Source organism: Shewanella rhizosphaerae (genome assembly GCF_019457655.1).
Classification (GTDB): domain Bacteria; phylum Pseudomonadota; class Gammaproteobacteria; order Enterobacterales; family Shewanellaceae; genus Shewanella; species Shewanella loihica.
On record NZ_CP080420.1, the window covers coordinates 113,410 to 344,095 of the forward strand.

Consider the following 230,686-nt stretch of genomic DNA (forward strand, 5'->3'; position numbering starts at 1 on the left):
CACGCCGACGGCCGTGATGAACATGGGCGCCCTGGTGTCACGCACGGGTCCATCGCCGCAGGCCTTCATGGTGGTGCCTATCGTTGGTGCCTTCTTCATCGACATAGTCAATGCCATCATATTGCAGGGCTATCTCAGTTTCATCGGCTAGCGCCAGTATCTGAGCATCAAGCATTAAAAAAGCACCCTAGGGTGCTTTTTTGTTATTGGTTTTGCGCCTGTGGACGATCCCGGCGGTAGAGATCCCAGTGCTCGATCCGCTCTCCACTTGGCAGGGTGCAGATGCCGCTGTCGAGGTCGAGCGCGCCGCCTAGAGAATCACAATAGACGGCCGATGGGTTGGCCATAGACAGTGGTTTGGACTCTGCGGCGTCTTGTTCTTTGTTTACCTGCGTCTGACAAGCCGCTAAGCCAAGGATGAAAAGCAGCGCCGCTATGGTGTGGGATATCTTCATGTCATTTTCCTATTCTCTGATTAGCGATTAACCCCTTATAACGTCGGCGCGTCGAAAAAGGGTTAAGCGCGAAGATCAATGTAGGGCCGGAATGAAGTAGAGGCTGTTGGCGTAGACCTTCTGCGAGCCGAGCCAGATATTGCGAAACAAGAGGTTATCGGCCAAGGCGACCAGAGCACCCTTGCCGTGGCGCTCCACGATAATTGCAGGGGTCTGACTCAGGCTGCGCTGATATTCCTCAGCCAGGAAACCATCCAGCAGGGGCTCGTCGGCATAGCTGGCGGCCGTGATGAAGGGGGCCTGGCTCTTACTCAGACCAAACACCTTGTTCTTCAGTACGGGCAGGCGATTAGTGCCCAGGCCGAAGGTGATCGGGTGGCTGGTGTCGAGATCCAGCGCCAATACGGCGCCGCCGATCGCCTGGCGGGCATCCAGCTTAGCCTTATCGCCAAAAGCGAGACCATCGGTGGCAAACAGCTGGCTGAAGTAGCGTTTCTCTCTGATGTCGCTCTTGAGCAGGTTGCCCTTGGAGAGCCACTGCAGCGCGCCCTTTTGCGCGACGATCACCCCGCCTTCTATGGCGAACTGCCCAAGCTTGCGGGCATACTTCTCATCCAGATTGGCATAGCTTCCATCCATCAAAAACAGATGGGTGTAAGCTGCCAGTTCTATACTCGGCAGGCGGCTGACATCGACCTGGGTCAGGGGCGCGCCGATAAGATTGTCCATGAAATACCATAGTTCACCCACCTCGGCCGATGAGGTGCCATAGCCGGTGACTACCAGCGCCTTGATGGGGGCGATGTCATGAAAATCCGGGCTGCCAAGATCTATGCCTGAGCTGGCGAGTCCACTATCGACTCCCTGTAGCTGCACCCGATACTGCTCGGCGAGCGAAGTAAGCCTGTCGATCAGTTCCCTCGGCGTCATGGCGGCCTGGGCCACCGGGATCTGCAGGGTGCCGGCCTCCATGCTTAGGGGCTGGCCATCGACATTAAGGCTGAAGGGCTTGGCGGCAAATTTGACCCTAATGCCCTCGCTAAGTAGGGTCTGCAACATGGGCGCGGCGTTTTGCTGTCGCCAATCGATCAACACCGCGACGTTATTGCTGCCGAGCATGCCGGGCGTGCTGGCTTGTGGCTCGGTGAGCAGGTCGTCGACATTCAGGTTAACGTTACGGGCCATCTGCAGGTTATAGGAGAAGGCGAGGTTCCAGCTGGAGACATCGTAGAAGGTGGCGTCTTCAAATTCGGTGCGCAGATCGAACATGGCCAGCAGCAGTGTCTTCTGCGGCTGATTGATGGGGACAAACAGGCTGTCGTCCTGACTGTATTGGTGTCTGCCCTGTTGCATCTTGTCCTTGAGATAGAAAAAGGCTATTCCATGTCGGCTCAGTAGATCTGCGAGATCATCGCGTCTGCCTGGATCCCCTGGTGCGCCAAGCAGGAAGCCGGCTTCGCGGCCCGAAGGTGGATGTTTGTCCTTGCGCTGATAGAAGCGGCTCTGATACTGCTTCAGCTCATCTGCCAGTGCCAGGGCGCCCTTGAGGCTGGAGAAGGAGGTGGCGATCTGGTTGTCTATGGCCTGACTAAAACGCAGCAGGCCATTTTCTGAATCCTGCTGCTGGCCGCGTACGCTGGCCTGTTCAAACAGTATGCCCACGGCGCCGTTGATATCTGGGTAGGTCGAGCCCTTGCCATAGTAGAAGTCGTCAAACATCTGCTTGGTGAAGTAGCGCTGCTTGCTCTCATCCAGCGCCTTGGCGTGGAAGCTGGCGAGCTTTGAGGTTATCGCCTGATTCTCTTTGGGGGTCAGCGGATGGGTGCGTGTCGGCACGCCCGGCTGGAAGAAGAAGGTCTGGTTATGGCCCATCTCGTGGAAGTCGCCCAGGTAGTGCGGCTGCCACTTGTGGAACAGGGCGATGCGCCCTTGAGACTCGGGATGGCGCAGGAACAGCCAATCGCGATTCAGGTCGGCAAAATAGTGGTTACGCCTGCCGGCCGGCCAGTTTTGTCGGTGCTCGTTGTGATTCTCATCGCTCACCTTCACCTTGCCTGTGTAGTTGTTGGTCCAGGTGGAGAAGCGATCCAGGCCGTCCGGGTTTTGCGATGGGGTGATCAACACCACGGCCTTGTCCAGCAGCTCCTGCACCCAGGGCTCCTGGCTCTGGCTGAGGCGATAGCTGACCTCTAGCGCCGCATGGGCGCCGCTGGCCTCGTCGCCATGAATCGAATAGGCCAGCCAGATGATCAGCGGCCCGTCGGGCGCCTTACCCGCTTTCACTTGCTGACGTCCCTGGACTATCTCTGCCATCCTGGCCTGATTGGCGGCTGAGGTGATCACCGCCGTAAGCTGCTGTCTGGCCTCGTGGCTCTGTCCCGTCGATTCCAGGCTGACTCTGGGGCTGTTTTGGGCCAACTGCTTGAGGTAGTAGTTGATCTGGTCGTGGCGCAGATGCCACTGGCCGAGGGGATAACCGAGAAACTCGCTGGGCGACGCTAGGCTGCTGGTACTCTGGGTAGTGGACGCGACTGAGATCACGCTTTGGGCATTTGTCGCAAAGCTTACGAGCAAGGGGACGATAGAAAGCAGCAAAAGGCAGAGTCGCAGCATGGTAATGCTCTTTATTATTGTATATAAAGGCTAAATTAACAGTTAGGCCAATGAGTTTCCAGCTTCCGACCTGACTTTAGACCATACTGCCAAGGCAAAAATCTCGCGACTATTAGACAAAGGGGCTACAAAGCTGATGATAGTCGGAGTATTATAGGCTTAATTCTTACTAAATCACTCGGGTTTATCCTGACGGAGCATGTCTTAATGATCACCATTTCCGATGCAGCTCAGGCGCATTTTGTTAAGCTACTCGCTGACCAGCCTGAAGGAACTCATATTCGCGTTTTTGTTATCAGCCCTGGTACCCCTTCGGCTGAGTGTGGCGTGTCTTACTGTCCGCCGGATGCCGTAGAGGCAGACGACATCGAACTCGAATTTAATGGTTTTCATGCCATGGTGGATGAGAAGAGTGCTCCTTTCCTCGAAGAGGCTTCTATTGATTTCGTCACTGACCAGCTTGGCTCACAACTGACCCTGAAGGCGCCCAACGCCAAGATGCGTAAGGTCGATGCCGACGCGCCACTGAAAGAGCGTATCGAATATGTGATCCAGTCTGAGATAAACCCGCAGCTGGCTAGCCACGGCGGTAACATCATGCTGGTGGATATCGACGAAGCCGGTATCGCTATCCTGCAATTCGGTGGTGGCTGTAACGGTTGTTCTATGGTTGACGTTACCCTGAAAGATGGTATCGAGAAGCAGCTACTGGATATGTTCCCTGGCGAGCTCACCGGGGTGCGCGATGTCACCGAACATCAACACGGTGAGCATTCTTACCAATAATCTTGATGATTAGATACAGCGGGATGACTTAGGTCATCCCGTTTTCGTTAGGGTCTTACTCAATCGATAGCGGTAATCCAGTGCCAGGCTGAGGCTGCGAGTTAGCATAAACAGACTCATGGCGGCCCACAGGGCATGATTGCCATAACCCTGCAACAGTAGCCAGGCGGGGAAGAAGACCCCGAAGGTGGCGAGTATCATGGTGTTGCGCATCGCCTTGCCTTGGGCGGCGCCGATATAGACGCCATCGAACAGGTAGGAGCCGAAGGCGAGTAGCGGCAGGGCGACGACCCAGCCCAAGTAGGCCTGAGCCTCCTGACGCACCTCAGAGATGTTGGTCAGTAGCTTGATGACCTGCTCGCCCCACAGGGCAAAAAACAGGGTAAACAGCAGGGCGAAGATGGCCGACCAGAGCCCGGCAAGGGTGACGCTCTGGGTCATGCGCTCATGGCTCTTTTCGCCCACAGCCCGGCCCACCTCGGCCTCACCATAATAGGCGATGCCATCCAGGGCGTAGGAGATGAGCAGCAGTAGGTTGAGCAGCACGGCGTTGGCGGCCACAGTATTGTCGCCCAGGTTCGCTCCCTGAAAGGTCATGAAGGCGAAGGCGAGTTGCAGGCAGAGGCTACGGATAAAGATATCCAGATTGAGGCGCACCAGGCGCTGGTAGCTATTGAGCGACAGGCTGTGGAGTAGGGGCAGGAACTCGAAACCTCCTTGTCGCTTGATGGTGCGAACCACCATGCTGGCGGCCACGGCAAAGCCTGTCATGTCGGCCAGTACAGAGGCCAAAGCGGCCCCTTCGACGCCCCAGTCAAGTCCGATTACGAACAGCAGATCCAATAGTATGTTAGTGAGGTTGGCGGCGATGAGCTGCCACATGGCGGCCTTAGGCTGCTGGCGCCCCAGCAGCCAACCCAGTAGGGCCAGGTTGATCAAGGCAAAGGGGGTCGACCAGATGCGGATGTTAAAATAGGCCTGGCTGTAATACTGGACCTGCTCACTGGCGTCGGAGAGCGCCATCGCCGCGGAGATTATGGGTTGCTGCAGGAGTAGCACCAGAAGGGAAAGCAGCAGCGCCAGGCTGGCCGACTGCATCAATAAACGGTACTGGGTGTGAAGCTCCTTGGCGCCGAAGGCCTGTGCCACCAGACCCGTGGTCGACATGCGCAGGAAGCCCAGAATCCATAAAATCAGGGTGATCACCGTTGACCCGACGGCGACTCCCCCTAAATAATAGGCGTTACTCAGATGTCCCACGACGGCAGTATCGACCAGCCCCAGTAGGGGAACCGTAATGTTAGACAGGATCATAGGCACGGCTAGCGCGAACAACTGGCTGTTTTTCTGTTTATTTAACAATAAGTTTAGTGGCGACATAGACTCTCAGAGGTTACTCAATATGTTTAGATGCGTGATTGCAGCGCTATTGGCCTGTCTCAGTTATTCGGCTCATGCTGTGGTGATTCTACAATATCATCATGTATCCGAGGATACCCCTAAGGTGACCAGTGTGACACCTGCTCAGTTCAGAGAGCAGATGAGCTACCTGAGGGAGAATGGCTTCAAGGTCAAGCCCTTGGGCCAAGTGGTCGAGGCGATAAAGCAAGGACGAGAGCTGGCGGACAAGACGGTGGCCATCACCTTCGACGATGGCTATCAGAACATTGCCGATACCGCTCATCCTATCTTGAAGGAGTTCGGCTATCCCTACACCATCTTTATCTCCATCGACCCCATAGAACGCAAGCATAAGAATGTGATGAGCTGGGCGACCCTGAAACGCCTGAGCGATGAGGGTGTAACGCTAGCCAACCACAGCTGGGGCCATGAGCATCTTATTCGCCGTCTACACGGTGAGGATGAACAGACCTGGCTGAGTCGGATTGAAGAGAATCTACTTGCGACCGAGGCCGAGATAGAGGCAAAAACCGGCCAGAGTGTGAAGATGTTAGCCTATCCCTATGGCGAATATAACACGGCCGTAGAGACGCTGGTGCAGAAGCTGGGCTTCGTGGGCTTCGGCCAGCAGTCTGGCGCCGCCGGCGGTTACTCTTCGCTTACCGCCTTGCCGCGCTTCCCTGTGGCGGGGGCCTATGCGGATCTCACCTCGCTCAAGGCCAAGCTCTACAGCCTGAATATGCCCGTGCTGGCGCTCACCCCGCGCAATACCCAGCTGCCCCAAGGGCAGTGGCGGCCCGAGATGCAGGTGACCTTAGATATGACAGATATCATCGCCAGCCAAGTGATGTGCTTCGTCCAGGGGCAAGGCGCCATGAAGCCGAGCTGGGAGAGTGAAGATACCTTCAGTATACAGGCGGTGACAGACCTGCCGCCGGGGCGTTCGCGCTATAACTGCACAGCCCCAAGCAAGGCGAGCGGACGCTATTATTGGTTCTCCCAGGCCTGGGTGCGGCCAAAAAACGACGGCACCTGGGTGAAGGAGTAGCCCAGGTAGATGAGTCGACCTAGGTTATTGACTAGAGTCGCTAAATGAGTCGCAAGCCCTAGGAGATCTCCGCCGTCTTGTTGGTATTGAGTAGCTGCATCAGCCGGGCGGGGATCTTATCCAGATGCAGTATCTCCCTGTGGGCATTGAGCTCGGCGGCCGCCCCCGGCATGCCCCACACCACTGAGCTGGCCTCATCCTGTATTATGGTGTGACTGCCGGCAGCCTTGAGGCGTTCCAGCCCCAGGGCTCCATCTTTTCCCATTCCTGTCAGCAGTATGCCTATGGTGTTGGCCCCAAAGCAGTCGGCGATACTGTTGAATAGCACATCCACCGCAGGTTTATGACGATTGACAGGATCTGAGTCCAGTAGCTTGGTATAGAGCCTGGCGCCGTGTTTCTCCACCGTGAGATGAGCATCCCCAGGGGCCAGATAGGCGGTGCCTGATGCTATGAGCTCGCCGCCCTTGGCCTCGATCACCTTCATCGCCGAATGGCTGTCCAATCGCTTGGCGAAGGAGAGGCTAAAGGCGGCAGGAATATGTTGGGTGATCACTATGGGCGGCGTATTTGCCGGCAGCGGGGTGATCACCCTCTGGATCGCCTCGGTCCCACCGGTCGAGGCACCGATGGCGATCAACTTGTCTCCGGTAAGGGAAAACTTATTGTTGGAAGCGACCTGAACAACCGGTCGGGTGAGCGGCTTAACATGACTGACGGCGGCGGTGCGCACCTTGTCGATCAGCTCATCGGTATAATCAAGCAATGTATTGGTGAGATCCGATTTGGGCTTAGAGATGAAATCCACCGCTCCTAGGGCCAATGCCTCCAGTGTGATCTCGGCGCCCTTGTGGGTCAGAGTCGAGACCATGACGACCGGCATGGGTCTGAGCTTCATCAGGTTGCGCAGGAAGGCGATGCCGTCCATCTTGGGCATCTCGATATCCAGCGTCAGTACATCTGGGTTGAACTGCTTGATTAGGCTTCTGGCCTCATAGGGATCTTCGGCGGTGGCGACCACCTTGATATCCGGTGCCTGCGATAGCATATGGGTAAGCAGCTGCCTGACCAGAGGTGAGTCATCTATGATCAATACTTTTATCATATGGCGCCATCCTTTTGCGTCATCTGGCTCATGCGCCGACACCGAGTCGTTGCCGCACAAGGGCGGCGTGTTGAGGTTGATAGATGGTTTGGCCGATCAATTTGAAATCGCTCGAGATATTATGCAACGTTTCCGAATGACCGATAAACAGGTGGCCATCGTCGGCGAGTAGTCGTCGAAACTGGCGGATGATCTTCACCTTGGTCTGGGCATCGAAGTAGATGAGCACGTTGCGACAGAAGATGAGATCGAAGGGGCCATGCATGGGCCATTCGCCTAGTAGATTGAGTTGCTTGAAGTGGATCAGCCGCTTGAGCGAGTCGCACAGCATGGCCTCGCCGGGATGGGGCCCGGGTTCCACATATTGGTTCAGCAGCGCCTTGGGCAGGTTGGCCATCGCCTCCTGGCTGTAGATACCGGCCCTGGCCTTATCCAGCACGTTAGTGTCGAGATCCGTGGCGAGGATCTTGAGATCCCAGCTGGCGGGCGGAAAGTGTTTAGCCAGGGTCATGGCGATGCTGTAGGCCTCTTCTCCGGTGGAGCAGGCCGACGACCAGACGCGCAGGCGACGGTTGCGTCTCTGTTGCCACTGAGGCACCAGGTGCCGCTCCAGGTAGTCGAAGTGGTGGGCCTCGCGAAAGAAGGAGGTGAGGTTAGTGGTCAGGGCGTTGATGAAGTTGATCAACTCGCCGCCGTCGTCCTCTAGTCTCTGGCAATACTGATGGAAGTTGTTCAACTTGAGTGCACGCAGGCGTCTGCTGAGGCGCGAGTAGACCATGTGCTGCTTCCTGTCTGGCAACACTATGCCCGACTCGCGATAGGCAAGCTGTCGAATAAATTCGAAGTCTTGCTGCGCCATCGGAAATTCCTTTTCATTGCTCTGTTCCAATTGCATCCCCTAGCCTAAAATCGGCTGCTGGCTATCGAATCGACTCTATGGGGCGCCTTCCTCTGGCGCCCACAGTTCCTAAAACTCGTTCCACTCCTCGTTGCTGATATTCAGGGGGCCATGGCTATCGCCGGCCACCAGGGAGAGCGGTGCCGAGGTCATGCCCGAATGCACCGGCGTCTGGGACTGGAAGAAGCCGAGCTGCGCCTTCATGTTGCGCGCCTGTTCGGCCATGGCATCGCCAGCGGCCGATACCTGTTCGACCAGGGCGGCATTTTGCTGGGTCATCTCATCCATCTGAGAGATCGCCTTGTTAACCTCCTGAATGCCTGCCGACTGCTGATCCGAGGCGATACTGATCTGGCTGATCATGTCGGCGACCTTAGTCACCGCCTGTACTATGTCTTCCAGCGTCTCACCGGACTGGTTCACCAGCTGGGTACCGTCGGTCACCTTGGTCACGCTGTCACGGATCAGCTCCTTGATCTCCTTGGCGGCGCCGGCGCTGCGCTGTGCCAGGTTACGCACCTCGCCGGCCACCACGGCAAAGCCGCGTCCCTGCTCGCCCGCTCTGGCGGCCTCGACGGCGGCATTGAGGGCCAGCAGATTGGTCTGGAAGGCGATCTCATCGATCACCCCTATGATGTCGGCGATCCGCTTGCTCGATTCGTTGATCGCCTCCATGGCAGTCACGGCCTGCTCCACCACCTTGCCGCCGTGGGCGGCCTTAGTGTTAGCCTCCTGGGCCAGCTGATTGGCGACAGTGGCGTTTTGAGCGCTCTGGGTAACGGTAGCCGTCATCTCTTCCATGCTGGAGGCTGTCTCTTCGAGGGAGGCGGCCTGCTCTTCGGTGCGCTGACTCAGGTCGGCGTTGCCCTGGGCGATCTCTTCGGCGCCAGAGGTCACTGTATTGGCCGACTGGTTGATGCCGTCGAGGACCTCGGTCAGCTTGGCGGCTGTTGCATTGGCATCTGCCTGTAGCTTGCCGAACTGGCCTTGATACTCGCCCTGGATCTGACGATTGAGATCCCCCTTGGCCAGGCCGTCGAACATGTTCACTACATCGCCTATCACCTGATCGGCGATGCCGACCAGACGGTTGAGGCCGTTGGAGAGATTGAGGAAGAAGCCCTCTTTATCCTGGGTGCCGACCCTCAGGGAGAGGTCCCCCTTGCTGGCGGCGCCTATGATGGAATCTATCTCATGTTCTATCGCCACCTCGGCGGTTCTGTCGGCCCACTCCACAACCGTGCCTATGCTTTCACCGTTAGGATCGCGGATAGGGTTGGCGACTACCTGGAAGGTGCGTCCGCCAACCTTGAGCTGGCTGGTGTAGGTGGTGGTCAGCGTCTTGAGCAGGTTGCGCTGATGGCTGGGATTCTTGTGGAAGTTGTCTATGTTGACGCCCATGAGGTTGCTGGCGTCGAAGTTAGGCAGATCCTTGGCAATATCATTCTGCGCCTGCTTGAACATCTGGCTGACGGCCTTGTTCATGTAGATGATGTTCAGATCGGCGTCGGCCACCATGGTATTGGAGGAGACATTGTCCAGCGCCTGCTTGATGCGCGCATTCTCGGCGGCCAGTTGACGCTCCTTCGCCTCCTTGGCTAGCTTCTCGGTCACATCCTGCCACTCGACCACTGTCCCCGTGCGCACGCCATTCTCAAATACCGGGGTGGCGATCAGGGTGAAGTCCAGCCCCGCGACCTGGATGCTGGTGTCGTAGCTGCCGGTGAGCCTGTCGAGCATCTTACGTTGATGGGCCGGGTTCTGGTGGAAGAGATCGATATTGCTGCCGAGCAGGCTATCGGTATTGAATTTGGTCAGCGTCTGTTGCAGCGTCTGCTCATTGTCCTTAAGCATCTGGGTGACAGAGTCGTTGAGGTAGATGATGTTGTAGTCGGCATCCGCCACCATGACGTTGGCGCGGCAGACATCCAGCGCCTGCTTGATGCGGCTGTTCTCCTGGGCCAGCTTGTTCTCTGCATCGGCCTTGGCCAGGGCCTCGGTCTTATCCTGCCATTCGACCACAGTCGCGATGCGTTGATGTTCGTCGTCAAACACGGGAGAGGCGATCAAGGAAAAGATGCGACTACCCACCTTAATCTGCGCCGAGTGAGGGCGCTGCAGCTTAGCGATGATGTTTTGTTGATGGCTGGGTTGCTGGTGGAAGGTATCCATGTTGGTGCCGATAAGCGTGTCGACACTGAAGCTGGCTATCGCCTGCTGTATGTCGGACTCGGCCTTTTCCAGGGTCTGGCGCAGCGATTGGTTGAGGAAGTTAATATTGCCTTGGGGGTCGGCCAGCATCACGTTGGCCTGGCAGATCTCCAGTGCCCTGAGCTGTGCCTGATTGCCCTGGTTGGCATGCCATTGCTGGGTCAGGCTCTGGCTGATCTCAGGCCAATGGGGATAGTCGAAGGCGGAAAAGCTCGGCGGATTCTTGCCTTCGACTGCCTGGCGGATCTCCTCGAAGGCTTGCCGCAGACTGTGTTGCATCTGCCCCTGTTGTTGAATACCCAGGGCGATGACGGCGATGGCAACCACCTGAGCTATGCCGACCCAGAGCGAGGGCTGCTGGGTAAAGGCCAATAGGGCTGCGACGCCAGCGATTAGCAGTCCAATGATCGGCAGATTGTTTGCGTTGCCAGTCTTGCTGTTCATTGCATCCATTCTCTGTTCCTCTCTTGCCGGGTTAGGCGCTGACAGCCTGTGTTGAAGCAGCGTCGATATTATTGATGATGTTTGACAGTTGGGCGGCCTCGGGCAGCACCTCACTGCTAAGTAGGGTGTCTATGTCCAGCAGGATCACCATCTTATCTGCCAGATTGGCGAGTCCCTTGATGAAGGTGAGATCTGTCTCTTCGCCGAAGTCGGGGGCGTCGCGCAGATCCCTGTGGTGGACACTGAAGACATCAGAAACGGCATCGACCACTATGCCGATCACCTTGTGTTCGTCGCCGACACAGACCTTGATGACGATCACCACGGTCGTGGGGCCATAGTCCAGGCTGGCGATACCGAATCGTTGCCGTAGATCTATGATGGGGACTATGGTGCCGCGCAGGTTGATGACCCCTTTGACATGGCTGGGGGAGTTGGGAATGACTGTCGTGGGTTCCCAACCGCGGATCTCCTGCACCGAGAGTATGTCGACGCCATACTCCTCATCGGCCATGATGAAAGTAAGATACTGGTCGCTGGCATCGTCTTTGGCGGTGAGTGTGATGCCTGCTTCATCTGCCTGTGTCATGGATGAATCTCCCTTCTCATTTGGTTTCCTAGGCGGCGTGCTCTTGGGTGCTGTTAATGCCCGCGAGGCTGACTAATCCGGCAATGTCTATGATCAAGGCAACGGTACCGTCGCCGAGTATGGTGGCGCCCGAGATACCGGCCACCTTGCTGTAGTTGTCTTCCAGACTCTTGATCACCACCTGCTGCTGGGATAGCAGCTCGTCGACCAGGAGTCCTACCTTATCGTTGTTGGCATCGACCACCATCACCAGGCCATCTTTAATCTGTTTGGCATCTGCTTCGTGATGGAAGGCCTCATAGACCTTGAGCACTGGCAGGTATTCATCCCGCAGACGGATCACCTCATGTTCTTCACTCAGGCGATTGATATGGGCGGCGGGCACCTCGAGCGATTCGTGAATCGCCACCAGGGGCACCACATAGGTGTGCGTGCCGATGCGTACCAACTGACCATCGAGAATCGCCAGGGTGAGCGGCAGGCGTATGGTAAAGCGACTGCCCTTGTCCTGGGTGGATTTCAGTTCTATGGTGCCGTTGAGTTCGTGAATGTTCCTCAACACCACATCCATGCCGACGCCGCGGCCGGAGAGGTCTGAGACGGTTTCTGCGGTAGAGAAGCCGGGTTTGAAGATCAGTTGGTGAATGGCTTCTTCACTCAGCTCCTCGTCGCTGCCGACCAGTCCCTTGGCGCGTGCCTTATCGAGTATCTTCTGGGTGTTGAGTCCGGCGCCGTCATCGATGATCTCTATGATGATGTTACCGCCCTGATGGAAGGCATTGAGGGTGAGGGTGCCGGTTTCGGGTTTGCCCTTCTGACGGCGCACCTCTGGGGTCTCCAGGCCATGGTCGAGGGAGTTTCGCACCAGGTGCACCATAGGATCGACTATCTTCTCCATCACAGTCTTATCCAGCTCGGTATCCTCCCCCTTGAGGACCAGTTCAACCTGTTTGCCCAGTTGCTGGCCTATGTCCCTTACCAGGCGGGGGAAGCGGTTGAAGGCGAAGCTGATGGGTAGCATGCGGATCTGCATGACACTCTCCTGCAGATCCCGGGTGTGGCTGGCCAGCTGCTCCAGCCCCTGCTTCATGGTGATGAAGGACTCGGGTGTCATCTCTTCCTGCTGACCGATCTGCCCCAGCATGGCCTGGGTGATCACCAGCTCGCCCACCATGTTGATCAGCAGATCTATCTTCTCTATGCTGACGCGGATGGAGCCGGCGTCCTGGGTCTTGCTGCTGACCACGCTGGGTCTGGCCTGGCTCGCGGGCTTTTCGGATTGGACGCTAGACGGGGTCGTTGCTTGAGCATTGGCTTGAGCATTGGCCTGGGTACTGGCCTGAATATCGCTTTCTGCCGTCGCCTCTACCTCTTTCTCAGTCGTTATCTCACTAGCCTCACTGGTCTTGGACTGAGCCTGATAGTCAATGTCGCACTCATCCTCGACCCATTCGAAGGCTTCCTTCAGGCGTGAAAGGGGTTGGTCTGTGGTGAGGGTGAGCGACCAGGCGAGGTAGCAGGCCTCGGGGTCATACTGAGTGAAGTCGGGGATCTCCTGCGGCAGCAGCTCGACACTGAGTTCGCCACACTGACCCAGCTCGTTGAACATCAGCAGAGGATCGTTACCGTACCTGAGGATGTCCGTCCCCGCCTTGAAGCTGATCCGCCAGGTCGTCTGTTCTGGCGTCTCGGGTTCGCGCGAAGCCGCATCTTCTTGTGACTCGCCCTGGGATAGCTCGGCGGCAAACTTCTGCTTCAGATCGCTGAGCATGGGATCGTCGAAGGTTTGCTGATGCATCACGGCGTCGAGCATGTTGCGTAGCAGGTCGACCGACAGCAAGAGTATGTCCTGATGATGGCTGGTCATCTCGCGGCGGCCGTCGCGGATCTCATCCAGCAGCGTCTCTAGCAGGTGGGTGTAGTTGGCGACTTGGTTAAAACCAAAGGTGCCGCTACCCCCCTTGATGGAGTGGGCGGCGCGAAAGATGGTGTTGATCGCCTCGGGATCCGGCGCGGCGATATCTAGCTTCAGCAGCTCGGACTCCATGCTTTCCAAGCCCTCTAGGCTTTCTTCAAAGAAGACTTGGCTGAATTGACTCAGATCGATTTCCATATCCCACCATCCAGACTCAGATTAACGTAACACCTTGTTGACCGTGGCAAGCAGCTGGTCGGGGTTAAAGGGTTTGACTATCCAGCCGGTGGCACCGGCCGAGCGTCCCTCCTGCTTCTTGTCGCTGCCCGATTCTGTGGTCAGCATCAGCAGAGGGGTGAACTTATAGTTGGGCAGGCTGCGTAGATTACGGATGAGCGTAATGCCGTCCATCACTGGCATGTTGACGTCTGAGATCACTAGGTCATAGTCTTGGCTCTTCGCCTGGGTCAAGGCTTCGTCACCGTTGCAGGCTTCGGTCACGTCGAATCCCGCCGTCTTGAGGGTAAAGCCCACCATCTGACGCATGGAGGCTGAATCATCCACTGCGAGTATCTTCTTCATTCCTGAATTCTCTCCTGAGCAAGCGCAAAGATCTGTGTCGCGTCGAGCCCCAACTCGGCCAGGGTATGTCCGACCTCCTCCGCGGGCGGTGTCCATTCGATGGCATGGTGGTGCGTCTGGCAATAGTGATGCAAAAAGTAGAGCAGCTGCGCACCTGAGGTATCGACCCGGGTCAACTGGCTGGCGTCGACGCACAAGGTGTCGGACGCTGTGAGTTGTTCGGCAATATCGTGGTGGACCTGCTGGATGTTACGAATCGTCAGCTCGGACGCTAAGCGAATCGGACTCTGGGTCATCGGGGGGCTCCTCTACAATCCCTGTCAATAAGACTCCACTAGGATCAAAAGATAGACGGTAAATAAGAGGCTTGCCTGAAAAATAACAGTTTTTTAACTAAATGGGCTCCCAAGAGGGGAACCCATTAGCGGTGATGAGAGCAATTTTGACGAGTGATTCTGGCTATTCACCATAGTGAGTCGCCAGGGCGATCACATCATGAATGAGGTTCTTGTTGCGGATCTGCGGCAGCTGTCGTGGATCCAGGTTGGTGGGTTTAACCGTGGCTACCCGGGTGCCGTCGGGAGAGATGAGCACCATGGAGGCGCTATGATCCACCTGATAGTTTTCGCCTTCGCCCACCATGGTATAGACGAAGCCCAGCTCCCGGGTCAGCGGCAGTAACTGGCTGTGGGGCGCCGTGACCGCAACGAAGTTGGGATTGAAGAAGTTGATGTAATCCTTGAGCTTTGCCTGGGTATCCCGCGCAGGATCGACCGACAAAAACACCACCTGCAGATCCACCACGCCTTCCAGTTGTTGATAGGCCGCCGCCAGCTTGCCCAGAGTGGTGGGGCAGACGTCCGGGCAGGAGGTGTAGCCGACGAAGAACAGGCTCCACTTGTCTTTTAGCCGGGCGTTGGTGAAGGCCTCGCCGTTCTGATCTGTCAGCTCGAAGGGGGATAGCGGTCGCTGCTGGGGATAACGATAGCTGGTGAGCAGCTCGGGCGGCGTGGCTTGGCCCGTGAAGTTAACCGCCGCGAGCGCCCCCAGGCCGCTGAAGATGAGTAAGGTTAGGACTATCCATAGCGGTTTCATCGCGTTAGCTCCAGAGATAGTGGTCTACTAGGAGCAGTAAGAAGAGCAGCATCAGATGGTAGATGGAGAAGCGAAACACCTGCATCGCCAGGCCCGGCTTGTCTCGATACTTGAGCTGCCACGCCTTATAGATGAAGCCGCAACTCAGCAGGGTCGACCCCACCAGATAGACGGGGCCGCACATGCCGACCAGCACAGGGTAGAGGCAGGCCAGCGCCAGTAACACCGTATAGAGCATGATGCAGGTCTTAGTAAACTCGACGCCGTGGGTGACCGGCAACATGGGTACATCGACCTTGGCATATTCGGCGCGCCTGTGGATCGCCAGCGCCCAGAAGTGGGGCGGGGTCCAGGCGAAGATGATGATCACCAGCAGCAAGGCATGGCCGTGAAACTCGCCGGTGACCGCCGTCCAACCTAGTAGGGGGGGCATGGCGCCGGCCAGACCGCCTACGACGATATTCTGCGGCGTCGCGCGCTTGAGATAGGCGGTATAGATCACCGCATAGCCGATAAGACTGGCGAAGGTGAGCCAGGCGGTGAGCGGATTGACGGCCCAGTAGAGCAGCGCAAAGCCGAGAATCGCCATGGCGGTGGCAAAGGTCAGCGCCTTGGTGATGGAGACCCGGCCTTTGGGGAGCGGACGGTTATAGGTGCGGGCCATCAGGCCGTCGATGCGGCGATCGATCAGATGGTTATAGGCCGCAGCGGCCCCCGCCATCATGCCTATGCCCACTAGGCCGGCGATCAGTGGCTGAACCGGTACCGCGCCTGGCACCGCCAGACACATGCCGACCAATACGGTCAGCAGCATCAGGGCAACTACCCTAGGCTTGGTCATTTCGAGGTAGGCGCGCCAAGGGAGCGGGGTGGCGACAGGCTTAGTGATTGTCATAGGTTTGGCCATGGCGATGCCTCCTTATGCCTTACGCCACAGGGCGTAGTTGATGAAGACCAAGGTGAGTAACAGGAGTGCGGCGCCCGCGTTATGGGAGACGGCGATCCCCAGGGGAAGATGCAGCACCACGTTGCTGATTCCCAGGGCTATCTGCAGGCACAATAACCCCAGGAGTACCCAGGCACTGCGTCTCAGCAGCTGAGAGTGTGAAAATTTAATCATGCGATACACCAGCCAGAGTAGGGCGGTCGCCGTGATGATGGCGCCGAACCTGTGAGCCACATGAATTGTCATGCGGGAGGAGTAATCCAGTATGCCAAACTCGTAGCTACCTTCCGTCTTATGCAGGGGATAGAAGGCATGCAGGGGGTCTAGGTTGCTTACCCAGTCTCCTTCGCAGATGGGCAGTGTGGTGCAGGCCAACGCCGCATAGTTAGAGGAGGTCCAGCCGCCCAGAATGATCTGCAGCACGAGTAGGCTCAGGCAGAAGAGGGCGTAGGGTGCTAGTTTACGTAGCCTTGGCTCGCCGCCGGGCAAGCGTAGCGGCTTGGTCCTGAGGTAGAGGAGCCACAATAAGGAGATCAGGGTAAAGCCGCCGATCAGGTGGGACATCACCACCACGGGCATGAGTTTCATGGTGACGGTCCACATCCCCAGCGCCGCCTGGAACAGGATTAGCAGGGCGATAAAGCTCGGTAGCTTCTTGGGAGCATCGGGCCGCCTGAAGCTGATAAAGAGGATGAAGGCGACCAGCAGGCCCAGGGTGCCGGCAATGTATCTGTGGATCATCTCCAGCCAGGCCTTCTCGGGTTCTACCGTATGTTCGGGAAAGCTGTCCTGTGCCTTGGCCAGCTCATGGCTCTGGGTGGGCACCTTGATCATGCCATAGCAGCCGGGCCAGTCGGGGCAGCCAAGGCCGGCGTCCGACAGCCGGGTGTAGGCGCCCATAAGTATCACGCACAGGGTAAAGACCAGGGTGAGTTTGAGTAGGGAAGTCATCTGCATTAGCCGACCCTCGACAGTTTAAGCATCTTTCTTAAGTCGGCGATCATCGCCTTGCCCAGCATCAGCTGGGCCTGCTCATCTTCGACCTGGGCATAGCGCATCACCAGGGAGCCCAGGGGATCCACTATGATGATCTCTTCCCGAGTCAGCATCTGGCTGAGCGCCTCCGTAGCCTGGGCTGTGGTGAAGCTGAACTCGCTCTCCTGCAGCGCCGCAAGATCGCTGTCTGCCTGTAGCAGTATGATGGGATTGACCCTGTGTTGGTCCCGTCCCAGAGCGATCTGGCTCTGATGCAGTATATAGAGTCGGTTCATGCAGGCCTGAGCACATTGGCTCGGCAACAGGTAGATCATCTGCCAGTGCTTGGGCATGGGGTTGGCCATCGCCAGGCGGGCGTAGTTGGTATCGGGCGGCAAGAGTTCGCCCTTGTTGGTGACACCACCATTGTAGAGATTCAGACTCAGCACCAGCTTTGCCACCGCAACGGGTAAGACAAATACCAGTAGCAAGATCAGTAGGGGTTTTGCGCCTCGGCTCTTTGGGGATCTCATCTTAATCCTCTGTTGATTATTTTATGGGTTAGCGCGTGCCAGACACCGAAAAATATCAACTCCCCGAGACGGCTAGGAAGTGACCATTTACCTGGGTGAGCGCCCCGTTAATTTGGGGTGCCTATTGTTTAACCTACAGGGTCAGCTGGTTTTGCGCAACAAGTTACGGCACTCATTTGTTTTTACTGGATTCTTTATTTTTCCTCTTAAATATCAGAAGGTAAGTCATAAGCATCAGGAAGACGGTCGCCATGGAAAACCACTGTAGGGCATAGCCCTGATGCTTCTGGGCACTCATGGGGATCGGCTGCCAGGGATGGGGTAGCGCGCTGCCCGGAATCGCCTCGGGTTGAAGAATGGCGGGGGCGAGCGGCAGCCCAAGTGTTTGCGATAACTCCGGCAGGTTAAGGTTCTGGATCCGCATGGGGGAGCCCGTCTCGGCCAGCAGATGCTGACTCAGAGGGTTGCTGGCTCGCTGATAGACGCGGCCGCTCAGTGCCACCTCTCGGCTTAGTTTGGTTAGTTGGGGCAGTTTCTGTCTGTCCAGGCCGCTGTCGATAAAGCCGAGCTCGACCATCAGCAAGGGGATGTCGGCTTTGACCTCAGCTTCGACCTCGGCCTCGACACGCATCACCTGGTAGGCAAGATAACCGACGCGGCCTTCATACACCTGGTTGTCCAGCAATATGATGGGGGCGTCAACAGGTGTCGCCTTGACCTCCAGACGATAGCCGGTGAGGGGCCCGCGCTCGGCTAAGACGAGCAGACCCTGATAATCCAGTGGCGCGGCGGCCTGCTTGAGAGTGAGCGCCTGTTGCAGCGCCTGCTTCTCGGCGGCCCTGTCTAACTGCCACAGTCCCAGCTTGACCAGAATGGTGAATACCAGCAAAGTAACTAAAACGAGAAAAATCGTGCCACCGCGAATCGTGGGAGCCTTCATGAGCGAAATACTGCTATTTAAGATCGTCTTAGTACTGCTATTGGTCTTCATTATCTTTAATCTTGGCCGGGCCTTATTTGTCTTGGTGAAGGGAGAGGGCAAGGCGCCCATGAGTCAGTATCTGGGGCGGCGTGTGCTCTTCTCTGTGCTGGTGGTGCTCCTGCTATTGATTGCCCTGGGACTGGGGATTATCACCCCCAACCCCAGACCCTATTAGTCTCTCGATTCGTCGCTAAAGCACATAGACGAACACGAACAGGCAGAGCCAGACCACATCCACGAAGTGCCAATACCAACTGCCTGCCTGGAAGGCGAAATGCTTGTCCGGCGTGAAATGTCCCCTCAGTACCCGCAAGAAGAGGACGAACAGAAAGATGGTCCCTAATGTCACGTGCATGCCGTGAAATCCGGTGAGCAGAAAGAAGGTGTTGCCATAGACACCGGAAGAGAGGGTCAGCCCCATCTCCTGGTAGGCGTGGGCATACTCTTTCGCCTGCAAGAAGAGGAATGCCAGACCTAAGAGTATGGTGATGCCTAACCAGAGGGTGAGCGCGGTGCGTTTGCTCTTCTCCAGGCTCACATGGGCGAAATGCAGGGTGACCGACGAGGTTAGCAGTATGATGGTGTTGTAAAGGGGCAGACCCGTCCAGCCCATGGCCTCCGTCTTGGTGCCATCGGGTGTGGTGACCAGGGGCCAGACCGCCTGGAAGTTAGGCCAAAGTACCTCGTGGGTCATGGCATTGTTCGAGGCACCGCCGAGCCAGGGCACGGCTATGGTACGGGCGTAGAGCAAGGCGCCGAAGAAGGCGGCGAAGAACATCACCTCGGAGAAGATAAACCAGCTCATTCCCTGGCGGAAGGAGCGATCCATCTGCTTAGAGTAGAGGCCAGACATGGACTCGCCGATCACTGTCCTGAACCAGCCGAAGACCATATAGAGGATAACGGCGATTCCCGCCGTAAGGATATAACCGCCGCTGGTCTGCTCCGTCTGTAACTGCTGTACATAACTGCCGGCGCCATAGGCGATGAGGAAGAGGCCGAAGGCACCTATGATGGGCCAGGCACTCTGGGCGGGGACATAGTAGTGTTCATGTTTGCTTGTCATTTCGCAGCTCCTTGCTCAACATCATCTACGTACCCCTTGTCGGTGATGTTGTATAGCGTATAAGAGAGAGTCAGTGTCGAGATCTGCTCGGGCAGCTCGGTATCGACATAGAAGATCAAAGGTAATTGCGCATCGGCATTGGCATCGAGCTTCTGCTGGTTAAAGCAGAAGCACTCTGTCTTGTGGAAATAGGCCGCGCCCTGTCCCGGAGAGACAGAGGGAATAGCCTGCCCGACAATCTGCTGCGCCGAGAGGTTTTTGGCGTGAAACTGAGTACGAATCACCTCACCCGGATGCACCTGAATGCGTTTCATCTCAGGGGCGAAGACCCAGGGCATATCTTTCTGAGTCTGTGCCATAAATTCGACCGTTACCGTGCGGCTGGTGTCTATGGTCACCGCCTTATATTCGGCAGCAGTCGATTGCGTCTTACCATTGATGCCTAATTTTTCACATAGCACATCGTATAGAGGCACCAAGGCGAATCCGAAGCCGAACATGCCCACGCAACCTAACAGCAGCAGGCCGATCAGCTTACGGTTGGAGTACGCCTTAGCGTCCGTCATGCTATTTCACCTCGGGTGGTGTCGAGAATGAGTGGTAGGGCGCCGGACTCGGCAATGTCCACTCCAGTCCCTCGGCACCATCCCATGGCTTGCTGGGCGCCGGCTCGCCGCCGCGGATGCACTTGATCACCACCACCAGGAAGATCAGTTGCGACAGGCCGAAGGCGAAGCCGCCGATAGAGACTATCTGGTTAACGTCGGCAAACTGAATCGAGTAGTCCGGAATGCGTCGCGGCATGCCCGCCAGTCCCAGGAAGTGCATGGGGAAGAAGAGCACGTTCACCGAGATCACCGAGCACCAGAAATGCAGCTTGCCGAGTTTCTCGCTGTACATATGCCCGGTCCACTTAGGCAGCCAATAGTAGGCCGCCGCCATGATGGAGAAGATAGCGCCCGAGACCAGCACATAGTGGAAGTGAGCCACGACGAAGTAGGTGTCGTGATACTGGAAATCCACAGGCGTGATGGCCAGCATCAGCCCAGAGAAGCCGCCTATGGTGAAGAGTATGATAAAGGCGAGTGCAAACAGCATGGGCGTCTCGAAGGTGAGCGAGCCGCGCCAGAGGGTGGCCACCCAGTTAAATACCTTCACTCCGGTCGGCACGGCGATCAACATGGTGCAATACATGAAGAAGAGCTCGGCGAACACAGGCATACCTGTGGTAAACATGTGGTGCGCCCAGACCAGGAAGGAGAGGATCGCGATACTGGCGGTGGCATACACCATGGAGGAGTAGCCGAACAGCTTCTTGCGGCTGAAGGCCGGTACTATGGCGGAGATGATGCCGAAGGACGGCAAGATCATGATATAGACCTCGGGATGGCCGAAGAACCAGAAGATATGCTGGAACATTACTGGGTCACCACCACCGGCGGCGTCGAAGAAGCTGGTGCCGAAGAACTTGTCGGTCAGTACCATGGTCACTGTACCGGCGAGTACCGGCATCACGGCGATCAACAGGAAGGCGGTGATCAGCCAGGTCCAGACGAACAGTGGCAGCTTCATCCAGCTCATGCCCGGAGCGCGCATGTTGACTATGGTCACGATCACGTTGATGGCGCCCATGATGGAGCTGATACCCATGATGTGCACCGAGAAGACAAACAGCGCCGTGCTATCCGGGCTATAGGCCGTCGACAGCGGGGCGTAGAAGGTCCAACCAAAGTTAGGCCCGCCACCCTCCATAAACAGCGAGCTGAGCAGGATCGCAAAGGCGAAGGGCAAGATCCAGAAGCTCCAGTTGTTCATCCGCGGTAGGGCCATGTCTGGCGCGCCTATCATCATAGGGATCAGCCAGTTGGCCAGGCCGGTAAAGGCCGGCATCACGGCGCCAAACACCATGATGAGGCCGTGAACCGTGGTCATCTGATTGAAGAAGTTGGGCTCCACCAGTTGCAGACCCGGCTGGAACAGCTCGGCGCGGATCACCATGGCCATGGCGCCGCCGGTCAAGAACATGATGAAACTGAACCAGAGATACAGGGTGCCAATATCTTTATGGTTGGTGGTAAACAGCCAACGTTTTATACCCGTCGGGTGCTCCTCATGGTGGGTCGAATGTTCGCCAATATGAGTGGCATCCATATCTGCTTCACGCGTTATTGCATTCATAATGCCTCCCTATTGACCCTGTTGATTGACGTCTGTTGCCTGAACCATGTCGCCTGTGTTGTTACCCCAGGCGTTACGCTCATAGGTGATCACCGAGGCGAGCTCCTGTGGCGTTAACTGGTTGGCGAAGGCCTGCATGGCGGTGCCAGGCTTACCGTGAAGCACTATGTTCAGATGATTTTCAACTGGCCCAGTGGCGATGGCACTGCCTTTGAGAGCCGGGAAGGCGCCGGGTAATCCCATGCCTGTGGCCTGATGACAGGCGGCGCAGTGACCGAGATATACCTGTTCACCCTTGGCCATCAGCTCATCCATGGTCAGATCGTCTAACACAGGTGCTTGAGATTCCTCGGCGGCGGAGCTTGCTGCTGCACTCGATTCGGCTGCCGGGGTAGGCATAGCTTGAACCGCTTCGGCAGCTGCATCTGCTCCTGTATCAGCCCCGCTCGATGCGCCTGCGTTTGCCTGATTGACATCGGCTGCCTGAACCGTATCGCCCGTGTCGTTACCCCAGGCATTACGTTCGAAGGTGACCACGGCGGCTATTTCTGTGGCGGTCAGTTGCTGGGCGAAGGCCTGCATCGCTGTGCCTGAGCGGCCATGTAGCACCACATCTAGGTGATCGGCGACAGGGCCCTTGATGATTGGGCTGCCTATGAGTGACGGGAATACACCAGGTAAACCGGCACCATTTGGCTGGTGGCAGGCTGCGCAGCGGGCCATATAGACCTGTTCGCCCTGGGTCATCAGCTCTTCTTTCGTCAGGGTTTTTGACAGTGCGGCCTGGGCCTCGGCGGCGGCCGCGCTGGCCTGTGCCTCCTGCTCGACAATCCAGTTGTCGAAATCGGCCTCGGAAAGTACCTGTACTACGATCGGCATGAAGCCGTGATCCTTGCCGCAAAGCTCGGCGCACTGGCCACGGTAGATGCCTGGCTTGTCGATGCGGGTCCAGGCCTCGTTGATAAAGCCCGGGTTAGCATCTTTCTTTACCGCGAAGGCCGGCACCCACCAGGAGTGGATCACATCTTCCGAGGTCATCAGGAAGCGGATTTTACGATTTACCGGCAATACCAGTGGCTTGTCGACCTCCAACAGGTAGTGTTCGCCTTTGGTCTCCTTGCCCTCTATCTGTTCTCTGGGAGTCGCCAGCAGGCTGTAGTAGCTGATGTCTTGATCAAAATAGCTGTAGTGCCATTTCCATTGGGAGCCAGTGATCTTGATGGTGAGATCGGCATTGCTGGGATCTTCCATGGCGATGAGGGTCTTGGTGGCCGGGATTGCCATGAGGATCAAGATGACAAAGGGAACGAGCGTCCAGGCGATCTCTACCTTAGTGCTCTCATGAAAGTTTGCCGCGACGGCACCCTTAGAGCGCCTATGGTTGATGATGGCGTAGATCATCACCCCAAAGACGACTAGGCCTATGGCACAACAGATATAGAGAATCGTCATATGAAGGCTAAACACCTTATTGCTGATCTCTGTGACCCCTGATGTCATGTTCAGGGGCATATCTGCTGCGAGTATGGTGGGCGTAAATAGCAACGCCAGCAAACAACACAACACTTGCTTCACTAGACTTCTCCTCTGTCAATTGCGAAGGCAACTACAAAGAAGAGCCACACAGTATGTCTCGGCTCTATGCAAACTCTTCAGTTCCCAAAAAAGCAACGATGACTTCAAAGTGCGTCGGTGGTGAATCTCTTGTTCTGCTGGTGGTGACCACGCTTGCACTTACGGCTGAATATATCAGACCAATTTCAGCTTCCGTGGGCGAGGTATTACAGGTTCATTTTCGCCGCTCAAGCCGACAACCAAATTGTGCGATATAACAAATAATCGTTGATATCTCTTACTAACTTAATGGCTGTTTAAATATTGATCAAGATCACTTTTATTTTATTTTGCTAAACAAAACAGACACAAAAACGCCCCTTGCGGGGCGTCTGTATGGAAAGGTAGGGCGCGGAATATCAGTGTAGCGAACTGAACAGACTCAAGGTCTGGCCGCTGAGATCCTCTTGGGGAAAAGGGTTGGCAGGTAAGTGACCGTTCGCATCTTCGATCACCACTCCCAGGGCGCGGGTATTCTTGGCAACTATCTGTAGGCGACGACTGTCACGGGCATCCAGGGTTTGTGCCCAGCAGATCACCGCACTGGATGTACCACTTGTGAGGGCTTTTTCCATCGCCCACAGGGTTTCGACCTCATCCTTGGTGTGTACCAAGAGGATGCGATCCATACGCACACCGCCATCGGCCAGCATCTGTTTGTAGCCTATGTTAGGTGGGCTGATCAACACCACCCATTGTCCCTGCTGACTGAGTCTGGCTAGCTCCGGGGTGAGGGCCTGCAGCTCCTGCTTGCCCAGGGTCGAACTTGCCGTGGTAGAGATAGTGTTGCCATCGCTGCGCTTTAGTGAGCTGTCGAGATCGACCCACAGCCCTGGATGGCGTGGCGCCATGCCCATTAGGTTGTTCATTGCCAGTCTCCATTTCGAATAACGCCGACGGCCAGGCCTTCGATGCTCAGGCTCTGGGTGGTAAGGTCCACCACGATAGGGGAATACTCTTCATTCTCGGCATGCAGATAGACGGTGCTGCCACGCTTCTCGAAGCGTTTTACCGTTACATCATCTTCCACGCGGGCCACGACTATCTGGCCGTTTCTTGCCTGTTCGACCTTATGTACCGCCAGCAGATCGCCCTCGAGAATACCTATATCTTTCATACTGTCACCTCTGACTCGTAGCAAGAAGTCGGCGCTGGGGCGGAACATGCTAGGGTCAACCTGATAGTGTTGTTCCACATGCTCCTGGGCCAGGATGGGCTCACCGGCGGCTACCTGACCTATGAGGGGCAGGCCGAGATCTTCTGGCTCTTCTTCCTGGGTCAGCTTGATGCCACGCGAGGTGCCGGGCATGATTTCGATGCAGCCTTTCTTGGCCAGGGCCTTGAGGTGTTCCTCGGCGGCATTGGCGCTCTTAAAGCCTAGTCGACGCGCAATCTCGGCACGGGTAGGCGGCATGCCCGTGTCGGCAATATTGCGTTTTATCAGATCTAAAATCTCGGCTTGTCTCGGGGTTAAGGGTCTCATGATTAATCCTGTCTTTCCATACAGTACCTGTCAGTATATACAGTATTTTATACAGTGCAAGTATTAACCAGATTTTCTCCCAATCCCATCAAGCGATTAGCGCCTAAAGTGTGATTTATTAGCCAAGTTGCGCCTGTTCAAGGGAGAGCAGCAGATGATGGTAATCGTCGATGGCCGGGAAGTCGGTAAACTGCTTGTGAGGCTTCTGGCTGTCGGGATTCTTGATCCCCAGCTGGTAGCCGACGCCAGCCTTCTTGGCTGCCTGTAGTATGGGCTCGCTGTCGTCGATAAACAGGCAGCGGCTGGGATCCAAGGAATACTGATTAAACAGGTGACGCCAAAATTGCGGGTGTTCCTTGGGATAGCCGGTGGCGTGACTCGAGAGCATCTCATCGAGCCCGTTAGCCAGATCTGTATGCTCGAGTTTCAGCGCCAGGCTGTGGGGATGGGCGTTGGTGACCAAGATGCGCCGCTTGCTGTGTCTGGCCAGAGCGGTGAGAAAGGGCATGCTGTCCTGACGCAGCTGGATCCTGTCCACCAAAGTGTGGTGCAAAGCCAGGATGTCTAAACCCAGCTCCTGTTGCCAATATTCCAGGCAATACCACTCCAGGGTGCCGAACACCTTGGCGTAGGCATCCTCCACCAGTTGTTGGGCGTCGGCCTTAGGGATCTGCCTTTGTTCACACAAGGCCTGAGGCACCAGGCTAAGCCAGAAATGGTTGTCGAAATGCAGATCCAACAGGGTGCCGTCCATATCCAGTAGCACGGTATCTATCTTATTCCAGGGAAACATAAAGCGAGTAAAAAAATTCCTTGGTTTGAGTTGTGGATTAGGCCCATCATAGTAAGATTGAGTGGTTAAGCAAACGCCATTTTTATCAGGAAGATTCATGCCGGACAAAAAGCCGCAGATCCTACATGCCGAAGTTGTTGCCCAGAGCCGTCTGTTTCAGATAGAGCAGGTGCATTTAAAATTTTCGAACCAGGTTGAGCGCCAGTATGAGCGCATGAAGGGCAACGCCCGTGGCGCCGTGATGGTGGTGCCTGTGCATGGCGAGGAGCTATTGCTGGGACGCGAATATGCGGCGGGCACCCACAGCTATGAGCTGGGTTTCCCCAAGGGCCTGGTGGATCCCGGTGAGACCCATGCCGAGGCGGCCAACCGTGAGCTGCAGGAAGAGATAGGTTTTGGTGCGCGTAAGTTGACCCATCTGATGGAGTTGAGCCTGGCCCCCGGCTACTTTGCCAGCAAGATGCAGATCTTCGTCGCCGAAGATCTGTATGAGAGTCGATTGCAGGGTGACGAGCCCGAACCTATAGAGGTGGTGCGCTGGCCATTGAGCCAGTGGTCTGAGCTGTTATTAGAAGATGATTTTTCCGAATCTCGAAGCGTTAGCGCCTTGTTTTTGGCACAGAAACATCTAAAACTAAAGTAGTTAATCCGAATTATCATATTAGGCATTGCCAGATGTAGGCTGTTGGAGTTGTGATGAAGCCAGAAGAGTATGTTGAGCAGGCGATTTCGATTGCCATCGAGGCGGGTGAGGCCATCAAAGGGATCTACCTCGAGGGCAGTTTTGACAAAGAGGTGAAATCCGACAATACCCCGGTAACCTCTGCCGATATCGCGGCCCATGAGATCATCTCTTCTCAGCTAAGCAGCCTTACCCCTGAGATCCCTGTCCTCTCAGAAGAAGCGGCCGATATTCCTTTCTCCGAGCGCGCCGATTGGCAGCGTTACTGGTTGGTAGATCCTCTCGATGGCACGGGTGAGTTTATCGCCGGTAGCGGCGACTTCTCGGTGATCATCGCCCTGGTCGAGCACAATCGTCCCATCATGGGAATCGTCTATGTGCCCATGACGGGTGTGGTCTACTATGCCGTGGCAGGCCTGGGTGCCTACAAGCGTAGCAGCAAGGGCGAGGTGCGTATCGCCAGCAAGCAGCTGACCAAAGACGATGAGCCCTGCCTGCGTCTGGCGGTGAGCCGCCGTCAGGATCCTCAATCTGTGTTGAAGCTCTTCAATCATCCTAAGCATTGTGAACTCGTGGTGCTTGGCGGTGCGGCGCTAAAGAGCTGCCTGGTGGCAGAGGGCCGCGCCGACTGCTATGTGCGCATCGGCCCAACCGGCGAGTGGGACACAGGTGCGGCGCAGATCATCATCGAAGAGGCCGGCGGCCAGGTAATGGATCTCGAGCTGCAGCCGCTGAGCTACAACGAGCGTGAATCACTGGAGAACCCCAACTTCATCGTCGTGGGCTCGACTCACCTGCCATGGGATGAGCTGTTAACCGGTGAATAATCCTAATCTTATCAGTGTCGAGGCGGCTTGTAAGACTCAGCTGCCGGCGATCTATCGTCTCGAGCAGGGGCTCTTTGGCGACCATGCCTACCCGGATTTTTTCTTTCGTCAGAGCTTCGATTGCTGGCCGAGCGGGCTGCTTGTCGCCTGCGATAACGCTGAACGCCTGCTCGGTTACATCTTGCTGGCTAGGAGTGAACAGGCCGACTGCGCCTGGATCCTCTCTGTGGCCGTCGACGATGCCGCTCAGGGTCGGGGTATAGGCAGGCGCCTGATCACCGAGTCTCTGAGTGCGCTGCCAGGTAACGTGACCCAGGTAAAACTCACGGTAGCGCCGGATAACCCCGCCAGACACCTCTATGCCAAGCTGGGCTTTGTCGACCAGGGGCTGGAAGCCGATTATTTCGGCCCGGGCGAAGACAGGATCCTCATGATACTCCAGCGATAAAATCCTAATTTTCATCTACCCGGTGAAAAATAATCTTATTGTGAACATTGTTTTTTATTTTGCTTGCTGGTAACTTGTGCACAAATTGACAGCGCGATGGAGCCGAGATGGCAAGACGCAAAGAACATACTCATGATGAGATCCGGGCGATGGCGACCACTGCGGTGCTGCGCCACCTGGAGGTCGAGCCGCTCGATAGCCTGAGCCTGCGCAAGGTCGCGGCGGCCATAGGTTATGTGCCCAGCACCCTGGTGAATCTCTTCGGCAGCTATCAGGGCTTGCTGCTGGCGGTTGCAGAGCAGACCCTGGACGAGCTGTATCGGCACCTGGCTGCTAAAGCCCAAATATCTCAAGCAAATGCCTCTCAAGCACCTGCCGCTCAAAGCCAAGCGTCTGAGTCGAGTCAGCTTGAGGCGATGGCCGCGGCCTATCAGCAATTTGCCTTCGCGCAGCCAAGGGCGTTTCAGCTGATCTTCGAGCTTAAGGCGACGGAGGAGCAGGGGCTGAGCGATCACCATGCCCAGCTAATCGCGCAGCTGTTCGGCCTGATTGAGTCTTGCTTGGCGCGTCTGCTGCCCGAGCTTTCTGCCGAGCAACTATTACTGGCGAGCCGCGCCCTGTGGGGCGGCGTCCATGGTTTGGTGAGTCTGGCGCTGGACGACAAGCTCTTTGCCCCAGGGATCGGTATTGAGCAGGCCATTAGTCATCATCTAGCGGTACAACTTAAAGGATTGGGTTATCACAAGGAGGCGTTATGTTGTTAACCAAGCGGTTTTTCCCCTATTTTGCGACCCAGTGTCTGGGCGCGCTCAACGATAATATCTACAAGAATGTGCTGCTGCTGATGGTGACCTACAGCCAGATAGAGAGCCTGCCCATCAGCGTCAACCTGTTTGTTAACCTCGCCGCAGGCGTGTTTATCCTGCCTTTCTTCCTGTTTTCAGCCCACGCTGGTGTGGTGGCAGATAATATGGATAAAGCCAAATTGATCAGACGCTTAAAGCAGCTTGAGTTGGTGATCATGTCCTGCGCCGCCATGGCGATCTTGACCCAGAGTTACATGATGATGTTGCTGCTGCTCTTCTTAACCGGTAGCCAGTCGGCCTATTTTGGGCCGGTCAAATACTCGCTGTTGCCTCAGGCTTTGGCGGAAGATGAGCTGGTGACGGGCAATGCCTGGGTGGAGATGGGCACCTTCTTGTCGATCTTGATAGGCACACTCAGTGCCGGGCTTCTGGTGGCCAGCGACAAGGGCATTATAGCTACCGCGGCGACCGTGTTTGTGCTGGCCGTTGCGGGCTATCTGGCCAGCCGCGCGATCCCTGCCATGCCGCCACAGGGAAATGTTACTAAGATACGTTTCGCGCCTCTGTCTGGCACCTGGCGCAGCATCGCCAAGGTGAGGAAGACGCCGAGTATCTGGATGGCCATCTTAGCGATCAGCTGGTTCTGGTTCCTCGGGGCGACCTATCTGACCCAGTTCCCCAACTTTGCCAAGCTGCATTTGCACGCCGATGCCACCGTGGTCTCACTCTTGTTGGCGCTCTTCTCTATCGGGATTGCGGCAGGCTCCTTCCTGTGTGAGCGCTTCTCCTTCGGCCATGTGGAGCTGGGGCTGCTGCCCTTCGGCGTGGCTGGGCTAACTCTGTTTGGTGTGGATCTGTTGTGGTCGCTACCCGAGTTGCCCGCCCAGGCTGAGACCATCTATAGCTTTAGCAGCTTTATCGCCGAGTCACAGCACTATCGGGTGATGTTTGCCCTGTTTATGGTGGGGGTGAGCGGTGGCCTGTTTATCGTGCCCCTGTACGCCTTTATTCAGTCGCGCGCCGACAGGGGCGAGTGTGCTCAGGCGATTGCCGCGAACAATATCATGAATGCCCTGTTCATGGTGGTCTCGGCGGTCATGTCTATCTTGCTGCTAGAGGTGTTTGGCTGGCAGATCACAGAGCTCTTCCTATTGCTGGCGCTGCTCAATGCCGTCGTCGCCCTCTATGTCTATAGTCAGGTGCCCGAGTTTACCCAGAGATTTGTCAGTTACCTGCTGAGCCATATCCTGTATCGCGTTACGGTGATCGGCCGAGACAAGCTGCCTAGCGAAGGTGCCGGCATCATAGTGTGCAACCATGTGAGCTATGTGGATGCCTTGATCATCATGGGCGCCTCGACCCGTCCGATCCGTTTCGTGATGGATAAATCTATCAGCGAGATGCCGCTGCTCAAGTATCTGTTTCGCCATGCGGGGGTGATCCCCATATGTTCACCGCGTCAGAGTGAGGCGACCTATAACCAGGCGTTCGAGTCTATCCATCAGGCGCTGGCCGATGGCGAGCTGGTGTGTATCTTCCCCGAGGGGCGTCTGACGCCTAACGGTGAGCTGGGCGAGTTCCGTCCCGGTATCGACAAGATCCTCACTCGCGACCCCGTGCCTGTTATCCCTATGGCCCTCAACGGCCTCTGGGGTTCCTATTTCAGCCACAAGGATGGCCATGCCCTGAGTACCAGGCCAAAGCGCTTCTGGTCTAAGATCTCGGTTGATCTGGATGATGTGGTGTCGGGCACAGAGGCTAACCGCCATCTGCTGCGAGAGCGGGTCGCGGCCATGTTGCCCGCATCCTAGTAGGTTGCTGCTTGAGATTAAATAGTGAAAAGCCAGGCTGATGCCTGGCTTTTGTCTGCTAGCGAGTGGCGTATTCATCCAGCCATTGGTGCATAGCCTGATGGTCGCCCTGGAAGATCACCCTGTCGGCCTTCTTGCCAATCTGATACTGATACATGGGGTCGTAATACTTGCTCAGCAGCAGGGCGATCCATTCGAGGTGCGCCTGGGTATCGCCGCGTTGCATCTGTACGGCTAACGCGTCTGTGATCATCTGCTGCAGCTCATCGTGCTGCTTGCTACCCAGGCGTTTCTTAATGCCACTGATGCTGTTGGCCAGGTACTCGGCAAATGCCTCAAAGCCTGCTTCCTCGCCCAAGCGCTCGATATAGCCTTGATGCATCTTATGGACATATTCGTCCAGCAGACGTGTCAGCCTTGCCTCCAGTGGTTCCTCCAGGATGACCACGCTGGCGGCTTGCATTCCCATGTAGAAGGCCTTGGGCAGCGCCGAGCGTCCGATAAGGTAGCTCTCATCTTCTAACAGCAGGATTCTTGCCGCGCTCTGTTGGTGTCTGAGCAGGGCGACGCCCAGACTGTTTTCGAAGTTGATTTGTGTCGGCTGGCCCTCGTGATAGCGGCCGAAGCTGGATCCCCTGTGATGGGCCAGCCCTTCGAGGTCCACTGCCTCCTGGCGCTGCAGCAGAAAGTCTGTCTTACCACTGCCTGTGATGCCGCTGAGGATCAGCATAGGTTTCGCCTCTGGCGCCCTGTCTATGGTGTCGATAAGGTACTGGCGCATCGCCTTGTAGCCGCCCTGAATATAGGGGACGTCTCTGCCAGCCTCGGCCAGCCATTGCTGGGTCAGTTGAGAGCGCAGGCCGCCGCGAAAGCAATAGAGGTAGGCGCCTGGATGGGCGTCGAGATAGGCAAGCCAGGCGTCGACGCGCTGCTGTTTGACCTCGCCGCAAACCAGGGAGTGGCCCAGGGCGATGGCGGCATCCTGGCCATGTTCCTTATAGCAGGTGCCCACTTGTTGTCGCTCTTCGTCGCGCATCAGGGGATGGTTGCTGCTGGCGGGAAAGGCGCCCTTGGTGAACTCTATCGGCGCGCGCACATCCATGATGGGATGGCCGCTGGCCAGGATACGGCCATATTCGCTTGCCGGAATGACGTTAGCCAATTGATGATTACCCATTAGATCAGCTCTACCAGTGGCTGCGACTCGGTTTGCGGCGCCAAGTGGCCGATGCATTGGGTCGGCAGTCCCTCTTTTTCCAGCAGAGCCAGTAGCTCGGCCTCATGGCTGTTAGATACGGCGATCAGCAAACCGCCGCTGGTTTGTGGGTCGCACAGCAGGGCTTTCTGCTCGTCGTTCACCTCTGGCAGGTGTTCGCCGTAGCTGTCGTAGTTTCTATGGGTGCCGCCGGGGATACAACCGAGCCTGAGGTAATCCATCGCCTTTGGCAGCATGGGCAGAGCCGCCAGGTCTATCTTGGCCGCCAGCGTGGCGCCCTGGCACATCTCGATCAGGTGGCCGGCCAGGCCAAAGCCGGTGACATCCGTCATGGCGGTAACCCCGGAGATCTTGGCGATGGTGGCGCCAATCTTGTTGAGCTGGCACATGGCACGCGGCGCGATGTCGATATCCTCGTCTGCCAGCTTCTTCTGTTTCTGCGCCGTGGTCAGAATGCCGATACCGAGGGGCTTGGTTAGGAACAGCCTGTCGCCCGCCTTGGCGGTATCGTTCTGCTTAAGCTCGTTTAACGGGATCTGTCCGGTCACGGCGAGGCCGAAGATAGGCTCGGGCGCATCAATACTGTGGCCGCCTGCCAACATGATGCCGGCATCCTTACAGGCCTGGCGTCCGCCATCGACCACCTGTTGGGCAATTTCCGCTGGCAAGACATTGACTGGCCAGCCCAAAATAGCGATGGCCATCATAGGCGTGCCGCCCATGGCGTAGATATCGCTGATGGCATTGGTGGCGGCAATACGCCCGAAGGTAAAGGGGTCATCCACGATCGGCATGAAGAAGTCTGTGGTGCTGATGATGCCTGTCTCATCGTTGAGTCGGTAAACGGCGGCATCGTCGCGGGTCTGATTGCCTACCAGGATGTTGGGGTCGTCAAAGCTGGGTAGCTGAGAGGCGAGTATGGTGCCCAGTACCTTAGGTGAAATCTTGCAACCACAGCCAGCGCCATGGCTGTATTCGGTGAGTTTAATCTTTTCTGCTGACATAACCGCAAACTATCTCTGGATGAAGTGGAGAGCCGCTCATGATAGACCCATAGGTGCGCCACTTCAATCGCCTAACTTAGATATGAAGGGCGGGAGGCCGCTATCATTCCTGATTATGTTAGGGTGTAAAAAAGCCACCCCAGGGGTGGCTCTTTCGAGATAGGACTAGGCAAAGCCTGTGGTGAGGGACTTCCACTGCTTCTGGCGTGCCAGCAATTCCTGCTTCAGGTGCTCTACCTGCTGCATCAGCTGATGTGTGGTCAGCTGTTTGCGCTTGGCTTCCAGCAGCTCCTTATGGGCCTGATAGTAATCGGCAATATGGGTCTTGAGCAGCTCATATTCCGCATGGATCTTCTCGAGGATCTCTTCGTGGTTGGCCAGCTGTGTGACCTTATGCTGCGCCTTCTTCAGTTGCATCTGCAACTTGGCACTCTCGATTCGCTCCTGTGGCGTGACCCTGAGGTTGTTGGCCAGCCCGGTCCAGGCCATAGCGTTGATCAGCCATTTGGTAGGATCATAGTGCCACCAGAGGATGCCGTTGCGATAGTCGTTCTCGAAGATGTGGTGAAAGTTATGATAGCCCTCGCCATAGGTAAACAGTGCCAGCACGCCGTTGTCACGCGCCGTGTTTTTGTCTGTGTAGGGCTGGTTGCCCCAGATGTGGGCCAGCGAGTTGATGAAGAAGGTGCAGTGGTGTACGACCACCAGACGTAGCAGACCCGCCATTAGCAACATGGCCCAGACATCGCCATTGAGCCAGCCTAGTAGCGCCGGCAGGCCTATGTTCATGATGATGAGAAGCGGCAGATAATATTTGTGCTGCCACATCACAATTTTCTCATTCTGCAGATCACGGACGTTCTTATAATCGTGATAACGCTGCGCCTGATACTCCCTTAGCATCCAGCCGATATGGCTGTACCAGAAACCCATGTTAGCCGAATAGGGGTCTTTGTCGTTGTCATCCACATGCTTGTGATGGATACGATGATCCGACGACCAATGCAGGGCGCTGTTCTGTAGGGCCAGGGCGCCGCCCAAGGCAAACAGAAAACGTACCGACCAGTGTGCCTTGTAGGTGCGATGTGACCAGAGCCTATGGTATCCGGCGGTTATCGACAGACCACTGGCGAAGGCGAGGCCGACAAAGGCAACCCATTCTGCCATGCCATAGCCATAGGTGATGCCATACCAAGGCACCAGAATGACAGCACCTAAGAAGGTGATGGCAAAGAGTAAAATGTTGGTCCAGATGAGGGGAGGCTTTTTCATTATAATGTCCAGGTTCTCTTCGCTGAGCGTACAGCTGTAAGCTAATTCTACTGACTTAATGGAGCAGGTCAAGGCGGGCTGCGTTTTTGCCTCAAAGAAGGTATGATTGCCAGATTGAGTTTTATCTAGTGGATTCATCATGATGGGTATCAGAGCACAGCAAAAAGAAAAAACGCGTCGCGCCTTGGTCGATGCGGCATTTAATCAATTAAGTGCCGAACGCAGTTTTTCTAGCCTGAGTCTGCGGGAAGTGGCTCGCGAGGCCAACATAGCGCCAACCTCCTTCTATCGTCACTTTAAGGATATGAACGAGCTGGGGCTCACCATGGTGGATGAAGGCGGCCTGACCCTGAGACAGATGATGCGCAAGGGACGTCAACGCGCCGAGGCCGGCGGCAGCGTGATTCGCATCTCAGTCGATACCTTTATGGAAGTCTTGGAGTCTAACCCCAACGTCTTTCGCATCTTGCTGCATGAGCGCTCGGGCACCTCGGCGCCGTTTCGTGCGGCGGTGGCGAGAGAGATAGAACACTTCATCTCTGAGTTAGCGCACTATACCGAGGCGACCACCAAGCGCACCCCCGAACTGGCCAGGGCTCAGGCGGAGGCCCTAGTGACTTTAGTCTTCAATGCTGGCGCTGCGGCGCTGGATATGAAAAGAGTCGATCGCAAGATATTGGCGGATCGCCTGGTGATCCAGCTGCGCATGGTGGCTAAGGGCGCCGAGTCCCTGCAGCAGAAGATGGAACACCGCTAGCCGGTAATAAATCGGACAAGCGAGCAACAAAAAAAGGGCCATCGGGCCCTTTTTTACTGTTTGACTTATAGCTAGCCGATTAACGACGTTCCAGCAGGACGCCAGATTCCATATGATCTGTATAGGGGAACTGGTCGAAGAGCGCGAAGCGGGTGATCTTATGGGTCTTGCCCAACACCTTGAGGTTGTCCAGCAGGGTATTGGGATTACAAGAGATATAGAGGATACGCTCGTAGCCCTGCACCATAGATAGGGTGTTGTCATCTAAGCCTGCTCTTGGCGGGTCGACGAAGATGGTGTTGCAGTCATAGCTGTCCAGATCCACCCCTTCTAAGCGTCTGAAGCTGCGTTTCTTGGCCAGGGCATCGGTAAAGTCTTCCGCCGACATACGGATGATCTGCAGATTATCTATCTGGTTGGCCTCTATGTTGTACTGGGCCGAGTCCACAGATGGCTTGGCCAGTTCGGTAGCGAGCACGCGGTTGAAGTTCTGTGCCAGGGCGATAGAGAAATTACCGTTGCCGCAGTAGAGCTCCAACAGATCGCCACTACTATCACGGGTGATGTCGATGGCCCACTCGAGCATCTTGATCGCTACCTCGCCGTTTGGCTGGGTAAAGCTGTTTTCGACCTGCTTATAGGTAAGCTGCTTGCCGTTGACGGGGAGGGATTCGATAACGAAGTCGCGATCCATCACCAGCTTCTGCTTACGAGCGCGGCCTATGATGTCCACCTTAAATTTGCTCGACAGTGCCTGTTTCAGCGCCTGAGCTTCCTCTTGCCACTGGGCATCGAGCTGCTTGTGGTACAGGAGTGACACTAAGATCTCTCCGCTGAGGGTAGAGAGAAAATCCACCTGGAACAGCTTGTGTCTCAGGACCGGGTTGGGACGCAGCGCCGCCATCAGCTCAGGCATCATGTCGTTGATCAACTGGCTCGCCGGTAAGAACTGCTCGCAGCGTATCTTCTGGTTCTGCGCCTTATCGAACATGTAATAGTAGAGATCCTCACCCTCATGCCAGACGCGGAACTCGGCGCGCATGCGGTAGTGGGCTTTCTGTGAGGCAAACACTTCCAGTTCGGGTGTCTCGAAGTCGGCAAATAGCTGGGCTAGTTTCTGACGCTTCACATCGAGTTGTGCGTCATATTGCTGGGGATCCATTGCGTCTACATTCATTTCTTAACACCGTTACTGTCTCTGGGGGCGCAAATAGTATACTACTTGTCGTTGATGTCTAGGGGTTGGCTAACATTGTAGCGGACTTTCCCAGCGGATTAAGCCGCCATAAAAGCCAATTGTAAGGCCTATGGCTTTAGCTTTTATCGCGAATGTGAAAAAATCGCCCCTTTAGTGTGTCTGCGTTTCTATGATGGGAGAGCTAATTTGTCAGCAAATATACTCGTGTTCGATTCTGGGGTAGGCGGCCTGTCGATATTGGCGGCGGTGCGAGAGCTGCTTCCCAGTGCGAACTACTGTTATCTGTTTGACAATGCTAGGCTACCCTATGGCGAACTTGACGAGCAGGAGCTGATCCAAGGTTGCGTGAGCTTAATTAGTCAGGCGGTTATTCAGTGCCAGGCAGATATCGTGGTCGTGGCCTGTAACAGTGCCAGCACACTTATATTGCCAGCGTTAAGAGCCTGCCTGAAGGTGCCTGTGGTCGGCGTTGTTCCGGCCATTAAGCCCGCGGCGGTGTTATCAAAGAAGAAACACCTTGGGCTATTGGCAACGCCCGGTACTGTCAATCGCCAATACACCCAAGATCTTATCGATCAGTTTGCCAGCGATTGTCGCGTGGACAGATTTGGCTCCTCCGAGCTGGTCTATCTGGCCGAGGATAAGATGGCGCAGCGGCCTGTGGATAGCGAGGCTCTCCATCGTATCCTTGCACCAATCAAAGCATCCGGGTTAGACACCCTGATCCTCGGCTGTACTCACTTTCCGATTCTAAGAGAGGAGCTGCAAAGCTACTTGGGTGAGGGCGTGCATCTATTAGATTCATCCAATGCGATTGCGGCCAGGGTGGTGAGCCTGCTCGAGCCGAGCATGAGTGGAAAGATAGGTAAGAGTCAGGCGCTCTATACGACAGATAGTATTTCCGAGGGATTAAGGAAGACCTTAGCTGCCTGGGGATTCAGATCGGCTACCGCCTTTCGCGATAGCCTGATGCCGACAGGCAGCTAGGTTATGACGCTGCTAAATATAAGCTGACTTTCTAATATCAATTAATATCAAATAAGCCGGGTTAAACTTAGCTGGCCTGTGCTGCTTCGTTTTTCTCTGCATCTTGCGATTTAGCTTCACGAACCTTGAGGGTGCGTTCCTGGAACTCGAATTCGTTTAGCTTGGTCATCGCCTTCTTGGCGCCCGCCTCTGACATCTCGATAAAGCCGAAACCCTTACGACGTCCTGTCTTGCGATCGCGAACCAATCTGACCGAGCTAACAGGACCATACTTGCCAAATAACTCTTTCACTTCACCTTCATGCACACGGTAAGGCAGGTTGCCTACATAGAGTGTCATTGTGGGTCCTGTGTAAGTGTCGCCTCCGGTAGCGTTAGCGTTAGCGGGAGAGGGTTGAAGTGTAAAAATAACACTCGCAATAATAGCACCAGTAAAAAATGCGACCGCTGAATAAAGCTCTGGTGTGAACTGAGATATGGCCAATGCGCCCAGGATGGCGACAATCAAAACAATAAGAAATGGCTTTTGCATATAATAGGTTCTCTGAGGAATTGATAATTAACTGTTAACAGCTCGTATATGGTAATGAATTATTAGCAATTACACTAGCATATTGATGAAAAAACGAACTTTAGCAGCCTTTGATATTGCGAGATCTCGATCCATTCTGTGTGATTTCCCCTCATTTTGTTTCTTAATTCAACGAAGCGATTAAAAGATCGACTTGCGATCGCCGATCCTTGAAAAAGCCCTTGCGCCCAAATCAGAACTGCCTATAATGCGCATCCACTGACACGGCAAAGCAGACAACGCAGCGTCGAAACACTTGGTAGCTAAGGCGATAAGGTGGTCAGTCACTGAAAAGTGAAGCCTCAAAAAGTTTGCAAAAACTGCTTGACGCGAACAAGGGATTGCGTAGAATACGCAGCCCTAGCCACTCGGGAATCGCCGGGATGCGCTAACGCTCTTTAACAATTTATCAAGTAATCTGTGTGGACACTCACAGGTATTGAGTTAATCGAAAACGATTTAAATCTCAATGCAATTTCTCATTAGAGATAATGAGTGTTCATAGCAATATGTACAAACATGTAGATGATTCTTCCGAGTCATTTATATGAATCAGAATTCATTGAGTCGCTTCCTTTTGAATAAAGAGTGGAGCAAAAAAACTTTTAATTGAAGAGTTTGATCATGGCTCAGATTGAACGCTGGCGGCAGGCCTAACACATGCAAGTCGAGCGGTAACATTTCAAAAGCTTGCTTTTGAAGATGACGAGCGGCGGACGGGTGAGTAATGCCTAGGGAACTGCCCAGTCGAGGGGGATAACAGTTGGAAACGACTGCTAATACCGCATACGCCCTACGGGGGAAAAGAGGGGATCTTCGGACCTTCTGCGATTGGATGTACCTAGGTGGGATTAGCTAGTAGGTGAGGTAATGGCTCACCTAGGCGACGATCCCTAGCTGTTCTGAGAGGATGATCAGCCACACTGGGACTGAGACACGGCCCAGACTCCTACGGGAGGCAGCAGTGGGGAATATTGCACAATGGGCGCAAGCCTGATGCAGCCATGCCGCGTGTGTGAAGAAGGCCTTCGGGTTGTAAAGCACTTTCAGCGAGGAGGAAAGGTTAACGGTTAATACCCGTTAGCTGTGACGTTACTCGCAGAAGAAGCACCGGCTAACTTCGTGCCAGCAGCCGCGGTAATACGAGGGGTGCAAGCGTTAATCGGAATTACTGGGCGTAAAGCGTACGCAGGCGGTTGATTAAGCGAGATGTGAAAGCCCCGGGCTTAACCTGGGAACTGCATTTCGAACTGGTCAACTAGAGTCTTGTAGAGGGGGGTAGAATTTCAGGTGTAGCGGTGAAATGCGTAGAGATCTGAAGGAATACCGGTGGCGAAGGCGGCCCCCTGGACAAAGACTGACGCTCAGGTACGAAAGCGTGGGGAGCAAACAGGATTAGATACCCTGGTAGTCCACGCCGTAAACGATGTCTACTCGGAATTTGGTGTCTTGAACACTGGGTTCTCAAGCTAACGCATTAAGTAGACCGCCTGGGGAGTACGGCCGCAAGGTTAAAACTCAAATGAATTGACGGGGGCCCGCACAAGCGGTGGAGCATGTGGTTTAATTCGATGCAACGCGAAGAACCTTACCTACTCTTGACATCCAGAGAACTTTTCAGAGATGAATTGGTGCCTTCGGGAACTCTGAGACAGGTGCTGCATGGCTGTCGTCAGCTCGTGTTGTGAAATGTTGGGTTAAGTCCCGCAACGAGCGCAACCCTTATCCTTACTTGCCAGCGGGTAATGCCGGGAACTTTAGGGAGACTGCCGGTGATAAACCGGAGGAAGGTGGGGACGACGTCAAGTCATCATGGCCCTTACGAGTAGGGCTACACACGTGCTACAATGGTCGGTACAGAGGGTTGCGAAGCCGCGAGGTGGAGCTAATCTCACAAAGCCGGTCGTAGTCCGGATTGGAGTCTGCAACTCGACTCCATGAAGTCGGAATCGCTAGTAATCGTGGATCAGAATGCCACGGTGAATACGTTCCCGGGCCTTGTACACACCGCCCGTCACACCATGGGAGTGGGCTGCACCAGAAGTAGATAGCTTAACCTTCGGGAGGGCGTTTACCACGGTGTGGTTCATGACTGGGGTGAAGTCGTAACAAGGTAGCCCTAGGGGAACCTGGGGCTGGATCACCTCCTTACCTATACGATTGACTGATATTTGTTGAGTGTTCACACAGATTACTTGATAGAAGATAGAGAATGACGTTGGGTCTGTAGCTCAGCTGGTTAGAGCGCACCCCTGATAAGGGTGAGGTCGGTGGTTCAAGTCCACTCTGACCCACCAATCTTTTCAACTGGAAAGATTCGGTAAACGTATTATTCTCGCTGCATGTAATGGGGCTATAGCTCAGCTGGGAGAGCGCCTGCCTTGCACGCAGGAGGTCTGCGGTTCGATCCCGCATAGCTCCACCATTTGCTCTTAAAGAGAGCATGCAGTTATGGTTAGAGATGCCAAAGATAAATGCAGAATTTATCTTTGGCTTTTTTAAGCCCGCTCTTTAAAAATTTGGAAAGCTGATAGTAATAACCGAAAGGTTATTGCGAAAAATAATTGAGTTCTCAAAACACACTTTAATCAAGTGACTTGAGTATTCTTTTGGCGAAAGTAGAAACCGTTAGTTGCGATGCAGCTCAGATGAAACTCATTTGGGTTGTATGGTTAAGTGACTAAGCGTATACGGTGGATGCCTTGGCAGTCAGAGGCGATGAAGGACGTAGTAACTTGCGAAAAGCGTTGGCGAGCTAGTAACAAGCATTTGAGCTAACGATGTCCGAATGGGGAAACCCGGCACCATAAGGTGTCATCACTAAGTGAATACATAGCTTAGTGAGGCGAACGAGGGGAACTGAAACATCTAAGTACCCTTAGGAAAAGAAATCAACCGAGATTCCCCTAGTAGCGGCGAGCGAACGGGGATTAGCCCTTAAGCCTAGAGGGTGTTAGTGGAATGTGTTGGAAAGCACAGCGATACAGGGTGATAGCCCCGTACATGAAAACTAACTTTAGGTGAAAACGAGTAGGACGGGACACGTGATATCTTGTTCGAATATGGGGGGACCATCCTCCAAGGCTAAATACTCCTGACTGACCGATAGTGAACCAGTACCGTGAGGGAAAGGCGAAAAGAACCCCTGTGAGGGGAGTGAAATAGAACCTGAAACCGTATACGTACAAGCAGTGGGAGCGGTTCTTGAGACCGTGACTGCGTACCTTTTGTATAATGGGTCAGCGACTTACATTTTGTAGCGAGGTTAAGCGAATAGCGGAGCCGTAGGGAAACCGAGTGTTAACTGCGCGTTTAGTTGCAAGGTGTAGACCCGAAACCCGGTGATCTAGCCATGGGCAGGTTGAAGGTTGAGTAACATCAACTGGAGGACCGAACACACGTATGTTGAAAAATGCGGTGATGACTTGTGGCTGGGGGTGAAAGGCCAATCAAACCGGGAGATATCTGGTTCTCCTCGAAAGCTATTTAGGTAGCGCCTCGAGCGAATACCATTGGGGGTAGAGCACTGTTAAGGCTAGGGGGTCATCCCGACTTACCAACCCTTTGCAAACTCCGAATACCAATGAGTACTACTCGGGAGACACACGGCGGGTGCTAACGTCCGTCGTGAAAAGGGAAACAACCCAGACCATCAGCTAAGGTCCCAAAGTTATTGCTAAGTGGGAAACGATGTGGGAAGGCTTAGACAGCTAGGATGTTGGCTTAGAAGCAGCCATCATTTAAAGAAAGCGTAATAGCTCACTAGTCGAGTCGGCCTGCGCGGAAGATATAACGGGGCTAAGCAATACACCGAAGCTATGGGTACTAGCGCTTGCGCTGGTGCGGTAGAGGAGCGTTCTGTAAGCCGTTGAAGGTGAAGGGGTAACCCACGCTGGAGGTATCAGAAGTGCGAATGCTGACATGAGTAACGATAAAGGGGGTGAAAAACCTCCTCGCCGAAAGACCAAGGGTTCCTGTCCAACGTTAATCGGGGCAGGGTGAGTCGACCCCTAAGGCGAGGCCGAAAGGCGTAGTCGATGGGAAACGGGTTAATATTCCCGTACTTCTGCTAACTGCGATGGAGAGACGGAGAAGGCTAGGCTAGCGCGGCGTTGGTTGTCCGCGTTTAAGGCTGTAGGTAGGGTACTTAGGCAAATCCGGGTACCTAATACTGAGAGTTGATGACGAGTCACTACGGTGATGAAGTAGTTGATGCCATGCTTCCAGGAAAATCTTCTAAGCTTCAGGTTAGTAGGAATCGTACCCCAAACCGACACAGGTGGTCGGGTAGAGAATACCAAGGCGCTTGAGAGAACTCGGCTGAAGGAACTAGGCAAAATGGTACCGTAACTTCGGGAGAAGGTACGCTCCTGTTGGTGATGAGACTTGCTCTCTAAGCTGACGGGAGTCGCAGATACCAGGTGGCTGCAACTGTTTATCAAAAACACAGCACTGTGCAAAATCGCAAGATGACGTATACGGTGTGACGCCTGCCCGGTGCCGGAAGGTTAATTGATTGGGTTATCTTCGGAGAAGCTCATGATCGAAGCCCCGGTAAACGGCGGCCGTAACTATAACGGTCCTAAGGTAGCGAAATTCCTTGTCGGGTAAGTTCCGACCTGCACGAATGGCGTAATGATGGCCACGCTGTCTCCAGCCGAGACTCAGTGAAGTTGAAATTGCGGTGAAGATGCCGTATACCCGCGGCTAGACGGAAAGACCCCGTGAACCTTTACTATAGCTTGGCACTGAACATTGACCCTACATGTGTAGGATAGGTGGGAGACTTTGAAGCGGGAACGCCAGTTCTCGTGGAGTCATCCTTGAAATACCACCCTTGTAGTGTTGATGTTCTAACTCTGGCCCCTGAATCGGGGTTGAGGACAGTGCCTGGTGGGTAGTTTGACTGGGGCGGTCTCCTCCCAAAGAGTAACGGAGGAGCACGAAGGTTGGCTAAGTACGGTCGGACATCGTACGGTTAGTGCAATGGCATAAGCCAGCTTAACTGCGAGACATACACGTCGAGCAGGTGCGAAAGCAGGTCATAGTGATCCGGTGGTTCTGAATGGAAGGGCCATCGCTCAACGGATAAAAGGTACTCCGGGGATAACAGGCTGATACCGCCCAAGAGTTCATATCGACGGCGGTGTTTGGCACCTCGATGTCGGCTCATCACATCCTGGGGCTGAAGTCGGTCCCAAGGGTATGGCTGTTCGCCATTTAAAGTGGTACGCGAGCTGGGTTCAGAACGTCGTGAGACAGTTCGGTCCCTATCTGCCGTGGGCGTTGGATGATTGAAGGGAGCTGCTCCTAGTACGAGAGGACCGGAGTGGACGAACCGCTGGTGTTCGGGTTGTCATGCCAATGGCATTGCCCGGTAGCTACGTTCGGAATCGATAACCGCTGAAAGCATCTAAGCGGGAAGCGAGCCCTAAGATGAGTCATCCCTAGACCTTTAAGGTCTCTAAAGAGCCGTCCGAGACTAGGACGTTGATAGGCAGGGTGTGTAAGCGTTGTGAGGCGTTGAGCTAACCTGTACTAATGACTCGTGAGGCTTAACCATACAACCCAAAAGGGTTTTTACTGCAAAGTAAGTAATGGTTTTACGTAATCAAAAGAATACAAAGTACTTGATTGAAGTGCGAACTCAAATTGACTCTTAGATAAGAGTACAGCTTTCCGAATTTCCAAATTTGTCTGGAAACCATAGCATTGTGGTCCCACCTGATCCCATCCCGAACTCAGAAGTGAAACGCAATCGCGCCGATGGTAGTGTGGGGTCTCCCCATGTGAGAGTAGGTCATTTCCAGGCGCCTAATTTAGTGAAGAAGCCACCTGAATAAGGTGGCTTTTTTGCGTTTGGGGTTTATGAAATTATCGGCGTACACTCTCGAAACCACCTTAATTAAAGTCAGGTGGCTTATTCACTTATGTAGGCATAAATGCCTACTCCCGATGTCGCCCCACCGCTGAGCGGGGTCTCCGGCTACGAAGCATAGCTTCTCCGCGTTCAGGTGAGGCTAAATACTGCGTATTTAAAGAGTCTCACTTTCACCCCCATGTGTTCGCTGCGCGAACCGAGTAGGTCATTTTCTGCTGCTACCGTTCTTTTGCTTTTGACAAAGTAACAGGAATGTTTATTCCCTGTGTTCAGTTCTAATCGGATGTCTTACGCCCCCATGTGAGATTGAACATCTATCAACGAGAGCAAACGAAAAAATGGTTTTAGCTGCGCGATACTCTTCGCAGCTCTGTTAGAACTGTATGGGTATCCTTTTTACAGGGGTCGATTGCCGAACGGTACGGTCCTTCCTATTTTCAGTGTCCATTCATAAGTGAATCATGAGCTCCATCAAGATTAATCTTTGTTGGGATTTAGGTTGCCGGGGTTAGATACGTTACAATGGCTTTTTTGGCTGACAGACATAAATCACGCTTCCTCTATGGACTCCAAGAACACTCACTCTTTAACGCAATTTAATACCCTGGGCCTTAAGGCTGACTGCTTTCGATTGGTTAGGGCAAGGCAGGAGGCTGAGCTTATTGCCGTCTGTTTGCAGGCCTTTAAGCAGCAAGAGCCGCTATTGCTGATAGGTGGCGGTAGTAATATTGTGCTCACCGAAACTTTTCAGGGGACGGCCGTATTAGTGGAGACCAAGGGCATAGAGGTGAGTCAGGATGAGAAGTACTATTACCTCAGTGTCCAGGCCGGTGAGGTGTGGCATGATCTCATCAAGTTCTGTCTCGATAATGAGACGCCAGGACTTGAGAACCTCGCGTTGATTCCGGGTTCTGTCGGCGCCGCGCCCATTCAGAATATAGGTGCCTATGGCGCAGAGCTGGCACAGTTTTGTGACTGGGTCGAATATCTCGACCTCGCTAGCGGTGAGATAAAGCGGCTGAATGGTAGCGATTGCGAGTTTGCCTACCGAGAGTCCATTTTCAAGAATGCCCTAAAACATAGCGCCGTGATCTTGCGGGTGGGCTTTGTGCTACCCAAGGCGTGGCAACCCAATCTGAGCTATGGCCCATTGCAGGCATTGAGCGAACGTACCCAAGGGGTGACGCCAAGAGAGGTGTTCGACTGCATCTGCGAGACACGCATGGCCAAACTGCCCGATCCTGCCGTATTGGGTAATGTCGGCAGTTTCTTTAAAAACCCTGTGGTGAGCCAGCAAACATTCGACGCACTTAAACAGCAATATGCCGACATAGTCGGCTATGCGCTCGCGGATTCACAGGTCAAGTTGGCGGCTGGTTGGTTGATCGACAAGGCAGGGCTCAAGGGGCAGTCTGTCGGCAATGCATCGGTTCATCTTAAACAGGCCTTAGTCATTGTTAACAGAGGGGGCTGTAGGGGGCAGGATGTATGTGACTTGGCGAAGTTGGTGATAGATAGGATATTCGAACAATTTGGCGTAAGGTTAGAGGTCGAACCTAGGATCATAGGCGCAACCGGACAGAAGGAATTAGCAGATGCATGATCAGTGGGCCCGTCGCCGGGATATTATTCGTTTGTTGAGTCAGGGCCAGTTTGTGTCTGGCGAGGCGCTGGCCAGTGAGCTCGGCATCTCTCGGGCGGCAGTCAGCAAGCAGGTAGCCAACTTAGAAGAGTTTGGTGTCGACATCTATAGCGTTAAAGGCAAGGGCTATAAGTTAGCCACACCTATCTCGCTTATCGATGAGGCTAAGCTTAAGGCCGCTATCAAGAATCGCTGCTTCTATTTTAATGAGATCAACAGCACCAATGGTTTCCTACTCGAGCATGTGAAGGATCTCAGCAGTGGCGATATCTGTGTGGCCGAGTATCAGTCTGCCGGGCGTGGACGCCGCGGGCGTCAATGGGTATCTCCCTATGGATGCCACCTCTATACCTCCTTCTATTGGCAGTTCTCCCAGGGGATGGCTCAGGCGATGGGACTGAGCCTGGTGGTAGGCTGCTCTTTGGTAACAGTGCTGCGTTCACTGGGAGTCGATGGCATAGGGGTTAAGTGGCCGAACGACATCTACCTCAACCATAAGAAGCTTGCGGGGATACTGATCGAGATGAGTGGCCAGGCAGACAGTGTTTGTGACCTGGTGATAGGTATAGGCATCAACCTCTCTATGTCGCCGGCGCAGGCGGATAAGATAGATCAGCCCTGGAGCGATCTGTCAGAGTTGGCGCAGTTGCCGGACAAAACGGAGCTGATGATAGCGCTGCAGCAGCAGTTGGTGACAGATCTGGAGCTGTTTCAGCGTCAAGGTCTGAAGGCATTCCAGTCAAGATGGCGCGAGGCCGATCTGTTCGACGGTGAGCCGATCAAGCTGTTGATGGGCGAGAATAGCGTCGAGGGGATCTGCTGCGGTATCGACGAGCAGGGGGCAATATTGCTTAAGACGGAGGAGGGCACTAAGGCCTTCGTCGGCGGTGAGATCTCCATGCGTCCTGCATAACAAAACGGCCATCTTTTGATGGCCGTTTATCTATCTATCTATCTATCTATCTATCTATCTATCTATCTATCTATCTATCTATCTATCTATCTATCTATCTATCTATCTATCTATCTATCTATCTATAGGTGCTTGGCTATCTACTTTAAACCTATTTACGCATCAGCACCTGGTGCATCATATGATCTGTGCCCTTGCGCAGGATAAGATGCGCCCTGTCCCGGGTAGGCAGAATATTCAGATTCAGGTTAGGGCCGTTGATGCTGTCCCAGATGTTGGCGGCTATCTTGGTGGCCTCATCGTCAGTCAGTTCTGAATAGTGATGGAAGTATGAGTTAGGGTCGCTAAAGGCGCCGGTGCGGAATTTGAGGAAGCGGGAAATATACCACTCCTTGAGCAGCGGCTCTTCGGCATCCACATAGATAGAGAAGTCGACAAAGTCGGAGACGAAGGGCTGCTGTATGGCCACATGGGTATCTTGGCCCGTCTGCAGTACGTTGAGCCCTTCGATGATCAGGATATCAGGCTGTTCTATGGCCTGCTGGGTATCGGCCACTCGGTCGTAACTGATATGAGAATAGATAGGGGCATGTACCAGACTCTCACCTGCCTTGATCTTGGAGATGAACTCGACCAGCAGCTTCATATCATAGCTTTCTGGAAATCCCTTACGCTGTAGCAGTCCGCGGCGTTTGAGTTCGGACAGGGGATAGAGGAAGCCATCTGTGGTGACCAGATCCACCTTGGGATGCTCGGGCCACTGACGCAACAGCGCCTGAAGGATACGTGCCGTAGTACTCTTGCCCACCGCGACACTGCCGGCGATGCTGATAATATAGGGGCGCTTAGGCGGCACACGACCGAGGAATTGATTCAGTACCAGTCCTCTCTGCTGCTTGGCGCCGACGATCAGGTTCAGCAAGCGGCTTAGGGGCAGATAGATGTCGGTGACTTCATCGAGGGAGATAGATTCGTTGATACCGCGCAGATCGTCGAGATCGGACTCGCTGAGTGTCAGAGGCACTGATTTTCGCAGCTCGGCCCACTGCTGGCGGGCAAATGCGAGATAGAGTGCATTGTGAATTTGGTTGTTGGCGCGCATGAATGAAATCTCCCCTTAGGCAAGGCACAGTACACCATAGACCTCGGTGGAACAACATCAAAAACACGATTCCATAATGGCTTATTAACCTGTCGGAGCTTAGTGGGTAAATAGTGCACTTTCTGAGGCTTGCGTGGCGGAAAAAACGACGTTTAGGCGATTTTTTTGCAGATTTTTAAAATTAGGTATTGCACTTGTGCTCACGATTACCTAATATCCGCTACCGAAATGACACGCCGGCATAGCTCAGTTGGTAGAGCAACTGACTTGTAATCAGTAGGTCCCGAGTTCGACTCTTGGTGCCGGCACCATTTCTCTGGAGGGGTTCCCGAGTGGCCAAAGGGATCAGACTGTAAATCTGACGGCTCAGCCTTCGAAGGTTCGAATCCTTCTCCCTCCACCATTTTTCTAGGTAGTTAGGTAACCTTAGTTAGGTTGCGCGGATGTCGTATAATGGTATTACTCCAGCCTTCCAAGCTGATAACGCGGGTTCGATTCCCGCCATCCGCTCCAATTTTCGCTGATTGTGCCCGTATCTATGAGCCAGCCCAACAGGGTCCCGTTCACGATAAACTGCCTTCAGCCTTCCCAACTAAGCTTCCGTAATTATCTTAATTAAATCGATTCGATGACATAATAGGCATCGGATTTTTTGTTGTATGTAGATTTCATCACCAAGTATCTCTTAATTGGGGCAATACCATGGCTAAAGAAAAATTTGAACGTAGCAAACCTCACGTAAACGTGGGCACCATCGGTCACGTTGACCATGGTAAAACAACTCTTACAGCTGCTATCTCTCACGTACTGACTAAGACGTACGGTGGTGAAGCTAAAGATTTCGCACAGATCGATAACGCTCCAGAAGAGCGTGAGCGCGGTATTACCATCAATACCTCTCACATCGAGTACGACACTCCAACTCGTCACTACGCACACGTAGACTGCCCAGGCCACGCTGACTATGTTAAAAACATGATCACTGGTGCTGCACAGATGGACGGCGCTATCCTAGTAGTAGCTTCTACTGACGGTCCAATGCCACAGACTCGTGAGCACATCCTGCTTTCTCGTCAGGTAGGTGTACCTTTCATCATCGTATTCATGAACAAGTGTGACATGGTTGACGATGAAGAGCTGCTAGAACTAGTTGAGATGGAAGTTCGTGAACTGCTATCTGAATACGACTTCCCAGGTGATGACCTACCAGTTATCCAAGGTTCAGCTCTGAAAGCCCTAGAAGGCGAGCCAGAGTGGGAAGCTAAGATCCTAGAACTAGCTGAAGCACTAGACTCTTACATTCCAGAGCCAGAGCGTGCTATCGACGGTGCATTCATTCTGCCAATCGAAGACGTATTCTCAATCTCAGGCCGTGGTACTGTAGTAACTGGTCGTGTTGAGCGCGGTATCGTTAAAGTTGGTGACGAAGTAGAAATCGTAGGTATCAAAGAAACTACTAAGACTACTTGTACTGGTGTTGAAATGTTCCGTAAGCTGCTTGACGAAGGTCGTGCAGGTGAGAACTGTGGTGTACTACTACGTGGTACTAAGCGTGATGAAGTTGAGCGTGGTCAAGTACTGGCTCAGCCTGGTTCAATCACTCCACACACTCAGTTCGAATCAGAAGTATACGTACTGTCAAAAGAAGAAGGTGGTCGTCACACTCCATTCTTCAAGGGCTACCGTCCACAGTTCTACTTCCGTACAACTGACGTAACCGGTACTATCGAGCTGCCAGAAGGCGTTGAAATGGTAATGCCTGGTGACAACATCAAGATGGTTGTTACTCTGATCTGCCCAATCGCGATGGACGAAGGTCTACGTTTCGCTATCCGTGAAGGTGGCCGTACAGTTGGTGCTGGTGTTGTAGCTAAGATCATCGCTTAATAGCATTTGATTTTACAAACACACTGAAAAAGGCAGCTTAGGCTGCCTTTTTTGTTTTAGAACTCCCAGATATTGTGCTTATCCTTGTGCGGCTTAGCCTTGCTTACTGCGCGGAATAAGAATACAATCTATGGCCGATTTTTGACCCTCTGGGCTTACTGCTTGCTCTGGGAGTAAGTTCGGAGAATGTTAGTGGTATGGACTGGGCAATCTCAGCACTTGCGAGTTTTTTATGCCCGGCCAGACTTAAGCTCAGGTCGTAGTGAGTAACGGAATTAACCGATGACAACAAATACTGAAAACCAGGGAAGCTCTCTGGATATCGTTAAATGGGGCATAGTAGTCGTACTGCTAGCGGCCGCCATTATTGCTAATCAGATGTATAGCGAAGCTAGTGTATTAGTTCGTGCTATCGGTGTCGTAGTGGCATTTGCTATAGCAGGTTTTATCGCGCTTCAAACCGAGAAGGGTAAACAAGCGCTGACTTTCGCTCGCGAGTCTCACATTGAAGTGCGTAAAGTGGTATGGCCGACGCGTCAAGAAGCCCTAAACACGACATTTATCGTACTACTGGCAACAGGTGTACTGGCATTGGTTCTGTGGGGAATGGATGCGGTACTGCTGAGAATTGTTAATTTTATTACGGGCGTATAGGCATTTCATATGACTGAAGCTAAAAAAAGATGGTATGTGGTTCAGGCCTTTTCGGGTTATGAAGGTCGTGTATGCAAATCATTGCTTGAACACATCAAAATGCACGGCATGGAGCATTACTTCGGCGAGGTACTAGTACCTACAGAGGAAGTGGTTGAGATGCGTGCAGGCCAGCGTCGTAAGAGCGAGCGTAAGTTCTTCCCTGGCTATGTGTTGGTACAGATGGAAATGAACGATGAAAGCTGGCACTTGGTGAAGAGCATCCCTCGTGTGATGGGCTTTATCGGTGGTACCTCTGATCGTCCAGCGCCTATCTCTGATCGCGAAGCTGAAGCGATTCTGCAGCGTCTACAAGAGACGACAGAGTCTCCGACTCACCGCGTGATGTTCGAGCCTGGTGAAGTGGTTCGCGTAACCGACGGTCCTTTTGCCGACTTTAACGGTACCGTTGAAGAGGTCGACTACGAGAAGAACCGCGTTAAGGTGTCTGTAATGATCTTCGGTCGTTCAACACCGGTAGAGCTAGATTTCAGCCAGATCGAAAAAAGCTGATTAAATAAAGCACAAAACGTATTGGAAATGGGTGCGGATTTTTGTATAATCCGCACCCATTATTTTCGGGGAGCTAATCGGCATGTCGCCGCTAGCGTTTGTACCCAAACTTGAGGAAAATGTCTCATGGCAAAGAAAGTTGATGGTTACATCAAACTACAAGTAGCAGCCGGTGCTGCAAACCCGTCGCCACCAGTTGGTCCTGCATTGGGTCAAAAAGGTGTCAACATCATGGAATTCTGTAAAGCATTCAACGCTCGTACTGAAAAGTTCGAGAAAGGTATGCCAATTCCTGTTGTGATCACTGTTTACACTGATCGCTCTTTCACTTTTGAAACTAAGACGCCACCTGCTTCATTCCTGCTGCTTAAAGCTGCTGGTCTTAAGTCTGGTTCAGGCCGTCCTAACACTGAAAAAGTGGGAACTATCAAGCGTAGCGCTGTCCAGGAAATCGCTGAGACTAAAGCCGCTGATATGACTGGTGCTGACATTGAAGCGATGACTCGCTCAATCGAAGGTACTGCGCGTTCAATGGGTTTGGTAGTAGAGGATTAATATCATGGCAAAGCTAACTAAACGCGCGCGTTTGATCCGCGAGAAAGTAGAAGCGACTAAGAGCTACGACATCAACGAAGCTGTTGCACTACTGAAAGAACTAGCTACTGCTAAGTTCGTTGAAAGTGTTGACGTTGCGGTTAACCTAGGTGTTGACCCACGTAAATCAGACCAAAACGTTCGTGGCGCGACTGTTCTGCCACACGGTACTGGTCGTGAAGTACGTGTTGCTGTGTTTACTCAAGGTGCTAACGCTGACGCCGCTAAAGAAGCCGGTGCTGAGCTAGTTGGTATGGACGAGCTTGCTGCACAAGTTAAAGCTGGTGAAATGAACTTCGACGTAGTTATCGCATCTCCAGATGCAATGCGCGTTGTTGGTCAGTTAGGTCAAATCCTGGGCCCACGTGGTCTGATGCCTAACCCTAAGACTGGCACTGTAACGCCAAACGTTGCTGAAGCTGTTAAGAACGCTAAAGCTGGTCAGGTTCGTTACCGCAACGACAAGAACGGTATCATCCACACTACCATCGGTAAAGTGGACTTCGAACCAGTTCAATTGAAAGAAAACCTAGACGCTCTGCTAGGCGCGCTTATCAAAGCTAAGCCAGCTGCAGCGAAAGGCGTTTTCGTTAAGAAAGTAAGCATCTCTACCACTATGGGTGCAGGTGTTGCGGTTGATCAGAGCACTCTGAACCCAACTTCTTAATTTCTTAGCTTGTTTTACAAGGTGCGGGGATTAGTCTATAATGCGCGCACCTTGTGGGTTGAGGACCATTTTCATTCGTGTAAATGGTTCACGTCCAAGACCGTAGGTGTTAACGAATAAACGTTAGCTTAATTCCCTACGTAGACGGTGTCGGACCCCAGATAGATTTATTCTGCCTGGATATTCGCGCCGTAAGTAACTGAGTATTTAATACTTAGTATGGTAATTGCTAGGGATATCCCTAGATTGAATCCAGGAGTAAAGCCAATGGCATTAAGACTCGAAGACAAAAAAGCGATTGTTGCTGAAGTCAACGAAGCTGCCAAAGGTGCTTTATCTGCAGTTGTTGCCGATTCTCGCGGTGTGACTGTAGGTGATATGACCGGTCTTCGCAAAACCGCTCGTGAATCTGGTGTTTACATTAAAGTTGTACGTAACACACTAGTTAAGCGCGCTGTTGAAGGTACTGATTTCGAGTGCCTAAGCGAAACATTTACTGGTCCTACTTTGATTGCATTCTCTAACGAGCACCCAGGTGCCGCTGCGCGTCTTCTTAAAGATTTCGCGAAAGCTCAAGGGAACTTTGAAATCAAAGCAGCAGCCTTTGAAGGGGAATTAATCCCTGCAAGCGACATTGATCGTTTAGCAAAACTACCAACATACGAAGAAGCACTAGCACAGTTCATGATGACTATGAAAGAAGCATCTGCTGGCAAGTTCGTTCGTACATTGGCCGCTCTACGCGATCAGAAAGAAGCTGCTTAATTTTACAAGCCGCTTAAATAAATTGAATTCAGTACAATTAGGAATTTTTTGTTATGTCTATCACTAAAGACCAAATCTTAGAAGCCCTTGCAGCTATGTCTGTAATGGAAGTTGTTGAACTAATCGAAGCAATGGAAGAGAAGTTCGGCGTTTCTGCCGCTGCTGCTGTTGTTTCTGGTGGTGCTGATGCAGGCGCTGCTGCTGAAGAGAAGACAGAGTTTGACGTAGTTATGACTTCTCACGGCGACAACAAAGTTGCAGTAATTAAAGCTCTTCGTGGCGCTACAGGTCTAGGCCTGAAAGAAGCCAAGGGTATGGCTGAATCAGCTCCAGTAGCTGTTAAAGAAGGCATCTCTAAAGAAGAAGCTGAAGCACTGAAGAAAGAGCTTGAAGAAGCTGGTGCTCAAGTAGAGATCAAGTAAGTTATACTCTAACTTACAACCTCCCGAGTGATCGGGCGGAGGCTGGCGGTTTTTTAACCGTCGGCCTTTTTTGCGCTGTAAGCGTAGGCGATTTTTTATTCACCGTTTGTCGCCAGATTTCGCAGTCCCTAGCAGAGATTATTGGTTAGGTTCTTGCTTTCAACGGTGATGGGCAAACGTGCTGTTGCAACCCAGCGTTGTTTCAGTCTTGGTCACATCTCGCAATCAGAGGAAACCCATGGTTTACTCCTATTCTGAAAAGAAGCGTATTCGCAAAGACTTTGGTAAGCGTCCACAAGTGTTGGATATCCCTTACCTTCTGTCAATCCAGTTGGACTCGTTTAAGAAGTTCACCGATCAAGATCCTACAGGTGAGCGTGGTTTAGAAGCCGCTTTCCGTAGCGTTTTTCCCATCAAGAGCTTTTCTGGTAATTCAGAGCTGCAATATGTCAGCTATAAGCTAGGTGAGCCAGTTTTTGATGTGAAAGAGTGTCAAATTCGCGGTGTTACATACTCTGCTCCACTACGCGTTAAACTGCGTATGGTGCTGTATGATCGTGAAGCTGCGCCTGGCACAGTTAAAGACATTAAAGAACAAGAAGTCTACATGGGGGATATCCCTCTGATGACTGAAAACGGTACCTTTGTTATCAATGGTACTGAGCGTGTTATCGTTTCTCAGCTGCACCGTTCTCCTGGTGTATTCTTCGATCACGACCGTGGTAAGACCCACTCTTCAGGTAAGGTGCTTTATAACGCACGTATTATTCCTTACCGTGGCTCATGGTTGGACTTCGAGTTCGATCCTAAAGATGCACTGTTTGTACGTATCGACCGTCGTCGTAAGCTTGCGGCGTCTATCATACTGCGTGCACTTGACTACTCTACTCAAGATATTCTCGATCTGTTCTTCGAACGTGTTCAGTACAAGATCAAGAAAGATAGCCTAGTCATGACACTGGTTGCCGATCGCCTGCGTGGTGAGACAGCCAGCTACGACATCAAAGATGCTGAAGGTAACATCATAGTTGAGAAGGGCCGTCGTATTACTGCGCGCCACATTCGTCAACTTGAAAAGACTAACACCACAGAGCTTGAAGTACCTGTTGAGTACATCTCAGGCAAGATCGCTGCACAAGACTACATCGACCCAGATACGGGCGAAGTACTGGTTTCTGCTAACGCCGAAATCAGCCTGGAAGATCTTGCTAAGCTGTCTATGGCCGGCATCAAAGATATCGACACCCTATACGTCAACGAGCTTGACCACGGTGCCTATATCTCCGACACCCTACGTATCGATTCAACTACTAACCGCCTAGAGGCGCTGGTTGAGATCTATCGTATGATGCGTCCTGGCGAGCCGCCAACCAAGGATGCTGCCGAAGCGCTATTCCAAAACCTCTTCTTCAGTGAAGAGCGTTACGACCTGTCTAAAGTGGGTCGTATGAAGTTCAACCGTCGTCTCGGTATCGATGACGATGAAGGTACAGGTATCCTGACCAAAGAAGATATCGTTGCAGTAATGCAGAAGATCATCGAAATCCGTAACGGTAACGATGAAGTCGACGATATCGACCACCTGGGTAACCGTCGTATCCGTAGTGTTGGTGAAATGGCTGAGAACCAGTTCCGTGTTGGTCTCGTTCGTGTAGAACGTGCCGTACGTGAGCGTCTGTCTCTTGGCGATCTTAACGAGCTGATGCCACAAGATCTGATCAACGCTAAGCCGATTTCTGCGGCAGTGAAAGAGTTCTTCGGTTCTTCTCAGCTGTCTCAGTTCATGGACCAGAACAACCCGCTGTCAGAAGTGACACACAAGCGTCGTATCTCTGCGCTTGGCCCAGGCGGTCTGACCCGTGAGCGTGCAGGTTTCGAGGTTCGAGACGTTCACCCAACTCACTATGGTCGTCTATGTCCAATTGAGACCCCTGAAGGTCCCAACATCGGTCTGATCAACTCGTTGGCAAGCTTCGCGCGCACCAACTCTTACGGTTTCCTCGAAACACCATACCGCAAAGTGGTTGATGGTGTGATCACAGATCAGGTGGATTACCTGTCTGCTATCGAAGAAGGTCGTTACGTGATCGCACAGGCTAACATCGAAGTCGATGCCGATGGCCGTATGGTTGAAGAGCAGATCGCTTGTCGTCATAAGGGTGAATCTACCTTTATGCGTGCAGCAGACGTTCAGTATATGGACGTATCACCACAGCAGATCATCTCTGTGGCAGCCTCTCTGATTCCGTTCCTAGAACACGATGACGCGAACCGTGCATTGATGGGTGCGAACATGCAACGTCAGGCAGTACCAACACTTAGAGCTGACAAGCCGCTAGTAGGTACTGGTATTGAGCGTACATTGGCCGTTGACTCAGGCGTAGTTGTTGCCGCTAAGCGTGGTGGTTACGTTGACTATGTCGATGCGAGCCGCATCGTGGTTAAGGTTAACGAAGACGAGCTGACTCCTGGTGAAGCCGGTATCGACATCTACAACCTGACCAAGTACACACGTTCTAACCAGAACACCTGTATCAACCAGCGTCCATGTTGTAGCGTTGGCGAGCCAGTGGTTCGTGGTGACGTATTGGCAGATGGTCCATCTACCGACCTGGGTGATCTTGCGCTTGGTCAGAACATGCGTATCGCATTCATGCCTTGGAACGGTTACAACTTCGAGGATTCGATCTTAATCTCTGAGCGCGTTGCGCAAGAGGATCGTTTCACCACTATCCACATTCAAGAGCTTTCTTGTATCGCTCGTGATACTAAGCTGGGTAGCGAAGAGATCACCGCCGATATTCCAAACGTAGGTGAGTCTGCGCTGTCTAAGCTGGATGAATCAGGTATCGTTTATATCGGTGCAGAAGTGAAGGGTGGCGACATCCTGGTTGGTAAGGTTACGCCTAAGGGCGAGACTCAACTGACCCCTGAAGAGAAGCTGCTACGCGCTATCTTCGGTGAGAAGGCTTCTGACGTTAAAGACAGCTCACTGCGTGTCCCTAACTCTGTTAAGGGTACCATCATCGACGTTCAGGTATTTACCCGTGACGGCGTTGAGAAAGACAAGCGTGCTGTAGAAATCGAAGAGATGCACATCGCTCAGGCTAAGAAAGACCTGACCGAAGAGTTCAAGATCCTTGAAGAAGGTGTCTTCGGCCGTGCGCGTAACCTTCTCATTGGAGCAGGTTTTGCCGAAGCCGAGCTTGATGCTCTGCCACGTCCTCAACTACTGGTACAAACCATTGAAGACGAAACTAAGCAGACTGAACTCGAGCAACTTGCCGAGCAGCATGAAGAGCTGAAAGCCGATTTCGATAAGAAATTTGAAATCAAACGCCGCAAGATCACCCAAGGTGATGACTTGGCACCTGGCGTACTGAAGATCGTTAAGGTTTACCTGGCGGTTAAACGTACTATCCAGCCTGGTGACAAGATGGCGGGTCGTCACGGTAACAAGGGTGTGATCTCTAAGATCAACCCAATCGAAGATATGCCGTACGACGAAAACGGTAACCCAGTGGACATCGTATTGAACCCACTAGGTGTACCATCACGTATGAACATAGGTCAGGTTCTCGAAGTGCACTTAGGTGCCGCGGCCAAGGGCATTGGTGATCGCATCACCGCTATGCTCGAAGAGCAGCGTGAACTTGCAGAGCTTCGTGGCTACATCAAGAAAGTGTACGAACTGGGTGAAGACGTGCAGCAGCAGGTCGACATCGACTCGTTCACCGATGAAGAAGTTCTACGTCTTGCTAAGAACCTCAAAGGCGGTATTCCGACTGCGACTCCAGCATTCGACGGCGCGAAAGAGAAAGAGATTAAGGACATGCTTGAACTAGCAGGTCTGCCAACCTCTGGACAGCTGAAGTTGTTTGATGGTCGTACCGGTAACGAGTTTGAACGTCCGGTAACCGTAGGTTACATGTACATGCTTAAACTTAACCACTTGGTTGACGATAAGATGCACGCGCGTTCAACAGGTTCTTACAGTCTTGTTACTCAGCAGCCTCTGGGCGGTAAAGCTCAGTTTGGTGGTCAGCGTTTCGGTGAGATGGAAGTATGGGCACTTGAAGCATACGGTGCCGCTTACACGCTACAAGAAATGCTTACTGTTAAGTCTGATGACGTTAACGGTCGTACTCAGATGTATAAGAACATCGTCGACGGTAACCATCAGATGCAACCAGGTATGCCTGAGTCCTTCAACGTATTGCTGAAGGAGATCCGTTCGCTCGGTATTAATATCGAGTTGGATCAAGAGTAAGACTTGGCCATCGCCGAAGTTTGGCAATAAACGGTGCTCTGCGAGAGCAGGGCACCTGGTTTAACTCCTTCAGGAGAGAAACGTGAAAGACTTATTAAAGTTTCTGAAACAGCAAAGCAAGACTGAAGAATTTGAAGGCATCAAGATCGGCCTAGCGTCGCCTGATCTGATCCGCTCTTGGTCATTTGGTGAAGTTAAGAAGCCAGAAACCATCAACTACCGTACTTTCAAGCCTGAGCGTGAAGGTTTGTTCTGTGCGCGTATTTTTGGTCCAGTTAAAGACTACGAGTGTTTATGCGGTAAGTATAAGCGTCTTAAGCACCGTGGTGTGATTTGTGAGAAGTGTGGCGTAGAAGTTACCCAGACTAAAGTACGTCGTGAGCGTATGGGTCACATCGATCTAGCCAGCCCAGTAGCGCACATTTGGTTCTTGAAGTCTCTGCCGTCTCGTATCGGTTTGATGCTGGATATGACTCTGCGTGATATCGAACGTGTGCTTTACTTCGAATCTTTCGTAGTGATCGAGCCTGGCATGACCAGCCTCGAGCGCGGTCAGATGCTGACCGAGGAAAACTACCTCGACGCACTCGAAGAGTACGGTGATGAGTTTGAAGCCAAGATGGGTGCCGAGGCAGTACTTGAGCTGCTGCGTGCTATCGATCTTGAGAAAGAGATTGAAGAGATGCGCGAAGAGCTGCCATCTATCAACTCTGAGACTCGTCGTAAGAAGATCACTAAGCGTCTGAAGCTGATTGAGGCCTTCTACCAGTCTGGCAACAAGCCAGAGTGGATGATCCTCAAGGTGCTACCGGTTCTGCCACCTGATCTGCGTCCATTGGTTCCACTGGATGGCGGTCGTTTCGCGACTTCAGATCTGAACGATCTGTATCGCCGCGTGATCAACCGTAACAACCGTCTGAAGCGTCTGTTAGACCTAGCTGCACCGGACATCATCGTACGCAACGAAAAGCGTATGCTGCAAGAGTCTGTTGATGCGCTACTGGATAACGGTCGTCGCGGTCGTGCGATCACGGGTTCTAACAAGCGTCCTCTGAAATCTTTGGCCGACATGATCAAGGGTAAGCAGGGTCGTTTCCGTCAGAACCTACTGGGTAAGCGTGTTGACTACTCAGGCCGTTCGGTAATTACCGTAGGTCCTACTCTGCGTCTGCATCAGTGTGGTCTGCCTAAGAAGATGGCACTTGAGCTGTTCAAGCCATTCATCTACGGCAAGCTGGAAGGTCGTGGCCTGGCTACTACCATCAAAGCTGCTAAGAAGATGGTTGAGCGCGAAGTACCAGAGGTTTGGGACGTACTCGATGACGTGATCCGTGAGCATCCTGTAATGCTTAACCGTGCACCAACACTTCACCGTCTTGGTATCCAGGCGTTTGAGCCGGTACTGATTGAAGGTAAGGCGATCCAACTGCACCCATTGGTGTGTGCGGCATACAACGCTGACTTCGACGGTGACCAGATGGCGGTTCACGTGCCACTGACGCTAGAAGCTCAGTTGGAAGCACGTTCACTCATGATGTCTACCAACAACATCCTGTCACCTGCGAACGGTGAGCCGGTGATCACACCGTCACAGGACGTTGTATTGGGTCTGTACTACACCAGCCGTGAGCGTATCAACGGCCGCGGTGAAGGCATGGCATTCGAATCTGTTGCCGAAGTAGAAAAGGCATACCGTACTGGCGTTGCCGAGCTGCATGCTCGCGTTAAGGTACGTATTACCGAGACTACTATCGCTGAAGACGGCGAGCGCACCGAGTCACGTCGTATCGTAGATACTACTGTGGGTCGTGCCCTGTTGTCTCAGGTTCTGCCAAAAGGCCTTTCTTATGATCTGGTTAACCAGAACATGGGTAAGAAGCAGATCTCTAAGCTATTGAACACCTGTTACCGTCAGCTAGGTCTGAAAGATACCGTTATCTTTGCTGACCAACTGATGTATACCGGTTTCCATTTCGCGACCGTTTCTGGTGCGTCTGTGGGTATCAACGACATGGTGATTCCAGATGAGAAATACTCTCTGGTAGCCGATGCCGAAGCCGAAGTACTTGAGATTCAAGAGCAGTTCCAGTCGGGTCTTGTTACCGCCGGTGAGCGTTACAACAAGGTTATCGATATCTGGGCAAGTGCGAACGAAAAAGTTTCTAAGGCGATGATGGATAACCTGTCTACCGAGACAGTGATTAACCGTGATGGCGAAGAAGAAACCCAAGCTTCGTTCAACAGCATCTACATGATGGCCGACTCGGGCGCTCGTGGTAGTGCTGCACAGATTCGTCAGCTAGCGGGTATGCGTGGTCTGATGGCGAAGCCAGATGGCTCGATCATCGAAACCCCAATTACAGCGAACTTCCGTGAAGGTCTAAACGTACTACAGTACTTTATCTCTACTCACGGTGCGCGTAAGGGTCTAGCGGATACCGCACTTAAGACAGCGAACTCGGGTTACTTGACTCGTCGTCTGGTTGACGTTGCACAAGACTTAGTGGTTATCGAAGACGATTGTGGTACACACGAAGGTCTGACAATGAAGCCGCTGATCGAAGGTGGTGATGTTGTTGAGCCGCTACGTGAGCGTGTACTGGGTCGTGTGGTAGCTGAAGATGTTTACTACCCAGGTACCGAAGATGTACTTGCGCCGCGTAACACCCTGCTTGATGAAGCATGGTGTGACAAGCTCGAAGAACACTCTATCGACGAAGTTAAGGTTCGTTCTGTAATTAGCTGTGACACAGACTTTGGTGTGTGTGCGGCGTGTTACGGCCGTGACCTTGCACGTGGTCACCTGATTAACCAAGGTGAAGCCATTGGTGTGGTAGCTGCTCAGTCAATCGGTGAGCCAGGTACACAGCTGACGATGCGTACCTTCCACATCGGTGGTGCGGCATCGAGAGCGTCTGCAGAAAACAACGTACAGGTGAAGAACGCCGGTACCGTTAAGCTGCACAACGCCAAGCATGTTACCAACAGTGACGGTAAGCTGGTTATCGTATCGCGTTCATCTGAAATCGCGATTATCGATGAGCTGGGTCGTGAGAAAGAGCGTTACAAGGTGCCTTACGGTACTGTCCTAGAGAAGCTGGAAGACGCAACGGTTAATGCCGGTGAAGTCATCGCTAACTGGGATCCGCACACTCACCCAATCGTTTCTGAGGTAGCGGGTAGCATCAAGTTCGTTGACATGATCGAAGGTGTCACCATGACACGTCAGACCGACGAGCTAACGGGTCTATCTTCTATCGTGGTTATGGATGTGGGTCAACGTCCTACTGCGGGTAAAGAGATGCGTCCGGCGATTCGTCTGGTTGGTGCCGATGGCAATGACCTGATGATCCCTGGTACTGAAGTACCAGCGCAATACTTCTTGCCTGGTAAGGCGATCGTTAACCAAGACGATAACGCACAAATCGCCGTGGGTGACGCGCTTGCACGTATTCCGCAGGAATCGTCTAAGACTCGCGATATTACCGGTGGTCTGCCACGCGTTGCTGACTTGTTCGAAGCGCGTAAGCCGAAAGAGCCTGCCATCTTGGCTGAGTACTCAGGTACTATTTCGTTCGGTAAAGAGACCAAAGGTAAGCGTCGTCTGGTAATCACACCTGCCGATGGTGGTAAGCCATACGAGGAGATGATTCCTAAGTGGCGTAACCTGAACGTGTTCGAAGGTGAGAAGGTTGAGCGCGGCGAAGTTATCGCCGACGGTCCAGAAGCTGCACACGACATCCTGCGTCTGCGTGGTATTCACAAGGTGGCTAACTACATCGTTAACGAAGTGCAAGACGTTTACCGTCTGCAAGGCGTGAAGATTAACGATAAGCACATCGAAGTGATCATCCGTCAGATGCTGCGTAAGTGTGAGATCACCGAAGCCGGTGACAGTGAGTTCCTACCGGGCGAACAGGTTGAAGTGTCTCGCGTCAAGATCGCTAACCGCGAACTTGAAGCGCAAGGCAAAGAGCCTGCTAAGTTCGAGCGTGAACTACTGGGTATCACCAAGGCCTCGTTGGCGACCGAGTCATTTATCTCGGCGGCATCGTTCCAGGAAACCACACGCGTATTGACCGAAGCTGCCGTAGGCGGTAAGAGCGATAAGCTTCGTGGCCTGAAAGAGAACGTGATCGTGGGTCGTCTGATCCCGGCCGGTACAGGTTATGCGTACCACACCAGCCGTAACCAGGCTGCACAGAATGGCCCGGCAGAAGAAGTGCCGGCAATCAGTGCCAGTGAAGCAGAGCAAAACCTTGCCGATCTATTGAACCTGGCGGGCAGCCCTGAATAATCAGTGCTAGTTGGTAAATAGATTGTAAAAAAGGCACCTCGGGTGCCTTTTTTTTACTTAAATTGGGTAAAAAGTTGGCTATTTCTTGACAGCGACCCCTTACCTTTCTAAAATTTCGCGTCCCACACCTGTGGGATATAGATTTTTCACACCTTACTGTTGAGTTTAATCAACTGATTCGGAGCTATACATGGCAACTGTAAACCAGTTGGTACGTAAGCCTCGCTCGCCAAAAGTCATCAAGACTAACGTGCCTGCGTTGAATGCGTGTCCACAAAAGCGTGGTGTTTGTACTCGCGTGTACACAACCACACCTAAAAAACCTAACTCTGCACTACGTAAAGTAGCTCGTGTGCGTCTAACTAACGGTTTCGAAGTTACTTCGTACATCGGCGGTGAAGGCCACAACCTGCAGGAACACAGCGTGATTCTAATCCGTGGTGGTCGTGTTAAAGACTTACCAGGTGTTCGTTATCACACTGTTCGTGGCGCATTAGACTGTGCTGGTGTTAGTGAGCGTCGTCAAGGACGTTCTAAGTACGGAGCTAAGCGTCCTAAGTCTTAACGTTTTCCGTTAAGTAAGGCCAAGCTAGAGATAAATGTGATTCCAGTTTTGGGGTCCCTGAAGCATACGGAGAAATTGTTATGCCAAGACGTCGCGTTGTAGGACAACGTAAAATCCTACCAGATCCAAAATTTAATAGTGAGTTGCTGGCTAAGTTCATCAACGTCATTATGCAGGACGGCAAAAAGTCGACTGCTGAAAAAATCATTTACAAGGCACTAGACGTTGTCGCTGAGAAAAAAGGCGAAGAGCACCTAGTGATCCTTGAAGCAGCCCTGGATAACGTACGCCCAACTGTCGAGGTTAAGTCTCGTCGTGTTGGTGGTTCTACTTACCAGGTACCATGTGAAGTTCGTCCAGTGCGTCGTAACGCACTAGCGATGCGCTGGTTAGTTGAAGCTGCACGTAAGCGTGGTGAAAAATCTATGGCTCTACGTCTAGCAGGTGAAATGCTAGATGCTGCCGAAAACAAAGGCACTGCTGTTAAGAAGCGCGAAGACGTGCATCGTATGGCAGAAGCAAACAAAGCGTTTGCTCATTACCGCTGGTAATCTTTTGGTGCAGGCGATTGCCTGCACCATGTTTTACATCACTAAGGTGCCTACCTTAGTAAAGAGGGTTTAATCGTGGCTCGTACAACTCCAATTGAGCGCTACCGTAATATCGGTATCTGTGCTCACGTTGACGCAGGAAAAACCACAACTACAGAACGTGTTCTCTTCTATACCGGTATGTCTCACAAGATCGGTGAGGTGCATGATGGCGCAGCCACCATGGACTGGATGGAACAGGAGCAGGAGCGTGGTATTACTATCACCTCGGCGGCAACGACCACGTTCTGGCGCGGTATGGATGCTCAATTTACCGAGCATCGTATCAACATCATCGACACCCCTGGCCACGTTGACTTCACTATCGAAGTTGAGCGTTCGCTACGTGTACTCGATGGCGCAGTAGTTGTGTTCTGTGGTTCATCTGGTGTTGAACCTCAGTCCGAAACTGTATGGCGACAAGCGGACAAGTACCACGTCCCGCGCTTAGTGTTTGTCAATAAGATGGACCGCGCTGGTGCTGACTTTGAACGCGTCGTTGGACAGATACGTAACCGTCTGGGAGCGACTTGTGTACCTATTCAATTGAACATAGGTGCAGAAGAAGAGTTTAAGGGTGTCATTGACCTGATCAAGATGAAGGCCATTAACTGGAACGAATCAGATCAAGGTATGACCTTCAATTATGAAGAAATTCCCGCAGAGTTGGCCGACAAGGCCGCTGAGATGCGTGAATACCTAGTTGAGAGTGCGGCCGAAGCCTCTGAAGAGCTGATGGACAAGTACCTTGAAGAAGGTGAGCTATCGGAAGAAGAGATCAAGGCAGCATTACGTCAGCGAACTCTGGCTAACGAGATCGTACTGGCTACCTGTGGTTCTGCATTTAAGAACAAGGGTGTGCAGGCGGTACTCGATGCTGTTATCGATTATTTGCCATCGCCAGTCGAAGTACCCGCCATTAAGGGTATTGACGAAAACGAGAATGAAGTCGAACGTCCAGCGGACGACAACGCGCCATTCTCTGCGTTAGCATTTAAGATCGCGACAGACCCATTCGTAGGAACACTGACCTTTGTGCGTGTTTATTCAGGCGTATTGGAAGCAGGTTCTGGCGTATATAACTCGGTCAAACAAAAGCGTGAGCGTATTGGTCGTATGGTGCAGATGCATGCAAACGACCGTAAAGAGATCAAAGAAGTCCGTGCTGGAGACATCGCGGCGGCTATTGGTCTGAAGGATGTTACCACTGGTGACACCCTATGCGATGCTGACCATAAAGTTATTCTCGAACGTATGGAGTTCCCTGAGCCCGTAATCACGATTGCCGTGGAGCCTAGATCTCAAGCCGACCAAGATAAGATGGGTATAGCGCTGCAGAAACTTGCTGCAGAAGATCCCTCTTTCCGCGTTGAGACCAACGAAGAATCGGGTCAAACCCTGATCTCTGGTATGGGCGAGTTGCACTTAGACATCATCGTCGACCGTATGCGTCGCGAATTCAGTGTCGAATGTAACGTAGGTAAGCCACAAGTAGCGTATCGTGAGACTATTCGCTCGAGTGTAGAAGTCGAAGGCAAGTTCGTTCGTCAATCTGGTGGCCGAGGTCAATTTGGTCACGTTTGGTTGAAGCTTGAACCTCAAGAAGAAGGTTTCGGCTATGAATTTGTCAACGAGATTGTTGGTGGTGTTGTTCCAAGAGAATACATCCCTGCAGTAGATAAAGGTATCCAGGAACAGATGAAGAATGGCGTACTCGCCGGTTTCCCTGTTCTGGACGTCAAAGTAACGCTGTTCGACGGCTCATACCATGATGTCGACTCGAATGAGATGGCGTTTAAAGTGGCCGCCTCCATGGGCTTCAAGAAGGGGGCTCTCGAAGCAGACCCTGTGTTACTCGAACCTTGTATGAAGGTTGAAGTAACCACTCCTGAAGATTACATGGGGGATGTAGTAGGCGACTTAAACCGACGTCGCGGCATGATCGAAGGTATGGACGACGGCATTGGCGGCGTCAAAATCGTTCGAGCTGTAGTACCTCTATCTGAAATGTTTGGTTACGCGACAGACTTGCGTAGCGCTACCCAAGGACGTGCCTCATACTCTATGGAGTTCCTGAAGTACTCGGATGCGCCGCAGAATGTTGCAAAATCAGTTATAGAAGCGCGCGGATAACCGCAAACTAGTCTATAACTCATAATTGAATGCTATTACTCAGCAAGGCTGAGTATTTCTGAAAAGAAAGGAATATATCGTGGCTAAAGAAAAATTTGAACGTAGTAAACCCCATGTTAACGTTGGTACCATCGGTCACGTTGACCATGGTAAAACAACTCTAACTGCTGCTATCTCTCACGTACTGACTAAGACGTACGGTGGTGAAGCTAAAGATTTCGCACAGATCGATAACGCTCCAGAAGAGCGTGAGCGCGGTATTACCATCAATACCTCTCACATCGAGTACGACACTCCAACTCGTCACTACGCACACGTAGACTGCCCAGGCCACGCTGACTATGTTAAAAACATGATCACTGGTGCTGCACAGATGGACGGCGCGATCCTAGTAGTAGCTTCTACTGATGGTCCAATGCCACAGACTCGTGAGCACATCCTGCTTTCTCGTCAGGTAGGTGTACCTTTCATCATCGTATTCATGAACAAGTGTGACATGGTTGACGATGAAGAGCTGCTAGAACTAGTAGAGATGGAAGTTCGTGAACTACTATCTGAATACGACTTCCCAGGTGACGACCTACCAGTTATCCAAGGTTCAGCTCTGAAAGCCCTAGAAGGCGAGCCAGAGTGGGAAGCTAAGATCCTAGAACTAGCTGAAGCACTAGACTCTTACATTCCAGAGCCAGAGCGTGCTATCGACGGTGCATTCATTCTGCCAATCGAAGACGTATTCTCAATCTCAGGCCGTGGTACTGTTGTAACTGGTCGTGTTGAGCGCGGTATCGTTAAAGTTGGTGACGAAGTAGAAATCGTAGGTATCAAAGAAACTACTAAGACTACTTGTACTGGTGTTGAAATGTTCCGTAAGCTGCTTGACGAAGGTCGTGCAGGTGAGAACTGTGGTGTACTACTACGTGGTACTAAGCGTGATGAAGTTGAGCGTGGTCAAGTACTGGCTCAGCCTGGTTCAATCACTCCACACACTCAGTTCGAATCAGAAGTATACGTACTGTCAAAAGAAGAAGGTGGTCGTCACACTCCATTCTTCAAGGGCTACCGTCCACAGTTCTACTTCCGTACAACTGACGTAACCGGTACTATCGAACTGCCAGAAGGCGTTGAAATGGTAATGCCTGGTGACAACATCAAGATGGTTGTTACCCTGATCTGCCCAATCGCGATGGACGAAGGTCTACGTTTCGCTATCCGTGAAGGTGGCCGTACAGTTGGTGCTGGTGTTGTAGCTAAGATCATCGCTTAATAGCATTTGATTTTACAAACACATTGAAAAAGGCAGCTTAGGCTGCCTTTTTTATTGCCGGCGATTTGTTGGCAGAGGGGGGCTAGCTTTTCTGATCTGGATAAGTATAATACTCGCCACTTTGAGAGTTAACGCATAACTGCTGTTAATTCGTTCAACGGGCTTGATCTTAAACTTTAGATCAGTATAATAGCCCCTCGCCTTAACCATTAGGCGAAGTTTGTCGGTTCTCGAAACCGACGTAAAATAATACAGCGACTCCGATTTGGAGTCGAACGGTTAAATCATCTCGCTCTGCTTTTCCGGTAAGGAAGAAGCTAGAGGGTGATTTTTTATGTGTCCATTTTAGGAGCTCTGGTCAATGCAGAACCAAAGAATCCGTATCCGCCTCAAAGGATTTGATCATCGTCTGATCGATCAATCTACCGCGGAAATCGTTGAAACTGCTAAGCGCACAGGCGCCCAGGTACGTGGTCCAATCCCACTACCAACGCGTAAAGAGCGTTATACCGTTTTGATCTCTCCACACGTTAATAAAGATGCGCGTGATCAGTACGAACTTCGTACTCATAAGCGTCTTGTTGACATCGTAGAGCCGACTGAAAAGACTGTAGATGCACTTATGCGTCTAGATCTGGCGGCAGGTGTTGACGTTCAAATTAGCTTAGGTTAATTGAGATCCTTAGAAGAGGTTTGAGAGATGGCTATCGGTCTTATCGGTCGTAAAGTAGGTATGACTCGCATCTTCACTGAAGATGGTGCGTCAATACCTGTAACAGTAATTGAAATTGCAGCTAACCGCGTTGCTCAAGTGAAAACTTTAGAAACTGACGGTTACCGTGCACTTCAAATTACTACTGGTACCAAAAAAGCTAATCGCATCACTAAACCAGAAGCAGGTCACTTTGCTAAGGCTGGCGTTGAAGCTGGTCGTGGTTTGTGGGAAATGCGTCTGGCTGACGGTGAAGGCGAAGGCATCGAAGTAGGTGCTGAGCTTAATGTTGATATCTTCGCTGACGTAGCGAAAGTTGATGTTACTGGTCAATCAAAGGGTAAAGGTTTCCAAGGCGGTATCAAGCGTTGGAACTTCCGTACTCAAGATGCAACACACGGTAACTCATTGGCACATAGAGCTAACGGTTCTATCGGTCAAAACCAAACACCTGGTCGCGTTTTCAAAGGTAAGAAAATGTCTGGCCACATGGGTGCAGAGCGTGTTACTACCCAGAATCTAGACGTTGTACGTGTAGACGCTGAGCGTAACCTGCTATTGGTTAAGGGTGCAGTTCCAGGCGCTACTAATGGCGACCTGATCATCAAGCCTGCCGTTAAAGCTTAGGTCTGAGGAGATAGTAATGGAATTGGTATTGAAAGACGCACAGAGTGCTCTTGAAGTTTCCGAAACTACCTTCGGCCGTGACTTTAATGAAGCACTGGTTCATCAGGTAGTTGTAGCATATGCTGCAAACGCGCGTCAGGGTACTCGTGCTCAAAAGACTCGCGCAGAAGTAACTGGCTCTGGCAAAAAGCCATGGCGCCAAAAAGGTACTGGCCGTGCTCGTGCTGGTACTGTTAAAGGCCCAATCTGGCGTGGCGGTGGCGTTTCATTCGCTGCTAAAACCCAAGATCACAGCCAAAAAGTAAACAAGAAGATGTACCGCGGAGCGCTTAAGAGCATTCTGTCTGAATTAGTACGTCAAGATCGTCTTGTTGTTGTTGAGTCATTCGGTGTTGAAGCTCCTAAGACTAAAGAGTTGAAGGCTAAGCTGAAAGACATGAAGCTGGAAGACGTATTAATTGTTACTCCAGAGATTGACGAGAACTTGTTCTTAGCTGCACGCAACCTGTACAAAGTTGACGTTCGCGACGTTGCTGGTATCGATCCAGTAAGCCTAATCGCGTTCGAAAAAGTACTGGTTACTGCCGATGCTGTTAAGCAAATCGAGGAGATGCTGGGATGATAAGCGAAGAACGTTTGCTAAAAGTTATTCTAGCGCCACACATCTCTGAAAAGAGTACTGTTTGCGCTGAAAATAACAACACGGTCGTTTTCCGTGTAGCTATCGATGCGACTAAAGCTGAAGTTAAAGCTGCAGTAGCTAAGTTGTTCGAAGTTGAAGTAGATTCAGTTCGCACTTTGGTTAACAAAGGTAAGACTAAGCGTCACGGTGCCCGTACTGGCCGTCGTAGCGATTGGAAAAAAGCCTATGTGACTTTAGCTGCTGGTGCTGACATCGATTTCGTCGGCGCTGAGTAAGCAAAGGAGAATTATCATGGCAGTTATTAAGTGTAAGCCAACCTCTGCTGGTCGTCGCCACGTTGTTAAAGTGGTGAACAGCGATCTGCATAAGGGTAAACCCTTTGCTGGCCTGTTGGCGAAAAAAGCTAAGAGCGGTGGCCGTAACAACACCGGTCGTATTACTGTTCGTCACGTAGGTGGTGGACACAAGCAGCACTACCGTATTGTTGACTTCAAGCGCAACAAAGACGGTATCCCTGCTAAAGTAGAGCGTTTGGAATATGATCCAAACCGTACCGCTAACATCGCACTTGTTTTGTATGCTGATGGTGAGCGTCGTTATATCCTTGCTGCTAAAGGCATGCAAGCTGGTGATCAAATCCAGTCTGGTATCGATGCTGAAATCAAAGCGGGTAACGCTTTGCCACTACGCAACATCCCAGTAGGTAGCGTTGTTCACGCAGTTGAAATGAAGCCTGGTAAAGGTGCTCAGATCGCTCGTTCAGCAGGTACCTACGTACAAGTTGTAGCTCGTGATGGCGCATACGCCACTCTACGTCTTCGCTCTGGCGAAATGCGTAAAGTGCCAGTAGATTGCCGCGCGACATTAGGTGAAGTTGGTAATGCCGAGCATATGCTACGCCAGTTGGGTAAAGCAGGTGCTAAGCGCTGGAGAGGCGTACGCCCAACAGTTCGTGGTGTTGCAATGAACCCAGTAGACCATCCACATGGTGGTGGTGAAGGCCGTACATCTGGTGGCCGTCACCCAGTGACTCCATGGGGTGTCCCAACTAAGGGTTATAAGACCCGTAGTAACAAACGCACCGACAAGTACATCGTACGTCGTCGTAACAAAAAGTAAGAGGATTCGCCATGCCACGTTCTCTCAAGAAAGGTCCATTCATTGACCTACACTTGCTGAAGAAGGTAGAGAAAGCGATGGAAGCGGGTGACAAGAAGCCTATCAAGACTTGGTCTCGCCGCTCAATGATCATTCCTAACATGATTGGAATGACCATCGCTGTCCATAATGGTCGTCAGCACGTACCTGTGTTCGTAACTGACGAGATGATCGGCCACAAGCTTGGTGAATTTTCACCAACTCGCACTTATCGCGGCCATGCTGCTGATAAGAAAGCGAAGAAGCGTTAATACGGGAGACTCGAGATGGAAGTTTTAGCTAAACATCGTTTTGCCCGTACGTCGCCTCAAAAGTGTCGTTTGGTTGCAGATCAAATTCGTGGACTGCCTGTTGCTAAGGCTCTTGAAATTTTGACTTTCAGCCCTAAGAAAGCAGCTGTACTTGTTAAGAAAGTACTAGACTCTGCTATCGCTAATGCTGAGCACAACGAAGGTGCTGACATTGACGAGCTGAAAGTTGGAAAAGTCTTTGTAGACGAGGGTCCAACTATGAAGCGTATCATGCCACGTGCTAAAGGCCGTGCTGATCGTATTATCAAGCGTACCAGCCACATCACTGTGGTTGTGTCAGATCGCTAGGAGTTAGCAATGGGACAGAAAGTACATCCTAATGGTATCCGTCTGGGTATCACTAAGCCTTGGATCTCGACTTGGTACGCTGATAAATCAGATTATGCCAACAATCTAAGCAGCGACTGGGAAGTGCGTAAGTTTCTAGAAAAGAAACTTAAGCAAGCCTCAGTCTCTAAGATTGTTATCGAGCGTCCAGCTAAGAGTGTTCGCGTTACCATTCACACTGCCCGTCCAGGTGTTGTGATCGGTAAGAAAGGCGAAGATGTTGAAAAGCTGCGCAACGAAGTTGCTAAGTTGACTGGTATTCCAGCTCAAATCAACATCGCTGAAATCCGTAAGCCAGAGCTAGATGCGAAGCTAGTTGCCGAAGGCATCGCTTCTCAGCTAGAGCGTCGTGTAATGTTCCGTCGTGCTATGAAGCGTGCGGTACAGAACGCTATGCGTCTAGGTGCTAAGGGTATCAAAGTTGAAGTGAGCGGCCGTTTAGGCGGTGCTGAGATTGCGCGTTCAGAGTGGTATCGTGAAGGTCGTGTGCCTCTACATACACTGCGTGCTGATATCGATTATTCTACTGCAGAAAGTCACACTCAATACGGTGTGATCGGCGTTAAAGTTTGGGTCTTCAAAGGTGAAGTTCTAGACGGCGTTGTTCCTGCGCTAGAAGAGCCGAAACAGCAGCCGAAGCGTAAGCCTCGCGGTAAATAGGAGAGCTGGCAATGCTGCAACCAAAACGAATGAAGTTTCGTAAAATGTTCAAAGGCCGTAACCGCGGTCTGGCGAACGGCACTGAAGTAAGCTTCGGTGAGTTCGGTTTGAAAGCTGTTGGACGTGGCCGTCTGACTGCTCGTCAAATCGAATCTGCGCGTCGTGCTATGACACGTCACATTAAACGTCAAGGTCAAATTTGGATCCGCGTTTTCCCTGACAAGCCAATCACCTCTAAGCCTCTTGAAGTGCGTATGGGTAAAGGTAAGGGTAACGTTGAATACTGGGTTTGCCAGATTCAACCTGGTAAGGTTCTTTATGAGATGAATGGTGTATCAGAAGAGTTGGCTCGTGAAGCTTTCACTCTTGCTGCTGCCAAGCTTCCTATTAAGACTACCTTCGTAACTAAGACGGTGATGTAATGAAAGCGAGCGAACTAACTCAGAAGAGCGTTGAAGAACTGAACGCTGAACTGCTTGGTCTGCTGCGTGAGCAGTTTAATCTGCGTATGCAACACGCCACTGGTCAGTTGACTCAGACTCACCAGCTCAAAATCGTGCGTCGTAACATTGCGCGCGTTAAGACCATTATTACTTCTAAGGCGGGTGCATAATGACTGATAAAATCCGTACTTTGCAAGGTCGTGTACTTAGCAACAAGATGGACAAGTCTATCACTGTAGCTATTGAGCGTAAGGTTAAGCATCCTCTATACGGGAAGTTTATCAAGCGTACTACTAAGATCCATGCACATGACGAAACAAATCAGTGTAATGCTGGCGATATCGTGACTATTCGCGAATGCCGTCCGCTGTCTAAGACTAAGTCTTGGACTCTGGTTGAAGTAGTAACAAAAGCCTAATTTAATTAGGTGATTAGCGAAACGGCTCCTAGATTTGGGGCCGTTTTTATTTTTAATACTATCTATTCCTATTTTGCGGTGTTATACTTGCGCGCCATTTTAGACGTTATTTGGTCTAGAATGGTTTAAAAATGCCCCAAATATGGGATTAGTGAAGTAACGATAGCGGAGCACTTAAAATGATCCAAATGCAATCGACTCTAGAAGTCGCCTGTAACAGTGGCGCTCGTAGAGTTCAGTGTATTAAGGTCTTGGGTGGCTCTCATCGTCGTTATGCCGGTATCGGCGACGTCATCAAGGTTTCTGTAAAAGAAGCAATTCCTCGCGGTAAAGCGAAGAAAGGTGACGTGTATAACGCGGTGGTAGTCCGTACTAAGAAAGGCGTACGTCGTCCAGATGGTTCTGTCATTCGCTTCGATCGCAATGCAGCGGTATTGCTAAACGCAAACCTTGCACCGATTGGTACTCGTATCTTTGGACCAGTGACGCGTGAACTGCGTACAGAACAATTTATGAAAATTGTTTCTCTGGCACCAGAAGTACTGTAAGGAGCTTCAAAATGGCAGCTAAAATCCGTCGTGAAGACGAAGTAATTGTACTAGCAGGTAAAGACAAGGGTAAACGCGGTAAGGTTTCTCGAGTTTTACCAACTGGTAAATTAATTGTAGAAGGCATCAATCTGATCAAGAAGCACCAGAAGCCTAACCCACAAATGGGTGTGACTGGTGGTATCGTTGAGAAAGAAGCGCCAATACAAGCATCAAATGTAGCGATTTTCAACTCTGCCACTGGCAAAGCTGATCGCGTTGGTTTCCGATTTGAAGACGGCAAAAAAGTCCGTTTCTTTAAGTCGAACAGTGAACTCGTTAAGTAATTGGAGTAAACGATGGCGAAACTGCATGATAAATATAAAGAGACTGTTATCGCTGAGCTTTCTAAGAAGTTCGGTTATACCAGTGTCATGCAAGTCCCTCGGATTGAGAAAATCACCCTTAACATGGGTGTTGGCGAAGCTGTAGCAGATAAGAAAGTTATGGAGCACGCGCTTCGTGACATGACTGCTATCGCTGGTCAAAAGCCAGTTGTAACTGTTGCTCGTAAATCAGTTGCTGGTTTTAAAATCCGTGATGGCTACCCGATTGGCTGCAAGGTTACCCTGCGTGGTGAACGCATGTGGGAATTCCTTGAGCGTTTAGTTGATATCGCAATCCCGCGTATCCGCGACTTCCGTGGTCTGAGCGCTAAGTCGTTCGACGGACGTGGTAACTACGCAATGGGTGTACGTGAGCAAATCATCTTCCCGGAAATCGATTACGATAAAATCGATAAGATCCGCGGTATGGATATTGTTATCACTACTACTGCGAAGAATGACGAAGAAGGCCGTGCTTTACTAGACGCCTTTAACTTCCCATTCAAGAAATAAGGGTAGCGAAATGGCAAAAAGTTCAATGAAAGCACGTGAAGCAAAACGTGCCAAGCTCGTGGCTAAGTATGCTGAAAAGCGTCTAGCTCTTAAGGCTATCATTAGCAATCCAACTACTTCTGATGAAGATCGTTGGGATGCAGTTCTTAAGCTGCAAGGTCTACCACGTGACTCAAGTGCTGCGCGTCAGCGTAATCGTTGTAGTCAAACTGGTCGCCCACATGGTTTCCTACGCAAGTTCGGCCTGAGCCGTATCAAATTGCGTGAAGCTACCATGCGTGGTGAAGTTCCTGGTCTGCGTAAGGCCAGCTGGTAATACTTGTCACGGAGTAAGCTAATATGAGCATGCAAGATCCAATTGCGGATATGTTAACTCGCATTCGTAACGGCCAAGCTGCTAACAAAGTATCAGTATCTATGCCTTCTGCTAAGCTGAAAGTTGCTATCGCACAGACGCTTAAAGAAGAAGGTTATATCACTGACTACACCGTAGCAGGCGAAGCCAAGCCGGTTTTGGAAATCACTTTGAAGTATTTCCAAGGCCAACCAGTCGTTGAGACTATCCAGCGCGTAAGTCGTCCTGGTCTTCGTATTTACAAAGGTAAAAACGATCTACCAAAGGTGATGGGCGGTCTGGGTGTCGCAATCGTGTCCACTTCTAAAGGTTTGATGACTGATCGTGCCGCCCGCCAACAAGGCATGGGTGGAGAAGTTATCTGCTACGTAGCATAAGGAGCTAGCAATGTCTCGTGTCGCAAAAGCACCAGTCGCTATCCCTGCAGGCGTAGAAGTGACTTTAAACGAACAAACTATCACCGTAAAAGGTGCTAAAGGTAGTTTGACTCGAGTAATCAACGCTGACGTTTCTGTTGTTGTTGAAAACAACGAAATCAAGTGTTCACCAGCTGAAGGCGTAACTAGCGCTGCACAAGCTGGTACAGCTCGAGCACTAATCAACAACATGGTTGTTGGTGTTAACGAAGGTTTCGAAAGAAAGCTGACTCTAGTTGGTGTTGGTTACCGTGCAAAAATTGCTGGTAACGGTATCGACCTGACTCTAGGTTTCTCACACCCTCTAGTACACCAGCTTCCTGACGGCGTAACTGCTGAGTGTCCATCACAAACTGAAATCGTACTTAAGAGTACTGATAAGCAGCTTGTTGGTCAGGTTGCAGCAGAAATTCGTGGCTACCGTCCACCAGAGCCTTACAAAGGCAAGGGTGTTCGCTATGCTGATGAACAAGTACGCCGTAAAGAGGCTAAGAAGAAGTAGGTAACGCGATATGGATAAGAAAACATCTCGCTTACGCCGCGCGACTCGCGCCCGTAAGAAGATCCAAGAGCTGGGCGTTAACCGTCTGGTTGTACATCGTACACCACGTCACACATACGCACAGGTTATTGATGCCAACGCGCAAGTTGTGGCGGCAGCTTCTACTGCTGAAAAAGCGGTATCAGAGCAGCTTAAATACACAGGTAACGTAGAAGCGGCTAAAGCAGTAGGTAAGACTATTGCTGAGCGTGCTATCGAGAAAGGCGTAACTGTAGTTGCATTCGATCGTTCCGGCTTTAAGTATCACGGACGCGTAGCTGCCCTGGCAGACGCTGCTCGTGAAGCTGGCCTACAGTTCTAAGGAATGATTAAAAATGGCTAAATTTGAAGCTCCACAAAAAGACGATCTGCAAGAGAAGTTAGTTGCAGTAAATCGTGTTTCTAAAGTAGTTAAAGGCGGACGTATCTTTAGCTTCACTGCACTGACTGTAGTGGGTGACGGTAACGGTAAAGTCGGCTATGGCTATGGTAAAGCGCGTGAAGTACCTGCTGCTATCCAGAAAGCAATGGAAAAGGCTCGCCGTAACATTGTTTCTGTTGAACTTGTAAATGGTACTTTGCACCACCCTGTTAAGGGCCGTCACACTGGTTCGCGTGTTTACATGCAACCAGCTTCTGAAGGTACTGGTATTATTGCCGGTGGTGCGATGCGTGCCGTATTGGAAGTAGCAGGCGTTCATAACGTTCTGTCAAAAGCATACGGTTCTACTAACCCGATCAACATCGTTCGCGCAACTGTAGATGCGTTGGTGCACATGAAGTCACCAGCTCAAATCGCAGCTAAGCGTGGCCTGAATGTTGATGAAATTCGAGGTTAAGCACCATGGCTACTAAAACATTAAAAGTAACTCAGACTAAGAGTTCAATTGGCCGTCTGCCTAAGCACCGCGCCACATTGACTGGTCTAGGTCTACGCCGTATTAATCACACCGTTGAGCTGGAAGATACTCCTGCTGTTCGCGGTATGATTAACAAGGTTTACTACATGGTTAAGGTGGAGGATTAATCAATGAAATTGAATACTCTATCACCTGCTGCAGGTGCAAAATCAGCAGCTAAGCGTGTAGGTCGCGGTATCGGTTCTGGCCTAGGTAAGACTGCTGGTCGCGGTCACAAAGGTCAGAAGTCACGTTCTGGTGGCGGTGTTCGCGTCGGTTTCGAAGGTGGTCAAATGCCACTTAAGATCCGTTTGCCTAAGTTTGGTTTTACTTCGCGTAAAGCGATGGTAACTGCCGAAATTCGTGTAAGCGAACTGGCTAAAGTTAACGGTGATGTTGTCGACTTGAATGCACTGAAAGATGCGAATCTTGTTACTCGCAACATACAGTTTGCTAAAGTCGTTCTTTCAGGTACCATTGAACGCCCAGTGACCGTTAAAGGTCTGAAGGTAACCAAAGGTGCACGTGCAGCGATCGAAGCTGCCGGCGGAAAGATCGAGGAATAATACGTCGATGGCAAAACCAGGACTTGATTTAAAAAGCGCGAAGGGCGGTTTATCAGAATTGAAAGCCCGCCTACTGTTCGTGATTGGTGCGATTATCGTCTTTAGAGCCGGTTCGTTCGTACCAATTCCTGGTATTGACGCAGCTGTATTAGCAGAGCTGTTTAATCAGCAGAAGGGTACCATCTTAGGCATGTTTAACATGTTCTCTGGTGGCGCCCTTGAACGTGCTTCTATCTTTGCTCTTGGTATCATGCCGTACATCTCGGCATCGATCATCATGCAGCTATTGACTGTGGTACATCCTGCACTGGCCGAACTGAAGAAGGAAGGCGAGTCAGGACGTAAGAAGATCAGTCAGTATACTCGATATGGCACACTGGTCTTGGGTACATTCCAAGCGATCGGTATCGCAACGGGTCTGCCAAACCTGGTCCCTGGTTTAGTTGTAAACCTTGGATTCGGTTTCTACTTCGTTGCAGTAGTGAGTTTGGTCACAGGAACCATGTTCCTCATGTGGCTGGGTGAACAGATCACCGAACGAGGCATAGGTAACGGTATCTCGATTCTTATTTTCGCAGGTATTGTAGCCGGTCTACCTTCTGCTATCGGCCAAACGGCCGAGCAGGCGCGTCAAGGCGACTTGAACGTACTAGTATTATTGTTGATTGCAGTGATCGTATTTGCTGTGACCTATTTTGTTGTTTTTGTTGAGCGTGGACAGCGTCGTATCGTTGTTAACTATGCTAAGCGTCAGCAGGGCCGTAAGGTGTTTGCCGCGCAGAGCACTCACTTACCGCTTAAGGTCAACATGGCAGGTGTGATTCCACCAATCTTTGCGTCAAGCATCATTTTGTTCCCAGGCACACTGGCTCAGTGGTTTGGTCAGAATGAAGGCTTGTCTTGGTTAAGTGATTTTTCACTTGCTGTATCGCCAGGTCAGCCGCTTTACTCATTGTTGTATGCAACAGCGATTATCTTCTTCTGTTTCTTCTATACTGCGTTGGTATTTAACCCACGTGAAACAGCAGACAATCTGAAGAAGAGTGGTGCGTTTATTCCCGGGATCCGTCCTGGAGAACAGACTTCGCGATATATAGATAAAGTAATGACTCGCCTAACACTGGCCGGTGCATTATATATTACCTTTATCTGTTTAATTCCGGAGTTCATGTTAATCGCGTGGAAAGTACAGTTCTATTTTGGCGGTACTTCACTACTAATTATGGTAGTCGTGATCATGGACTTCATGGCTCAGGTTCAGACCCATATGATGTCACATCAGTATGAGTCTGTGATGAAGAAAGCTAACCTAGTGAATAAAGCGAACTTAGATCGCTTTGGTCGCTAAGTAGCTTTACGGAGTGATGAAATGAAAGTTCGAGCTTCCGTGAAGAAGATCTGCCGTAACTGCAAGATCGTAAAGCGTAGCGGCGTTGTACGCGTTATCTGTGTTGAACCAAAACACAAACAGCGTCAAGGCTAAAAACTTTTTGACCAGCTCAGTTTCTGAGCTGGTCAAAATATTATTTGCAAAATCGTCATCTGTCGAGTATCCTACCGGGCTTTTCACAGATGGCCTTTAACTTATGAGGAGTGCATAGTGGCCCGTATCGCTGGCATTAACATTCCTGATCAGAAGCACACAGTCATTGCATTGACTGCTATCTACGGTATTGGACTAACTCGCGCACAACAAATCTGCGCGGCTACTTCAATTGCTGAAGATGCTAAGATCAAGGAATTGAGCGAAGCTCAAATAGACACACTACGCGAAGAAGTTGCTAAATACATTGTAGAAGGTGACTTGCGTCGTGAGATCTCTATGAACATCAAGCGTCTGATGGACCTTGGTTGTTATCGTGGTCTCCGCCACCGTCGTAGCCTGCCCCTTCGTGGGCAACGTACCAAGACCAATGCGCGTACTCGCAAAGGTCCACGTAAGCCAATTAGAAAGTAACGGGAAGGTAAACCAATATGGCTAAAGTTCCGTCACGTTCAACGCGCAAGCGCGTACGTAAACAGGTTGCTGATGGCATGGCTCATATCCATGCATCTTTCAACAACACCATTATCACCATTACAGATCGTCAAGGTAATGCACTTTCTTGGGCAACTTCTGGTGGTTCAGGTTTCCGTGGTTCACGTAAATCTACCCCGTTTGCTGCACAGGTAGCTGCTGAGCGCGCAGGTGTTGCTGCTCAGGACTACGGTGTTAAAAACCTTGAAGTTTTCGTGAAGGGTCCAGGTCCAGGACGTGAGTCAGCTATTCGAGCGCTGAACGCGGTTGGTTATAAGATAACCAACATTACCGATGTGACGCCGATCCCTCATAATGGTTGTCGTCCTCCTAAGAAACGTCGCGTGTAATCGCCCCGTTTTTAATAGGATAGTTGGAGAAAGAACATGGCAAGATACTTGGGTCCAAAGCTCAAGCTCACTCGCCGAGAAGGTACTGACCTTTTCCTGAAAAGCGGTGTGAGAGCAATTGATTCGAAGTGTAAGCTTGAAGCTGCACCTGGACAACACGGCGCTCGTAAAGCTCGTTTGTCTGAGTACGGCGTTCAGCTGCGCGAAAAACAAAAAGTTCGTCGTACTTATGGTGTGCTTGAAAAGCAATTCCGTAACTACTACAAAGACGCTGCACGTCTAAAAGGTAACACTGGTGAAAACCTGCTTACTCTTTTGGAAACTCGTTTAGATAACGTTGTTTATCGTATGGGTTTTGGTGCTACCCGTGCTGAAGCACGTCAGCTAGTTAGCCATAAGTCAATTATGGTAAACGGCCGCGTTGTTAACATTCCATCATTCAAAGTGTCTGCGAATGATGTAATTAGCGTTCGTGAGAAGTCTCAAAAGCAAGCTCGTATCAAAGCTGCTCTAGAGGTTGCTTCTCAGCGCGAAAAGCCAACATGGGTTGAAGTAGATGCCGCTAAGATGGAAGGTGCTTTCAAGCGTCTGCCTGAGCGTAGCGATTTATCTGCGGATATTAACGAACAGCTGATCGTCGAGCTTTACTCTAAGTAAAGCTAATAAACAAGAGAGGACACAATGCAGGGTTCTGTTACAGAATTTCTTAAACCGCGTCTCGTTGATATCGAGCAGGTTAACCCAACACGTGCCAAGGTTACACTGGAGCCGCTCGAGCGTGGTTTTGGTCATACTTTAGGTAACGCGTTGCGTCGTATCCTATTGTCGTCTATGCCCGGCTGCGCGGTTACCGAAGTCGAGATTGATGGTGTACTGCACGAATACAGCAGCAAGGAAGGCGTACAAGAGGATATCCTAGAGATCCTACTAAACCTTAAAGGTTTAGCAGTGGTTATCGAGGGTAAAGACGAGGCTATGCTTACTTTAAGCAAGTCAGGCGCAGGCCCTGTTACCGCAGCAGATATCACGCACGATGGTGATGTTACTATTATGAATCCTGATCATGTTATCTGTCATCTGACTGGTAACAATGACATTAGCATGCGTATCCGCGTTGAGCGTGGTCGTGGTTATGTACCAGCTTCGGCTCGTGCACAAACTGAAGACGACGATCGCCCAATTGGCCGTCTGCTAGTGGATTCATCTTTCTCACCTGTCGCGCGTATTGCTTACAATGTTGAAGCAGCACGTGTTGAACAGCGTACTGACTTAGACAAACTCGTTATCGATATGACCACTAACGGCACTATCGATCCTGAGGAAGCGATTCGTCGTTCTGCAACCATCCTGGCTGAACAGCTAGATGCGTTTGTTGAGCTTCGTGATGTCACTGAGCCAGAGCAGAAAGAAGAGAAACCAGAGTTCGACCCAATTCTGTTGCGTCCTGTCGACGATCTAGAGCTAACTGTACGTTCGGCTAACTGTTTGAAAGCCGAAGCGATTCATTACATCGGAGATCTGGTACAGCGTACTGAGGTTGAGCTACTTAAAACACCTAACTTGGGTAAGAAGTCTCTTACCGAAATTAAGGATGTGTTGGCTTCTCGCGGACTTTCATTAGGTATGCGTCTAGAAAACTGGCCTCCAGCCAGTTTAGCAGACGACCTATAAGTCCTAGTTTGTACAGATTTAGGTAATAAGGATTAGGTCATGCGCCATCGTAAGAGTGGTCGTCAACTAAACCGTAACAGCAGTCATCGTCAAGCTATGTTCCGTAACATGGCAAGCTCTTTAGTCCGTCACGAAGTGATCAAGACTACTGTAGCTAAAGCGAAAGAATTGCGTCGCGTAGTTGAACCTCTAATAACACTTGCTAAGAGTGACAGTGTTGCAAACCGTCGTTTGGCATTTGCACGTACTCGCGACGCTGAAGTCGTAGGTAAGTTATTTAATGAATTGGGTCCACGCTACCAGGAACGTCCTGGTGGATATACCCGTATCCTTAAGTGCGGTCTTCGTACTGGTGATAAGGCGCCTATGGCGTATATCGAACTAGTAGGTCGTCCAGAAGCTGCTGAAGCTGTTGAAGAAGCTGCTGAGTAACACTTAAGTTCATTGTAAAAAGCCGGGCATTGCCCGGCTTTTTTATTGCTTCAAATCTATTCTACCCAATCTGCCTTCTCGGCGATCTCCTTAGGGATCGACAGATGCCATTTGGCCACGCCAGACAGGCTGAATCGAAATGCGCCCTTGCTGTCACTAACATAGCCTAAATTGCTGGCCTGCTCGCCGGCTAACAGTCGATTAATCAATTTGGCGGCCAGTAGGCCATGTTCATAGCCGTTAAGCACATAACCGCCTGGGTTGGCATGTCTGCCAACGGTAAAGTCCCAAAAACCGAAATGGGGTACTGGGGCGTGGTCTGCCGTCCAAGCGATCATCTCACTCGGATCCATATAGTCGCCACCATCTTTGGTTAGTGTGTGGTAGAGCCCGGTAAAAACCCCCTGGTAGCCTGCCTTCTTGGCGTCTATCACTGCCTGTTGCCACTCCTTGGCCGAATTGGTCAGGGTGAAGGCTATGGTCAGCTTGCCTATCTGTATGGGCTTAAAGTCGGCGCTGATAGGGCTGAAGGCCGCGCGGGAGGTCGCGCTATTGTCAGAAAGGATCAGCAGCTTCTTGGTCTCTTTCCCTGGCAGTAGGCAGTCGACCAAGAGTAGGGAACGTTTGAACAGCGGCCGCTCGAGTATGCCGGTAAACTGCCGATAGCCCTGCAGGCCATGATCTCTGGGGTTAGTATTGAGGCCGAGAAATACAACAGGGGTCTTGGTGGTTGCGATGCGCTCGCTCAGCAGTGAGATGGCGTTGTCGTCGGCGAGTATGATGATGTCTGGCTTGTCGCGTTCAACGGCTTCCCAGGCGTCGTCAGCGCGTTTGACATAGGCATCACGGGGGACACGCTTGGAGTCGAGATAGATTTCCGTCATCTTGGTGGGCTCGCTAAGGTTTTCCAATATCGCCTGGCGATAGTCTCGTACCCAGGGGTAGCCCTCATGATAGCTGTGAATGAACATCAGCCTGGCACCCGATGCCGGAAGGCTGGCCCAGAGGAGTAGGAGGCAGACAAGTATGCGCATGGATGGATTTCCCTTAAAGCTTTCACCCCAAAGTCTTTTACATAGTTATAGTCGATCTTGCTCCTAAGTTGTGCACAGGCAATAAAAAAGGCCTCAAATGAGGCCTTTAGGTTTTTACGCTAAGAATATGCGGTCTAGTAACCGGATTTCTGTGTAGAGTCGTATTCGAGTTTCTCGTGGGTCTGGCCCATGGCCTCGGCAACTTCTGGCGGCATGTAGTTTTCGTCATGCTTGGCCAATACTTCGGTCGCTTCCAGCTTACCACCTTCGATCAGTACGCCCTGGGCGACGATACCTTGTCCCTCACGGAAGAGGTCTGGCAATAGATCATCATAGGTCACCATGACTTCGCCACCTGCGGCATCATGTACGGCAAACTCAACGTGTAGGCTCTCTGGATCGCGTACCAGTGAACCCACAGTAACCATGCCACCGACACGAATACGTTGACCGATTTCTGGCTTAACGCCTGTGTCTTTCTTACCGTGAACGATCTCTGTTGGGGTATAGAAAAGGTTCAAGTTCGAATTGAGCGCATAAAGTAGCAAGGACGCGATGGCGGCTACGCCACCAATCAGGGCGGTTGCTAAGGCGAGTCTTTTCTTACGTCTGGCGTTCACTGTTCTTTACTCCGGTTGGCTTTGAGGCGTTCTTCGCGTTGCATCTTCTTGGATATCTCGGTGAGGATCTTGCGCTTTTGGCGCAGGCTCACCACGATTAAGGTTCCTAGTGCGAAGGCGGTTATGCCGTAAGATAGCCACACATAAAAGGCGTAGCCACCCATGTTAAAAAAATCTGCTAATGAATCGAACTGCATTATTTGACTCCTTCAGCTTGCGCGAGTTCCCTGACCCAGGGACGCATACCGTTTCTGGCAAGTATTTCGGCTCTGAAACGAATAAGCGTGATAGCGCCTATCATCAGGCCGAAACCGAAGATGTTGATCAGCAGTGGATATAACATCTCAGGTGCCATAGATGACTTCTCGGTGATCTTGATGGTCGCAGGCTGGTGTAGTGAGTTCCACCACTCTACCGAGTACTTGATGATAGGAATGTTGATCACGCCCACGATGGCCAGAATACCGGCGGCGCGTGCGGCGAGTACTTTATCTTCGAAAGAGGCGTACAGAGAGATCACACCCAGGTAGAGGAATAGCAACACAAGTTCAGATGTCAGGCGAGCATCCCACACCCACCAGGTGCCCCACATAGGCTTACCCCAAGCAGCACCTGTGATGAGGGCGATAAAGGTAACGACCGCACCGATAGGCGCAATGGCCGCTGCCGCCCAGTCGGCAGACTTAATCTGCCATACCAGGCCGATAAAGGCCGAGGTCGCCATCGCCATGTAGGCCGACATCGACATAGAAGCCGCAGGTACGTGGATGAAGATGATGCGGTAACTGTCACCCTGCTGGTAATCTACCGGCGCAAACAACAGACCCCAGATAGAACCCACACCAATAAACGCGATTGCAAGCGTCGCAAACCAAGGCAATAGCCTGCCGGAAAGGTTATAGGCTTTTTGAGGGTCTGCGTAAGAATGTAGCCATTTCCACATATTAGTTAGTACTCACTCTTAATGAGGCACCAATTGCAAAAGGTGCCAATATTAACGAACCGACCAGCATAGCGCCTATGATAGCGAGATGGCCGCTGTAGGGTAGATTTAGGCCAGCGGCATCGATAGCGCTGGTTGCAAAAATTAGTACAGGTATGTAAAGCGGTAGGATCAACAGGCTCAGCAGCACGCCACCCTTACGCAGGCCGACGGTAAGCGCGACACCAATTGCACCCAACAAGCTGAGTACGGGCGTGCCCAGTGCCAGGGTCGCCATCAGTGCGCCATAGCTGTTGGCTTCGAGATGCAGCAGCACGGCCAGTAGCGGGGCAACCAATATCAGTGGTACGCCGGTCAATATCCAGTGGGCCAGCACTTTTGCCAATACCATGAGTGACAATGGCTGTGGGCTAAGCAGCATCTGCTCCAGGCTACCGTCGACGAAGTCTGCCTTAAACAGGCGTTCGAGCGACAGCATAGATGCCAGCAGGGCGGCTACCCAGATGATCCCCGGTGCTACGCGAGTCAGTACCTGCGGCTCGGGGCCAATGCCCAGTGGGAAGAGGGTGACCACCAGGATAAAAAACAGTAAGGGATTGAAGATGTCACCCTTGTGACGAATCGCTATCTTAAGATCGCGTCTAAGCAGGGTGAAAAACGCTTGGGTGAAACTGATACCTTTATTCATTCACTGCACCTTTAAATAAAGCGGTAATCGAGGCGAATCTTACGGAGAATATCGTCACCGATAATGCTCATGTCCTGGTGGGTGGTCATGATGACACAACCGCCGCTTTGAGCATGTTGTAAAAACAGGTGTTCCAATTCTTCGACGCCTTTCTTATCGATTGCAGTAAATGGTTCGTCCAGTAACCAGACCTTACAGTTGGTATGCCAGAGTCGGGCTAGGGCGGTACGACGATGTTGACCCGCCGACAGGTGGCCGGCCAAAGCCTCTTCGAAGCCAGACAGGTTTACCTTTGCGAGGATCTGGTTGGTTTCGAAATCATCATACCCGCTGATTCTTAAATTGAAGTTAAGATTCTCTTCTGCGGTTAACTCGCTTTTTACACCTGCAAGGTGGCCCAGATACAAAAGATCGTCATTGTATTCGTCGCGGCAGCGGGTAATGTCAGTACCCTTGTATTTGGCTTCGCCCGCATAGGGACGCGACAGACCGGCGAGGATCCTCAGTAGGCTGGTTTTACCCGCGCCATTAGGGCCTTCGATTTGAACGATCTCACCCGCTTGGATATCAAAGCTCAGCTCGTCGAAGAGAATTCGCTCTTCGCGGATACAAGTCAAGTTATCGGCTGATACCAGTGTTGTTGCTGTTTTTTCTTCTACCACTGAACCCTCTATCTCAAGCCTGATGTAAACATAAGCGATATTAACATAATCCCCTTGAGGGGTTTAGTCTTGCTATCTGATTAGTGTCAGCAATTTGATATGCTTCCAAAAAGTAAAACCTTTTCGTCATTGAGATTGAACTTTTTCAACAATTGCTAATGTATCAGGTAACTCGGGCACCTATAACATGTTGAACCATCAAATTCTGATATTAATCACAAAAAGGTGAGATTTGTTGAAGTTTGATGTATCCTAGGGCCGCTATAGAATAAGTCTGCCCCAGTTTAGGGTGGCATAGAGCTCTGTTAATATTTGCATTAGGAACATTGAACATGAAAAAACTGTTAGCATTGTCTGCAGTGGCTGCATTGACCTTGTCTGCAAACACTTTTGCACAAGAAGGTGAAGCTGTATATAACAAGGCATGCCATGTATGCCACAGTATGGGTGTCGCCGGTGCCCCTAAAGCTCATGATGCAGCTGCATGGGAGCCTCGTTTAGCGAAAGGCCTAGACGCACTACTAGGTAGTGTTAAGACTGGTCTGAACGCTATGCCACCAGGTGGTATGTGCACAGATTGTACCGACGAAGATTACAAGAACGCTATCGAGTTCATGTCTAAGTAATTTGACTTCGTTGAAAAAAGCCGACCTTATGGTCGGTTTTTTTATGCCTGTCGCTAAGTAGTTTTTAATAAAGAGGCTCTCGGAAGAAACTCTTGCGATCAAGTATAGGTGAGCAATAAAAAAGCCGGCTAATGCCGGCTTTTCTGTTCGATACGAAATCAGGTTTAATGAATCGGTATTATTGGACCGAGATTACTGAACCAGAGTATCAATCACTAGCTTAGCGGTTGAGCCCACATCCATGGTTTCCAGACGGCCCTGTAGATCGCCAGGCTGCGCCTTAACCGAACCATGCTTAGAGAGCACGGCGATCACTTCAACTTGTTTGGCATCGCTCAGCTTGATATCGCCGCCCATGCCAGTGCTGTCATCTAAGGTGATAGAGACAGGCAGAGATTTCGCCGATACCTTAGTTGCCGCTAGGGGGACCTTAGGGCCTTGAGTGTTGCGGGCAAAGATAAACAGCATATCGCTACCGCTGACATTCTCTGCCAGCTCAGGTGCGATAGACACATCTATGGTCACTGTCTTACCGGTAGTGGCCTTAGCCTGCTGATGAGTCGCGTCGTTAGGCATCTCGCCAGTTTCGGCTTGCATTCTCATCTTGGCGCTCTCGATGGCATTGATGATGGCGCTACGGTCCACATCGCTTCTGTCGCTATCGAGAATGATCTGCCAGGCATCGATCGCCTTCTTATATTGTGCGCTGAAGAAGGCATCCATACCGACAAGCAGCAGGGTTGAAGGATCTTCAGGATCTAATGCCAATGATTGGTCGATAATGGCCTGTACCGCAGGGGTGATTCTTTGATTGGCCTTGTAGTACATTGCTGTCGCCTTAGGACCAAGCAGCTCGGCATGGGTACCCACTAGCTCCATCGCCTTGTCGAATGCTTTTACCGCATCGTCATAACGGTTGGCGCTGATGTAGGCATGGCCAAGGCTAAACAGCAGCTGGCTGTTTTCCGGCTCGGCTTGCAGCTGTGATTCCATCATCTGAATGCGCTGGGTCATGATCTGAGCGGCATCCATTCCTGCGTGTGGATTGTCGGGAACCGCCTTGTCCAGGTTGGCATAGGCACCTAGGTTGGCATAGAAGTAGCCAGAAACACCTAATACCACCACAGACATCAGGGTTGGCCAGAGTAGGCTCTTAGGCTTGATCTGACCGACCAGAGATTCATCTTCGCCTTGCTTCATGTCCTGTAGCAGGCTGATCTCGAGTTCTTTCTTTAGCGCGTTAAACTCATCTTGATCCAGCAGCTCATCCTCAAGTTCCTTCTCTAGGGTCGCTAGGCGATTGTTAAAAAGTTCGAGGTTGGTGGCCTTACGCACACCGGCTTCTTCGGCCTGCAGCATCTTTTGCTGGCGGAAGTGTGGAAACCAAATCAGCACAAGGCTGACTAATACAAAAAGCGCAATAAAAATCCAGAGTGTGGTCATTATTTCTTTTTCACATTAGTTGCAGGAATGCGGGAATGCCGCGCGATATAGGGATCAGATTATACGGAAAGATTATTCATTGAACAGTAATATAAGGGTTTCCAGTCGTTAAATACTGATACTTTTGCACTGGTTCACAGTTCGATTCTATTTTCAAAAATTGGCTGAAACTTAAGTTTCAAACAAGGGTCAGAGCATAAAATCTGCCAGTTTATAACAATTGTAACCCTGCGTTTCTGTTCGCAAGAATGAGACAGGTCACCCAGAATTGTGCGAAAGAGGCAGACAGATACAATAGCAAATACTAAAATGACTCAAATTTTGTACCTTGAGTAGTGTGAATTGCAAACTCTGGTGAATTAGGTGAAGCTAATGCTTCAACTGGTTCTCATATAGGACTGAGGAAACCCCATGATCCCTGAATTAGGACACTTTTCGTTGATAATAGGATTGGCATTCGCCTTTCTATTGGCCAGCGTCCCCTTAATCGGTGTTGCTCGCAAAGATCAATATCTGGTGCGTTATGCCTGGCCGTTGAGTTACGGCATGTTTTTCTTTATCGCTCTCTCCGTGATCGTCCTGGGTTATAGCTTTGCCGTCGACGATTTCTCTGTAGCCTATGTTGCACACCACTCAAACTCTCAGCTGCCGATCTTCTTCAAGATCGCCGCGGTATGGGGTGGTCATGAAGGTTCATTACTCTTCTGGGTGTTTGCCCTGTCTGTCTGGACGGCATCGGTTGCCTTCTTCAGTAAGGGGTTAGAAGAGGTCTTCACCGCTCGCGTACTCGCCATTCTGGCGATGATAGTGATCGGCTTCTGTCTCTTCATGCTGCTGACTTCGAGCCCATTTGAGCGCCTGTTCCCGATTCCTATGGAGGGACGCGACCTTAACCCTATGCTGCAGGACGTGGGACTCATCTTCCACCCACCAATGCTGTACCTGGGCTATGTTGGTTTCTCGGTGAGCTTTGCCTTCGCCATCGCCGCGCTCATGGGCGGACGTCTCGATTCTGCCTGGGCACGTTGGAGCCGTCCTTGGACCCTAGCTGCGTGGATCTTCCTGACCGGCGGTATCTCGCTCGGTTCTTGGTGGGCATATTACGAGTTAGGCTGGGGCGGCTGGTGGTTCTGGGATCCGGTCGAGAACGCCTCATTCATGCCTTGGCTGATCGGTACCGCACTGCTGCACTCAGTGATCGTGACCGAGAAGCGTGCAACCTTCCGTAACTGGACGGTACTGCTTTCTATCTTCGCATTCTCTCTGAGTCTGCTTGGCACCTTCATCGTGCGTTCAGGCGTACTGACCTCGGTGCACTCATTCGCGGCGGATCCTAGCCGTGGTATGTTCATCCTCTTGCTGCTGGGTCTCGCCATCGGCGGCTCACTGACGCTGTTTGCATTCCGCGCAAGCGACATGAAGAGCCCCGCGCGTTTCGAGCTGATGTCGAAAGAAACCATGCTGCTGGTGGGTAACATCCTGCTTACCGTAGCTTGTGGTACCGTGCTGCTGGGCACACTCTACCCACTGCTGATCGATGCCCTGAACATGGGTAAGATCTCTGTAGGCCCACCATACTTCAACGCGGTATTCGTGCCGATCGCACTCGTACTGTTTGCCTTCATGGGTATTGGCCCTAGCATCCGCTGGAAGCGCGCCAAGGCCGGTGAACTCAAGGCCAAGCTAATGGTGCCCGCCATCGTCTCTGCCGTTATCGGTGTGGCGACGCCTTTCCTGGTGGACGGCAAGTTTAATGCTTGGGTGATGTTCGGTATTGGCCTGGCCGCTTGGGTAACAGTTGCTACGCTGCGCGCCGCCTACGACATCATGCAGTCTAAAGATGGTCTCAGCCTGGCGCGTATGGGGCGCAGCCAGCTGGGTATGATCATCGCTCACTTAGGTATCGCGGTTTCTGTGGTCGGCGCCACCATGGTGTCTAACTACTCGATCGAGAAGAGTGTTCGCATGGGCCCTGGTATCACCCAGGAGCTGGCGGGCTATAGCTTCCACTACATCGAGACCAAAAATGTTGTCGGTCCTAACTATACCGCCCAGCAGGGTCAGGTCGAAGTGACCAAAGACGGTGAGTTCATTACTCTGCTTAAGCCAGATCGTCGTCAGTACAACGTACGTACCATGGATATGACAGAGGCGGGCATCGATTGGGGACTGTTCCGCGATCTCTATATCACCATGGGCGATCCGATCAGCCGTACAGAGTTTGCCGTGCGTCTGAACTACAAGCCATTCGTGCGCTGGTTATGGTTCGGTAGCATCTTCATGATGGTAGGCGGTCTGTTCGCCGCGTCTGATAAGCGTTACCGCAGAGCCAAGGCGACCGAAACTGCCGGCGAAAAAGCCAAACAAGCAAAATTAGCAACCGCATAACTTGAATTGGGGCAAGTATGAAGAAAAGGCTAGTATTATTTATTCCTTTGATTCTGTTTTTGGTGATGGGAGTGTTCCTCTATAAGGGACTCTTCCTGAATCCGCAGCAGCTGGATTCTGCATTAGAAGGAAAGCCGGTGCCGGCTTTCCAACTGCAAAAGCTTGAAGATGCCAATGAGATCATTACCAATGACAGCATCAAGGGTCAGGTCTCATTGCTGAACGTGTGGGCCACCTGGTGTCCTTCATGTAAGTATGAGCATCCTTACCTGATGCGATTGGCAAGACAGAACATCTTGCCTATCTATGGCATCAACTATCGCGACGAGCGTGCTATGGCGATCCGTGAGCTGAGCCGCGAGGGCGATCCTTACACCAAGAATATCTTTGACCATGACGGACGTTTAGGTCTGGATCTTGGAGTTTACGGTGCGCCCGAGAGCTATCTGGTGGATCACAACGGTATCATCCGCTTCCGTTATGCCGGTCCTATCGATATGCGTGTCTGGAATGAGACACTCTATCCCATGATTCAAGAGTTACAGGCACAGGCTAAAGCTGAGGGAGCATCTTAATGAAGACCTTAGTCGGGTTTATCACCGCAATACTGTTATCTTTCTCGCTGGTGGGCGCCGCGATGGCGACCCCAGTGGATACCTATGAGTTTAAGTCGGTAGATAACCAGAAACGAGCCCTCGAACTGGCTCACTCGCTGCGTTGTCCTCAGTGTCAAAACCAGAACCTGATCGATTCCAATTCACCTGTGGCGCAAGATCTGCGACTCGAAGTTTATCAAATGGTCGATGCCGGTAAGGGCGACGAAGAGATTATCGAGTTCATGACTAGCCGTTACGGTGAGTTCGTCCTCTATAAGCCACGCATGGAAGCCAAGACTTACATCCTATGGCTAGGGCCAATCGTGCTATTGCTGGTGGGTTTAGTGATCGGCTTTATCTTCGTTAGACAGCAGCGTATCAGCAATGCCGTCGAACAGGAGATCAGCGCCGAGGAGCAAGCCGAGTTGGATAGACTGCTCAAGCGAGACGATAAATGAACTCAAAGTTAGTCACGGCGCTGCTGTCGGCGGCTCTCGCCTTAGGCGGATATGTCGCTAGCGTGCAAGCCTATCCCGGCATGCAGAAGAAGCAAGGCGGTGAGGTGCTGTCGAGTGTCGATCTGATCAACGTGTTGCCAAAAGCCTATCCCATAGATCCTGTGCCCTTTAAGGATGCCCAGGGGAAGGCGATTGACTTCAGTCAGTATCGCGGCCAGGTAGTGATGGTCAACATGTGGGCTACCTGGTGTCCGCCCTGCGTGCGTGAGCTGCCAGCCATAGATCGCTTCAAAGGCAAATTCGATCCTAAACAGTTTCGTGTCCTGCCGATATCGATCGATATGAATGGCAAGGAGAAGGTCGAACCCTTCCTGGCCTCTCTGGGGATGGATAAGTTCGAGACCTATTATGATCCACAGCAGCAGCTGGGTCAGGTCTTCCCCCTAGATACGATTCCGGCGACCTTTATTCTCAATCAGCAGGGCGAATTGATCGCTTTCGTCAGAACATTTGTCGACTGGGATGATGAGAAAGCGGTGAAATTGATCGAGAGCTTTATCGCGTCAGAGACTCAAAAACAGTAAAACACGGCAATTTTGGCCGTAAATCATACGAAAAAGATCGCAATTGCCTAAAAGATCGGCATGCGATCTTTTTTTTGAAAAAAGCCCTTGCGCAAAAGATTTGGCTCCCTATAATGCGCTCCCACTGACACGGCAAACGGTGCTACTTACCAAGTGAGTAGGTAACGAATGTCGAGTCAAGGCGATAAGCGGTTCGAGTTTTTAAGCCGGTAGTTACAACGCGAAAGCACAGTAATTAACCACTTAAAAATCTTTTGAAAAAAGCGCTTGACGCCGACAGGGAGAAGCGTAGAATACGCAGCCCTAGCCCGCTGAACTCCAGTATGAGGCGAACGTTCTTTAACAAGATAAAACAAGAAATCTGTGTGGACACTCACAGGTATTGAGTTAATCGAAAACGATTTAAATCTCAATGTAACGATGAGAGTCCATAGCAATATGTACAAACATATAAATGATTCTTCCGAGTCATTTATGTGAATCAGAATTCATTGAGTCGCTTCCTTTTGAATAAAGAGTGGAGCAAAAAAACTTTTAATTGAAGAGTTTGATCATGGCTCAGATTGAACGCTGGCGGCAGGCCTAACACATGCAAGTCGAGCGGTAACAGAAAGTAGCTTGCTACTTTGCTGACGAGCGGCGGACGGGTGAGTAATGCCTAGGGAACTGCCCAGTCGAGGGGGATAACAGTTGGAAACGACTGCTAATACCGCATACGCCCTACGGGGGAAAAGAGGGGATCTTCGGACCTTCTGCGATTGGATGTACCTAGGTGGGATTAGCTAGTAGGTGAGGTAATGGCTCACCTAGGCGACGATCCCTAGCTGTTCTGAGAGGATGATCAGCCACACTGGGACTGAGACACGGCCCAGACTCCTACGGGAGGCAGCAGTGGGGAATATTGCACAATGGGCGCAAGCCTGATGCAGCCATGCCGCGTGTGTGAAGAAGGCCTTCGGGTTGTAAAGCACTTTCAGCGAGGAGGAAAGGTTAACGGTTAATACCCGTTAGCTGTGACGTTACTCGCAGAAGAAGCACCGGCTAACTTCGTGCCAGCAGCCGCGGTAATACGAGGGGTGCAAGCGTTAATCGGAATTACTGGGCGTAAAGCGTACGCAGGCGGTTGATTAAGCGAGATGTGAAAGCCCCGGGCTTAACCTGGGAACTGCATTTCGAACTGGTCAACTAGAGTCTTGTAGAGGGGGGTAGAATTTCAGGTGTAGCGGTGAAATGCGTAGAGATCTGAAGGAATACCGGTGGCGAAGGCGGCCCCCTGGACAAAGACTGACGCTCAGGTACGAAAGCGTGGGGAGCAAACAGGATTAGATACCCTGGTAGTCCACGCCGTAAACGATGTCTACTCGGAATTTGGTGTCTTGAACACTGGGTTCTCAAGCTAACGCATTAAGTAGACCGCCTGGGGAGTACGGCCGCAAGGTTAAAACTCAAATGAATTGACGGGGGCCCGCACAAGCGGTGGAGCATGTGGTTTAATTCGATGCAACGCGAAGAACCTTACCTACTCTTGACATCCAGAGAACTTTTCAGAGATGAATTGGTGCCTTCGGGAACTCTGAGACAGGTGCTGCATGGCTGTCGTCAGCTCGTGTTGTGAAATGTTGGGTTAAGTCCCGCAACGAGCGCAACCCTTATCCTTACTTGCCAGCGGGTAATGCCGGGAACTTTAGGGAGACTGCCGGTGATAAACCGGAGGAAGGTGGGGACGACGTCAAGTCATCATGGCCCTTACGAGTAGGGCTACACACGTGCTACAATGGTCGGTACAGAGGGTTGCGAAGCCGCGAGGTGGAGCTAATCTCACAAAGCCGGTCGTAGTCCGGATTGGAGTCTGCAACTCGACTCCATGAAGTCGGAATCGCTAGTAATCGTGGATCAGAATGCCACGGTGAATACGTTCCCGGGCCTTGTACACACCGCCCGTCACACCATGGGAGTGGGCTGCACCAGAAGTAGATAGCTTAACCTTCGGGAGGGCGTTTACCACGGTGTGGTTCATGACTGGGGTGAAGTCGTAACAAGGTAGCCCTAGGGGAACCTGGGGCTGGATCACCTCCTTACCTATACGATTGACTGATATTTGTTGAGTGTTCACACAGATAACTTGTTCTTGTTAGAGCGAGTGGCACGTCCGAGCGGCGATGCTTGTTCTTTAAAAATTTGGAAAGCTGATAGTAATAACCGAAAGGTTATTGCGAAAAATAATTGAGTTCTCAAAACACACTTTAATCAAGTGACTTGAGTATTCTTTTGGCGAAAGTAGAAACCGTTAGTTGCGATGCAGCTCAGATGAAACTCATTTGGGTTGTATGGTTAAGTGACTAAGCGTATACGGTGGATGCCTTGGCAGTCAGAGGCGATGAAGGACGTAGTAACTTGCGAAAAGCGTTGGCGAGCTAGTAACAAGCATTTGAGCTAACGATGTCCGAATGGGGAAACCCGGCACCATAAGGTGTCATCACTAAGTGAATACATAGCTTAGTGAGGCGAACGAGGGGAACTGAAACATCTAAGTACCCTTAGGAAAAGAAATCAACCGAGATTCCCCTAGTAGCGGCGAGCGAACGGGGATTAGCCCTTAAGCCTAGAGGGTGTTAGTGGAATGTGTTGGAAAGCACAGCGATACAGGGTGATAGCCCCGTACATGAAAACTAACTTTAGGTGAAAACGAGTAGGACGGGACACGTGATATCTTGTTCGAATATGGGGGGACCATCCTCCAAGGCTAAATACTCCTGACTGACCGATAGTGAACCAGTACCGTGAGGGAAAGGCGAAAAGAACCCCTGTGAGGGGAGTGAAATAGAACCTGAAACCGTATACGTACAAGCAGTGGGAGCGGTTCTTGAGACCGTGACTGCGTACCTTTTGTATAATGGGTCAGCGACTTACATTTTGTAGCGAGGTTAAGCGAATAGCGGAGCCGTAGGGAAACCGAGTGTTAACTGCGCGTTTAGTTGCAAGGTGTAGACCCGAAACCCGGTGATCTAGCCATGGGCAGGTTGAAGGTTGAGTAACATCAACTGGAGGACCGAACACACGTATGTTGAAAAATGCGGTGATGACTTGTGGCTGGGGGTGAAAGGCCAATCAAACCGGGAGATATCTGGTTCTCCTCGAAAGCTATTTAGGTAGCGCCTCGAGCGAATACCATTGGGGGTAGAGCACTGTTAAGGCTAGGGGGTCATCCCGACTTACCAACCCTTTGCAAACTCCGAATACCAATGAGTACTACTCGGGAGACACACGGCGGGTGCTAACGTCCGTCGTGAAAAGGGAAACAACCCAGACCATCAGCTAAGGTCCCAAAGTTATTGCTAAGTGGGAAACGATGTGGGAAGGCTTAGACAGCTAGGATGTTGGCTTAGAAGCAGCCATCATTTAAAGAAAGCGTAATAGCTCACTAGTCGAGTCGGCCTGCGCGGAAGATATAACGGGGCTAAGCAATACACCGAAGCTATGGGTACTAGCGCTTGCGCTGGTGCGGTAGAGGAGCGTTCTGTAAGCCGTTGAAGGTGAAGGGGTAACCCACGCTGGAGGTATCAGAAGTGCGAATGCTGACATGAGTAACGATAAAGGGGGTGAAAAACCTCCTCGCCGAAAGACCAAGGGTTCCTGTCCAACGTTAATCGGGGCAGGGTGAGTCGACCCCTAAGGCGAGGCCGAAAGGCGTAGTCGATGGGAAACGGGTTAATATTCCCGTACTTCTGCTAACTGCGATGGAGAGACGGAGAAGGCTAGGCTAGCGCGGCGTTGGTTGTCCGCGTTTAAGGCTGTAGGTAGGGTACTTAGGCAAATCCGGGTACCTAATACTGAGAGTTGATGACGAGTCACTACGGTGATGAAGTAGTTGATGCCATGCTTCCAGGAAAATCTTCTAAGCTTCAGGTTAGTAGGAATCGTACCCCAAACCGACACAGGTGGTCGGGTAGAGAATACCAAGGCGCTTGAGAGAACTCGGCTGAAGGAACTAGGCAAAATGGTACCGTAACTTCGGGAGAAGGTACGCTCCTGTTGGTGATGAGACTTGCTCTCTAAGCTGACGGGAGTCGCAGATACCAGGTGGCTGCAACTGTTTATCAAAAACACAGCACTGTGCAAAATCGCAAGATGACGTATACGGTGTGACGCCTGCCCGGTGCCGGAAGGTTAATTGATTGGGTTATCTTCGGAGAAGCTCATGATCGAAGCCCCGGTAAACGGCGGCCGTAACTATAACGGTCCTAAGGTAGCGAAATTCCTTGTCGGGTAAGTTCCGACCTGCACGAATGGCGTAATGATGGCCACGCTGTCTCCAGCCGAGACTCAGTGAAGTTGAAATTGCGGTGAAGATGCCGTATACCCGCGGCTAGACGGAAAGACCCCGTGAACCTTTACTATAGCTTGGCACTGAACATTGACCCTACATGTGTAGGATAGGTGGGAGACTTTGAAGCGGGAACGCCAGTTCTCGTGGAGTCATCCTTGAAATACCACCCTTGTAGTGTTGATGTTCTAACTCTGGCCCCTGAATCGGGGTTGAGGACAGTGCCTGGTGGGTAGTTTGACTGGGGCGGTCTCCTCCCAAAGAGTAACGGAGGAGCACGAAGGTTGGCTAAGTACGGTCGGACATCGTACGGTTAGTGCAATGGCATAAGCCAGCTTAACTGCGAGACATACACGTCGAGCAGGTGCGAAAGCAGGTCATAGTGATCCGGTGGTTCTGAATGGAAGGGCCATCGCTCAACGGATAAAAGGTACTCCGGGGATAACAGGCTGATACCGCCCAAGAGTTCATATCGACGGCGGTGTTTGGCACCTCGATGTCGGCTCATCACATCCTGGGGCTGAAGTCGGTCCCAAGGGTATGGCTGTTCGCCATTTAAAGTGGTACGCGAGCTGGGTTCAGAACGTCGTGAGACAGTTCGGTCCCTATCTGCCGTGGGCGTTGGATGATTGAAGGGAGCTGCTCCTAGTACGAGAGGACCGGAGTGGACGAACCGCTGGTGTTCGGGTTGTCATGCCAATGGCATTGCCCGGTAGCTACGTTCGGAATCGATAACCGCTGAAAGCATCTAAGCGGGAAGCGAGCCCTAAGATGAGTCATCCCTAGACCTTTAAGGTCTCTAAAGAGCCGTCCGAGACTAGGACGTTGATAGGCAGGGTGTGTAAGCGTTGTGAGGCGTTGAGCTAACCTGTACTAATGACTCGTGAGGCTTAACCATACAACCCAAAAGGGTTTCGTACGATGGTTTTACGTAATCAAAAGAATACTAAGTACTTGATTGAAGTGCGAACTCAGATTGACTCTTAGATAAGAGTGCAGCTTTCCGAATTTCCAATTTTGTCTGGAAACCATAGCATTGTGGTCCCACCTGATCCCATCCCGAACTCAGAAGTGAAACGCAATCGCGCCGATGGTAGTGTGGGGTCTCCCCATGTGAGAGTAGGTCATTTCCAGGCGCCTAATTTAGTATCCCGCGTAAGCGTTTTACTAAAGGAGCGGTAGTTCAGTTGGTTAGAATACCGGCCTGTCACGCCGGGGGTCGCGGGTTCGAGTCCCGTCCGCTCCGCCAACATTAAGATGAAAGCCCTAGCAGCAATGCTAGGGCTTTTTTCGTTGCGTGCAAAAAGCCTGTGGTGGAGAGCAGAATTCCAGATAATCTACAGCATTCACTCCTTCCATGGAGTTTTTAGGCTCTGTCTCAATAGAAAGCGAGAGTGCGGGTTTGAATTCCGTCCTCCCCAGCTCGTTTCACTTCGCGCGCATGAGCCCATCGCTTTGCGATATGTGCCCACCAACATTAAGACGAAAGCCCTAGCAGCAATGCTAGGGCTTTTTTCGTTTCTGGCTTTTCAAAATGCTCATGCACTAAGCCATAGGAATACAGTCTCTCATCGCCTATCTGCATTTCTCGCTTGTGATGGTGGCCGAGATCGCTGGTCCACCGCTGCCATCTGCCTTTTGTGGCGTGTATAGATATTTGAGCTCGTCGAAGTTAAGGGTGATGTTCTCGGTGAGACGATCTTCGCCGCCAGAGCCGCCGGTAGACAGGCTGGAGACCCATACGTCACGTAATTCGATCACTATATACTCCAGGGGCGTTCCACCCGCCTTGCGCACCGTCAGTGTCGCTCTAGGGTATTGCATGTGGCTCATCTGGTTCATGAGAAGCTGGGGTGAGGCGCTATCCACATACTTGGTCACACTGATATCTTGAATGCAGGTGCGTCGCATATCGCTGCTTGCTCCCCAAGACCAGGCGAGTACATCGATCTCGTTGCGATGCTGTGCGTCCAGGCTCTCGCCATCGACGCCATCTATCTTGAGAAACATATCCGTAGCCGCGTTCAGCGACAAGGAGCTGAGCGCTAATAGGCCCATGGCTGCGAGTTTATACATAATCATTCTACCTATTGCCGAGTTGGGTTAATTGTTTATTGAGTCTAGTTTGCATTTAGAAATGGGTTCGTTTTTGCTTAGAACTAAAGAATCTGTAAACACCGCATAACGCTCAATAGCACGAATATCGAGCGAGCCGCCAGATTGTCTATTGCTATTCCACGCGGCCTTACCTACCTTATGGCCAAGTGAAATGGCTTAGTTTCAAGGGATGGATATGAAAATAGAAATGATCTGCACCGGTGAAGAGGTGTTATCCGGACAGATAGTCGATACCAATGCGGCTTGGGCGGCAAATGCCTTGATGGACCATGGCATAGAGATGCAGCAGCGGATCACGGTAGGCGATAGATTGGACGATCTGGTCGAGGTGTTTCGTCAGCGTAGCGAGCACGCCGATGTCATCCTGGTCAATGGCGGACTCGGACCGACCAGCGATGATATGTCTTCCGAGGCGATGGCCATTGCCAAGGGCGAGCCTCTGGTCGAGTGCACCCTGTGGCGGGAGCGTATTCAAGAGTGGTTTACCCGTAACGGTCGACACATGCCAGAGAGCAATCTCAAACAGGCGATGTTACCTGCGTCGGCCATCATGGTGGACAATCCTGTGGGCACGGCCTGCGGCTTTCGAGTAAAGCTCAATCGTGCCTGGCTCTTCTTTACTCCCGGTGTGCCTTTCGAGTTTAAGAAGATGGTGACCGAGCAGTTCATTCCTTTTGTGGAGCAGATCGCCGATAGCCATGTCGAAGTCGAGGTGCAGAAGCTGCTGACCATAGGTCAGGGGGAATCGGCACTGGCCGATAAGCTAGAGGGTATGCCTTTACCGGATGGCATGACCCTGGGCTATCGCTCCTTCATGCCCTATATCGAGATCAAGTTGTTTGCCCGAGGGGAAGCAGCCATTGGCGAATTAGACAGGGTGAAGGGCGAGGTGCTCGTTCGTCTAGGTGATGCGGTCGTCGGCCACAACGTTACCTCACTGGCACAGGTGATCCACAACGGGCTGCTGGCTTCGGGTAAGCGTTTGAGTATTGCCGAGTCCTGTACCGGCGGAATGATCGCCAACAACCTGGTGGCCTTTGCCGGCAGCTCCAATTACTTGGACCAGGGGCTGGTGACCTATAGCAACGAGTCTAAGGTGCGCGTGTTAGGGGTTAAACCTGCGACTCTGGATGACCATGGGGCGGTCTCTATCGCCACGGTTGAGGAGATGGCCAAGGGAGCAAGAAGCCTGCTGGACAGCGACTATGCGCTGGCGACTAGTGGCATTGCCGGGCCCGATGGTGGCAGCGAGGCAAAGCCGGTTGGCACTGTGGCTATCGCCTTGGCAACTCGGCAAGGTGTCTATAGCCAGGTGCTTAAGTTCCCGGCGCGTTCCCGCGAGCTGGTAAGGCAGCTGAGCACGGCTGTTGCCTTGGATATGCTAAGGCGTGAGCTGCAGGAGTCGCCCGTTCTGGTGGACTATTCCTCTTATCCGCGATTTGCAAGATAGACTATATAAGGCGCCAAGCATAATGGCGCCTTAAATAGAGTTGATTATGTGGTGAGGTTAATCTTTAAAGATAAGGTTAATCTTGCCCGGAACGACCTGGATACGATTGGTCATCTCGGCGACAAGCGCCTGATTACCCTCTTGGGTATCGAGCACATACACGGGCTGGGTCTCGAGGAAGTGGGTCATGAATCCCATGATATGAGGACTCACCTGGCCTATGGCCTGCTCGAGATCCTTTGGATCAGATCTCAGGCTGACCAGGGTAAGGTCCTTAAGATAGAGACTATGCTGGTCGGCATCATACCAAGGCTTGGCTTCGAACTCTGCCGTCATGGTGGCATTGAGCGGCATCAGCGGGTTGGCCACCTTGATCAGACTGTTAGCCGTGATCGCCATGGTGTCGGCCTTGTGGCCAAGCTTAACCTTCACATCATTGATCTTCATCTCTATGCCAAAGAAGCGATTACCCTCCTTGACCTCGAAATGCATCTCGTCGTTCAGGTAGTTGGTGAGCTGGCGCTCGCTGATGCTGTATTGACTGACACATGCAGTCAAACTCAGCATCAGCAGGCCTATTAGGGCTAAGCTTCTCATTAACCCGTGTTTCTCATGCCCGCCGCCACACCGGCGATGGTGAGCATCAATGCCAGCTCGACATTGCTTGATCCTGCCTGCTCCTTACGGGTACGCGCCAGGAGTTCGGCCTGGAGAAAGTTGAGCGGGTCGATATAGGGATTACGTAGCTCTACCGACTCACGATTCCATGGAGTATGCGACATTAGGGCGTCGGACTGGGTTAGCTCCAAGACCACCTTGATCCCTGTCGCCATACGGCTACGTAGGGCTTCGCCGAGATGATGTAGCTCTTGCGGCACCAGGCAGGTCTCATAGTACTTAGCCAGGTTAGGTTCGGCCTTGGCATAGACCATCTCGAGCATGGAGATGCGTGTCTCGAAGAAGGGCCATTGCTGTTCCATCTCCCTTAACAGGGCGAGTTCGCCACGGTCGGCAGCCTGTTGCAGCGCCTCGCCGGCGCCTAGCCAGGCGGGGAGCATCAAGCGGTTTTGCGACCAGGCGAAGATCCAGGGGATCGCACGCAGGCTCTCGATACCACCATCCACCCGACGTTTCGCGGGGCGGCTACCTAGCGGTAGCTTACCGAGCTCGACTTCAGGGGTTGCCGCGCGGAAGTAGGCGACAAAATCTGGCTCCTCACGCACTATGGCGCGATAGGCGGTGACCGAGTCACTGGCGAGTCGCTCCATCGCCTCGCGCCACTCTGGCTTAGGTTCTGGCGGCGGCAACAGGGTAGCCTCCATCACGGCCGAGGTATATAGCGCCAGGCTCTGCACCGCCAGCTTAGGCAGGCCGAACTTGAAGCGGATCATCTCGCCTTGCTCGGTCACCCTGATGCGGCCATCTACCGAGCCGGGTGGCTGCGACAGGATCGCCTTGTGAGCTGGTCCGCCGCCACGGCCTATGGTGCCGCCACGACCGTGGAACAGGGTGAGCTTGATGTCTGCCTGGTTACAGACCTTAACCAGTTTTTCCTGCGCACTGTATTGTGCCCAGGCGGCCGCCATCACGCCGGCATCTTTGGCCGAGTCTGAGTAGCCTATCATCACCTCCTGGCTGCCCTTGCAGTAGCCACGGTACCAGTCGATGGCAAACAGCGCCGAGATACAGCTGGCGGCGTTGTTGAGATCTTCTAAGGTCTCGAATAGTGGCACAACCCGCATCGGATGCTGACATCCTGCCTCTTTCAATAGCAGGAGCACAGTCAACACGTCCGACGGTTGACTGGCCATAGAGATGACATAGGAGCCCAGGGCCTTAGGCGACTGGCTGGCGATCAATCTGACCGTGCTGATTACCTCGGCAACTTCGGCACTCGGTTCCCAATTATGGGGGATCAGCGGGCGTTTACCGCTCAGTTCCCGCAGCAGGAAGGCCTGTTTCTCATGTTCGTCCCAGTGGTCGAAGTCGCCAAGGCCCAGGTAACGGGTCAGCTCGGCGATAACATCGCTATGGCGCTGGGCATCCTGGCGGATATCCAGGCGCAGCATATGGATGCCGAAGCAGGCCAGACGACGCAGCATATCCAGCAGCAGGCCGTTGGCGATCAGGCTCATACCCGATTCGGTCAGGCTGCGATAGAGCAGGGTCAATGGCTGTTTGAGGTCATCCTCGTGCCAGATAAGGCTATCGAGATCCACCTCGGGTGAATGCCCTTCGAGGCGGGCGTTTAGGTAATCTATGGTGTCGCGTAGCTTCTGCCTTAGCTCCCGCAGCACCACGCGGTAAGGTTCGTGGCTGTTGTCTGTAAGGGCCAGCAGCTCTTCGTTGGCCTCCTCCATCGACAGTTCGTTGACCAGCAAGACCACATCTTTGAGGTAGAGGCGCGCCGCCGTGTGACGGTTGCGATCCAACACTTCTTGAGTGACTTTGGCGGTGACGAAGGGGTTGCCGTCGCGATCACCTCCCATCCAGCTGGAGAAGCGAATTGGCGCTATGTCGCTGGGTAGCTGCTTGCCGGTGCGCTCTTCGACCTGTTCGTTGAGCTGGCGCAGAAAGTCGGGAATGGCTTGCCAGAGTGACGCCTCTATGGTGCTCAGTCCCCAGCGGGCTTCGTCCACCGGCGTTGGGCGCTCGTGACGTATCTCGTTGGTGTGCCAGATCTGGGCGATAAGCTGTCTGAGTCTGAGGTGATTCTGTTTCTTTTCGCGCTCGGTGAGCTGCGGGTTTTCCATGGTGGCGAGACAATCGACCACGGCGGAGTATTTCTGGATCAGGGTGCGACGCGAGATCTCTGTTGGATGGGCGGTGAGTACCAGATCGATATCCAGTGTCTGCAGGCACTCGAGCATATTATCTTGGTCGATGCGCCCATTTAGCATGCGCCCCAGGAGTTGATCCACAGGGTCGGGCACGCAGACCAGCTCGTCGCAGTTGCGGCTGATGGTATGGAACTGCTCGGCGATATTGGCCAGGTTGAGAAACTGGTTGAAGGCCTTGGCAAATGGTACCAACTCTTCGTCGGGTAAGGCGGCCAGTAGGGTAAGCATCTGTTCCCTGGCGGTATCGTTGCCTTGGCGTGAGCTCTTGGCCAGGTGTCTGATCTGTTCAATCTTATCTAAAAAGGGCTCGTCCATGTGTGTGCGAATAGTATCGCCTAATATTTGGCCTAATGTGCCCACATTGGATCGCAGCGACGCGTACATATCTGTCATAAATGCTCCATACCCACGAGTTAATCAATCACCATACCTAGGCTATCAGGTTTAGGTCAATACGGCATATCTTCATATCGTATGCTTATGTGTTCTATATCACCTTGCATGAATTTTTTATGGCGCCTTTATGCAGGCGTGGTAAATCAACTGTTTTAGCAGGTCGACGGTTTTGCTGATGTAGGCAGTGTCCAGGTACTCATCTGGTTGATGTGCCTGCTCTATGCTGCCAGGTCCCCAGACCAAGGTTTGACAGCCTAGCTGCTGAATATAGGGGGCCTCGGTGGCATAGTTGACTACCTCGGGGGCCTGATTCGATAGCTGGGCGACCAGCTGTGACCATTGGGCGTCTGCCTGTCCCGCGAAGGGCTGGGAGCCGGGATAGAGCTGGCTTATGCTGATGGCGCCAGGATAGCGGTGACTCAGTTCGGCCAGATATTGGGTCAGTAGTTGCTCCAAGACCTCTAACGGCAGGCCCGGCAGGGGGCGGATATCCAGGTGCAGATCGCAGCAGCCGCAGATGCGGTTGGCGGCGTCGCCGCCGTGAATATGGCCAAAGTTCATGGTGGGATAGGGCACGCTGAAGGCCTCTTCGCGGTAGTGCTCCGCCAGGTGTTGTTTCAGCTTGAGGAGCTGGCCGATCACCTGATGCATGATCTCTATGGCGTTGAGTCCCTTGGCCGGATCCGAAGAGTGACCGCTGCGCCCCGTGATGCGGATGCCCTGGGCCAAGTGTCCCTTATGCATGTAGACAGGCTTTAGACCAGTGGGCTCGCCTATGAGTGCATACTCTGGTGCGATCGCCTTAGATTGGGCGAAAGCCTTGGCGCCATTCATAGTGGTTTCTTCATCGGCGCTGGCGAGTATGTAGAGCGGCCGCACGAAATCTTGGGTCGGCATCTGGCGAACGGCCTCTATGACCAGGGCGAAGAAGCCCTTCATATCGCAGCTACCTAGTCCGTACCAGCGATTATCCTTCTCCGTCAGGGTAAAGGGATCCTGGCTCCAGCGTCCCTCATCGAAAGGAACGGTATCCGTATGTCCCGCCAGCAGCAGTCCACCGCGCCCCTGGCCGATCTTTGCCAGCAGGTTGTGTTTACCTCGTGTGTCGGGGACGGCCTGCATCTGGCAGTCGAAGCCCAGATCGGTGAGCCACTGGCTCAGCAGGGTCACCACGCCTTGGTTGCTCATGTCGAGTTCGGCTTCGAGGGCGCTGATGGACGGCATAGCGATCAGCTCGCGGAAGGATTGCTTGATATCGGGAAAGGTTTTCATCATTTGACTCAATTCACCAATTTTATTTAAAAATATCTATTCAATATTATTGCATAATTAGTTTGTTGTGTTAGTCTATCAAACAGCTAAAACGAGCGCCATTATTAAAGGCTTAACTTAGAGATAAAAAATGAACAATTTCTTCTTACTTTTTGCATATAAGGTTAGCTGTAATCACTTCCTGCGACGATAATCTTGTCATATTGGTATCTATACCAGGGCTTAAGCAGTGCCCCTCTCTTTTTTACCGTTAACACAATATAGAAGTCATAAAGTATGAAAAGCATAGCGATAATTGGCGCCAGTGGTTACACAGGTGCTCAGGTTACTTCACTGATCCAGGCCGATGATCAGCTTAAGATTCAAGGCCTCTATGTTTCTGAAAACAGTTTGGATAAGGGCAAAACTCTGGCTAGCCTGTATCCGGTTTACAGCCATATCGATCTTAGTCTGGCGCCACTGACCGAGCAGGCCAAGCAGACCATAGTCGATGAGGCCGATGCCGTGGTGTTGGCGACCGATCATGGTGTGAGCCTGCACCTGGCGGCTTGGTTCTATCAGGCGGGTCTGGCGGTTTTCGACCTGAGTGGCGCCTACCGTTTTGCCGATAGCGAACAGTATCCCAAATGGTACGGTTTCGAGCATATCTACCCAGAGGTGTTGGCCAAGGCTGTCTATGGTCTGGCGGAGTGGAACGCCGAGGCGATTGCCGCCAGCAAGATGATTGCCGTGCCTGGGTGTTATCCCACGGCTTCATTGACGGCCCTAAAACCCCTGAAAGATCTGATGACAGACAGCCTGCCGGTGATCAACGCCGTCAGCGGTGTGACCGGCGCCGGCAGAAAGGCGCAGCTGCACACCAGCTTCTGCGAGGTGAGCCTGACGCCCTACGGTGTCCTGGGTCATAGACATCAACCCGAGATAGCTACTGAGCTGGGGCAGCAGGTGATCTTCACTCCTCACCTGGGCAACTTTAAGCGTGGCATCCTGGCTACCATTACCGTGCAGATGAAGCCCGGGGTGAGCGAAGCCGATATTGCCAAGGCCTATGAAGTGTATGAGTCGGCACCTCTGGTGAATGTGTACCATAATCAATTTCCTAAGGTTGACGACGTGGTGCATACCCCTAACTGCCTGCTGGGATGGAAGTACGATCCCCTCAATGGCTACTTGGTGGTGGCGAGCGCTATCGACAATCTGATGAAAGGTGCGGCCAGTCAGGCGCATCAATGCATAAAGATTCATTTTAATTATTAATATTGTCACCTGTGAGAGAGAAGTAGCTATGTCGGCAAATAAGAAAACCTTAGTGCTTAAAGTGGGTGGCGCCCTAATGCAGTGTGAGATGGGGCTGGCGCGCCTGATGGCGAGTGCGGCCAACATTATCAAGTCGGGCCAATCTGTCATCTTAGTTCATGGCGGCGGTTGCCTGGTAGACGAGCAGCTCAAGGCCAATGGCATGGAGACGGTCAAGCTGGATGGTTTGCGTGTCACCCCCGAAGAGCAGGTGCCCATTGTGGTGGGTGCGCTGGCGGGGACCTCTAACAAGATCTTGCAGGCCAGTGCCATCAAGGCGGGTATCACGAGTGTGGGCATGAGCCTGTGTGATGGCGCCATAGTCAATGGCAGCATCAAAGATGAGCAGCTCGGTTTCGTGGGTGAAGTGTCGCCCAATGACCCGACTTATCTGAACTTCCTGTTGGCCCAAGGCTGGATGCCGATTGTCAGCTCGATTGCCGTAGATGATGCGGGCAATCTGCTGAACGTCAACGCCGATCAGGCGGCGACCGTGATCGCCAAGCTAGTGGAAGGCCAGTTGGTGCTGTTGTCCGACGTGAGTGGTGTGCTCGACGGTAAGGGACAGCTGATCAAGACCCTGGATAAGGCCCACGCCGATGAGCTAACCAAGTTAGGCGTTATCGAGAAGGGGATGAAGGTCAAGGTCGAGGCGGCACTAGAGGTTGCCCAGTGGATGGGACAACCGGTACAGGTCGCCTCATGGCGCGACGCCGAGCAGTTGAGCGCGCTGGAGAAGGGCGAGTCTATCGGCACACAGGTTATGCCACATTAATTAAACGGAACATGAGAAGAGTATTCATCTAGGAGTAGATATATGAATCACCTACTATCGATAAAAGAGCTTACCCAGCAGCAGCTGATCGACTTACTCGCCCTGGCGAAGACGATCAAGGCCAACCCAGAAGACTATCGCAAGGCACTCGACGGTAAGAGTGTTGTGATGTTATTCGAGAAGCCATCGCTGCGAACTCGCGTAAGCTTCGACATCGGTATCAATAAGTTAGGTGGTCATTGTCTCTACCTGGATCAGCAAAATGGTGCCCTAGGCAAGCGTGAGCCGGTATCCGACTTTGCCGCCAACATCTCTTGTTGGGCCGATGCCATAGTGGCGAGAACCTTCGCCCATTCGACCATAGAGCTGCTCGCCGAGCATGGTACTGTGCCTGTGATCAACGCGCTGTCGGACATGTATCACCCTTGTCAGGGGCTGGCGGACTTTCTGACCCTTGCGGAGCAGTTCGATGATGTCAGCAAGGTAAAGCTGGCCTATGTTGGCGATGGTAACAACGTGACCCACTCGCTCATGTATGGCGCGGCGCTGCTGGGTGCCAAGATGACGGTGATCTGCCCGCAGGGCCACTTCCCCGACGGTAAGGTGGTGCTGGAGGCACAAGCGATTGCCGAGGCCCATGGTGGCGAGTTGGTATTGAGCTCAGATGTCGAGGCGATCGCCGGCCATGATGCCATCTATACTGATACTTGGATCTCCATGGGAGACAAGGCCAGTCTAGATGAGATCAAAGCCAAATTTGCGCCTTATCATGTAGATACCGATATGATGAACAAGGCGGGAGCCAAATTCTTTATGCACTGCCTACCCGCTTACCGTGGTGTCGAGGTAGCTGCCGAGGTGGTCGATGGGGCCGGCTCACTGATCTTGCAACAGGCAGAGAACCGCATGCATGCGCAAAATGCCGTGTTAGTGACCCTACTGAGTTAACGAATCTTCCCAATGGTGATTGGGCCAACGAATTGAGTATTTAGGAAAACGAAATGTCTATCGAAAACAACAAAGCATCGGTGAAAAAAGTGGTACTGGCCTACTCGGGTGGTCTGGATACATCGGCGATCATTCCTTGGCTGAAAGAGACCTATGATAACTGTGAGATCGTTGCCTTCTGCGCCGACGTGGGTCAGGGCGAGGCCGAGCTTGAAGGGCTGCATGAGAAGGCGATCGCCTCGGGTGCGTCTGAGTGCTATATCGTGGATCTGAAAGAGGAGCTGGTGGCCGATTATATCTACCCCACCATAGCGACAGGTGCCATCTACGAAGGCACCTACCTGCTGGGCACCTCTATGGCCAGACCTATCATCGCCAAGGCTCAGGTGGAAGTGGCACGTAAAGTGGGCGCCGATGCCGTATGTCACGGTTGTACCGGCAAGGGTAACGATCAGGTGCGTTTCGAGGGCTGTTTCGCCGCCCTGGCACCGGATCTAACCGTGATCGCCCCTTGGCGTGAATGGAGTATGGTAAGCCGTGAAGATCTGCTGGACTATCTGGCAGAGCGCAACATCAAGACGACCGCCTCGGCGACTAAGATCTATAGCCGTGACGCCAACGCCTGGCACATCTCCCACGAAGGTGGCGAGCTGGAAGATCCGTGGAACGAGCCAAGCAAAGAGGTATGGACCATGACGGTTGCGCCGGAAGACGCGCCCGATGAGCCTGAGTATGTGTCGGTAGAGATGGAAGCGGGTCGTATTACTAAGGTGAATGGCCAGTCATACACGCCTTATGGTGCCCTGATGGCCCTTAATGAGATTGCCGGCGCCCATGGCGTGGGTCGTATCGATATCACCGAAAACCGTCTGGTGGGCATGAAGTCTCGTGGTTGTTACGAAACTCCTGGCGGCACGGTAATGTTTGCCGCGCTCAGAGCGATCGAAGAGCTGGTACTGGACAAGACCAGCCGTGAATGGCGTGAGCAGGTTGGTGCCAAGATGGCGCATCTGGTCTATGACGGTCGTTGGTTTACCCCACTGTGTGAATCGCTGCTGGGCGCCTCTCAGCCACTGGCGAACCTGCTGAACGGTGAAGTGGTGCTGAAGCTCTATAAAGGCCAGGCACAGGCGGTGAAGAAACGTTCTCCTAATAGCCTGTACTCCGAGGAGTTTGCTACCTTTGGTGAGGACGAAGTCTATAACCAGAAAGATGCGGAAGGCTTCATTCGTCTCTATTCATTGGCGAGCCGTATCCGGGCGCTAAACGTTAAGTAGAGTCGACTAGCTAATAAAGGAGCGGCGAACGCTCCTTTATTTTAAGAGCTGATCTACGAGCAAATTTAAGAGCAGATTTAAGAGGATAGTGAGATGGCGTTATGGGGCGGAAGATTTAGCCAAGAGAGCAGCGCACTGTTTAAACTTTTCAACGATTCCCTGCCGGTCGATTATCGGCTGGTGGAAGAAGATATTGTCGGTTCCATTGCCTGGGCCGATGCCATCACAGGTGTGGGCATTCTCAGCCAGCAAGAGTGTCAGTCCCTCAAACAGGCATTGCAGGAACTGCTGGCCGAGGTGAAGGATCAGCCAGAGACCATCCTGGCCTCGGGCGCCGAAGACATTCATAGTTTCGTCGAGCAAGCCTTGATCGCCAAGGTCGGTGACCTGGGTAAGAAGCTGCATACAGGCCGCTCGCGTAACGATCAGGTGGCGACCGATCTTAAGCTCTGGTGCAAGAAGGAGGGTCAGGCCCTGCTCGAACTGCTGGCACAGTTAAAGGCAGCCTTGCTGTCACTTGCTGAGCGTGAGCTGGACGCCGTCATGCCGGGCTACACTCACCTACAGCGGGCGCAGCCTGTGGCCTTCGGTCACTGGTGTCTGGCCTATGTGGAGATGTTTGAGCGTGATATCAGCCGTCTGCAAGACTGTCTGCAGCGCCTCGATACCTGTCCGCTGGGCACGGGTGCGCTGGCTGGTACCGCTTATCCAATGGACAGATACGCGCTGGCTAAGTCATTGGGATTCGCCTCGCCAACTCTTAATAGCCTGGATTCTGTGTCTGACAGGGATCATGTTATCGAGTTATGCTCGGACGCCGCCATCAGCATGATGCACCTGAGCCGCATGGCCGAAGATTTGATCTTCTTCAACAGCGGTGAGGCGGGCTTTATCGAACTGGACGATCAGGTTACCTCGGGTTCATCGCTGATGCCGCAGAAGAAAAACCCGGATGCGCTTGAGCTTATCCGTGGTAAGACGGGCCGTGTCTATGGCAGCCTGATGGGCATTCTGACCACGATGAAGGCTCTGCCACTGGCCTACAACAAGGATATGCAGGAAGACAAAGAGGGTCTGTTTGACGTGATGGACAGCTGGTCTATCTGTCTGGAGATGGCCGCTCTGGTGCTGTCTGGCTTAAAGGTCAACAGAGAGAATACCCTGTCGGCGGCCCAGCAGGGTTATGCCAATGCAACCGAGCTGGCGGATTATCTGGTAGCCAAAGGCATGCCGTTCAGAGAGGCGCATCATGTGGTGGGTGAGGTCGTGGTCGAGGCGATCGCCCAGAAGAAGCCTATCGAAGAGTTCGAGTTGGCTAGCCTGCAGGTGTTCGCCAGCGTCATCCAGGAAGATGTTTATCAATGTCTGACGATAGACTCATGTCTAGCTAAACGTGAGGCGCTGGGTGGTACCTCACTCAGTCAGGTGAAGGCTGCGTTGGCTGCCAAGGGCTAGTTTAGATAAATTCTGTCTAATCAATCGATCAAAAAACCTGCAGTCGCAGGTTTTTTTACATCTAAAGTTTTATTCGCACCAAAAAATTGGCGCTATGAATTCACTGCAAAATGGCGAAAGACCAGTGGAATTGACTGGGCTGGTGGCGAATGACACCAGCCCATCTGAAGGCTATTGGAACAGATCTTCTACCGAATCGTCGATAAAGATATCTTCCTGAGTCTGCGCCTCGGTGGCAAATTCCTTCGGCTCGGTACCCTGAATGAAATACTCGAACTTGGTGGTGTAGTCTGTCTTACGGCTCAACTTGCCTGTGGCCAGGTCGATACGGGCCGAGACTATCCCTTCCGGTGGCGGAGAAGGTAGCTCAGGCGTGCCTTGGAGGGCGTTTTTCATAAACTCGTTCCAGCCTGGGCCAGCGGTCTTGGCACCGGCTTCGGCACCCGAGATCTGATCTTTCGCGCCGTTGGTGTTCCAGGCGGTGCGGCCCAGTTCGATGCTGTGATCGTCGAAGCCGACCCATACGGTAGTTGCCAGCGTCGGTGTGAAGCCACTGAACCAAGTATCTTTCGATTCGTTGGTGGTACCTGTCTTACCCGCGATATCGTGGCGGTTCACCACACGGGCGGCGCGCCAGGCGGTGCCGTTCCAGCCTGTGCCCTTGCTCCAATCGCCGCCGCCCCAGATTACGCTCTTCAGGGCTTCGGTGATCAGGAAGGCCGTCTGTTTACTGATGATCTGTGGTGCGTGCCGAGCCGTGCTCGGACAGCTAGGATCTTCGGCGTTAGCCTCCTGGCTCGCGACTTCTATGCCTTCTTTCTCTTGATTTGCCACTTCGTGCTTAGGCAGTTCCTGTGCCATAGCTGCAAAAGGATCGTCCGTTGGCTGCGACTGTGGCTCGGCTAACTCAGGCGTACAGGCTAGTGTAGGGTTGGCTTCTTCTACCGTCTGCTCGTAGGCATTGTCGATATGGTCGATAAAGTAAGGCTCGACCCGGTAGCCGCCATTTGCAAATACCGAGAAGGCGGTGACCACCTGCAGCGGCGTCACCGAAGGTGAGCCCAGCGCCAGTGATTCGTTTTGCGGCAGATCGTCGCGGTCGAAACCGAACTTGACTAGGGTGTCGATAGCGCTCTCTAGTCCGGTATAGCGCATGGCGCGTACCGACATGACGTTAATAGACTGTGCCAGACCGACTCTCAGGCGTGTCGGCCCAGTATACTTGTCGGGCGAGTTCTTAGGTCGCCATGCTGTGCCCTGACGTATGTCGGCATTGTTGATCGGCGCGTTGTTGATCAGCGTAGCCAGGGTGTAGCCTTTCTCCAGCGCACCTGTATAGATGAAGGGCTTGATGTTGGAGCCCAGCTGACGCTTGGCCTGGGTGACACGGTTGTATTGGCTGGTGTGGAAGCTGTAGCCGCCCACTAGGGTCCTGATGGCGCCATCCTTAGGATCCAGCGAGACGATGGCGCTGGCCACCTCAGGAATTTGCGATAGCTGCCAGATGTTGCCGTTGTTGCGGATCCAGACCTGCTCGCCTGCCTTGAGGATCTCGCCAGCCGTCTTAGGCGCCTTGCCCTGACGCTTGTTGCTGATGAACTTGCGCGCCCACTTAAGACCTTCCCACTCCAGGGTGAGGGTTTCGCCCTTCGCATTGATGACCTTAACGCTTTGCTCGGCAACCTCGGTCACGGCTGCGGGCTCGAGCCCTTGGAAGCCTTGGGTTTGCTTCAGCTGTGTGACGATTTGGGTCTCACCTAGCTTGGCCGTGCCTTCTGCATCCCATAACACCTTAGTCGCGCCGCGATAACCGTGTCGCTCGTCATAGGCGTAGACGTTATTGCGCAGAGCCTCCTGGGCCAGCATCTGCAGGCGAGAGTCGACAGTGGTATAGACGTTGTAACCGCCGGTATAGGCTTCCTCTTCACCGAGTTTTTCGACCAGATAGTCGCGAGCCATCTCTGAGATATAAGGTGCATAGAGCTCTACCTCGGCGCCATGGTACTTGGCGGTGATAGGGGCTCTTATCGCTTCCTGATACTCGTCCTGGGTAATGTTCTCTTTCTCCAGCATACGGCTGAGTACCCAGTTGCGACGATTCATCGCGCGGGCTGGATTGCGTATAGGGTTGGCGGCAGAAGGTGCCTGTGGCAGACCGGCTATCATGGCCATCTCTGGCAGGGTAAGCTCTTCGAGTTCCTTGCCGTAGTAGACCTGGGCAGCGGCGCCGACACCGTAGGCGCGGTTACCCAGGAAAGAGCGGTTGAGATAGAGGGTTAAGATCTCTTTCTTACTCAGGGCTTGCTCAATTTTCAAGGCCAGGAAGATCTCTTTGATCTTACGAATGTAGGTTTTCTCTCTGGAGAGGAAGAAGCCGCGGGCAACCTGCTGGGTGATGGTACTCGCCCCTTGGCTCTTCTTACCTGTGGTAGCCAGAATCACTGCGGCACGTATGATGCCTATGGGGTCGATCCCCTTATGTTCGAAGAAGCGGGCGTCTTCTGTGTCGAGCACCGCATTAATTAATTGTTGCGGTACCTGCTCATATTCGACTGGAATGCGGCGTTTTTCGCCAAATTGTGAAATTAATTTGCCATCAGCGCTGTAAATTCGTAATGGAGTTTGCAATTTTACGGTTTTAAGAGTGGTAACATCGGGAAGGTCCGGCAGCACATAAAAATAGGCCGCAGCAATTGCACCTATTCCCAAAAGGGCTAGGCTAAATAGAGCGATGGTAATTCGTTTAAACCACTTCACCAGATAATTCCAATAAATTTAGCAGGCACAATAGTATATAAGGCGAGCAGCCATTGGTGAAGCAAAAATGGTTGTCAAAAAAATGGCAATTGTAAAAGTTACAAACATTTTGTACAAATATCTATAACGAGTTGATTTTGTGCTAATCTAATTCCTGAAACTATAACAAAAGTGACGATGGACTATGCTTTCAAATTTATGGAAGCGTCAGGCTCCGCAGATGGTCGGGATCGATATAGGTTCCCACGAGATAAAAGCAATACTGCTGAGTAAGACTGCTGATGGTTATAAAATTTTGAGTCACGCAGCGGTGCCCGTTAAAAAAGGCGCCGTTAATGATCATGAGATAAGAGATTCAGACGCGGTTTTGGAGTCCTTAAGATTGATCAAACGATCTTTGCCTAAGAGCGTAAAATATGCGGCGGCTGCGGTTTCGGGATCGGCTGTGATGACCAAGGTGATCTACATGGATGCTTCACTGAGTGAAGAGGAGATGGAGACCCAGATCGAGATCGAAGCCGACAACCTTATCCCCTATTCGCTCGATGAAGTCAGCATAGATTTTGAAACCCTAAGTGTTAACAGCGCCGACCCCTCCAAGGTGGATGTGCTGCTGAGCGCCTGCCGCACAGAGAATATCGATGCTAGAGTCGATAGCCTGGACGATATCAATCTCGAAGCCAAAGTGATTGATGTTGAAGGGTATGCGCTGGGACGCTCCTTCGAGTTGGTCGCCGCTCAGTTGCCCGATGGCGCCGAAGATAAGGTGGTTGCGCTGGTTGATATCGGCGCGAATATGACCACATTTGCCGTGGTGGAGAAGGGGGAAACGACCTTTATCCGCGAACAGGCCTTTGGTGGTGAGCAGTTTACCCAGTCCATCCTATCTTTCTACGGCATGTCGCACGAGCAGGCCGAGAAGGCCAAGCTCGAAGGCGATTTGCCACGTAATTATATGTTCGAGGTGCTCTCGCCCTTCCAGACGCAACTGCTACAACAGATTAAGCGCACCTTGCAGATTTACTGTACTTCGAGTGGCAAGGATAAGGTGGATCATATCGTCTTGTGTGGTGGCACCTCAAAGCTGGAAGGCATGGCTAATCTGCTCACGAATGAACTCGGCGTTCATACCATCATTGCCGACCCTTTCTTGGGTTGCTTGCATGCGGACGAGCAAGTGAAGACACAACTACAGCCCAATATTAATAAATACATGGTCGCGTGTGGATTAGCGCTGAGGAGTTACTCTCAATGGCGAACATAAACTTATTGCCCTGGCGCGAAGAAGCAAGAGAAAAACAAAAACGCGATTATCTGGGCATATTAGCTGCTGTATTTATCGGCGCGGCATTAGTCGTTTATTTAGCCTTAACGGTTCTCGATATGATGACCGAGGAGCAGAGAGGAAGAAATGCCTATCTGCAGGGTGAAATTCAGCTATTAGAAAAACAAATTGCCGAAATTAAAAAGATTCGCGAGCGTAAGAAAGATATCGAGCGTCGTACCGAGATCATATTAAACCTGCAACAGGCAAGAAACTTACCCACCCATGTATTGGATGAGTTAGTGCGTGTCGTACCGCCGGGAATATATCTTTCCAGCATCGAAAAGAAGGGCAGCTTGTTGTGGATCCAGGGGCGTAGTGAGTCTAACAACAACGTCGCCAACATGATGCGCAAGATCAAAGCCTCAATGTGGTTACACGATCCCAACATGCAGTCGATCGTCTCGCAGAATGATGAGATGCGTCAGCTACAGCGTTTCAGTTTAAGGGTCTCTATCGGTGAAGAAGATGCAGATAATGCCAAAGCGACACAAGGAGCGAGCAAATGAAACTCGATCTGAGTGAATTCAATGATATCGATTTTGAGAACATTGGCGGTTGGCCGACCCAGGTTAAGGTGGTATTCGCGTCTTTCTTGGCCATTATTATCTTCGTCGCTGGATATTTCCTGTTTGTCTCTGATGCCATCGATGTGCTTAAGCGTGAGCAAGACAAAGAGATCACCTTGCGGGATGATTTTAAAGCGAAATATCAATTAGCGGCTAATCTTAAGTTGTATCGGGAGCAACTGGCAGTCATGGAAGTTCAGTTTGCCGAGCTGCTGAAAATGTTGCCGTCGCAGAATGAGATGCCTGGCCTGCTCGACGATTTAACCTTTGTTGCTACCGATTCGGGACTGGGGATTCAGAGCCTGGAGTGGCAAGAAGAGATACAACGCGATTTCTATATCGAGTTCCCTATCAGCATGTCGGTAACGGGCAATTATCATGAGATGGGCCATCTGGTCAGTGGCGTGGCTAAACTGCCGCGTATCGTGAGCCTGCATGACTTCGTTATCAAGCGCAGTGATAGCGGTGAGCTCGCCATGGAGATCTTGGCCAAGACCTATCGTTTCAAAGAGGGAGCCCAGCTCCCGAAAGATAATGCGGCGAAGGGGGCGAAGAAATGAAGAAGCTACCTTTGCTATTCGTGGGCTTGATGCTAGCAGGTTGTATGGGGGATCGCAGCGATCTTGAGTTATTTGTGACGACCACTAAGGCTCAACATGTCGCGCGCGTGCCCCCCTTGAAGGAGCCCCCTAAGTTTGAACATTTTGCCTATCAGGCAGAGTTGATGCGCAGTCCTTTCGTACCGCCTTCGAGAGAACTCACCGAAGAGGTGGTCGATACGACCAAAGATTGTCTACAGCCCGATCTGCAACGCCGCAAGGGCCGTCTAGAAACCTATGCGCTGGACAATTTAAAGATGCGCGGTACCTTGAGCGAAGATAAGAATATTTGGGCCTTAATCGAGACTAATGATGGCAGCGTATATCGTCTAGGTGTGGGCGAATACGTAGGTTTGTATCACGGGCGAATTGCTAAAGTTACACAGCAAATGGTCGAAATAGTTGAATTAATTCCAGATGGGACAGGTTGCTGGGCTGAAAGAATGAGCAACATGGAACTGACTGGTGAATAACAAAGCGAAGGATGAGGGAATAATGGAATCTTCTGCCGCGAAAAGCGTTTTATTAAAAAAGTCGCCCCTGTTTAAAGTGGCCTTTGGCTTGGCTTTATTATTGGGTGTGGCGCCGTATTCTTCAGCTGCGAACCGTCTGATTGATGTCAAATACCACTCGATTGTCGATCATCAGTTAGAGTTACAACTGGTGTTTGAGGACGCCGTGAAGGAGCCTGAGATCAATCTCAATGCTTCACCGGCGCAGATCATCCTTGGATTCGACGATAGTTTGTCTGGGCTGGAAAAAGATGTCCTACCAATCAACAACGTCGGTGTTAAGTCCATGTCCACGCTGCAGGAAAGTGAACAGCTTAAGGTGCTGGTGGATCTGGCTAAGGTAAAGGCCTATCAAGGCAAGGTGATGGGTAACACCTATCGCCTGACCATTAACGATGAGGTTGCCAGTCGCAGTGACGTCGCCGCAAATCCTTTTGTTAACGGTATCAAAAACATCGACTTCCATCGCACCAGTGATGGTGGAGGTGAGTTGTTGGTCAAACTTAATAACTCATCGGTGGCCGCGAATGTGGAGCAGGTGGGTGCCAAGTTAGAACTTAAACTTTACAACACAGATATTGCCTCAGATCTTCTTTATGTCATGGATGTTCAAGACTTTGCGACGCCAGTAAAGAGCTTTGAGACCTTCAAGGATGAGTTGACGGCGCGCGTATTGGTGGATGTCTCGGGTCAATACGAGTACAACTACAAGCAGGAAGGCAACCTGTTCAGACTCAACGTGCGTAAGGCCGAGCGTGCTGCTGTCGTCAAGGAAGAGAAGAAGTATGAAGGCCGTTCGCTTTCTCTTAACTTCCAGAGCATCTCGGTACGTACCGTGCTCCAGATCATCGCCGATTATAACAATTTCAACCTGGTGACCAGCGATACAGTCGAAGGGGATATCACCCTGAGACTCGACGATGTGCCATGGGACCAAGCCTTAGATCTGATTCTGCAGACTAAAGGGCTGGATAAACGTATCGAAGGCAACATCTTGATGGTGGCGCCAGCCGAAGAGATTGCAATTCGCGAGAGCCAAGAGCTGAAGAACCAACAGGAAGTGAAAGAGCTTGCTCCGCTCTATTCTGAGTATCTGCAGATCAACTATGCCAAGGCGACAGATATTGCCGAGCTGCTTAAAGGCGACGATGCGTCTCTGTTGTCGGCTCGAGGCACGGTTGCCGTGGACGACAGAACCAACACTTTGTTGGTGAAGGATACCGAAGAGAGTCTGGAAAACATTCACCGCTTGGTGGAGGTGTTGGATATCCCGATTCGCCAGGTATTGATCGAATCTCGTATGGTTACCGTGAAGGACGACGTATCTGAAGATCTCGGTATCAAGTGGGGGATCACAGATCAGCAAGGCAGCAAGGGAACTTCTGGTAGTCTGGAAGGCGCAAACGATATCGCCAATGGCGTAGTGCCAGATATCGGCGACAGATTGAATGTTAACCTGCCGGCCGCGGTGGCGAACCCAACCAGCATCGCCTTCCATGTGGCTAAGTTGGCTGACGGTACCCTGTTGGATCTAGAACTGAGTGCACTGGAGCAAGAGAGCAAGGGTGAGATCATCGCTAGCCCACGTATTACGACTTCGAACCAGAAGGCGGCCTACATAGAGCAAGGTGTTGAAATCCCTTATGTTGAATCGGCTTCCAGTGGTGCGGCTACGGTACAGTTTAAGAAGGCGGTATTGTCGCTGCGCGTGACGCCACAGATCACACCTGATAATCGCGTGATCTTAGATCTTGAGATCACCCAGGATTCTCAGGGTAAGACGGTCGACACACCACTTGGTCAGGCGGTTTCTATCGATACTCAGCGTATAGGTACTCAGGTGTTAGTAGATCACGGTGAGACGATTGTGCTCGGTGGCATCTACCAGCAACAATTGATCAATCGTGTCAGTAAGGTACCTGTACTGGGGGATATTCCTTTCTTGGGTTACCTCTTTAGAAACACTACCGACAAAAATGAGCGCCAAGAGCTGTTGATCTTCGTGACACCTAAGATCATCTCCGAGCAACTCTAGTTCTAAGCACCTATCCGATAAAGCCAGCGTATGAACGCTGGCTTTTTTGTGCCTGAGTATAATTTCACAGAATTTACTCACCCTACTTGCCTTTGGGGGGAGATAGCTGAGATAATCCGTGGTCAAGTCTCATTAGAGCAAGGTAACATTTAAGGTCGGCCTGATTTTTTGGCTGGCGTAGGCAAACTTTCCATATAAGATTCAGACGTAAAGCAATGGCTGAAAAACGTAATATTTTCCTAGTAGGTCCTATGGGGGCTGGCAAAAGCACTATAGGCCGTCATCTGGCGCAGATGCTTCATTTAGAGTTCCACGATTCAGATCAAGAGATTGAAAACCGTACCGGTGCTGATATCGCGTGGGTATTTGACGTTGAGGGCGAAGAAGGTTTTCGTCGTCGCGAAACACAAGTTGTTGCCGATTTAACCGAAAAACAAGGCATTGTTTTAGCGACTGGCGGCGGCTCCATTCAGAGTAAAGATATTCGTAACAACTTGTCTGCCCGTGGCATCGTGGTCTATCTGGAAACCACTATCGATAAGCAGGTTGCGCGTACCCAGCGCGACAAGCGTCGTCCACTACTTCAGGTTGACGACCCAAGAGAAGTGTTAGAAAAGCTTGCTGAGATCCGTAATCCACTGTACGAAGAGATTGCCGATGTCATAGTCAAAACTGACGAGCAAAGCGCAAAAGTTGTTGCAAATCAAATTATTGACCAATTAGGCTTCTAAACATTAGGCGGTAGAATGGAACAGATTCAGGTTGAACTTGGCGTACGCAGTTACCCTATCTTTATTGGCCAGAATCTCCTCGAAAATAGCGAACACTTCTCAAGCTATCTTCAAGGCAAAAAAATTCTTATCGTGACTAATGACACAATAGCGCCTCTGTATCTCGCCAAGGTACAGGCGCTATTGGCTTCCTACCAATGTGCCGATCCTGTCATCCTACCCGATGGCGAACAATACAAGACACTGTCGCAGATGGATGCGATTTTTACCTCACTGCTGGCGCAGAACATGGGGCGTGATTCCGTATTGATTGCTCTGGGTGGTGGTGTTATCGGCGACATGACAGGCTTTGCCGCCGCCTGTTATCAACGCGGCGTAGATTTCATTCAGATCCCAACGACCCTGTTATCACAGGTCGATTCCTCCGTGGGGGGCAAGACCGCCGTCAACCATCCCATGGGTAAAAACATGATAGGCGCCTTCTATCAGCCTAAGATGGTGGCGATAGACACAGCATGCCTACATACCTTACCGGCCCGAGAATTTGCCGCAGGCATGGCCGAGGTGATTAAGTATGGCATCATCTGGGATGACTCATTTTTCAGTTGGTTAGAGCAGAACGTCGAGGCGCTCAAGTCGCTGGACGAGACTGCACTTACCTATGCCATCGCCAAATGCTGTCAAATCAAGGCCGACGTCGTGGCGCAAGATGAAACGGAGCAAGGCGTACGCGCACTGTTGAATCTTGGGCATACCTTTGGTCATGCCATAGAGGCCGAGATGGGCTATGGTGTCTGGCTCCATGGCGAAGCCGTGGCGGCTGGCACAGTACTTGCTGCACAAACTGCATCTAAGATGGGGCTGGTCGATGAGTCAATTGTTTGTCGAATCGAAGCGATATTCGAGGCATTTGACCTACCAACGCAGGCTCCAGAGGCGATGAACTTCGAACAGTTCATCAAGCATATGCGGCGTGACAAGAAAGTGCTGAATGGAAAACTCAGACTGGTTCTGCCAAAGGCCATAGGTCAGGCAGAGGTGTATGGCGAGGTTTCCGAGTCCCTTCTGCAAGAGGTCATTAGCCGCGCCTAGTTTGTGTGGTGATTAAGTGACGTTTCAAACAGCTATTCTCTTACCCAGTCAGGAGTCTCTGCTACATAGGCTGCAGCACGTAGTGCTCTATGGCCAGCAGTTAACTGTGTTGACGGGAGATGCCGGTGCCGGCAAGACCACACTCACCACGGCGCTGGTGGACACCTTAGATGATGTCAGCTCGGCCTTGGTGGTGTGTCCTCAGCATGTCGATAGCGCCGAGATCCGCCGTAAGATATTGGTCCAGCTGTTGACCGAACCGGTTTTCGACGACGAAGTGCCCCTGCCAGAAACCCTGCTGCGCCTCTGTGATACTTTACCCTCACACAGTCATATCGTGCTCGATGATGTCCAATACCTGCCCCTAGAGCTGTGGGCGGAATGTATCGTACTCAGTCAATTGAGCTTGGCAGGCAGAAAGCTTTCGCTGACAATGACAGCCCCGGCAGACTACTTGAATCAGATCTTGGCCCAGCTGCCCGATACCCAGCGTCCGCTTTTATTGCCCGTTGCCATTTCGCCGTTAACCATGCCGGAACGTGAGGGGCTGTATTACACCCTATTGCATCGCAGCGAGGAGACTCCTTTCACGCCGCGGGAGATAGTCAAAGATCAACTTCAGCGTCAGCAAGGAACGCCGGCCGAAGTGGTGAATCTGCTCTATCTGGCATTGCATGGCGAGTCAACCACTCCTAAAAAAAGGCCTTGGCCTGTCTATTTGGCCATTGGAGCCTGCATGGCGTTTCTGCTCGCCAGTCTCTATTGGTTTTGGACAGAAGCAGAAGATGTGGTGGCCAAACCTAAGGTGCAGACGGTCGCGGCGGTGCGGGCGGATGCCTTTAATCAAGGCTATGGGCAGATTCTGCTGAGTGGCTATTTTGATGAACGTGGGCGCTTGAGTGAGAGAGTTCAAGAGTCTGCAGATGTCAGGGTCGAAGCCGCAGAAGTAGCTAGGCAGTCAAAGACTCAGCCAGAAGATGAGCTAGAAGATGAGCTAGAAAGTGAGATAGAAAGTGAGATAGAAGGAGCGTATTCTCAAGATGAGGCGCTAGCCCATCAGGATGAGCACCAAGCCGAACAAGCGCTTTTATCACAGCAAGATACTCCAGTACAAACGCAGCAGGCGCAATGGAGTCAGGCATCAGGCGATGCCAAGGCGGTTGATAAGCAAGTGGAAACTTTTGCCGTTGAGCCAGTGAGCGAGCCGAATGAATCTCGCAATCTGGGAGCATCGACTGCGTCAATGCTACATCCGACAGGCTATACGCTGCAGCTGGCGACGGTGAAACGTCTTGAGTCCCTCGATGCCACCATTGCCAAGTTGCCCGATGCTAATCAGGTGCAGATAGCTCGCTATAAAAGCTACTGGGTGCTCCTCTATGGCCAATACACAGACAGGCAGGCGGGTAAGCAGGCAGCGCTCGATTTAGCCCAGACGGCTCTGTTACCGTCACCATGGTTGAGGGCCTGGGTAGATTTATCCGGTTATGAGCTGCAACAAGGGTCTGTGAGCCGTGAAATTCATTAATAAACAGAGTACAATCGACAACTTGTTTTCATTGTGCACTCAATCGATTTAGATGATTAAAAAACAGAGAGCCTTCTTAAAATGGGCCGGCGGAAAATTTAAACTGGTTGATGCGCTCACCCAGCACCTCCCCGAAGGCGACAGATTGGTGGAGCCCTTTGTCGGTGCAGGCTCGGTATTTCTCAATACCCAATACAAGCGCTATCTCTTGTGCGACATCAATCAGGATCTGATCAATCTCTATCAGATAGTGCAATCCACGCCGGAAAAATATATCACCGAGGCCAAGGCGATGTTTGTTGAAGCCAAGAATGATAAAGAAGCCTATTATCAGGTGCGCAGTGAATTCAATCAGACTCAAGATCCCTTCCTGCGCTCTGTCTATTTTCTCTATATGAATCGCCATGGGTTTAATGGTCTGTGTCGTTACAACTCGAAGGGCGGCTTCAATGTGCCTTTCGGGTCATACAAGAAGCCCTATTTCCCCGAAGAGGAGATCAAGGCCTTTGCCGACAAGGCGCAGGTGGCTGAGTTTAAATGCATAGGTTACGAAGAGGCCTTCGATCTGACTCAGCCAGGTGATGTGGTCTATTGCGACCCACCTTACGCACCACTGTCAACCACGGCTAGCTTTACCACCTATGTGGGCTCGGGCTTTAGCCTGGACGACCAGGCGTTGCTGGCTCGCAAGTCGCGTCATACGGCGATCGACAGAGGGATCCCTGTGCTCATCAGTAACCATGATATTCCCCTGACGCGGGAGCTGTATCATGGCGCCAGATTCGACACCATTCAGGTGCAGCGCAATATCAGCCAAAACGGCAGTAGTCGTAAGAAGGTCGATGAGCTGATGGCACTGTATGATGACAGCTACCACAGCGAAAACGATTAAGCTGAGGCTAAGGCATTAGTTAAGGCATTAGCTAAGGTTCTAGTTAAGGCGGTTAACTAGGCGGTCAATCGAGGCTAGGCCAGCACAAGTTTCACGATAAAGATGAGTGAAACGACCAGGGCGATGGCCAATAGAATCCCCATCACAATAAAGGGCACCGGCGAGCGGGACTGAAAGTCGCGAACGCGGTTTTGCTCTGTCTGCACGCCAAAGAAGGCGGCCAGGGTGCTTAGAAAGAGTTGCAGCAAGAGAGAGCCTAGAGGCGCTGTTTGCTGGTGGGGGTCACATCATCCATGGGGCTGTCTTGATGACCATGGAGCAGTTCGAGCAGATCGACAAAGTGCAATTGATTAGAGCGGCTCCGACCCGTTAACCAATTACTCCAGCTGACATTATCTGCCTGCTGGGCACAGCGGTTATTTGGATGGCTGGCGGGGAGTGAGGAGTTGTAGCTGGCGTTGCTATCGCACACGCAGGCCAGATTGGCCTCATCTTCACTGAGACTCTGAACGCCAATGGCGGTAAAGCCAACAACAGCGGCGGTGACGGTAAATACCGTTGCCGATTTCATCTTGGCTGAAGCTTTGGCCTTATCTCTCATCTCTACATCCTGTGAACATGGAAACCCCTAATCAGAGCATTATAGCAAAGGCGTTTATATTTTGAACATAATTTTTCGGTGAGGCGATTTGCCGCCAGTGAAATTTACTCAATTCTGAACCAGAACACGTTTAATCCAGTATCGCCTATAGAGGCTAGGCTTGGCTATAAGGTAGAATAGCGTAATTCTTATTCAGATTAGTGAGTTTATCATGCGTCCATTTCTAATTGCTCCCTCTATCTTATCTGCCGACTTTGCCCGTCTCGGGGAAGATGTCGAGGCCGTGCTTAAGGCCGGTGCCGATGTGGTTCACTTCGATGTAATGGATAACCATTATGTGCCTAACCTGACCATAGGCCCTATGGTGTGTAAGGCGCTGCGTGATTATGGCGTGACCGCCGATATCGACGTTCACCTCATGGTGAAGCCTGTGGATCGCATCATTCCCGATTTCGTCGATGCCGGCGCCTCTATCATCACCTTCCACCCAGAGGCCTCTGAGCATATCGATCGCACCCTGCAGCTGATCAAGGAATCTGGCTGTAAGGCTGGCCTGGTCTTCAACCCAGCGACCTCGCTGCACTATCTGGATCATGTGATGGATAAGTTGGACGTGATTCTGCTGATGTCGGTAAACCCAGGTTTCGGTGGCCAGTCCTTTATCCCGTCGACACTGGATAAGCTGCGTCAGGTGCGTGAGCGTATCGATGCCAGCGGTTTCGATATTCGCTTAGAAGTCGACGGTGGCGTTAAGGTCGACAATATCGCCGAAATCGCGGCGGCGGGTGCCGACATGTTCGTGGCCGGTTCGGCGATTTTCAATAAGCCAGACTACAAGGCGGTGATCGACGAGATGCGCAGCGAGCTGGCTAAGGTCGATGCCTGAGTATGAAAGCCCAATCAATTAAGGCGATCGCCTTCGATCTCGACGGCACGCTTATCGACAGTGTGCCGGATCTGGCCGCCGCCACCCAAGGCATGCTCGCCGAGCTGGCCTTGCCCCTATGCGACGAGGATCAGGTGCGTAGTTGGGTCGGCAATGGCGCCGCCAAGCTGGTGGAGCGCGCCTTGACCTTCGCCCGAGGTGAGGCGGCAACACAGGACGAAATCGATGCCGCAATGCCGCTATTTAGTAAGCATTACGAGGAAAACCTGCAGCAGCATAGCCGCCTCTATGATGGTGTTAAGTCTGTACTCGAGCAGCTGGTGTCGCTGGGTTACCAACTGGCGATTGTCACCAATAAGCCCTATCGCTTCACCGTGCCTCTGCTGGAGGCCTTCGGCATAGCTCATCTGTTCAATCAGGTGCTGGGTGGTGATTCGCTGGAGAAGATGAAGCCGGATCCCCTGCCGCTGACTCATCTCAAACAGGCATGGCAGCTCGAAGATGAGCAGCTTTTGATGGTGGGCGACTCCCGAAACGATATTTTAGCGGCGAAAGCGGCGGGTATTTCCTCGATCGGCTTGACCTACGGGTACAACTACGGTGAAGATATTGGGCTCAGCGGCCCGACGGCCGTTTGTAACACATTTAGCGAAGTATTGGCGCAGATAACAGACAGCCAAATAGTATTGGAGCAATAAATTTTATGACTAAACCTATTGTGCTTAGCGGTGCCCAACCGTCAGGTGAATTGACCATTGGTAACTACATGGGTGCACTACGTCAGTGGGTTGCGATGCAAGATAGTCATGATTGCCTATATTGTGTGGTCGATCTGCATGCCATTACCGTACGTCAAGATCCGCAGAAGCTGCGTGACGCCTGTTTAGATACCTTGGCCCTATACCTAGCCTGTGGTGTCGATCCTAAGAAGAGTACCGTCTTCATTCAGTCGCAGGTACCGCAGCACACTCAGCTGGGTTGGGCGCTGAACTGCTACACCCAGATGGGTGAGCTGAGCCGCATGACACAGTTTAAGGACAAGTCGCAGAAACATGCCAACAATATCAACGTTGGCCTGTTCGGCTATCCGGTATTGATGGCGGCTGATATCCTGTTGTACCAGGCAAACGAGATCCCTGTGGGTCAAGATCAGAAGCAACATCTTGAGCTCACTCGTGATATCGCGACACGTTTCAACAATGCCTATGGCGAGACCTTCACCATTCCCGAGCCTTTTATTCCTGAGCTGGGTGCCAAGGTGATGTCGCTGCAGGATCCATTGAAGAAGATGTCTAAGTCTGACGACAACCGCAACAATGTGATCGGCCTGTTGGAAGATCCTAAGGCGGTCATGAAGAAGCTGAAGAAGGCGATGACTGACAGCGACGAGCCGCCAGTAGTGCGTTTCGATGTCGAGAACAAGCCAGGCGTCTCTAACCTGCTGAGCCTGATGTCAGGCGTGACCGGTCAGAGCATTGCGAGTTTGGAAGCTGAGTTCGAAGGTAAGATGTACGGTCATCTTAAAGTGGCTGCCGGTGAAGCGGTTGTCGGCATGCTTGAGCCGCTGCAGGAGCGCTTCAAGGAGTATAGAGCCGATCAGAGCTTCCTCAATCAGGTGATGCACGAAGGTGCCGAGAAGGCTCAGGCCCGCGCCGAGGTGACCCTGAAGAAGGTCTACGAAAAGATAGGTCTACTGCTCTAATCGAGCAAATAAAACAGCCGGCATCAGCCGGCTTTTTTTATGGATAAATATTAAGGAGGACTCGCTAGTGCTGCTGCGTCAACCAGTGGACGAAGGCGGCGATGGCGGGTTCCTGCAGGCGGCGCTGCTTGCAGAGGAAGTTAAACTCGAAGCCGGTGTCTATGCCGGCAAAGGGCAGGGCCACCAGGCGCTGCTTGGCGATATCATCCAGCACCATGAAGTCTGAGGCCAAGGCCACCCCCTGACCGGCAATCGCTGCCTCGATCGCCATCAACACATGACTGAAGAGCTGTTGCTGATGCTCCTTGGGGTCTGGTAGCTGGTTATGTTGACACCATCGCTGCCAGTCCAGCCCCAGGGGGCCCTCGTCGACGGTGAGCAGCTGCTGGGTGCTGAGCCAGTCGAGATCCAGCTTGTCGCCGCTGCTGATAAGCTCCGGGCTGCAGACGGGGATCAAGCGCTCGGCGTGCAGTAGCTGTTGCCAGTAGCCCTTCTGATCTTGCTGGCCCGTGATAAACATGTCGGCGCTGCTATGGGACAACACAGGGTCTTCGGTGATCATATCCAGGCGTACCTGAATCCCGGGATGTAGGCGGCGAAAGCCGCTGAGCCTGGGGATCAGCCATTTTACCGCGAAGGAGCTGTAGACCGCCAGGCGCAGGGCCTCTGGCTTCTCGCCCAGTAACCTGAGGTTTAGCTCTCCCAACTCATTGAAGATCCTGGCCGTCTCCTGAAACAGCTGCTCGCCCTTGTCGGTTAGTCTCAGGCTACGGCCCTCGCGCCTGAACAGGGGCAGGGCGAAGTGTTCCTCCAGCAGACGAACCTGATGAGACACCGCACTCTGGGTAATGCACAGCTCCTGCGCGGCCCGGGAGAAGTGCTGCAAACGGGCGGCGGCCTCGAATACCTGCAGCGCCCTGAGTGGGGGGATCTTTCTCATCAAGTGTCTCCTATACCTGTTTCAATAGATGAATTTAATTCATATATGATAAGAAATCATCATTTTAGCTACAGTATCTTGCTCGCTATCATGCAGCCAGATGAATCTTGATAATGGAGGCTGTGATGCAGCGCAATCTGATGTTAGGTCTCGGCCTCTTGCTGCTGGGGAATGTGTTTAGCGCCCTCTATGATGTGTCGATCAAGTGGCTGCCAGCGCAGAGCGATGCCACCATGTTTCTGCTGCTGCGTCAGGTGACGGCGATCGTGATGATGTTGCCGCTCTGGTTGTATGCCGATCGGCCGAGAACTGGCTTCTTGAAGCTACACATGATTCGGGCCAATAGCGGCGCGGTCGGTGGACTCTTGCTGATCCTCGGCTTGCTCTCCTTGCCCCTGGCGACGGTCAGCTCGCTGTTCTATTCAGCGCCCTTGATGATCATCGTCATGGGCATGCTGTTCCTCAAGGAGCGACTCAGTGGTCAGCAGATCCTGGCGACTGTGCTCGGTTTCATCGGTATTCTCATCATACTCAGGCCGAGCGAGATGAACCTGGCGGCGCTGGCGGTATTGGTGTCGGCCATCGTCTTTGCGGCTAATCAGCTGATGCTGAGATGGCTGCCCAGCAGTGAGGCGGCGAGCGTCACGGTGATCTGCTACAACCTCTTGAGCCTGCCTTTAGTGATAGGATTCGCCGCCTGGCAGGGATTCGCGGGCTTTAGTTGGCCGGTATTGGGTATTGCTGTGCTGAGCAACATTTTCCTGCTCGCCTACCAGCTCTTTAGCGTGCTGGCCTATCGTAAGGCCCAGGCGGGCGAGATCGCCGTAGCCGAATACAGCGGCTTGCTGTTCTGTGTGCTGTTTGGCTGGCTCTGGTTCGACGAGTGGCTGGATCCTTTAGGCTGGCTGGGCGCCGCCCTGATCGTGTTGCCGACCATACTATTGCCTGTGCTGACGCGAAGATGGCGTAAGGTGAGGAAAGCCAGGCTCGCCTAGGCGCAGCAAGCGCCCGGCGTGCTAGCTGTTTGGCGTATCGAAGACCTTGATGACCTTGCGTACACCGGCCGTGTTACGGGCGATATCCACCGCCAGATCGGCCTGATCGCGACTCACGACACCGAGAAGGAAGACCTCGCCATTTTCGGTGATCACCTTGATGCGGGTGACATCCAGATCTTTGTCGTTGAGCATGCGTGTCTTCACCTTGGTGGTGATCCAGGTGTCGTTGCTGCGGGTGGTGAAGGAGGTCGGGTTACCTATGCGGATCTGATTGTGGATCTTGCCGCCCAGGTTAAGTTTTTGCACTGTGTTGATCGCCTTGTCACGCAGCATTGAGCTTGGCGCCTGGCCTATCATGAGCACGTTGCCGTTCATCGCCACACCAGTGATATTGGTTTGGTTCTTAATATCTTCGTGTGCCGCCAGGGCACTGGCGATCTGAAAGTCAGCGTTGGTGTCGTCCAGTTGGGTCGAGAAGCTGCGTTCATCGTTGGCCATCATGGCCCCACCCACTGCGCCGACCATAACGGCCCCGGCGCAGCCTTGTAACAGCAAGAGTACGGCTAGGATTGGGAGCAGAGCTCTCATGCCTGGTCATCCTGGGGGAAGAGGGTGCGGTCGATGTTGTCGCACAGGCAGTGGATCACTAACAGATGTACTTCTTGAATACGCGCGGTGACGTTTGAAGGTACGCGTACTTCTACGTCGTTTGTGCCCATCAGGCCGGCCATGGCGCCGCCATCCTTACCCGTGAGGGCCACGATTGTCATGTCACGGCTCAGTGCCGCCTCCATCGCCTTGATCACGTTACCCGAGTTACCACTTGTCGAGATGGCCAGCAAGATGTCGCCAGGTTGACCCAGTGCCAGGATCTGCTTAGAGAAGATCTCGTCATAGCTGTAGTCGTTACCAATCGCGGTGATGGTCGAGGTGTCGGTTGTCAGTGCGATGGCCGGTAGTGGTGGACGCTCGATCTCGTAGCGGTTTAGCAGCTCCGCAGAGAAATGCTGGGCATCGCCGGCGCTGCCACCGTTACCACAGGCTAAGATCTTGTTGCCGCCAAGCAGGCACTGCACCATCATCTCGGCCGCTTTCTCAATAGACTCAGGTAGTGCCTCAGCCGCATCGATCTTGGTCTGGATTGAGTGGGTAAAACTGTCTTTAATACGTTCTAACATGGAATTATCCTTCAAAAATAAAACTGTTTAACAAGCCTTCACTTGCATAGTGGTGGCTGAGTGGAGCACTAAAAGGCGTTGGTGATCCACTGAATGTCTTCGCCATCTATGGCCAGGAGATCGAAGCGACACTGCGCATCTATCTGATTGCGCTGCATATAATGGCTTGCCGCCCGATTAAGCCTTGCTATCTTGCCTCGGCTAACTGCCTGTATCGCACCGCCAAACTGTTTCGATTGGCGGTATTTTACCTCAATAAAAATCCATTTGTGACCTTGGCGCATTATGAGGTCAATTTCGCCAAATGGGTAGCGTACGTTTCGTTCGACCAGTTTGAGCCCCTGTTGTTCCAGATAGGCCAGCGCGCGATCTTCCGCCTGCTGACCCTTGGTGAGGTGCTCGGCACTCGTCATAGGGGTCTCAAATTGCCTCGCTGGTAACGTCCCCAGCTGAGCTGACGGTTAATCGTACCATCGGGCGACACAGAAAGCAGGCCGCTGCGACCCGAGTACTGGTAGCCGGGCAGGGCACGCATCTGTGCCAGCTTGCTCACCAGTTGCAGGGCATCAAACCCCATCACATACAGGCGCTTCTGGCTATTACCCCAAGTCGGCCAGAGACGGGCGACCTCGGCGGTTTCGGCGTTAGTCTCGATCAACCAGGGAATATCGCTGATGGTCAGGTTATTCAGCTCCTGGGCGGCGGTGCGTGATTGGCTCTCGATACGGCTGCGGCTGGTGGTGTATAGGGGCACCGGCTCGGCAAACACGCTGAAATTCACGTCGATAAAGGGTTTGAGCAGCGGCAGATCTTGGCTGCTGGCGATCATATAGATGGCGTCGATATCGCGGCGGGATCTAAAGTCGGCCTCGATCTTATTGCCCAGCAGCGCCTTGATACGGGCGATACGCTCCTTACTGTCGATCACCCCTAGAGACTTCTGCACAGTCACTTTCATCTCGTCGCCGCGCTTGTAGTAGTGGATCTCGGCCTCTTCATGGGTGAGCTCCTGCCACTTACCGTTAAAGGCCTCGGCCATGCGGCGACCCACGGCGTCGTCGCTGGCGAGCAGCAGCGGCTTCTCTATGCCGTCGTTATAGAGCTTCTGCGCGGCATCTACCGCCTCGTCGGTGGGTGAGAGGGCGAAGAAGAACTGGTCGTTCGATGGCGTGAAGCTGTCCACATGGTTGAGGAACAGCTGGGGCACCTTAGGCTGTACTTGAGCTTGAGCTTGAGCCTGTGCTTGAGCGCCAGGCTGCTGTTGACCATCGGCCTGCTGGCTGGCTTTCGCCTCCGCCTGCATCAGGCTCTCCACCTCAGACTGTAGCAGTGGGCCTATGATGAAATCGGCATCGGCGGCAATCGCCTGCTGCTGCGCAAGCTCGGCGCCTTGGGCCGTGTCGAAGAAGTTAACCGATACCGAGTCGTCCGGATTGGTCAGGTAGCTGGAGATGATCCCCTGCTTGACCGTGTCGGCGATGGCGGCTCTCGGGCCGGTGAGCGGCAGCAAGACGGCAATTCTCTTTGGCTTGTAGGGCTTGGTATTCAGCGCGCGCTCCAGATCCGTCGGCAGCTTCTTGGCGCCCGGATGGCCCGGATTATCTTGCTGCCAGTTACCCAGTTGCTGCACTAATTGCTGAGGGTCTATGGCATAATGCTTGGCGATATAGGCCAGCTGCAGCCAGCCGGCAAAGATGGGGTTGCTGCTATCCTGACTAAAGGCCAGCAGTGTCTGCTCGTGCAGGGGCTGCAATATGCCCCAGATCTCGTCGTTGACTTCACTCGCCTCGGTGCTCGGCAGATAAGTCGCCAGCAGAGTGAGTTCTTTTGCTTGCTCGATTGGCGATTTGCTCAGCTGAAACAGACGCGCCTTGAGTTGATGGTAGGAGACCATCTGCCAGTTGGCGAGTCGCCACTGGCTGGGGTAATTGAGTTGAGCTAGTGCCTGATCATAGTTGGCCGTTTGCTCCAGCACTCTGGCGCTCAGGTATCTGTGCTCGGCCAGGATCTCGGGTTTGTTGACCAGGCTAGGTTTTACGGCCGCTAGCGTCTTGCTGGCATTGCCTGTGTCGCCTTGATTGATAAAGGCATGAGCGGCGAGCAGCATCAGACGGTTCTTCTGCTCGGCATCGGTAGCCTGCTTGGCATCCGCCAGATACTCTGCAGGGCTTTGGGTGGCATTCACCAAAGAAACTTGGGTGCTGGTTTCTTTCACTGGGGTTGGCGCCGTGGCACAACCGAATAATACTGTGGCCAACACAGCGGCGGAGATTAATTTAGTTGTATTCAGTCTTTTTAACACAGGACTTCACTCTGGTAAGATGCTGGCTGTAGTTTAACCTTCTCTTACGCCTGACGAAAGTCTTGTGACAATCATTACAGAGGTAGATATGGACCTGTCGGTCGCACTTTACATAGTTCCTACTCCAATCGGTAACCTTGGAGACATCAGCAGCCGCGCCCTGGAGGTATTGAATCAGGTCTCCCTTATCGCCTGTGAGGACACCCGCCATAGCGGTAAATTGCTGAGCCATTTCGGCATAGAGACCCGCAAGACGGCGCTGCATGATCACAACGAGCGCGACCGGGCCCTGGGGATCATCCAGAAGCTGGCCAATGGTGAGTCTGTGGCGCTGATCTCCGATGCGGGAACGCCGCTGATCTCCGACCCTGGCTATCATCTGGTGTCACAGGTGCGTGAAGCCGGTTTCAAGGTGGTGCCGCTGCCGGGCCCCTGTGCGGCCATCACGGCGCTGAGCGCCTCTGGGCTGCCGTCGGATCGCTTCTCGTTCGAGGGTTTTCTGCCCGCCAAGGAGAAGGGACGTCTCGATAAGCTGACCGAACTGAAAGAAGATCCCCGTACCCTGATCTTCTACGAGTCGCCACATCGCATCGTTCACAGCCTAACCTCTATCGTGGCGGCGCTTGGGGGCGATCGTCAGGTGGTGATGGCCCGTGAAGTCACCAAGACCTTCGAGACCTTTCTCTCTGGCCCCGCCGCTGAGGTGTTGGCGACAGTGAGTGAGGATCCCAACCAGCAGAAGGGCGAAATCGTGCTCATGTGCCACGGTCATCGCACAGATGAAGATGCCAGCGTGCCCGCCCAGGCGCTGGAGACGCTAAAGCTACTGAGTCAGGAGCTGCCGCTGAAGAAGGCATCGGCGCTGGCGGCGCAGATCCATGGGCTGAAGAAGAACGCCCTCTATAAGCTAGGCCTCGAGCTGGATCTCTAGTCGAAAGGCACTACGCCAATATATGGTGGTGCGCCGCGTCGCATTAGGCTATAATCCGCGCCGAGTTGGCCAGACAGTTGCCGCGCTCAATAGAGCGGGGAGGAAAGTCCGGGCTTCATAGAGCAGGGTACCAGGTAACGCCTGGGCGGTGTGAACCGACGACAAGTGCAGCAGAGAGAAGACCGCCAATCTTCGGATTGGTAAGGGTGAAAGGGTGCGGTAAGAGCGCACCGTGCGGCTGGTAACAGTCCGTAGCAAGGTAAACTCTACCCGAAGCAAGACCAAATAGGGTTCCACTATTCTTAGGAATTAATGCGTGGCTCGCGTTGGAACCGGGTAGGTCGCTTGAGCCTGTGAGCGATTGCAGGCCTAGATGAATAACTGTCCACGACAGGACCCGGCTTATCGGCCAACTCAACACATTAGTAAGGCCCGTTTGTTTTTGACAGACGGGCCTTTTCTTTTTTACAGCCGATCTCTCGCTGCTAATATCTCGAAATCCTAGTAAGGCATGCTCTTGGGAGTAAAATCTGTTTGTGGCAAGCGGATCGGCTGCATCTGATATTTCTGGTAGATCTTATCCAGGCGACCTTCCTGTAACAGCCTGAGAAACAGGTGGTTAAACTGGCGCACCGTCTCGCTGTCGGTGAAAGCCTTGTTGAAGGCGACACAGTACAGAATTGCCCTTTCGGCGCTGAGATAATGCAGCTGGCTCAAGCCAACCTGTCCGGCGTAGAAACGGCCCACATCCTTGTTGACATAGTAGGCGTCGAACCTGCGTTTCTGCAGCATGCGAACCGGTAAGGCATCGCCCTGGGGATAGATGTCGGTGAGCAGGGGCGGCAGCGACATGCGTTTAAGTTTCTCTTGTTGGCGCATGAGCGAGGTGTAGGTGTTGGAGGGGCCATAGACGCCAATCACCTTACCCGCCAGCTGACTCAGGTCGGTGATCGGAAAGTCATTTAAGGTGTAGAAGCCGTATTCCGTCTGCACCAGCGGCAGGGAGAACCACATGGACTCGGCCCGCTCCCGGTTCCAGCCGAGAAAGATCCCCTTAGCCTCGCCGCTGGAAAACATGTGCATCGCCCTGCGATAGGGACGAATCGAGATGTCGCAACGTCCCGGCCATTGCAGGCAGACCGCCTGGGTCAGTTCCACCAATATCCCCTGGGCCCGACCTCGACTGTCCTTATAGCTAAAGGGAGCGAAGTCGTGATAGACGATATTGAGATCGCTTGCCTCGGCCCATGAGGAAAGCGGCAGCTGCAAAAGCATGATCAATAACAATATTCTGAGTTTTGGCGAGATCATGATGCGCGTTCTACCTTTATGGCCACGACACCTATCAGTTTAGTCGCTGGGCAGGGATCTGCGCTGGGGCTAAAAATGGGTCTTTACCTGGAAGCGCCATTCCCAGCTGTTCACCTCGGCGCCGCTGGTAAAGGGGAGGGTGAGATCTATGTGGGCCACGTTGCCATAGCTGGAGCGGGAGGAGTAGATGCGGGCACCTATGCCGACGCTGCCGATAGGGCCTGAGGTTTCATTGTCTTGATCCGGGCCGCCGCTGGCCTGGCCGACATCGGTAAAGACCGCCCAGCCGAGTTCGGCCAGTTGATATAGGTTGATGTTGGGATAGTTTCTAATCTCGGCGCTGAATAACCATTGATTATCGCCATGCTGGTAGTCGTTGGGGTAGCCGCGCACGCCAGTATTGTCTCCCATGGCGAAGGGTGCGTCCAAGTAGTTGTTTTGCGAGGTGCTTAGGCGCACCTTTGAGTAGGCGGTCCACTTGGGATTGATCTGGTAGAAGTACTCGGCGGTGGCGTTGACCTTAAAGTAGTCGGGCTGGCTAGTGGCGAATACCCCTTCGCCATCCATTCTGAGCAAGATCAGCTGATCGTCGCCCTTATAACCGCGGGAGGAGTACCAGTTGACATGGTAGCCCAGGGGGTTGCTGCCGGCCGTGTCCTGGGTCTCCAGGCCGAGTTTGACATAGTGTTGCCAACCCAGGTTGAAGTCTTCGTTGTAGTTGATCAGATAGACGTTGTTGAGCACCTTGTAGTCGTCTTCGATAAACTGATAGGCGACCCAGGGGTAGAGGAAGTCCCTGTCCTGGGGTAGCTCGCTGGTGGGGAACTGTGGGATATTGGCGAAGCTATGTTTGTCCTGGGTTACCCCGACTATGATGCGCGAGCGCCAGTCGTCCACCTTGTTCAGACGCCAGCCATATTGGGCGTTGGCGTACTCTACCTTATGTTCAAACTCGTTCACGTCGAAGCCGTTCTGCCTGATGGTGTCGGTGCGCAGATCATCGATAAAGTGGCCCGAATACATGTCTTTGGTATCCAGACGATAGAAGGGCTTAGTGAAGTCTAAGATGGTCGCCTGGCCGTCGCTGTTGTCGTAAAAGTTGGCGGTGAGGGTCGAGTGCTTCACCAGCCAGTCGGTGGGCACGCGAAAGGCCAGCTGATAGCCGGTGCGATCGGCGGTCGACTTATATTTCAGGCGGGTACGTACCCCTAGCCCCAGCAGGTTATCCTCTTTGATGCCGACGGAAAACTTGCTCTCGCCACCGCTGTGACCGGCGCTGAAGGTGGGCAGTAGCGACCAGTTGTCCCAGGTTTCCACCAGTATGGTCTCGCCTTCGCCAGTCTCCTCTGCACCGGCATCTGGATCGCGCTGGGCAAAGTTGATCCTGGCATCGCGAATGTAGGGCTCATAACGCAGGATGCGCTGGGCCTCGTCGAGATCTTTCTGCGACACCTTGTCCTTGTCGTTGAAGCTGAGTTTGTTGAGTATGGTCGACTCCCGCGTGTTGATATGCAGGTAGTTGGCCCAGCGATGGATAAAGAAGGCGTCGGGATCCGACTCGTCGAAGATGGCGTTGCTGACCACCACGATCTTGTTGATCGGTTTCTTCTGATTGAGCTGTGCCTCGTCGGCGGGGCTGCCGTTCGAGTTGTGCTGCTGAGTCGATGCATCTGCGTCTACCGCTTTATCTGATGCGCTTACTTGCTGTGGCTCGGCCGCGTACAGGCCGCTCGCCAATAGGCAGCCAAACAGCAGAGAGTAGCGCGCACCAGTCAGCATAGCGATCATCCTTATCTTTGCTTTTATCGTTAAGGAGAACTCAGGGGGTTATAAGTTAGACACAATTTAATAACACACCCGCAACGCTAAATAGTCAAGCGGCGAAGATAAAATAAGCTGATGATTTTACTTGCGCAAATCCTGATGCAAGCGTCTAGGCCGCATCAGGACTTGGCTGGTCAATTAGAGGGTACGACGCGGCGGTACGGCGACGTTGGCAAAGATGAGTCCGGCGATGAGCGACATGAAGATCAGGAAGATCTGCGTGCCTATATGGGACTGATTGAGCATGGTTTCGCCGAGGATCAGGGTGTTGAGGCCGATATAGGTCTTACTGCCGGGTACCAAGATCACTATCCCCTGTAGCAGGGCGATGGAGGCGGGCGACTTCATCCAGCGGGCATAGAGGTTAGAGTAGATCCCCACCGCCAGCGCGCCGAAGAAGATACCGATAGATTCCCCCAGATAGATCCCGGCCAGCATGGCGGAGAAGAAGGCGACGATACCGGCGAATATTCCCCAGGGAGAGTCTTTCAGCCTGGCCTTGAAGATGATCACCAGCGCGGCGGAGAGCAGCGGCACGGCGGACCAGATGGCCCAGCGCGGCAGAGGTTCTGGCTCGAAATAGATCGCCTCACCAAAGATAGCATTGCCTATCACCATGCCGAAAATGGCGCCGAAATAGAGCTTAAACAGCAACATGGAGGCGTCCATGATACGCGCCGTGCCCGAGATAAGATCCCGCGCCGCCAGCTCGGCCAGCCCCAGGGTGAGCGCCAGCCCGGGGATAAAGACTATGATGCCCGAGAGGATCACCACGGGGATATTGATATAAGGGTCGAAGTAGGCGATGCCACAGGCGGCTATGGCGCATAGGATGGCGGCTAAGGGCTCAAGGGTCTCGGCCATACGCTTGGAATGTTCGGCGCGGTAGACAAGGCCATAGACCATGAAGCCGAGCAGCGCCGACCAGAAGACGTCGTTCCAGCTGGTGCCCATCAACATGGCGAAGGCACCGGCAGAGGTGCCAAAGGCCAGCAGGGTTAGTAAGGGACCATAGGGATTAGGCTTGTTGGCGATCTCTTCGAGTCGCTCCAGTGCCTCGGTCAGGGTGCGCTTGCCAGACAGAACCTCTTCCACCAACTCGTCGGTACGGGCCAGGGAGCCTAGATCCAGCTCGCCAGGCTTAACGCGCGCCATATGGTTGTATTCCTGATCCGTATCGTGTTGCAACACAAAGGTCATGGAGGTTGGCGAGATCAGAAAGTAACCCTCGATACCTAAGACTTTAGAGATCGATTGCAGATGGGCCTCTAGACGGTAGGCAGGGGTACCAAACTTGTGCAGGGCTTTACCTAATTTTATGATAAATCTGCGTTTTTCAAGAAACTCTGCGTTATCCAATTGTACAGTCCATGATGGTGAAATCTGGGGGTGGTGCTCAAGCGAGCGCATCTTAACCTATCTTGTACCAAAAAGGTTAATGGCTTGGGAATTTTTTTAAATTCGGGTTAAGTTAGCCAAGGGCAGGATTTCAAGGCACTTTTCGCCGGCTTGTCCACGCTTTCAGTTAATAGGACTAAAGGCTGTTATTTGCCAGGGTTGCTGTCTGGCGTGAATTAAATTGGTGTCATTAAGGATAGAGATATGTCGGTAAGCGTTTCGGGATTTTATATTGCTCTCACGGCCATCATGGCGGTGTTTTTCACCTATCGCGTGGTGCGCCTCAGGCGCGGACTCAAGATAGGCTTGGGCTCAGGTGGCAGCGAAGAGCTACGCCTCGCCAACCGGGTACATGCCAACCTGATCGAGAACGCCCCGATGGCGCTGCTATTGTTGCTACTCGCCGAGCTTAACGGCTTGGCACCCGTCTATCTGCATGCGGCAGGTACCCTATGGCTGGTGGCGCGCATCCTACACGCCATAGGCCTGACCCAGGGGCGTGGCGGCTATCATTTCGGTCGTTTCTGGGGCGTGCTGCTCAGCTGGCTGGTGATACTGGCCCTGGCGGTGGTGAATCTGTTTTATTTCATCTTGGCATAGAAAATCGCCATTATTGCTGCTTTTTTGTTCACACTTAAGCAGGTTTCGCTGTTATACTCCGCCTCCTTTTAGTGGTCGCCGCTTGGCGACTACACTTACTCTTTGGTTTGAAAGTTAGGCAGTATCATACATGCAGGTCGAATCCACACTCTTTACCTATCCCAAGTATCTGGGCCGCAATGAAAAGCCGGCGCCCTTCTTGCCTATGTCGCGCAAGGAGATGGCCAAGCTGGGCTGGGATAGCTGTGACATCATTATCGTCACGGGTGACGCCTATGTAGATCATCCCAGCTTCGGGATGGCGGTGATCGGCCGCATGCTGGAGGCCCAGGGCTTCAGGGTCGGCATCATCTCTCAGCCAGACTGGTCGAGCAAAGAGGATTTCATGAAGTTGGGTAAGCCCAACCTCTACTTCGGTGTGACCGCGGGTAACATGGATTCGATGATCAACCGTTACACCGCCGAGCGCCGTCTGCGTCATGACGATGCCTACACGGCCGGTAACGTGGGCGGTAAGCGTCCGGATCGCGCCGTGACCGTCTATACCCAGCGCTGTAAAGAAGCCTATAAGCAGGTGCCCGTGGTGATCGGCGGTATCGAGGCCAGCCTGCGCCGCATCGCCCACTATGATTATTGGTCAGATAAGGTACGCCGCTCGGTGATCTTAGATGCCAAGGCCGATATCTTGGTTTACGGTAACGCCGAGCGCCCGCTGGTGGAGCTGTCTCATCGTCTCGCCGCCGGTGAGAGCGTCGGTGACATCCATGATGTGCGCGGCACCACAGTGATCCGTAAAGAGCCCCTGTATGGCTGGAAGGGGATGGATTCGCGTAAGCTGGATCAGCTGCACAAGATAGACCCTATTCCTAATCCTTATGGCGCCGACGACGTGGGCTGTCAGAATCTCTCCGGCCCAAGCGATACCAAGGTGTTCGATAACGACGCCCCTAAGCCAATTTCGGTGCAGCCGCCACGACCTAAGCCTTGGGAGAAGACCTATGTCTTGCTGCCAAGCTATGAGAAGGTCGCCGGCGACAAGTATCTCTATGCCCACGCCTCGCGCATTTTGCACCAGGAACAGAACCCGGGCTGTGCCCGTGCCCTGTTCCAGCCCCATGCCGAGCGTGCCATCTGGGTAAACCCACCGGCCTGGCCGCTCAATACCGACGAGATGGATGGGGTGTTCGACCTGGCCTACAAGCGTGTGCCGCATCCCGTCTATGGCAAGGAGAAGATCCCCGCCTATGACATGATCAAGACCTCGATCAACATCATGCGTGGCTGCTTCGGTGGTTGCTCCTTCTGCTCTATTACCGAGCATGAGGGCCGCATCATCCAGAGCCGCTCGCAAGATTCGATCATCAAAGAGATCAAGGACATTCAAGACAAGGTGCCAGGTTTCACCGGGGTGATCTCGGATCTCGGCGGCCCGACCGCCAACATGTATCGCCTGGGCTGTACCTCGGTGAAGGCCGAGAGTACCTGTCGTCGACTCTCCTGCGTGTTCCCCTCTATCTGCGGCCACCTGGATACCGACCATCAGGCGACAATCGATCTCTACCGCGCCGCTCGCGACGTGCCGGGCATCAAAAAGGTGCTTATCGCCTCGGGCGTGCGTTACGACCTGGCCACGGAAGACCCGCGCTACGTTAAGGAGCTGGCCAGTCACCATGTGGGCGGCTATTTGAAGATCGCCCCAGAGCATACCGAAGAAGGCCCGCTGAACAAGATGATGAAGCCGGGCATGGGCACCTATGACAAGTTCAAGGAGCTGTTCGACAAGTACTCTGCCGAGGCGGGCAAGAAGCAGTATCTGATCCCTTATTTCATCTCGGCCCACCCGGGCACCACGGATGAGGATATGGTGAATCTGGCGCTCTGGCTCAAGGGCGAGAAGTTTAAGCTGGATCAGGTGCAGAACTTCTATCCATCACCCATGGCAAATGCCACGACGATTTATCATACCGAGCTGAACTCGTTGAAAAACGTCAAGCACAGCAGTGAGACTGTTGAGGTACCTAAGGGCGGGCGTCAGCGTAAGCTGCACAAGGCGCTGCTGCGTTATCACGACCCGGCCGGTTGGCCTATGATCCGCGAAGCATTGATCAAGATGGGCAAGGAACATCTGATCGGTGGCGGGGTGAACTGTCTGGTGCCGGCGGAGACCCGCCAGGAACGTCAGGGCTATCGTGCCAAGACAGCTAACACACCTGCGGGTAAGAAGGCGGTGACCCGTTTCAGCGCTAACCAGTTCGATGAGCGTAAGGGCAATGCTCAAGGTAAGAGCAAGTCTCAGGGACAGGCGGCAGGCAAGGGCGCTTCTGGTAAGGGAAGCGCGGGCAAAGCAAGCGCTGGTAAGCCTGGCAAGCGTCCGATGAAGAACGCCTGGGGCACCACGCCTAAGCATCAACGCTAAACAACTTCTGGTCAAAACGACAAAAAAAGGGGAGTATTTAACCACTCCCCTTTTTTATTGCATGGAGCTTCTTATGAGCGACTCACATCGCGGTCAAAATGGTGATGCAGGGGTCGATGGTTACAGCGACGAGGGCTTTTGGCACAAGGTTAAGCAGTTTGCAAAGCAGGCCGGGCGCGAGGTGATCGACAATGCCTTGTGCCTCTACTATGCGGCGCAAAGGCCGGACACACCAAAGTGGGCCAAGACGGTGATCTTCGGCGCCCTGGCTTATTTCATCACGCCGCTGGACGCCATACCGGATCTCACTCCTGTGGTGGGATTCTCAGACGATCTCGGCGCCCTGGCCGCGGCGCTGGCCATGGTCAGCATGTATATCGATGACAGCGTGAAGCGTCAGGCGGCCGAGAAGCGCTCGGCTTGGTTCGACTGACGCCTCGATTTTCAGCTAGATTGACTGTTTAATTGCATTAGCCCGCCAGTCGTTCCCGAATCAGCCAGTCGTTCAGGCTGATGGCCTTGGCGCCGCCAAAGCTCAGGGAGATGAGATTCGCCGCCACTAGCTGCTGGCCGCTCAGATCCTGACTCTCCCAAGAGAGACTCGGGGCTGCAATGGCATCACTTATCACCTCACACTCGAAGCCTGCCTTGACGGCGCTGCGACACAGGGTCTGCACACAGGCCTGGGCCATGGCCCCGACGACCACTAGCTTGTCTATGCCGAGCTCAACCAGTGTCTGAGACAGAGCAGTGTCGATGAAGCTGTCCACATGATGCTTGATGATGACAGGCTCATTGCCCTTGGGCGCGACCATGTCGGCGATCTCCACACCCTGGGTGCCTGCCTGGAAGAAGCTCGCCTCGGGATCCTTGAAGATATGCTGCACATGGATCACCGGCAGTTGATTGCTGCGAAAATGATGGAGCAGCTTGGCCGCGTTGGCCGCCGCGGCCTCACAGTTATCCAGTGCGAAGCGGCCACCCTTAAAATAGTCGTTTTGCAGATCTACCAGCACCAGGGCGCTGCGCATCCGTGGCGCCAGGGGCTCGCTCAGCTGGGTCAGCACGCTAAAATCATCCTCTTCTAGATACCAGTGGCCGTCGTCGGCCAGGGTCCACAACTCCTTACTGATAAACCCGCTGGCGATGTTCATGCGCCAGTTGGCTGAGAGGATTGCCTGTTTGTCGCTGAGCACCTTGATCTCTACATTGCGATAGACCAGCTCCCCTGGATTTTGCTGGGCGAAGCCGAGCCAGAACTGGCTGATCGCCTCGATGCCATCGAAACGGCCGAAGGGAGAGACCTGCATCTGCGCCCCTGGCAGATAGCGGGCGATACAGTCGGCAAAGGCCTGACGGTTGAAATCGGCAATCCAGGCTTGGCTGGCTTGCATGACGGCTTGACGGATAGATTGACTCATGTTGGCTCCTCGTTAGCTACTCGAATTAGTCGTTGGAACTAGTTATTAGGACTAGTCGCTTGAAACTGTTGAGGCGCCAGTCTATTGTTATTTTATATTGTGATATTTAGGTCTTGGTTGATAAGAATGTTCAGAAAAAACGAACAAAAGCGGCTGGCATATCAGATGTTGGTATTCGACGAGGTGGTCAATCAGGGCTCCTTCACCGCCGCGGCCGAGGCGCTCGGTCATACCAAGTCGGCGGTGAGCCAGTATGTGAGCCAGCTGGAGCAAGATCTCGGCGTCAAGCTGCTGACCCGCAGTACCCGCCAGTTGCATCTCACCACCCAGGGGGAGGCGATGGCTCAGCGCAGCCGTCAGCTGTGGCGCCTGCTGACCGAAACCCTGGAGGTGGCCCATGACCAGCAGGCGGTGCCCGGTGGGCGCATGGCGATCACCGCGCCCCTGGCCTTCGAGGCGCCGCTGCTCACCCCCATCATTGCCGAACTCTGCCGCGAGTTTCCGCAGCTGCTGCCAGAGTTGCATTATGACGATGCCCGGCTGGATATCTTGCAGCACAACCTGGACATGGCGATCTCCGTCGGGCCACAGAAAGACAGCGGCTATCATGCGATTCCTATCGGCCGACTCGACAGCGTCCTGGTGGCCGCCCCTGGTTATATCAACCGCAGCGCCAGCATCACGGCGGAGAGTCTGCGGGGCCACAGCTTAATCGTCCTTCCCTGGCAGCGGCCTCTGGTACTGCAAGGGCAGGGTGGTTTGGTCTTCGAGGCGGCTAAGGAGATCAAGGTCAACACCTCCATCAGCGCCATCAACAGCGCTATTGCAGGTGTTGGTATTGCCCTGGTGCCCTCTATCTTTATCGAGGCTGAGCTTGCCCAGGGCAAGCTGCAGCGGGTGCTACCCGAGTACAGTGGTCCGTCGCGAGAGGTGTTTGCCATTCATGCCTACCAGCAACAGTTGCCCCTGGCGTTGCGTTTAGTAGTGGAGAGGTTGAAAGAGGCTTTCAGGCAGAAGGCCCCGGTGAGTGGTTAATGCTCGAGACTTAGTCGAGTTTGAACTGTCCCACTATCTGTTCCAGCTGCTGATTGGCGGTGGCCAGGTTAACGGTTTCGTTGCGGCTCGACTCGCCGCTGCGAGCCAGTTCGTTGGCCATGTCGCAGATGGCGCTCATGTTGCGGGTGATCTCGGCCGAGACAGAGCTTTGCTCTTCGGCGGCGGTGGCGATCTGGGTGTTCAGGTCGTTGATCTGATTAACCGAACTGCCGATGGCGTCGAGATCCGTGGCGACTCTCTCTGTGGTGCTCGCGGTTTCCAGACAAGTCTGCTTGGTGACCTCCATCGAGTGGATCGCGCTGTTAGAGGCGTCTCTGAGATTGCTTAGTGTCTCCTCAATTTCCGCCGTGCTGTCCTGGGTGCGTGCGGCAAGGGCCCGCACCTCGTCGGCCACCACAGCAAATCCTCGTCCCTGTTCGCCGGCTCGAGCGGCCTCGATGGCAGCGTTTAGGGCCAGTAGGTTGGTTTGGTCGGCGATGTCACCAATCACCTTGAGTACCTGGGTGATATTGATGGTGTCACGATCGATCTGGCCTATCTTGTCGGCGGTATGTTCCACCTCCCTAACCAGGCGGTTGACTGTCTCTGTGGCTTGAGCCACTACCTGCTTCGATGCCAGCGCCTGTTCGTTGGTGAGTTGGGTAAAGGAGGCGGTCTCGCTGCCATTTTGGGCGACGTCGTTGGCGGTGGCACTCATCTCTTCCACCGCGGCGACTATCTGCTCTGTCTCTTTGGTGTGAGCAGAGAGTATATGGCGATTGGTCTCTGTCTCCCCATTGAGTCGTTCGACACTGCCGGAGATATGGGCCGAGGCCTGTAGCACCTCGCGCATCATGGCCTGCAGGTTGGCGATAAACTGATTGATCCCCATGGAGATCTGCCCCAGATCGTCCTCGCTATGTATCTCGAGTCGTTTGGTGAGATCGCCGTTGCCCTTAGACAGTTCGGTAACCATGGCCTTGAGCGACAAGATGGGGCGATAGAGGAGGTACAGGACCCAAAGCAAGATGCTGATGGCGCACAGCAACATGACGGCGGAAGAGACGAGGGCGCTGGTAAGGGCCTGATCGACCACGGCGTAGGCGCTCGATTTATCCAGGCCGATGAAGAGGAACCACTGCTTGCCATTAACCAGGGGGATGGCTTTAGAGAAGCCCAGCTTATCGACGCCGTCGATGCGATATTCCTGCATCACCTCGTCGCTGCCGATGAGCTTCTGCTGCACCTGAGGCAGACCGAAGTCGCTGAAGCGGCTGCCACTGATCAGGGTGGGGGAGTCTGACGCCAATACCTTGCCGGTTTGATCTGTGATGAGAGCGACCGCCCCGGGATAATCGATGGCGCTGACAACATCATGAAGATAGGTGAGTTCTATGTCACCCAGGACCACGCCGTCGCCCAGGTTCTTCAGGATGGAGATCACCTTGTGGCCCGTACCGTCGTCTATGTAGATGTCGGTGACGTCCAGCTGAGTTGTGGCCTTACCCTGCTGATACCAGGGGCGGGATCTGGGATCGTACATGCCGGGGATCGCCCTGCCGTTGAGCCACTTGTCGCCGGTTTCGGTGGAGTAGGCGCTGCCGTCATCGAAGCCGAAATAGATACGGGCGACCCCGGAGAGATCTGTGGCGAGACGCGCCGTGTTGACATAGTTGTCCTGGTAACTCCCCAGACGGTAGTGCTGGGCCAGTTCATCCATGGCCTGGGCCTTGGCGCCAAACCAGGTGGCAACCTTTACCGACTCGTTACGGGTGACGCCGGTGAGTTTGTCGTTAACCCTGGCGATGGTGGCCTCTTTAATCTGGACGTAGGAGAGCCAGTTCGAGATCAACAGGCAGAGGGCGACTAAAGTGACCATGGAGGCCACGAGTGATTTCTTGAATCCCATCAATTACTAACTCCATGAGGTGTGGAATAGAAGAGGCCAGAGATGGCCTCTTCTGGAGGGAGCTTGGTCGGGTGGTTAGCCTTTCCAGTTTAAGTTGAAGTCATAGCGGAAGCCGACGGTAACGGCGCGATCGTCGTTTAGGTTGTCGTAGTTCTTATCCAGGTACTCCAGGTGTACGCGTACGTTGGCCAGCGGGTTCCATTCCAGGGTGGTGTTAAAGCCGTCATAGTCCATAGAGCTGATATCCTCGATACCGTCTTTAAACTGGAAGTAGCCCAGCTTGATCTTGTACTCATTGCTCAGTGGGTAGGCCAGGGCGGTATCTAAGGTGCTGCCGCTGCGATCGCCATGTTGCACCTGATTATCGAAGTTGTATTGCTTGTCCTGGTAGCTCGCCGCCAGGTAGAGGCCGTTATCGAAGGTATAGGCCACCACACCGCCCAGGGTCTGGTTGTCGCCGTTTACCTGGCCGTTCTCTAGGCTGTCTTGGGTAACATAACCCAGACCCAGATGCAGGGCTCCGACATCGTAACCTACACCTATGTTGACGAAATCCGCGCCTGTGTCGCCCTTATCACCGTCAAACTGGGCGCCGGCCATCCAGGTGAAGCCACCAGTGACCAGCTTGTAGGTGACGAAGTTGTCGACGAAGAAGGGACTTTCATGGTCGTAGGCATAGGGGCTGTTGCCGTGGTTGAAGATATCCACGTATTCGGCGATCAGGCTGTATTGGGCCGGACGCTGTTTACCTATGCCCACCTGGCCGTAGGGGGATGCGATGGCCACATAGGCCTGTCTCGCCTTGCCGAAGTTGCCTGAGTTGGCGATATCGACGCTCCATTCCCCTTGGGCGATGGCGCGCCAACCGTCGGCAAACTCAGTGCTGGCCTTGATGCCGACCCGAGAGAGGGCGTCTCTCACATCCCAGGTTTCATCTGTACTGTCGTCGAGGTAGCTGAGTGTCGGACGGATAGAGCCGTACAGGCTGACTTCGCTGTTCTTGAACTGTGATGGTGCGGCCTGGGTCTCTAGTTGGGCGATGCGCTGGTTGAGTGCCTCGACCTGTTCACTCAGGGGCTGCTCGGCGGCATAACCCTGAGTAGAAGCGAGTGCCATTGCGGCGGCGATCATTGAGGTGCGAAAAATAATCTTATGGTTTTTCATGGCTTTCTGCCTTCAATTGGTTTTCTTAGGCATGCGAGTCTCCCTCCTGCCATCTTGTCGATGGAGGATAGGGGCGCCGCAGGCGTTTAAAAAAAGGAAGTTAATAGGCCCATGACATCTGCCATGGGCCGGGTTTTGGTTAAACCTTGCCAGCCTTCTTCAGGTCGGCGAACCAGAGGTTGTGATGCTGTTTGGCCCAGTTTTCGTCACAGTAGCCAGAGGTCATGTTTGACATGCCGCCTTCAGACATCACGGTCGCCATGAAGATATGCACCACAGAGAAGGCGCTGATGATGACGGTTGAGGCAATATGCAATACCAGCATCAGGTTGGCCGTGTTCTTGGTGACGCCATAGGTCTCGGGGAACATCATCGCCAGGCCAGAGACCACCATGACACCGCCGAACAGGGCGAATACCCAGAACCACAGCTTCTCACCCGCGTTGGCAAAGCCCGCATCGGGATGCTGTTTCTTGCCGAAGTTGATGTAGCCGCCCAGTACGGCAAACCATTTCAAGTCATAGCTTGCGGGGAACTGCTTAGGCGCCCACATCAGGACCATAAGCACATAGCCTAGGATGAAGGGGAAGGCCATCAACTCATGTAGGCTGCTGGATAGACCCACCAGGGCTGACCAGGAACCGGCATTCATGCCAGGCTCGAAGTAGAAGCGGCCGCCGCCTAGTACTAAACCAGTAAGGATCAGCAGGATACAAGGGATGGCACCCAGCCAGTGCACGCTGACGCTAAGGCCAGACCAACGCTTGATCAGCTTACCCGAGAAGCCATGGTCCAGCTTGGATACGCCGTTCACCACCACAAATAGGATGAAGAGGGCGGTTACGCCAAACAGACTGGCAAACAGGGCGAAGGCGATGGTATCGGTTGCGCCCAGGTAGCCCAGCAGTGACTCGTCGGCCTGCTGTGGAATCGACGCCGGCATCAGCAGCTCAGGCTGAGTCGGCAGGCCACGGATCTCAGGAATATCACCAGAGATGGCGTGCTCCTGAATGGTTTGCCACTGCTGCGGCTGCAGGGTGGCTGTCTCTTCGGCCAGTGCATAACTGGATGCAAACAGACCGAGCACAATAAGGCTTAACCATCTTATTGCTTTACTCATTGAAAACTCCTTGCGACATCGCTGGTCGCGTTGGAATCTGCCTGTAGCTAGGCAGACTCGTCGATCATTCGGCGCCGTCTAGGCTGGGCGCCGCTTGAATTTGTTGATTGATAAACTGCAGTAGCTCGTGAGCCAATAGCGGCCAGAAAGGCTGTTTCGCATGTTTGGCAATGCCCTCACAGAAGGGGGTTATCCAACGCCCGAGATGGGTTTGGAGAAACTCCGCCGCGAGTTCATTGAGCGCCTCAACATGCTCGCTGTTTTCCAGCGCTTGTTGCTCGGCGGCCATGGCGTGCAGGCAATAGAGGAACTCGAGTTCGTTACCGATAAAGTCGGCCGGCTCGTTGAAGCTATCGTCGATGACCAGACCAATTTGTTGGTAGAACTCGGCCACCCTGACGGTTTCCTCGGTGAAGATCTGATGATTGCCACTGAGGTAAACCGATTCATAGGGGGCGACTAACAGCTTGTATGGCCCGATACACATGCGATTAAAATCAAACTCCAATTCGGATGCGTCGTCACTGAACTTGCGTGCCTCTATGAGTAGCGGACTGTCTGGTGATTCCTGCTCCAGATAGGCGATTAAGCCTGCGAGAACCTGAGTATCCGAGGGCGCGAACATCATAGATTTGAAGGCATGGTAAGCCATTGCCGTTGGGCCATATTCTGCTGTCATTATGCGCGTTCCTTAATGATCACTAGGTTAGGTTTGGTGATGCAATCGCCATAGCCTATGCCTTGTTTGCTTGCCGATGGACGCTTGAGCACTTCTTGCAGATTGCCGACATCCAGGCACTCTACCGGGCAGCCACTCACACACGCGGGTTTCATGCCGCGGTCCAGCAGCTCCACACACATGTTGCACTTGTCTGCCTTGCCGTCGTCCTCGCGGATGCTGACGGCCGCGTAAGGACAGGCGCTGGCACACAGGCCACAACCGGTACACTTCTCACGGTCCAGCACCACGATACCGTCATCGCGCACATGGTAGGCTTTCGCCGGGCAGACCATGAGACAAGCGGGGTTTTCGCAGTGCATGCATGAGTGGGACAACCAGACATCGATAGCGCCATCGTCACGCTTCACTTCATAGCGATCGACTTTACGGAATCTATGGTTCTCGGGCAGTTCATTGTGGATCTGGCAGGCAACGGTACAGGCACCGCAACCGACACAGTTCTCTTGTCTGAACACAAAGCCCACTTTCTTATTTAACGACATCGTTTACTCCTTAGGCTTTGGCAATCGCGACGCGAGTGGAATGATACGCAGAGCATCCACCCATATCGGTCAAGGTGTCGGTGGTGAGGTTGTTGGTACAGCTGTCTTTGCCCTGTGGGTCCATGCGACGCCAGTTATTCTTCGGCGCCATAACTGTTCCTCTGACCACCTGGGTAGAAACCTGAGCGATAAAGTGGGCCTCACCACGTTGGTTGCTGAGCCTTACCCTGTCGTTGTTCTGAATGCCCAACTCTTTGGCATCTTCGGCGTTGATCTTGGCGAAGTAGGCCGGGAAGTTACGAATGTACTTCACGTTGTAGAAAGAGCTGTTGGCACGCTGCGGAATGGCAGGAGACAGCAGACGGAACGGCAGTGTCTTCTCTTCCTTCACCATCTCATCTTCCGGCAGGCCGAAGTCGATCACTGGGTGGTAGCCGGCTTCTTTCATCATCTCCGAGTAGAATTCGATCTTGCCGCTTGGCGTCTTATATTTGCCGTCGCCGAAGTAAGGGCGTTGGTCATAGACGGTGACAAACTTGTCGCGAATGATCTGCTCATAGGTGATGTTGTTGTGTCTGAAGGCGGGTTCCTCAGTGTCGAGGAAGTCACGCAAGATCTGCTCATAGTCCACACGCATCTCAGGGAAGCGGTCTAGCCCCATGCGGGCGCCCAGCTCCTTGAAGAAGATCCAGTTGTCTTTCGACTCGCCGAGTGGCTCGATCACCTTCTCAGAGGTCTGCATGTGATAGCAGTTGTAGTCGGTACCCATGTCTGGGAACTCAAACTGGGTCGCTGCCGGTACGATAATATCGGCCAGCTCTGCGGTGTCTGTCATCAGGAAGTCGTGAACCACCAGGAAGAGGTCATCACGCATCGCGCCGCGGCGACAGGCATTCGAGTCCGGTGCAACCGAGACGAAGTTACCGTTGTAGTTGATCACCGCCTTAATCGGTTTGATCGGCTTGCCATAGGCCATTGGATTCTCTGGGTCGAGCGCCTTGGCGATCTCCGTCATGTTGACGTGGCCAACTGTGTCTGGGTTCGGGTGGATATGATCCGCACGGCCCTTGCTGTAGTTCAGGCTGTCATCGGCCTGGGTGTTGTCATAGATGAAGCCGTTACCTATCTTGCCGTACTGGCCGGCAACCGCGTGCATCATGGCGATGGCGCGAGACATACGGGCGCCGTTGTAGTTACGCTGCATACCGTAACCCAGACGCAGTACAGACAGCTCTGACTCGCCATAGACGCGGGCGAATTCGAACATCTTGGCCTTAGGCACGCCGGTGACACGCTCGATCTCTTCGTAGCTCATGGTGTTCAGGCGCTCGAGCAGCTGGTCATAGCCAAGGGTGTTGGCCTTGATGAACTCGAGATCCGCTAGGTCATGCTCTACCAGGTACTTCATGATACCTGTCGCTAGGTGGGTGTCGGTACTCGGCTTAGGCTGCAACCAGATATCGGCCTGAGAGGCGATAGGGGTGCGCACTGGGTTAACCACCAACAGCTTGGCACCTCGGTCACGGGCCTGGTTGATGAACTTGATGCCGTGCACGTTGGTGGCCGTCTCGTTTTGGCCCCAAGAGATGTAGCAGTTGGTGTAGATGTTGTCGTATGGATCCGGGCCCTGGTAGGTACCAGTTACCGACTTCAAGCCTTCATAGGCGGCGAACACACACACCTTACGGTCGAGCTTGCGGGCACCTACGGCGTTGAAGAAGCGGCTAGGTCCGCCGTATTTACCGATAACCCCTTCGTGGCCCGAGTAGCTGTAGGGCAGGATAGAGTCGGCGCCGTGATCTTTGATGATCTGCTGCAGACGGCTGGCTATTTTGTCATAGGCCTCATCCCAGGAGATGCGGCGCCATTTGCCTTCGCCCTTCTTGCCCGCGCGCTCCATCGGGTGCAGGATACGGTCGGCGGCATAGGTGTATTGCACATAGGCATGGCCCTTCACGCAGGGAGAGGTGCCCATCTTCTTCAGCTCTGAAGCACCTTCCACGTAGGTCATGCGGCCGTTTTGTACCGTGAACTTCAACAGACAGCGGTCGGCGCAGTTACGTTGGCAGGTGTGGTACTTAATTTCTCCTTGGCGTTTCAAGAGTTTGTCGGGCGCGCCGCCTTTTTCGCCGGCACTGGCTATGCCGGGCATAAGACCGGATAGCGAGCCGACGACGGAGCTGGCTCCGACACCTTGCAAGAAGGTGCGTCTGTTCATTTTCATAAGTGTTCCCCATCTTGATGCGTCTTAAGACGCTTTTTACAGACATTGCTCAAATGTTTGTGAGTCAAAGACTCGCTGCATACCTGTTTTGTTATCGTTTTTCGATTTAAAAAGATGGCAAGACCAGCTGCGAAAGGGGTATGCAAGAGTGCCTCTGGTAGCTTGTCGGTCTCACCATCAAAATCCTTGTCAGCGTTCTGCCGCCCTGCGCCAGGCGCTTTCCAGGCCGCAGATGAGCTTAGACTTCACCCAGTTGAAGGCGGCCGACTGATTGACGTTGCCATATAAGAGGTAATTGCCTATCTCGCGGTTTTCCCGGCGACGAATACGGCAACGCTTGGCCAGCTCTTCGGGCAGCTTGACCCACTGCACAGCGGGCAACATGTCGACGAACTGGCGGGTAAATTCGTTGCAAACTAAGGTTATGGCGTCAGACTCGCTCAGCAGGCGCATGGCGGTGGCCACGCTGTCGGTATAGCCGTCGACCTCCATGCACAGCTCCTCTTCGCGGCAGAGGTTTACCAGCAGTGGGCAGCTCAGGTCGTCATAGTTGTCTATCTCAAGGCAGGCATATTGGGTGATGTTGTCCAGGGTGAGTTCCTGCTTGAGGATCGGATGGCCGCTGCGCGCCAGGATGTAGAGATTGTCGGTGGCGGAAAACATCTCGGCGTTGAGGTTCTTACCGTTGAAGCCTTCATAGACCACCACGAAGTCGACATCGCCATTGGCGAGATCGCTGCTGCAGTCATGGGTCAGCACCCTGACATCAAACTTCATGTTGGGCGCCTCGGTGAGGATCTCGTTGCGGATCACCTGTTGTACTGGGTAGATGAACTCATCGTAGGCGTGAATAACATATTGGCCGCCCGATTCAGCCGGGGTAAATACCGAGTGCTGCATCTCGAGCTTTTGATAGTGGGCCACCAATTCTCTGGCCATAGGGATCAGTTGGTGGGTCTTCTCCGTCGCGACGAAACCGGAACAGCGACGAATAAAGAGTGAGTCTTTAAATATGTCTCTTAAGATCTTTAGGGTGCGGCTCACACCTGAAGGCGTAATACCCAGTTCATTGGCAGCCTGATGACTCTGCCCGTGTTCATAGACGGCGATGAACACTTTTAATTGATTGTAATTAAGTTGGTCAATCTTATTCATGGTTGTGAACTGGGTAAATATATTGAGTTATTATCATCTATATATATCTACACACGTTCAGTGTTGAAAGTCACACTTTTAATATGGCCATTATTTAAAGTTTGCATTACTTCTCATGTTTTAATATCTGCATTTTGCAAAATGCGATATTTAAAATTTGCAGGCTTTATATATCTTTCAGGCTAACTGGTACGAACGAACAACTTGTAGGCGGGCTATAGGCTAGGCCTTGCTATCTCTAGGGTGAGCCTAAGCTCCTGTTTAGGCGGGATAACTGTTCGATTTGTGAACTTTCGATTTTATTTCATCAAAATTAAATTTATTTTTAATATGAGATGTTCGTCTTTTTATCGCTTCTATTATACCCGCTATCTATAAATAATTTCATCGAATTTATATTTTTATTTGAATCGTGATCTCTATTTAGTTTTCAGTTTATAGCTTTATTGTCTGTTGCAAGTTTTATTATTGCGTGTGTATTTTAAATAATAAGAAACCTTCCAGAAGTCATGTTTTTATTTTAGAAAAACATAGTTAAGGATCTCGTTATGTTAGATCGGCGCTCGATATTAAAAATGGCGGCAGGTGGAGCTCTGCTCTCATTGGTGCCCGCCAGCACGCTACAAGCGAAAACCCTTGGAAAACGCTATGCCATGGTGTTTGACGTCAGACGTTGTACCGGCTGTCTCTCTTGTACCGTTTCATGTTCCGTTGAAAATCAAACTGATGCGGGTCGATGCCGTACCCGCGTCAATCAGGCTAGTCTAAGCTTGGGTGAGCGCATCGCCACCCTTGCGGTGCCGAACCAATGTAACCAGTGTGATAATCCTGTCTGCACTCAAGTCTGTCCTGTGGAGGCAACCTACAAGCGTAAGGAAGATGGCATAGTGGTGATCGACCACGAAGAGTGCATTCACTGCCAGCTGTGTGTCGATGCCTGTCCTTATGGCGCGCGCCGCAAAGATGAGAGCCTGGATAACCCGCCCGAGAAATGTAACTTCTGTATTCACCGCGTCACTCAGGGGCTGTTGCCTGCCTGCGTCGAGACCTGTATCGGTGGCGCCCGTACCTTTGGCGACCTCAACGATCCCGACAGCCAGGTTTCTAAGCTGGTGCGGGACAACAAGGTCTACGCCATGCTGTCCGAGGCTGGCACCTCGCCAAACATCTTCTACATTGGCTTGCCGACATCGACCGATGATCAAGCCATTTTGAATCTCAATTACCTCGATTGGCAGCGCTAGGAGTCAAAGATGGATAGACGTAAGTTTTTAACTCAAGCCGGTCTGGTATCTGCAGCGACCATCACAGGTGCCGCATGCAGTCGAGTCGATGCCGAGAGTGAGCCTAAGAAGACCCAGGACATTTCACGCTTCGGTCATCCCGTAGCGGCCGAAGGGGGCTTCGATGGCGAGGGCAAATGGCAAAAGACAGAGGGGGTGCGCACCGTCTATTCCCGCTGCTTTAGCTGTTACAACATCTGCGGCCTCAGGGTGCGAGTGGATGAGAAGACAGACAGAGTCTTGAAGGTAGGGGGCAACCCCTATTGTGAGAACAACTCTGGCTCGCCACTGCCGCTGAGCACCGAGGTGAAGCAGAGCTTTATCGCCCTGGCGGGCGAGGCGGGGCTGAAGAATCGCGCCACCACCTGTGCCAAGGGAGCAAGCTGTGTCGATTCGGTGGACGATGAGCGCCGGGTGACTCGGGTGCTGAAACGCGCGGGCAAACGCGGCGGTGGCGAGTGGGTCACCATCAGCTATGAACAGGCACTTGCCGAGATCATCGAGGGGGGCGATCTCTTCGGCGAAGGTCATGTCGATGGCCTGCGCGCCATTCGCCAGCTGGATCAAGAGGTGAAGCCGGGCCATAGCGAATTTGGCAGTAAAGCGAATCAGCTGTTTGCCACCTTCTGCGCAGAAGATTATTTGCGCGGAAGCTTCTATTCTCGCTTCATGATGCAGTCATGGGGCACGGTTAACCTGGGGACTAAACACGCCTACTGCGGCGCCGCCCAGGCAACGGGTTATAGCCTGGGGATGGCGGCCGGATTCGAAGAATGGCTCAACGATGTCGACTGGGAAAACGTCGAGTATGGCCTGTTTATGGGCACCAGCCCAGGTTCCTCGGGTGTCAGCCTGAACCGTGTTGGTCGAGGTCTTGCCAACAGTCGTGTGGACCGTGGCTTTAAATATGTGTGTGTCGATCCTCTGCTGCGTACCACGGTCGCCGCCGATACCAATGCCACCTGGCTGGCGGTCAAACCCGGTCAGGATGCGGCATTCTCCTTTGGGGTGATCCGCACCATGCTCGAGGAGCAGTGGTTTAACAAGGCGCACTTGGAAAATCCGAGCCAGAAGGCGGCTGAGGCCGCGGGTGAACTTAACTACACCAACTCAGGTCACCTGGTGGTGATGGATCCTAAGCACCCAGAGTATCGCAAGTTTGCCAAGGCGAAAGATTTTGGTCTGGGTGGCGACGAGGCGCTGATCATCAAGGTGGGCACTCAGACCTTAGCGTCGGCGGAGTCAGGCGACAAGGCCGAGCTGTTTGTCAGCAAAGGTCTCACCGACAGCCATGGTCGTAAGGTGACTCTGATGTCGTCTCTCTATCTGCTGCGGGCCGAGGCCCAGCGCACCAGCATGGAGGAGTACGCCAAGCGCAGCGGCATCGCGATCAAAGAGATGCGTCAGGTGGCGAAAGACCTGGCGCACTATGGCCGAAAGGCCTGTGTGGCAGGCAACGGCGGCACTAACTCATCTGATGGTTTCGTAATGGGCTGGATCTGGGCGACACTTAATACCCTGGCGGGTTCCCACGATGCCAAGGGCGGCGCCATCTATGGCAATGGCCCTATCGGCGGCATGGAAGGTCTGTATGATCTGGCCAACATAGAAGGTGGCGTGTCGCTGGACGGTATCGTCAACGCCTGTCGTGATGGCGCCTACGAGGCCTCGACCGAATATCGTCTCAAAGTGGATCAGGGCAAGAACCCTTATCCCGCCAGTACCCCTTGGCACGAGGTGCTGCCCGCCATGAATGCGGCCGAGCAGTGGACCAGCCATGCCAACGGAGACCCCTACAGCGCCAAGGTGTTGTTCAACTGGCGCAACAACTTCCTCTACAGCGCGGCGTCTATAAGTCAGGAGGTGGTGGCCAGCATCGCCGATCCTAAGCGCTTGCCGCTGGTGGTGGGGATCGACTGTCACATGAACGAGACCAACCGCTATGCCGACTACCTGATCCCGGACCGTTCCATGCTTGAAGAGTATGCGGCGGATCGCATGTGGGGCGCCCATAAACTGGGCGTGGTGGCGGCATCGCCTGTGGTGACTCCGAGAACCGAGAAAAATGAGGCGGGTGAGCATATCTGCATGGAGCAGTTGCTGATCGATATCGCCCTCAAACTCGACTTGCCTGGCTTCGGTAAGGGTGCCCTGGCGACCAGCGATGGCCGCAAGGTCGACCTGTTAACCTTCGAGGATTGGCACGCCAGATACCTGGCCAACGTGGCGGCGCAGTGTGAACAGCTGCCTAAGGTGACCGAGGAAGATCGTCTCTGGGCCGGGTTGGATTACGCCATGAAGCCGCTCAAGCCAAGACTTACCGCCGACGAGGCCGCCAAGGTCGAGGCCCTGCTGTCACGCGGTGGCTACTACCTGGAGGATGATCGTTATGACGGCGACTTCATCAAGGGCGCCGGGCCTAAGTGCCTGCAGATCTATCATCAGGAGGTGGCGCAGCTGCGTCATGCTTACTCGGGTGAATTCTACCCAGGTACGCCGACCCTGCAGGAGCATAAGTTCTGGAATGGTGACACCTGGGAGAGTCATTGGCCCCAGAGCGAATATCCGCTGCTGTTCTCCAGCTACAAGGCGACGGTGCGCTCTAACTATGCGGTGGCCTTCAAGCGGATCGGTGAGATCAGTCCCACCAACTTCGTCTATATGCACACAGATACCGCCAAGGCCCAGGGGCTGAAGGATGGCGACCAGGTGCGCATAGTGACCGCCAACGGCAAGCCCTGTGTCGGCACCCTGCAGACAGATGTGGGGGTCGCCAAGGGGGCTGTCTGTGTCTCCCACGGCTTTGGTCATAGCGAGGGCTTCGGCGGTGACGATCGCATCATCAACGGCGAGAAGTTAGCGGGGATCGCCAGTCGCGCCGGCGGCACGGCGGTGAACCAGATGATCCCGGCGGATCCGACCCGTAACGGCGCCGCCAGTATGCTCAACGATTACTGGACCGGAGCCAACTGTCGTCACGGCATTCCGGTGCGGGTGGAGAAAGCCTGATTCGAATCATTAACCAAGCATAGTTTTAACCATAGCTTTTCTAAACATAGTTATCCTGTAAACCTTTCCCCCGTTGCCTCGGCTTCGGGGGCTTTTTTTATTCAGCTTCAATTTATCTGTTCGTGCTAGTGTGAAGGCTCAACTTGATGGAGCATAAAAAGAAGATGACTAAATCCCTATCACTATCCTTATCACTATCCCTTAGCGCCAAATCACTTGGTGTTAGCGCCGCCCTACTGTTAGCCACGCCAGCCATGGCGACCACGACCGAGCAGAGTCAATTTTTCGATGCGATTGCCGCCCATTGCGGCCAGGCCTTCGAGGGCAAGGTGACGGCGGGCAACAGCGCCGACTCGGCTTTCTCTGGCAAGCGTCTGGTGATGCATGTGCGCGAGTGTAGCGACAGCGAGCTCAAGGTGCCGTTTCATGTGGGTGAGGATCACTCCCGCACCTGGGTTATCACCAAGACAGAGACAGGGCTGCGCCTCAAGCATGACCACAGACATCAAGATGGTAGCGAAGACAAGGTCACCATGTATGGCGGCGACACCCAAGATGGCGGCAGCGCCGAGCTGCAATCCTTCCCGGTCGATGCCTACTCTATTGACAACTTCAAACAAAATGGACTGACCCAATCGGTCACCAATGTGTGGCACATGGGGATCACAGACAGCCAGTTTATCTATCGCCTTACCCGAGAGAATCGCGACTTTAAGGTGGAGTTTGATCTGACCAAGCCGGTTGCCTTGCCGCCTACTCCATGGGGGGCATGAGTAGCCTTGGAATGAAGGCTGGGCATTTGGTTTGGTGGCTAGCCTAACGGTTATTGGGGAGATGATTTGTTGGGCGAACCTTCATAGCTATCTAACGCCTGCCCGGCGAGGGATGTGCAAGCACTCTTTTGGCTCGCTGTGAATATATCCCTATACGCTCCACGGCGGTACTGACCTACATGGATGTTGGGAATGCCAAAAAATGTATGGAACATTTTTGGCCATGCCGCCGAGGGCCAAAAGTGTGTTTACACAAGGTATCCATCGTCTCTTCGATTTAGCGGTTTTTGTTGCCGTTGCGGATTAAGTTTTACTGGTTTCGGTAGAGGGGAAGCGGTGTGCAGGTTTGTGGGTGTTGTGCTTGCAAAGGGGGGTTAGAGGAGTATGCTGGTGGGCTTTAGAATGGGGTTGGGTGGTAACCCTTATCTCTTCTTGCTAAGGATTGCGTCCCTCGTTTCGCATAAGGACATCATGAATACGCTGTTTACCTACATCAAGGCTATCCATCATCAAGCGAGTGATGTGGCCATCATAGATAAGCTCACTAAAACAAATCGTTATTGCGATGATGGTGTGCAGAGCAATGAAGAAGAGACGAGTTATCGCTTCGATAACGGCGTGGTGATCCGCCACCGGGTCGAGCGTGACAATGCCCCGAGCGAGCTGCTGTGCGAAGAGTGCTGGATAAGCTATGAAGTGATCGATAGCGCGCAGTACTCGATAACCCCCTGTCGAAAGACTTTCCACAACGCCTGTCAGGAAAGCTTCTGGTTAAAGATGCAGGCGAGCATCGCTTAATCACACTAGGCTTTAGTGTTTCCCTCTTTGAGTAAGACTCTCCCATGACGACAGAATTAACTACCGAGCGCACCCGCATCCGCCTCCTGGAAGGCCATGAAGCCCAGATGCTGCTGCGATACTATCTTGAAAACCGTGAACATCTGGCCCCCTGGGAGCCTGAACGCCGCGACGATTTCTTCACGCTTGCCCATGCCCAATCTGTCGTGGCCGAGAATACCCGTCTGTATAAGGCGGGACTCGCATTCAGATTCGCCATTCTTAACCCAGAGCAGACTGAGATCATAGGGCTGTGTAATATCACCAACCTGGTGATGGGGGTATTCAAGGCGGCAAACCTCGGCTATTCGGTCGCCGAGCGCTACCAGGGACAGGGTTACATGAGCGAGGCGCTGCGGGCGCTACTCGACTTCGTCTTCGATGAGGTGGGGCTGAACCGCGTGATGGCCAACTACATGCCTAACAATGAAAAGAGTGCCCGGCTGCTGGCCTCACTAGGCTTCGAGCGTGAAGGCTATGCCAAGTCTTATCTCAAGATTGCAGGAGAGTGGCAGGATCATGTGTTGACTGCCAAATTGAATCCTCAAAGGGATAGGGTTTAGGAGGTGGAGTCCTCCTTCGATTCTTATCTGGAGGGGCAGGTTACCCTTAACATGATGATGGTTTTTTTGGATTGTTGCTTCTGGCGGAACTGCTCTTTGATGGATTTCTGAAGGTCGAACCTTCATTGCTATCTATCGCCTACCCGGCGAGGGATGTGCAGATACGCCTGTGAGACGCCGTGAATAAGTCCCTTTAGGCTCTGCCGAAACATCCCTGTTTCGGAAGCTCACCGGCGTATCTACACTCGGTATCCAACGTCTCTTCGATTTGACGGTATTGAGTACATCTGGAGAATCAAAAGCTGGTTTGTTTCTGACCTGAAATGAATTGGTGGTTAGCCAGTAAATCGCAAACTTACTGCCCTACAATTTCTCATCTAAGTCTTGTTTGTAGCGATTCACCACAAGTAGTAGAAACTGAAGTGGCATACAGTCGTATTTAAATGATGTGACTTTTGGATGATTTTAAGTCGCAATCCGTGCGAGCTTCCCGATTGATATGAAAGCAAAGCGATCAAAATCAATCACTTACACTTTTAGTTAAGTAGGTGGCAGGTTTGGAAAACGCGCATGCGCGTTTTCCCGGGTGGTGTATTCGAAGTAAGGGTGATAACTTCTATGCAATACAATGAGTTAACTATGCGTGTTTTTACTGTTCTAATGAGATGAACGCGCATGCGCACTAATAAGCTGTTATACAACAAAGGTAAATTGTGTGCTCGTAAAATATTATGGTTTAGACTTTGATCAAGAGAGTAAAGAATGGTTACCTAGAGTTGAGTTCATCTCAAACGGTTTATTTCGTATGACTCTACCTAAGTATCTAAACGACAAGGGTAGTGAGGCAAGACTATCGCCGTATTTTAATGAGTTTTCACCTGCTGATTATGCGTGGGCACGAAAAGAGCACTCCAAAATGGAGGTGGATTTATCTTACGTACCATCGAATGAGGAACTAGAAAATTTTTTCCTTAAACCCGCAGGTGTTAGGTATGGCGAGCAGTTCCCTCATATGTTGAGACGGGAGGGCTTCCAATCTATTGAAGAGTATGACAAAGAAAATTTAATCAAAGTAGCTCAAAAACTTAACTTATTTCTAGTTGAAGCGCTCAGTTGTCAGCTTGGTGTTTTTTCTCTATCTAAATCAGCTACGAAAGAGCTTATGTGGACTCATTACGCAAGTGAGGGGAAAGGCTTAGCTGTTACCTTTGATGAACAACATTCATTTTTCGATCAACTTAAACCCAAAGATGTTACTTATACACCAGAGCAAAGAGCTTCGCTTACCTATTACAAAGGAATGATGCGAATAAATGGTGCGCCAATTGAGCATTTTCAACCGGATAGTTTCAGAAGCTCAATAGGGGTGCTGCAATCTCTTTTGAGTAAAGGTATTAATGTTGTCGAGTTCTCAGATAGGTTGCTGTATTCGAAAGATCAGCAGTGGGCGTATGAAGAGGAATCTAGAATCGTCTGCCCTTTAATGTATTGTGAAGAGAAAATTGGCAAAACGGTACAACCAGATTTTGGCTTTCAACTACCAGAACAAGTGTCTCACTTCTTTCATGAATATTCCGAGGTAAACCTAAAACGAATACCTTTTGATGCATTCAAGACAATCATTTTCGGTTATGGAATGGCGCAGGAACACAAGCTATTGATAATGAGGCTAGTTAATGAAAATAGTGCGTTGTCTCACCTTGAGCTTAAAGAAGCAAAACACGACATATTTGGTAAGCTTGAAATCGTTGATTTTGTTGTATAACAAACTGTTTAAGAGTGATTCGCAACGCGTGGCATTTATACTATGCGTTGTGTTTAGTGTTTAAGGCGGTATGCGGCAGCTATGGAATTGCGTTGCTCACACCTTAACAAGGCGTTATGCAAAACAAGAAATTCGCCCTGAATTCTAAATTTATAGATAGGTTCTAAAATGTTGACGGAAAAACAGATAGATCCGCTTATTGAAGAAGCATTCAATGAATCTGATGCGTTTGTTGAGTGGTTCCTTTCAAAAACTAAATTCCGTGGTATAGATGCGAAATGTGTATGGTCTAGGTCGGATCATCCATGGGGTAGGTTCACATTCGAAATTAGTGATCCAAACACTGGAGCAACTGAGCAAATTACACGCGATTCAGAAACTGACGTATTGGTTGTCCTAGAAGGCACTACTGGAAAGAGGTTTGCATTTCATATCGAAAATAAACTAGCTGGTGGGCATTTCACATTACATCAGCCGGATATGTATAAAATGAGGGCAAATTCCTGGTTAAATGACGACAAATTTGGTGATTACGATGATTTTGAGACAGTTTTGATTTCTCCTCTGGCTTTTTACAAGAATAATATTGAAGCAGCTAAACCATTTGATAGATATATATCATATGAAGAAGCATCAATATTTTTACCAGAGTTGTCAGAAAACTGTGTTTGGCCAATCTAGCATAACAAGCAGCAAGGAACCCATTACGCCCCTATGCTGGACGTTATCCCACAGAAATTTTTATTCGAAAGCCAAATTATAGAGTGGTAAGCCTAACGGGCTTTTGTCCAAATATGATTTGGCTTTTGATTTTCCAATGAGAACCCAAAGTTGCCAAATCGAAGAGATGGAAAACTTGGTGTAGGTACGTCTGTGACCTTCCGTGACAGGGATGTCACGGTAGAGCCTACAGGGAGCGTACTTGCGGCGTGTCACAGAAGTACCTGCACGAATGGCTTGCTGCAGGCAATAAATTCACCATGAAGCTATGGCTTCAAATCCCCTTTATAAACCCCTAAGCAGGTCGACGCATCACTCCGAAAAGCGCAGAACAATCTTAATTATCAAGTCGATTATCGAAAATCACCCAGAGATGGGAAAGAAGAAAGGAGGGAGCCTTCTGACTCCCTCACAGATGCCCGCTATTTGGGTTCAAAGGTAAAAGACTGCCCGGCCAGGGCGGCCTCATACATCAGGCCACCCTTGGCGGCGGTGAAGATTGCCATGCCGTTGATGTAGGCGGCGCTGGCGGCCTTGTTGGCACCCGAGTGGCCTGCGCCGGCGGAGTTACCTGTGGTGCCCACCTGGGCATTGGCGCCGACATTGATGGCGACTGCCGATGCGGTAGCACCAAACTCGAAGCTGCCGCTGGTAAACTCTTGATAAGCTTTGGCATCTTTGAAGAAGATGATCTCGCTGTAGGCCTGTCCGCCGAGCTGGAAGCCAATGGACAGTTGGGTCAGGCTGGAGTCGCCGGTATGGGCACCGCCCTTGTAGACACGGCCCTTACCGTAGGCGGCGCCTATGCCTATGCCGCCCTTGCCGACAGTGGGAAAGATGGCGTAGCCATAGGCGGAGTTGAAAAACTTCTGGGTGTCCGGGGCTTTCTTGAAGTTGGCAATCGCCTCGCTGTAGCTGTCGGCGGCGAGCGTCATGGGGGACGTCAATAATCCCAATGCCACACAACAGCTTAGAATTAGGGTAGACAGATACTTATGCATGATGACCTCCATCGATTTGGATGGTTTTAGCATAGTTCGACTGATTAAGAATGAAAACGGCTGTTGATGAAAAAAGCGCCAAAATTGGCGCTTTTTCGATTGATGTCAGCTCGGGTTCAGCTAACAAATAGGCTTTTACTTAGCTTCGTCCATCTGCTTGTCCAGCACATAGTGCTCGAACCACTGCTTGTCCCAGTCCATCTTGGCCTGTCTGTGCTGGTACTTGCTCAGACCGTGGCCTTCACCCGGATAAACCACCAACTCGACCGGCACATTCAGGTAGTGCTTCAGGGCGCGGTAGAGACCCTGGGCATGACCCAGTGGCACACGCTGATCGTTTTCGCCTATGTGGATCAGGGTCGGTGTCTTGATTTTGTCGGCATGGGTCAGCGACGAGCCGTGGGTATAGGCCTCAGGTTTCTCCCAGGGCAGGCCCTGCATGAAGTTGATCACATGGCCTGGGGTATCTTCCAGCATCCACTGCAGACGCTGGTCGAATACGCCGGCCCCCGAGCTGGCTGCCTTGAAGCGGTTGGTGGTGCTGATGAGGGCGTTGGTGAGGTAGCCGCCGTTACTCCAGCCCATCACCGCCATCTTGTCACCGTCGGCGATGCCCTGTTTGATCAGATGATCGACACCTGCCATGATGTCGGCCACCTCGATCTCATGCTCCTGGCCCACCAAGTCCGTGAGGAACTTGTCGCCATAGCCGGTAGAGCCGCGGTAGTTAGGCGAGAGTAGCGCCCAGCCGTTGGCGGTAAAGGTAGCGCGGCCGTAGGATCTGTGTTGCAGCGCGTAGGGCGTGGCCGAGGTCGGACCGCCGTGGATCTGCACGATCAGCGGCAGCGGGCCGTCACTCTTCTTATAACCTGCTGGCAGATCTAGGATCCCCTCCACCTGGCTGCCGTCCGGTGCGGTCCATTTCACTATCGAGATCTCTGGTAGGATCCAGCTGTCGACTTGTGGGTTGATGTTGGTCAGGCGCTTGTACTTGGCCTTCTTGCTGGCGGCATCGGCGATGAAGAGGTCGCTGAAATGATCCAGGCCGTTGTGGCTGAAGGCCAGTTTCTTACCATTGTGGGTGAAGCTATAGCTGCCCATTACCAGATCGCCTGCCAGTACAGTGCGGGTGTCGCCTTGTGCCTGGTTATCTATCTCGCTACAGAAGAGTTTGACCCTGGCGTGGTCGTAGCCGCGATAGCAGAGCTCGTCGCTGCCTGGTCGCCAATGGATGTCGCCGGAGTTGAAGGTGACATCACCCTCTGTCTTCACCTGAATTAGCTTGGCCTTGTCGTCCTGTGGCTTGGCCACAAACAGCTTGCCCGGGTGGCCATCGAAGTCGATACGAAACGCCAGGCGTTGGTTGTCTTCATGCCAGGCCAGGCCGAGTAGCCAGCCATAAGGCGAGGGCGCCTGTTCGCGCCAGGCACTGTCTTCCAGCACCTTGTTCTGCTGTGACTGGGTGTTGAACACTTCGATGTTTGACCAGCCTTCCAGGTTGACCAGTTCGTTGTCCTGGGTGGTGATACGGGCGATCTGGCTGGCGTCCTGGTTGACGCTGAAGTTCCACACCACCTTGTCATCGTCCAGCACCAGGCTCTGTTGGTAGTGGTCGAGATCTAGCTTGTAGAGAGGGTTGGTGGTGACCTTGCCGTGACCATACTTAGGTGCGCCGTGTTTGGCTCTTACCTTGGCCCAGATATCTTTGTCTGTAGTGCTCTTGTTGGTGAGGAAGTAGAGGCTCTTGCCATCTTGGCTGAGCTGGAACTGTTTTACTCCCTCGGCTTCCTTGGTGACTGGGACGGCCTCTGTGCTGCCCAGGTTGATTCTGAACACCTGAGCCTTGCCGTTGTAGGGCGCCTTGTTGTCTTCGCGGCTCTGCTTGACCAGATAATAGATTGCGCTGCCATCCGGGCTCCACTGAGGGCTGGATTCGCTCTCGTTGGTGAAGGTGAGGCGGTTGGTCTTGCGTGACTTGGTATCGATAAGCCAGAGATCTTTCTGCGCCTTGTCCAGCTCCTTGTCCCAGCGGGATTCTAGCCAGAGTGCATGTTTGCCATCTGGGCTGAGCTGAACATTGCCCATGTTGCCTATGGTGAAAAAGTCATCCGTGGTGATCTGGTGAGTGCGCTCGGCGGCCAATACGCCGCTGCTCAGTCCCATGGCGCCCGCACAGATCGCCGCCAACGCGGTGAGTTGATATCCCCTTCCCATCTTGATCCCTTCTCTAGTGATTGCTTGAGTAATTCTTGTTAATTGAGGTGGTTAAGCCCGGATACATTAACGCAAAACCGCTTAGGTATAAATTGAGTTAATTATTTTTTGTCGGATTGCAGCAGTTGTTGCAGATAATTGAGCTCTTCGGCGTTCAGCAGCTGACGGCTGCTGTTTGGACGCGCCTGGGTTTGCAGGTCTGGGGAGAGGCGGCCCCTGAGATAGGCAGACATGGTGATCTGCTTGAGGCCGTAGAGGGCGAGCAGGTAGAGGCTGAGGAGCAGAAACAGCCGGGTGCTGGCCTGAGCCGCCAGGCTGACCTTATCCCCCAGCAAGTAGGGCAGTATGACTAATCCCATGCGCACCAGCCAGTTGGTCAACATGGCCAGCGTCAGCGCCAGCAGCCATCTGAACTTGATATCCTTGAGGCTGTCCTGATGGGCGCGGTGGGCCCGTCCCTTGAAGCGGCGCAGCAGGCGCAAGATGGCGTAGAAATAAAGACCGGTCTGCAGCACCAGCAGCAGGGGCAGTACAGTACCCAGTAGGGTGACATGGTTAAACTGGGTCACTCTGCTGGTCGAGACCAGCTGGCGCATCTCACCGCTTAGCAGCGCGCTGAGACCTATCACCAGCACCAGGGCGATGGCGGGGATGAAGTGGCGCGACAGGCCGATAGAACCCTTGATGTCGTGCAGGCTGCGATAGCAATAGAGATACAGCATGGGCATCAGCAGGAAATAAGCCGGGATCAGCAGGATAAACAGCTGTTGCAGCGGCAGGGGCGAGTTGTCTCTGTTGAGCAGGCCGGTGAGAAAATAGAGGGCCAGCAGGCTGAAGATGGCACCTAGCAGCTTGTGGTTGTCGTTGCGATCACGGTAGAGATACCTGAGATAGAGTCCCAGGCCGATACAGTGCAGGCCACCCAGCAAGGAGAGCCACCAGTATCCTTCGAATAACAAGCCGTGAGAGTGCGTATCCATAGTGCTCATTGTTGACGCAAAATGGCCGGCGAGGCAAGCGTGAGGTGGGATTTCGCCTCGAAATCCCATCAAGGGTTAAGGCGCTGATCTCAGCTTGGAAATAACGGGTTAACCCAAGGTGAATTTTGGGCCTTATTGGCGCGGCTAAACGCCGGGCCGATTCTGCTGGAATCAACCCAGATCTAAGAGGAGGGTTTCTGCTCCTTGGCCAGACGCAGGTGACGGTTAGACGCCGCCGCGGGCGGCTTGCCCGGCACAGGGCCGCGTTCGGCCCACAGGTGACGTATCGCCATGATGGGGTGGGGCAGCAGCATGCGCGGGCCGGAATAGATCATTATCTCTCTCGCCTTGGCCTTCGGCTCAGGCTTGTAGCAATGCACTGGGCACTTGTTGCAGGTGGGTTTGTCCTGACCGTAGGGGCAGCGGTCCAGCCTGGTGTGGGCATACTCGAGAAACTCGCTGCATTCTGGGCAGTTGGCCACATCGCCCTTGGCCTGGCAGTGGTCTTTGCAATAGATATGTACCATGGCGGCGATGGTCTTAAACTCTCGCAGCAGCTTACCACTTAGGATCTCTTGGCTCATGATATATCCGACTTCTTTACTGGGTTATAGCTAGCCTAGCCCGAGGCGAACGGGAACACAAAAGCAAGCGGCGAAATTATGAAGATGCGCACAAAATGGCACTTTTAAGCGGCTCAGTCCGCCGCTGAAAATCACGGCAGAAAAGGCCATTTTTACCCCCTAAGCATGATTTTCACGGCTGTTTTTGATACCCGAGCGAAAAAGAGGTATAAATATTTGATTTATAGCAAGAGAATCGACTAATAATATCGGTTAATATCTAGACATATTTGCGATATGAAAATGCCTGATACTGGGCGCGATTAATCAACGGTGGATGATAATGAAATATATAGCCATTATTTTGCTGGTAGCGGTGGGCGTTTACCTGTACAAACGAGCGCAGCGACTGGCACAGGAAGAGCAACAAGTAACCCAGAAACCGGTTGAGAAGGTGGTATCAGGCGAGGCCGTGAATGTGCCTAGCCAAGAAATGGACCAAGAAGCGGAAAAGGTGGTCTCGACCCCAGCCGACGAGGGCGTGACCTTCGAACCTGTCGAGCCTGCTGAGACAGAGGCTGTTGAAGAAACTGTTGTCGAGCCCGTTGAGACAGCTGCCGTCGAAGAGACTGTCGTAGAAGTGGCCGAAGAGAAGAAACCGACCGAGGCAGCACTTGAGGTAGAACAAGCTCCCGAGCAGCTTGCTGAAGAGCCAGAGCCAGAGCCAGAGCCAGAGCCAGAGCCAGAGCCAGAGCCAGAGCCAGAGCCAGAGCCAGAGCCAGAGCCAGCCTTCAAGATGCTGGCGGTGACCGATGAATCATGGGCAAACGACAAGCTGAGCGCGTCTTTAGCCCAATATCGCGCCGAACCAGAGGCCGAAGGCAAGCATGTGGCGCTGCTACAGGCAATCGCCGAGTGTTACAAGCAGCGTAAGCAGGAAGAGTACCGCGAATATGGTGCGGCGCTGTCGCCATACTATCAATCGCTGTTTGCGGCTCTGCCAGCTCCTACCAAGGAGAAGGGCGTCGGATTCATGCACCTGGCGACCCTGCTCAACGACTGTGGTGACTTCGATGGTGCCATCGCAATCTGTCAGGCGGCCATAGGTTATGGCCTCTCAGACGGTACGGTTACCGGTTTCGAGGGACGTATCACTCGCATCGAGAAGGCCAAGGCGAAGGCGCAGGCCTGATCTTAGCCCCGGCAGTAATCTACTGCATCTCGGCGAATAGCCGTGTAAACTAGTCAAGCAATACTAAAGAGGCGATCTGAGTGTCGCCTTTTTTATGTCTGGAACATTTATGCCATTTGCCCAGGGATGGAAAGGAAATGGCGTTATGTCTGGAACATTTATGCCCTATCCGCAGGATGACTGGTAAGAGTCCCAGGGATGGAAAGGAAATGGCGTTATGTCTGGAACATTTATGCCCTATCCGCAGGGTGACTGGTAAGAGTCCCAGGGATGGAAAGGAAATGGCGTTATGTCCGGAATATTTGTGCCCCATCGGCAGGATGACTGACAAGAGTCCCAAGGATGGAGAGGAAATGGCGTTATGTCCGGAACATTTATGTCTCTGGTCGCAGGGCCATATTGGCCTTGGTTTAGGTTGGACAATCTGTGGTGAACAGGAGATCAAAATGCGCAGCATGATGACTTTCGCGGCGTTACTATTAACTATGACGGCTTGTACCCAGGTGCCCCAATGGACTCTCTTCTATTACCCCGATGCGGCGCCGGGTGCAGCCGCCGAGGCGCTGGCAAGTCAAGGTGAGCTGGATCAGCACATAAGCGGCTACTATCAGCAGCTGGATCAGTGTCTGGCAAAGGGCGCCGGTATGGTGAAGCTGAGTCAGACGGGTAGCGGCAGTTATCTGTGCGGTGAATTATGTCAGCGCAATGAGGCGGGCGCGCTTAAGTGTCAACGCCTGGAAACTCTGGCAAGCCAGTGAAGCATAAGGGTTAGCCAATGAAGTTTAAGCAAGATTATTTCGACCAGCTAAGCGGGTTTTATTCCCAGGTGACCCCTCAGGGGTTGCCGCGCCCTCAGTGGCTGGCCTGGAGTGAAGATGCCGCCGCGCTAATTGGGCTTAAGCAGCCCGATGATGAGTTGCTACAGGGGCTGGCGGGCAATCAGGCGATCCCGGGTGCCAGCTATTATGCCCAGGTCTATAGCGGTCATCAGTTTGGCGGCTACTCGCCTCAGCTTGGCGATGGCCGTTCCATCATTCTTGGCGAGGCCGAGGGCCCACAGGGCTACTGGGATGTGGCGCTCAAAGGCGCAGGCATGACTCCCTATTCCCGTCATGGCGACGGCCGCGCCGTATTGCGCAGCGCGGTGCGCGAATTTTTGATCTCAGAGGCGCTGCATCATCTCAATATCCCCACGACACGGGCCCTGGCGGTGATCGGCTCTGACCTACCTGTATGGCGTGAGACTCAGGAGACGGCGGCCATTACCGTGCGTCTGGCCAAGAGCCATATCCGCTTCGGTCATTTCGAGTTCTTCTGCCACAGCGAGCAGGGCAGCAAGGATAAGCTCAAGCAGCTTATCGACTTTACCCTAAGCCAGCACTATCCCGAGTTGAGCCGTGACCAGGCCGGTTACATCGCCTGGTTTAACCGTGTGGTGGCCGATACCGCCAAGTTGATCGCCCATTGGCAGGCCGTCGGCTTCGCCCATGGGGTGATGAACACAGACAACATGTCGATCCTCGGCGACAGCTTCGATTTCGGCCCCTTCGCCTTCCTCGATACCTTCGAGGAGGACTTTATCTGTAACCATTCGGATCCCAATGGTCGCTATGCCTTCGGTCAGCAGCCGGGCGTCGGCCTGTGGAACCTGCAGCGTTTGGCCCAAGCCCTAGTACCGATTATCGCCTCGGACGATCTAATCGCCGCCCTCAATACTTACCAGCATCATCTGGTGCAGGCCTATCTGGTCTTGATGCGCGATAAGCTGGGCATCAAGTTGGTTGAGCCGGCAGACAGCGAGCAAGACGAGACAGATCTACAGCTGATCGGCGGCTTTACCCAGCTGATGGAGGCCAACCGTCTGGATCACACCAACACCTGGCGCCGCTTTGCCCAGCTGGATCCGAATAGCCAACACTCATCCCTCAGAGATGACTTTATCGATCTCGCCGGTTTCGATACCTGGTATCAGGCCTATCGCGAGCGCCTGGGACAGGTGAGTGATGTGGCCAGCTGGCAGGCGGCGCGGGCACAGGTGAATCCGAAATATGTGCTGCGCAACTATCTGGCCCAGGAGGCGATTATCGCCTGTGAAGAGGGCAATACCCAGCCGCTGGCCGATCTGCACCAGCTGCTGACACGCCCCTTCGACGAGCAGCCGGAGAAGGAAGCCTACGCCAAGCGTCCACCCGAGTGGGGACAGGGGCTTATCATGTCTTGTAGCAGCTAGCCGCTTTAAGATAAGCCGCATGTGGGTCTAAAAGAATCAGTTTGAAGAGGCAGGGAAACCCCTGAGTAAGTTATGAATCAAGAGTTGAAGATCAGCGCCATCAAGGTCGAGCCCCAGGCCAAGAGCCTGTCGATTCTGGCCGATGTGGATTTTGACCGCTTCGATCCTTTTGCCGAGGCGCTCGTTAAGGCGCTGGATTGCCGGGTGATCGAGCGTCACTGGGGCGCCGACAGGCATCAGTGGCTGCTGGAGTTCGAGGGCAGCCTGTTGCAGCTAAATTATGAGTTTTATGGTGATGTCTGCTGGCTGTCGGTGGAGCGCGACGATGAGGTCGAGGTGCTCGTCTATCTGGCCAGCCTATTGGAGTCACAGCTATGACAGAGTCGATGCAAGGGGCGGGGTTTCATTTTCAGGCCTTGACGCCGGATCTCATCCTGGATGCCATCGAATCTGTGGGTATCTATCCCGAGACAGGGCTGCTGGCGCTGAACAGCTATGAGAACCGCGTCTATCAGTTTCGCTGCGACCTGGGTCGGCGCTATGTGGTGAAGTTCTATCGCCCCGAGCGTTGGAGTAATGAGCAGATCCAGGAGGAGCACGACTTCTGCGCCGAGCTGGTGGAGGAGGAGATCCCCGTGGCGGCGCCCGTGATCATCGAGGGGTGCTCATTGCAGGAATATCAGGGCTATCGCTTCGCGCTGTTTCCCTCCATGGGCGGGCGCGCCTTCGAGGTGGATAACCTGGAGCAGCTCGAGGAGGTGGGGCATTTCATTGGCCGTATTCATCAGATGGCCAAGCGGCGCCCCTTTGTGCATCGTCAGACCCTGACGCCTAAGCTGCTGGGCGATGAGTCTTTGGCGTGGCTCAAGGGCTCAGATCATGTGCCGCCCAGCCTTGAGACCGCCTATTTCACCATAGTGGAGCAGGTGCTGGAGAAGGCGAAAGCCATCTGGCATCAATATCCCACCGAGGCGATACGCCTGCATGGGGATCTGCACCCCAGTAACATCTTGTGGACCCCGGATGGTCCGGGCTTCGTGGACCTGGATGATGCCAAGATGGGGCCCGCGGTGCAGGATATCTGGATGATGCTCTCGGGCGAGCGCTCACACCAGACCCTGCAGCTTGAGGTGTTGCTGGAGGCCTACGAGGAGTTTTGCGACTTCGATAATCGCCAGCTGCATCTTATCGAGTCGCTGCGGGCGATGCGCATGCTGCATTACAACGCTTGGCTGAGTCGCCGCTGGCAGGATCCCGCCTTTCCGATGCACTTCCCCTGGTATGGCGAAGAGAAATATTGGGAGCAGCAGATCCTGGCCTTCAAGGAGCAGCTGGCTAAGTTAGATGAGCCGCCGATCACCCTGATCCCCTATTAGTCGGGGCTAATTTGGCTGTAATTTGTAACAGAAAAATGAACTTATCCGCTTGAGGTGGACTCCAAACCACTTTAAGGTATGGTCAATCTTTTTGTCATAGTGGTGCTGAGGCACTGTTAAGGAAGCATAATGAAGAAAGCGTTATTGGTAGCACTGGCACTCTTAGTTGCCCCTATGGCGGCACTGGCCGCCGACTATAAAGAGGGAGTTCATTACACAGTGATCAACGATGGCCCGGCTACGGCTAAGCCTGAGATCGCCGAGTTTTTCTCTTTCTACTGCCCACATTGCTACAACTTTGCCAAGACACAGGTGCCTAAGATCAAGGCTAACCTGCCAGAAGGCGTAGTGTTTAAGCAGAACCATGTTGAATTTATCGGTCGTGAAATGGGCCCAGAGATGTCTCGTGCCTTCGCCGTAGCGAATCAGCTGAAGGTTGAAGACAAGATGGAACACGCGCTGTTTGCCGCTATCCACGACAAGAAGCAACGTTTCGTTAGCCGTGACGATATCCGTCAGCTGTTCATCGCCAATGGCGTAGATGGCAAAGATTTCGATGCCGCCGCGAACTCTTTCATGGTGAGTGCGCAGATGGCGCAGATGAAGCGTGCAACCGAGAATGCCAAGCTGTCTGGCGTACCTGCCCTGGTCGTTAACGGTAAATACCGTGTCGAGACTGGTGCGATTAAGTCTTACGACGAGCTGCTACAGATCGCTTACTACCTGACTAGCTTGAAATAATCGGCGGTCGGTTATCGAAAGGGGCTTAGGCCCCTTTTTTGTTGCCCAGAATAAAAAAAACCGTATTTCCGGTCGCTTTGGAAATACGGTTATTGAGCTAAAAAAGCTCTATTTACCCTGAGTAACTGCTCCAATCTACCAGTGTGTCAAAAATTTGGCAAGCGCCAATTTTTATTTAGCCTAGTCTATTAGTCTGATAGACAAGGTAAATTTTTAGCACTATGGCGCGCGGGTCAAATTTCGCGAAAAAAATGCTCAGAAAATTGAAACTAACATGGTAAATGACCTGTCGAATCTAAGTATAAAAATAAGAACGCAGAGTCTTGCTTGGAGGTCTCATGAGAGTTTTTCCTGTCTACGCACCGAAATTGATTGTCAAACATGCCCGCATCTTTGTTTCTGGGGTGATCTGGGTGAAAGACCTGGGACGATTAGAGTTCGAGAAAGGAAAATTTTTGCTGCCGCGTCAGAGCCTGCCTCAGGTAAAACGCGCCATCATGGAATTGAATGAAATGATTGAGCACCAACATAACGAGGCGAAGACGGCTTAGGTCTTCGCGCATCGAACGCGCTTATCAATAGAGCCTCAGGCTCCTTGTATAAGCGCCTCTCCTCTGAAGTTAGTCGCTAAGGTTATTCGCTAACTTCGTCGTTCAGCAGACCCACAAGCCCGGTAACTTTCTCGTTCCAAGAGGTGAGATCTTGGCTCAGCTGTTGGTTCTGTTCGTTCAGGGTATGGTTCTTCTGCTTCTCTTCTTCAAGCTCCATTTTCAGTAGCTCAATGGTTTCGAGTGCCGCTTGGATTTTTGTCTCCAGCTTGGACAGTAGTTCAAGGCTCATGGGGAGGTCCTAATAGTTTCTGGATGGTGCTTCGATTCTATCAGTGCGGCTATCTGAGTGAATAGCTAATTCGTGCTAAATGTCTAAAAATCCATCTATATATGGATTAAACATTGTTTATTTCGTCGGCGCGGCGAGCATCCTACCTTAAAGGGCCTGTAGCCGACCCGTCGGCGAGCTCTGCCGTTAATCTTCTCCTGACTTGTCTGCCGGTGCGATCACCACACGATCGAACGCCGCGCCCTGGGTTAAGGGCGTGATGGCCTGAATATGATCCAAGCGAATCGCTTGCTCGCCCGCCTCGTTTCTCACGGTCAGATACTCGCTCTTATCCGCCTGGGTGGTGAGAGTGATGGCGGTGGCCCTCATCTCCCCGGTCGAGGTCTCTATGAGCAGCTGATAACCCCTGATGCAGGCCAGCTCCAGGTGGTCGTGAACATGACAGTCTATGATGCGATAGGGTTGCATAGGATTTCCTTAGGTTAACGCGTGCGTCCTTGAACGTAAATGGCGCGGCGCCGGGTCTATTGAGTAGACCCATATCATCTTGGAGGAGAAGCCAGCTTGAGTAAAGTCGCCCTCTTGTTAATGCTGAGCCTGTTGGCTCACTCCACTTTTGCGGCTCAGACACTGACGCAGTTTCATAAGCGCAGTGGTGAGCAGCAACCTCTGGTGGTCGAGCTGTTTACCTCCCAAGGCTGTAGCAGCTGTCCGCCCATGGAGCGATGGCTCTCGGGATTCAAACAAGAGACCGGCCTCTGGCACTATTATTTCCCGCTGGCGTTTCATGTGACCTACTGGAACTACCTCGGCTGGAAAGATTCCTTCGCTAAACGCGCCTTCAGTCAACGCCAGTATGATTACCTCAATCACAAGGGCATTTCCCAGGTCTATACGCCGCAGCTGGTGATCAATGGCCGCGAGTGGCGAGCAGGAAGGCAGGCGCTGCTGCCCGATGAGTCCGATAAGCGAGCGATAGTGGGCAGATTAAGTCTGACCATAACAGGGCAAGAGCTCACCGCCAGCTTCGACAGCCGATTGCCGAGCAATCAAGGGCTCACCCTGCACCTTGCCCTGCTGGGCAGCGGGCTGACGACTCGGGTGGGTCGGGGAGAGAATCGAGGTAAACACCTAGTGGAAGACTTCGTGGTCTTGAGCCACAGGCGTTATTCGGCGTTAGCTCGCCAGCCTCTAAATGACCAGGCCTCGCTTGAACAGGCATCAGTTCAACAGGGCTCGGCTAAACAGGCTTTGGCTGGACAGGCTTTGGTTGGACAGGCTTTGACTGGAAAGAGTTGGGATAAACAGACCGTCACCTTTAGCGGGCGCATTGAGCCGCTCGCTAATGCTACCAATGCGCCTAAGCGTTTGGCCTGGGTGGCCTGGATCGAACAAGAGCATATCCCCTTGCAGGCCGTGGGTGATTGGCTGCTGGTCGAGGAAGCTGATTGAGTGGCAGAAACAGTGAACATCACCCAATAAAAAAGCCCCTTGCGGGGCTTTCTCGTAAAGACTCGGCTTAGAAGCGGTAGTCTACAGACAGGTAAACCTGTTGGCTGTCATCCAGTGAGAATGATGCCTTGTCGCCAGCGTCTGACGCGAAGCTTCTCTCATAGTCTTGCTTCAGGTAACGGTAGCCGATTTCTGTGCTCAGGCTGTCGTTGATCTTGTACATGAAGCCTGTTTGACCACCCCATACGAAGCGGTTCTTAGATTCCAGCATGTCTGCGTCTGGGCTCACATGGTTCACACCGGCTGTCGCACCGATAAACCAGTTGAACTTGTTGTTCGCATCCAGGCCGACCAGGTAGTCGTAAGACATCAAGAAGCTCTGCTGCTTAGCGAAGTCATCTGAGTTGTAAGAGTAAGTGCCGTATACGCGGTTGTTGTCATTGAGGTAAACACCGCCACGTAGTTCATAGATCATGTCGCTATCTGAATCTTTGAAGGTGCCCTTGCTGAAGCCAGGATCGACCGCTTCGGTGATCTCTGCCTTGTAGTTGTTCTCTTGTGAACCGATACCGCCACCGATGAACCAATCTGCTGCCATAGTTGGCGCTGACAATGCTGCGGTGATGACTGCGGCTACTGCTAATGTCTTCTTAGTCATAATATGCTCTCTTTTAAAAGGTGGTGTTGTTTTCGTTGAGGGCATAGTAAGTTAGCCTTGCTGAACCAAAACTGAATGAGATCTGCAAGTTAGTTTCTATTTGTATTACCGATAGGTGGATTGCTTGTGTGACGAAATGAGCGGACTACTCCTGTGAGTGCGCCGTTTGATAAAGGAGTGAAACCATGAAATTGGTGTTTGTACATGGATGGAGTGTCACCAGTACCCAGACCTATGGCGAGTTGCCCCAGGCGCTGCTTAAGCTGGCCCCCGAGGCCTTGGCCCTGGATATTCAGCACATCTATTTAGGGCGCTATATCAGTTTCAACGATGCGGTGACGCTTGAAGATCTCAGCATCGCCTTCGAGGCCGCCCGCCGCGCCGAACTGGGGGATGAGCCCTTCTCTGTGATAACGCACTCCACTGGTGGCCCCCTGATGCGCCACTGGTTGTGTCGCTATTACAAAGAGACTGAATCGGCGCCGCTGCAGCATCTGATCATGCTGGCGCCTGCCAATCATGGCTCGGCATTGGCACAGCTGGGTAAATCCAGGGTGAGCCGGCTCAAAGCCTGGTTCGATGGTGTCGAGCCAGGTCAGCGGGTGCTGGACTGGTTGGAGCTGGGCAGCGACGGACAGCACGAACTCAACCTGAGGTGGCAGCAAAAGGATTGGTTAGGCGCCGGCGTCTATCCCTTCGTGCTCACCGGAGAGACCATAGACGGTGCGCTTTACGATTATATGAACAGTTACACCGGCGAGGCTGGCTCCGACGGTGTGGTGCGGGTGTGCGCCGCCAACATGAACTTTGTCTATGCTAAGCTGGCGCAGCAAGCAGGGCTTCTGTGCAATAGCTTCGACGGCGAGTGCGCTGAGACTCTGGCGCTAACGGAGCTCACCCAGGCCGTTGAGCCTTGTGTCTTAGGGATTGTGCCTAAGGCGAGTCATAGCAATCGCAAGATGGGCATAATGAACTCTGTGACCCAGCGAAATGCCGCCAACAAGCCCGTGGTTGCCGACATCCTGGACTGCCTGGCGGTCGCTGACCGTGAGAACTACCGTCAACTCAGGGAGCAGATGGCTGTGGCATCCGAGGCGAGCCGGAAGCCGCCACGCTACTGCATGCTGGTGGTGAGGGTGTTCGATAATCTGGGCCATAGGGTGACCGATTTTGACTGCTATCTGCTGGCGGGCGATGAGTATCACGCCTCCAAGTTACCCCACGCCATGGTGCTGGATAAGCAGCGCAACAGCGTCAACGGTAACGTGATCACCTTCTACCTGGATGCCAACAAGCTTTCCAGGATACGCGCTGGCAAGCTGGGGCTTAAGCTGATCCCAAGGCCTGCAGAGGGTTTTTGCCATTACAAGAGCGCCGAGTTTCGCTGCGAGCCCGAGCAGTTAACCCAGCTGTTTGGCGCCGACCAGACCCTGATGCTGGATATTCAGCTCGAGCGCTATATCGCCCCCAATACCTTTAGCTTTGCTAAGATTGGCGAGAAAGAGAGTTTTAAGGATATCGAGCCCTAGGGCTTCTCGAAAGCGACTCGGGCACCCGGTGACTTGTCTGCTCGACTTGCCTTTTGCTGTCTTAAAATCTGTACTCTGACCAGGATGAAGAATTTCGTGCCAGACCGCTTATGGCTTGACTTTAAAGCAGGGCGTCCATAGTCTGCTAGATCAGTATTCAAGGTGGTATGCAATGCAAATAAATTATAATTTAAAACCTGCGTCTGAACGCCGAACACAGCAGTTTAAGCCCGAGACCAATGTTGGCTTTGGCAATCTTAGAACTGACCATATGTTTTTGATGGATTACCGCGATGGGGAGTGGCGGGATCCAAGGGTAGTCCCCTACGGACCATTCGAGATGGCGCCCGGAGCCATGGCACTGCACTATGGGCAATCCATCTTCGAGGGCGCTAAGGCCTTCATGCATGACGATGGTGAAATCTATACCTTCCGTTTAAACAAGAATGCCGAGCGTCTCAACCTGAGTGGTGAGGTGGTCTGTATTCCTCCTGTTCCCGAGGCGATGCAGCTGGCGGGTATCAATGCCCTGATCGACGTCGACAGGCTGTGGTTTCCGATGCAGGATGGGGCCTGTCTCTATATTCGTCCCTTCGTGTTTGCCACCGAAGACAGACTCTCGGTGAGCCCGAGCCAGCAATACACCTTCTGTGTCATGTTGAGCCCGAGTGGCGCCTATTATGCCGATGGCTTCGATAAGGCGATTCGTCTGCTGATCACCGAGCGTTTCCACCGCGCGGTATCGGGTGGCACGGGTGCTTCAAAGGCGGCGGGTAACTATGCTGCCTCGCTCAGAGCGGGTAAGGCTGCGGCGGAATATGGTGCGGCCCAGGTATTGTATCTCGATGCCAACAACAAGCAGATCGAAGAGGTGGGTGCAATGAACCACTTCCACGTGCGTAAAGATGGCACCATCATCATACCTAAATTTACCGATACCATTTTGAAGTCGATTACCTCGCAATCCATCATGGAGCTGGGGGAAGCGCTCGGCTGTGAGGTGCGCCAAGAGACGGTCATGCTGGACCAGTTTATTGCCGATATCGAGTCTGGCGAGATCGTCGAGGCTGGTGGCTTTGGTACCGCCGCCGTGGTGTCGCCCGTGGGCTCCTATATCTTCGAAGACCATAGAGTATTGACGGTCGGCGATGGTCAGGTGGGCGAGCATACCCGCCGCATCTATCAGGTGCTGACGGATATCCAGAAGGGTAAGCGTCAGGGCCCAGAAGGCTGGATGCAAAAGGTTGAGCGCGTCGCGCCCTAACCCTTGAATCTGATATGAAAAAGGCGCCTACCAGGCGCCTTTTTTAATTAAACATTACGGTGGCGGAGACCCGCACCGGCTGGGCCGTCTTATTGTCGACCGTGGCGTTAAATCTTTGCTCGCTAAATCTGGCTAGCAGTGCCTCTCTTTGCTCGGGCGAGATAGATAGATCGTCGAGTTCGAGATCCACTAACTGCCCCGAAGGATTGATGCCAAAGCTGATATTGAGTTTCTGTTTTTGTTCGATCAATCCCTGCCAATTCAGGGTGTTGTTTTGGATAACCCAATACTTGCTTAGCTGCGCCGGAGTGACCTCTAGATAGTCTCTCTCTGGCTGAGCGATGAGATTGCTCTGACAGGCTGAGACAAATAGGGGGAAGGTTAATAGCGCAAGTAAGCGGAAAAGCGATGACGGTTTTTGTCTAGCGATAAAATGAACTGGATTCACAGCGACTACTCTCTGCTAATGCATATCTATGCATTTAGTTTGGCCATTCAGGCAGGCAAGTATATTAACATTTAGTTAAAATTTGTAGTCAATTTTATGACATTTACAATAATTTGGCGTGAAGAGTGAGTGACACCTGATTTTAAAGAGAAAAGGCCTTGCCGGAAGGGAGGGGCAAGGCCTTTTCAAGTCGATGCCAACGCGTGTTCGCTGGCATGAACCCGGTTAGTGCTACTCTGCCTGTAGCGCCTTAAGTCGTTTCTCTGTGTTGATTCGCCCCTGTTCGATATGACGGCGCATCAAGAGGCTGGCCAATTCGCCGTCGCCAGCGGCAATGGCTTCGACAATGCGTCTGTGTTCGGCGATCGCCCTGGTCGGCCGGCTCTCGCTGGTGCATTGATAACGATACATGCGCAGCAGGTGGTAGAGGTTGCCGATTAACGTTTCCTGCAAGTGGCAACTGCCGCTGGCGCGTATGATGCGGTAGTGGAAATCCACATCGCCATCTTGCTGAAAATAGGTGTCGCCCTTGGCCAGTGCCGCTTCCTGACTATCCATCAGGCGTTGCAGCTGCATCAGTGCCGTCGGCGTAATGTGTTTCGCGGCCAGCTCGCAGGCCATGCCTTCCAACACGCTGCGCAGGCGGTAGAGGTCGTTGAGTTCATCTATCGACAGCTGCGCGACGCGGGCGCCGACATGGGGAATTCTGACGACGAGGCGGCGACGCTCCAGGGTTAGCAGGGCTTCCCGGGTGGGGCCGCGGCTGATGCCGTAGCGTTGGGCAAGCATCTGCTCGTTGATCTTGCTGCCGGGGGCCAGCTCTCCCTTGATGATACTGGTCTGGATCGCCTGTAAGGCCTTATCCGCCAGGGTGAGTGCGGGCGTCTCTGTGTCTAATGTGGATAAGGCATCTAACGCCATTGGCTTGCTCATTAAGGGATTGGATGAGTCATGAAATTAGTGCGGCAAGCATAGATTGTCAACAATCTATGGCTAAAACTTAAGTCTAACGCAAGTTTTTAACCGTTATTTCTGTGAGTTACTGATTCTTGGTGGGTTTGGTTAGGTGATTTTGTTGACAAATTGAGGCGTTCGCCGCCTGGGAGGGCGGCGAATGGGGCTAAGGCTAGCGGCTCTCGGCCAGCGAACGGGTCTCTTCGCTAACCAGCTGATCTGAGTTGTAGCGGGTCAAGATCTGGTGAATTTGCTCATCTTTCTGCTGCCAGACGCCGTTGAGCCAACGCTGGAACTGGGCACGACACTCGGCGTCGTTGAAATATTGCTGATCGTCCACCTCAGGCACCGGCATAGACTCGATGCGCACCACGATACGTTTCACCTTGCCGTGCATCACTTCAGATAGTGTGTTGTCAGCCGAGTCGGGGTAAACCAGGGTGACGTTAAGCAGGCTGGTAAACTGTTCGCCCATGGCCGAGATGGTAAAGGCGATACCGCCCGCCTTGGGGCGCAGCAAGTAGCGGTATGGAGAGCGCTGACGTGCTTTCTTCTCCGGGGTGAAGCGACTACCTTCCACATAGTTGATGATAGAGGTAGGGACAGTCTTAAACTTCTCGCAGGAGCGGCGGGTGGTCTCTAAGTCCTTGCCCTTGAGCTTAGGGTTCTTCCGCAGTTGCTTGGCGCTGGTGCGATTCATGAAAGGCATATCCAGTGCCCAGCAGCCGAGGCCGAGGAAAGGCACATAGAGCAGCTCTTTCTTCAGGAAGAACTTGAGCATGGGGATGTTGTTGCGCAGCACATAGGTCAGCGCCGCGATGTCGAACCCGCTGAGGTGGTTGCTGATCAACAGATACCAGCCATCTTTCTTCAGCCCTTCCAGGCCTTCGATGTCCCACTCTATCTTGGCGATCAAGAACAGTATGCCACCGTTGATGCAGGCCCAGCTCCACATGCAGCGATTCATCAGGTGCGAAAGGCCGGTTCTCAGAGGTGCAATCGGCAACAGCAGCTTAATCAAACCGCCGATGCAGATGATGCTGCTCCAAATGACAGTGTTGATGATCAACAGCGTCAGGCTGAGCACGAATAATAGCGGGCCGGGTAAAAAATTTAGCATCTTTCTAAAACACCTTTTCTGCGGTTATTGCTCAGCCATTTGGGTTAACATGGCATCCTTCTCTTGCCAGATGCGATTGAGCTGTTCCTGGAAACTGATCTTGTAGGCACGATCGTTTAGGTAGTCGCCGCGCATCTCGGGAGCGATATCGCTGACCTTGATGTGTACCCGGATCTGTTTGACCTGCCCCGAGATGAAGTCCCAGAAGCTTGGGGTCTTGTTCGGATAGTAGATGGTGACATCGACTAGCTTGTGGATCTGATCGCCCATCGCCGACAGGGCGAAGGCCATGCCGCCCGCCTTAGGCTTGAGCAGATGGTTAAACTCTGAATTTTGCTTCTTGTGTTTCTCGGGTCTAAAGCGGGTGCCCTCGACAAAGTTCATCACGCTGACCGGCTTAGTCTTAAACTTGGCGCAGGCCTTACGGGTGATCTCGATATCTTTGCCCCTGAGCTTTGGATTCTTGCGTAGCTGGGCGCTGCTGTAGCGGCGCATGAAGGGGAAGTCCAGCGCCCACCAGGCGAGGCCTAGCACAGGCACGTAGAGCAGCTCCTGCTTCAGGAAGAACTTCAGGAAGGGGATCTTATGGTTGAAGATACGCTGCAGGACCAAGATATCGACCCAGGATTGGTGGTTGGCGATCACCATGTACCACTCCTTGGGGGAGAGCTCGCTGTCGCCTTCAACCTGAACATCTACCCGATGGAACAGACGTTCGATTAAGGTGTTAACGCTGATCCAGGCGGTGGCGCAGTGATCCAACAGGTAGCTACACAGGGTACGTAGCGGCGTGATCGGGATAAGTTTTATTATACTTACCAATAAGATAGGTATTACCCAAAAAAGGGTGTTGATGACATAACAGCTAAATGCCAAGCTGCCTCTTATTAGTGATAGCGCCGCGCCCATTAAAGCCCCCATAAAAAATTCGGAGACCTATGTTACTCGCCTGAGCCCATTAGCTCAATCTTATCCTGTTCATCTTGCCGAGATAACCCTGTTTTAACTAAGGGTATAATTGGTCTCAGTAAGGCGTTTTCAGGCTATTGAGCAGACGATCCATGGCGCGATAGCCAAGCGCTTGGGCGATATGGTGGCGAGCGACGTCTGTGCTCTGCTCAAGATCCGCTATGGTACGGGCGACCCTCTGCAGCCTGTGATAGCTGCGCACCGAGAGCCCGAGCTGGTTGACGCTCTGCTCGAGAAACTCGAGATCCTGCTGGCTGAAGCCCGCGGTTTGCGTGAGCTGTTTACCGCTCAGCTCGGCGTTAAGTACTCCGGCGCGGCTCAGCTGGCGCTCCCTGGCCTTATGCACCCGCTGGGCAACATCCCGGCTGGTTTCCCCCTGCTTGCTGCTGGTGAGTGTGCCTTGGGGCAGGCGGGGCACCTCTATGGTGAGATCGAAGCGATCGATGAAGGGGCCCGAGAGTCTGGCGAGATAGCGCTGGATCTGATCCGGGGTGGCCCTGGCGTTGGCGCTGTCGCCGCAGGGGCTGGGGTTCATGGCGGCGATCAGCTGAAAGCGGCTGGCGAAGGTGAGCTTGGCGGCAGCGCGGGAGATCACTACCTCGCCTGTCTCCATCGGCTCTCGCAGGCAGTCGAGTACCTTGCGGGGAAACTCGGCCACCTCGTCGAGGAAGAGCACACCGCGATGGGCCAGGGAGATCTCGCCCGGCTTGGGATGGCTGCCACCGCCCACCAGTGAGATGGCCGAGCTTGTGTGGTGAGGGCTGCGAAAGGGGCGCCGATAAAAGGCCTGCATGGGAATGTTAAGCCCCGCCACCGAGTGAATGGCGGCAACCTCTAACGCCTCGTCATAGTCCAGTGGTGGCAGCAGCTGCATCATCCGGCTGGCCAGCATCGTCTTGCCCGTTCCTGGAGGACCGAGAAACAACAGGTTATGATTGCCGGCGGCGGCGATCTCCAGGGCGCGTTTGGCCTGGTACTGGCCGATCACATCGCTGAGGCACTTGTGGTCGGTGTCAGCCTGAGTATCCAGCCACTGCAGATCTTGGGTCAGGCCGGGCAGCGAAGTCTGACCGTGCAGGTACTGGGCTAAGCCTTGCAGGTGGGCGGCGAAGAAGCACTTTCGATAACCGACCAGCTCGGCATCGCCTCGATTCTCCAGGGGAAGGACCAAGGTCTTGTCCTGCTTGCGGGCATCTATGATCACCGGCAAGCTGCCGCTGCAGGGCCTTATCTGCCCGGAGAGGGCCAACTCGCCGATGAACTCATGATCCGCCAAATGGGTATCGGGCACCTGCTTGGAGGCGGCCAGTATGCCGATGGCGATGGGGAGATCGTAACGGCCCCCCTGTTTGGGCAGATCGGCGGGAGCAAGATTGACGGTTATTCTGCGTTGAGGAAATTCAAACCCGGCATTGATCAGGGCGCTGCGCACCCGCTCCTTGGCTTCCTTGACTGAGGTCTCCGGGAGTCCCACCAGGCTAAAGGCGGGCAGGCCATTGCTGAGGTGTACTTCGACCGTGACTTCGGGAGCTGCCACGCCCAGGCTGGCGCGCGTGGTGACGCAGGCGATGGCCATAAACAAATCCTTTTGTTTTTGTTATTAAACCTGAAAGAAAGTGTAGCAGGAATACGTTTTTTAGGCGTTTTGTACAAAATTTAGTTGCCTATTGGCCAATTTCTGATAAAAGGTGCTCCATATTCTCAGCCGTCTCTTATTGCGGCACTGTTCCCGCCAATTCGGCATCTTGAGGTGGTATCTCAATCACGTCTTATGAAGGCGTAAGTCACTATAATGGTCGGCGTCTTCACACTGCATACATCATTTAGGGTTAATGTCTCTTAGTCCCCATCCCTGGGGAGCGCTTGGCCGTTGCCGGCCTGTCTGAGCTTTAGGATAGGTTTAAAATGAGTCTACTAGATAACATGTTGATTATTTTGCTGTTAATCGGCACCAGTTGTTTCTTTTCCATGTCGGAGATCGCCCTGGCGGCGGCACGTAAGATCCGTCTGCGTCAGCTGGCCGACGAGGGAGATCCTCGCGCGGAAAGGGTGTTGCAGCTGCAGGCCCATCCCGGCAGCTTCTTTACCGTGGTGCAGATAGGGCTAAACGCGGTGGCAATCATGGGCGGTATCGTCGGTGAGTCGGCCTTTACCCCTTATATCAGGGCGGGGCTAGAGTCCTGGGTGGCCGATCCCTGGCTCAGCCAGCTCAGCTTTGTGTTGTCATTCATCATAGTGACCAGCCTGTTTATCCTGATCGCCGACCTGATGCCTAAGCGAGCGGCCATGGCGATGCCCGAGCGGGTGGCGCTGGTGCTGGTGGGGCCCATGACCTTCTGTATCCGCCTGTTGACGCCCCTGGTTTGGGTGTTCAACGGTCTGGCCAATGCCATCTTTCGTCTGCTGCAGATCCCCACGGCCCGTAACGACCAGGTGACCTCTGACGACATCTATGCTGTGATGGATGCTGGCGCCGAGGCGGGCGTGCTGGACAAGGATGAGCAGCAGATGATCGAAAACGTGTTCGAGATGCAGACGGTTCCTGTCACGGCGGCCATGACGGCGCGCGAAAGCCTGGTCTACTTCCTGCTGCAGGACGATGAGGAGGTGATCAAACGCAAGATAGCCGAGGATCCCCATACCAAGTTTTTGGTGTGTGACGGCCAGCTGGATACCATCAAGGGGGTCGTCGATGCCAAGGAGCTGTTGATTCGGGTGATCAATGGCCAGAGCATCACCCTCAAGGACAGCACCCTGGTACACAACTGTCTGATCATCCCTGACAGCCTGAGCCTGTCGGAGTCGATGGAATATTTTAAGAATCACAGGGCCGATTTTGCCGTAGTGATGAACGAATATGCCCTGGTGGTCGGCATAGTGACCACCAACGATCTGCAGAGCGCTGTGATGGGTGCCTGGTCACTCCACGAGAGCGAAGAGCAGATCATTGCCCGGGATAAAGATTCCTGGCTGGTGGATGGTGTGACACCCATTACCGATGTGATGCGCGCCTTCGGTATCGAGGCTTTCCCCCAGAGTCAAAACTACGAGACCATCGCCGGCTTCATGATGTTCATGCTGCGTAAGATCCCCAAGCGCACCGATTTTGTGAATTTTGGTGGCTACAAGTTTGAGGTGGTGGATATCGATGCCTATAAGGTGGACCAGCTGTTGGTAACGCGCATCCCCGCCGAGGCGACGCCGCCCCTAGTGGCGGCAGTCGAGCAGTAATAAGCCGTGTGACAGGGCCAGACAGTCTCAGGGGCTGAACTGCCCCAGAGGCGCAGGCATGTCGGTCACCTGTGAGAAGGTCTCATAGTCACTGTTATTCTGTTTACTGCGATACATGGCGATGTCGGCATGCTTCATCAGGGTCTTCCTGTCGTCGCCATCTTGGGGGTAGAGAGCGATGCCTATGCTGATGCCGACGGCTAGCAGATGGCCCTCGCAGTGGATATCCTCTATCACCGCCTTTTGGATCTGCTTAGCCAGACGCTGCGCTTGGCCAAGCTCGCTCTTGGGCAAGAGCACGGCAAACTCATCGCCGCCCAATCGCACCGGTAGCGCCTGGGGCGGCATGATGCGCTCAATACGGTAGGCGATGATCTCCAGCACCTTGTCACCGGCATCATGGCCCAGGTTGTCATTGATCATCTTGAAGTCGTTGAGATCCATCATGATGAAGCCGAAGGGAGAACCATTGTCCTTGATCAGCCGCTCCATGGTCTCATACAGCATGTGGCGGTTGGGTAGATCGGTCAACGAATCGTGATAGGCCTGGTAGTGTTTATCTTCTAGCGTGTCTTGCAGCTTGACTATGGTCTTCATGCTCATCTTGACCACCAACCAGACGAAGGCGCCGCCGGCGGAAAACACCAGAGACACCACGGTTTCCAGCGGGCCGGTTTCCCGATTGAGCAGCATCCACAGAAATCCCAGGTAGCCGAAAATAAACATGCCAATCATAAATAGCAGCAGGTGCCAGCCTTGGGTCTGTGGCGGTTTCAGCTGGCAGATCTGATAGGTAGGAATGAGTGATGCGAGCAGTCCCATCAAACCGATCAATACGATAAAAATGGCAAAGGCGGTCATGTCTCCCCCTTTCGGCGCATTGGCGTTGAGTGTGTCATTCCTTGGCATGGACGTGTCGATTTAGTTTTGGAGTAAAGGTCACGTCGGGTTCGCCAACTGCTTGAAAGTCTTGTGGCTGAGATGTCGGTATTAAGTATAGGCTAAGTTGGCTACAAGGTAGGTGGCCGCCCGGTTTATCTCATCGCCGAGGCAATAAATTTAGTGCTATTGGTTTGGCACTGTAGGCGTGACTCAATAGGTTTGACTCAATAGGTTTGACTCAGTAGCTGCAGGTGATGCTCGAGCAGGGGGCGTAACTTGCCCTGTTTGTTGAGGCTGTCGACCTTGGCATCGAACAGCTGCTTAATGGTCTCTTTGTGCGGTGAGTTCTTCGAAATCAGCATATAGAAGGGTTCTGGCTTGGCGTTGGGGGCTGTGATACCTGCAAGCCGGGTGTAGAAGTCTTCCATCTTGTTGATGGCCAAGGTGCCGCTGAGTGTCTCCTTGCGGGCGAGGAAGAACTGGCAGCGTTTCTTGGTGAGCATCTCAGGCAGGTGAGCCAGGCTGCGGATCTGAAACAGATGAAAGTCGGGCTTGAGGCCGAAGTTTTCATAGTTGAAGTTTTTGATGCCGCACACGCTGCCGTAGTCGTTGAGCTCTTCGAGGCGCTGCACCTCTACCCCCTTGGGAAAGTCTGACTTGAGATAGTAGTAGCTGGGGGTCAGATAATAGTAGGGGGCGGAGATCAGATAGTCGCGACGGCGCTCGCTGTTGAGCGACGCGCTCATGGCCGCATCGACCGTGCCCTGTTTGACCTCTTTCAGGCAACGATTCCAGGGCAGGGCAATCACTTTATGGCTCAGCACGCTCTGACCGAAGGCAAGGTTGAGTATGTCGATGTCGTAGCCTATGCTGCGGGTCTCCACGCTCTGGTTACGGTCGAAATAGTTAAAGGGAGGAAACTCGGTGTTTTCGACGCATATGGTGACAGAGGCCGTGGCCAGGGCGGGAAGGGCTGAGAATAACAAGGCGAAGCCACAGCATAAGCCAGTGACCAAGCGTCCCCATGACACCATAGCTAACCTCTTGAAAATTCTTCGATGAAATCAGTATAGCAGAGGCCTGCTTTAAGCAAGTTTTTTGCTAGTTGACCGCATTGAGTTCTTTGACAAAGGCGGCGATCACCGGCTCATCTTCACGGCTTTTCTTGCTGCAACAGCCCAGCTCGAAGGGGGGAATGGCGACCGGCGAGCTAAGCTGCTGGATCCTGTCTTTCACCGGGCTGTTTTGAATCACCACCTCTGGGGTGATGCTCACCCCACAGCCCAGAGCCACCATGGAGGCGATAGCCTCCTGCCCCGAGACCTGGGCATAGACATTGGCACTTAGCCCTAACTGCTTGAACCAATTCTCGATTCTTAGTCGTCCCGGGCCATGCTCCGGCAGGATGAAGGGCAGGCGATCCCAGGGAATATAGGGCTCGGTCAGCAGCTCCTGCACGGCACACTTGAAGGTGGGGGCGATGATCACCAGGGGCACATTATCTATCTTGATGAAATGCAAGGATTCCGGCAGGGACTCGGGCTTGGCGGCGATGCTGATGTCGGCGCGGTTCTGGCGCACCATCTCTACCGCATTGGCGGCATCTCCCGTGGTGAGGGCGATCTCCACCAGGGGATGTTCGTTACGAAAGCGATCCAGCAGCGCCGGCAGATGACTATAGGCGGCGGTGACCGAACAGTAGATGTTGAGGCGGCCGCGCAGTAGATCCTGTTTGGGATCCAGCCTGTGTTTCAGCTTGCTCCAGTTATCCAGAGTCTGCTCGGCAAAGTGGCGATACTCCACCCCGGCATTGGTGAGGGTCACACTGCGATTGTCGCGCTCGAACAGCTTGGCACCTACCTCTTCCTCCAGGCGCTGCATGGCGCGGCTCAGGGTAGAGGGGCTGACATGCATCTGCTGGGCGGTGCGGGCAAAGTGCAGACTGTTGCTCAGGTGCAGATAGAGTTTGATGGTACGAATATCCATGGTGGCGCCTTAACTTTTCAGCTTGATTCGAGAGTGAAATCGGCCCTTGTTGTATTGCAAAAAGTGCAACGTGACGTTTCGAATATATCATTTTAAGCAATAAAAGACATGGGCTATAGTTGATCTCATTCACAGCTTGGCCAAGGCGGTTGAGCCCATTTTCAACGGTTTCGTTTAAAGGTAGGGAATCTGATGGCTAATTACTTTAACTCTCTGAATTTACGCCAACAATTAGAGCAACTTGGCCAGTGTCGTTTTATGGACCGCAGCGAATTTAGTCAAGGCTGTGACTATATCAAGGGCTGGAATATCGTCATCTTGGGCTGTGGCGCCCAAGGCCTTAACCAGGGCCTCAATATGCGCGATTCGGGCCTGAATATCTCTTTCGCCCTGCGTGAACAGGCGATTGCCGAGCAGCGTCCTTCCTACCAGAAAGCCACCGGCAACGGTTTCCGTGTTGGCACCTTCGAAGAGCTGATCCCTGATGCGGATCTGGTGCTTAACCTGACCCCAGACAAGCAACACACGGATGCGGTTAATGCTGTGATGCCACTGATGAAGCAGGGCGCGGTACTCTCTTATTCTCACGGCTTCAACATAGTGGAAGAGGGAATGCAGGTGCGTCCAGACATCACAGTTATCATGGTGGCACCTAAGTGCCCGGGTACCGAGGTGCGCGAAGAGTACAAGCGTGGTTTCGGTGTGCCTACCTTGATCGCCGTGCACCCTGAAAACGATCCTAAGGGCGATGGCCTGGAAGTGGCCAAGGCCTATGCCAGCGCTACCGGTGGCGATCGCGCCGGCGTGCTGCACTCCTCTTTCATCGCCGAGGTGAAGTCAGACTTAATGGGCGAACAGACCATCTTGTGTGGCATGCTGCAAACCGGTGCCATCCTGGGTTATGAGAAGATGGTGGCCGATGGTGTCGAGCCTGGCTACGCCGCCAAGCTTATCCAGCAAGGTTGGGAGACCACGACCGAAGCGCTCAAGCATGGTGGTATCACTCACATGATGGATCGCCTTTCTAACCCTGCCAAGATCAAGGCATTCGAGATGGCCGAGGAGCTCAAAGCGATTCTGCAGCCACTGTTTGAGAAGCATATGGATGACATCATCAGCGGTGAGTTCTCTAAGACCATGATGGAAGACTGGGCCAACGACGATGCCAACTTGCTGAAATGGCGCGCCGAGACCAACGAAACTGGCTTCGAGAATGCCCCAGCATGCGATGAGGCGATCGACGAGCAGACCTACTTCGATAAGGGGATCTTCCTGGTCGCCATGATCAAGGCGGGTGTGGAACTGGCCTTCGATACCATGGTATCTGCCGGTATCGTCGAAGAGTCGGCCTACTATGAGTCGCTGCATGAGACACCACTGATCGCCAACACCATCGCCCGTAAGCGTCTTTACGAGATGAACGTGGTGATCTCAGATACCGCCGAATATGGCTGCTACCTGTTTAACCACGCCGCCGTGCCATTGCTGCGTGATTATGTGAATCAGATGTCTCCCGAGTACCTGGGCGGCGGCCTGAAAGACAGTGGCAACGGCGTCGACAACCTGCGTCTGATCGAGGTGAACGATGCTATCCGCCACACCGCGGTTGAGTACATAGGCGCCGAGCTTCGTGGTTACATGACCGAGATGAAGCGCATCGTAGAAGAAGCTTAATTATCAATACATTAATCCACGGATTTGTAGTGGTTGGGCCGTGTTTTCTCAGTTTCGAATTGTCGAATTTGGGCCGGCCCAAGAGTCAAACCCAAGAGTCACATGAGTAGGGAAATATCTGGTCTTGATTGGCTTGCTAGCGCTGCCCGAGACGCCTGTGAAAGGGCTTTTTACAGATAGTCGCAGGTTTTGGTTGTGTTATTCGTTGGCTTTGTGGTATTGATTAAAAGGTCGGCTAAATCGAGTCGACCGAGATACAGAATTTAAGCAAACAAAGATTAGGAAACAGAAAGACACCATGTTTAACCAAGCTGCCCTCCTCATTATTGAGATTATTACCGTAGTGATTATTAAATCACAGCGGGGGCATCGCATGGCGCGTCGACACACCTAATCAGGTCAAGATTGCAACAAGAACCCCCGCTCCGAAAGGACCGGGGGTTTTTTGTTTTTAGCACTCATGACTTGCTTAACCCAGAAAAACACTTAATTACGCAGGATAGGGCAGATGGAACAAGGGCAGAAGATCAGAGGCGCAGACGCCGTCATCAAGGCATTGGCCGCGCACGGCGTGACCACGGTATTTGGTTATCCAGGTGGCGCTATCATGCCCATCTACGATGCCCTGGTCGGTGCGCCGGTTGAACATCTGCTCAGTCGTCATGAACAAGGCGCCGCCTTCGCCGCCGTGGGTTATGCAAGAGCCAGCGGCAAGACGGGGGTCTGCTTCGCCACCTCGGGCCCTGGGGCGACCAACCTGGTGACTGCCTTGGCCGATGCCCTGCTCGATTCTGTGCCTCTGGTGGCCATCACGGGTCAGGTCTCTACCGCGGTGATCGGCACAGATGCCTTTCAGGAGATCGACGTGCTGGGCATGTCGCTCTCCTGCACCAAACACAGCTTCATGGTGACTGATGTCGAGGAGCTGGTGCCTACCCTGTACCGCGCCTTCGAAATCGCCGCCTCCGGCCGCCCCGGCCCTGTGCTGGTGGACATACCCAAAGATATCCAGATCGCCCTGCTGGACTACAAGGCGCCGCTCCAGGCGATACAGCCCGAACCTCAAGTCGACCCTAGTCTGCTCGAGTCTGCTAAGAATCTGATCGCCCAGGCCCAGCGTCCCATGCTCTACGTGGGCGGCGGTGTCGGCATGGCAGGCGCGGTCGAGCAGCTGCGCGACTTCATCAATCAGAGCGGCATGCCCTCGGTCGCAACCCTTAAGGGGCTCGGCAGCATAGCCCATGACCACACAGGTTATCTGGGAATGCTGGGCATGCACGGCGGTAAGGCGGCCAACCTGGCGGTGCAGGAGTGCGATCTGCTGCTGGTGGTCGGCGCCCGTTTCGACGACAGGGTCACCGGTCGTCTGGCCAGCTTCGCCGAGCATGCCAAGGTGGTGCACCTGGATATCGATATTGCCGAGCTGGGTAAGCTTAGACGCCCGGATGTGGCCATCGCCGGGGATCTGCGTGAGATCTTGCCTGCGTTGGCACAGCCGCTGGAGATAGCCCCCTGGCTTGCCGAGGTTGCCACATTGAAAGCCCAGCATGCCTGGAGCTATGACAGACCCGGCGAGCTGATCTTCGCGCCCAAGCTACTTAACAGCCTGGCGGCTAAGTTGCCCGAAGATAGCGTGGTGGCCTGCGACGTCGGCCAGCATCAGATGTGGGTCGCTCAGCATATGTGGTTCAGACGCCCGGAAGATCACCTCTCCAGCGCAGGCCTGGGCACCATGGGGTTTGGTTTGCCGGCAGCGATCGGCGCCAAGGTCGCAAGACCCGATGCCTGTGTGGTGGCCGTCTCAGGCGATGGTTCTTTCATGATGAATGTGCAGGAGCTGACCACCATCAAGCGACGTCAAATCCCGCTTAAGATCTTGCTGATCGATAACCAGAAACTGGGGATGGTGAAGCAGTGGCAACAGCTATTTTTCGAAGAGCGTTTCAGCGAGACAGACCTTTCCGACAACCCGGACTTTGTCACCATGGCCTCGGCCTTCGACATCCCGGGTCGCACCATCACCCAGGCGGGTGAGGTGGAGTCGGCGCTCGATGAGATGCTCAATGCAAAGGGGCCCTTCTTACTGCACGTAAGAATCGACGAGGCCCACAACGTTTGGCCTTTGGTGCCGCCCGGCGCCAGTAACCGCGACATGATGGATGAGATGGAGAAGCAGACATGATCTATAACCTAGCCTTAACCTTAGCCCAGCAACCCGAGGTGGTAGAACGTGTCCTGCGAGTCACACGTCACCGTGGATTTAAGGTCACAGAGATGGATATGCACCTGGGTGACAATGGTACCACCCGGCTCGGCATGGTGGTGGAGAGCGAGCGCGCGCTCGAGCTTCTGAGCCATCAGCTGAATAAATTGATCGATGTCACCGAGTGCGAGGTCCTTTCGGCCAAGCCCGCCGCGACAAGATACCCCCAACACGCAAGCGCCTAAGACGCGAAACAGACAGGTGAGAGAAGATGGCCGCAAAAACAGCAGAGTTGATTTGGTTTAATGGAGAGATCATGCCTTGGGGGGATGCCAAGGTACACGTGATGTCGCACGCCTTGCATTACGGCACCTCGGTGTTCGAGGGGATCCGCGTCTACGACACGCCACAGGGACCGGCAGGATTTCGCCTAACCGACCATGTGCAGCGCCTGTATGACTCGGCCAAGATCTATCGCATGCCAGTTCCTTATAGTTTCGATGAGACCATGCAGGCCTGCCGCGACATAGTAAAGCGCAACAAACTCGACGCCGCCTACATTCGTCCCCTGGTGTTTTTTGGCGACGTGGGCATGGGGATCACCCCGCCTAAGGATGCGAAGTGCGATCTCATGGTAGCCGCCTTCCCTTGGGGCGCCTATCTGGGTGAGGGCAGCATGGAGCGCGGCGTCGATGTGGCCGTGACCTCCTGGAACCGTCTAGCGCCGAACACTATACCTACCGGCGCCAAGGCGGGTGGTAACTATCTATCTTCCTTACAGATCTCCACCGAGGCCAAGCGTAACGGCTTCGATGAGGGGATCGCCCTGGACGTCAACGGCCTGGTGAGCGAAGGCGCCGGTGCCAACCTGTTTGTAGTGAAGAAGAACAAGCTCTATACCCCGCCAGCCACGGCCGCCATCTTGCTGGGGATCACCCGCGACTCCATCATTACCCTGGCGAGAGACCTGGGGTATGAGGTGGTCGAAGAGCCTATGTCGCGTGAGTTTCTCTATTTGGCGGATGAGATCTTTATGACGGGAACCGCCGCCGAGATAGTGCCGGTGCGCAGCGTCGATCGCATCGAGGTGGGCGCCGGTGGCCGCGGCCCAGTGACCCAGGCCTTGCAGGCGAGCTTCTTCGGCCTGTTTAATGGTGAGACCCAGGATAAGTGGGGCTGGTTAGAGTCGCTTTAAGGCGCAAATCACAGCAATTAAGATAAGATTAAAACCTCGGCGGTGGATCTGCCGTCGAGGCTCCAATTTAGCTCAGGTGGCTCGGCCGCCAACGCAACAGAAGGAAAGTGTCATGGCAAAACTACGTTCAGCTACCAGTACTCAAGGGCGCAACATGGCCGGGGCCCGCGCCCTCTGGCGGGCGACCGGGGTAAAAGACAGCGATTTTGGTAAGCCGATTGTCGCCATTGCCAACTCCTTTACCCAGTTTGTGCCGGGGCACGTGCATCTTAAGGATATGGGCTCGCTGGTGGCTGGTGCCATCGAAGAGGCGGGCGGTATCGCCAAAGAATTCAATACTATCGCCGTGGATGACGGCATTGCCATGGGCCACGGCGGCATGCTCTACTCTCTGCCATCGCGTGAGCTGATCGCCGACAGCGTCGAGTATATGGTCAACGCCCACTGCGCCGACGCCCTGGTGTGTATCTCCAACTGTGACAAGATCACCCCAGGCATGCTGATGGCGGCGCTCAGACTCAACATCCCCGTGGTGTTTGTCTCCGGCGGCCCCATGGAGGCGGGTAAGACCAAGCTGTCGGACAAGCTGATAAAACTGGATCTGGTGGATGCCATGGTGGCCGCGGCCGACGATCGCGTCTCGGACGAAGACAGCGAGAAGATAGAGCGTAGCGCCTGCCCCACCTGTGGCTCCTGCTCGGGCATGTTTACCGCCAACTCGATGAACTGCCTGACCGAGGCCTTAGGCTTGTCGCTGCCGGGCAATGGTTCACTACTTGCGACCCACAGTGATCGCCGCGAACTTTTCTTAGAGGCCGGTCGCCGGGTGATGGCGCTGGCTAACCGTTTTTACCGCGATGATGACGAGTCGGTGCTGCCACGCAATATCGCCAGCTTCAAGGCGTTTGAGAACGCCATGGCACTGGATATCGCCATGGGCGGTTCATCCAATACCGTATTGCACCTTCTGGCCGCGGCCCAGGAGGCCAAGGTTGATTTCAGCATGGCCGATATAGACCGCCTGTCCCGCCAGGTGCCGCACCTATGTAAGGTGGCGCCGTCGACCCCTAAATATCATATGGAAGATGTGCACCGCGCCGGTGGGGTGATGGGCATCTTAGGTGAGCTGGACAGAGCAGGCCTGCTGCATACGGATGTCAGCCATGTGGCCGGCGAGAGTCTCAAGGCGGTGCTGGCCCAGTATGACCTAGTCCAGACCCAAGATGAGGCGGTTCAGCAGTTTTATGCCGCCGGCCCTGCGGGCATCCCCACCACTAAGGCCTTCAGCCAGAGCTGTCGCTGGCCGAGCCTGGATGTGGATCGCCAGGAGGGCTGTATCCGCACCCGTGAGTTTGCCTTCAGCCAGGAAGGTGGCCTGGCGGTACTGTCGGGCAACATCGCTGCCGACGGCTGTATCGTCAAGACCGCCGGGGTCGATGAGGCTAACCATACTTTCGTGGGCCATGCCCGCGTGTATGAGAGCCAGGACGATGCCGTGGCCGGCATCTTAGGCGGCGAGGTGGTTGCCGGTGATGTGGTGGTGATTCGCTACGAGGGCCCTAAAGGCGGTCCGGGTATGCAGGAGATGCTTTATCCCACTAGTTATCTTAAATCTAAGGGCCTGGGTACCTCGTGTGCGCTTATCACCGACGGACGTTTCTCCGGTGGTACCTCTGGACTCTCTATCGGCCATGTGTCGCCTGAGGCGGCGGCCGGCGGCACCATAGCCCTAGTGGAAACCGGCGATCGTATCGAGATCGATATTCCTGCAAGGTCAATCACACTGGCGGTGAGCGATGAAGAGCTCGAGACTCGTCGTCAGGCCATGCAGGCCCGTGGCAAGCAGGCCTGGAAGCCGGTTAATCGTGAGCGCAGCGTGTCGCTGGCGCTGAAAGCCTATGCCATGCTCGCCACCAGTGCCGATAAGGGCGCGGTGCGCGACGTCAGTAAGCTGGAGGATTAGTATGTTGGCCCTTGCCTCTCAGTCTCAGCTGGATCTCGCCCACTATTATCTGCAGAAGATCTTGCTGTCGTCGGTTTATGATGTTGCCAAGGTGACGCCGCTCTCCAGCCTCAATAAGCTGTCGGCGCGCCTCGGGTGTCAGGTATTTCTTAAGCGTGAAGATATGCAGCCGGTACACTCCTTTAAGCTGCGCGGCGCCTACAACCGTATCGCCGAGCTGAGTCAGGAGGAGTGTCAGCGGGGCGTGGTGTGCGCCTCGGCCGGTAACCATGCTCAGGGGGTCGCCATGTCGGCCTCGGCCCGTGGCGTCAGCGCGGTTATCGTCATGCCCCAGACCACGCCGGATATCAAGGTGGATGCGGTGCGCCGCCTCGGCGGCACTGTGGTGCTACATGGCCAGTCCTTCGACATGGCCAACGAGCATGCTCAGCAGCTTGCCCGCGATGAGGGACGTATCTATGTGGCACCGTTTGACGATGAGGCGGTGATTGCCGGACAAGGCACGGTCGCCCAGGAGATGCTGCAACAGCAGAGGGATCTCGAGGTGGTGTTTGTGCCTGTGGGCGGTGGCGGCCTGATCGCCGGGATCGCGGCCTACTATAAGGCGGTGATGCCACAGGTGAAGATCATCGGCGTCGAGCCAGAAGACTCGGCCTGCCTCAAGGCGGCTCTGGAGGCTGACGAGCGGGTGGTGCTGTCTCAGGTGGGCTTGTTTGCCGACGGCGTGGCGGTGAAGCAGATCGGCGCCGAGCCTTTCAGGTTGGCCCGCGAGTATGTGGATCAGGTGGTGACCGTCACTTCCGATGAGATCTGCGCCGCAGTGAAGGATATCTTCGAGGATACCCGCGCCATCGCCGAACCGGCGGGGGCGTTGTCGCTGGCGGGGCTGAAGAAATATATCGGTGACGAGGGCAAGGGACAGAAGGTGGCGGCGATTCTCAGCGGCGCCAACGTCAACTTCCATAGCCTACGTTATGTGTCCGAGCGATGCGAACTGGGTGAACAGAAGGAGGCGATTCTGGCGGTGAAGGTGCCGGAGCGTCCGGGGATCTTCCTGCGCTTCTGTGAGCTGCTGGAAAAGCGTGCCATGACAGAGTTTAACTACCGCTTCTCCAGCCGCGAGAAGGCGGTGGTGTTTGCCGGTATTCGCCTGTCTCATGGTCAGGCTGAGCTAGACGAGATAGTGGCGCGGCTCGAGGGTGATGGCTTCGAGGTGCAGGATCTGTCTCACGACGAGACGGCCAAGCTGCACGTGCGCTACATGGTCGGCGGTCTGCCGCCCGAGCCACTGCAGGAGCGTCTGTTTAGCTTCGAGTTTCCCGAGCATCCTGGCGCCCTGTTTAAGTTTCTCACTACCCTGCGCAGCAAGTGGAACATTAGCCTGTTTCACTACCGCAACCATGGCGCCGCTTACGGGCGGGTGCTGGCCGGTTTCGAGGTGCCCGAGAGCGATAGCGTTGCCTTCCAGCAGTTTCTTACCGAGCTGGGCTTCGTCTATCAAGAAGAGACCCAAAGCCCGGCCTATAAGCTGTTTCTGGATAATCGCGACTAATGTTTTTTGCTTTCGCGAGCAGAGACAAACTTTAACGTTAAAGGGGCGCGATGGCGCCTTTTTTTATGTTATCTTGCAACATATTCAAAGCAATAAGATGCCAGTCATGGCACGCGAATAACTGTTCATCCGTAGGGTGATGATGGAGCGTAAAGCCTTCGTCATCAAAACAAAACGACAGTTAGCCTTAACCCTAACTTCTCAAGCTAAGGCTTGATAGAGGACATGAGATGTTAGCAGCACCCAAAGTTACCCCTTTTAATCCCCCACGCCGAGTCTTGATGGGCCCGGGCCCGTCGGATGTCTATCCCGAGGTTCTGGCGGCGCAGGCAAGGCCGACCATAGGCCACCTGGATCCCCTCTTTGTCGGCATGATGGATGAGCTTAAGTCGCTTATTCAATATGCGTTTCAGACCGAAAATGCCATGACGCTGGCGGTCTCGGCGCCTGGCAGTGCCGGCATGGAAACCTGTTTCGTTAACCTGGTGGAGCCGGGTGAGAAGGTGATCGTCTGCCGTAACGGCGTATTTGGCGAGCGCATGCGCCAGAATGTCGAGCGTGTTGGCGCGACTGCCGTGGTGGTGGACAACGAGTGGGGCACGCCGATATCACTGAGCGATGTCGAGGCGGCGCTAAAGGCTCATCCCGATGCCAAGTTTCTTGCCTTCGTGCATGCCGAGACCTCAACCGGGGCGCTGTCGGACGCCAAGGGCTTGTGTCAGCTGGCCAAGGCCCACGATTGTCTGTCTATCGTCGATGCGGTAACTTCCCTCGGCGGCGTGGAGCTCAGGGTCGATGAGTGGGGCATAGATGCCATCTACTCGGGCAGCCAGAAGTGCCTCTCCTGTGTGCCGGGGCTGTCGCCTGTCTCTTTCTCGCCGGCGGCGGTTGAGAAGCTCAAGGCGCGTAAGACGCCGGTGCAGAGCTGGTTTTTAGATCAGAGCCTGGTCATGGGTTACTGGAGTGGCGATCAGGGAGCGGGCGGTAAGCGCAGCTATCACCATACGGCGCCGGTCAATGCCCTGTATGCCCTGCATGAGTCGCTACGCCTACTGGCCGAAGAGGGGCTGGAAAACGCCTGGGCCCGCCATCACTCTATGCACGCATTACTGCGTGACGGACTGGAAAATCTGGGGCTTAAGTTTGTGGTCGAGGAGGGCTCTCGCCTGCCACAGCTCAACGCAGTTTATATTCCTGAGGGAGTAGACGATGGCGCCGTGCGTAAGCAATTGCTCGAAAACTATAACCTGGAGATAGGTGCCGGTCTGGGCGCTTTGGCCGGTAAGGCCTGGCGTATCGGTTTAATGGGCTTCGGTGCTCGGCGCGAGAATGTGGCCCTCTGCCTAAGAGCGTTAGAGGAAGTGCTGCGTTAAACCAACTGCAAATCTAAAAAAGGGGCTTAGGCCCCTTTTTTGTTGTTAGCGCCTCCCTGTTTAGAGGGAAAACCTTTGATTTAGTCTATCGTGGTGCCATAGCCGATGAGTGCCAGGGTGGCCAGAATGGCGACCGAGGAGAATATAGTGCCGAGTATGGCGAAGATCTTCTTGCGTTGTTTCTGCACCAGGCCGCCAATTCCCAGCCCCAGGGCTACCAAGGCCAGACCGATGAAGGCAAAGATCAGCATGCCGACGACGATCGCCTCGGGCGATGTCTCATCTATGCCACCGGGTGTGGTGGCCTCCATGACGCCAGCCACTGTGACTATGCCAAAGATTAACAGGGTTGCGATGATACTCAGGGTAAAGGCGGCGATGCCCAGGCCCGAGTGTTTAAACTCTGGCTGGATAGCGGGTTGCGTGGGCACCTGTGGGCTAGCTTGGGTAGGCGCCTGTGTTGCTGGTGTCGGCGCTGGTGCGCTGTCGATGGATGCAGTGTCCATGAACGATTCCTTTCGATAAATAGTGTCATTCAGAGCATACCTAAGTCTCTCCCCGCTGTCTTTAAAAATGTGGCCGACTCAGACATGGTTAAAACGGCTATAACCTCATAATAATATTGCCTTTGTTTTGCATTGAACTGAAGGCGTTCTTACATGGAAGTAAGGGCATATTCTGTGCCTGAACACTGCCAAGACAAGTGATTTTTCGCCTCGATTTGATCTGGATTAACCTAGCGCTAGATAGCCCCTTGCGGTACGTAAAAATCGGGACTAAGAGACTAAAATTAAAGTAAGGAGCCCGGAGGGCTTGCGCTTTGGGCTGTTCGTAAATCCTCTGAATCTTGCCTTATGGAGATTCAACCAACAAAGGAGCTTGTTATGCGATCTTTCTTCCCCTCAATCTTTCATAAAGATGATCCGCGAACCGCTCTGCATTCGCGGCTAGACAATGTATTCGATGATTTTGCTAAAGACTGGCTAACCACTTGGCCTAACACTCGCACCGAGCTGGGCGTGATGCCTGCCATTGATGTCAAAGAATGTGCCGAATATGTCGAGATCAAGGCTGAATTGCCTGATATGGAAGAGAAGGACATCGACGTCGACATCCGCGGTAATTACCTCACCATCAGCGGTGAGAAGCGTCATGAGCAGGAGAAAGATGAGAAAGGCTATCACCTGAGAGAGCGCTCATTTGGCTCGTTCCAGCGGCAGATCCCTTTAGGTTTCAACATTGACGCCGACCAGATCACCGCCAAGTATAAGAAGGGCGTGCTCGCCATTCATGTGCCAAAACCCGCTGAGTTGCAGCAAGATGCTAAGAAGGTGAAAGTCGACTTTCATGAGTAGCAAGAGAGGTGTGTTAACAGCTATAGCAAGTCAATCGAATGTGAATCAAAGGCGCCCAGTTGGGCGCCTTTTCACTGATTTACACAGGGTTAATAATATAAGCAGATTGCCGGTGGAAGTTGTGCGTTTTCCGGTGCGATTAATTGGGGGTATAGCTCGGTCATGTCAGCATAGAATTTTGTGTATTTTAACCGTAAAAGCGCCATTAACCTGATATGTGCTGGCTGAATTGGCGGTTCGAGTGACATGATAAGCGGTAAATAGGTCATGAGTTGATCCGGATTGAACCTATGATCACTCGTGTCTAACAAGAGATATAAAGGATCCCGTCCAACCACTCTTTCGGGGTAGAGAATGTGCTGTGAGATGAGATAATTAAGCAGTTGAAGATCTTCTTTTGTAATCGCGATGTCGAGCAGGCTCTTACCTGAATAATCGAGCTCGTCGATATCTATACCCTGCGCAATAACGTCGACCATTCTACTCTTGGTGGCGTCGTATAACAGCGAATAAGAGAGCCTTTCTTGATGCAGGCGACTGGTCTGTAAAGGTACAAAAAAAGTGGGGTCGTAACCTAGCAGTTGATAGAAGAAATGGCGATATTCCGCTTCATTAAGCTGCGCCTCTTCTAACACGCTTATGGCTTCGGAGATCTTATTCTCACGAGCGAACCCGTAGACCTTATCTTCCAACTCTCTATCGTGAAGGTAACTTACCCCAAGTGCTTTCGGTGCAAACTTTGAAGAACAGTCTGCCAGGATAGGATCGATTTCATTGAGGGTTTCTCTGGTGACATTTTTCCCCTCTTCAGTAAGCTTAGTGGTGAAAAAGTTGAGATCCCGAGGTTGCCACTCTTGGTCGACTCGAGCCACAATTTTCTTGCATTGGTTGCGCTCGGACTCTGAAGCAATAGTTGTTAGCTGCTCTGTGAGTTCTTTCTCGAGAGCTTGCATTAAGGCGCTTTGTTTATCGAATTTCAGGCCTTGCTTGGGGAGGATTTGGGCCAAGACTAAATCGTGAGTTTGCTGTAGGAAAGCGATTTGCTGGGCGTCGAAACTGTAAAAGTGCCTTGGGAAGAATCCTTTAACACTCTGTTCTGTGTTCGAGATGAAGTTTGCCGGGCTCCCCTGCGACTGCAGGAGTTTGATGATCTCTATCTGGTGCTTAAAGATTTCATCATCGCTGAGTTTGTTCATACGGAATCGATAATCGAGGCCTGCAAGGGCATATTCCATCGTCGTGCCAAGATAGGGATCATTAGTCAGTTGGCTACCTTTGTTTAGTAGGGCCGAGACCACTTGGTTGCGACCATGAAAGGCTGCGGTATCGATTAGATGTAAGGTTTCATCCTGTGTAATACCGTAGCCGAGCAAAGCGTTGACATCCTCTATTTGATTGAGTGCTTGTAGCAAGAGGGTCTGAGGTAAGCTCTCTTGTTTCAGTAGCCAATTTAGATCATCGATTGAAATCTCTGTGGACCCAAGTAGGGCTAGAGCCTCATCTTGTTTTAACTCAGCTATGTTTGCGAGTTGTGGCTGTGGAACAGCTTTTTCTACGCGAACGAAACTCGGCAAGTCAGGTATCAGCGCCTTTACCTGCTCGCCTAGGCTGCGATTAACCTGGCTTAGCTGAGAATTATGTTTGAGCTGTTTGGCTCGCCAGCTGGCGGCAAAGTTTTCGTTGAGAAAGTGAGCCATAGCCAGGGTAATGTCGTCTATGGAGTAGCCTTGCTCGAGTCGTTGATCCCAATCTTGCTCTCCGGCCCATTTTTGCTTGAGATCCTTGGCAGATTGAAGCGTATTACGGCAATCGGCGTAATTTAGCCCATTGAGTGCTTGCGAATGGCTTGCAGTGTCAGGCGCCACATTAGCGGATTTATCGGTAGGGGCATTGGGTGTATCGGCTGCTTGAATAGGGACAGTGAGCGAAGTGTCACGCGTCTGCCAATAGAGGATAAAGGCCACAAATAGAATGATGGCGACAAAAAATTTTTTCACTATGTTTCAATCCCTAAAACAATTTTGATGGTTAAATTTTTATTGTCGCCATTCTAGCATCTCGAATCGCAGAGGAAAAACCAGCCCTTGATGCCAAGCGAGTGGCGAGCCTCAAGGGCTGAAGATTATTCGTTTAGTGCTAAGTTGAGCTGTTCATCCCGCCACCAGGCGATGCTTTCGGGCGCGTTGTGAATATCCAGTACCTGTCCCACGATTGGCGTGATGAGCTGTGTGTTTGCATCGGCGGCCAGGGCGGCAATGCGCTCCAGCGGCTCGTACCAGCTGTGAAAGGCCAGGTCGAAGGTGCCGTTGTGGATCGGCATCATCTGACGCCCTCCCAGATCCAGGTGCGCCTGCAGGCTTTGCTCCGGGGTCATATGAATGCTGGGCCAGTCTTTGTCATAGGCGCCCGTCTCTATCATGGTGAGATCGAAGGGGCCGAACCGCTCGCCTATGGCCTTGAAGCCGTCGAAGTAGCCCGAGTCGCCGCTGAAGTACAGCTTGCTCTTGTCAGATTGAATGACATAGCTGGCCCAGAGGGTCTGGTTCTTGTCCCAAAGTCCCCGGCCGGAAAAGTGCTGGGTCGGCGTTGCCGTGATGCTGAGTTCGCCAAGTGTTACGCTCTGCCACCAATCCAGCGGTTGCACCTTATCTTTGGCGACGCCCCAGCGAAGCAGATGTTGCTCCACGCCCAGAGGGACGATGAAACGTTTCACCTTGTGGTGGAGTCGCTTGATGCTCTTTTCGTCCAGGTGATCGTAATGGTCGTGGCTGATCAACACGCCATCGATCTCGGGAAGCTGCTCGAGGGCGATTGGTGGTTGGTGGAAGCGTTTAGGGCCGATAAAGCTAAAGGGCGAGGCCCGGTCGCTAAAAACGGGATCGATCAACCAGGTTTGGCCCGCTATCTTGAGTAAGATGCTCGAGTGGCCCAGGCGGATCACGCTGTCCTGAGAGTCAGGCAGCGCGGCGATTCTATCGCGGGTCAGTGGCATCAAGGGGATTGCCTTCGAAGGACTGGCATCGACTCGCGTCTCGGTCAGGTAACGCATCAGGATGGCGCCCATGCCGCTGTTCTCGGTGAGATTGGCGGCGGTATTTTGAAAGCCGCCATCTCTATTGTGATGTGCGGCAGGCTCTCTGCTGGCAAGTTGATCACCTGAGGCCAGGGCTTGCGGCGCCGAAGAGGAGTTGATTAGGTTAGATGTCAGCATGCCGCCTCCGAGTATGATGCCAAGTGAGATTAGATATTTGCGTTTCATTGCAATCACCAAATGTAAACTAGTCAGTGTAGTTTACATAATCTTAGTTTAAAAAGTAAACTAATAAGTGTAAAATAATTGCAATTCGCCAAGGTAAACCTAATAAGTTATTTAAAATGATAGAGAAAAAATTAACTCGCTCGGAGCTGAAACGCGCGGCCATCGTCGAGGCAGCCAGTGTGGAGTTTCAAAGTAAGGGATTTAGCCTGGCGAGTATGGATGATATTGCCAAACGTGCCGATGTGTCCAAGCGCACCGTGTATAACCATTTTCCCAGCAAAGAGGCGTTGTTTAGTGCCATCATGCTCGAGATGATGGAGATGCTGTGTGCCTTCGAATCTTTACCCTTCAGCGCCGAGGAGAGTCTGGCCTCACAGTTGACCCAATTGGTGCAGCACGAGATTAAGCTGTTAAGTGCTAAGGGGTTTATCGATACGGCCAGGGTGATTATTGCCGAGGCGATCCACAAGCCGGAGCTGATTCAGGACGCCATGTCGGAGTTTAGTAAGCAGGAGTCGCCACTGGCGAACTGGTTCAATCAGGCGATCGCCGCCGGTGCGTTGAAGGCGAAGGATAGCGAGATCTTGGTGGTTCAGTTTACCGCGGTGATCAAGGCCTACTGCTTCTGGCCTCAGTTGATCCAGGGTGAGCCTCTGCCTAGCCAGGCCAAGCTCGATGAGATCACTCAAACTGTGGTCGAGATGATCATCAAGCAATATACCTAGGGCTAGCTCCTCAGCCATTGGTGGTTGCCCAAATAGAAAGCCTAGTCATATCCCAATGACTAGGCTTTTGTGTATCTGAGCTTTAGACCGACCTTTTATGCTCACCTCAGGTTGACTTACTCGCTAAGCCTCAGGCGGTCAGCAGCTGCAATATGATGGCGAGGATCAGCACTGGGCAAACATATTTCACGTACACAGGCCAGATGCGCCAGAAGAGGCCGTCGAGCTTGGCGCCTTCCTGGGCGGCGATCGCCTTGAGCAGGCTGTTTCTATGCCATACCCAGCCAGTGTACAGGGCGATACCTAAGGCGATAAAGGGCTGGGCACGCTCCGTGGTCAGGGTAATAACTAACCCGAATAGGGCATCGAAATTAAACACCATGATAGTCGCCAGCAGGGCGATGCCACCGCCCACCAGAGAGGTGGCGCTGTGACGCTGAATCTCTGTCTTCTCTACCATATAGCTGGTGGGCACCTCGACAATCGAGATGGCCGATGTCAGCCCGGCTATGGTCATCAGGATGAAGAAGACGATGGCGATCAGCTGTCCCGTGAGTCCGCCCAAGCTGTCGAACAGCGCCGGCAGTACGGTGAACACCAAGGTATCGGCATTGAGCAGGCTGCCATCGGCGGCGAAGATCTGAACGCCGTTATGCTGGGCCACATACATGGCGGGTATGATCATCAGGGCGGCGAGGAAGGCGACGCTGGTGTCGGTCAGGGTGACGTAGGCAGTTAGCTTGGCCAGGTTTTCCTGCCGATTCAGGTAGGCGCCGTAGACCATCATGGCGCCTGTACCCACGGTGAGTGAGAAGAAGGTCTGGCCCAAGGCACCGATAAGCACCTGAGGTTCCCAAATGCGGCCGAAATCTGGCACCAGCAGGGCGTTTAGCCCCTGGCTCGCACCGGGTTGAGTCAGAATATAGGCCACGCCCAATATCAAGATTGCCAACAGCAGCGGCATCAGTCGTTTGGACCAAGCCTCGATCCCCTGCTGCACCCCCTGGCGGATCACTAAGACCACCAGGAGGATAAAGATTAGGGTAAAGAGTAGATTACGCTCCAGCGAGAAGCTGGTTAACCAGAGGGCAATCTCTTGCATTCCCACTAGCCTGGCGATTGGCGCCAGGGTGAAGCTGACAAACCAGCCAGATAGGATGCTGTAGAAGGTGCAGATCAGGGTGGCGGTAATGATGGAGGCGAAACCTATGGTCTTGCCCAGGTTGCGACTCAGCTTACTGCTACCCAGCTTGGCCATGGCATCGGCAGGGTTGGTCTGGCCGTGGCGGCCAATCATGAGCTCGGCGACCAGCATGGGATAACCCAGCAGGAAGATGAGCACCAGATACACCAAGAGGAAGGCGCCGCCCCCATGGGTTGCCGCCTGAGTGGGAAATCCCCAGATGTTACCGACGCCTACGGCCGAGCCTGCCGCCGCCATGATAAAGCCTATGCGTGAGCTGAAATGCCCTAAATCTTTTGCGCTCATCTATTCCTTACCTCAGTGTTAAAGAGGGCGCATCATAGTCCTTTATTATAGTCGGTCAAGGGTGGTAAATGGCGTGATTCCAGGTTAAGCCTTTGTTGTTATCGCGTCATTCCACTATTTATTGGAAACTAATTTCGTTTTTTGGCTTTATTGGTGAAATTATTGCGATGGCCCCGTTGAGACAGGCGTCGACGCGATAGGATTGCGCGGCTGAAAAAATGAGAATTTGTGTGATTTATCAAGCTTTATCGTCTTGAGTGCCGAGTTCTGGCAGGGGAATGGCGGTGCGGCTCTTGACTTGTTTGAGCACGAAGCTTGAGCGTATGCCAGCGATATGCGGGTTGCTGGTGAGCTTCTCTAGCAGGAAGTGTTTGAAGGCATCCATGTCTCTGACCAAGACCTTGAGCTGGTAATCGGCGTCGCTGCCTGTCAGCAGGGCGCATTCGAGTACCTCGTCATAGCCGTCGATGGCCTGCTCGAACGCATCGAGTATCGCTTGGGTGTGTTTTTCCAGCCGCACCTGCACGTAGGCGGTCAGGGTTAACTGAAAGTAGGGCGCATCGACTAGGGCGGCGTAACCGGCGATGATGCCCGCCTCCTCCATCGCCTTGACCCGGCGCGAGCAGGGCGAGGGCGACAGGCCGACGCTTGCGGCCAGATCTTGGTTGGCCATGCGTCCCTGGGCTTGGAGTAACTTGAGGATCTGAATGTCGGTCTTGTCGAGTTGTAGTCTTGTCATGTCAGTCGCCGGGTAAGAGTAAACCCTTGTGGAAGTAAAATACTGTTTCAGTCAAACATTAGTCCAGTTAGGCATTAGCCTTAGCCGATGGCGCGCCATTTTTCGGTGAGCAGCAAGGCGAGTAGGGCGATAAGGCCGCCGAGCAAGGATGCTGCCAAGACATCCTGAGGCCAGTGCATGCCCAGTAACATGCGGCTAAACCCCATGGCCAGCGCCCATAAGCATAACAGAGCGGCGAATAAAATCCTTTGCGCCGCCAACAAAAAATAGCTGACGACTAGGGCGAGCGTCACCGCAAACAAAGTGTGACCCGAGGGAAACGAGTAGCCCACCTCATCTTGCCAGTGCTGGGCTATCTTGGGGGAGAGGGATAGCTTGGTCTCCTGTGGTAGCTTGATCTCCTGAGATAGCTTGGCAACCTCCTGTGCCATCAATGCCCGCCGCGTCGGCTGACTGGCCTGATAAAAGCCACTAAGCGACAGCCCTTGGTTCTCTGCCAAGAATTGCACATTGGGTCTGGGGTGGCCGAAATAAGGCTTGAGAAAGTGATTTAGCCCCAGGCTGAGCCCCATGGCGAGGCCGACGCTAAACAGCAGTGGCGCAAGTTGTTTGCGTGGCAGCAAATGATAACAGGCGAGCAGCAGGGCCAGCACGGTAAGTACGCCATAGGGCGCCGTCCCCGAGCTGGTTAAGCCAAAGAGCAGCTGCGCCGTGGCGGAGCTGAGTTCGAGCCAGGGAAACAGGCTTAGCCCGCCTAAGTAGATCGCGGCGGGGATCAGCGTTAGACCGCTCCAGAGTAGCACCACGGAAAAATAGAGATTGGAGGGTGGATTCGATCTCATAGGTGTGCTCTTAAAACTTCCTGTTTGAAAAATACGGTTATTGAAAAGCGCTAGGCTAACCCGCTTAGGCGGCGCTGGCTAGTCTGGCCAGCGCCTGAGGTGTTATTTACTCTTGCCGTGGGGTTAAAGGCGCTTCGATCTGGTGGCGAGTCAGGTACATGAGGATCAGCAGCACCATCATCAGCAGGCCAGAGCCCATCAGCAGCGCATAGTCTTCCAACTTCAGGATTGAGTAGAGCACGCTGTAGAGCGCCAGCAAGATGATGGCCATGAAGGCGCCGCGCCTGTTACTGGCGGTCACGCTGGCAATATAGGCCGAGACAGACAGTAGTGGCACAGATGCCGCCAGCAGGTAGGCATAACCGAAGCTGATATGCTCCGACAGGGAGAGCAACAGCAGATAGAAGAGCGCCATGGCGCTGGCGACCAGCAGGTACTGAATCGAGCTCAAGACCTGTTGTTGCCCAAGCTCGAAGATCAGCAGCATTATGCTGGTGAGCATGATAAACAGCAGACCATATTTGACCGCACGCTCTATCTTGCCGTAGTGGGTCACGGGTTCAAACAGGGTAGCCTGAGCCGCGATCTCCTGCAGATTGACCTCCAGGGTCTTGGTAAAGACCTGGGGATAGTTGCGGGTCAGGTGGCTCACTTCCCACTGGGCGCTGAAGCCCTGGGTGGTGATCTGTCGCTCGGTCGGTAGCAGGCCGTGAAAGCTTGGATGCGGCCAGTCCGCGGACAGGGTAACCTCAGTCTGCTGTCCTATGGGCAGCACTGTGATACCTTGAGAGCCCCTCAGGCTTATATCGAAGTTGACCGTGAGTTGCTCACTGTCGGGACTCAGGGCGATCGGCTGATGAAAGCCGCGGTCGAGCCCCCTGAGCTGCTCCAGTCTGGTGCCGGGCATGAGTCTTTGCGGCGCGGTCGCTTGCTGGTCGGCCTTGGCGGCGAATTGGTTGATCTTGTCGATGGCCTGGTTGGCGGAGATGCCAAACACCAGCCTAGCCTGGTCGGGGTGCAGGCTAACTAGATTGGGTAAGGAGTAGGCTTCGAGGCGAAACTGCGCGGAGCCTGTGACCTGAGACTGATAGACCAGAGAGCGGAAGATGCCGCGGGAGAGGAAGCTGTGTTTGAGCGAGACGGCGAGGTTGAGCTGCTCCGGCAGCACAATGAGTTCGCTGTCGTAGGTGTGCCTGGCCTTGGTCATCTTGCCCGTGTCGCTGATGCTCTCCTGCACCACCTCATAGGTATAGGGGATAACCAGTGCTGGTCCGGCAATGGTCTGCTGCTCGCCCCAGGAGCGGCCTATCTCGTTGACCACGCCGTGGTACAGATGCTGCCTGTCTGAGGTGAGGCTCTCGATGAGACCCAAGGGGATCATCGCTACGAGGGTGAGGATGGCGATGAAGATCAGTTTCTTGCTCAGTGGGCTGTTGGCCAGGGGTAACCGACTTAACATAAAAATCCCTCTCAATGACGGTCTGGGTGTATTGCGCCATTACACCACAAGTCGCGCCAAACAGGCGGGCATAGCGATGACCAATTGTGGCAAAACGGGGGCAATTGCAGATGTTGTTGTAAGAGGTGATTGGCGAGTGATAAGAAGAGAATAAAACAGCCAACAAAAAAGAGCGCCGGGCGCTCTTTTTCATGGATGGAGGTCGCTTACGCGGCTTAGTGCGATTTAAGCCTCGTCTTGCTGTCTGAGTTTGGCTTCCAGGGCATCGACCTGCGCCTGTAGGGCTTCGAGCTTCTCGCGGGTCTTCAACAGCACATGCTGCTGCACATCGAACTCTTCGCGCGAGACAAGATCTAGCTTCATCAGCTGGTTTTGCAGAACCTGTTTGCTCTTCTCTTCAAACTCACCGGCAAACTGCTTAAGCCCGCTGGGGAGGTTATCGCTTAGCTGCTTAGCTACTTCTTCGATCTTTTTGGGGTTAATCATCTTTTCTGTCCGCCATTGGCCATTTAATGCTATGCCCGAATTGTACCTAAGCCTACTGGGATGACAACTAAAAACCGGTCGCCTGACACCAGGTTGAGGGCAGGCTCACGTCGGTAGCTTATCGGTCGCATGCGCTTAAGCTTAGATGACCACCTGGATATTTTTGTCTGAGCTATGGCGAAGATTCTGGTATGATCCCTGGCCGATCTCACGAATTCTCTAGTTGGTAGCCGTTAGTCAATGAAGCTCAATCCCGGTCAAAATGATGCTGTTCACTATGTCTCTGGTCCCTGTCTGGTGCTTGCCGGCGCGGGCAGTGGTAAGACGCGTGTGATCATCAATAAAATTGCCTATCTGGTACAGAAGTGTGGTTATCAGGCGCGCAATATCGCCGCGGTGACCTTTACCAATAAGGCGGCGCGGGAGATGAAGGAGCGTGTGGCCCAGTCGATGGGACGCAAGGAGGCCAGAGGGCTGTGGATCTCGACCTTCCACACCCTGGGGCTTGAGATCATCAAGCGCGAATATAAGGTGGTCGGCCTTAAGCCCGGCTTCTCCCTGTTTGACGACCAAGATACCCTGGCGCTGCTGAAAGAGCTGACCGAGAAGGAGTTTGACGGCGATAAAGATCTGCTGCGCATGCTGATGACGGCCATCTCCAACTGGAAGGGCGACCTGATGACGCCAGACGGTGCCATCAAAACCGCCAGAGACGAGCAGTCACAGTTATTTGCCTTGCTCTACCAGCGCTATGCTCAGCATATGAAGGCCTATAATGCGCTGGATTTCGACGATCTTATCCTGCTGCCCACCCTGCTGCTGCGGCATAAGCAGGAGGTGCGTGAGCGCTGGCAGAAACGGATCCAATATCTGCTGGTGGATGAGTATCAGGATACCAACACCAGCCAGTATGAGTTGGTTAAACTGTTGGTGGGCGAGCGCGCCCGCTTTACCGTGGTAGGGGATGACGATCAATCTATCTACTCCTGGCGTGGGGCAAAGCCGCAAAACCTGGTGCTTTTGGGGAAGGACTTTCCCAATCTTAAGTTGATTAAACTCGAACAGAACTACCGCTCCAGTCAGCGGATCCTGCGGGCAGCCAACATATTGATCGCCAATAACCCCCACGTCTACGACAAATCACTGTTCAGCGAGCTGGCCTATGGTGAGCCGCTGCGGGTGCTGATCGCCGCTAACGAGGAACAGGAGGCCGAGCGTGTGGTGGCCGAGATGATCCGCCACAAGTTTGTGGGCAAGACCCAGTTTGGCGATTATGCCATCCTCTATCGGGGCAACCATCAGTCGCGCCTGCTGGAGCGTGCGCTGATGACCAACCGCATTCCCTATAAGCTCAGCGGCGGCACCTCCTTCTTCGGCCGCGCCGAGATCAAAGACATCATGGCCTATCTGCGCCTGGTGGTGAATCCCGACGACGATAACGCCTTTCTGCGGGTGGTTAACCTGCCCAAACGCGGCATCGGTCCTGCGACCCTGGAACGCCTGGGTAACTACGCCAACGAGCAGCACATCTCCATGTTCGAGGCGATATTCCAGAGCGAGCTGAACCACCATCTGCCGCCGGCGGCCATGTCGGCCCTGTATCAGTTTGGTAAGTTTATCGTCGATACCGGCGAGGCGGCGACTCGCGGCGAACCGGTTGAGGCGGTGAAACAGCTGATCCGCCACATCAACTACGAAGACTATCTGTACGAGACCAGTACCAGTGCCAAGGCCGCCGAGATGCGGATGAAGAACATCTCCGAACTCTATCGCTGGGTGACCGAGATGCTCGAGGGCGATGAGCTGGATGAAGGGATGACGTTGCCGGAAGTGGTGACCCGTCTAACCCTGAGAGACATGATGGAGCGCAACAGTGAAGACGAGGCCGGTGATCAGGTTCAGCTCATGACGCTGCACGCCTCTAAGGGGCTTGAGTTCCCCTATGTCTTCATGGTGGGAGTGGAGGAGCGCATCTTGCCGCACCAGACCAGCATAGATGAAGACAACGTTGAGGAGGAGCGCCGTCTGGCCTATGTGGGGATCACCCGGGCACAGAGGGAGCTGTGGTTCATGATCTGCCGTGAGCGGCGCCAGTTTGGCGAGGTGATGCGCTGTGAGCCCAGCCGCTTCCTGATGGAGCTGCCCCAGGACGATCTTATCTGGGAAAACCGTAAGCCGCCTCAGTCTGAGCAGCAAAGAGTGCAGTCGGGCCGGGCCAACATTGCCAACATACGGGATATGCTGAAGAAGTAAATTGCTAAGGCGGCGCTCACCTATGGTGATTAGGCGGAGATGCAGCCGCTCGGGCGCTTTCTGGGCTCGGGCAGCTTGCTGGGATCGATAGACTCACCCAGGGCCTGGCCCTGACCCTGATCGAAGCCTAGGCTAACCAGCTGCTGCCTATGCAGATCCGTCTTAACCCCTTCCACAAATAGCGTCAGCTCGAGCGCCGAGGCGGTCAGCTGATGTGCCTTAAGCAGGCGTTTCTGCTGCGGATTATTCAGATGACTGATATAGCTAGGGTCTAGCTTCAGGCCACTCAAGGGCAGGAAGCTTAGGCTGCTCAGTGCCGTGTGGGCGCTACCGTAGGCGCACAGGCCTAAGTTGATGGCCTGTTTAGCCAAGAGGTCGAAGGCCTGAATATGGCTGTCGCTGTCGGCGACAAAGGCCTTCTCGTTGAAGAATACCCAGATATCGGCAGCTTTATAGTAGCTTTGCTTGATGCGATTCTTCAGCTTGCGCACCGCATGCTTGTGTTTGAGGTGCTGACTGGCGAGTTTGATGTGCAGCTGCACCTTGCCGTCGACCTGCTGCATCACCTTGTCAAAGTCGCTGTTGAGCTGATCGAAGAGATAGAGATCCAGCTCCTTGGTCAGGTTGCAGTGCTCGGCGATATTGCTGAGCTGATCCTGTTTGATCTTGCCCAGCTGTTCATGCTGCCAGTAGAGTCTTGGCTCCAGGGCGAGAACCTCCTGGGTCGCCAATGCCATCACGGGGAAATACTGCAGCGCCAACTCTTGTTTGGCGATCGCCTCTCTGAGCTCTATCTCCAGGGTGATGTCATGGCTCTGCTGATGGCTGGTGTTGTGATCGAAGATGACGAAGCAGCCCTTGCCGTTGGACTTAGCCTGATACATGGCGGCGTCGGCGTCCTTCAACAGCGACTCGCTGGTGTCGCCGCTGCTGTGGCCGCTGAAGGCGATGCCGATACTGGCCCCCGAGGTGAAGCTTTGATTCGATAGCTGATAGGGCTCGCTCAGCTCGCCTAAGATGCGCTCGGCCACCTCGATGGCGTCGCTATTGGTGTTGATGCTGTCTAGCAGGATCACAAACTCATCGCCGCCGATACGCCCTAAGGTGTCGTTGCTCCTGATGCAGAGGTTGAGGCGACGGGCGGTTTCGATCAGGAAGCGATCACCCTGCAGATGGCCTAGGGTATCGTTGATCAGCTTAAAGCGGTCGAGGTCGATAAACAGCAGGGCAAACCTGTCTCTGGCGTGGCGCCTGACATGCTTGACCGCCTGGGCCAGGCGCTCCATGAACATGGCTCGATTGGGCAGGCCGGTCAGTGTGTCGTGGCTGGCATCGTGCACCAGCTGCTGTTCGACCTTACGGCGCTGGGCGATCTCCTTCTCGAGATCCTGGTTGAGCATCGCCAGGGCACGGGTGCGTTGGGCAACTTTCTCCTCCAGCTGTTCATAGCTCTGTTTCAGGGACTCCGCCGACAGCTTACGCTCGATCGCCGCGGCGATATGCTGCGAGACGAAGGTGAGCAGATCCAGATCTTTCTCCTGATAGGTCTGCGACGGGGTGAAGCTGTAGATGGTGAGCGCGCCCTTGACTATGCCTTGGATAAACAGGGGCACGCCTATCCACTGATGTATGGTCTCGGCGTAGTTGAGCTGCGGTGCCTTTGCGTAGAGCTGCTGCGCCTTGATCAGCGCCTTGATGTCGCTGCCATCGAGCAGCAAAGGGCGCTTATGCTTGAGAATAAACTCTGTCAGACCATCGGCCAGAGGGCGCCTTTGCGGCGCGCCTACGTTGAGCTGAGAGACATAAAAGGGAAAATGCAGCTCACGGCCATTGTCTTCCAGCAGGGCGATATAACAGTTGTTGGCCGGTAGCAGGTGGCTGATCACCCTGTGTAGCTCGCGGTAGAAGCTCTGGTGGTCTATGGTCGCATTGGATAGCTCGGCGATTTCAAACAGCGACTTCTGCAGGTTTTCCGCCCGTCGCCGTTCGGTGACCTCCTGCTTGAGCTTATCGTAGGCGACGCTCAGCTCCTTGGTTCTGTGCTCAATTGCGGCCTCGAGATTGTGTTGGTACTGTACCCGCTCGATAACGCCCGAGATATGTTGGCTGATGAAGGTCATCAGCTCGACCTCTATCTCGCCATAGGTGATATTGGCATCGTAGCTCTGGACGGCGATCACCCCTATGGTCTGATCGCTGCTGAAAATCGGGACCCCTAGCCACTGGTGGCAGCTGGAGCCCCGACTGACGATCTCGCCGCTGGCGAGCAGCTGCTCAAACTTGTCGTCATCACACAGCAGGGGTTGCTGACTGCGCAGCACATAGCCGGTGAGGCCGCTGTTGAGCGTGGTAGACAACTCTTCGCTGGGGTAAAGCTGGCTTGGGTGCTGGTCCTTCTCATCGACGAAGAAAGGCACGCCTAATTTGTTGGTTTCTCTGTTGAGGATGGCGATGAAGAAGTTGTCTGCGGGGAGCAGGCGATTGAGATTGGTCTGGATACCAGCATAGAAGTCTTCGGCGCGCTCGACTCGAGCGGCAAGATTGGAGATATCCAATAGCGTATTTTGGACGATCTCAGAACGCTTGTACTTCCGAGCCAGGCTCTTTAAGCGAGATATCCTTTTATATAAACGCCCAACTTCACGGGGTGAATGTTGGTCTGTTTTATCCCTAAACATGGTTCCGCCAATCACAAGTAGTTATATTTTTTCGCTAGGATTTGGGGTAATGGTTATTGATAGCATAAAAAAGCAGCACCACCAAGTCATTATTTTGACGTTGTCAGCTTAATATCACCTTAAATATGCTAAAACTTGAGCAAACGCGTAAAAAAATACGTGTTTGCTATAGACGCGCAGTAAAATAATCCATACTATATGCGGCGCTAACAAGGCAGGCACCCATAGCTCAGCTGGATAGAGCGCACCCCTCCGGAGGGTGAGGCCGAGGGTTCGAATCCTTCTGGGTGCACCAGTTGGATGAGGGTCAAGTTAGCGTTAAGAAGTCAATATCAGTGGTGATTGTAGCTCAGTTGGTAGAGCCCCGGATTGTGATTCCGGTTGTCGTGGGTTCAAGTCCCATCAGTCACCCCACTTCTTCTTGCAATAGACTTCACGAGTCATTCTTTTCCTTGATATAGTGAAGCGAGGCGGCACCTCGTAAAATATCCCTTGTTTCGGTGATTAGCGCAGTCCGGTAGCGCATCTGGTTTGGGACCAGAGGGTCAGAGGTTCGAATCCTCTATCACCGACCAGTTTCCAAGTGAGTGATGTATCAAGCATCGCTGGCTGATAAAAAAAGATTTTCGGTGATTAGCGCAGTCCGGTAGCGCATCTGGTTTGGGACCAGAGGGTCAGAGGTTCGAATCCTCTATCACCGACCAATCCTAGATAAGCCCCTCGAGTCATCGAGGGGCTTTTTCTTTGCCCGTTTGTTATTTCCTAACGTTTGTCTTTACCGAATAAGACGCGCCATCAAGGTAAAAAAAAGCTGCCCACGTGGGCAGCTTTGTCGTTTATAGCTCGACGCGGGTGGGTGGGTAGATATAACCCATGTAGGCGTTGGCCTTGAGCGGCTCGAAGCGTGCCAGTTGCGGCTGCTCCTGAATGCCGGTGACGATAATCTGGATATCCAGGCCTCTGGCGACGTTTACTAGGGCGCGGCACAGCTCGCTGTTGTGCTCGTTCTCGTCATAGTAGGCGAAGGACTGATCCAGCTTGACGTAGCTAGGTCTTAGATTTTGCAGATAAGACATAGAGCCAAACTGACGACCGAAGTGGTCGATACCGAAGTGAGCACCATTGTCGCGAATGATGTTGCATAGCGCCTGGCAGGCATCGGGATCGCTATAGACGCCGGCTTCAGGGATGTCGAACACGATTCGCTGGGCGAGCGGCGTATTGCGCAGGAACTTGTTGAGCCACTGGTGGAAGGTCGTATCGCTCAGACTGTTGAAGGTCAGGTTGATGGCGATAGGCTCGTAATTCCGCTCAAGCAGGCCGTTATCCACTATGGTCTCGATCAGGCATCTGTCCAGCATAGAGCCCAGTGAGAGCAGCTCCACATAGGGCATAAACTGGCCTGCGTGGATCTCTTTATCGCCAATGGTGAGCTGACAGTAGAGCTCGCGCTGCACCACCTCATCCTTATTGGTGTGATAGACAGGCTGCCATTTGAACTGGAACTGCTTGCTGCTGATGGCGGCACTCAAATGCTCTCGCCACTGCTCACGGGTGTAGAGCTGCTTCTCGTTGCTCTCGAACCAGTGGAACACCTTGTTGTCGGCGATCGCCTTCTGCAATGCATTATCTGTCTGCGCCAGGATGTCCGATACCGTCATGTTGTCGGTGCGCTGGGCGATACCTATGGCAAACTGCTCGTTAGGCTTACAGCCCGCCTTAGAGATCTCCTGATTCACGGTTCTGATCAGGGTATGCAGATACTTGCTGCTCTGCTCCTGTTCGGCGCTGGTGATCAGGAAGGCAAATTCGTAGGCGGCGATACGGGCGATGACAGACGGAGCGATCTCGTCCAGTTGCTCCTGCATCTTCTCGGACAGCAGGCGTATGGTCTCATCACGTACCTGATAACCATACTTGCTGTGTACCTCTTCGAGCCAGTCGAATTTGGCCATCATCAGCGAGCCATTGTTGGGTTCGCTTAACCAGCTGTTGAGGCGGCCCATCATATACTGTCTATTCGGCAGCTTAGAGACCTGATCCACCAGGTTCTTTTTGCGCAGCTCAGTCACCTCTTCGTCTAGTGAGCTGAAGATCTGCTTGAGCTGATGAGACATGCTGTTAAAGGCCTCGACCACTGACTTGAGCTCCGAGGTCTTAGGGATCGCCATGTCAGGGCCAAACTTGCGCTGGGCGATCTCGGCCGCGTGCTCGGCTATTTCATGCAGTGGTCTCAGGATCCAGGTTAGCCCGAAGCGTGCCAGCATGATGGCGAGTAAAAACAGGATAGAGATGACTATGATGGCGTTGGTTAGCGTGCGCCATAGCTCGTTGTAACCAAAGCCTGGGTGGGCGGTGATCTCCAGGTTGGCTAACTGGATCCAACCCGAGGTGATGGTACTTTCGCGTTTAATGGTTTCGAAGAATCCCAGGTCGATAAACCATTGGGGAACGCCCTCGATCTTAACGTCGTTTTCCCACACCTGTTGTTTGCCGTCGACCAGCCAGGTGAGCTTCACCTGTTGGTAATAGCCGCCTTCGAAGATGACGTTGATCAGCGTCTCGGCGCCGACAATGTCACCCGCTTCCAGATCGGGAACCAGCATGATCCCCAGGCTGTGGCTGGTGTTATTGAGATCGGACTCCATCTGCTTGGTCAGAAAGCTTTGGGTCTCGGTAAATTGGACATAAGCCAGGCTGATGACAACGACCAAGAACAGGCCAAAAAGCAGTGAGTATATCTGTCGAAACAGTGTCATTGTTTTCGCTACTCCAATCTTAACTTAGGCATTTTGAGTCGCTCAACACCTAATCTATTTTTGAGATCATTCCATTTTTCAAGGCGTTCCGATGAGCCTGCCAGCACACCGCGACCTTTTTCTTTGTTTAGCCACAACTGACGACCGTTAAAGCTGTATACGGGGATCAGATCTTGTCTCTGGGTGGCTGGTTTAATCTGTCTGTCCAGGTTATCCAATACCAAGGGGATGGAGCCGGGCGTGTCATAGTAGGCCAACACCATATGGTACTGATTGACGGAGGTGGCCTTAACCATAGTGATCCGCAGCTTGTCATCGGGCACCCCCAGCTGCAGCAGGGTGAAATATTTGGCGATGGAGAAATCTTCACAATCGCCACCATTTACCCCGATAAACTCCATCGGTGTGGCCCAGTAGTTACTGACGCCCCACAACTTGATGTCGTCGACAAACCTAAACAGATTGAAAAAGTTATTTACCTTGGTGATCTTCTCTTGTTCACTCAGGCCCTGCGATTCATCCAGTACCTTAAACCAGGCGGCGACGCGCATACCTGCGCGTTCACCGTATCGGGCTTCTAGGGTGGACTTAATGTAGTTGGCGTCGAGTGTTTGCGTCGGAGAAGCGTATAGGCAAGAAAACCCCAGGGCCGTTGCCACAACGCAAAGTTGGCAGACCCTTTGAAAGCGTTTTTGCCTGCCAATTTTGGCTTTCATCTTCTCCGACTATTTTTTATTTTACTTGTTCATCAACTGTGTAGATGGTCCACTTCATATCGGCCTTGGTATCTTCACCCGTCACCTCTGCGATCACGCGGCGGTTACGTGTGTGTGCCATCTTGGTATGAGTTGGATCTACCGGTCTGTCGTAGCTGTAGCCTATGGCGGTCAGACGATCGCTGGCGATACCGAATCGCTCTGACAACAGCGAGGTCACGGCGTCGGCGCGGTTTTGCGACAGCGTTAGGTTGTGCTCATAACTACCCGTCTTACTACAGTGACCTTCGATGGTCACCTTAGTGTTTGGGTACTGTCTCATGAAAGTCGCAACCACTTCTACCTGATCATAGTACTGAGGATCAATGTAGTAAGAGTCGTTGGCAAACAATATCTTAAGTTCTTGACGCTCATTGATAGGCTTAATCTTACCACAGCCGTAGTTGTCTATGGTGGCACCTAGCACTGTGTCGTTACAGCGTTCACGGGCGACGATGACGCCATCTTTATCTTTGTCGTTAAGATCGAATACCTGATTGGTCGGGGTATCCATGGTTACTATGTCACGCGAAGCGCAGCCGCCCAGTAAGGCGACGCTTAGAATAATCAGTAAGGCTTTCATTATTTTACTCCCCCTTCGTATTCGCGCTCACCCTTCCAAACCTCTGGGCGAGTCACACGAAGCGATTCCAGTAGTCTACCCGTAGCGTTAAGGATGCGATATTCGGAGATGATCTCGTCGTATTCGGCATCTAGGTAATCCTTACGCGCTTCAAACAGTTCGTTTTCGGTATCCAGCAAATCCAATAAGGTGCGCTGGCCCAGGTTGAACTGTTGGCTATAGGCGACTTGCGTATCCTTGGCGGCGATGACGTGATCGCGGATATACAGCTTCTGCGGCTCAAGCATCTCGTAGGCGTTCCAGGCCAGGTTGACCCCTTCGACGACCTGACGGTAGGCACGTTGGCGAATCTCTTTCGCCTCGCCGATCTTGTAGGCCGCTTCCTTCTCGCGGGCTAAATCTTTACCACCGGCGAACAGGTTGTACTTCACTCGTACCATGGCGATAAGATCATTGTTATGACCGCCGACATTTTGTGAGGCAAAGGCAGAGTATCCGTCTTCACCGTCAAGGTTATCGTTCCAGTTACCACCCAGCTCTAACGACAGCTTAGGATAGTAGTTGGACTGGGCAGATGAACGCTCGTTCTCTGCGGCCGAGATATCACTCGCGGCCGATTTCAGAATAGGATGGTTTTCCTGGGCAACCTTGAGACCGTCGGTGAGGTTGGTCGGCAGCATATCGTCATCGGGGACCGGGACGATCAGGTTTTCCGGCTCTTTCTCGACGATACGGATAAACTGCGCCTTGGCATCGAAGAAGTTATTCTTTGCCGCGATCACGTTGGCGTTGGCACGTGCCAGACGACCAGTGATCTGAGACAGGTCGGCGACTGAGCCCAGGCCTGAATCGGTACGCTGCTTAATCTGATCGTAGATGTCTTTGTGACTCTGCAAGTTTTTCTCTGCCAAAGTCAGCACTTGCTCACTGCGGATATAGTTAACGTAGACCTTGGCCACATCTAGCGCGATATCTTCGGCCGCGGCAAACAGGGCCCATTGGTCGGCGCTGGCTTCGAAGCTGAAGCGATCCACTTCGCTCGAGGTGTAGAAACCGTCGAATAGCATCTGCTTGATGCTAAAACCGACTTCACCACGCATCAATTCGATGACGCCATCCTTGTCAACATCGCCCTGGCCTGCACGGCGTCGGGTAGATGGACTGTTTGTCTGTTCCCAGCCATAGCCACCACTGATATCAACAGTAGGCATGTAACCGGCGATTGCCTGATTGACTTGCTCTTCACGCGCCTTGAAGCGATTAAATGCGATGCGAATATCTGGATTGGTATCCAGCGTATGGGCCACAGCCTGTTCTAGCGTTTGGCTAGAGGCTGCCCCCGGGATCAACATCGCACTAATGGCGAGTGCCATGGCACTGCGCTTTAGTTGATGCATGGTTTGCTTACTCATTTGGTTAACCCCCCTGGTTATTGTTGTGAACTTAACGTTCACGCAGAGCAGTGTCTCTTGCTCTCAAAATTGGATTAAGTATGTACTCCAGAACGGATCTTTGCCCAGTGATGACATCTACCGTGGTTAACATGCCAGGTATGATGGGCATCAGGGTGCCGTCGTCTTTCGTCAAACTTGATAGTTCAGTTCTAACCCTTACAAGATAGAAACTGTTTCCCTCTTCGTCCTGTGTTGTATCGGCACTGATGTGCTCCACAACGCCATTGAGGCCACCGTAACGCGTGAAATCGTAGGCGGTAACTTTGACAACGGCGGGTAAGCCAGGATGTAAAAATGCGATATCTTTCGGAATGATCTTGGTTTCGATCAGCAGCTGATCTTCCGATGGCACTATCTCTATGATGTCGATGCCAGGCTGTACAACACCACCTAAGGTGTTGATATGAACTGTCTTAATGGTGCCATTTACCGGCGACACTATCTCGGCCTTGCTCACCTTATCGCGCGCGCCCACCTGGGCCTCGTTGATGCGCGACAGACGTGTCTGCATCTCGTTGAGCTGGGTGCGGGCCTCGGCGGCGTAGACGAACACGGCCTCGCGGCGCTTCAGGATGGCTTCATCCTGTGATGCCTTGAGCTTAGGCCTGAGTAGCCTGAGAGAACTCAGCTCGCCGCGAATGTCGTTGACGTTACGTTCAAGTTTAAGCAGCTCAACCTCGGGCACAATCCCCTTGTCTGCCAGCGGGCGGGTCAACTCGAGTTCGCGGGTCACCAGCTGGAAGCTGGTTGTCAGGGTGTTGATCTTAGAGGCCAGCTCTTCGGTTTCCTGCTGTTTCTGCTGAATTTGGCGCGCCAGGATCTCCAGCTGGTTGCTCAGGTTGTCCAGTCTGCCCGAGTATTCGTCGCGCTGACGCTCTATCAGGTCGTGTTCGCTTTCGATCAGCTCAGGCGGGAACTGTAGCGGCTGCTTGGCGATCTTCACCTGTTCGCGCCAGTCGGCGGCGACATCTGAGATGGTGATGCTGTTGAGCTCGGCGCGCAGACGAATAACGTTGGCCTGCAGGCTGTAGACCTCCTGCTCCTGCTGAGCGAAGTCTGAGCGGAAACGGGTGTCATCTATGCGCACTAAGGGTTGGCCCTTGGTGACCGTCATGCCTTCGCGGACATAGAGCTCTTTCATGATGCCGCCATCCAGACTCTGAATCACCTGCACCTGAGACGAGGGGATCACCTTACCTGTACCTGTGGTCACCCGGTCGAGTTCGGCAAAGTAGGCCCACACCAGGAAGCTGAAGGCGAGGGCGGCCAAGGCCCAGATGATCAGCCTGTGACTGGTGGGCGCATCTGTCATCATGGCGCCATAGACGTCATCGACCATCTCGAGGTCTTGAGTAGTTAAGTGCTTACTCACTCTTCGGCCCTCCAGATAACAGCCCCTTGGCGAGCTGGTTGAGTACCTGCTCCTTCGGACCGTCGGCCACCAGATGGCCACGATCTAATACCAGGATGCGGTCCACCAAGTTGAGCAGGTGCATCTTATGGGTGATCAGCAGCAGGGTTCGCTCCTTAGAGACATTTCTCATGGCGCGGATAAATTGCTTCTCGGCGCGGGCATCCAGGCTGGCGGTCGGCTCATCCATCAGGAGTACCGGTGGGTCATTCAAGGTGGCCCGCGCCAGCGCGATGGTTTGGCGTTGACCACGGGAGAGGGATTGTCCACCCTCGCCAACCTGTTGATCTAAGCCTTCGGTCTCGATATCGGTAAACTGGTTGACGCCAGAGAGCTGCACCGCACGGATCAGCTGATGCTCGGTGACCTGACGGGTACCGAACAATATGTTATCGCGAATCGTGCCGTGGAACAGTGTGATGTCCTGTGGCAGGTAACCGAAGTTTCTACGCAGATCCGTCGGATGGATCTGTGCCGAATCCAGTCCGTCATAGCGCAGGCTACCCTTGGTCGGTTGATATAGGCCTACCAACAGCTTGGCCAGGGTACTCTTGCCCGAACCGTTGCGTCCTATGATGGCGATGCGCTCACCCGGGGCGATCGACAGCGACATGGGGTGCAGCACGGGTCGCTCAGAGCCTGGGTAATTAAAGCTGACGTGGTCGGCGTTGATCTGCCCTTTAAGGCGATGTTTGCTGACCAGATGGCCTTTATTTTCAAACTCATCCTCTTGGGTCATGATCTGATCAAGCTGTCTTAGGGCGCTGGCGGTATGGTTGCCTCGGGTCATCAAGCCTGCCAACTGCGCCATGGGTGAGATGGCGCGGCTCGACAGGATAACCGCGGCGATAATGCCGCCCATAGAGATGTCGTTATCGGCGACGCGATAGACCCCTAAGATCACTACGCAGACCACAGAAAGCTGTACGGTGAAATTGGCCACGTTGGTGACCGAGGTGGAGATCTTCTTCACCTTCAGCTGCCAGTTGGCGGTATGACCTATCATCTGCTGCCAGCTCTTCTGCACTAAGCCTTCGGCGCCACTGGATTTTATTGATTCGATGGAGGCCAGGGACTCGATAAGATGACCGTGTTTCAGGCTGGAGAACTTGTTGCTCTCTTCGATGGCCGCCTTAAGCCTGGGCTGCATTAGTAGGGTATAGCCGATAATGATACAGCCGCCGATCACAGGAATGATGGCCAGGTCGCCGGCGACGATATAGATGATCAACATGAAAAACAGCGCGAACGGCAGATCGACCAGGGTGGTGATGGTCGCCGAGGTTAAGATCTCGCGTATGCTGTCGAACTCGCCCAGTTGCCGCGCCATGCCGCCTATGCTGGGGGAACGTTTCTCTAGCGGTATGCCGATAGCCTTAGCGAATAGCCGCGATGACACTATGATATCGACCTTCTTGCCGGCGACGTCGATCAGGTAGGCCCTGAGTTGCCGCATGACTAAGTCGAAGATATAGGCGATGCCGGCACCAATGGCTAGCACCCATAGGGACTCGAAGGCGAGGTTAGGCACCACCTTGTCATACACGTTCATGATAAACAGGGGGGACACCAGGGCGAAAAGGTTAACCAGCACTGAGGCGATGAGGGCGTCGCGGTAAATAGGCGCCGAATCTTTCAGGGTCTGAATAAGCCAGTGAGTGCGACTGTCGTGTAGATGCAGATCTAAGCCCATGTCGCCACGGTATTGCTGCTTGACGAGGAACAGATAGCCGACATACATGGCCTCGAGCGCCTCTATGCTGAGCTCTTCCTCACCACCGGTTTCCGGTAGCTGAATGACGGCCCTGTCTTTGTCAATGTCGATCTCTCTTAATAGACAGGCATTCTTATCTTTGAGGAGCAAGATACAAGGCAGAAGAATAGGCGAGATCTGATCCAGTCCCTTACGGGTGAGCTTGGCTGCTAAACCGGCTCGACCGGCAGCCTGAGGCACAAGTTCTGGTGTCAAAATGCTCCCCGACAGCGGTAGGCCAGCGGCTAATGACTCGCTGGAGCAGGGGCTGCCGAAGTATTCTGTCAATAACACTAAACTGTCTAACAAGGGATCGACAGTCACTCTTTGGGAGGCTGAAACTGTCCATTGTTCAGTTTTGGGAGACGCTGAAGCTTGCACCTTAAAAGCTTATCCTTAAGATTTTATTATAAAATTATCGTAGAACAATTATAGAAGTAATACCAAAACATCACCAAAGTAAAAATGACACCAATTAGCCGAAACTAGTTGGTGCCATTTGTTACTGACCTTTATTAAGGTACTAGATGCTGGATCTGACCATCATCGTCTTGGGTTGTCGGTACTGCAAAGCTCGAAGCCGCCTGGTTCACGTTGGCATTATCTACGATCAATGCACCGTTCCCCTCTGAGCCCAATAAACCGTTGATGATTTGACCATCGGTTGTGCCAAGATGGCTCAGGTCGACGCCGTCGAGGACGATCGTCTGATCCACATGACCATCATTATTGGCATCAATCTCGATAGTGGTTGAACCATTATCAACGGTGAAGTGCAGGTAGTCTTCCAAGTTACCGCCATTCTCTCCCTGGAGCAGATCGCTCAGATCCAGTTTGTCCTGGTTGATATCGAAATCGGTAATGTGGTCGGTACCCGTATCACCTTGCTGCCAAACGAAGGTATCGGCTTCGCCATCGGCCTTACCTGTGCCACCGGTTAGAGTGTCATCGCCCAGGCCGCCGATGAGGATATCTTCGCCGGCGCCGCCGATTAGCATGTCGCTGCCGTGACCGCCAAGCAGCATATCATCGCCGCTACCGCCATGAAGCTCATCATCACCGCCTTGACCGAAGAGGATATCATCTCCTTGGTTGCCGGCAAGAATGTCGTCGCCGTCATGGTCGCGTGAGGTGTCGAATAGCGCAGGGTTGGCTGCTACGAACTCGTGAACATCTTGGATTGTAACGGTTGAAGCATCTTCACCCAGTTGCAATGCCACATATTTTTGCAGCGCTGCGTAGCCCTGGCCGTCGATGCCGTCAAACTGTACGAGATCGCCAAAGACGATGTCATTACCTTCACCAGCGTTAACAGTGTCATCACCCTGAAGTAGCATCTCCTTAGAACCTAAGATAATGCTCGCCAGGTCACTCACATTGATATTGGTGGCTACGTTACCATCTGAATCATAAGGGGTAAGCTTGTTTAGACTGATACCGCTGCCTATGCCAATAGCTTCCACGTTAGACAGGGTATTTAGCACTTGGAAGGCAGCCAATGCTTCAGACTCTGCCGTGACGTCTGTACCATTACCATTACTGTATCCAGAGGCGATTTTCGCGACATAGTAGTCGCCATTTTCGTCTACTCTTATGCTACCGGTTTGATAATGCTTCCATGAACCATCGTCTCTGTACCAGTAGTTAATGTTACCGTATTCATCGACAATAACCTTGCCATTGTGTTTAAGCTCTTCGCCAGGAACATACTGATCTAATAGATCTCCCAGTGTTCTGTCCCAGTCATTGCCGTAAGTATTATAAACCCACACATCTTCAGGATCGGCATCAACGTTGTAGTTGTTGGTTTCACCGTCTGTGATGAAGTAGGTGAGGTTGGTTCCTGTGTTCGATGCGGCCGAGCCATGGCTAAACCAATCAATAACTGTCTCAAATGCCGCCTCATAGTTGGTTCTGCCATTGTCGCTGCTGATTTCCTTCAATACGCTCTCTAACTTAGAGATAGCGTCTGAATCGGCTAGATTAACGGCCACATGTGCCTTAGTGCCGCTATTGAAGTCGACAAGTAATACGTTCACTGTACCGGAAGTCGCACCGCCAACGCTGGCCTTTAGAGTATTAAACACCTGAAGTAGCTGGTCTTTAGCCGACTCAATTCGGTTCGAGCCCATACTTCCTGACGAATCCAGGATAAACGCAACATTGTAGTTTTCGCCCTGTACTACCTGTATGCCAGTTGTGTCACTGACGATGACATCATTATCTTCGCCACCATTGATCACGTTGTCGCCATCGGTGCCGTTGTCATAGTGGTAGTTTCTCAGCGAAACATCCAGAGTAGTCTGGCTAGACGCGCTATCAGAGTTGCTTTGTTCAACTGAGCTCGCCTTAATGGCCAAGGTGAATTCCAGATCGCCATTGTAGCTATCGTCCGCCTTGATGCTGAGGTTGCCCAGTTGGTTAACTGCGACTGTCCAGCTGCCATCAGCGTTGAGTGTGCCGGCGGATAGCGAGACGCCACTTGGAACGCCTTGAATGGTTACGTCTGTCAGTGACTCACTACCATCTCTGTCGACGAGTGCCACGTTTATATCCAGGGCGACTTCGCCTTGGACTACGTCACCAGTACTTGCGCTCAGTATAGGTGCATCGGCGACGGCTACGACATTCAGATCGAGAATAGCCGTGTCACCCGTATTGGTGAGATATTCAATCTGTGGCAGCGTGCCACTCCAATGCAGGTTTGGTTCGAACGTAAAGCGACCATCTGCGTGGATACTCAGTTTGCCTTCAGCAAGGTTAATGGTGCTGCCATCTGCCTGATATGTATTTCCTGATAGCTTAAAGCTAACGATAGATAACTCGTCATCAGGATCGATATCATTGGTGAGCAGGTTACCAGATAGGTCATGATCTTCTGTTCCGCGAACACTATCATTTACCGCTTCTGCATAGTCACTGACAGAGACGGTGATAGTGGAAACAGCCTTCTGTCCCAGAGCATCGACGCCGACAATGTTGATGCCGCTAATCACTAGATTCTCGGTCGACACATTATGTGGGAAGGAGGCTAACAGTTCGGCAGTTACGCTAACGCTTCCCTCTTCACCACTTTCGATACGGTCACCATTGAGAGTAAGACGGATAGCCTCTTTACCCATGAAGGTGCCGATGAGCTGTCCTTCATCGTTAAATGACCAGCTAATCTTCGCATTGACGCCAGAAACATGAATGTTATCCGTATCGCCAAACTGGAATGCCGTAATCGACTCACTGCCAGACTTGAAACGCAGCGACTGTGAGTCTGACTCGGTGCCATCTTTGTAAAGATCGGCTTCGCTCAGCATAGATACAGCATTTGAAGTCAGCGCCGTTGGAGCCGTCGTCGTGCTGCCTGGTGCATCCAGATCGACATGGATAGAACCTGTTGAGGTATCACCGTCGCTGTCGGTTACATCGACCACAAAGTCGAGATCTACATCCACGGTTGAGCTGACGATGTTTTCCGCCGAAGTACCAGTAAACTGGAAGTTGGAATGATTATCCAACGAGCTGGTAGAGATCTCGATATAACTGATTTCACCAAGGTTTCCAATGGTCTGCCCGTTGGTTATATCGCCTTCACCTAGCAGATTGCCATCGGCATCATAGGCCTTGAAATGAATATAGGTGGCGCCGTCAAAGCTGACTGAAGCCGAAGCCACATCATTGGCATAGTCAATAATCAGATTTTCGCCTTGATCGACGAAGGCATTCGCCACACCGAATCCGTTGGTGTTGCCGTTTACCGTACTGGAGATATTGCCCACAGTCGATGTTAGCGAGAACACCATAGCGTTATTTGGATCTACGTCATTGATGTCGTTGTCGATGATGTAGTTAGTACCGTCGAAAGTGACGTACACAGCAGGCGTGTTACCGCCCTTACCGCCACTCATGTTGGCAACGGTAACTGTGCTGAGTTCATCGATGGCATGTTTCAGGTCTAGCTGATAGGTACCGCCATTAGGATCGATAGATAGAGTAAAGATCACCGATTGTGCGCTATTGCCCGAATCATAAGCCGAAGGTGTACCACTGGTATCAGAATAGGCAATGAGCATGCTTGGGTTGGCCGGATCTACATAGTAGAACACGGTCAAACCACCCGCCGTAATGCCTGAGTCAGAGAAAGTGCCTGCCCCCGAAATGTTGCCTGAGAGATCGGCGCTAAAGCCTTGATCTGCGCCGTCTACATTTATCACACCATCATAGATACCTGCGGCGTTATCACCGGCAAGGTCTATTGGATTGACCGTGACGCCATCATCGATCACCTTCACTGATACTGTGCCTGTAGCTGTGTCATTGGCGGCATCAGTCGCAACGACTGTAATGCCGTTAATCACAAGTTCATCGACACTGGTTCCATGCGGTAAGTTGTCTAGCAGAGTCACTGAGACGGTAACACTACCTGTTGCGCCTGCGCTGATGTTACTACCCGATAGGCTAAGTTGAAGTACTGCATTGCCATCGATTTTGCCGATCAGGTTACCCGAGCTATCTAGGCTCCAGCTAATGTTTGCATCAAGGCCGCTGACATTGATATCCCCAATGTTGCCAAAAGCAAAACCTGTTACATCGTAAGCACCTGCAGTGAAGCTCAAACCTGCGCTGTCGCTGTCGGTTGCAGTGCCTTGGGTGTTGGCATCATCGACTATAAGGTCAACATTGCTGCCGCCGTCGACACCTGGGGTGACCGTGATAGTCAGGGTCGCCGTCTCACCGGTGTTGGTGGTGTAGGTGACAACCGGTACGCTGCCGTTCCAATCCTGGTTTGGTGTGAAGCTGTAGCTACCATTGCTGTTAACCACCAGTACGCCGCCCGCTAGGATGACGCTGTCACCGGCAGTGAAGCTCTCTTGTGAGCCGTTGCCGTCGGTATCGAGGGTGAAGCTGACCACGCTGGTGTTACCGGCCTCATCGTTGCTCAGCACGTTGCCGCTGGCAACCGTGTCTTCTGCTACGGTGATCGCATCGTTGGCCACATCGGTGTTGTCTGGGGTGACCGTGATGGTCAGGGTCGCCGTCTCACCGGTGTTGGTGGTGTAGGTGACAACCGGTACGCTGCCGTTCCAATCCTGGTTTGGTGTGAAGCTGTAGCTACCATTGCTGTTAACCACCAGTACGCCGCCCGCCAGGGTGACGCTGTCACCGGCAGTGAAGCTCTCTTGTGAGCCGTTGCCGTCGGTGTCGAGGGTGAAGCTGACCACGCTGGTGTTACCGGCCTCATCGTTGCTCAGCACGTTGCCGCTGGCAACCGTGTCTTCTGCTACGGTGATCGCATCGTTGGCCACATCGGTGTTGTCTGGGGTGACCGTGATGGTCAGGGTCGCCGTCTCACCGGTGTTGGTGGTGTAGGTGACAACCGGTACGCTGCCGTTCCAATCCTGGTTTGGTGTGAAGCTGTAGCTACCATTGCTGTTAACCACCAGTACGCCGCCCGCCAGGGTGACGCTGTCACCGGCAGTGAAGCTCTCTTGTGAGCCGTTGCCGTCGGTGTCGAGGGTGAAGCTGACCACGCTGGTGTTACCGGCCTCATCGTTGCTCAGCACGTTGCCGCTGGCAACCGTGTCTTCTGCTACGGTGATCGCATCGTTGGCCACATCGGTGTTGTCTGGGGTGACCGTGATGGTCAGGGTCGCCGTCTCACCGGTGTTGGTGGTGTAGGTGACAACCGGTACGCTGCCGTTCCAATCCTGGTTTGGTGTGAAGCTGTAGCTACCATTGCTGTTAACCACCAGTACGCCGCCCGCCAGGGTGACGCTGTCACCGGCAGTGAAGCTCTCTTGTGAGCCGTTGCCGTCGGTATCGAGGGTGAAGCTGACCACGCTGGTGTTGCCGGCCTCATCGTTGCTCAGCACGTTGCCGCTGGCAACCGTGTCTTCTGCTACGGTGATCGCATCGTTGGCCACATCGGTGTTGTCTGGGGTGACCGTGATAGTCAGGGTCGCCGTCTCACCGGTGTTGGTGGTGTAGGTGACAACCGGTACGCTGCCGTTCCAATCCTGGTTTGGTGTGAAGCTGTAGCTACCATTGCTGTTAACCACCAGTACGCCGCCCGCCAGGGTGACGCTGTCACCGGCAGTGAAGCTCTCTTGTGAGCCGTTGCCGTCGGTATCGAGGGTGAAGCTGACCACGCTGGTGTTACCGGCCTCATCGTTGCTCAGCACGTTGCCGCTGGCAACCGTGTCTTCTGCTACGGTGATCGCATCGTTGGCCACATCGGTGTTGTCTGGGGTGACCGTGATGGTCAGGGTCGCCGTCTCACCGGTGTTGGTGGTGTAGGTGACAACCGGTACGCTGCCGTTCCAATCCTGGTTTGGTGTGAAGCTGTAGCTACCATTGCTGTTAACCACCAGTACGCCGCCCGCCAGGGTGACGCTGTCACCGGCAGTGAAGCTCTCTTGTGAGCCGTTGCCGTCGGTATCGAGGGTGAAGCTGACCACGCTGGTGTTACCGGCCTCATCGTTGCTCAGCACGTTGCCGCTGGCAACCGTGTCTTCTGCTACGGTGATCGCATCGTTGGCCACATCGGTGTTGTCTGGGGTGACCGTGATGGTCAGGGTCGCCGTCTCACCGGTGTTGGTGGTGTAGGTGACAACCGGTACGCTGCCGTTCCAATCCTGGTTTGGTGTGAAGCTGTAGCTACCATTGCTGTTAACCACCAGTACGCCGCCCGCCAGGGTGACGCTGTCACCGGCAGTGAAGCTCTCTTGTGAGCCGTTGCCGTCGGTATCGAGGGTGAAGCTGACCACGCTGGTGTTGCCGGCCTCATCGTTGCTCAGCACGTTGCCGCTGGCAACCGTGTCTTCTGCTACGGTGATCGCATCGTTGGCCACATCGGTGTTGTCTGGGGTGACCGTGATAGTCAGGGTCGCCGTCTCACCGGTGTTGGTGGTGTAGGTGACAACCGGTACGCTGCCGTTCCAATCCTGGTTTGGTGTGAAGCTGTAGCTACCATTGCTGTTAACCACCAGTACGCCGCCCGCCAGGGTGACGCTGTCACCGGCAGTGAAGCTCTCTTGTGAGCCGTTGCCGTCGGTATCGAGGGTGAAGCTGACCACGCTGGTGTTACCGGCCTCATCGTTGCTCAGCACGTTGCCGCTGGCAACCGTGTCTTCTGCCACGGTGATCGCATCGTTGGCCACATCGGTGTTGTCTGGGGTGACCGTGATGGTCAGGGTCGCCGTCTCACCGGTGTTGGTGGTGTAGGTGACAACCGGTACGCTGCCGTTCCAATCCTGGTTTGGTGTGAAGCTGTAGCTACCATTGCTGTTAACCACCAGTACGCCGCCCGCCAGGGTGACGCTGTCACCGGCAGTGAAGCTCTCTTGTGAGCCGTTGCCGTCGGTATCGAGGGTGAAGCTGACCACGCTGGTGTTGCCGGCCTCATCGTTGCTCAGCACGTTGCCGCTGGCAACCGTGTCTTCTGCTACGGTGATCGCATCGTTGGCCACATCGGTGTTGTCTGGGGTGACCGTGATGGTCAGGGTCGCCGTCTCACCGGTGTTGGTGGTGTAGGTGACAACCGGTACGCTGCCGTTCCAATCCTGGTTTGGTGTGAAGCTGTAGCTACCATTGCTGTTAACCACCAGTACGCCGCCCGCCAGGGTGACGCTGTCACCGGCAGTGAAGCTCTCTTGTGAGCCGTTGCCGTCGGTGTCGAGGGTGAAGCTGACCACGCTGGTGTTACCGGCCTCATCGTTGCTCAGCACGTTGCCGCTGGCAACCGTGTCTTCTGCTACGGTGATCGCATCGTTGGCCACATCGGTGTTGTCTGGGGTGACCGTGATGGTCAGGGTCGCCGTCTCACCGGTGTTGGTGGTGTAGGTGACAACCGGTACGCTGCCGTTCCAATCCTGGTTTGGTGTGAAGCTGTAGCTACCATTGCTGTTAACCACCAGTACGCCGCCCGCCAGGGTGACGCTGTCACCGGCAGTGAAGCTCTCTTGTGAGCCGTTGCCGTCGGTATCGAGGGTGAAGCTGACCACGCTGGTGTTACCGGCCTCATCGTTGCTCAGCACGTTGCCGCTGGCAACCGTGTCTTCTGCCACGGTGATCGCATCGTTGGCCACATCGGTGTTGTCTGGGGTGACCGTGATGGTCAGGGTCGCCGTCTCACCGGTGTTGGTGGTGTAGGTGACAACCGGTACGCTGCCGTTCCAATCCTGGTTTGGTGTGAAGCTGTAGCTACCATTGCTGTTAACCACCAGTACGCCGCCCGCCAGGGTGACGCTGTCACCGGCAGTGAAGCTCTCTTGTGAGCCGTTGCCGTCGGTATCGAGGGTGAAGCTGACCACGCTGGTGTTGCCGGCCTCATCGTTGCTCAGCACGTTGCCGCTGGCAACCGTGTCTTCTGCTACGGTGATCGCATCGTTGGCCACATCGGTGTTGTCTGGGGTGACCGTGATAGTCAGGGTCGCCGTCTCACCGGTGTTGGTGGTGTAGGTGACAACCGGTACGCTGCCGTTCCAATCCTGGTTTGGTGTGAAGCTGTAGCTACCATTGCTGTTAACCACCAGTACGCCGCCCGCCAGGGTGACGCTGTCACCGGCAGTGAAGCTCTCTTGTGAGCCGTTGCCGTCGGTGTCGAGGGTGAAGCTGACCACGCTGGTGTTGCCGGCCTCATCGTTGCTCAGCAGGTTGCCGCTGGCAACCGTGTCTTCTGCCACGGTGATCGCATCGTTGGCCACATCGGTGTTGTCTGGGGTGACCGTGATGGTCAGGGTCGCCGTCTCACCGGTGTTGGTGGTGTAGGTGACAACCGGTACGCTGCCGTTCCAATCCTGGTTTGGTGTGAAGCTGTAGCTACCATTGCTGTTAACCACCAGTACACCGCCCGCTAGGGTGACGCTGTCACCGGCAGTGAAGCTCTCTTGTGAGCCGTTGCCGTCGGTGTCGAGGGTGAAGCTGACCACGCTGGTGTTACCGGCCTCATCGTTGCTCAGCACGTTGCCGCTGGCAACCGTGTCTTCTGCTACGGTGATCGCATCGTTGGCCACATCGGTGTTGTCTGGGGTGACCGTGATGGTCAGGGTTGAGGTGTCGGTGCTTGAGCCGTCGGTGAGCACATAGGTGATCACTGGTACCGGACCGTTGTAGTTGGCGGCTGGGGTAAAGCTGTAGCTGCCGTCAGCGTTCAGGGTGAAGCTGCCGACGCCATTGATGTTAACCGCCTGACCCAGGGTGAATGGGCCGGTAACGCCGTCGATGCTGAAGCTCTGCACGCTCAGCTCGCCATCGACGCTGGTGCCATCAATCACATTACCTGTGGTGGCGCCGCTGTCTTCATTGACGTTAATGACTTCGTTGTCATCGGTGAAGTCATCGTTGACCGGATCAACCGTGATGGTCAGGGTTGAGGTGTCGGTGCTTGAGCCGTCGGTGAGCACATAGGTGATCACTGGTACCGGACCGTTGTAGTTGGCGGCCGGGGTAAAGCTGTAGCTGCCGTCAGCATTCAAAGTGAAGCTGCCGACACCATTGATGTTAACCGCCTGACCCAGGGTGAATGGGCCGGTAACGCCGTCGATGCTGAAGCTCTGCACGCTCAGCTCGCCATCGACGCTGGTGCCATCAATCACATTACCTGTGGTGGCGCCGCTGTCTTCATTGACGTTAATGACTTCGTTGTCATCGGTGAAGTCATCGTTGACCGGATCAACCGTGATGGTCAGGGTTGAGGTGTCGGTGCTTGAGCCGTCGGTGAGCACATAGGTGATCACTGGTACTGGACCGTTGTAGTTGGCGGCCGGGGTAAAGCTGTAGCTGCCGTCAGCGTTCAGGGTGAAGCTGCCGACGCCATTGATGTTAACCGCCTGACCCAGGGTGAATGGGCCGGTAACGCCGTCGATGCTGAAGCTCTGCACGCTCAGCTCGCCATCGACGCTGGTGCCATCAATCACATTACCTGTGGTGGCGCCGCTGTCTTCATTGACGTTAATGACTTCGTTGTCATCGGTGAAGTCATCGTTGACCGGGGTGACATTAATGGTCAGAGTCGCACTATCACCAGTATTAGTGGTGTAGGTGACGACAGGTACGCTGCCGTTCCAGTTGTCGTTTGGCGTAAATGTGTAAGAGCCGTCGGCGTTTAGTACCAGGATACCACCTTCGAGCTCCACACTTTCACCAGCGTTGTAGACGGTGTCTTCACCGTCGACAGTGAAAGTGGCTACTGACAGTTCGTTGTCGATATCGCTGTCGTTATCTAATACGTTGCCGGTGGCGACTGTGTCCTCTGCAATCGTGTTGCTGTCGTTGGCCAGTATCGATGGGTCATCTACCGGGGTGACGTTGATGGTTAGCGTCGCACTTTCACCGGTATTGGTGGTGTAGGTGATGACCGGTACGCTGCCGTTCCAGTTGTCGTTTGGCGTAAAGGTGTAAGTGCCGTCGGCGTTGATCACCAGGCTGCCGCCTTCCACTTCAACTGTAGTGCCCGCAGTGACGGTTTGACCGTCGACGCTGAAGCTTACGACTGATAGCTCGCTGTCGATATCGCTGTCGTTATCTAATACGTTGCCGGTGGCGACGGTGTCCTCAGTAACCGTGTTGCTGTCGTTGGCCAGTATCGATGGGTCATCTACTGGGGTGACGTTGATGGTTAGCGTCGCACTTTCACCAGTATTAGTGGTGTAGGTGATGACCGGTACGCTGCCGTTCCAGTTGTCGTTTGGCGTAAAGGTGTAAGAGCCGTCGGCGTTGATCACCAGGCTGCCGCCTTCCACTTCAACTGTTGTACCCGCGGTGACGGTTTGACCGTCGACGCTAAAGCTTACGACTGATAGCTCGCTGTCGATATCGCTGTCGTTGTCTAATACGTTACCGGTAGCGATTGTGTCCTCTGCAACCGTGTTGCTGTCGTTGGCCAGTATCGATGGGTCATCTACAGGGGTGACATTGATGGTTAGCGTCGCACTTTCACCGGTATTGGTGGTGTAGGTGATGACCGGTACGCTGCCGTTCCAGTTGTCGTTTGGCGTAAAGGTGTAAGTGCCGTCGGCGTTGATCACCAGGCTGCCGCCTTCCACTTCAACGGTGGTGCCCGCAGTGACGGTTTGACCGTCGACGCTGAAGCTCACAACTGATAGCTCGCTGTCGATATCGCTGTCGTTATCTAATACGTTGCCGGTGGCGACAGTGTCCTCTGCAACGGTGTTGCTGTCGTTCGCCAGTATAGATGGGTCATCTACCGGAGTGACGTTGATGGTCAGGGTCGCGCTCTCACCAGTATTGGTGGTGTAGGTGATAACAGGTACGCTGCCGTTCCAGTTGTCGTTTGGCGTAAAGGTGTAAGTGCCGTCGGCGTTGATCACCAGGCTGCCGCCTTCCACTTCAACTGTAGTGCCCGCAGTGACGGTTTGACCGTCGACAGTAAAGGTAACGACTGATAGCTCGCTGTCGATATCGCTGTCGTTATCTAATACGTTGCCGGTAGCGATTGTGTCCTCTGCAACCGTGTTGCTGTCGTTGGCCAGTATAGATGGGTCATCTACTGGGGTGACGTTGATGGTCAGGGTCGCGCTCTCACCAGTATTGGTGGTGTAGGTGATAACAGGTACGCTGCCGTTCCAATCTTGGTTTGGCGTAAAGGTGTAAGAGCCATCGGCGTTGATCACCAGGCTGCCGCCTTCCACTTCAACGGTGGTGCCGGCTGTGACGGTTTGACCGTCGACACTGAAGCTGACGACTGATAGCTCGCTGTCGATATCGCTGTCGTTATCTAATACGTTGCCGGTAGCGACGGTGTCCTCAGCAACCGTGTTGCTGTCGTTGGCCAGCACTGATGGGTCATCTACCGGGGTGACGTTAATGGTTAGCGTCGCACTCTCACCTGTATTGGTGGTGTAGGTGACAACCGGTACGCTGCCGTTCCAGTTGTCGTTTGGCGTAAAGGTGTAAGTGCCGTCGGCGTTGATCACCAGGCTGCCGCCTTCCACTTCAACTGTAGTGCCCGCAGTGACGGTTTGACCGTCGACGCTGAAGCTCACAACTGATAGCTCGCTGTCGATATCGCTGTCGTTATCTAATACGTTGCCGGTGGCGACAGTGTCCTCTGCAACCGTGTTGCTGTCGTTCGCCAGTATAGATGGGTCATCTACCGGAGTGACGTTGATGGTCAGGGTCGCGCTCTCACCAGTATTGGTGGTGTAGGTGATAACCGGTACGCTGCCGTTCCAGTTGTCGTTAGGCGTGAAGGTGTAAGAGCCGTCGGCGTTGATCACCAAGCTGCCGCCTTCCACTTCTACTGTGGTACCCGCAGTGACGGTTTGACCGTCGACGCTGAAGCTCACGACTGATAGCTCGCTGTCGATATCGCTGTCGTTATCTAATACGTTGCCGGTGGCGACAGTGTCCTCTGCAACTGTGTTGCTGTCGTTGGCCAGCACTGATGGGTCATCTACTGGGGTGACGTTGATGGTTAGCGTCGCACTCTCACCTGTATTGGTGGTGTAGGTGATGACAGGTACACTGCCGTTCCAGTTGTCGTTTGGTGTAAAGGTGTAGCTGCCGTCGGCGTTTATCACCAGGCTGCCGCCTTCCACTTCGACTGTTGTACCCGCGGTGACGGTTTGACCGTCGACGCTAAAGCTTACGACTGATAGCTCGCTGTCGATATCGCTGTCGTTATCTAATACGTTGCCGGTAGCGACAGTGTCCTCTGCAACGGTGTTGCTGTCGTTCGCCAGTATCGATGGGTCATCTACCGGGGTGACGTTGATGGTTAGCGTCGCGCTCTCACCGGTATTGGTGGTGTAGGTAACAACCGGCACGCTGCCGTTCCAATCTTGGTTTGGCGTAAAGGTGTAAGAGCCGTCGGCGTTGATCACCAGGCTGCCGCCTTCCACTTCGACTGTAGTGCCCGCAGTGACGGTTTGATCGTCGACAGTAAAGGTAACGACTGACAATTCGGTATCGAAATCAACATCATTGTCTAATACATTGCCAGTTGCCACGCCATCTTCTGCGATGGTATTTGTGTCATTAGCGGTAATGGTAGGGGCGTCATCACTGCTAACGGTAAACGCTTGGACGGTTGGCTGTTCGACAGAAAATCCAGATGTAGTATATCCGGCGCCAGCGAGTGTTTGGGCGCCAGTTCTGCTTACCGATATAAAGCCAGAGTCGCCTTCACTGGCGGCAGTGTTGCCGGCTGCGGTTTCTGGTAATTCAGCTGTTGGATCTTCTCCAGAGGCGATGAGCGCTTGAAGTTGTTCTATTTCATTTAATGCATCAGCTTCAGCGGCCGAAGTTTCATTGAGACTTTGGCTTGTAAATGAGGTGCCATCGGCAAACGCTAGTTCTAAATCAGCTTGTTCAGCAATGAGAATAGTGCTTCCTTCGGGAATCATTTCACCGATAGTTACTTCTTTTTGCTCGGTTTCTGTGACTAAAGAAACCTTTCCTTTCACATCTATTACTTGTCCATTTTTGGTTGTAACTAACGATTTCATACCTGCCCCCGCAGAATTAAATGACACAACTTGATTTTTTATGTTGCAACTGTTAGCGCGTTTTTTCGCCAAGTATCGAATGTTATCAATAGTCTGTACAGTGGTCAATTTTTTGACGCGCAAATAATGCTAAAGCTAAGGTATACTCTCAGTTTGTAATGCTTAAGATTGACAAACAAAAAGGCCAAACCACTAATTGTTAGGGCTTGGCCTTACAGGGTGTCGCGATAATGTCAGCTGTTATGGAATTGTATCAATTACCAAGTTTTCGTTACCGAGTAGGTTGTTGATGATCTGAGCATCACTTAAGGTGTTGTTATTGGTTAAGTCAACATTGTTCAATACTATAGTGAGATCCACCACTCCATCATGGTTGGCATCAACAGAGATCTCAGTGTTACCACCACTGAAATTGAACGCTAAGTATTGATCTAAAGCATATACACCACTCTCTTCATCAACCAATATGGCAGACAAATCTAGCTTATCCATACTGATATCGAAGTTGAGCACAGTATCTACGCTGTTGTCATCGGACCCAACATCCCAAACAAAGGTATCTATATCGCTATCTATACCTGCATCTATGGTGTCGCTGCCCGCACCACCAATGAGTATATCGGCGCCTATGCCGCCATCGATAGTGTCGTTTCC

201 protein-coding genes, 10 tRNA genes, 6 rRNA genes and 1 other RNA gene (2 of these 218 running past the window's edge) are annotated in these 230,686 nt (G+C 53.2%); 128 read left to right on the forward strand and 90 right to left on the reverse strand.

The genetic code is table 11. The annotated features are described in order from the left end of the window. A protein-coding gene (gene gltS, locus K0I63_RS00520) for a sodium/glutamate symporter (RefSeq protein ID WP_011863912.1) crosses the window boundary here: on the forward strand, positions 1–151 show its end. It extends 1,073 nt beyond the left edge of the window; the window shows 151 of its 1,224 coding nt (coding positions 1,074–1,224); the start codon falls outside the window, past its left edge; the stop codon is at positions 149–151. Between the two features lie 52 nt (positions 152–203). On the opposite strand, the gene K0I63_RS00525 is transcribed toward gltS, so the two are convergent. Both K0I63_RS00525 and K0I63_RS00530 read right to left on the reverse strand, forming a co-directional pair. Continuing rightward, positions 204–455, reverse strand: a complete 252-nt coding sequence (locus K0I63_RS00525; RefSeq protein WP_220082212.1) for a putative hemolysin — start codon at positions 453–455, stop codon at positions 204–206. A 75-nt stretch (positions 456–530) separates the two neighbouring features. Then, positions 531–3,068, reverse strand: a complete 2,538-nt coding sequence (locus tag K0I63_RS00530; protein WP_220082213.1) for a M14 family zinc carboxypeptidase — start codon at positions 3,066–3,068, stop codon at positions 531–533. Between the two features lie 207 nt (positions 3,069–3,275). On the opposite strand from K0I63_RS00530, the gene nfuA reads away from it, so the two are divergent. Beyond that, a complete protein-coding gene (gene nfuA, locus K0I63_RS00535) occupies positions 3,276–3,854 on the forward strand; it encodes a Fe-S biogenesis protein NfuA (RefSeq protein ID WP_144202418.1) in 579 nt (192 codons plus the stop codon). Positions 3,855–3,887: 33 nt separating this feature from the next. Here the strand turns inward: nfuA and K0I63_RS00540 are convergent, their stop codons facing one another. Next, on the reverse strand, positions 3,888–5,234 hold the full coding sequence (locus K0I63_RS00540; protein WP_220082214.1) for an MATE family efflux transporter: 1,347 nt from the start codon (positions 5,232–5,234) through the stop codon (positions 3,888–3,890). 22 nt (positions 5,235–5,256) lie between these two features. On the opposite strand from K0I63_RS00540, the gene K0I63_RS00545 reads away from it, so the two are divergent. Continuing rightward, positions 5,257–6,303 carry a polysaccharide deacetylase family protein gene (locus K0I63_RS00545; RefSeq protein ID WP_220082215.1) on the forward strand — a complete coding sequence of 349 codons (1,047 nt, stop codon included), beginning with the start codon at positions 5,257–5,259 and terminating at the stop codon, positions 6,301–6,303. A 58-nt stretch (positions 6,304–6,361) separates the two neighbouring features. Here the strand turns inward: K0I63_RS00545 and K0I63_RS00550 are convergent, their stop codons facing one another. The 12 genes from K0I63_RS00550 to K0I63_RS00605 all read right to left on the reverse strand — a co-directional run bounded on the left by K0I63_RS00550 (position 6,362) and on the right by K0I63_RS00605 (position 18,536). Next, positions 6,362–7,408: a protein-glutamate methylesterase/protein-glutamine glutaminase gene (locus K0I63_RS00550; RefSeq protein WP_220082216.1), complete on the reverse strand. Its 1,047-nt coding sequence runs from the start codon at positions 7,406–7,408 to the stop codon at positions 6,362–6,364. A 28-nt stretch (positions 7,409–7,436) separates the two neighbouring features. Next, positions 7,437–8,267 (reverse strand): CheR family methyltransferase, encoded by an 831-nt coding sequence (locus tag K0I63_RS00555; protein WP_220082217.1) that lies wholly within the window; start codon positions 8,265–8,267, stop codon positions 7,437–7,439. 108 nt (positions 8,268–8,375) lie between these two features. After that, positions 8,376–10,970 (reverse strand): methyl-accepting chemotaxis protein, encoded by a 2,595-nt coding sequence (locus K0I63_RS00560; protein ID WP_220082218.1) that lies wholly within the window; start codon positions 10,968–10,970, stop codon positions 8,376–8,378. A 22-nt stretch (positions 10,971–10,992) separates the two neighbouring features. Then, positions 10,993–11,550, reverse strand: a complete 558-nt coding sequence (locus K0I63_RS00565) for a chemotaxis protein CheW (RefSeq protein ID WP_011863921.1) — start codon at positions 11,548–11,550, stop codon at positions 10,993–10,995. Positions 11,551–11,578: 28 nt separating this feature from the next. After that, complete coding sequence (locus tag K0I63_RS00570) at positions 11,579–13,663, reverse strand: chemotaxis protein CheA (RefSeq protein ID WP_220082219.1); 2,085 nt, start codon at positions 13,661–13,663, stop codon at positions 11,579–11,581. Positions 13,664–13,684: 21 nt separating this feature from the next. Further along, complete coding sequence (locus K0I63_RS00575; RefSeq protein WP_033538855.1) at positions 13,685–14,047, reverse strand: response regulator; 363 nt, start codon at positions 14,045–14,047, stop codon at positions 13,685–13,687. After that, entirely contained in the window at positions 14,044–14,343 is a 300-nt protein-coding gene (locus K0I63_RS00580; protein WP_220072767.1) for an STAS domain-containing protein, read from the reverse strand. The genes K0I63_RS00575 and K0I63_RS00580 overlap by 4 nt, the downstream gene beginning before the upstream one ends. 163 nt (positions 14,344–14,506) lie before the next feature. Continuing rightward, the gene (locus tag K0I63_RS00585) at positions 14,507–15,142 is read right to left on the reverse strand and encodes an SCO family protein (protein ID WP_220082220.1); all 636 of its coding nucleotides are present in this window, start codon (positions 15,140–15,142) and stop codon (positions 14,507–14,509) included. Positions 15,143–15,146: 4 nt separating this feature from the next. Further along, positions 15,147–16,049: a heme o synthase gene (gene cyoE, locus K0I63_RS00590; protein ID WP_220082221.1), complete on the reverse strand. Its 903-nt coding sequence runs from the start codon at positions 16,047–16,049 to the stop codon at positions 15,147–15,149. A 12-nt stretch (positions 16,050–16,061) separates the two neighbouring features. Continuing rightward, entirely contained in the window at positions 16,062–17,045 is a 984-nt protein-coding gene (locus tag K0I63_RS00595; RefSeq protein WP_220072769.1) for a COX15/CtaA family protein, read from the reverse strand. Further along, positions 17,045–17,596, reverse strand: coding sequence for a redox-active disulfide-containing membrane protein (locus tag K0I63_RS00600; protein WP_220082222.1), 552 nt, complete (start codon positions 17,594–17,596; stop codon positions 17,045–17,047). The genes K0I63_RS00595 and K0I63_RS00600 overlap by 1 nt, the downstream gene beginning before the upstream one ends. A 172-nt stretch (positions 17,597–17,768) precedes the next feature. Continuing rightward, positions 17,769–18,536 carry an SURF1 family protein gene (locus K0I63_RS00605; protein ID WP_220079586.1) on the reverse strand — a complete coding sequence of 256 codons (768 nt, stop codon included), beginning with the start codon at positions 18,534–18,536 and terminating at the stop codon, positions 17,769–17,771. Here K0I63_RS00605 and K0I63_RS00610 point away from each other — a divergent pair. Then, positions 18,535–18,753, forward strand: coding sequence for a DUF2909 domain-containing protein (locus K0I63_RS00610; RefSeq protein WP_041406252.1), 219 nt, complete (start codon positions 18,535–18,537; stop codon positions 18,751–18,753). The genes K0I63_RS00605 and K0I63_RS00610 overlap by 2 nt on opposite strands. A 15-nt stretch (positions 18,754–18,768) precedes the next feature. Here K0I63_RS00610 and K0I63_RS00615 read toward each other — a convergent pair whose 3' ends face one another. From K0I63_RS00615 to yrfG, 7 genes are all read right to left on the reverse strand, one after another. Then, entirely contained in the window at positions 18,769–19,644 is an 876-nt protein-coding gene (locus tag K0I63_RS00615) for a cytochrome c oxidase subunit 3 (protein WP_011863931.1), read from the reverse strand. Further along, a complete protein-coding gene (locus K0I63_RS00620; protein WP_220082223.1) occupies positions 19,641–20,210 on the reverse strand; it encodes a cytochrome c oxidase assembly protein in 570 nt (189 codons plus the stop codon). Before K0I63_RS00620 ends, K0I63_RS00615 begins: the two co-directional genes overlap by 4 nt. Position 20,211: 1 nt before the next feature. Then, on the reverse strand, positions 20,212–21,822 hold the full coding sequence (gene ctaD / locus K0I63_RS00625; protein WP_011863933.1) for a cytochrome c oxidase subunit I: 1,611 nt from the start codon (positions 21,820–21,822) through the stop codon (positions 20,212–20,214). 9 nt (positions 21,823–21,831) lie between these two features. Beyond that, complete coding sequence (gene coxB, locus K0I63_RS00630) at positions 21,832–23,397, reverse strand: cytochrome c oxidase subunit II (RefSeq protein WP_220082224.1); 1,566 nt, start codon at positions 23,395–23,397, stop codon at positions 21,832–21,834. Between the two features lie 398 nt (positions 23,398–23,795). After that, positions 23,796–24,305: a cell division inhibitor SulA gene (locus tag K0I63_RS00635; RefSeq protein ID WP_220082225.1), complete on the reverse strand. Its 510-nt coding sequence runs from the start codon at positions 24,303–24,305 to the stop codon at positions 23,796–23,798. Then, positions 24,302–24,919, reverse strand: coding sequence for a transcriptional repressor LexA (gene lexA, locus K0I63_RS00640; protein ID WP_011863936.1), 618 nt, complete (start codon positions 24,917–24,919; stop codon positions 24,302–24,304). Before lexA ends, K0I63_RS00635 begins: the two co-directional genes overlap by 4 nt. Positions 24,920–25,037: 118 nt before the next feature. Further along, positions 25,038–25,712: a GMP/IMP nucleotidase gene (gene yrfG, locus K0I63_RS00645; RefSeq protein WP_220082226.1), complete on the reverse strand. Its 675-nt coding sequence runs from the start codon at positions 25,710–25,712 to the stop codon at positions 25,038–25,040. Positions 25,713–25,809: 97 nt separating this feature from the next. Between yrfG and nudE the strand changes: the two genes are divergently transcribed. From nudE to K0I63_RS00670, 5 genes are all read left to right on the forward strand, one after another. Beyond that, positions 25,810–26,355: an ADP compounds hydrolase NudE gene (nudE, locus tag K0I63_RS00650; protein ID WP_011863938.1), complete on the forward strand. Its 546-nt coding sequence runs from the start codon at positions 25,810–25,812 to the stop codon at positions 26,353–26,355. Between the two features lie 53 nt (positions 26,356–26,408). Next, on the forward strand, positions 26,409–27,221 hold the full coding sequence (gene cysQ / locus K0I63_RS00655; RefSeq protein ID WP_220082227.1) for a 3'(2'),5'-bisphosphate nucleotidase CysQ: 813 nt from the start codon (positions 26,409–26,411) through the stop codon (positions 27,219–27,221). Next, positions 27,214–27,669 carry a GNAT family N-acetyltransferase gene (locus K0I63_RS00660; RefSeq protein ID WP_220082228.1) on the forward strand — a complete coding sequence of 152 codons (456 nt, stop codon included), beginning with the start codon at positions 27,214–27,216 and terminating at the stop codon, positions 27,667–27,669. Before cysQ ends, K0I63_RS00660 begins: the two co-directional genes overlap by 8 nt. Positions 27,670–27,776: 107 nt before the next feature. Further along, positions 27,777–28,433, forward strand: a complete 657-nt coding sequence (locus tag K0I63_RS00665) for a TetR/AcrR family transcriptional regulator (RefSeq protein WP_220082229.1) — start codon at positions 27,777–27,779, stop codon at positions 28,431–28,433. Beyond that, positions 28,424–30,286 carry an MFS transporter gene (locus tag K0I63_RS00670; protein ID WP_220082230.1) on the forward strand — a complete coding sequence of 621 codons (1,863 nt, stop codon included), beginning with the start codon at positions 28,424–28,426 and terminating at the stop codon, positions 30,284–30,286. The genes K0I63_RS00665 and K0I63_RS00670 overlap by 10 nt, the downstream gene beginning before the upstream one ends. Positions 30,287–30,344: 58 nt before the next feature. Here K0I63_RS00670 and mnmH read toward each other — a convergent pair whose 3' ends face one another. The 3 genes from mnmH to K0I63_RS00685 all read right to left on the reverse strand — a co-directional run bounded on the left by mnmH (position 30,345) and on the right by K0I63_RS00685 (position 33,778). Further along, positions 30,345–31,463 (reverse strand): tRNA 2-selenouridine(34) synthase MnmH, encoded by a 1,119-nt coding sequence (gene mnmH / locus K0I63_RS00675; protein ID WP_434086782.1) that lies wholly within the window; start codon positions 31,461–31,463, stop codon positions 30,345–30,347. Beyond that, a complete protein-coding gene (gene selD, locus K0I63_RS00680; protein WP_220082231.1) occupies positions 31,463–32,506 on the reverse strand; it encodes a selenide, water dikinase SelD in 1,044 nt (347 codons plus the stop codon). The genes mnmH and selD overlap by 1 nt, the downstream gene beginning before the upstream one ends. Before the next feature lie 165 nt (positions 32,507–32,671). Then, positions 32,672–33,778, reverse strand: a complete 1,107-nt coding sequence (locus K0I63_RS00685; protein WP_220082232.1) for a fatty acid desaturase — start codon at positions 33,776–33,778, stop codon at positions 32,672–32,674. A gap of 142 nt (positions 33,779–33,920) precedes the next feature. On the opposite strand from K0I63_RS00685, the gene fabR reads away from it, so the two are divergent. Next, entirely contained in the window at positions 33,921–34,535 is a 615-nt protein-coding gene (fabR, locus tag K0I63_RS00690; RefSeq protein ID WP_041406854.1) for an HTH-type transcriptional repressor FabR, read from the forward strand. A 79-nt stretch (positions 34,536–34,614) separates the two neighbouring features. On the opposite strand, the gene trmA is transcribed toward fabR, so the two are convergent. Then, entirely contained in the window at positions 34,615–35,712 is a 1,098-nt protein-coding gene (gene trmA, locus K0I63_RS00695; protein ID WP_220082233.1) for a tRNA (uridine(54)-C5)-methyltransferase TrmA, read from the reverse strand. A 207-nt stretch (positions 35,713–35,919) separates the two neighbouring features. On the opposite strand from trmA, the gene murI reads away from it, so the two are divergent. Beyond that, entirely contained in the window at positions 35,920–36,720 is an 801-nt protein-coding gene (gene murI, locus K0I63_RS00700) for a glutamate racemase (protein WP_220082234.1), read from the forward strand. 67 nt (positions 36,721–36,787) lie between these two features. Here murI and K0I63_RS00705 read toward each other — a convergent pair whose 3' ends face one another. Further along, entirely contained in the window at positions 36,788–37,252 is a 465-nt protein-coding gene (locus tag K0I63_RS00705; RefSeq protein ID WP_220082235.1) for an RNA recognition motif domain-containing protein, read from the reverse strand. 645 nt (positions 37,253–37,897) lie between these two features. On the opposite strand from K0I63_RS00705, the gene K0I63_RS00710 reads away from it, so the two are divergent. From K0I63_RS00710 to birA, 7 genes are all read left to right on the forward strand, one after another. Beyond that, positions 37,898–39,442, forward strand: a 16S ribosomal RNA gene (locus tag K0I63_RS00710). Positions 39,443–39,511: 69 nt separating this feature from the next. Continuing rightward, positions 39,512–39,588, forward strand: a tRNA-Ile gene (locus tag K0I63_RS00715). 52 nt (positions 39,589–39,640) lie between these two features. Beyond that, a tRNA-Ala gene (locus K0I63_RS00720) sits at positions 39,641–39,716 on the forward strand. Between the two features lie 245 nt (positions 39,717–39,961). Beyond that, positions 39,962–42,854, forward strand: a 23S ribosomal RNA gene (locus K0I63_RS00725). Positions 42,855–42,987: 133 nt separating this feature from the next. After that, a 5S ribosomal RNA gene (gene rrf / locus K0I63_RS00730) occupies positions 42,988–43,103 on the forward strand. Together the 16S, 23S and 5S rRNA genes with 2 tRNA genes alongside form the textbook arrangement of a ribosomal RNA operon. Positions 43,104–43,734: 631 nt before the next feature. Further along, positions 43,735–44,775 carry a UDP-N-acetylmuramate dehydrogenase gene (murB, locus tag K0I63_RS00735; RefSeq protein ID WP_220082236.1) on the forward strand — a complete coding sequence of 347 codons (1,041 nt, stop codon included), beginning with the start codon at positions 43,735–43,737 and terminating at the stop codon, positions 44,773–44,775. After that, positions 44,768–45,727, forward strand: a complete 960-nt coding sequence (birA, locus tag K0I63_RS00740; RefSeq protein WP_220059587.1) for a bifunctional biotin--[acetyl-CoA-carboxylase] ligase/biotin operon repressor BirA — start codon at positions 44,768–44,770, stop codon at positions 45,725–45,727. The genes murB and birA overlap by 8 nt, the downstream gene beginning before the upstream one ends. A 151-nt stretch (positions 45,728–45,878) precedes the next feature. On the opposite strand, the gene coaA is transcribed toward birA, so the two are convergent. Continuing rightward, positions 45,879–46,829 carry a type I pantothenate kinase gene (gene coaA / locus K0I63_RS00745; RefSeq protein WP_011863952.1) on the reverse strand — a complete coding sequence of 317 codons (951 nt, stop codon included), beginning with the start codon at positions 46,827–46,829 and terminating at the stop codon, positions 45,879–45,881. A gap of 235 nt (positions 46,830–47,064) precedes the next feature. Between coaA and K0I63_RS00750 the strand changes: the two genes are divergently transcribed. The 44 genes from K0I63_RS00750 to rplQ all read left to right on the forward strand — a co-directional run bounded on the left by K0I63_RS00750 (position 47,065) and on the right by rplQ (position 79,461). Beyond that, a tRNA-Thr gene (locus tag K0I63_RS00750) sits at positions 47,065–47,140 on the forward strand. Positions 47,141–47,147: 7 nt separating this feature from the next. Beyond that, positions 47,148–47,232 (forward strand) — tRNA-Tyr (locus tag K0I63_RS00755). A gap of 36 nt (positions 47,233–47,268) precedes the next feature. Next, positions 47,269–47,342 (forward strand) — tRNA-Gly (locus K0I63_RS00760). Positions 47,343–47,531: 189 nt separating this feature from the next. After that, on the forward strand, positions 47,532–48,716 hold the full coding sequence (gene tuf / locus K0I63_RS00765; protein WP_011863965.1) for an elongation factor Tu: 1,185 nt from the start codon (positions 47,532–47,534) through the stop codon (positions 48,714–48,716). Positions 48,717–48,998: 282 nt separating this feature from the next. Continuing rightward, complete coding sequence (gene secE, locus K0I63_RS00770) at positions 48,999–49,370, forward strand: preprotein translocase subunit SecE (RefSeq protein ID WP_011863954.1); 372 nt, start codon at positions 48,999–49,001, stop codon at positions 49,368–49,370. A gap of 9 nt (positions 49,371–49,379) precedes the next feature. Continuing rightward, entirely contained in the window at positions 49,380–49,922 is a 543-nt protein-coding gene (gene nusG, locus K0I63_RS00775; RefSeq protein ID WP_144204495.1) for a transcription termination/antitermination protein NusG, read from the forward strand. 126 nt (positions 49,923–50,048) lie between these two features. Further along, positions 50,049–50,477 (forward strand): 50S ribosomal protein L11, encoded by a 429-nt coding sequence (rplK, locus tag K0I63_RS00780; RefSeq protein ID WP_011863956.1) that lies wholly within the window; start codon positions 50,049–50,051, stop codon positions 50,475–50,477. 4 nt (positions 50,478–50,481) lie between these two features. Beyond that, complete coding sequence (rplA, locus tag K0I63_RS00785; RefSeq protein ID WP_220072785.1) at positions 50,482–51,183, forward strand: 50S ribosomal protein L1; 702 nt, start codon at positions 50,482–50,484, stop codon at positions 51,181–51,183. A 267-nt stretch (positions 51,184–51,450) separates the two neighbouring features. Continuing rightward, positions 51,451–51,948 carry a 50S ribosomal protein L10 gene (rplJ, locus tag K0I63_RS00790; RefSeq protein ID WP_011863958.1) on the forward strand — a complete coding sequence of 166 codons (498 nt, stop codon included), beginning with the start codon at positions 51,451–51,453 and terminating at the stop codon, positions 51,946–51,948. Positions 51,949–52,001: 53 nt separating this feature from the next. Beyond that, positions 52,002–52,370 carry a 50S ribosomal protein L7/L12 gene (rplL, locus tag K0I63_RS00795; protein ID WP_011863959.1) on the forward strand — a complete coding sequence of 123 codons (369 nt, stop codon included), beginning with the start codon at positions 52,002–52,004 and terminating at the stop codon, positions 52,368–52,370. Positions 52,371–52,608: 238 nt separating this feature from the next. Continuing rightward, a complete protein-coding gene (gene rpoB, locus K0I63_RS00800) occupies positions 52,609–56,640 on the forward strand; it encodes a DNA-directed RNA polymerase subunit beta (protein WP_220082237.1) in 4,032 nt (1,343 codons plus the stop codon). 82 nt (positions 56,641–56,722) lie between these two features. Further along, the gene (rpoC, locus tag K0I63_RS00805; RefSeq protein ID WP_220079602.1) at positions 56,723–60,937 is read left to right on the forward strand and encodes a DNA-directed RNA polymerase subunit beta'; all 4,215 of its coding nucleotides are present in this window, start codon (positions 56,723–56,725) and stop codon (positions 60,935–60,937) included. 190 nt (positions 60,938–61,127) lie between these two features. Beyond that, on the forward strand, positions 61,128–61,502 hold the full coding sequence (gene rpsL / locus K0I63_RS00810; protein ID WP_011863962.1) for a 30S ribosomal protein S12: 375 nt from the start codon (positions 61,128–61,130) through the stop codon (positions 61,500–61,502). A gap of 80 nt (positions 61,503–61,582) precedes the next feature. Further along, entirely contained in the window at positions 61,583–62,053 is a 471-nt protein-coding gene (gene rpsG, locus K0I63_RS00815; RefSeq protein ID WP_011863963.1) for a 30S ribosomal protein S7, read from the forward strand. 75 nt (positions 62,054–62,128) lie between these two features. Continuing rightward, positions 62,129–64,225 (forward strand): elongation factor G, encoded by a 2,097-nt coding sequence (gene fusA, locus K0I63_RS00820; protein ID WP_220043890.1) that lies wholly within the window; start codon positions 62,129–62,131, stop codon positions 64,223–64,225. A gap of 79 nt (positions 64,226–64,304) precedes the next feature. After that, positions 64,305–65,489, forward strand: coding sequence for an elongation factor Tu (tuf, locus tag K0I63_RS00825; protein WP_011863965.1), 1,185 nt, complete (start codon positions 64,305–64,307; stop codon positions 65,487–65,489). Between the two features lie 361 nt (positions 65,490–65,850). After that, a complete protein-coding gene (gene rpsJ / locus K0I63_RS00830) occupies positions 65,851–66,162 on the forward strand; it encodes a 30S ribosomal protein S10 (protein ID WP_011070616.1) in 312 nt (103 codons plus the stop codon). Between the two features lie 27 nt (positions 66,163–66,189). After that, the gene (gene rplC / locus K0I63_RS00835) at positions 66,190–66,828 is read left to right on the forward strand and encodes a 50S ribosomal protein L3 (protein WP_011863966.1); all 639 of its coding nucleotides are present in this window, start codon (positions 66,190–66,192) and stop codon (positions 66,826–66,828) included. A gap of 16 nt (positions 66,829–66,844) precedes the next feature. Then, positions 66,845–67,450 (forward strand): 50S ribosomal protein L4, encoded by a 606-nt coding sequence (gene rplD, locus K0I63_RS00840; RefSeq protein ID WP_011863967.1) that lies wholly within the window; start codon positions 66,845–66,847, stop codon positions 67,448–67,450. Further along, positions 67,447–67,746, forward strand: coding sequence for a 50S ribosomal protein L23 (gene rplW, locus K0I63_RS00845; protein ID WP_011863968.1), 300 nt, complete (start codon positions 67,447–67,449; stop codon positions 67,744–67,746). The genes rplD and rplW overlap by 4 nt, the downstream gene beginning before the upstream one ends. Positions 67,747–67,762: 16 nt before the next feature. Continuing rightward, entirely contained in the window at positions 67,763–68,590 is an 828-nt protein-coding gene (gene rplB, locus K0I63_RS00850) for a 50S ribosomal protein L2 (protein WP_011863969.1), read from the forward strand. Between the two features lie 11 nt (positions 68,591–68,601). Further along, entirely contained in the window at positions 68,602–68,880 is a 279-nt protein-coding gene (gene rpsS, locus K0I63_RS00855; RefSeq protein WP_011863970.1) for a 30S ribosomal protein S19, read from the forward strand. A 15-nt stretch (positions 68,881–68,895) separates the two neighbouring features. Beyond that, a complete protein-coding gene (gene rplV / locus K0I63_RS00860) occupies positions 68,896–69,228 on the forward strand; it encodes a 50S ribosomal protein L22 (protein ID WP_011863971.1) in 333 nt (110 codons plus the stop codon). A 9-nt stretch (positions 69,229–69,237) separates the two neighbouring features. After that, the gene (rpsC, locus tag K0I63_RS00865) at positions 69,238–69,927 is read left to right on the forward strand and encodes a 30S ribosomal protein S3 (protein ID WP_011863972.1); all 690 of its coding nucleotides are present in this window, start codon (positions 69,238–69,240) and stop codon (positions 69,925–69,927) included. 11 nt (positions 69,928–69,938) lie between these two features. Then, positions 69,939–70,349 carry a 50S ribosomal protein L16 gene (gene rplP / locus K0I63_RS00870; RefSeq protein ID WP_011863973.1) on the forward strand — a complete coding sequence of 137 codons (411 nt, stop codon included), beginning with the start codon at positions 69,939–69,941 and terminating at the stop codon, positions 70,347–70,349. After that, a complete protein-coding gene (rpmC, locus tag K0I63_RS00875; protein WP_011863974.1) occupies positions 70,349–70,540 on the forward strand; it encodes a 50S ribosomal protein L29 in 192 nt (63 codons plus the stop codon). Before rplP ends, rpmC begins: the two co-directional genes overlap by 1 nt. Continuing rightward, positions 70,540–70,788: a 30S ribosomal protein S17 gene (rpsQ, locus tag K0I63_RS00880; RefSeq protein WP_011863975.1), complete on the forward strand. Its 249-nt coding sequence runs from the start codon at positions 70,540–70,542 to the stop codon at positions 70,786–70,788. The genes rpmC and rpsQ overlap by 1 nt, the downstream gene beginning before the upstream one ends. A 179-nt stretch (positions 70,789–70,967) precedes the next feature. Then, entirely contained in the window at positions 70,968–71,336 is a 369-nt protein-coding gene (rplN, locus tag K0I63_RS00885; protein WP_011863976.1) for a 50S ribosomal protein L14, read from the forward strand. Between the two features lie 11 nt (positions 71,337–71,347). After that, complete coding sequence (rplX, locus tag K0I63_RS00890) at positions 71,348–71,662, forward strand: 50S ribosomal protein L24 (protein WP_011863977.1); 315 nt, start codon at positions 71,348–71,350, stop codon at positions 71,660–71,662. 12 nt (positions 71,663–71,674) lie between these two features. Further along, a complete protein-coding gene (gene rplE, locus K0I63_RS00895; protein ID WP_011863978.1) occupies positions 71,675–72,214 on the forward strand; it encodes a 50S ribosomal protein L5 in 540 nt (179 codons plus the stop codon). A gap of 10 nt (positions 72,215–72,224) precedes the next feature. Then, entirely contained in the window at positions 72,225–72,530 is a 306-nt protein-coding gene (rpsN, locus tag K0I63_RS00900; protein ID WP_011863979.1) for a 30S ribosomal protein S14, read from the forward strand. 23 nt (positions 72,531–72,553) lie between these two features. Next, positions 72,554–72,946, forward strand: a complete 393-nt coding sequence (gene rpsH, locus K0I63_RS00905) for a 30S ribosomal protein S8 (RefSeq protein WP_011863980.1) — start codon at positions 72,554–72,556, stop codon at positions 72,944–72,946. Between the two features lie 10 nt (positions 72,947–72,956). Then, the gene (gene rplF / locus K0I63_RS00910; protein ID WP_011863981.1) at positions 72,957–73,487 is read left to right on the forward strand and encodes a 50S ribosomal protein L6; all 531 of its coding nucleotides are present in this window, start codon (positions 72,957–72,959) and stop codon (positions 73,485–73,487) included. 10 nt (positions 73,488–73,497) lie between these two features. Then, positions 73,498–73,848 (forward strand): 50S ribosomal protein L18, encoded by a 351-nt coding sequence (gene rplR / locus K0I63_RS00915; RefSeq protein ID WP_011863982.1) that lies wholly within the window; start codon positions 73,498–73,500, stop codon positions 73,846–73,848. Positions 73,849–73,861: 13 nt separating this feature from the next. Beyond that, positions 73,862–74,365, forward strand: a complete 504-nt coding sequence (gene rpsE, locus K0I63_RS00920; protein WP_011863983.1) for a 30S ribosomal protein S5 — start codon at positions 73,862–73,864, stop codon at positions 74,363–74,365. A 5-nt stretch (positions 74,366–74,370) separates the two neighbouring features. Next, positions 74,371–74,553 carry a 50S ribosomal protein L30 gene (rpmD, locus tag K0I63_RS00925; protein WP_011863984.1) on the forward strand — a complete coding sequence of 61 codons (183 nt, stop codon included), beginning with the start codon at positions 74,371–74,373 and terminating at the stop codon, positions 74,551–74,553. Positions 74,554–74,556: 3 nt separating this feature from the next. Further along, positions 74,557–74,991: a 50S ribosomal protein L15 gene (rplO, locus tag K0I63_RS00930; RefSeq protein WP_011863985.1), complete on the forward strand. Its 435-nt coding sequence runs from the start codon at positions 74,557–74,559 to the stop codon at positions 74,989–74,991. A gap of 7 nt (positions 74,992–74,998) precedes the next feature. Then, positions 74,999–76,339, forward strand: coding sequence for a preprotein translocase subunit SecY (gene secY / locus K0I63_RS00935; protein ID WP_011863986.1), 1,341 nt, complete (start codon positions 74,999–75,001; stop codon positions 76,337–76,339). Positions 76,340–76,360: 21 nt separating this feature from the next. Next, positions 76,361–76,474, forward strand: a complete 114-nt coding sequence (gene rpmJ, locus K0I63_RS00940) for a 50S ribosomal protein L36 (RefSeq protein WP_006083579.1) — start codon at positions 76,361–76,363, stop codon at positions 76,472–76,474. A 117-nt stretch (positions 76,475–76,591) separates the two neighbouring features. After that, entirely contained in the window at positions 76,592–76,948 is a 357-nt protein-coding gene (gene rpsM / locus K0I63_RS00945; RefSeq protein ID WP_011863987.1) for a 30S ribosomal protein S13, read from the forward strand. A 17-nt stretch (positions 76,949–76,965) separates the two neighbouring features. Beyond that, a complete protein-coding gene (gene rpsK / locus K0I63_RS00950) occupies positions 76,966–77,358 on the forward strand; it encodes a 30S ribosomal protein S11 (protein WP_011863988.1) in 393 nt (130 codons plus the stop codon). Positions 77,359–77,394: 36 nt separating this feature from the next. Beyond that, positions 77,395–78,015: a 30S ribosomal protein S4 gene (rpsD, locus tag K0I63_RS00955; RefSeq protein ID WP_011863989.1), complete on the forward strand. Its 621-nt coding sequence runs from the start codon at positions 77,395–77,397 to the stop codon at positions 78,013–78,015. A gap of 24 nt (positions 78,016–78,039) precedes the next feature. After that, a complete protein-coding gene (locus K0I63_RS00960; RefSeq protein ID WP_011863990.1) occupies positions 78,040–79,029 on the forward strand; it encodes a DNA-directed RNA polymerase subunit alpha in 990 nt (329 codons plus the stop codon). Positions 79,030–79,068: 39 nt separating this feature from the next. Then, positions 79,069–79,461: a 50S ribosomal protein L17 gene (gene rplQ / locus K0I63_RS00965; protein ID WP_011863991.1), complete on the forward strand. Its 393-nt coding sequence runs from the start codon at positions 79,069–79,071 to the stop codon at positions 79,459–79,461. A gap of 56 nt (positions 79,462–79,517) precedes the next feature. On the opposite strand, the gene K0I63_RS00970 is transcribed toward rplQ, so the two are convergent. From K0I63_RS00970 to ccmA, 6 genes are all read right to left on the reverse strand, one after another. After that, complete coding sequence (locus K0I63_RS00970; protein ID WP_220082238.1) at positions 79,518–80,495, reverse strand: ABC transporter substrate-binding protein; 978 nt, start codon at positions 80,493–80,495, stop codon at positions 79,518–79,520. A gap of 134 nt (positions 80,496–80,629) precedes the next feature. Then, positions 80,630–81,115: a cytochrome c maturation protein CcmE gene (gene ccmE / locus K0I63_RS00975; RefSeq protein WP_220079605.1), complete on the reverse strand. Its 486-nt coding sequence runs from the start codon at positions 81,113–81,115 to the stop codon at positions 80,630–80,632. Further along, complete coding sequence (ccmD, locus tag K0I63_RS00980; protein ID WP_011863994.1) at positions 81,112–81,312, reverse strand: heme exporter protein CcmD; 201 nt, start codon at positions 81,310–81,312, stop codon at positions 81,112–81,114. Before ccmD ends, ccmE begins: the two co-directional genes overlap by 4 nt. Continuing rightward, positions 81,312–82,058: a heme ABC transporter permease gene (locus tag K0I63_RS00985; RefSeq protein ID WP_011863995.1), complete on the reverse strand. Its 747-nt coding sequence runs from the start codon at positions 82,056–82,058 to the stop codon at positions 81,312–81,314. The genes ccmD and K0I63_RS00985 overlap by 1 nt, the downstream gene beginning before the upstream one ends. Before the next feature lies 1 nt (position 82,059). Beyond that, entirely contained in the window at positions 82,060–82,746 is a 687-nt protein-coding gene (ccmB, locus tag K0I63_RS00990) for a heme exporter protein CcmB (protein ID WP_011863996.1), read from the reverse strand. A gap of 11 nt (positions 82,747–82,757) precedes the next feature. Next, entirely contained in the window at positions 82,758–83,408 is a 651-nt protein-coding gene (gene ccmA, locus K0I63_RS00995) for a cytochrome c biogenesis heme-transporting ATPase CcmA (RefSeq protein ID WP_011863997.1), read from the reverse strand. Positions 83,409–83,740: 332 nt separating this feature from the next. Between ccmA and K0I63_RS01000 the strand changes: the two genes are divergently transcribed. Continuing rightward, a complete protein-coding gene (locus K0I63_RS01000) occupies positions 83,741–84,034 on the forward strand; it encodes a c-type cytochrome (RefSeq protein WP_011863998.1) in 294 nt (97 codons plus the stop codon). 192 nt (positions 84,035–84,226) lie between these two features. Here K0I63_RS01000 and ccmI read toward each other — a convergent pair whose 3' ends face one another. Further along, positions 84,227–85,477 (reverse strand): c-type cytochrome biogenesis protein CcmI, encoded by a 1,251-nt coding sequence (gene ccmI / locus K0I63_RS01005; protein WP_144204444.1) that lies wholly within the window; start codon positions 85,475–85,477, stop codon positions 84,227–84,229. A gap of 411 nt (positions 85,478–85,888) precedes the next feature. On the opposite strand from ccmI, the gene K0I63_RS01010 reads away from it, so the two are divergent. The 8 genes from K0I63_RS01010 to K0I63_RS01045 all read left to right on the forward strand — a co-directional run bounded on the left by K0I63_RS01010 (position 85,889) and on the right by K0I63_RS01045 (position 95,076). Next, the gene (locus K0I63_RS01010; protein ID WP_220082239.1) at positions 85,889–87,865 is read left to right on the forward strand and encodes a heme lyase CcmF/NrfE family subunit; all 1,977 of its coding nucleotides are present in this window, start codon (positions 85,889–85,891) and stop codon (positions 87,863–87,865) included. A 17-nt stretch (positions 87,866–87,882) separates the two neighbouring features. Beyond that, positions 87,883–88,440: a DsbE family thiol:disulfide interchange protein gene (locus K0I63_RS01015; protein WP_144204446.1), complete on the forward strand. Its 558-nt coding sequence runs from the start codon at positions 87,883–87,885 to the stop codon at positions 88,438–88,440. Further along, a complete protein-coding gene (gene nrfF, locus K0I63_RS01020; protein WP_220082240.1) occupies positions 88,440–88,919 on the forward strand; it encodes a heme lyase NrfEFG subunit NrfF in 480 nt (159 codons plus the stop codon). Before K0I63_RS01015 ends, nrfF begins: the two co-directional genes overlap by 1 nt. Next, positions 88,916–89,503: a TlpA disulfide reductase family protein gene (locus K0I63_RS01025; protein WP_220082241.1), complete on the forward strand. Its 588-nt coding sequence runs from the start codon at positions 88,916–88,918 to the stop codon at positions 89,501–89,503. Before nrfF ends, K0I63_RS01025 begins: the two co-directional genes overlap by 4 nt. A gap of 535 nt (positions 89,504–90,038) precedes the next feature. After that, positions 90,039–91,581 (forward strand): 16S ribosomal RNA (locus K0I63_RS01030). 251 nt (positions 91,582–91,832) lie between these two features. Next, positions 91,833–94,725, forward strand: a 23S ribosomal RNA gene (locus K0I63_RS01035). A 122-nt stretch (positions 94,726–94,847) separates the two neighbouring features. Further along, positions 94,848–94,963, forward strand: a 5S ribosomal RNA gene (gene rrf / locus K0I63_RS01040). Positions 94,964–94,999: 36 nt separating this feature from the next. Beyond that, positions 95,000–95,076: transfer RNA gene (locus tag K0I63_RS01045), tRNA-Asp, on the forward strand. A 326-nt stretch (positions 95,077–95,402) separates the two neighbouring features. On the opposite strand, the gene K0I63_RS01050 is transcribed toward K0I63_RS01045, so the two are convergent. After that, positions 95,403–95,903 (reverse strand): Hcp family type VI secretion system effector, encoded by a 501-nt coding sequence (locus K0I63_RS01050; protein WP_220082242.1) that lies wholly within the window; start codon positions 95,901–95,903, stop codon positions 95,403–95,405. A gap of 217 nt (positions 95,904–96,120) precedes the next feature. Here K0I63_RS01050 and K0I63_RS01055 point away from each other — a divergent pair, with 217 nt between their 5' ends. Further along, positions 96,121–97,395 carry a CinA family nicotinamide mononucleotide deamidase-related protein gene (locus K0I63_RS01055; protein ID WP_220082243.1) on the forward strand — a complete coding sequence of 425 codons (1,275 nt, stop codon included), beginning with the start codon at positions 96,121–96,123 and terminating at the stop codon, positions 97,393–97,395. Positions 97,396–97,452: 57 nt separating this feature from the next. On the opposite strand, the gene K0I63_RS01060 is transcribed toward K0I63_RS01055, so the two are convergent. The 3 genes from K0I63_RS01060 to argE form a co-directional block, all read right to left on the reverse strand. Beyond that, a complete protein-coding gene (locus K0I63_RS01060; protein ID WP_220082244.1) occupies positions 97,453–97,992 on the reverse strand; it encodes a YceB family lipoprotein in 540 nt (179 codons plus the stop codon). Further along, positions 97,992–100,628 (reverse strand): phosphoenolpyruvate carboxylase, encoded by a 2,637-nt coding sequence (ppc, locus tag K0I63_RS01065; RefSeq protein WP_220082245.1) that lies wholly within the window; start codon positions 100,626–100,628, stop codon positions 97,992–97,994. Before ppc ends, K0I63_RS01060 begins: the two co-directional genes overlap by 1 nt. Before the next feature lie 117 nt (positions 100,629–100,745). Beyond that, positions 100,746–101,903, reverse strand: coding sequence for an acetylornithine deacetylase (gene argE, locus K0I63_RS01070; protein WP_220083349.1), 1,158 nt, complete (start codon positions 101,901–101,903; stop codon positions 100,746–100,748). 276 nt (positions 101,904–102,179) lie between these two features. Here argE and argC point away from each other — a divergent pair, with 276 nt between their 5' ends. The 5 genes from argC to argH all read left to right on the forward strand — a co-directional run bounded on the left by argC (position 102,180) and on the right by argH (position 107,654). Continuing rightward, positions 102,180–103,160, forward strand: coding sequence for an N-acetyl-gamma-glutamyl-phosphate reductase (gene argC, locus K0I63_RS01075; RefSeq protein ID WP_220082246.1), 981 nt, complete (start codon positions 102,180–102,182; stop codon positions 103,158–103,160). A 28-nt stretch (positions 103,161–103,188) separates the two neighbouring features. Further along, positions 103,189–103,974: an acetylglutamate kinase gene (argB, locus tag K0I63_RS01080; RefSeq protein ID WP_011864010.1), complete on the forward strand. Its 786-nt coding sequence runs from the start codon at positions 103,189–103,191 to the stop codon at positions 103,972–103,974. 42 nt (positions 103,975–104,016) lie between these two features. Then, positions 104,017–104,922: an ornithine carbamoyltransferase gene (locus K0I63_RS01085; RefSeq protein WP_220082247.1), complete on the forward strand. Its 906-nt coding sequence runs from the start codon at positions 104,017–104,019 to the stop codon at positions 104,920–104,922. Positions 104,923–104,975: 53 nt separating this feature from the next. Beyond that, the gene (locus K0I63_RS01090; protein WP_011864012.1) at positions 104,976–106,199 is read left to right on the forward strand and encodes an argininosuccinate synthase; all 1,224 of its coding nucleotides are present in this window, start codon (positions 104,976–104,978) and stop codon (positions 106,197–106,199) included. Positions 106,200–106,292: 93 nt separating this feature from the next. Beyond that, positions 106,293–107,654, forward strand: a complete 1,362-nt coding sequence (gene argH, locus K0I63_RS01095) for an argininosuccinate lyase (protein WP_220082248.1) — start codon at positions 106,293–106,295, stop codon at positions 107,652–107,654. Positions 107,655–107,825: 171 nt separating this feature from the next. Here the strand turns inward: argH and K0I63_RS01100 are convergent, their stop codons facing one another. Further along, positions 107,826–110,411: a penicillin-binding protein 1A gene (locus K0I63_RS01100; RefSeq protein WP_220082249.1), complete on the reverse strand. Its 2,586-nt coding sequence runs from the start codon at positions 110,409–110,411 to the stop codon at positions 107,826–107,828. Between the two features lie 184 nt (positions 110,412–110,595). Here K0I63_RS01100 and K0I63_RS01105 point away from each other — a divergent pair, with 184 nt between their 5' ends. The 9 genes from K0I63_RS01105 to K0I63_RS01145 all read left to right on the forward strand — a co-directional run bounded on the left by K0I63_RS01105 (position 110,596) and on the right by K0I63_RS01145 (position 119,693). After that, positions 110,596–111,675, forward strand: a complete 1,080-nt coding sequence (locus K0I63_RS01105; protein WP_220072800.1) for a pilus assembly protein PilM — start codon at positions 110,596–110,598, stop codon at positions 111,673–111,675. Next, on the forward strand, positions 111,663–112,244 hold the full coding sequence (locus K0I63_RS01110; RefSeq protein ID WP_011864016.1) for a PilN domain-containing protein: 582 nt from the start codon (positions 111,663–111,665) through the stop codon (positions 112,242–112,244). Before K0I63_RS01105 ends, K0I63_RS01110 begins: the two co-directional genes overlap by 13 nt. Continuing rightward, positions 112,241–112,864: a type IV pilus inner membrane component PilO gene (locus tag K0I63_RS01115; protein ID WP_011864017.1), complete on the forward strand. Its 624-nt coding sequence runs from the start codon at positions 112,241–112,243 to the stop codon at positions 112,862–112,864. The genes K0I63_RS01110 and K0I63_RS01115 overlap by 4 nt, the downstream gene beginning before the upstream one ends. Then, complete coding sequence (locus K0I63_RS01120) at positions 112,861–113,376, forward strand: pilus assembly protein PilP (RefSeq protein WP_220043906.1); 516 nt, start codon at positions 112,861–112,863, stop codon at positions 113,374–113,376. Before K0I63_RS01115 ends, K0I63_RS01120 begins: the two co-directional genes overlap by 4 nt. 22 nt (positions 113,377–113,398) lie before the next feature. Further along, the gene (locus K0I63_RS01125; protein WP_220083350.1) at positions 113,399–115,450 is read left to right on the forward strand and encodes a type IV pilus secretin PilQ; all 2,052 of its coding nucleotides are present in this window, start codon (positions 113,399–113,401) and stop codon (positions 115,448–115,450) included. A gap of 215 nt (positions 115,451–115,665) precedes the next feature. Beyond that, the gene (aroK, locus tag K0I63_RS01130; protein ID WP_144203903.1) at positions 115,666–116,181 is read left to right on the forward strand and encodes a shikimate kinase AroK; all 516 of its coding nucleotides are present in this window, start codon (positions 115,666–115,668) and stop codon (positions 116,179–116,181) included. A gap of 15 nt (positions 116,182–116,196) precedes the next feature. Continuing rightward, positions 116,197–117,273 carry a 3-dehydroquinate synthase gene (aroB, locus tag K0I63_RS01135; RefSeq protein WP_220082250.1) on the forward strand — a complete coding sequence of 359 codons (1,077 nt, stop codon included), beginning with the start codon at positions 116,197–116,199 and terminating at the stop codon, positions 117,271–117,273. 16 nt (positions 117,274–117,289) lie between these two features. Next, complete coding sequence (locus tag K0I63_RS01140; protein ID WP_220082251.1) at positions 117,290–118,801, forward strand: AAA family ATPase; 1,512 nt, start codon at positions 117,290–117,292, stop codon at positions 118,799–118,801. A 52-nt stretch (positions 118,802–118,853) separates the two neighbouring features. Further along, positions 118,854–119,693, forward strand: coding sequence for a Dam family site-specific DNA-(adenine-N6)-methyltransferase (locus K0I63_RS01145; protein ID WP_220043909.1), 840 nt, complete (start codon positions 118,854–118,856; stop codon positions 119,691–119,693). A gap of 74 nt (positions 119,694–119,767) precedes the next feature. Here K0I63_RS01145 and K0I63_RS01150 read toward each other — a convergent pair whose 3' ends face one another. Further along, complete coding sequence (locus K0I63_RS01150) at positions 119,768–119,941, reverse strand: DUF2970 domain-containing protein (protein ID WP_220082252.1); 174 nt, start codon at positions 119,939–119,941, stop codon at positions 119,768–119,770. An 8-nt stretch (positions 119,942–119,949) separates the two neighbouring features. Further along, the gene (locus K0I63_RS01155) at positions 119,950–120,294 is read right to left on the reverse strand and encodes a hypothetical protein (RefSeq protein ID WP_220082253.1); all 345 of its coding nucleotides are present in this window, start codon (positions 120,292–120,294) and stop codon (positions 119,950–119,952) included. 211 nt (positions 120,295–120,505) lie between these two features. Between K0I63_RS01155 and rpe the strand changes: the two genes are divergently transcribed. Genes rpe through trpS form a run of 3 tightly spaced genes read left to right on the forward strand, consistent with a single transcriptional unit; the run spans position 120,506 to position 122,882 of the window. Continuing rightward, the gene (gene rpe / locus K0I63_RS01160; protein ID WP_220043911.1) at positions 120,506–121,180 is read left to right on the forward strand and encodes a ribulose-phosphate 3-epimerase; all 675 of its coding nucleotides are present in this window, start codon (positions 120,506–120,508) and stop codon (positions 121,178–121,180) included. Positions 121,181–121,182: 2 nt separating this feature from the next. Beyond that, complete coding sequence (locus tag K0I63_RS01165; protein ID WP_220082254.1) at positions 121,183–121,878, forward strand: phosphoglycolate phosphatase; 696 nt, start codon at positions 121,183–121,185, stop codon at positions 121,876–121,878. A gap of 5 nt (positions 121,879–121,883) precedes the next feature. Next, positions 121,884–122,882, forward strand: a complete 999-nt coding sequence (trpS, locus tag K0I63_RS01170) for a tryptophan--tRNA ligase (protein ID WP_011864028.1) — start codon at positions 121,884–121,886, stop codon at positions 122,880–122,882. A gap of 64 nt (positions 122,883–122,946) precedes the next feature. Here the strand turns inward: trpS and K0I63_RS01175 are convergent, their stop codons facing one another. Then, a complete protein-coding gene (locus tag K0I63_RS01175; RefSeq protein WP_220082255.1) occupies positions 122,947–123,822 on the reverse strand; it encodes a LysR substrate-binding domain-containing protein in 876 nt (291 codons plus the stop codon). Between the two features lie 125 nt (positions 123,823–123,947). On the opposite strand from K0I63_RS01175, the gene K0I63_RS01180 reads away from it, so the two are divergent. After that, a complete protein-coding gene (locus tag K0I63_RS01180) occupies positions 123,948–124,817 on the forward strand; it encodes a DMT family transporter (RefSeq protein ID WP_220082256.1) in 870 nt (289 codons plus the stop codon). A 21-nt stretch (positions 124,818–124,838) separates the two neighbouring features. Here the strand turns inward: K0I63_RS01180 and dolP are convergent, their stop codons facing one another. The 4 genes from dolP to K0I63_RS01200 form a co-directional block, all read right to left on the reverse strand. Beyond that, entirely contained in the window at positions 124,839–125,408 is a 570-nt protein-coding gene (dolP, locus tag K0I63_RS01185) for a division/outer membrane stress-associated lipid-binding lipoprotein (protein WP_011864031.1), read from the reverse strand. Next, on the reverse strand, positions 125,405–125,998 hold the full coding sequence (locus K0I63_RS01190; protein WP_011864032.1) for a phosphoheptose isomerase: 594 nt from the start codon (positions 125,996–125,998) through the stop codon (positions 125,405–125,407). Before K0I63_RS01190 ends, dolP begins: the two co-directional genes overlap by 4 nt. Positions 125,999–126,066: 68 nt before the next feature. Next, positions 126,067–126,411 carry a YraN family protein gene (locus K0I63_RS01195; RefSeq protein ID WP_220082257.1) on the reverse strand — a complete coding sequence of 115 codons (345 nt, stop codon included), beginning with the start codon at positions 126,409–126,411 and terminating at the stop codon, positions 126,067–126,069. Continuing rightward, positions 126,408–128,300 (reverse strand): penicillin-binding protein activator, encoded by a 1,893-nt coding sequence (locus K0I63_RS01200; RefSeq protein WP_220082258.1) that lies wholly within the window; start codon positions 128,298–128,300, stop codon positions 126,408–126,410. The genes K0I63_RS01195 and K0I63_RS01200 overlap by 4 nt, the downstream gene beginning before the upstream one ends. Positions 128,301–128,388: 88 nt before the next feature. On the opposite strand from K0I63_RS01200, the gene rsmI reads away from it, so the two are divergent. Both rsmI and rnpB read left to right on the forward strand, forming a co-directional pair. Then, on the forward strand, positions 128,389–129,231 hold the full coding sequence (gene rsmI, locus K0I63_RS01205; protein WP_220083351.1) for a 16S rRNA (cytidine(1402)-2'-O)-methyltransferase: 843 nt from the start codon (positions 128,389–128,391) through the stop codon (positions 129,229–129,231). 61 nt (positions 129,232–129,292) lie between these two features. Further along, positions 129,293–129,652, forward strand: an RNA gene (gene rnpB / locus K0I63_RS01210) — RNase P RNA component class A. A gap of 80 nt (positions 129,653–129,732) precedes the next feature. Here rnpB and K0I63_RS01215 read toward each other — a convergent pair. From K0I63_RS01215 to K0I63_RS01225, 3 genes are all read right to left on the reverse strand, one after another. Beyond that, the gene (locus K0I63_RS01215) at positions 129,733–130,542 is read right to left on the reverse strand and encodes a substrate-binding periplasmic protein (RefSeq protein ID WP_220082259.1); all 810 of its coding nucleotides are present in this window, start codon (positions 130,540–130,542) and stop codon (positions 129,733–129,735) included. A gap of 69 nt (positions 130,543–130,611) precedes the next feature. Then, a complete protein-coding gene (locus tag K0I63_RS01220; RefSeq protein WP_220082260.1) occupies positions 130,612–132,321 on the reverse strand; it encodes a ShlB/FhaC/HecB family hemolysin secretion/activation protein in 1,710 nt (569 codons plus the stop codon). Positions 132,322–132,504: 183 nt separating this feature from the next. Then, on the reverse strand, positions 132,505–133,725 hold the full coding sequence (locus tag K0I63_RS01225; RefSeq protein ID WP_041406264.1) for a threonine/serine exporter family protein: 1,221 nt from the start codon (positions 133,723–133,725) through the stop codon (positions 132,505–132,507). Between the two features lie 243 nt (positions 133,726–133,968). Here K0I63_RS01225 and K0I63_RS01230 point away from each other — a divergent pair, with 243 nt between their 5' ends. The 3 genes from K0I63_RS01230 to K0I63_RS01240 all read left to right on the forward strand — a co-directional run bounded on the left by K0I63_RS01230 (position 133,969) and on the right by K0I63_RS01240 (position 137,213). Next, positions 133,969–134,364: an MAPEG family protein gene (locus tag K0I63_RS01230; RefSeq protein WP_220043920.1), complete on the forward strand. Its 396-nt coding sequence runs from the start codon at positions 133,969–133,971 to the stop codon at positions 134,362–134,364. A gap of 130 nt (positions 134,365–134,494) precedes the next feature. Beyond that, on the forward strand, positions 134,495–136,780 hold the full coding sequence (locus tag K0I63_RS01235) for a YgiQ family radical SAM protein (protein WP_220082261.1): 2,286 nt from the start codon (positions 134,495–134,497) through the stop codon (positions 136,778–136,780). Positions 136,781–136,853: 73 nt separating this feature from the next. Beyond that, the gene (locus K0I63_RS01240) at positions 136,854–137,213 is read left to right on the forward strand and encodes a YkvA family protein (protein ID WP_220082262.1); all 360 of its coding nucleotides are present in this window, start codon (positions 136,854–136,856) and stop codon (positions 137,211–137,213) included. A gap of 37 nt (positions 137,214–137,250) precedes the next feature. Here the strand turns inward: K0I63_RS01240 and K0I63_RS01245 are convergent, their stop codons facing one another. Further along, positions 137,251–138,201 (reverse strand): cysteine hydrolase family protein, encoded by a 951-nt coding sequence (locus tag K0I63_RS01245; RefSeq protein ID WP_220082263.1) that lies wholly within the window; start codon positions 138,199–138,201, stop codon positions 137,251–137,253. Positions 138,202–138,327: 126 nt separating this feature from the next. Between K0I63_RS01245 and K0I63_RS01250 the strand changes: the two genes are divergently transcribed. Then, the gene (locus tag K0I63_RS01250) at positions 138,328–139,236 is read left to right on the forward strand and encodes a LysR family transcriptional regulator (RefSeq protein WP_258406916.1); all 909 of its coding nucleotides are present in this window, start codon (positions 138,328–138,330) and stop codon (positions 139,234–139,236) included. A 10-nt stretch (positions 139,237–139,246) separates the two neighbouring features. Here K0I63_RS01250 and K0I63_RS01255 read toward each other — a convergent pair whose 3' ends face one another. The 7 genes from K0I63_RS01255 to K0I63_RS01285 all read right to left on the reverse strand — a co-directional run bounded on the left by K0I63_RS01255 (position 139,247) and on the right by K0I63_RS01285 (position 148,032). Beyond that, positions 139,247–141,145 (reverse strand): methyl-accepting chemotaxis protein, encoded by a 1,899-nt coding sequence (locus tag K0I63_RS01255; protein ID WP_220082265.1) that lies wholly within the window; start codon positions 141,143–141,145, stop codon positions 139,247–139,249. A 75-nt stretch (positions 141,146–141,220) separates the two neighbouring features. Next, complete coding sequence (locus K0I63_RS01260; protein ID WP_220082266.1) at positions 141,221–142,309, reverse strand: porin; 1,089 nt, start codon at positions 142,307–142,309, stop codon at positions 141,221–141,223. A gap of 139 nt (positions 142,310–142,448) precedes the next feature. Further along, complete coding sequence (locus K0I63_RS01265) at positions 142,449–143,429, reverse strand: formate dehydrogenase subunit gamma (protein ID WP_011864046.1); 981 nt, start codon at positions 143,427–143,429, stop codon at positions 142,449–142,451. A 64-nt stretch (positions 143,430–143,493) separates the two neighbouring features. Beyond that, positions 143,494–144,108, reverse strand: coding sequence for a TorD/DmsD family molecular chaperone (locus K0I63_RS01270; RefSeq protein WP_220082267.1), 615 nt, complete (start codon positions 144,106–144,108; stop codon positions 143,494–143,496). Further along, a complete protein-coding gene (locus tag K0I63_RS01275; protein ID WP_011864048.1) occupies positions 144,108–144,653 on the reverse strand; it encodes a 4Fe-4S dicluster domain-containing protein in 546 nt (181 codons plus the stop codon). The genes K0I63_RS01270 and K0I63_RS01275 overlap by 1 nt, the downstream gene beginning before the upstream one ends. Before the next feature lie 10 nt (positions 144,654–144,663). Beyond that, the gene (locus tag K0I63_RS01280; RefSeq protein ID WP_220082268.1) at positions 144,664–146,877 is read right to left on the reverse strand and encodes a molybdopterin-dependent oxidoreductase; all 2,214 of its coding nucleotides are present in this window, start codon (positions 146,875–146,877) and stop codon (positions 144,664–144,666) included. Between the two features lie 189 nt (positions 146,878–147,066). Continuing rightward, a complete protein-coding gene (locus tag K0I63_RS01285) occupies positions 147,067–148,032 on the reverse strand; it encodes a LysR family transcriptional regulator (protein ID WP_220079635.1) in 966 nt (321 codons plus the stop codon). 548 nt (positions 148,033–148,580) lie between these two features. On the opposite strand from K0I63_RS01285, the gene K0I63_RS01290 reads away from it, so the two are divergent. The 7 genes from K0I63_RS01290 (at position 148,581) to K0I63_RS01325 (ending at position 156,943) form a co-directional block, all read left to right on the forward strand. After that, the gene (locus K0I63_RS01290; RefSeq protein WP_011864051.1) at positions 148,581–149,276 is read left to right on the forward strand and encodes a 4Fe-4S dicluster domain-containing protein; all 696 of its coding nucleotides are present in this window, start codon (positions 148,581–148,583) and stop codon (positions 149,274–149,276) included. A gap of 9 nt (positions 149,277–149,285) precedes the next feature. Next, positions 149,286–152,324, forward strand: coding sequence for a molybdopterin dinucleotide binding domain-containing protein (locus K0I63_RS01295; RefSeq protein ID WP_220082269.1), 3,039 nt, complete (start codon positions 149,286–149,288; stop codon positions 152,322–152,324). Positions 152,325–152,578: 254 nt separating this feature from the next. Then, entirely contained in the window at positions 152,579–153,097 is a 519-nt protein-coding gene (locus K0I63_RS01300; protein WP_434086794.1) for a hypothetical protein, read from the forward strand. Positions 153,098–153,568: 471 nt separating this feature from the next. Then, a complete protein-coding gene (locus K0I63_RS01305; protein ID WP_258406917.1) occupies positions 153,569–153,895 on the forward strand; it encodes a hypothetical protein in 327 nt (108 codons plus the stop codon). Between the two features lie 44 nt (positions 153,896–153,939). Next, on the forward strand, positions 153,940–154,497 hold the full coding sequence (locus tag K0I63_RS01310) for a GNAT family N-acetyltransferase (RefSeq protein WP_220082271.1): 558 nt from the start codon (positions 153,940–153,942) through the stop codon (positions 154,495–154,497). A 715-nt stretch (positions 154,498–155,212) separates the two neighbouring features. Then, positions 155,213–156,262 carry a DUF2971 domain-containing protein gene (locus K0I63_RS01315; RefSeq protein WP_220082272.1) on the forward strand — a complete coding sequence of 350 codons (1,050 nt, stop codon included), beginning with the start codon at positions 155,213–155,215 and terminating at the stop codon, positions 156,260–156,262. A 168-nt stretch (positions 156,263–156,430) separates the two neighbouring features. Further along, positions 156,431–156,943, forward strand: coding sequence for a hypothetical protein (locus K0I63_RS01325; protein WP_220082274.1), 513 nt, complete (start codon positions 156,431–156,433; stop codon positions 156,941–156,943). 461 nt (positions 156,944–157,404) lie between these two features. Here the strand turns inward: K0I63_RS01325 and K0I63_RS01330 are convergent, their stop codons facing one another. The 4 genes from K0I63_RS01330 to K0I63_RS01345 all read right to left on the reverse strand — a co-directional run bounded on the left by K0I63_RS01330 (position 157,405) and on the right by K0I63_RS01345 (position 161,761). Beyond that, positions 157,405–157,983 carry a lipid-binding SYLF domain-containing protein gene (locus tag K0I63_RS01330; RefSeq protein ID WP_011864062.1) on the reverse strand — a complete coding sequence of 193 codons (579 nt, stop codon included), beginning with the start codon at positions 157,981–157,983 and terminating at the stop codon, positions 157,405–157,407. 135 nt (positions 157,984–158,118) lie between these two features. Next, positions 158,119–160,197: a S9 family peptidase gene (locus K0I63_RS01335; protein WP_220082275.1), complete on the reverse strand. Its 2,079-nt coding sequence runs from the start codon at positions 160,195–160,197 to the stop codon at positions 158,119–158,121. A 101-nt stretch (positions 160,198–160,298) separates the two neighbouring features. Continuing rightward, complete coding sequence (locus tag K0I63_RS01340; RefSeq protein WP_220082276.1) at positions 160,299–161,186, reverse strand: hypothetical protein; 888 nt, start codon at positions 161,184–161,186, stop codon at positions 160,299–160,301. Positions 161,187–161,359: 173 nt separating this feature from the next. Then, a complete protein-coding gene (locus K0I63_RS01345; protein WP_011864065.1) occupies positions 161,360–161,761 on the reverse strand; it encodes a nitrous oxide-stimulated promoter family protein in 402 nt (133 codons plus the stop codon). 322 nt (positions 161,762–162,083) lie between these two features. Here K0I63_RS01345 and K0I63_RS01350 point away from each other — a divergent pair, with 322 nt between their 5' ends. From K0I63_RS01350 to K0I63_RS01380, 7 genes are all read left to right on the forward strand, one after another. Then, a complete protein-coding gene (locus K0I63_RS01350; protein WP_220082277.1) occupies positions 162,084–162,932 on the forward strand; it encodes a hypothetical protein in 849 nt (282 codons plus the stop codon). Positions 162,933–163,378: 446 nt separating this feature from the next. After that, positions 163,379–163,690: a hypothetical protein gene (locus K0I63_RS01355; RefSeq protein ID WP_220082278.1), complete on the forward strand. Its 312-nt coding sequence runs from the start codon at positions 163,379–163,381 to the stop codon at positions 163,688–163,690. 17 nt (positions 163,691–163,707) lie between these two features. Further along, positions 163,708–165,162: a protein adenylyltransferase SelO gene (locus tag K0I63_RS01360; RefSeq protein ID WP_220082279.1), complete on the forward strand. Its 1,455-nt coding sequence runs from the start codon at positions 163,708–163,710 to the stop codon at positions 165,160–165,162. A gap of 72 nt (positions 165,163–165,234) precedes the next feature. Continuing rightward, positions 165,235–165,540, forward strand: coding sequence for a DUF3630 family protein (locus tag K0I63_RS01365; RefSeq protein ID WP_144203871.1), 306 nt, complete (start codon positions 165,235–165,237; stop codon positions 165,538–165,540). Next, complete coding sequence (locus K0I63_RS01370) at positions 165,537–166,538, forward strand: serine/threonine protein kinase (protein ID WP_286670298.1); 1,002 nt, start codon at positions 165,537–165,539, stop codon at positions 166,536–166,538. The genes K0I63_RS01365 and K0I63_RS01370 overlap by 4 nt, the downstream gene beginning before the upstream one ends. 129 nt (positions 166,539–166,667) lie before the next feature. Beyond that, the gene (locus tag K0I63_RS01375; protein WP_011864071.1) at positions 166,668–167,279 is read left to right on the forward strand and encodes a thiol:disulfide interchange protein DsbA/DsbL; all 612 of its coding nucleotides are present in this window, start codon (positions 166,668–166,670) and stop codon (positions 167,277–167,279) included. A gap of 338 nt (positions 167,280–167,617) precedes the next feature. Continuing rightward, positions 167,618–167,830, forward strand: a complete 213-nt coding sequence (locus tag K0I63_RS01380; RefSeq protein WP_011864072.1) for a DUF1107 domain-containing protein — start codon at positions 167,618–167,620, stop codon at positions 167,828–167,830. Between the two features lie 82 nt (positions 167,831–167,912). Here the strand turns inward: K0I63_RS01380 and K0I63_RS01385 are convergent, their stop codons facing one another. Both K0I63_RS01385 and K0I63_RS01390 read right to left on the reverse strand, forming a co-directional pair. After that, a complete protein-coding gene (locus tag K0I63_RS01385; protein WP_011864073.1) occupies positions 167,913–168,119 on the reverse strand; it encodes a cell division protein ZapB in 207 nt (68 codons plus the stop codon). A 186-nt stretch (positions 168,120–168,305) separates the two neighbouring features. Then, on the reverse strand, positions 168,306–168,587 hold the full coding sequence (locus tag K0I63_RS01390) for a Rho-binding antiterminator (protein ID WP_220082280.1): 282 nt from the start codon (positions 168,585–168,587) through the stop codon (positions 168,306–168,308). A 96-nt stretch (positions 168,588–168,683) separates the two neighbouring features. On the opposite strand from K0I63_RS01390, the gene K0I63_RS01395 reads away from it, so the two are divergent. After that, positions 168,684–169,571, forward strand: coding sequence for a DUF1223 domain-containing protein (locus tag K0I63_RS01395; RefSeq protein ID WP_220082281.1), 888 nt, complete (start codon positions 168,684–168,686; stop codon positions 169,569–169,571). Positions 169,572–169,638: 67 nt separating this feature from the next. On the opposite strand, the gene K0I63_RS01400 is transcribed toward K0I63_RS01395, so the two are convergent. Further along, entirely contained in the window at positions 169,639–170,229 is a 591-nt protein-coding gene (locus K0I63_RS01400; protein WP_220072827.1) for an outer membrane beta-barrel protein, read from the reverse strand. 185 nt (positions 170,230–170,414) lie between these two features. Here K0I63_RS01400 and K0I63_RS01405 point away from each other — a divergent pair, with 185 nt between their 5' ends. Continuing rightward, entirely contained in the window at positions 170,415–171,758 is a 1,344-nt protein-coding gene (locus tag K0I63_RS01405) for an esterase/lipase family protein (protein ID WP_220082282.1), read from the forward strand. A 172-nt stretch (positions 171,759–171,930) separates the two neighbouring features. Next, positions 171,931–173,022: a branched-chain amino acid aminotransferase gene (locus K0I63_RS01410; protein WP_220082283.1), complete on the forward strand. Its 1,092-nt coding sequence runs from the start codon at positions 171,931–171,933 to the stop codon at positions 173,020–173,022. A 43-nt stretch (positions 173,023–173,065) separates the two neighbouring features. Here the strand turns inward: K0I63_RS01410 and K0I63_RS01415 are convergent, their stop codons facing one another. The 5 genes from K0I63_RS01415 to K0I63_RS01435 all read right to left on the reverse strand — a co-directional run bounded on the left by K0I63_RS01415 (position 173,066) and on the right by K0I63_RS01435 (position 178,089). After that, positions 173,066–173,470: a hypothetical protein gene (locus tag K0I63_RS01415; RefSeq protein WP_220082284.1), complete on the reverse strand. Its 405-nt coding sequence runs from the start codon at positions 173,468–173,470 to the stop codon at positions 173,066–173,068. Positions 173,471–173,701: 231 nt separating this feature from the next. After that, positions 173,702–174,391: a GntR family transcriptional regulator gene (locus tag K0I63_RS01420; protein WP_434086783.1), complete on the reverse strand. Its 690-nt coding sequence runs from the start codon at positions 174,389–174,391 to the stop codon at positions 173,702–173,704. A 205-nt stretch (positions 174,392–174,596) separates the two neighbouring features. After that, positions 174,597–175,544, reverse strand: coding sequence for a 1-acylglycerol-3-phosphate O-acyltransferase, YihG family (gene yihG / locus K0I63_RS01425; protein WP_220082286.1), 948 nt, complete (start codon positions 175,542–175,544; stop codon positions 174,597–174,599). A 24-nt stretch (positions 175,545–175,568) separates the two neighbouring features. After that, entirely contained in the window at positions 175,569–176,453 is an 885-nt protein-coding gene (gene yihG / locus K0I63_RS01430) for a 1-acylglycerol-3-phosphate O-acyltransferase, YihG family (RefSeq protein ID WP_220082287.1), read from the reverse strand. A gap of 115 nt (positions 176,454–176,568) precedes the next feature. After that, on the reverse strand, positions 176,569–178,089 hold the full coding sequence (locus K0I63_RS01435) for a YifB family Mg chelatase-like AAA ATPase (RefSeq protein WP_220082288.1): 1,521 nt from the start codon (positions 178,087–178,089) through the stop codon (positions 176,569–176,571). A 329-nt stretch (positions 178,090–178,418) separates the two neighbouring features. Between K0I63_RS01435 and paeA the strand changes: the two genes are divergently transcribed. Beyond that, positions 178,419–179,744: a polyamine export protein PaeA gene (gene paeA, locus K0I63_RS01440; RefSeq protein WP_011864090.1), complete on the forward strand. Its 1,326-nt coding sequence runs from the start codon at positions 178,419–178,421 to the stop codon at positions 179,742–179,744. Positions 179,745–179,771: 27 nt separating this feature from the next. Here paeA and K0I63_RS01445 read toward each other — a convergent pair whose 3' ends face one another. The 3 genes from K0I63_RS01445 to ilvY form a co-directional block, all read right to left on the reverse strand. Continuing rightward, entirely contained in the window at positions 179,772–180,653 is an 882-nt protein-coding gene (locus K0I63_RS01445; protein WP_220043956.1) for a diguanylate cyclase domain-containing protein, read from the reverse strand. Between the two features lie 197 nt (positions 180,654–180,850). Continuing rightward, positions 180,851–181,612 (reverse strand): substrate-binding periplasmic protein, encoded by a 762-nt coding sequence (locus tag K0I63_RS01450; protein ID WP_258406918.1) that lies wholly within the window; start codon positions 181,610–181,612, stop codon positions 180,851–180,853. A gap of 115 nt (positions 181,613–181,727) precedes the next feature. Next, positions 181,728–182,612 carry an HTH-type transcriptional activator IlvY gene (gene ilvY, locus K0I63_RS01455; protein WP_011864093.1) on the reverse strand — a complete coding sequence of 295 codons (885 nt, stop codon included), beginning with the start codon at positions 182,610–182,612 and terminating at the stop codon, positions 181,728–181,730. Positions 182,613–182,804: 192 nt separating this feature from the next. Here ilvY and ilvC point away from each other — a divergent pair, with 192 nt between their 5' ends. The 7 genes from ilvC to K0I63_RS01490 all read left to right on the forward strand — a co-directional run bounded on the left by ilvC (position 182,805) and on the right by K0I63_RS01490 (position 192,572). Further along, positions 182,805–184,286: a ketol-acid reductoisomerase gene (ilvC, locus tag K0I63_RS01460; protein ID WP_220082290.1), complete on the forward strand. Its 1,482-nt coding sequence runs from the start codon at positions 182,805–182,807 to the stop codon at positions 184,284–184,286. Positions 184,287–184,794: 508 nt separating this feature from the next. Further along, a complete protein-coding gene (gene ilvG, locus K0I63_RS01465; RefSeq protein WP_220082291.1) occupies positions 184,795–186,468 on the forward strand; it encodes an acetolactate synthase 2 catalytic subunit in 1,674 nt (557 codons plus the stop codon). Continuing rightward, on the forward strand, positions 186,465–186,734 hold the full coding sequence (gene ilvM / locus K0I63_RS01470; RefSeq protein ID WP_144203851.1) for an acetolactate synthase 2 small subunit: 270 nt from the start codon (positions 186,465–186,467) through the stop codon (positions 186,732–186,734). The genes ilvG and ilvM overlap by 4 nt, the downstream gene beginning before the upstream one ends. Before the next feature lie 26 nt (positions 186,735–186,760). Then, on the forward strand, positions 186,761–187,684 hold the full coding sequence (locus K0I63_RS01475) for a branched-chain amino acid transaminase (RefSeq protein ID WP_220082292.1): 924 nt from the start codon (positions 186,761–186,763) through the stop codon (positions 187,682–187,684). A gap of 112 nt (positions 187,685–187,796) precedes the next feature. Then, positions 187,797–189,647 (forward strand): dihydroxy-acid dehydratase, encoded by a 1,851-nt coding sequence (gene ilvD, locus K0I63_RS01480; RefSeq protein WP_220082293.1) that lies wholly within the window; start codon positions 187,797–187,799, stop codon positions 189,645–189,647. A 1-nt stretch (position 189,648) separates the two neighbouring features. Continuing rightward, positions 189,649–191,199 (forward strand): threonine ammonia-lyase, biosynthetic, encoded by a 1,551-nt coding sequence (ilvA, locus tag K0I63_RS01485; protein ID WP_220043961.1) that lies wholly within the window; start codon positions 189,649–189,651, stop codon positions 191,197–191,199. Between the two features lie 230 nt (positions 191,200–191,429). Further along, positions 191,430–192,572 (forward strand): pyridoxal-phosphate-dependent aminotransferase family protein, encoded by a 1,143-nt coding sequence (locus K0I63_RS01490; RefSeq protein ID WP_220082294.1) that lies wholly within the window; start codon positions 191,430–191,432, stop codon positions 192,570–192,572. Positions 192,573–192,652: 80 nt separating this feature from the next. Here the strand turns inward: K0I63_RS01490 and K0I63_RS01495 are convergent, their stop codons facing one another. Continuing rightward, positions 192,653–193,078, reverse strand: coding sequence for a hypothetical protein (locus K0I63_RS01495; protein ID WP_220082295.1), 426 nt, complete (start codon positions 193,076–193,078; stop codon positions 192,653–192,655). A gap of 378 nt (positions 193,079–193,456) precedes the next feature. On the opposite strand from K0I63_RS01495, the gene K0I63_RS01500 reads away from it, so the two are divergent. Continuing rightward, positions 193,457–193,927 (forward strand): Hsp20/alpha crystallin family protein, encoded by a 471-nt coding sequence (locus K0I63_RS01500; RefSeq protein WP_144203845.1) that lies wholly within the window; start codon positions 193,457–193,459, stop codon positions 193,925–193,927. Positions 193,928–194,016: 89 nt separating this feature from the next. On the opposite strand, the gene K0I63_RS01505 is transcribed toward K0I63_RS01500, so the two are convergent. After that, positions 194,017–195,924, reverse strand: coding sequence for a hypothetical protein (locus tag K0I63_RS01505; RefSeq protein ID WP_220082296.1), 1,908 nt, complete (start codon positions 195,922–195,924; stop codon positions 194,017–194,019). A 125-nt stretch (positions 195,925–196,049) separates the two neighbouring features. Next, on the reverse strand, positions 196,050–197,186 hold the full coding sequence (locus tag K0I63_RS01510; RefSeq protein WP_258406919.1) for an MBL fold metallo-hydrolase: 1,137 nt from the start codon (positions 197,184–197,186) through the stop codon (positions 196,050–196,052). Positions 197,187–197,302: 116 nt separating this feature from the next. Between K0I63_RS01510 and K0I63_RS01515 the strand changes: the two genes are divergently transcribed. Next, entirely contained in the window at positions 197,303–197,911 is a 609-nt protein-coding gene (locus K0I63_RS01515; protein ID WP_220082297.1) for a TetR/AcrR family transcriptional regulator, read from the forward strand. A gap of 130 nt (positions 197,912–198,041) precedes the next feature. Here the strand turns inward: K0I63_RS01515 and K0I63_RS01520 are convergent, their stop codons facing one another. The 5 genes from K0I63_RS01520 to ubiK form a co-directional block, all read right to left on the reverse strand. Beyond that, positions 198,042–199,400 carry a sodium-dependent transporter gene (locus K0I63_RS01520; protein WP_220082298.1) on the reverse strand — a complete coding sequence of 453 codons (1,359 nt, stop codon included), beginning with the start codon at positions 199,398–199,400 and terminating at the stop codon, positions 198,042–198,044. Positions 199,401–199,638: 238 nt separating this feature from the next. Continuing rightward, the gene (locus K0I63_RS01525; protein WP_011864107.1) at positions 199,639–200,139 is read right to left on the reverse strand and encodes an Lrp/AsnC family transcriptional regulator; all 501 of its coding nucleotides are present in this window, start codon (positions 200,137–200,139) and stop codon (positions 199,639–199,641) included. Positions 200,140–200,219: 80 nt separating this feature from the next. Next, positions 200,220–200,981, reverse strand: a complete 762-nt coding sequence (locus K0I63_RS01530; protein ID WP_220082299.1) for a phosphatase PAP2 family protein — start codon at positions 200,979–200,981, stop codon at positions 200,220–200,222. Between the two features lie 106 nt (positions 200,982–201,087). Beyond that, positions 201,088–202,440, reverse strand: a complete 1,353-nt coding sequence (gene creD, locus K0I63_RS01535; protein WP_220082300.1) for a cell envelope integrity protein CreD — start codon at positions 202,438–202,440, stop codon at positions 201,088–201,090. A 225-nt stretch (positions 202,441–202,665) separates the two neighbouring features. After that, positions 202,666–202,926 (reverse strand): ubiquinone biosynthesis accessory factor UbiK, encoded by a 261-nt coding sequence (gene ubiK / locus K0I63_RS01540; protein WP_011864110.1) that lies wholly within the window; start codon positions 202,924–202,926, stop codon positions 202,666–202,668. Positions 202,927–203,166: 240 nt separating this feature from the next. On the opposite strand from ubiK, the gene rep reads away from it, so the two are divergent. Further along, positions 203,167–205,179, forward strand: a complete 2,013-nt coding sequence (rep, locus tag K0I63_RS01545) for a DNA helicase Rep (RefSeq protein WP_144203838.1) — start codon at positions 203,167–203,169, stop codon at positions 205,177–205,179. Positions 205,180–205,208: 29 nt separating this feature from the next. Here the strand turns inward: rep and K0I63_RS01550 are convergent, their stop codons facing one another. Further along, entirely contained in the window at positions 205,209–207,857 is a 2,649-nt protein-coding gene (locus K0I63_RS01550; protein ID WP_220082301.1) for a sensor domain-containing diguanylate cyclase, read from the reverse strand. A 218-nt stretch (positions 207,858–208,075) separates the two neighbouring features. On the opposite strand from K0I63_RS01550, the gene K0I63_RS01555 reads away from it, so the two are divergent. The 4 genes from K0I63_RS01555 to K0I63_RS01570 all read left to right on the forward strand — a co-directional run bounded on the left by K0I63_RS01555 (position 208,076) and on the right by K0I63_RS01570 (position 208,561). Beyond that, positions 208,076–208,152 (forward strand) — tRNA-Arg (locus tag K0I63_RS01555). Between the two features lie 43 nt (positions 208,153–208,195). After that, positions 208,196–208,271: transfer RNA gene (locus K0I63_RS01560), tRNA-His, on the forward strand. 84 nt (positions 208,272–208,355) lie between these two features. Next, a tRNA-Pro gene (locus tag K0I63_RS01565) sits at positions 208,356–208,432 on the forward strand. 52 nt (positions 208,433–208,484) lie between these two features. Next, positions 208,485–208,561, forward strand: a tRNA-Pro gene (locus K0I63_RS01570). 132 nt (positions 208,562–208,693) lie between these two features. Here K0I63_RS01570 and K0I63_RS01575 read toward each other — a convergent pair. The 8 genes from K0I63_RS01575 to K0I63_RS01610 all read right to left on the reverse strand — a co-directional run. Beyond that, a complete protein-coding gene (locus K0I63_RS01575) occupies positions 208,694–210,616 on the reverse strand; it encodes a bifunctional diguanylate cyclase/phosphodiesterase (RefSeq protein ID WP_011864113.1) in 1,923 nt (640 codons plus the stop codon). Positions 210,617–210,624: 8 nt separating this feature from the next. Beyond that, on the reverse strand, positions 210,625–211,332 hold the full coding sequence (locus tag K0I63_RS01580) for a transglutaminase-like cysteine peptidase (RefSeq protein ID WP_011864114.1): 708 nt from the start codon (positions 211,330–211,332) through the stop codon (positions 210,625–210,627). 16 nt (positions 211,333–211,348) lie between these two features. Next, complete coding sequence (locus tag K0I63_RS01585; protein ID WP_220043971.1) at positions 211,349–211,954, reverse strand: OmpA family protein; 606 nt, start codon at positions 211,952–211,954, stop codon at positions 211,349–211,351. Beyond that, positions 211,954–213,366, reverse strand: a complete 1,413-nt coding sequence (locus K0I63_RS01590; protein ID WP_011864116.1) for a TolC family outer membrane protein — start codon at positions 213,364–213,366, stop codon at positions 211,954–211,956. Before K0I63_RS01590 ends, K0I63_RS01585 begins: the two co-directional genes overlap by 1 nt. A 31-nt stretch (positions 213,367–213,397) precedes the next feature. Further along, positions 213,398–214,780 (reverse strand): HlyD family type I secretion periplasmic adaptor subunit, encoded by a 1,383-nt coding sequence (locus tag K0I63_RS01595; RefSeq protein ID WP_220072852.1) that lies wholly within the window; start codon positions 214,778–214,780, stop codon positions 213,398–213,400. Continuing rightward, positions 214,773–216,953, reverse strand: coding sequence for a type I secretion system permease/ATPase (locus K0I63_RS01600; RefSeq protein WP_220072853.1), 2,181 nt, complete (start codon positions 216,951–216,953; stop codon positions 214,773–214,775). The genes K0I63_RS01595 and K0I63_RS01600 overlap by 8 nt, the downstream gene beginning before the upstream one ends. A gap of 134 nt (positions 216,954–217,087) precedes the next feature. Continuing rightward, positions 217,088–230,032 carry a cadherin-like domain-containing protein gene (locus K0I63_RS01605; RefSeq protein ID WP_350354955.1) on the reverse strand — a complete coding sequence of 4,315 codons (12,945 nt, stop codon included), beginning with the start codon at positions 230,030–230,032 and terminating at the stop codon, positions 217,088–217,090. 240 nt (positions 230,033–230,272) lie between these two features. After that, a protein-coding gene (locus K0I63_RS01610; protein WP_220082303.1) for a retention module-containing protein crosses the window boundary here: on the reverse strand, positions 230,273–230,686 show its final stretch. 9,642 nt of this gene lie beyond the right edge of the window; only the last 414 of its 10,056 coding nucleotides appear in the window; its start codon lies off the right edge, out of view; its stop codon occupies positions 230,273–230,275.

What these genes read in the sequence shown, in the direction of transcription:
- K0I63_RS00525 (WP_220082212.1), bottom strand. Translation starts at nt 455, where the DNA reads ATGAAGATATCCCACACCATAGCGGCGCTGCTTTTCATCCTTGGCTTA.
- K0I63_RS00530 (WP_220082213.1), bottom strand. Translation starts at nt 3,068, where the DNA reads ATGCTGCGACTCTGCCTTTTGCTGCTTTCTATCGTCCCCTTGCTCGTA.
- nfuA (WP_144202418.1), top strand. Translation starts at nt 3,276, where the DNA reads ATGATCACCATTTCCGATGCAGCTCAGGCGCATTTTGTTAAGCTACTC.
- K0I63_RS00540 (WP_220082214.1), bottom strand. Translation starts at nt 5,234, where the DNA reads ATGTCGCCACTAAACTTATTGTTAAATAAACAGAAAAACAGCCAGTTG.
- K0I63_RS00545 (WP_220082215.1), top strand. Translation starts at nt 5,257, where the DNA reads ATGTTTAGATGCGTGATTGCAGCGCTATTGGCCTGTCTCAGTTATTCG.
- K0I63_RS00550 (WP_220082216.1), bottom strand. Translation starts at nt 7,408, where the DNA reads ATGATAAAAGTATTGATCATAGATGACTCACCTCTGGTCAGGCAGCTG.
- K0I63_RS00555 (WP_220082217.1), bottom strand. Translation starts at nt 8,267, where the DNA reads ATGGCGCAGCAAGACTTCGAATTTATTCGACAGCTTGCCTATCGCGAG.
- K0I63_RS00560 (WP_220082218.1), bottom strand. Translation starts at nt 10,970, where the DNA reads ATGGATGCAATGAACAGCAAGACTGGCAACGCAAACAATCTGCCGATC.
- K0I63_RS00565 (WP_011863921.1), bottom strand. Translation starts at nt 11,550, where the DNA reads ATGACACAGGCAGATGAAGCAGGCATCACACTCACCGCCAAAGACGAT.
- K0I63_RS00570 (WP_220082219.1), bottom strand. Translation starts at nt 13,663, where the DNA reads ATGGAAATCGATCTGAGTCAATTCAGCCAAGTCTTCTTTGAAGAAAGC.
- K0I63_RS00575 (WP_033538855.1), bottom strand. Translation starts at nt 14,047, where the DNA reads ATGAAGAAGATACTCGCAGTGGATGATTCAGCCTCCATGCGTCAGATG.
- K0I63_RS00580 (WP_220072767.1), bottom strand. Translation starts at nt 14,343, where the DNA reads ATGACCCAGAGTCCGATTCGCTTAGCGTCCGAGCTGACGATTCGTAAC.
- K0I63_RS00585 (WP_220082220.1), bottom strand. Translation starts at nt 15,142, where the DNA reads ATGAAACCGCTATGGATAGTCCTAACCTTACTCATCTTCAGCGGCCTG.
- cyoE (WP_220082221.1), bottom strand. Translation starts at nt 16,049, where the DNA reads ATGGCCAAACCTATGACAATCACTAAGCCTGTCGCCACCCCGCTCCCT.
- K0I63_RS00595 (WP_220072769.1), bottom strand. Translation starts at nt 17,045, where the DNA reads ATGCAGATGACTTCCCTACTCAAACTCACCCTGGTCTTTACCCTGTGC.
- K0I63_RS00600 (WP_220082222.1), bottom strand. Translation starts at nt 17,596, where the DNA reads ATGAGATCCCCAAAGAGCCGAGGCGCAAAACCCCTACTGATCTTGCTA.
- K0I63_RS00610 (WP_041406252.1), top strand. Translation starts at nt 18,535, where the DNA reads ATGAGCGAAATACTGCTATTTAAGATCGTCTTAGTACTGCTATTGGTC.
- K0I63_RS00605 (WP_220079586.1), bottom strand. Translation starts at nt 18,536, where the DNA reads ATGAAGGCTCCCACGATTCGCGGTGGCACGATTTTTCTCGTTTTAGTT.
- K0I63_RS00615 (WP_011863931.1), bottom strand. Translation starts at nt 19,644, where the DNA reads ATGACAAGCAAACATGAACACTACTATGTCCCCGCCCAGAGTGCCTGG.
- K0I63_RS00620 (WP_220082223.1), bottom strand. Translation starts at nt 20,210, where the DNA reads ATGACGGACGCTAAGGCGTACTCCAACCGTAAGCTGATCGGCCTGCTG.
- ctaD (WP_011863933.1), bottom strand. Translation starts at nt 21,822, where the DNA reads ATGAATGCAATAACGCGTGAAGCAGATATGGATGCCACTCATATTGGC.
- K0I63_RS00635 (WP_220082225.1), bottom strand. Translation starts at nt 24,305, where the DNA reads ATGAACAACCTAATGGGCATGGCGCCACGCCATCCAGGGCTGTGGGTC.
- lexA (WP_011863936.1), bottom strand. Translation starts at nt 24,919, where the DNA reads ATGAGACCCTTAACCCCGAGACAAGCCGAGATTTTAGATCTGATAAAA.
- yrfG (WP_220082226.1), bottom strand. Translation starts at nt 25,712, where the DNA reads ATGTTTCCCTGGAATAAGATAGATACCGTGCTACTGGATATGGACGGC.
- nudE (WP_011863938.1), top strand. Translation starts at nt 25,810, where the DNA reads ATGCCGGACAAAAAGCCGCAGATCCTACATGCCGAAGTTGTTGCCCAG.
- cysQ (WP_220082227.1), top strand. Translation starts at nt 26,409, where the DNA reads ATGAAGCCAGAAGAGTATGTTGAGCAGGCGATTTCGATTGCCATCGAG.
- K0I63_RS00665 (WP_220082229.1), top strand. Translation starts at nt 27,777, where the DNA reads ATGGCAAGACGCAAAGAACATACTCATGATGAGATCCGGGCGATGGCG.
- K0I63_RS00670 (WP_220082230.1), top strand. Translation starts at nt 28,424, where the DNA reads ATGTTGTTAACCAAGCGGTTTTTCCCCTATTTTGCGACCCAGTGTCTG.
- mnmH (WP_434086782.1), bottom strand. Translation starts at nt 31,463, where the DNA reads ATGGGTAATCATCAATTGGCTAACGTCATTCCGGCAAGCGAATATGGC.
- selD (WP_220082231.1), bottom strand. Translation starts at nt 32,506, where the DNA reads ATGTCAGCAGAAAAGATTAAACTCACCGAATACAGCCATGGCGCTGGC.
- K0I63_RS00685 (WP_220082232.1), bottom strand. Translation starts at nt 33,778, where the DNA reads ATGAAAAAGCCTCCCCTCATCTGGACCAACATTTTACTCTTTGCCATC.
- fabR (WP_041406854.1), top strand. Translation starts at nt 33,921, where the DNA reads ATGGGTATCAGAGCACAGCAAAAAGAAAAAACGCGTCGCGCCTTGGTC.
- trmA (WP_220082233.1), bottom strand. Translation starts at nt 35,712, where the DNA reads ATGAATGTAGACGCAATGGATCCCCAGCAATATGACGCACAACTCGAT.
- K0I63_RS00705 (WP_220082235.1), bottom strand. Translation starts at nt 37,252, where the DNA reads ATGCAAAAGCCATTTCTTATTGTTTTGATTGTCGCCATCCTGGGCGCA.
- murB (WP_220082236.1), top strand. Translation starts at nt 43,735, where the DNA reads ATGGACTCCAAGAACACTCACTCTTTAACGCAATTTAATACCCTGGGC.
- birA (WP_220059587.1), top strand. Translation starts at nt 44,768, where the DNA reads ATGCATGATCAGTGGGCCCGTCGCCGGGATATTATTCGTTTGTTGAGT.
- coaA (WP_011863952.1), bottom strand. Translation starts at nt 46,829, where the DNA reads ATGCGCGCCAACAACCAAATTCACAATGCACTCTATCTCGCATTTGCC.
- tuf (WP_011863965.1), top strand. Translation starts at nt 47,532, where the DNA reads ATGGCTAAAGAAAAATTTGAACGTAGCAAACCTCACGTAAACGTGGGC.
- secE (WP_011863954.1), top strand. Translation starts at nt 48,999, where the DNA reads ATGACAACAAATACTGAAAACCAGGGAAGCTCTCTGGATATCGTTAAA.
- nusG (WP_144204495.1), top strand. Translation starts at nt 49,380, where the DNA reads ATGACTGAAGCTAAAAAAAGATGGTATGTGGTTCAGGCCTTTTCGGGT.
- rplK (WP_011863956.1), top strand. Translation starts at nt 50,049, where the DNA reads ATGGCAAAGAAAGTTGATGGTTACATCAAACTACAAGTAGCAGCCGGT.
- rplA (WP_220072785.1), top strand. Translation starts at nt 50,482, where the DNA reads ATGGCAAAGCTAACTAAACGCGCGCGTTTGATCCGCGAGAAAGTAGAA.
- rplJ (WP_011863958.1), top strand. Translation starts at nt 51,451, where the DNA reads ATGGCATTAAGACTCGAAGACAAAAAAGCGATTGTTGCTGAAGTCAAC.
- rplL (WP_011863959.1), top strand. Translation starts at nt 52,002, where the DNA reads ATGTCTATCACTAAAGACCAAATCTTAGAAGCCCTTGCAGCTATGTCT.
- rpoB (WP_220082237.1), top strand. Translation starts at nt 52,609, where the DNA reads ATGGTTTACTCCTATTCTGAAAAGAAGCGTATTCGCAAAGACTTTGGT.
- rpsL (WP_011863962.1), top strand. Translation starts at nt 61,128, where the DNA reads ATGGCAACTGTAAACCAGTTGGTACGTAAGCCTCGCTCGCCAAAAGTC.
- rpsG (WP_011863963.1), top strand. Translation starts at nt 61,583, where the DNA reads ATGCCAAGACGTCGCGTTGTAGGACAACGTAAAATCCTACCAGATCCA.
- rpsJ (WP_011070616.1), top strand. Translation starts at nt 65,851, where the DNA reads ATGCAGAACCAAAGAATCCGTATCCGCCTCAAAGGATTTGATCATCGT.
- rplC (WP_011863966.1), top strand. Translation starts at nt 66,190, where the DNA reads ATGGCTATCGGTCTTATCGGTCGTAAAGTAGGTATGACTCGCATCTTC.
- rplD (WP_011863967.1), top strand. Translation starts at nt 66,845, where the DNA reads ATGGAATTGGTATTGAAAGACGCACAGAGTGCTCTTGAAGTTTCCGAA.
- rplW (WP_011863968.1), top strand. Translation starts at nt 67,447, where the DNA reads ATGATAAGCGAAGAACGTTTGCTAAAAGTTATTCTAGCGCCACACATC.
- rplB (WP_011863969.1), top strand. Translation starts at nt 67,763, where the DNA reads ATGGCAGTTATTAAGTGTAAGCCAACCTCTGCTGGTCGTCGCCACGTT.
- rpsS (WP_011863970.1), top strand. Translation starts at nt 68,602, where the DNA reads ATGCCACGTTCTCTCAAGAAAGGTCCATTCATTGACCTACACTTGCTG.
- rplV (WP_011863971.1), top strand. Translation starts at nt 68,896, where the DNA reads ATGGAAGTTTTAGCTAAACATCGTTTTGCCCGTACGTCGCCTCAAAAG.
- rpsC (WP_011863972.1), top strand. Translation starts at nt 69,238, where the DNA reads ATGGGACAGAAAGTACATCCTAATGGTATCCGTCTGGGTATCACTAAG.
- rplP (WP_011863973.1), top strand. Translation starts at nt 69,939, where the DNA reads ATGCTGCAACCAAAACGAATGAAGTTTCGTAAAATGTTCAAAGGCCGT.
- rpmC (WP_011863974.1), top strand. Translation starts at nt 70,349, where the DNA reads ATGAAAGCGAGCGAACTAACTCAGAAGAGCGTTGAAGAACTGAACGCT.
- rpsQ (WP_011863975.1), top strand. Translation starts at nt 70,540, where the DNA reads ATGACTGATAAAATCCGTACTTTGCAAGGTCGTGTACTTAGCAACAAG.
- rplN (WP_011863976.1), top strand. Translation starts at nt 70,968, where the DNA reads ATGATCCAAATGCAATCGACTCTAGAAGTCGCCTGTAACAGTGGCGCT.
- rplX (WP_011863977.1), top strand. Translation starts at nt 71,348, where the DNA reads ATGGCAGCTAAAATCCGTCGTGAAGACGAAGTAATTGTACTAGCAGGT.
- rplE (WP_011863978.1), top strand. Translation starts at nt 71,675, where the DNA reads ATGGCGAAACTGCATGATAAATATAAAGAGACTGTTATCGCTGAGCTT.
- rpsN (WP_011863979.1), top strand. Translation starts at nt 72,225, where the DNA reads ATGGCAAAAAGTTCAATGAAAGCACGTGAAGCAAAACGTGCCAAGCTC.
- rpsH (WP_011863980.1), top strand. Translation starts at nt 72,554, where the DNA reads ATGAGCATGCAAGATCCAATTGCGGATATGTTAACTCGCATTCGTAAC.
- rplF (WP_011863981.1), top strand. Translation starts at nt 72,957, where the DNA reads ATGTCTCGTGTCGCAAAAGCACCAGTCGCTATCCCTGCAGGCGTAGAA.
- rplR (WP_011863982.1), top strand. Translation starts at nt 73,498, where the DNA reads ATGGATAAGAAAACATCTCGCTTACGCCGCGCGACTCGCGCCCGTAAG.
- rpsE (WP_011863983.1), top strand. Translation starts at nt 73,862, where the DNA reads ATGGCTAAATTTGAAGCTCCACAAAAAGACGATCTGCAAGAGAAGTTA.
- rpmD (WP_011863984.1), top strand. Translation starts at nt 74,371, where the DNA reads ATGGCTACTAAAACATTAAAAGTAACTCAGACTAAGAGTTCAATTGGC.
- rplO (WP_011863985.1), top strand. Translation starts at nt 74,557, where the DNA reads ATGAAATTGAATACTCTATCACCTGCTGCAGGTGCAAAATCAGCAGCT.
- secY (WP_011863986.1), top strand. Translation starts at nt 74,999, where the DNA reads ATGGCAAAACCAGGACTTGATTTAAAAAGCGCGAAGGGCGGTTTATCA.
- rpmJ (WP_006083579.1), top strand. Translation starts at nt 76,361, where the DNA reads ATGAAAGTTCGAGCTTCCGTGAAGAAGATCTGCCGTAACTGCAAGATC.
- rpsK (WP_011863988.1), top strand. Translation starts at nt 76,966, where the DNA reads ATGGCTAAAGTTCCGTCACGTTCAACGCGCAAGCGCGTACGTAAACAG.
- rpsD (WP_011863989.1), top strand. Translation starts at nt 77,395, where the DNA reads ATGGCAAGATACTTGGGTCCAAAGCTCAAGCTCACTCGCCGAGAAGGT.
- K0I63_RS00960 (WP_011863990.1), top strand. Translation starts at nt 78,040, where the DNA reads ATGCAGGGTTCTGTTACAGAATTTCTTAAACCGCGTCTCGTTGATATC.
- rplQ (WP_011863991.1), top strand. Translation starts at nt 79,069, where the DNA reads ATGCGCCATCGTAAGAGTGGTCGTCAACTAAACCGTAACAGCAGTCAT.
- K0I63_RS00970 (WP_220082238.1), bottom strand. Translation starts at nt 80,495, where the DNA reads ATGCGCATACTTGTCTGCCTCCTACTCCTCTGGGCCAGCCTTCCGGCA.
- ccmD (WP_011863994.1), bottom strand. Translation starts at nt 81,312, where the DNA reads ATGCAGTTCGATTCATTAGCAGATTTTTTTAACATGGGTGGCTACGCC.
- K0I63_RS00985 (WP_011863995.1), bottom strand. Translation starts at nt 82,058, where the DNA reads ATGTGGAAATGGCTACATTCTTACGCAGACCCTCAAAAAGCCTATAAC.
- ccmB (WP_011863996.1), bottom strand. Translation starts at nt 82,746, where the DNA reads ATGAATAAAGGTATCAGTTTCACCCAAGCGTTTTTCACCCTGCTTAGA.
- K0I63_RS01000 (WP_011863998.1), top strand. Translation starts at nt 83,741, where the DNA reads ATGAAAAAACTGTTAGCATTGTCTGCAGTGGCTGCATTGACCTTGTCT.
- ccmI (WP_144204444.1), bottom strand. Translation starts at nt 85,477, where the DNA reads ATGACCACACTCTGGATTTTTATTGCGCTTTTTGTATTAGTCAGCCTT.
- K0I63_RS01010 (WP_220082239.1), top strand. Translation starts at nt 85,889, where the DNA reads ATGATCCCTGAATTAGGACACTTTTCGTTGATAATAGGATTGGCATTC.
- K0I63_RS01015 (WP_144204446.1), top strand. Translation starts at nt 87,883, where the DNA reads ATGAAGAAAAGGCTAGTATTATTTATTCCTTTGATTCTGTTTTTGGTG.
- nrfF (WP_220082240.1), top strand. Translation starts at nt 88,440, where the DNA reads ATGAAGACCTTAGTCGGGTTTATCACCGCAATACTGTTATCTTTCTCG.
- K0I63_RS01025 (WP_220082241.1), top strand. Translation starts at nt 88,916, where the DNA reads ATGAACTCAAAGTTAGTCACGGCGCTGCTGTCGGCGGCTCTCGCCTTA.
- K0I63_RS01050 (WP_220082242.1), bottom strand. Translation starts at nt 95,903, where the DNA reads ATGTATAAACTCGCAGCCATGGGCCTATTAGCGCTCAGCTCCTTGTCG.
- K0I63_RS01055 (WP_220082243.1), top strand. Translation starts at nt 96,121, where the DNA reads ATGAAAATAGAAATGATCTGCACCGGTGAAGAGGTGTTATCCGGACAG.
- K0I63_RS01060 (WP_220082244.1), bottom strand. Translation starts at nt 97,992, where the DNA reads ATGAGAAGCTTAGCCCTAATAGGCCTGCTGATGCTGAGTTTGACTGCA.
- ppc (WP_220082245.1), bottom strand. Translation starts at nt 100,628, where the DNA reads ATGACAGATATGTACGCGTCGCTGCGATCCAATGTGGGCACATTAGGC.
- argE (WP_220083349.1), bottom strand. Translation starts at nt 101,903, where the DNA reads ATGAAAACCTTTCCCGATATCAAGCAATCCTTCCGCGAGCTGATCGCT.
- argC (WP_220082246.1), top strand. Translation starts at nt 102,180, where the DNA reads ATGAAAAGCATAGCGATAATTGGCGCCAGTGGTTACACAGGTGCTCAG.
- argB (WP_011864010.1), top strand. Translation starts at nt 103,189, where the DNA reads ATGTCGGCAAATAAGAAAACCTTAGTGCTTAAAGTGGGTGGCGCCCTA.
- K0I63_RS01085 (WP_220082247.1), top strand. Translation starts at nt 104,017, where the DNA reads ATGAATCACCTACTATCGATAAAAGAGCTTACCCAGCAGCAGCTGATC.
- K0I63_RS01090 (WP_011864012.1), top strand. Translation starts at nt 104,976, where the DNA reads ATGTCTATCGAAAACAACAAAGCATCGGTGAAAAAAGTGGTACTGGCC.
- argH (WP_220082248.1), top strand. Translation starts at nt 106,293, where the DNA reads ATGGCGTTATGGGGCGGAAGATTTAGCCAAGAGAGCAGCGCACTGTTT.
- K0I63_RS01105 (WP_220072800.1), top strand. Translation starts at nt 110,596, where the DNA reads ATGCTTTCAAATTTATGGAAGCGTCAGGCTCCGCAGATGGTCGGGATC.
- K0I63_RS01110 (WP_011864016.1), top strand. Translation starts at nt 111,663, where the DNA reads ATGGCGAACATAAACTTATTGCCCTGGCGCGAAGAAGCAAGAGAAAAA.
- K0I63_RS01115 (WP_011864017.1), top strand. Translation starts at nt 112,241, where the DNA reads ATGAAACTCGATCTGAGTGAATTCAATGATATCGATTTTGAGAACATT.
- K0I63_RS01120 (WP_220043906.1), top strand. Translation starts at nt 112,861, where the DNA reads ATGAAGAAGCTACCTTTGCTATTCGTGGGCTTGATGCTAGCAGGTTGT.
- K0I63_RS01125 (WP_220083350.1), top strand. Translation starts at nt 113,399, where the DNA reads ATGGAATCTTCTGCCGCGAAAAGCGTTTTATTAAAAAAGTCGCCCCTG.
- aroK (WP_144203903.1), top strand. Translation starts at nt 115,666, where the DNA reads ATGGCTGAAAAACGTAATATTTTCCTAGTAGGTCCTATGGGGGCTGGC.
- aroB (WP_220082250.1), top strand. Translation starts at nt 116,197, where the DNA reads ATGGAACAGATTCAGGTTGAACTTGGCGTACGCAGTTACCCTATCTTT.
- K0I63_RS01145 (WP_220043909.1), top strand. Translation starts at nt 118,854, where the DNA reads ATGATTAAAAAACAGAGAGCCTTCTTAAAATGGGCCGGCGGAAAATTT.
- K0I63_RS01155 (WP_220082253.1), bottom strand. Translation starts at nt 120,294, where the DNA reads ATGAGAGATAAGGCCAAAGCTTCAGCCAAGATGAAATCGGCAACGGTA.
- rpe (WP_220043911.1), top strand. Translation starts at nt 120,506, where the DNA reads ATGCGTCCATTTCTAATTGCTCCCTCTATCTTATCTGCCGACTTTGCC.
- K0I63_RS01165 (WP_220082254.1), top strand. Translation starts at nt 121,183, where the DNA reads ATGAAAGCCCAATCAATTAAGGCGATCGCCTTCGATCTCGACGGCACG.
- trpS (WP_011864028.1), top strand. Translation starts at nt 121,884, where the DNA reads ATGACTAAACCTATTGTGCTTAGCGGTGCCCAACCGTCAGGTGAATTG.
- K0I63_RS01175 (WP_220082255.1), bottom strand. Translation starts at nt 123,822, where the DNA reads ATGAGAAAGATCCCCCCACTCAGGGCGCTGCAGGTATTCGAGGCCGCC.
- K0I63_RS01180 (WP_220082256.1), top strand. Translation starts at nt 123,948, where the DNA reads ATGCAGCGCAATCTGATGTTAGGTCTCGGCCTCTTGCTGCTGGGGAAT.
- dolP (WP_011864031.1), bottom strand. Translation starts at nt 125,408, where the DNA reads ATGAGAGCTCTGCTCCCAATCCTAGCCGTACTCTTGCTGTTACAAGGC.
- K0I63_RS01190 (WP_011864032.1), bottom strand. Translation starts at nt 125,998, where the DNA reads ATGTTAGAACGTATTAAAGACAGTTTTACCCACTCAATCCAGACCAAG.
- K0I63_RS01195 (WP_220082257.1), bottom strand. Translation starts at nt 126,411, where the DNA reads ATGACGAGTGCCGAGCACCTCACCAAGGGTCAGCAGGCGGAAGATCGC.
- rsmI (WP_220083351.1), top strand. Translation starts at nt 128,389, where the DNA reads ATGGACCTGTCGGTCGCACTTTACATAGTTCCTACTCCAATCGGTAAC.
- K0I63_RS01215 (WP_220082259.1), bottom strand. Translation starts at nt 130,542, where the DNA reads ATGATCTCGCCAAAACTCAGAATATTGTTATTGATCATGCTTTTGCAG.
- K0I63_RS01220 (WP_220082260.1), bottom strand. Translation starts at nt 132,321, where the DNA reads ATGCTGACTGGTGCGCGCTACTCTCTGCTGTTTGGCTGCCTATTGGCG.
- K0I63_RS01230 (WP_220043920.1), top strand. Translation starts at nt 133,969, where the DNA reads ATGTCGGTAAGCGTTTCGGGATTTTATATTGCTCTCACGGCCATCATG.
- K0I63_RS01235 (WP_220082261.1), top strand. Translation starts at nt 134,495, where the DNA reads ATGCAGGTCGAATCCACACTCTTTACCTATCCCAAGTATCTGGGCCGC.
- K0I63_RS01240 (WP_220082262.1), top strand. Translation starts at nt 136,854, where the DNA reads ATGAGCGACTCACATCGCGGTCAAAATGGTGATGCAGGGGTCGATGGT.
- K0I63_RS01245 (WP_220082263.1), bottom strand. Translation starts at nt 138,201, where the DNA reads ATGAGTCAATCTATCCGTCAAGCCGTCATGCAAGCCAGCCAAGCCTGG.
- K0I63_RS01250 (WP_258406916.1), top strand. Translation starts at nt 138,328, where the DNA reads ATGTTCAGAAAAAACGAACAAAAGCGGCTGGCATATCAGATGTTGGTA.
- K0I63_RS01255 (WP_220082265.1), bottom strand. Translation starts at nt 141,145, where the DNA reads ATGGGATTCAAGAAATCACTCGTGGCCTCCATGGTCACTTTAGTCGCC.
- K0I63_RS01260 (WP_220082266.1), bottom strand. Translation starts at nt 142,309, where the DNA reads ATGAAAAACCATAAGATTATTTTTCGCACCTCAATGATCGCCGCCGCA.
- K0I63_RS01265 (WP_011864046.1), bottom strand. Translation starts at nt 143,429, where the DNA reads ATGAGTAAAGCAATAAGATGGTTAAGCCTTATTGTGCTCGGTCTGTTT.
- K0I63_RS01270 (WP_220082267.1), bottom strand. Translation starts at nt 144,108, where the DNA reads ATGACAGCAGAATATGGCCCAACGGCAATGGCTTACCATGCCTTCAAA.
- K0I63_RS01275 (WP_011864048.1), bottom strand. Translation starts at nt 144,653, where the DNA reads ATGTCGTTAAATAAGAAAGTGGGCTTTGTGTTCAGACAAGAGAACTGT.
- K0I63_RS01280 (WP_220082268.1), bottom strand. Translation starts at nt 146,877, where the DNA reads ATGAAAATGAACAGACGCACCTTCTTGCAAGGTGTCGGAGCCAGCTCC.
- K0I63_RS01285 (WP_220079635.1), bottom strand. Translation starts at nt 148,032, where the DNA reads ATGAATAAGATTGACCAACTTAATTACAATCAATTAAAAGTGTTCATC.
- K0I63_RS01290 (WP_011864051.1), top strand. Translation starts at nt 148,581, where the DNA reads ATGTTAGATCGGCGCTCGATATTAAAAATGGCGGCAGGTGGAGCTCTG.
- K0I63_RS01295 (WP_220082269.1), top strand. Translation starts at nt 149,286, where the DNA reads ATGGATAGACGTAAGTTTTTAACTCAAGCCGGTCTGGTATCTGCAGCG.
- K0I63_RS01300 (WP_434086794.1), top strand. Translation starts at nt 152,579, where the DNA reads ATGGCGACCACGACCGAGCAGAGTCAATTTTTCGATGCGATTGCCGCC.
- K0I63_RS01305 (WP_258406917.1), top strand. Translation starts at nt 153,569, where the DNA reads ATGAATACGCTGTTTACCTACATCAAGGCTATCCATCATCAAGCGAGT.
- K0I63_RS01310 (WP_220082271.1), top strand. Translation starts at nt 153,940, where the DNA reads ATGACGACAGAATTAACTACCGAGCGCACCCGCATCCGCCTCCTGGAA.
- K0I63_RS01325 (WP_220082274.1), top strand. Translation starts at nt 156,431, where the DNA reads ATGTTGACGGAAAAACAGATAGATCCGCTTATTGAAGAAGCATTCAAT.
- K0I63_RS01330 (WP_011864062.1), bottom strand. Translation starts at nt 157,983, where the DNA reads ATGCATAAGTATCTGTCTACCCTAATTCTAAGCTGTTGTGTGGCATTG.
- K0I63_RS01335 (WP_220082275.1), bottom strand. Translation starts at nt 160,197, where the DNA reads ATGGGAAGGGGATATCAACTCACCGCGTTGGCGGCGATCTGTGCGGGC.
- K0I63_RS01340 (WP_220082276.1), bottom strand. Translation starts at nt 161,186, where the DNA reads ATGAGCACTATGGATACGCACTCTCACGGCTTGTTATTCGAAGGATAC.
- K0I63_RS01345 (WP_011864065.1), bottom strand. Translation starts at nt 161,761, where the DNA reads ATGAGCCAAGAGATCCTAAGTGGTAAGCTGCTGCGAGAGTTTAAGACC.
- K0I63_RS01350 (WP_220082277.1), top strand. Translation starts at nt 162,084, where the DNA reads ATGAAATATATAGCCATTATTTTGCTGGTAGCGGTGGGCGTTTACCTG.
- K0I63_RS01355 (WP_220082278.1), top strand. Translation starts at nt 163,379, where the DNA reads ATGCGCAGCATGATGACTTTCGCGGCGTTACTATTAACTATGACGGCT.
- K0I63_RS01360 (WP_220082279.1), top strand. Translation starts at nt 163,708, where the DNA reads ATGAAGTTTAAGCAAGATTATTTCGACCAGCTAAGCGGGTTTTATTCC.
- K0I63_RS01365 (WP_144203871.1), top strand. Translation starts at nt 165,235, where the DNA reads ATGAATCAAGAGTTGAAGATCAGCGCCATCAAGGTCGAGCCCCAGGCC.
- K0I63_RS01370 (WP_286670298.1), top strand. Translation starts at nt 165,537, where the DNA reads ATGACAGAGTCGATGCAAGGGGCGGGGTTTCATTTTCAGGCCTTGACG.
- K0I63_RS01375 (WP_011864071.1), top strand. Translation starts at nt 166,668, where the DNA reads ATGAAGAAAGCGTTATTGGTAGCACTGGCACTCTTAGTTGCCCCTATG.
- K0I63_RS01380 (WP_011864072.1), top strand. Translation starts at nt 167,618, where the DNA reads ATGAGAGTTTTTCCTGTCTACGCACCGAAATTGATTGTCAAACATGCC.
- K0I63_RS01385 (WP_011864073.1), bottom strand. Translation starts at nt 168,119, where the DNA reads ATGAGCCTTGAACTACTGTCCAAGCTGGAGACAAAAATCCAAGCGGCA.
- K0I63_RS01390 (WP_220082280.1), bottom strand. Translation starts at nt 168,587, where the DNA reads ATGCAACCCTATCGCATCATAGACTGTCATGTTCACGACCACCTGGAG.
- K0I63_RS01400 (WP_220072827.1), bottom strand. Translation starts at nt 170,229, where the DNA reads ATGACTAAGAAGACATTAGCAGTAGCCGCAGTCATCACCGCAGCATTG.
- K0I63_RS01405 (WP_220082282.1), top strand. Translation starts at nt 170,415, where the DNA reads ATGAAATTGGTGTTTGTACATGGATGGAGTGTCACCAGTACCCAGACC.
- K0I63_RS01410 (WP_220082283.1), top strand. Translation starts at nt 171,931, where the DNA reads ATGCAAATAAATTATAATTTAAAACCTGCGTCTGAACGCCGAACACAG.
- K0I63_RS01420 (WP_434086783.1), bottom strand. Translation starts at nt 174,391, where the DNA reads ATGGCGTTAGATGCCTTATCCACATTAGACACAGAGACGCCCGCACTC.
- yihG (WP_220082286.1), bottom strand. Translation starts at nt 175,544, where the DNA reads ATGCTAAATTTTTTACCCGGCCCGCTATTATTCGTGCTCAGCCTGACG.
- yihG (WP_220082287.1), bottom strand. Translation starts at nt 176,453, where the DNA reads ATGGGCGCGGCGCTATCACTAATAAGAGGCAGCTTGGCATTTAGCTGT.
- K0I63_RS01435 (WP_220082288.1), bottom strand. Translation starts at nt 178,089, where the DNA reads ATGGCCATCGCCTGCGTCACCACGCGCGCCAGCCTGGGCGTGGCAGCT.
- paeA (WP_011864090.1), top strand. Translation starts at nt 178,419, where the DNA reads ATGAGTCTACTAGATAACATGTTGATTATTTTGCTGTTAATCGGCACC.
- K0I63_RS01445 (WP_220043956.1), bottom strand. Translation starts at nt 180,653, where the DNA reads ATGCCAAGGAATGACACACTCAACGCCAATGCGCCGAAAGGGGGAGAC.
- ilvY (WP_011864093.1), bottom strand. Translation starts at nt 182,612, where the DNA reads ATGGATATTCGTACCATCAAACTCTATCTGCACCTGAGCAACAGTCTG.
- ilvC (WP_220082290.1), top strand. Translation starts at nt 182,805, where the DNA reads ATGGCTAATTACTTTAACTCTCTGAATTTACGCCAACAATTAGAGCAA.
- ilvG (WP_220082291.1), top strand. Translation starts at nt 184,795, where the DNA reads ATGGAACAAGGGCAGAAGATCAGAGGCGCAGACGCCGTCATCAAGGCA.
- ilvM (WP_144203851.1), top strand. Translation starts at nt 186,465, where the DNA reads ATGATCTATAACCTAGCCTTAACCTTAGCCCAGCAACCCGAGGTGGTA.
- K0I63_RS01475 (WP_220082292.1), top strand. Translation starts at nt 186,761, where the DNA reads ATGGCCGCAAAAACAGCAGAGTTGATTTGGTTTAATGGAGAGATCATG.
- ilvD (WP_220082293.1), top strand. Translation starts at nt 187,797, where the DNA reads ATGGCAAAACTACGTTCAGCTACCAGTACTCAAGGGCGCAACATGGCC.
- ilvA (WP_220043961.1), top strand. Translation starts at nt 189,649, where the DNA reads ATGTTGGCCCTTGCCTCTCAGTCTCAGCTGGATCTCGCCCACTATTAT.
- K0I63_RS01490 (WP_220082294.1), top strand. Translation starts at nt 191,430, where the DNA reads ATGTTAGCAGCACCCAAAGTTACCCCTTTTAATCCCCCACGCCGAGTC.
- K0I63_RS01495 (WP_220082295.1), bottom strand. Translation starts at nt 193,078, where the DNA reads ATGGACACTGCATCCATCGACAGCGCACCAGCGCCGACACCAGCAACA.
- K0I63_RS01500 (WP_144203845.1), top strand. Translation starts at nt 193,457, where the DNA reads ATGCGATCTTTCTTCCCCTCAATCTTTCATAAAGATGATCCGCGAACC.
- K0I63_RS01510 (WP_258406919.1), bottom strand. Translation starts at nt 197,186, where the DNA reads ATGAAACGCAAATATCTAATCTCACTTGGCATCATACTCGGAGGCGGC.
- K0I63_RS01515 (WP_220082297.1), top strand. Translation starts at nt 197,303, where the DNA reads ATGATAGAGAAAAAATTAACTCGCTCGGAGCTGAAACGCGCGGCCATC.
- K0I63_RS01520 (WP_220082298.1), bottom strand. Translation starts at nt 199,400, where the DNA reads ATGAGCGCAAAAGATTTAGGGCATTTCAGCTCACGCATAGGCTTTATC.
- K0I63_RS01525 (WP_011864107.1), bottom strand. Translation starts at nt 200,139, where the DNA reads ATGACAAGACTACAACTCGACAAGACCGACATTCAGATCCTCAAGTTA.
- K0I63_RS01530 (WP_220082299.1), bottom strand. Translation starts at nt 200,981, where the DNA reads ATGAGATCGAATCCACCCTCCAATCTCTATTTTTCCGTGGTGCTACTC.
- creD (WP_220082300.1), bottom strand. Translation starts at nt 202,440, where the DNA reads ATGTTAAGTCGGTTACCCCTGGCCAACAGCCCACTGAGCAAGAAACTG.
- ubiK (WP_011864110.1), bottom strand. Translation starts at nt 202,926, where the DNA reads ATGATTAACCCCAAAAAGATCGAAGAAGTAGCTAAGCAGCTAAGCGAT.
- rep (WP_144203838.1), top strand. Translation starts at nt 203,167, where the DNA reads ATGAAGCTCAATCCCGGTCAAAATGATGCTGTTCACTATGTCTCTGGT.
- K0I63_RS01550 (WP_220082301.1), bottom strand. Translation starts at nt 207,857, where the DNA reads ATGTTTAGGGATAAAACAGACCAACATTCACCCCGTGAAGTTGGGCGT.
- K0I63_RS01575 (WP_011864113.1), bottom strand. Translation starts at nt 210,616, where the DNA reads ATGACACTGTTTCGACAGATATACTCACTGCTTTTTGGCCTGTTCTTG.
- K0I63_RS01580 (WP_011864114.1), bottom strand. Translation starts at nt 211,332, where the DNA reads ATGAAAGCCAAAATTGGCAGGCAAAAACGCTTTCAAAGGGTCTGCCAA.
- K0I63_RS01585 (WP_220043971.1), bottom strand. Translation starts at nt 211,954, where the DNA reads ATGAAAGCCTTACTGATTATTCTAAGCGTCGCCTTACTGGGCGGCTGC.
- K0I63_RS01590 (WP_011864116.1), bottom strand. Translation starts at nt 213,366, where the DNA reads ATGAGTAAGCAAACCATGCATCAACTAAAGCGCAGTGCCATGGCACTC.
- K0I63_RS01605 (WP_350354955.1), bottom strand. Translation starts at nt 230,032, where the DNA reads ATGAAATCGTTAGTTACAACCAAAAATGGACAAGTAATAGATGTGAAA.